The organism is Streptomyces sp. NPDC003035, from assembly GCF_042888285.1.
Taxonomy (GTDB): Bacteria; Actinomycetota; Actinomycetes; order Streptomycetales; family Streptomycetaceae; genus Streptomyces.
Map to the genome: position 1 here is coordinate 454211 of NZ_JBIAPJ010000003.1, position 228528 is coordinate 682738.

185 protein-coding genes, 7 pseudogenes and 2 riboswitches (2 of these 194 only partly in view) are annotated in these 228528 nt (G+C 71.9%); of the genes and pseudogenes, 102 read left to right on the forward strand and 90 right to left on the reverse strand.

The window, feature by feature from the left end; genetic code table 11:
• The 3 genes from ACFYV5_RS11720 to ACFYV5_RS11730 all read right to left on the reverse strand — a co-directional run.
• A protein-coding gene (locus ACFYV5_RS11720; protein ID WP_389167279.1) for an MFS transporter crosses the window boundary here: on the reverse strand, window positions 1–843 show its 5' portion. It extends 534 nt beyond the left edge of the window; the window shows 843 of its 1377 coding nt (coding positions 1–843); the start codon lies at window positions 841–843; its stop codon lies beyond the left edge, outside the window.
• 94 nt (window positions 844–937) lie between these two features.
• Window positions 938–1297: a metalloregulator ArsR/SmtB family transcription factor gene (locus ACFYV5_RS11725; RefSeq protein ID WP_355110407.1), complete on the reverse strand. Its 360-nt coding sequence runs from the start codon at window positions 1295–1297 to the stop codon at window positions 938–940.
• Between the two features lie 75 nt (window positions 1298–1372).
• Window positions 1373–1594 carry a hypothetical protein gene (locus tag ACFYV5_RS11730; protein ID WP_355110406.1) on the reverse strand — a complete coding sequence of 74 codons (222 nt, stop codon included), beginning with the start codon at window positions 1592–1594 and terminating at the stop codon, window positions 1373–1375.
• A 169-nt stretch (window positions 1595–1763) separates the two neighbouring features.
• Here ACFYV5_RS11730 and ACFYV5_RS11735 point away from each other — a divergent pair, with 169 nt between their 5' ends.
• Both ACFYV5_RS11735 and ACFYV5_RS11740 read left to right on the forward strand, forming a co-directional pair.
• Window positions 1764–2399: a DUF7019 family protein gene (locus tag ACFYV5_RS11735; protein ID WP_389167282.1), complete on the forward strand. Its 636-nt coding sequence runs from the start codon at window positions 1764–1766 to the stop codon at window positions 2397–2399.
• Window positions 2400–2411: 12 nt separating this feature from the next.
• Window positions 2412–3134, forward strand: coding sequence for a hypothetical protein (locus tag ACFYV5_RS11740; protein WP_389167285.1), 723 nt, complete (start codon window positions 2412–2414; stop codon window positions 3132–3134).
• 18 nt (window positions 3135–3152) lie between these two features.
• On the opposite strand, the gene ACFYV5_RS11745 is transcribed toward ACFYV5_RS11740, so the two are convergent.
• From ACFYV5_RS11745 to ACFYV5_RS11790, 10 genes are all read right to left on the reverse strand, one after another.
• On the reverse strand, window positions 3153–4385 hold the full coding sequence (locus ACFYV5_RS11745) for an FHA domain-containing protein (RefSeq protein ID WP_389167287.1): 1233 nt from the start codon (window positions 4383–4385) through the stop codon (window positions 3153–3155).
• Window positions 4382–8023 (reverse strand): protein kinase, encoded by a 3642-nt coding sequence (locus ACFYV5_RS11750; RefSeq protein ID WP_389167289.1) that lies wholly within the window; start codon window positions 8021–8023, stop codon window positions 4382–4384. The genes ACFYV5_RS11745 and ACFYV5_RS11750 overlap by 4 nt, the downstream gene beginning before the upstream one ends.
• 160 nt (window positions 8024–8183) lie before the next feature.
• Window positions 8184–9959, reverse strand: a complete 1776-nt coding sequence (locus ACFYV5_RS11755) for a BCCT family transporter (protein ID WP_389167292.1) — start codon at window positions 9957–9959, stop codon at window positions 8184–8186.
• A gap of 321 nt (window positions 9960–10280) precedes the next feature.
• A complete protein-coding gene (locus tag ACFYV5_RS11760; RefSeq protein WP_389167295.1) occupies window positions 10281–10970 on the reverse strand; it encodes a potassium-transporting ATPase subunit C in 690 nt (229 codons plus the stop codon).
• A 21-nt stretch (window positions 10971–10991) separates the two neighbouring features.
• A complete protein-coding gene (gene kdpB / locus ACFYV5_RS11765) occupies window positions 10992–13181 on the reverse strand; it encodes a potassium-transporting ATPase subunit KdpB (RefSeq protein ID WP_389167298.1) in 2190 nt (729 codons plus the stop codon).
• Window positions 13178–14842 (reverse strand): potassium-transporting ATPase subunit KdpA, encoded by a 1665-nt coding sequence (gene kdpA / locus ACFYV5_RS11770; RefSeq protein WP_389167846.1) that lies wholly within the window; start codon window positions 14840–14842, stop codon window positions 13178–13180. Before kdpA ends, kdpB begins: the two co-directional genes overlap by 4 nt.
• A gap of 32 nt (window positions 14843–14874) precedes the next feature.
• On the reverse strand, window positions 14875–14964 hold the full coding sequence (kdpF, locus tag ACFYV5_RS11775; RefSeq protein ID WP_355110399.1) for a K(+)-transporting ATPase subunit F: 90 nt from the start codon (window positions 14962–14964) through the stop codon (window positions 14875–14877).
• On the reverse strand, window positions 14961–15098 hold the full coding sequence (locus ACFYV5_RS11780; RefSeq protein ID WP_355110398.1) for a hypothetical protein: 138 nt from the start codon (window positions 15096–15098) through the stop codon (window positions 14961–14963). Before ACFYV5_RS11780 ends, kdpF begins: the two co-directional genes overlap by 4 nt.
• Before the next feature lie 177 nt (window positions 15099–15275).
• Complete coding sequence (locus ACFYV5_RS11785) at window positions 15276–17726, reverse strand: ABC transporter permease (RefSeq protein WP_389167302.1); 2451 nt, start codon at window positions 17724–17726, stop codon at window positions 15276–15278.
• Window positions 17723–18412 carry an ABC transporter ATP-binding protein gene (locus ACFYV5_RS11790; protein ID WP_355110396.1) on the reverse strand — a complete coding sequence of 230 codons (690 nt, stop codon included), beginning with the start codon at window positions 18410–18412 and terminating at the stop codon, window positions 17723–17725. Before ACFYV5_RS11790 ends, ACFYV5_RS11785 begins: the two co-directional genes overlap by 4 nt.
• 200 nt (window positions 18413–18612) lie before the next feature.
• Here ACFYV5_RS11790 and ACFYV5_RS11795 point away from each other — a divergent pair, with 200 nt between their 5' ends.
• Both ACFYV5_RS11795 and ACFYV5_RS11800 read left to right on the forward strand, forming a co-directional pair.
• A complete protein-coding gene (locus ACFYV5_RS11795) occupies window positions 18613–19923 on the forward strand; it encodes a sensor histidine kinase (protein ID WP_389167305.1) in 1311 nt (436 codons plus the stop codon).
• Entirely contained in the window at window positions 19920–20618 is a 699-nt protein-coding gene (locus ACFYV5_RS11800; RefSeq protein WP_389167308.1) for a response regulator, read from the forward strand. Before ACFYV5_RS11795 ends, ACFYV5_RS11800 begins: the two co-directional genes overlap by 4 nt.
• A 12-nt stretch (window positions 20619–20630) precedes the next feature.
• Here ACFYV5_RS11800 and ACFYV5_RS11805 read toward each other — a convergent pair whose 3' ends face one another.
• The 4 genes from ACFYV5_RS11805 to ACFYV5_RS11820 all read right to left on the reverse strand — a co-directional run bounded on the left by ACFYV5_RS11805 (window position 20631) and on the right by ACFYV5_RS11820 (window position 25325).
• Window positions 20631–21455, reverse strand: coding sequence for an ABC transporter ATP-binding protein (locus tag ACFYV5_RS11805; RefSeq protein ID WP_389167311.1), 825 nt, complete (start codon window positions 21453–21455; stop codon window positions 20631–20633).
• On the reverse strand, window positions 21452–22465 hold the full coding sequence (locus ACFYV5_RS11810) for a FecCD family ABC transporter permease (protein WP_389167314.1): 1014 nt from the start codon (window positions 22463–22465) through the stop codon (window positions 21452–21454). The genes ACFYV5_RS11805 and ACFYV5_RS11810 overlap by 4 nt, the downstream gene beginning before the upstream one ends.
• Window positions 22462–23493, reverse strand: coding sequence for an ABC transporter substrate-binding protein (locus ACFYV5_RS11815; RefSeq protein WP_389167316.1), 1032 nt, complete (start codon window positions 23491–23493; stop codon window positions 22462–22464). Before ACFYV5_RS11815 ends, ACFYV5_RS11810 begins: the two co-directional genes overlap by 4 nt.
• 38 nt (window positions 23494–23531) lie before the next feature.
• Window positions 23532–23729: riboswitch (cobalamin riboswitch) on the reverse strand.
• A 150-nt stretch (window positions 23730–23879) separates the two neighbouring features.
• Complete coding sequence (locus ACFYV5_RS11820) at window positions 23880–25325, reverse strand: glyceraldehyde-3-phosphate dehydrogenase (RefSeq protein WP_355110390.1); 1446 nt, start codon at window positions 25323–25325, stop codon at window positions 23880–23882.
• A 211-nt stretch (window positions 25326–25536) separates the two neighbouring features.
• On the opposite strand from ACFYV5_RS11820, the gene ACFYV5_RS11825 reads away from it, so the two are divergent.
• The 4 genes from ACFYV5_RS11825 (at window position 25537) to ACFYV5_RS11840 (ending at window position 32046) form a co-directional block, all read left to right on the forward strand.
• Entirely contained in the window at window positions 25537–26502 is a 966-nt protein-coding gene (locus ACFYV5_RS11825) for an LLM class F420-dependent oxidoreductase (RefSeq protein WP_389167850.1), read from the forward strand.
• 14 nt (window positions 26503–26516) lie between these two features.
• Complete coding sequence (locus ACFYV5_RS11830) at window positions 26517–27188, forward strand: HAD family hydrolase (protein WP_355110529.1); 672 nt, start codon at window positions 26517–26519, stop codon at window positions 27186–27188.
• A gap of 194 nt (window positions 27189–27382) precedes the next feature.
• The gene (locus ACFYV5_RS11835) at window positions 27383–29689 is read left to right on the forward strand and encodes a FlgD immunoglobulin-like domain containing protein (RefSeq protein ID WP_389167319.1); all 2307 of its coding nucleotides are present in this window, start codon (window positions 27383–27385) and stop codon (window positions 29687–29689) included.
• Between the two features lie 182 nt (window positions 29690–29871).
• A complete protein-coding gene (locus ACFYV5_RS11840) occupies window positions 29872–32046 on the forward strand; it encodes a hypothetical protein (RefSeq protein ID WP_389167322.1) in 2175 nt (724 codons plus the stop codon).
• Window positions 32047–32133: 87 nt separating this feature from the next.
• Here ACFYV5_RS11840 and ACFYV5_RS11845 read toward each other — a convergent pair whose 3' ends face one another.
• Window positions 32134–32889, reverse strand: coding sequence for a class E sortase (locus ACFYV5_RS11845; protein WP_389167325.1), 756 nt, complete (start codon window positions 32887–32889; stop codon window positions 32134–32136).
• A gap of 159 nt (window positions 32890–33048) precedes the next feature.
• Between ACFYV5_RS11845 and ACFYV5_RS11850 the strand changes: the two genes are divergently transcribed.
• The 3 genes from ACFYV5_RS11850 (at window position 33049) to ACFYV5_RS11860 (ending at window position 37067) form a co-directional block, all read left to right on the forward strand.
• Window positions 33049–33528 carry a MarR family winged helix-turn-helix transcriptional regulator gene (locus ACFYV5_RS11850; RefSeq protein ID WP_389167328.1) on the forward strand — a complete coding sequence of 160 codons (480 nt, stop codon included), beginning with the start codon at window positions 33049–33051 and terminating at the stop codon, window positions 33526–33528.
• Between the two features lie 178 nt (window positions 33529–33706).
• Window positions 33707–35314: an MFS transporter gene (locus tag ACFYV5_RS11855; RefSeq protein WP_389167331.1), complete on the forward strand. Its 1608-nt coding sequence runs from the start codon at window positions 33707–33709 to the stop codon at window positions 35312–35314.
• Window positions 35315–35483: 169 nt separating this feature from the next.
• The gene (locus ACFYV5_RS11860) at window positions 35484–37067 is read left to right on the forward strand and encodes a polysaccharide lyase family 1 protein (protein WP_389167334.1); all 1584 of its coding nucleotides are present in this window, start codon (window positions 35484–35486) and stop codon (window positions 37065–37067) included.
• Window positions 37068–37310: 243 nt separating this feature from the next.
• Here the strand turns inward: ACFYV5_RS11860 and ACFYV5_RS11865 are convergent, their stop codons facing one another.
• On the reverse strand, window positions 37311–38246 hold the full coding sequence (locus ACFYV5_RS11865; RefSeq protein ID WP_355110382.1) for a MurR/RpiR family transcriptional regulator: 936 nt from the start codon (window positions 38244–38246) through the stop codon (window positions 37311–37313).
• A 282-nt stretch (window positions 38247–38528) separates the two neighbouring features.
• Here ACFYV5_RS11865 and ACFYV5_RS11870 point away from each other — a divergent pair, with 282 nt between their 5' ends.
• Entirely contained in the window at window positions 38529–39347 is an 819-nt protein-coding gene (locus ACFYV5_RS11870) for an SDR family NAD(P)-dependent oxidoreductase (protein WP_389167853.1), read from the forward strand.
• Window positions 39348–39363: 16 nt separating this feature from the next.
• Here the strand turns inward: ACFYV5_RS11870 and ACFYV5_RS11875 are convergent, their stop codons facing one another.
• On the reverse strand, window positions 39364–40398 hold the full coding sequence (locus ACFYV5_RS11875) for a LacI family DNA-binding transcriptional regulator (RefSeq protein WP_389167338.1): 1035 nt from the start codon (window positions 40396–40398) through the stop codon (window positions 39364–39366).
• Between the two features lie 59 nt (window positions 40399–40457).
• Window positions 40458–40778 carry an L-rhamnose mutarotase gene (locus ACFYV5_RS11880; RefSeq protein ID WP_355110380.1) on the reverse strand — a complete coding sequence of 107 codons (321 nt, stop codon included), beginning with the start codon at window positions 40776–40778 and terminating at the stop codon, window positions 40458–40460.
• Window positions 40779–41155: 377 nt separating this feature from the next.
• On the opposite strand from ACFYV5_RS11880, the gene rhaI reads away from it, so the two are divergent.
• From rhaI to ACFYV5_RS11915, 7 genes and pseudogenes are all read left to right on the forward strand, one after another.
• Window positions 41156–42322, forward strand: coding sequence for an L-rhamnose isomerase (gene rhaI, locus ACFYV5_RS11885; protein ID WP_389167342.1), 1167 nt, complete (start codon window positions 41156–41158; stop codon window positions 42320–42322).
• Window positions 42323–42438: 116 nt separating this feature from the next.
• Complete coding sequence (locus ACFYV5_RS11890; protein WP_389167344.1) at window positions 42439–44484, forward strand: bifunctional aldolase/short-chain dehydrogenase; 2046 nt, start codon at window positions 42439–42441, stop codon at window positions 44482–44484.
• 214 nt (window positions 44485–44698) lie between these two features.
• Window positions 44699–46135, forward strand: coding sequence for a rhamnulokinase family protein (locus ACFYV5_RS11895; protein ID WP_389167857.1), 1437 nt, complete (start codon window positions 44699–44701; stop codon window positions 46133–46135).
• Window positions 46135–46890, forward strand: a complete 756-nt coding sequence (locus ACFYV5_RS11900; RefSeq protein WP_389167347.1) for a (Fe-S)-binding protein — start codon at window positions 46135–46137, stop codon at window positions 46888–46890. Before ACFYV5_RS11895 ends, ACFYV5_RS11900 begins: the two co-directional genes overlap by 1 nt.
• A complete protein-coding gene (locus ACFYV5_RS11905; RefSeq protein WP_389167351.1) occupies window positions 46887–48311 on the forward strand; it encodes a LutB/LldF family L-lactate oxidation iron-sulfur protein in 1425 nt (474 codons plus the stop codon). Before ACFYV5_RS11900 ends, ACFYV5_RS11905 begins: the two co-directional genes overlap by 4 nt.
• Entirely contained in the window at window positions 48308–48949 is a 642-nt protein-coding gene (locus tag ACFYV5_RS11910; RefSeq protein ID WP_389167354.1) for a lactate utilization protein C, read from the forward strand. The genes ACFYV5_RS11905 and ACFYV5_RS11910 overlap by 4 nt, the downstream gene beginning before the upstream one ends.
• Window positions 48950–49028: 79 nt before the next feature.
• Window positions 49029–49193, forward strand: a pseudogene (locus ACFYV5_RS11915) (2-phosphosulfolactate phosphatase); the annotation flags it as partial.
• Window positions 49194–49493: 300 nt separating this feature from the next.
• Here ACFYV5_RS11915 and tpg read toward each other — a convergent pair.
• The 3 genes and pseudogenes from tpg to ACFYV5_RS11930 form a co-directional block, all read right to left on the reverse strand.
• Window positions 49494–50036 (reverse strand): annotated as a pseudogene (gene tpg / locus ACFYV5_RS11920) (telomere-protecting terminal protein Tpg); the annotation flags it as partial.
• A gap of 3 nt (window positions 50037–50039) precedes the next feature.
• Window positions 50040–52277 (reverse strand): annotated as a pseudogene (gene tap / locus ACFYV5_RS11925) (telomere-associated protein Tap).
• Between the two features lie 418 nt (window positions 52278–52695).
• Complete coding sequence (locus ACFYV5_RS11930; RefSeq protein WP_355110373.1) at window positions 52696–53577, reverse strand: winged helix-turn-helix transcriptional regulator; 882 nt, start codon at window positions 53575–53577, stop codon at window positions 52696–52698.
• Between the two features lie 139 nt (window positions 53578–53716).
• Here ACFYV5_RS11930 and ACFYV5_RS11935 point away from each other — a divergent pair, with 139 nt between their 5' ends.
• Window positions 53717–54988, forward strand: a complete 1272-nt coding sequence (locus ACFYV5_RS11935; protein WP_389167357.1) for an MFS transporter — start codon at window positions 53717–53719, stop codon at window positions 54986–54988.
• Between the two features lie 924 nt (window positions 54989–55912).
• Here the strand turns inward: ACFYV5_RS11935 and ACFYV5_RS11940 are convergent.
• Window positions 55913–56944 (reverse strand): AraC family transcriptional regulator ligand-binding domain-containing protein, encoded by a 1032-nt coding sequence (locus ACFYV5_RS11940; protein ID WP_389167360.1) that lies wholly within the window; start codon window positions 56942–56944, stop codon window positions 55913–55915.
• A 409-nt stretch (window positions 56945–57353) separates the two neighbouring features.
• On the opposite strand from ACFYV5_RS11940, the gene ACFYV5_RS11945 reads away from it, so the two are divergent.
• The 3 genes and pseudogenes from ACFYV5_RS11945 to ACFYV5_RS11955 all read left to right on the forward strand — a co-directional run bounded on the left by ACFYV5_RS11945 (window position 57354) and on the right by ACFYV5_RS11955 (window position 65284).
• Window positions 57354–63653, forward strand: coding sequence for a DNRLRE domain-containing protein (locus ACFYV5_RS11945; RefSeq protein WP_389167364.1), 6300 nt, complete (start codon window positions 57354–57356; stop codon window positions 63651–63653).
• Entirely contained in the window at window positions 63654–64013 is a 360-nt protein-coding gene (locus ACFYV5_RS11950; protein WP_389167366.1) for a hypothetical protein, read from the forward strand.
• A gap of 467 nt (window positions 64014–64480) precedes the next feature.
• A pseudogene (locus tag ACFYV5_RS11955) lies at window positions 64481–65284 on the forward strand (IS5 family transposase).
• Between the two features lie 13 nt (window positions 65285–65297).
• Here ACFYV5_RS11955 and ACFYV5_RS11960 read toward each other — a convergent pair.
• Entirely contained in the window at window positions 65298–65804 is a 507-nt protein-coding gene (locus tag ACFYV5_RS11960; protein ID WP_389167368.1) for a hypothetical protein, read from the reverse strand.
• Window positions 65805–65900: 96 nt separating this feature from the next.
• Between ACFYV5_RS11960 and ACFYV5_RS11965 the strand changes: the two are divergent.
• Window positions 65901–66208, forward strand: a pseudogene (locus tag ACFYV5_RS11965) (helix-turn-helix domain-containing protein); the annotation flags it as partial.
• Window positions 66209–66471: 263 nt separating this feature from the next.
• Here ACFYV5_RS11965 and ACFYV5_RS11970 read toward each other — a convergent pair.
• Window positions 66472–67074, reverse strand: coding sequence for a hypothetical protein (locus ACFYV5_RS11970; RefSeq protein ID WP_389167371.1), 603 nt, complete (start codon window positions 67072–67074; stop codon window positions 66472–66474).
• A 389-nt stretch (window positions 67075–67463) separates the two neighbouring features.
• On the opposite strand from ACFYV5_RS11970, the gene ACFYV5_RS11975 reads away from it, so the two are divergent.
• From ACFYV5_RS11975 to ACFYV5_RS11985, 3 genes are all read left to right on the forward strand, one after another.
• On the forward strand, window positions 67464–67841 hold the full coding sequence (locus tag ACFYV5_RS11975; protein WP_389167374.1) for a hypothetical protein: 378 nt from the start codon (window positions 67464–67466) through the stop codon (window positions 67839–67841).
• Window positions 67842–68333: 492 nt separating this feature from the next.
• Entirely contained in the window at window positions 68334–71438 is a 3105-nt protein-coding gene (locus ACFYV5_RS11980) for a DNRLRE domain-containing protein (RefSeq protein ID WP_389167376.1), read from the forward strand.
• Window positions 71435–71881 (forward strand): hypothetical protein, encoded by a 447-nt coding sequence (locus ACFYV5_RS11985; protein WP_389167379.1) that lies wholly within the window; start codon window positions 71435–71437, stop codon window positions 71879–71881. The genes ACFYV5_RS11980 and ACFYV5_RS11985 overlap by 4 nt, the downstream gene beginning before the upstream one ends.
• A gap of 154 nt (window positions 71882–72035) precedes the next feature.
• On the opposite strand, the gene ACFYV5_RS11990 is transcribed toward ACFYV5_RS11985, so the two are convergent.
• Window positions 72036–72923 (reverse strand): recombinase family protein, encoded by an 888-nt coding sequence (locus ACFYV5_RS11990; RefSeq protein WP_389167382.1) that lies wholly within the window; start codon window positions 72921–72923, stop codon window positions 72036–72038.
• Window positions 72924–73242: 319 nt separating this feature from the next.
• Between ACFYV5_RS11990 and ACFYV5_RS11995 the strand changes: the two genes are divergently transcribed.
• On the forward strand, window positions 73243–74103 hold the full coding sequence (locus tag ACFYV5_RS11995) for a metalloregulator ArsR/SmtB family transcription factor (protein ID WP_355111871.1): 861 nt from the start codon (window positions 73243–73245) through the stop codon (window positions 74101–74103).
• Window positions 74100–74699 (forward strand): dihydrofolate reductase family protein, encoded by a 600-nt coding sequence (locus ACFYV5_RS12000; RefSeq protein WP_355111869.1) that lies wholly within the window; start codon window positions 74100–74102, stop codon window positions 74697–74699. The genes ACFYV5_RS11995 and ACFYV5_RS12000 overlap by 4 nt, the downstream gene beginning before the upstream one ends.
• A 142-nt stretch (window positions 74700–74841) precedes the next feature.
• Here ACFYV5_RS12000 and ACFYV5_RS12005 read toward each other — a convergent pair whose 3' ends face one another.
• From ACFYV5_RS12005 to merB, 6 genes are all read right to left on the reverse strand, one after another.
• Entirely contained in the window at window positions 74842–75483 is a 642-nt protein-coding gene (locus ACFYV5_RS12005) for a Tn3 family transposase (RefSeq protein ID WP_389167386.1), read from the reverse strand.
• Between the two features lie 130 nt (window positions 75484–75613).
• Window positions 75614–76225: a DUF6928 family protein gene (locus ACFYV5_RS12010; RefSeq protein ID WP_389167388.1), complete on the reverse strand. Its 612-nt coding sequence runs from the start codon at window positions 76223–76225 to the stop codon at window positions 75614–75616.
• A gap of 49 nt (window positions 76226–76274) precedes the next feature.
• Complete coding sequence (locus tag ACFYV5_RS12015; RefSeq protein WP_389167390.1) at window positions 76275–77141, reverse strand: polymorphic toxin-type HINT domain-containing protein; 867 nt, start codon at window positions 77139–77141, stop codon at window positions 76275–76277.
• Between the two features lie 741 nt (window positions 77142–77882).
• Window positions 77883–78359, reverse strand: coding sequence for a hypothetical protein (locus ACFYV5_RS12020; protein ID WP_389167393.1), 477 nt, complete (start codon window positions 78357–78359; stop codon window positions 77883–77885).
• A 3-nt stretch (window positions 78360–78362) separates the two neighbouring features.
• Complete coding sequence (locus ACFYV5_RS12025) at window positions 78363–84551, reverse strand: DNRLRE domain-containing protein (RefSeq protein WP_389167860.1); 6189 nt, start codon at window positions 84549–84551, stop codon at window positions 78363–78365.
• A 712-nt stretch (window positions 84552–85263) separates the two neighbouring features.
• Entirely contained in the window at window positions 85264–86247 is a 984-nt protein-coding gene (merB, locus tag ACFYV5_RS12030) for an organomercurial lyase (RefSeq protein ID WP_389167395.1), read from the reverse strand.
• Between the two features lie 83 nt (window positions 86248–86330).
• Here merB and ACFYV5_RS12035 point away from each other — a divergent pair, with 83 nt between their 5' ends.
• The gene (locus tag ACFYV5_RS12035; protein ID WP_389167398.1) at window positions 86331–86729 is read left to right on the forward strand and encodes a heavy metal-responsive transcriptional regulator; all 399 of its coding nucleotides are present in this window, start codon (window positions 86331–86333) and stop codon (window positions 86727–86729) included.
• Between the two features lie 160 nt (window positions 86730–86889).
• Here ACFYV5_RS12035 and ACFYV5_RS12040 read toward each other — a convergent pair whose 3' ends face one another.
• The gene (locus ACFYV5_RS12040) at window positions 86890–88260 is read right to left on the reverse strand and encodes a Fic family protein (protein ID WP_389167401.1); all 1371 of its coding nucleotides are present in this window, start codon (window positions 88258–88260) and stop codon (window positions 86890–86892) included.
• Between the two features lie 799 nt (window positions 88261–89059).
• On the opposite strand from ACFYV5_RS12040, the gene ACFYV5_RS12045 reads away from it, so the two are divergent.
• Complete coding sequence (locus ACFYV5_RS12045) at window positions 89060–89902, forward strand: hypothetical protein (protein ID WP_389167404.1); 843 nt, start codon at window positions 89060–89062, stop codon at window positions 89900–89902.
• 60 nt (window positions 89903–89962) lie between these two features.
• The gene (locus ACFYV5_RS12050; protein WP_389167407.1) at window positions 89963–90475 is read left to right on the forward strand and encodes a hypothetical protein; all 513 of its coding nucleotides are present in this window, start codon (window positions 89963–89965) and stop codon (window positions 90473–90475) included.
• A 222-nt stretch (window positions 90476–90697) separates the two neighbouring features.
• Here ACFYV5_RS12050 and ACFYV5_RS12055 read toward each other — a convergent pair whose 3' ends face one another.
• On the reverse strand, window positions 90698–91729 hold the full coding sequence (locus ACFYV5_RS12055; protein ID WP_389167410.1) for a hypothetical protein: 1032 nt from the start codon (window positions 91727–91729) through the stop codon (window positions 90698–90700).
• A 245-nt stretch (window positions 91730–91974) separates the two neighbouring features.
• Here ACFYV5_RS12055 and ACFYV5_RS12060 point away from each other — a divergent pair, with 245 nt between their 5' ends.
• The 6 genes from ACFYV5_RS12060 to ACFYV5_RS12085 all read left to right on the forward strand — a co-directional run bounded on the left by ACFYV5_RS12060 (window position 91975) and on the right by ACFYV5_RS12085 (window position 97561).
• Complete coding sequence (locus ACFYV5_RS12060; protein ID WP_389167413.1) at window positions 91975–92142, forward strand: hypothetical protein; 168 nt, start codon at window positions 91975–91977, stop codon at window positions 92140–92142.
• A 4-nt stretch (window positions 92143–92146) separates the two neighbouring features.
• Entirely contained in the window at window positions 92147–92425 is a 279-nt protein-coding gene (locus tag ACFYV5_RS12065; RefSeq protein ID WP_389167415.1) for a hypothetical protein, read from the forward strand.
• Window positions 92426–92752: 327 nt separating this feature from the next.
• Window positions 92753–94048 carry a polysaccharide lyase family 1 protein gene (locus ACFYV5_RS12070; RefSeq protein WP_389167862.1) on the forward strand — a complete coding sequence of 432 codons (1296 nt, stop codon included), beginning with the start codon at window positions 92753–92755 and terminating at the stop codon, window positions 94046–94048.
• Between the two features lie 83 nt (window positions 94049–94131).
• Window positions 94132–96186, forward strand: a complete 2055-nt coding sequence (locus ACFYV5_RS12075) for a pectinesterase family protein (protein WP_389167418.1) — start codon at window positions 94132–94134, stop codon at window positions 96184–96186.
• 85 nt (window positions 96187–96271) lie between these two features.
• Entirely contained in the window at window positions 96272–96658 is a 387-nt protein-coding gene (locus ACFYV5_RS12080; protein WP_355110338.1) for a VOC family protein, read from the forward strand.
• Between the two features lie 180 nt (window positions 96659–96838).
• Complete coding sequence (locus tag ACFYV5_RS12085; RefSeq protein ID WP_389167421.1) at window positions 96839–97561, forward strand: DUF2470 domain-containing protein; 723 nt, start codon at window positions 96839–96841, stop codon at window positions 97559–97561.
• A gap of 68 nt (window positions 97562–97629) precedes the next feature.
• Here the strand turns inward: ACFYV5_RS12085 and ACFYV5_RS12090 are convergent, their stop codons facing one another.
• Together ACFYV5_RS12090 and ACFYV5_RS12095 are read right to left on the reverse strand one after the other, a co-directional pair.
• Window positions 97630–98334, reverse strand: a complete 705-nt coding sequence (locus ACFYV5_RS12090; protein ID WP_355110336.1) for a helix-turn-helix transcriptional regulator — start codon at window positions 98332–98334, stop codon at window positions 97630–97632.
• A gap of 60 nt (window positions 98335–98394) precedes the next feature.
• The gene (locus ACFYV5_RS12095; RefSeq protein ID WP_389167425.1) at window positions 98395–99771 is read right to left on the reverse strand and encodes a nucleobase:cation symporter-2 family protein; all 1377 of its coding nucleotides are present in this window, start codon (window positions 99769–99771) and stop codon (window positions 98395–98397) included.
• Window positions 99772–100427: 656 nt separating this feature from the next.
• On the opposite strand from ACFYV5_RS12095, the gene ACFYV5_RS12100 reads away from it, so the two are divergent.
• The 3 genes from ACFYV5_RS12100 to ACFYV5_RS12110 are packed head-to-tail and all read left to right on the forward strand — an operon-like array spanning window position 100428 to window position 103953.
• A complete protein-coding gene (locus tag ACFYV5_RS12100) occupies window positions 100428–101828 on the forward strand; it encodes a uracil-xanthine permease family protein (RefSeq protein WP_389167427.1) in 1401 nt (466 codons plus the stop codon).
• Window positions 101825–103246, forward strand: coding sequence for an amidohydrolase family protein (locus ACFYV5_RS12105; RefSeq protein WP_389167430.1), 1422 nt, complete (start codon window positions 101825–101827; stop codon window positions 103244–103246). The genes ACFYV5_RS12100 and ACFYV5_RS12105 overlap by 4 nt, the downstream gene beginning before the upstream one ends.
• Window positions 103243–103953: a sulfite exporter TauE/SafE family protein gene (locus tag ACFYV5_RS12110; RefSeq protein WP_355110332.1), complete on the forward strand. Its 711-nt coding sequence runs from the start codon at window positions 103243–103245 to the stop codon at window positions 103951–103953. Before ACFYV5_RS12105 ends, ACFYV5_RS12110 begins: the two co-directional genes overlap by 4 nt.
• Here the strand turns inward: ACFYV5_RS12110 and ACFYV5_RS12115 are convergent.
• From ACFYV5_RS12115 to ACFYV5_RS12125, 3 genes are all read right to left on the reverse strand, one after another.
• Window positions 103937–104980: a LacI family DNA-binding transcriptional regulator gene (locus tag ACFYV5_RS12115; protein ID WP_389167434.1), complete on the reverse strand. Its 1044-nt coding sequence runs from the start codon at window positions 104978–104980 to the stop codon at window positions 103937–103939. The genes ACFYV5_RS12110 and ACFYV5_RS12115 overlap by 17 nt on opposite strands.
• 132 nt (window positions 104981–105112) lie before the next feature.
• Entirely contained in the window at window positions 105113–106924 is a 1812-nt protein-coding gene (locus ACFYV5_RS12120) for an ABC transporter ATP-binding protein (RefSeq protein WP_389167437.1), read from the reverse strand.
• A gap of 73 nt (window positions 106925–106997) precedes the next feature.
• On the reverse strand, window positions 106998–108779 hold the full coding sequence (locus ACFYV5_RS12125; RefSeq protein ID WP_389167440.1) for an ABC transporter ATP-binding protein: 1782 nt from the start codon (window positions 108777–108779) through the stop codon (window positions 106998–107000).
• Between the two features lie 143 nt (window positions 108780–108922).
• Here ACFYV5_RS12125 and ACFYV5_RS12130 point away from each other — a divergent pair, with 143 nt between their 5' ends.
• Entirely contained in the window at window positions 108923–109570 is a 648-nt protein-coding gene (locus ACFYV5_RS12130; protein WP_389167443.1) for a TetR/AcrR family transcriptional regulator C-terminal domain-containing protein, read from the forward strand.
• A 47-nt stretch (window positions 109571–109617) separates the two neighbouring features.
• Here the strand turns inward: ACFYV5_RS12130 and ACFYV5_RS12135 are convergent, their stop codons facing one another.
• Window positions 109618–110040 (reverse strand): YjbQ family protein, encoded by a 423-nt coding sequence (locus ACFYV5_RS12135; protein WP_355110327.1) that lies wholly within the window; start codon window positions 110038–110040, stop codon window positions 109618–109620.
• Between the two features lie 104 nt (window positions 110041–110144).
• On the opposite strand from ACFYV5_RS12135, the gene ACFYV5_RS12140 reads away from it, so the two are divergent.
• Window positions 110145–111257: an NAD(P)-binding domain-containing protein gene (locus tag ACFYV5_RS12140; RefSeq protein ID WP_389167446.1), complete on the forward strand. Its 1113-nt coding sequence runs from the start codon at window positions 110145–110147 to the stop codon at window positions 111255–111257.
• 14 nt (window positions 111258–111271) lie between these two features.
• Here the strand turns inward: ACFYV5_RS12140 and mltG are convergent, their stop codons facing one another.
• Together mltG and ACFYV5_RS12150 are read right to left on the reverse strand one after the other, a co-directional pair.
• Window positions 111272–112132, reverse strand: coding sequence for an endolytic transglycosylase MltG (gene mltG, locus ACFYV5_RS12145; RefSeq protein ID WP_389167448.1), 861 nt, complete (start codon window positions 112130–112132; stop codon window positions 111272–111274).
• 318 nt (window positions 112133–112450) lie between these two features.
• Window positions 112451–114289 carry an ABC transporter ATP-binding protein gene (locus ACFYV5_RS12150; protein WP_389167451.1) on the reverse strand — a complete coding sequence of 613 codons (1839 nt, stop codon included), beginning with the start codon at window positions 114287–114289 and terminating at the stop codon, window positions 112451–112453.
• 95 nt (window positions 114290–114384) lie between these two features.
• On the opposite strand from ACFYV5_RS12150, the gene ACFYV5_RS12155 reads away from it, so the two are divergent.
• The 3 genes from ACFYV5_RS12155 to ACFYV5_RS12165 all read left to right on the forward strand — a co-directional run bounded on the left by ACFYV5_RS12155 (window position 114385) and on the right by ACFYV5_RS12165 (window position 119447).
• Window positions 114385–114828: a MarR family transcriptional regulator gene (locus ACFYV5_RS12155; RefSeq protein WP_355110323.1), complete on the forward strand. Its 444-nt coding sequence runs from the start codon at window positions 114385–114387 to the stop codon at window positions 114826–114828.
• Between the two features lie 37 nt (window positions 114829–114865).
• Complete coding sequence (locus tag ACFYV5_RS12160; protein WP_389167454.1) at window positions 114866–117790, forward strand: FAD-binding and (Fe-S)-binding domain-containing protein; 2925 nt, start codon at window positions 114866–114868, stop codon at window positions 117788–117790.
• A 214-nt stretch (window positions 117791–118004) separates the two neighbouring features.
• Window positions 118005–119447 (forward strand): Gfo/Idh/MocA family protein, encoded by a 1443-nt coding sequence (locus tag ACFYV5_RS12165; RefSeq protein ID WP_389167457.1) that lies wholly within the window; start codon window positions 118005–118007, stop codon window positions 119445–119447.
• A 63-nt stretch (window positions 119448–119510) separates the two neighbouring features.
• Here the strand turns inward: ACFYV5_RS12165 and ACFYV5_RS12170 are convergent, their stop codons facing one another.
• On the reverse strand, window positions 119511–121115 hold the full coding sequence (locus tag ACFYV5_RS12170; protein WP_389167460.1) for a peptide-N4-asparagine amidase: 1605 nt from the start codon (window positions 121113–121115) through the stop codon (window positions 119511–119513).
• A gap of 183 nt (window positions 121116–121298) precedes the next feature.
• Between ACFYV5_RS12170 and ACFYV5_RS12175 the strand changes: the two genes are divergently transcribed.
• Window positions 121299–123122: an ABC transporter transmembrane domain-containing protein gene (locus ACFYV5_RS12175; RefSeq protein WP_389167463.1), complete on the forward strand. Its 1824-nt coding sequence runs from the start codon at window positions 121299–121301 to the stop codon at window positions 123120–123122.
• Window positions 123119–124900, forward strand: a complete 1782-nt coding sequence (locus tag ACFYV5_RS12180) for an ABC transporter ATP-binding protein (protein ID WP_355110318.1) — start codon at window positions 123119–123121, stop codon at window positions 124898–124900. Before ACFYV5_RS12175 ends, ACFYV5_RS12180 begins: the two co-directional genes overlap by 4 nt.
• Window positions 124901–124993: 93 nt before the next feature.
• Here ACFYV5_RS12180 and ACFYV5_RS12185 read toward each other — a convergent pair whose 3' ends face one another.
• A complete protein-coding gene (locus ACFYV5_RS12185; protein ID WP_355110317.1) occupies window positions 124994–125785 on the reverse strand; it encodes a metal-dependent hydrolase in 792 nt (263 codons plus the stop codon).
• A 132-nt stretch (window positions 125786–125917) separates the two neighbouring features.
• On the opposite strand from ACFYV5_RS12185, the gene ACFYV5_RS12190 reads away from it, so the two are divergent.
• On the forward strand, window positions 125918–128431 hold the full coding sequence (locus ACFYV5_RS12190; RefSeq protein ID WP_389167466.1) for a DEAD/DEAH box helicase: 2514 nt from the start codon (window positions 125918–125920) through the stop codon (window positions 128429–128431).
• A 31-nt stretch (window positions 128432–128462) separates the two neighbouring features.
• Window positions 128463–129326, forward strand: a complete 864-nt coding sequence (locus ACFYV5_RS12195; protein WP_355110315.1) for an acyl-CoA thioesterase II — start codon at window positions 128463–128465, stop codon at window positions 129324–129326.
• Window positions 129327–129337: 11 nt separating this feature from the next.
• Here the strand turns inward: ACFYV5_RS12195 and ACFYV5_RS12200 are convergent, their stop codons facing one another.
• Entirely contained in the window at window positions 129338–129562 is a 225-nt protein-coding gene (locus ACFYV5_RS12200) for a DUF6011 domain-containing protein (RefSeq protein ID WP_389167469.1), read from the reverse strand.
• A gap of 37 nt (window positions 129563–129599) precedes the next feature.
• Between ACFYV5_RS12200 and ACFYV5_RS12205 the strand changes: the two genes are divergently transcribed.
• Together ACFYV5_RS12205 and ACFYV5_RS12210 are read left to right on the forward strand one after the other, a co-directional pair.
• Window positions 129600–130082, forward strand: a complete 483-nt coding sequence (locus ACFYV5_RS12205; protein ID WP_355110313.1) for a glutathione peroxidase — start codon at window positions 129600–129602, stop codon at window positions 130080–130082.
• Entirely contained in the window at window positions 130075–130842 is a 768-nt protein-coding gene (locus ACFYV5_RS12210; protein WP_389167472.1) for a putative protein N(5)-glutamine methyltransferase, read from the forward strand. The genes ACFYV5_RS12205 and ACFYV5_RS12210 overlap by 8 nt, the downstream gene beginning before the upstream one ends.
• 69 nt (window positions 130843–130911) lie before the next feature.
• On the opposite strand, the gene ACFYV5_RS12215 is transcribed toward ACFYV5_RS12210, so the two are convergent.
• Window positions 130912–132285, reverse strand: coding sequence for a cytochrome P450 (locus ACFYV5_RS12215; RefSeq protein ID WP_389167476.1), 1374 nt, complete (start codon window positions 132283–132285; stop codon window positions 130912–130914).
• A 136-nt stretch (window positions 132286–132421) separates the two neighbouring features.
• On the opposite strand from ACFYV5_RS12215, the gene ACFYV5_RS12220 reads away from it, so the two are divergent.
• Window positions 132422–132889 carry a VOC family protein gene (locus ACFYV5_RS12220; protein WP_355110310.1) on the forward strand — a complete coding sequence of 156 codons (468 nt, stop codon included), beginning with the start codon at window positions 132422–132424 and terminating at the stop codon, window positions 132887–132889.
• A 34-nt stretch (window positions 132890–132923) separates the two neighbouring features.
• On the opposite strand, the gene ACFYV5_RS12225 is transcribed toward ACFYV5_RS12220, so the two are convergent.
• Window positions 132924–134147 carry an acyl-CoA dehydrogenase family protein gene (locus ACFYV5_RS12225; protein ID WP_389167478.1) on the reverse strand — a complete coding sequence of 408 codons (1224 nt, stop codon included), beginning with the start codon at window positions 134145–134147 and terminating at the stop codon, window positions 132924–132926.
• Between the two features lie 163 nt (window positions 134148–134310).
• Between ACFYV5_RS12225 and ACFYV5_RS12230 the strand changes: the two genes are divergently transcribed.
• On the forward strand, window positions 134311–134958 hold the full coding sequence (locus ACFYV5_RS12230) for a TetR family transcriptional regulator (RefSeq protein WP_355110308.1): 648 nt from the start codon (window positions 134311–134313) through the stop codon (window positions 134956–134958).
• A 122-nt stretch (window positions 134959–135080) separates the two neighbouring features.
• Here ACFYV5_RS12230 and def read toward each other — a convergent pair whose 3' ends face one another.
• Complete coding sequence (def, locus tag ACFYV5_RS12235) at window positions 135081–135626, reverse strand: peptide deformylase (protein WP_389167481.1); 546 nt, start codon at window positions 135624–135626, stop codon at window positions 135081–135083.
• A 126-nt stretch (window positions 135627–135752) separates the two neighbouring features.
• Here def and ACFYV5_RS12240 point away from each other — a divergent pair, with 126 nt between their 5' ends.
• From ACFYV5_RS12240 to ACFYV5_RS12260, 5 genes are all read left to right on the forward strand, one after another.
• Window positions 135753–137000, forward strand: a complete 1248-nt coding sequence (locus tag ACFYV5_RS12240; RefSeq protein WP_355110306.1) for a MurT ligase domain-containing protein — start codon at window positions 135753–135755, stop codon at window positions 136998–137000.
• A 21-nt stretch (window positions 137001–137021) separates the two neighbouring features.
• A complete protein-coding gene (locus ACFYV5_RS12245; RefSeq protein WP_355110305.1) occupies window positions 137022–137750 on the forward strand; it encodes a glutamine amidotransferase in 729 nt (242 codons plus the stop codon).
• A gap of 188 nt (window positions 137751–137938) precedes the next feature.
• The gene (locus ACFYV5_RS12250; protein ID WP_355110304.1) at window positions 137939–138964 is read left to right on the forward strand and encodes a 6-phosphofructokinase; all 1026 of its coding nucleotides are present in this window, start codon (window positions 137939–137941) and stop codon (window positions 138962–138964) included.
• 104 nt (window positions 138965–139068) lie between these two features.
• On the forward strand, window positions 139069–140019 hold the full coding sequence (locus ACFYV5_RS12255; RefSeq protein WP_389167485.1) for a cytochrome c oxidase assembly protein: 951 nt from the start codon (window positions 139069–139071) through the stop codon (window positions 140017–140019).
• A 94-nt stretch (window positions 140020–140113) separates the two neighbouring features.
• Window positions 140114–140323 carry a hypothetical protein gene (locus ACFYV5_RS12260; protein ID WP_355110541.1) on the forward strand — a complete coding sequence of 70 codons (210 nt, stop codon included), beginning with the start codon at window positions 140114–140116 and terminating at the stop codon, window positions 140321–140323.
• Window positions 140324–140359: 36 nt separating this feature from the next.
• On the opposite strand, the gene ACFYV5_RS12265 is transcribed toward ACFYV5_RS12260, so the two are convergent.
• Together ACFYV5_RS12265 and ACFYV5_RS12270 are read right to left on the reverse strand one after the other, a co-directional pair.
• Complete coding sequence (locus tag ACFYV5_RS12265) at window positions 140360–140710, reverse strand: PRC-barrel domain containing protein (protein ID WP_355110302.1); 351 nt, start codon at window positions 140708–140710, stop codon at window positions 140360–140362.
• Between the two features lie 81 nt (window positions 140711–140791).
• Complete coding sequence (locus ACFYV5_RS12270; protein ID WP_389167488.1) at window positions 140792–141790, reverse strand: DUF3048 domain-containing protein; 999 nt, start codon at window positions 141788–141790, stop codon at window positions 140792–140794.
• 85 nt (window positions 141791–141875) lie between these two features.
• On the opposite strand from ACFYV5_RS12270, the gene ACFYV5_RS12275 reads away from it, so the two are divergent.
• Both ACFYV5_RS12275 and ACFYV5_RS12280 read left to right on the forward strand, forming a co-directional pair.
• Window positions 141876–142607, forward strand: a complete 732-nt coding sequence (locus ACFYV5_RS12275; protein ID WP_389167491.1) for a lysophospholipid acyltransferase family protein — start codon at window positions 141876–141878, stop codon at window positions 142605–142607.
• A 64-nt stretch (window positions 142608–142671) separates the two neighbouring features.
• A complete protein-coding gene (locus ACFYV5_RS12280) occupies window positions 142672–143709 on the forward strand; it encodes an NAD-dependent epimerase/dehydratase family protein (RefSeq protein ID WP_389167494.1) in 1038 nt (345 codons plus the stop codon).
• Between the two features lie 54 nt (window positions 143710–143763).
• Here ACFYV5_RS12280 and ACFYV5_RS12285 read toward each other — a convergent pair whose 3' ends face one another.
• The 8 genes and pseudogenes from ACFYV5_RS12285 to ACFYV5_RS12320 all read right to left on the reverse strand — a co-directional run.
• The gene (locus tag ACFYV5_RS12285) at window positions 143764–145287 is read right to left on the reverse strand and encodes an alpha/beta hydrolase (RefSeq protein WP_389167865.1); all 1524 of its coding nucleotides are present in this window, start codon (window positions 145285–145287) and stop codon (window positions 143764–143766) included.
• Between the two features lie 187 nt (window positions 145288–145474).
• Window positions 145475–146239, reverse strand: a complete 765-nt coding sequence (locus ACFYV5_RS12290; protein ID WP_389167497.1) for an urease accessory protein UreD — start codon at window positions 146237–146239, stop codon at window positions 145475–145477.
• Window positions 146236–146913, reverse strand: coding sequence for an urease accessory protein UreG (gene ureG, locus ACFYV5_RS12295; RefSeq protein WP_389167500.1), 678 nt, complete (start codon window positions 146911–146913; stop codon window positions 146236–146238). The genes ACFYV5_RS12290 and ureG overlap by 4 nt, the downstream gene beginning before the upstream one ends.
• Before the next feature lie 35 nt (window positions 146914–146948).
• Window positions 146949–147614 carry an urease accessory protein UreF gene (locus ACFYV5_RS12300; protein ID WP_389167503.1) on the reverse strand — a complete coding sequence of 222 codons (666 nt, stop codon included), beginning with the start codon at window positions 147612–147614 and terminating at the stop codon, window positions 146949–146951.
• A 10-nt stretch (window positions 147615–147624) separates the two neighbouring features.
• Window positions 147625–149346 carry an urease subunit alpha gene (locus ACFYV5_RS12305; protein ID WP_389167506.1) on the reverse strand — a complete coding sequence of 574 codons (1722 nt, stop codon included), beginning with the start codon at window positions 149344–149346 and terminating at the stop codon, window positions 147625–147627.
• Window positions 149339–149689, reverse strand: coding sequence for an urease subunit beta (locus ACFYV5_RS12310; RefSeq protein WP_389167509.1), 351 nt, complete (start codon window positions 149687–149689; stop codon window positions 149339–149341). Before ACFYV5_RS12310 ends, ACFYV5_RS12305 begins: the two co-directional genes overlap by 8 nt.
• Before the next feature lie 16 nt (window positions 149690–149705).
• Entirely contained in the window at window positions 149706–150008 is a 303-nt protein-coding gene (locus ACFYV5_RS12315) for an urease subunit gamma (RefSeq protein ID WP_355110292.1), read from the reverse strand.
• Between the two features lie 138 nt (window positions 150009–150146).
• Window positions 150147–150639, reverse strand: a pseudogene (locus ACFYV5_RS12320) (TetR family transcriptional regulator C-terminal domain-containing protein); the annotation flags it as partial.
• Window positions 150640–150664: 25 nt separating this feature from the next.
• Between ACFYV5_RS12320 and ACFYV5_RS12325 the strand changes: the two are divergent.
• On the forward strand, window positions 150665–151654 hold the full coding sequence (locus tag ACFYV5_RS12325) for an ABC transporter permease (protein ID WP_389167513.1): 990 nt from the start codon (window positions 150665–150667) through the stop codon (window positions 151652–151654).
• 57 nt (window positions 151655–151711) lie between these two features.
• Here ACFYV5_RS12325 and ACFYV5_RS12330 read toward each other — a convergent pair whose 3' ends face one another.
• Window positions 151712–151996, reverse strand: a complete 285-nt coding sequence (locus tag ACFYV5_RS12330; RefSeq protein ID WP_355110290.1) for a type II toxin-antitoxin system Phd/YefM family antitoxin — start codon at window positions 151994–151996, stop codon at window positions 151712–151714.
• A gap of 59 nt (window positions 151997–152055) precedes the next feature.
• Between ACFYV5_RS12330 and ACFYV5_RS12335 the strand changes: the two genes are divergently transcribed.
• The 3 genes from ACFYV5_RS12335 (at window position 152056) to ACFYV5_RS12345 (ending at window position 153984) form a co-directional block, all read left to right on the forward strand.
• Window positions 152056–152679, forward strand: coding sequence for an ATP-dependent Clp protease proteolytic subunit (locus ACFYV5_RS12335; RefSeq protein ID WP_355110289.1), 624 nt, complete (start codon window positions 152056–152058; stop codon window positions 152677–152679).
• Window positions 152680–152686: 7 nt separating this feature from the next.
• The gene (locus ACFYV5_RS12340) at window positions 152687–152992 is read left to right on the forward strand and encodes a hypothetical protein (RefSeq protein WP_355110288.1); all 306 of its coding nucleotides are present in this window, start codon (window positions 152687–152689) and stop codon (window positions 152990–152992) included.
• 314 nt (window positions 152993–153306) lie between these two features.
• Window positions 153307–153504, forward strand: a riboswitch (cyclic di-AMP (ydaO/yuaA leader).
• A gap of 3 nt (window positions 153505–153507) precedes the next feature.
• Entirely contained in the window at window positions 153508–153984 is a 477-nt protein-coding gene (locus tag ACFYV5_RS12345) for a C40 family peptidase (protein ID WP_355110287.1), read from the forward strand.
• Between the two features lie 46 nt (window positions 153985–154030).
• On the opposite strand, the gene ACFYV5_RS12350 is transcribed toward ACFYV5_RS12345, so the two are convergent.
• A complete protein-coding gene (locus tag ACFYV5_RS12350) occupies window positions 154031–154660 on the reverse strand; it encodes a LysE family translocator (RefSeq protein ID WP_389167518.1) in 630 nt (209 codons plus the stop codon).
• Between the two features lie 73 nt (window positions 154661–154733).
• Between ACFYV5_RS12350 and ACFYV5_RS12355 the strand changes: the two genes are divergently transcribed.
• Window positions 154734–155651 carry a LysR family transcriptional regulator gene (locus tag ACFYV5_RS12355; protein ID WP_389167521.1) on the forward strand — a complete coding sequence of 306 codons (918 nt, stop codon included), beginning with the start codon at window positions 154734–154736 and terminating at the stop codon, window positions 155649–155651.
• Window positions 155652–155907: 256 nt separating this feature from the next.
• Complete coding sequence (locus ACFYV5_RS12360; RefSeq protein ID WP_389167523.1) at window positions 155908–157494, forward strand: serine/threonine-protein kinase; 1587 nt, start codon at window positions 155908–155910, stop codon at window positions 157492–157494.
• 87 nt (window positions 157495–157581) lie between these two features.
• Here ACFYV5_RS12360 and ACFYV5_RS12365 read toward each other — a convergent pair whose 3' ends face one another.
• Both ACFYV5_RS12365 and ACFYV5_RS12370 read right to left on the reverse strand, forming a co-directional pair.
• Window positions 157582–158034 carry an ATP-binding protein gene (locus ACFYV5_RS12365; protein WP_355110284.1) on the reverse strand — a complete coding sequence of 151 codons (453 nt, stop codon included), beginning with the start codon at window positions 158032–158034 and terminating at the stop codon, window positions 157582–157584.
• 158 nt (window positions 158035–158192) lie between these two features.
• Complete coding sequence (locus tag ACFYV5_RS12370; protein ID WP_389167526.1) at window positions 158193–159359, reverse strand: 8-amino-7-oxononanoate synthase; 1167 nt, start codon at window positions 159357–159359, stop codon at window positions 158193–158195.
• A gap of 143 nt (window positions 159360–159502) precedes the next feature.
• Between ACFYV5_RS12370 and bioB the strand changes: the two genes are divergently transcribed.
• The 5 genes from bioB (at window position 159503) to ACFYV5_RS12395 (ending at window position 164045) form a co-directional block, all read left to right on the forward strand.
• Window positions 159503–160786, forward strand: a complete 1284-nt coding sequence (gene bioB / locus ACFYV5_RS12375) for a biotin synthase BioB (protein ID WP_389167529.1) — start codon at window positions 159503–159505, stop codon at window positions 160784–160786.
• Entirely contained in the window at window positions 160779–162059 is a 1281-nt protein-coding gene (locus ACFYV5_RS12380) for an adenosylmethionine--8-amino-7-oxononanoate transaminase (protein ID WP_389167532.1), read from the forward strand. The genes bioB and ACFYV5_RS12380 overlap by 8 nt, the downstream gene beginning before the upstream one ends.
• A gap of 130 nt (window positions 162060–162189) precedes the next feature.
• Window positions 162190–162906 (forward strand): dethiobiotin synthase, encoded by a 717-nt coding sequence (bioD, locus tag ACFYV5_RS12385; protein ID WP_389167535.1) that lies wholly within the window; start codon window positions 162190–162192, stop codon window positions 162904–162906.
• Window positions 162907–162924: 18 nt separating this feature from the next.
• On the forward strand, window positions 162925–163269 hold the full coding sequence (locus ACFYV5_RS12390) for a VOC family protein (protein WP_355110279.1): 345 nt from the start codon (window positions 162925–162927) through the stop codon (window positions 163267–163269).
• A gap of 110 nt (window positions 163270–163379) precedes the next feature.
• Window positions 163380–164045, forward strand: a complete 666-nt coding sequence (locus ACFYV5_RS12395; RefSeq protein ID WP_389167537.1) for a class I SAM-dependent methyltransferase — start codon at window positions 163380–163382, stop codon at window positions 164043–164045.
• 24 nt (window positions 164046–164069) lie between these two features.
• Here ACFYV5_RS12395 and ACFYV5_RS12400 read toward each other — a convergent pair whose 3' ends face one another.
• From ACFYV5_RS12400 to ACFYV5_RS12410, 3 genes are all read right to left on the reverse strand, one after another.
• The gene (locus ACFYV5_RS12400; protein WP_355110277.1) at window positions 164070–164441 is read right to left on the reverse strand and encodes a fic family toxin-antitoxin system, toxin component; all 372 of its coding nucleotides are present in this window, start codon (window positions 164439–164441) and stop codon (window positions 164070–164072) included.
• On the reverse strand, window positions 164438–164665 hold the full coding sequence (locus ACFYV5_RS12405; RefSeq protein ID WP_355110276.1) for an antitoxin: 228 nt from the start codon (window positions 164663–164665) through the stop codon (window positions 164438–164440). The genes ACFYV5_RS12400 and ACFYV5_RS12405 overlap by 4 nt, the downstream gene beginning before the upstream one ends.
• 73 nt (window positions 164666–164738) lie before the next feature.
• The gene (locus ACFYV5_RS12410) at window positions 164739–165161 is read right to left on the reverse strand and encodes a Fur family transcriptional regulator (RefSeq protein ID WP_355110275.1); all 423 of its coding nucleotides are present in this window, start codon (window positions 165159–165161) and stop codon (window positions 164739–164741) included.
• Window positions 165162–165389: 228 nt separating this feature from the next.
• On the opposite strand from ACFYV5_RS12410, the gene katG reads away from it, so the two are divergent.
• The 7 genes from katG to mug all read left to right on the forward strand — a co-directional run bounded on the left by katG (window position 165390) and on the right by mug (window position 173849).
• Window positions 165390–167618 carry a catalase/peroxidase HPI gene (katG, locus tag ACFYV5_RS12415; RefSeq protein WP_389167542.1) on the forward strand — a complete coding sequence of 743 codons (2229 nt, stop codon included), beginning with the start codon at window positions 165390–165392 and terminating at the stop codon, window positions 167616–167618.
• A gap of 309 nt (window positions 167619–167927) precedes the next feature.
• Window positions 167928–168365, forward strand: coding sequence for a GNAT family N-acetyltransferase (locus tag ACFYV5_RS12420; RefSeq protein WP_389167545.1), 438 nt, complete (start codon window positions 167928–167930; stop codon window positions 168363–168365).
• Between the two features lie 150 nt (window positions 168366–168515).
• Complete coding sequence (locus tag ACFYV5_RS12425) at window positions 168516–169856, forward strand: hemolysin family protein (RefSeq protein ID WP_389167548.1); 1341 nt, start codon at window positions 168516–168518, stop codon at window positions 169854–169856.
• Entirely contained in the window at window positions 169853–170872 is a 1020-nt protein-coding gene (locus tag ACFYV5_RS12430; RefSeq protein ID WP_355110271.1) for a hemolysin family protein, read from the forward strand. Before ACFYV5_RS12425 ends, ACFYV5_RS12430 begins: the two co-directional genes overlap by 4 nt.
• A gap of 90 nt (window positions 170873–170962) precedes the next feature.
• The gene (locus ACFYV5_RS12435) at window positions 170963–171742 is read left to right on the forward strand and encodes an SGNH/GDSL hydrolase family protein (protein WP_355110270.1); all 780 of its coding nucleotides are present in this window, start codon (window positions 170963–170965) and stop codon (window positions 171740–171742) included.
• Between the two features lie 92 nt (window positions 171743–171834).
• Window positions 171835–173274, forward strand: a complete 1440-nt coding sequence (gene purB, locus ACFYV5_RS12440) for an adenylosuccinate lyase (protein ID WP_355110269.1) — start codon at window positions 171835–171837, stop codon at window positions 173272–173274.
• Window positions 173271–173849, forward strand: a complete 579-nt coding sequence (gene mug, locus ACFYV5_RS12445; protein ID WP_389167867.1) for a G/U mismatch-specific DNA glycosylase — start codon at window positions 173271–173273, stop codon at window positions 173847–173849. The genes purB and mug overlap by 4 nt, the downstream gene beginning before the upstream one ends.
• On the opposite strand, the gene ACFYV5_RS12450 is transcribed toward mug, so the two are convergent.
• Complete coding sequence (locus ACFYV5_RS12450) at window positions 173827–174222, reverse strand: hypothetical protein (protein WP_389167552.1); 396 nt, start codon at window positions 174220–174222, stop codon at window positions 173827–173829. The genes mug and ACFYV5_RS12450 overlap by 23 nt on opposite strands.
• A 120-nt stretch (window positions 174223–174342) precedes the next feature.
• Here ACFYV5_RS12450 and ACFYV5_RS12455 point away from each other — a divergent pair, with 120 nt between their 5' ends.
• Window positions 174343–175500 (forward strand): ROK family transcriptional regulator, encoded by a 1158-nt coding sequence (locus ACFYV5_RS12455; protein WP_389167555.1) that lies wholly within the window; start codon window positions 174343–174345, stop codon window positions 175498–175500.
• Window positions 175501–175548: 48 nt separating this feature from the next.
• Here the strand turns inward: ACFYV5_RS12455 and ACFYV5_RS12460 are convergent, their stop codons facing one another.
• The gene (locus ACFYV5_RS12460) at window positions 175549–176412 is read right to left on the reverse strand and encodes a class I SAM-dependent methyltransferase (RefSeq protein WP_355110266.1); all 864 of its coding nucleotides are present in this window, start codon (window positions 176410–176412) and stop codon (window positions 175549–175551) included.
• A 196-nt stretch (window positions 176413–176608) separates the two neighbouring features.
• Here ACFYV5_RS12460 and ACFYV5_RS12465 point away from each other — a divergent pair, with 196 nt between their 5' ends.
• Window positions 176609–178138: a hypothetical protein gene (locus tag ACFYV5_RS12465; protein WP_389167558.1), complete on the forward strand. Its 1530-nt coding sequence runs from the start codon at window positions 176609–176611 to the stop codon at window positions 178136–178138.
• Window positions 178139–178206: 68 nt separating this feature from the next.
• Here ACFYV5_RS12465 and ACFYV5_RS12470 read toward each other — a convergent pair whose 3' ends face one another.
• Together ACFYV5_RS12470 and ACFYV5_RS12475 are read right to left on the reverse strand one after the other, a co-directional pair.
• Window positions 178207–178947 carry a GntR family transcriptional regulator gene (locus tag ACFYV5_RS12470; protein WP_389167561.1) on the reverse strand — a complete coding sequence of 247 codons (741 nt, stop codon included), beginning with the start codon at window positions 178945–178947 and terminating at the stop codon, window positions 178207–178209.
• A 247-nt stretch (window positions 178948–179194) separates the two neighbouring features.
• Entirely contained in the window at window positions 179195–180079 is an 885-nt protein-coding gene (locus ACFYV5_RS12475; RefSeq protein WP_355110263.1) for an RNA polymerase sigma-70 factor, read from the reverse strand.
• A gap of 114 nt (window positions 180080–180193) precedes the next feature.
• On the opposite strand from ACFYV5_RS12475, the gene ACFYV5_RS12480 reads away from it, so the two are divergent.
• Window positions 180194–181024, forward strand: a complete 831-nt coding sequence (locus tag ACFYV5_RS12480) for an alpha/beta fold hydrolase (protein WP_355110262.1) — start codon at window positions 180194–180196, stop codon at window positions 181022–181024.
• Between the two features lie 51 nt (window positions 181025–181075).
• On the opposite strand, the pseudogene ACFYV5_RS12485 reads toward ACFYV5_RS12480, so the two are convergent.
• Window positions 181076–181912 (reverse strand): annotated as a pseudogene (locus tag ACFYV5_RS12485) (EamA family transporter); the annotation flags it as partial.
• 47 nt (window positions 181913–181959) lie between these two features.
• On the opposite strand from ACFYV5_RS12485, the gene ACFYV5_RS12490 reads away from it, so the two are divergent.
• The 5 genes from ACFYV5_RS12490 (at window position 181960) to ACFYV5_RS12510 (ending at window position 190900) form a co-directional block, all read left to right on the forward strand.
• Complete coding sequence (locus ACFYV5_RS12490; protein ID WP_389167566.1) at window positions 181960–183408, forward strand: PLP-dependent aminotransferase family protein; 1449 nt, start codon at window positions 181960–181962, stop codon at window positions 183406–183408.
• 252 nt (window positions 183409–183660) lie between these two features.
• Entirely contained in the window at window positions 183661–185250 is a 1590-nt protein-coding gene (locus ACFYV5_RS12495; RefSeq protein ID WP_389167569.1) for an alkaline phosphatase D family protein, read from the forward strand.
• 46 nt (window positions 185251–185296) lie between these two features.
• Complete coding sequence (locus ACFYV5_RS12500) at window positions 185297–186682, forward strand: SWIM zinc finger family protein (protein WP_389167572.1); 1386 nt, start codon at window positions 185297–185299, stop codon at window positions 186680–186682.
• On the forward strand, window positions 186679–189393 hold the full coding sequence (locus ACFYV5_RS12505) for a DUF6493 family protein (RefSeq protein WP_389167575.1): 2715 nt from the start codon (window positions 186679–186681) through the stop codon (window positions 189391–189393). Before ACFYV5_RS12500 ends, ACFYV5_RS12505 begins: the two co-directional genes overlap by 4 nt.
• 76 nt (window positions 189394–189469) lie before the next feature.
• Window positions 189470–190900 carry a GNAT family N-acetyltransferase gene (locus tag ACFYV5_RS12510; protein WP_389167578.1) on the forward strand — a complete coding sequence of 477 codons (1431 nt, stop codon included), beginning with the start codon at window positions 189470–189472 and terminating at the stop codon, window positions 190898–190900.
• Here ACFYV5_RS12510 and ACFYV5_RS12515 read toward each other — a convergent pair.
• Window positions 190827–192026 (reverse strand): trans-sulfuration enzyme family protein, encoded by a 1200-nt coding sequence (locus ACFYV5_RS12515; RefSeq protein ID WP_389167870.1) that lies wholly within the window; start codon window positions 192024–192026, stop codon window positions 190827–190829. The genes ACFYV5_RS12510 and ACFYV5_RS12515 overlap by 74 nt on opposite strands.
• Window positions 192027–192092: 66 nt before the next feature.
• Here ACFYV5_RS12515 and ACFYV5_RS12520 point away from each other — a divergent pair, with 66 nt between their 5' ends.
• From ACFYV5_RS12520 to ACFYV5_RS12530, 3 genes are all read left to right on the forward strand, one after another.
• Window positions 192093–192590 (forward strand): Lrp/AsnC family transcriptional regulator, encoded by a 498-nt coding sequence (locus ACFYV5_RS12520; RefSeq protein WP_355110247.1) that lies wholly within the window; start codon window positions 192093–192095, stop codon window positions 192588–192590.
• Between the two features lie 49 nt (window positions 192591–192639).
• Window positions 192640–194343, forward strand: a complete 1704-nt coding sequence (locus ACFYV5_RS12525; RefSeq protein WP_389167581.1) for a DUF885 domain-containing protein — start codon at window positions 192640–192642, stop codon at window positions 194341–194343.
• Between the two features lie 118 nt (window positions 194344–194461).
• A complete protein-coding gene (locus ACFYV5_RS12530; protein ID WP_389167584.1) occupies window positions 194462–194908 on the forward strand; it encodes an Lrp/AsnC family transcriptional regulator in 447 nt (148 codons plus the stop codon).
• On the opposite strand, the gene ACFYV5_RS12535 is transcribed toward ACFYV5_RS12530, so the two are convergent.
• The 4 genes from ACFYV5_RS12535 to ACFYV5_RS12550 all read right to left on the reverse strand — a co-directional run bounded on the left by ACFYV5_RS12535 (window position 194898) and on the right by ACFYV5_RS12550 (window position 201629).
• Complete coding sequence (locus tag ACFYV5_RS12535; RefSeq protein ID WP_389167586.1) at window positions 194898–198533, reverse strand: AAA family ATPase; 3636 nt, start codon at window positions 198531–198533, stop codon at window positions 194898–194900. The genes ACFYV5_RS12530 and ACFYV5_RS12535 overlap by 11 nt on opposite strands.
• Window positions 198530–199708 (reverse strand): exonuclease SbcCD subunit D, encoded by a 1179-nt coding sequence (locus ACFYV5_RS12540; protein ID WP_389167589.1) that lies wholly within the window; start codon window positions 199706–199708, stop codon window positions 198530–198532. Before ACFYV5_RS12540 ends, ACFYV5_RS12535 begins: the two co-directional genes overlap by 4 nt.
• 165 nt (window positions 199709–199873) lie before the next feature.
• The gene (locus ACFYV5_RS12545) at window positions 199874–200500 is read right to left on the reverse strand and encodes a YigZ family protein (RefSeq protein WP_355110242.1); all 627 of its coding nucleotides are present in this window, start codon (window positions 200498–200500) and stop codon (window positions 199874–199876) included.
• A 37-nt stretch (window positions 200501–200537) separates the two neighbouring features.
• The gene (locus ACFYV5_RS12550; protein WP_389167592.1) at window positions 200538–201629 is read right to left on the reverse strand and encodes a PucR family transcriptional regulator; all 1092 of its coding nucleotides are present in this window, start codon (window positions 201627–201629) and stop codon (window positions 200538–200540) included.
• Between the two features lie 526 nt (window positions 201630–202155).
• Between ACFYV5_RS12550 and ACFYV5_RS12555 the strand changes: the two genes are divergently transcribed.
• Together ACFYV5_RS12555 and ACFYV5_RS12560 are read left to right on the forward strand one after the other, a co-directional pair.
• Window positions 202156–203646, forward strand: a complete 1491-nt coding sequence (locus tag ACFYV5_RS12555; protein ID WP_389167595.1) for a long-chain fatty acid--CoA ligase — start codon at window positions 202156–202158, stop codon at window positions 203644–203646.
• Window positions 203647–203738: 92 nt separating this feature from the next.
• Window positions 203739–204161: a CoA-binding protein gene (locus tag ACFYV5_RS12560; protein WP_389167598.1), complete on the forward strand. Its 423-nt coding sequence runs from the start codon at window positions 203739–203741 to the stop codon at window positions 204159–204161.
• A 121-nt stretch (window positions 204162–204282) separates the two neighbouring features.
• Here the strand turns inward: ACFYV5_RS12560 and ACFYV5_RS12565 are convergent, their stop codons facing one another.
• Together ACFYV5_RS12565 and ACFYV5_RS12570 are read right to left on the reverse strand one after the other, a co-directional pair.
• Window positions 204283–205269, reverse strand: a complete 987-nt coding sequence (locus ACFYV5_RS12565; protein WP_389167873.1) for a LuxR family transcriptional regulator — start codon at window positions 205267–205269, stop codon at window positions 204283–204285.
• A gap of 68 nt (window positions 205270–205337) precedes the next feature.
• Complete coding sequence (locus ACFYV5_RS12570; protein WP_389167600.1) at window positions 205338–207020, reverse strand: hypothetical protein; 1683 nt, start codon at window positions 207018–207020, stop codon at window positions 205338–205340.
• A 174-nt stretch (window positions 207021–207194) separates the two neighbouring features.
• Between ACFYV5_RS12570 and ACFYV5_RS12575 the strand changes: the two genes are divergently transcribed.
• On the forward strand, window positions 207195–208607 hold the full coding sequence (locus tag ACFYV5_RS12575) for an aminopeptidase P family protein (RefSeq protein ID WP_389167603.1): 1413 nt from the start codon (window positions 207195–207197) through the stop codon (window positions 208605–208607).
• A gap of 12 nt (window positions 208608–208619) precedes the next feature.
• On the opposite strand, the gene ACFYV5_RS12580 is transcribed toward ACFYV5_RS12575, so the two are convergent.
• Window positions 208620–209177 carry a YbaK/EbsC family protein gene (locus tag ACFYV5_RS12580; protein WP_389167606.1) on the reverse strand — a complete coding sequence of 186 codons (558 nt, stop codon included), beginning with the start codon at window positions 209175–209177 and terminating at the stop codon, window positions 208620–208622.
• Window positions 209178–209220: 43 nt separating this feature from the next.
• Window positions 209221–209793, reverse strand: coding sequence for an XRE family transcriptional regulator (locus ACFYV5_RS12585; RefSeq protein ID WP_355110234.1), 573 nt, complete (start codon window positions 209791–209793; stop codon window positions 209221–209223).
• Between the two features lie 118 nt (window positions 209794–209911).
• On the opposite strand from ACFYV5_RS12585, the gene ACFYV5_RS12590 reads away from it, so the two are divergent.
• A complete protein-coding gene (locus ACFYV5_RS12590) occupies window positions 209912–210778 on the forward strand; it encodes an EamA family transporter (protein ID WP_389167609.1) in 867 nt (288 codons plus the stop codon).
• Between the two features lie 74 nt (window positions 210779–210852).
• Here the strand turns inward: ACFYV5_RS12590 and ACFYV5_RS12595 are convergent, their stop codons facing one another.
• Window positions 210853–211596 carry an acyltransferase gene (locus ACFYV5_RS12595; protein WP_355110232.1) on the reverse strand — a complete coding sequence of 248 codons (744 nt, stop codon included), beginning with the start codon at window positions 211594–211596 and terminating at the stop codon, window positions 210853–210855.
• A gap of 120 nt (window positions 211597–211716) precedes the next feature.
• Here ACFYV5_RS12595 and ACFYV5_RS12600 point away from each other — a divergent pair, with 120 nt between their 5' ends.
• The gene (locus ACFYV5_RS12600; protein WP_389167612.1) at window positions 211717–212244 is read left to right on the forward strand and encodes a gamma carbonic anhydrase family protein; all 528 of its coding nucleotides are present in this window, start codon (window positions 211717–211719) and stop codon (window positions 212242–212244) included.
• 87 nt (window positions 212245–212331) lie between these two features.
• On the opposite strand, the gene ACFYV5_RS12605 is transcribed toward ACFYV5_RS12600, so the two are convergent.
• The 3 genes from ACFYV5_RS12605 to ACFYV5_RS12615 form a co-directional block, all read right to left on the reverse strand.
• Window positions 212332–212991, reverse strand: coding sequence for a DedA family protein (locus tag ACFYV5_RS12605; RefSeq protein ID WP_355110230.1), 660 nt, complete (start codon window positions 212989–212991; stop codon window positions 212332–212334).
• Window positions 212992–213053: 62 nt separating this feature from the next.
• Window positions 213054–215657, reverse strand: a complete 2604-nt coding sequence (locus tag ACFYV5_RS12610) for a glycoside hydrolase family 3 C-terminal domain-containing protein (RefSeq protein ID WP_389167616.1) — start codon at window positions 215655–215657, stop codon at window positions 213054–213056.
• A gap of 149 nt (window positions 215658–215806) precedes the next feature.
• The gene (locus ACFYV5_RS12615; protein WP_355110519.1) at window positions 215807–216244 is read right to left on the reverse strand and encodes a DUF4442 domain-containing protein; all 438 of its coding nucleotides are present in this window, start codon (window positions 216242–216244) and stop codon (window positions 215807–215809) included.
• A 122-nt stretch (window positions 216245–216366) separates the two neighbouring features.
• Between ACFYV5_RS12615 and ACFYV5_RS12620 the strand changes: the two genes are divergently transcribed.
• Together ACFYV5_RS12620 and ACFYV5_RS12625 are read left to right on the forward strand one after the other, a co-directional pair.
• Window positions 216367–217458, forward strand: a complete 1092-nt coding sequence (locus tag ACFYV5_RS12620; protein ID WP_389167619.1) for a hypothetical protein — start codon at window positions 216367–216369, stop codon at window positions 217456–217458.
• 61 nt (window positions 217459–217519) lie between these two features.
• On the forward strand, window positions 217520–218899 hold the full coding sequence (locus ACFYV5_RS12625; protein ID WP_389167621.1) for an MFS transporter: 1380 nt from the start codon (window positions 217520–217522) through the stop codon (window positions 218897–218899).
• A gap of 330 nt (window positions 218900–219229) precedes the next feature.
• Here ACFYV5_RS12625 and ACFYV5_RS12630 read toward each other — a convergent pair whose 3' ends face one another.
• The 3 genes from ACFYV5_RS12630 to ACFYV5_RS12640 form a co-directional block, all read right to left on the reverse strand.
• The gene (locus ACFYV5_RS12630; protein WP_355110226.1) at window positions 219230–220075 is read right to left on the reverse strand and encodes a fused MFS/spermidine synthase; all 846 of its coding nucleotides are present in this window, start codon (window positions 220073–220075) and stop codon (window positions 219230–219232) included.
• An 84-nt stretch (window positions 220076–220159) separates the two neighbouring features.
• Window positions 220160–221329: an elongation factor Tu gene (gene tuf / locus ACFYV5_RS12635; protein WP_389167625.1), complete on the reverse strand. Its 1170-nt coding sequence runs from the start codon at window positions 221327–221329 to the stop codon at window positions 220160–220162.
• A gap of 303 nt (window positions 221330–221632) precedes the next feature.
• Window positions 221633–222376, reverse strand: coding sequence for a DNA alkylation repair protein (locus ACFYV5_RS12640; RefSeq protein WP_389167876.1), 744 nt, complete (start codon window positions 222374–222376; stop codon window positions 221633–221635).
• Between the two features lie 68 nt (window positions 222377–222444).
• On the opposite strand from ACFYV5_RS12640, the gene ACFYV5_RS12645 reads away from it, so the two are divergent.
• Complete coding sequence (locus ACFYV5_RS12645; protein WP_389167628.1) at window positions 222445–223218, forward strand: TVP38/TMEM64 family protein; 774 nt, start codon at window positions 222445–222447, stop codon at window positions 223216–223218.
• A gap of 427 nt (window positions 223219–223645) precedes the next feature.
• Here the strand turns inward: ACFYV5_RS12645 and ACFYV5_RS12650 are convergent, their stop codons facing one another.
• The gene (locus ACFYV5_RS12650; RefSeq protein ID WP_355110222.1) at window positions 223646–224815 is read right to left on the reverse strand and encodes a thiolase family protein; all 1170 of its coding nucleotides are present in this window, start codon (window positions 224813–224815) and stop codon (window positions 223646–223648) included.
• Window positions 224816–224932: 117 nt separating this feature from the next.
• Here ACFYV5_RS12650 and ACFYV5_RS12655 point away from each other — a divergent pair, with 117 nt between their 5' ends.
• On the forward strand, window positions 224933–225394 hold the full coding sequence (locus tag ACFYV5_RS12655) for a helix-turn-helix domain-containing protein (RefSeq protein WP_355110221.1): 462 nt from the start codon (window positions 224933–224935) through the stop codon (window positions 225392–225394).
• Between the two features lie 179 nt (window positions 225395–225573).
• Window positions 225574–226446, forward strand: coding sequence for an undecaprenyl-diphosphate phosphatase (locus tag ACFYV5_RS12660; RefSeq protein WP_355110220.1), 873 nt, complete (start codon window positions 225574–225576; stop codon window positions 226444–226446).
• Between the two features lie 55 nt (window positions 226447–226501).
• Here the strand turns inward: ACFYV5_RS12660 and ACFYV5_RS12665 are convergent, their stop codons facing one another.
• A complete protein-coding gene (locus ACFYV5_RS12665) occupies window positions 226502–226693 on the reverse strand; it encodes a hypothetical protein (protein ID WP_389167633.1) in 192 nt (63 codons plus the stop codon).
• A gap of 396 nt (window positions 226694–227089) precedes the next feature.
• Between ACFYV5_RS12665 and ACFYV5_RS12670 the strand changes: the two genes are divergently transcribed.
• Both ACFYV5_RS12670 and ACFYV5_RS12675 read left to right on the forward strand, forming a co-directional pair.
• The gene (locus ACFYV5_RS12670; RefSeq protein WP_355110218.1) at window positions 227090–228079 is read left to right on the forward strand and encodes an NAD-dependent epimerase/dehydratase family protein; all 990 of its coding nucleotides are present in this window, start codon (window positions 227090–227092) and stop codon (window positions 228077–228079) included.
• 37 nt (window positions 228080–228116) lie between these two features.
• A protein-coding gene (locus tag ACFYV5_RS12675) for a carbamoyltransferase (protein ID WP_389167636.1) crosses the window boundary here: on the forward strand, window positions 228117–228528 show its 5' portion. Its footprint extends 1253 nt past the window's final position; the window shows 412 of its 1665 coding nt (coding positions 1–412); its start codon is at window positions 228117–228119; its stop codon lies beyond the right edge, outside the window.

Sequence of the window (228528 nt, forward strand, 5' to 3'; positions counted from 1 at the left end):
CGCGCGGTCGCCGACCCGGTCCAGGAGTGGGGGCAGCAGCAGCGCCGCTGTCATGGAGCCCGCGCCGTACGCGCCGAGAGCGAGGGTGACGTCACCGACCGGGCGGCCGAGGACCTCGCGTACCAGGACGACGGTGTTGACGAGGACCATCGCCCCGCCCGCGGCGACGACCAGGTCGAGCGCGAGGAGCGCGCGCAGCCGCGGGGTGGCCAGGAAGAGCCGGGTGCCGAAGGCGGCCCTGGTGTACGGTCCGCCGGCCCGTTCCACCGGTGCCGGCTTCGGGAGCAGGACGGAGGCGACCAGGGCGGCGGAGGCGAGGAAGCCGACGGAGGTGCCGGCGAACAGCAGACCGGAGGGGACGAGGGTCAACAGGGCGGCGGCGAGCGCCGGGCTGAAGAGGTTCTCCAGGTCGTAGGCGAGCCGGGACAGGGACAGGGCCCGGGTGTAGTCGCGTTCGTCGGGCAGGACGTCGGGGACGGTGGCCTGGAAGGTCGGGGTGAAGGCGGCGGAGGCCGCCTGGAGCAGCAGGATCAGGGCGTAGACCTGCCAGACCTCGGTGACGAAGGGCAGTGCCAGGGCGGCGGCGGCGCGGGTGAGGTCCATGGCGACCAGGAGCCCGCGCCGGGCTATTCGGTCCGCGAAGGCGCTGATCAGCGGGGCGATGCCGACGTACGCGACCATCTTGATCGCGAGGGCGGTCCCGAGGACGGCGGAGGCGTCGGCTCCCGCGAGGTCGTACGCGAGGAGGCTCAGGGCGACCGTCGCGAGCCCCGTGCCCGCCAGGGCGACGACCTGGGCGGTGAACAGTCGGCGGTAGGTGCGGTTGCGCAGCACGGACAGCATGAGGCCCGCCCTCGTTCGGCTACGGGGTCCTCACCACCGTAGCCGACATGTGCATGCTTGCGCACATGTTGACTCTATGGACGGGCGCTGCCCGTCAGTCGTGCCAGGGTTCCCCCGTCACCTGATGGTCGGCGTGGCTGATCGCCTCGACCACGAGGCGCCGCATGTGCCCGTCGGGCAGCGTGTAGACCACCCGCCGGCCGTCCTTGCGGTGCTGGACGAGTCCGCCGAGACGGAGCTTGGCCAGATGCTGGCTCACCGCGGGCCGGGCCGCTCCACACGCCTCGGCGAGGGCGCCCACGTCCGACTCCCCGCGCGTCAGGAGCCACACCAGATGCAGTCGCGTCGGGTCCGCGAGCAGCGCGAACACACCGGCCGCCGCGGCGAGCTCGGCGGCGCCCGGGGTCCGCTGGTGCACCACACTCGCCGTCGCGGGTCCCTCGCGTTCTGCCATGGGGCCATCGTAGGCGCGGCAAAGACGACCGCCCCTGGCGCGGGGCACCGGGGGCGGATCCGAGGAAGCTGGCGGTCAGAGTTTGTGCATCCCCTTGTACGGGATGAGCACGCGGACCTGGGTGGCTCCGAAGTCGACGAGCAGCGCACCCGTCGGCTCCTGGCCAATGATCTTCCCGAGGCCGTGACGATCGTGGGAGACACGGTCCCCGACGGCGAACTCCTTGATCACGGGATCGACAGGAGCCGCGAAGGGGCTGGTGGACAGGTGGCGCCGAGGCGCGGATCGGTTCGTCATCGTGATGCCAGTATGCCCCCCGCGATGGCCTCAGGACAGACTCGAGCGTCCGCCTGGTGTCCGGCTCAGGGGTCGATTCCGTGCGCCGCCGGGCACGTCCGGTGTCAAGTGCCGAGATTTCGCGGCCGGTTCGACGGGTAGCATCGGCTTCACCGCGAGAGGGGACGATGTGTCGGTCCGCTACTACCTGTACATCAGTGACGCCAAGGTCGACATGCTGCTCTCGCAGATCGACGCCTCGTGGGGGCGCAAGCGCGTCACGGAGTTCGGCCTCGACCTGAAGGTGGCGAGCGCCAAGCGCAGCGTCGAGGCGGCGGGCACGGACCGGGTCGCGCGTCTGGAGCGCGTCGTGCGGCACCTGGAGGACCACGCCGACCTGGGGGACGTGGACGATCCCGGCCAGTACGTGCACGGCGTACTGCCGATGCAGTGGGGCGTACTCGGCGACGGTGACGCGGTGTACTTCGGCGGTCGGACCGAGCGCACGATCGTCGGTCTCGGCGGGTCGACGAGCCATCTGCTGAGCACCGTCACCGCCCAGCCCCTCACCGAGAACCGGCTGAGCCCGTCCCTGCCGCCCGTGCTCATCGAGCACCTCGCTTCCGCGACCGAGGACGGGGCGCCCTATCCGGGCGCCCTGGCCACCGTCATGCGGGCCAACGGGGTGCTCCGCGGTCCCGCGCAGACCGTCGAGTTCGTGGCCAAGCGGATGCTGCACGGACCGTGCCCGTACCCGGAACTGGTCCCCCGGAACGACATGACGGTGCTGCTCGCCAGCCCGCTCTACGTCGCGCTCGTCGACTGAAGGGCGAACGGGATGGCGGTCGCGGGCGGGGCGATGTCGGAGCTGATCGAGTCGGCCTGCCGGACCATGTCGCGGCTCGCCGTCTCCCCTCTGGCCCTGGAGATCGACCCGGGCGAGGCCCGGGTCCTGGCGGTGATGCCGGAGGACGCGCTCGACACACGCAGCCGGGGCCCGTACTCCCCGGACAATCTGCCGCCCGAGGCCATGAGCGTGATCGACTGGATCGCCCTGCTCTGGTCGGTGGAGCCCGAACGCCCCGCGTTCACGATCGAGGGGGGCGGCCCCTGGCCGGCCCTGGTGCTGACGCTGCCGGTGAGCCGCGTGCGGGTCCATTTCATGGTGCCGGAGGCCGCGCCCTGGCCGTATCCGCCGGACCCGGGGAACGGGGACCTCGGCACCCACGTCAACCTGGCTCTGCGCTTCGTGGCCGGGACGCTGGAGCGGGCCGCCGGGGCACTGGGCGCGGAACCACCCGTCGCGCTCTCCCTGAGCTACCCCGCGGATCCCTCGTACGAGGAGCGGCTCGCCTTCGTCCACGAGTCGTTCCACGACCATCTGCCGTCGGTCGTGCCCACGATCGAGGTGGACCGGAGCCGCTGCACGCGGAAGCAGCGGGCCGCCCACGACGAGGCCGTGCGAGCGGGGGCGTACACCGATCAGCACGTGCTGCCGCTCGGCCGCTCGGGGTTCACGACCCGGGTCGGGCTCGCGTGCGTACGGGACTCCGGCGGGTGAGCCGGGCGTCTGCGCGGTCTACGCGCTCTCCCGGAGGGCTCGCGCCAGCTCCTCCGCCGTCCTGATCCCGATGCGCGGGGTGTCGACCAGCGCCGCGTCGATGACGTCCGCGAGCCGGGGCGGGATCGAGGGATCGCGGTCCGCGATCCGTACGACCGGCTCGCGCAGTGCGACCGCCACCGGATCCTTGTGCGGCGGGAAGTCACGCGGGGTGGCGCCCGTGAGCATCCAGTACAGGCAGGCGGCCGCCGCCCAGACGTCGACCTCGGGTCCGGCGTACTTGTAGCCGAGCAGCTGGCCGCGCGGGGTGAAGGGGATCGTGCCGCCGAGCGCTCCCGTCCGGGTGTGCCCGGAGAGCCCCGCGTGCTCGAACGCCTTGGCCAGGCCGAAGTCGGCGAGCTTGACCACCGGACCGTCGTCCGTCTCCTCCCCGGTGAGCAGGATGTTGGCGGGCTTCACATCGCGGTGCACCAGGCCCCGGGCCGTGGCCTCGGCGCCGTCCGCCAGCGGCGCGGCGGGCAGCAAGGCCCGGTGCGCGTGCTCCAGAGCGGCCAGCACCTGCCGTACGACGGTCAGCGCCTCGGCCACGGGCACGCGGCCCCCGTGCCGGGCGGCCAGCCGTTCCAGAGCGCCGCCGGGGCAGTAGGCGCAGGCGAACCAGAAGGCGTTGTCCCGGTCGCCGCTGTCGCGGAACGCGACGATGTTCGGGTGGCGCAGCGCGCGGATGCTCTCGAACTCGCGCCGGAGCGCGAAGCGCGTCTGCGGGTCGACCGCTCCCACGGCCAGGACCCGCTTGAGCGCCACCAGTTCCCCCGTACCGCGGTGGCGGGCCAGATGGACGACGCCCTGGGACCCGCGGCCGAGCTCCTGGAGGATCTCGTACGCGGGAACGGCCGGCGGTGCGAGGGCAGGCGGGTCCTCCGAGAGCGCGTCGGCGGGCTCCTCCACCGCGATCCGCAGGCGTACCTCCCCGATCACGATCTCATCGCCGTGCGCCAGCGGCCGCTCCGTGAGGCGGCCGAGCCGCGTGCCGTTGACGTACGTGCCGTAACTGCTCCCCAGGTCCCGTACGCGCGGACCGGGCGCGTCGATCTCCAGTCGGCAGTGGCGCCGGGAGACGCTGCGGTACCGGTCGGGGATCCGGATGCCGCACGCGGCCGACCGTCCGACGTCGAGCCCGGCCCGCTCACCGAAGACGTGCTCCGCGACGCCGTCCGGGGTGTGGACGGCGACGGTCACCCGCGGGCTCACCCGGCACCGGTCCCCGCCGTGAAGTCGTAGTCCCGGTCCAGTTCCCACAGCCGGAGCGCGGGCCGGAGGTCGGTCGAGACGATGTTGCGGCCGTCGGCGGTGAAGGCGACCTGCGCGAGGGACACGGGATGGCCTTCCAGCTGGTGCACACAGGCTCCCGTGCGGACGTCCCAGAGGCGCAGGACCCGGTCGTGCGCGCCCGTCAGGAGGTGACGCCCGTCGGGACTCAGGTCGTACATCTCGGTGAACTCGGGGATCTCGCACAGGGTGCGGCCGCTCTCCGTGTCCCACACCCGGATCGTGCCGATGCCGGAGGTCGCCGCCACGCGCCCGTCGGCGCTCATCGCCAGGGTCGCGTGGTAGGCGACCTCCTCGGTACGGATCTGCCGGCGGGCCCGTACGTCCCAGACCGCGACCTGCCGTGCGTCGTTGACGAACAGCCGCCCGCCTTCGGGGCTGAACCTGAGGGTGGTGTCGCCGAAGCCGACCGGAAAATCGAGCAGCGGGCGTCCGGTTGCCGTCTGCCAGAGCCTGCCGGTGCGGTCGTCGAGCCCGGCCGACGCGGCGTACTTCCCGTCGTCGCTCAGCCGGACGGCGCCGACCTTCCCCTCGTGGCCGACCATCGTACGGATCAGCGTCGCCCCGGCACGGGTCAGGTCCCACAGACACAGCGCGCCGTCGCTGTCCCCGACCAGCGCGCGGCGGCCGGCCGGATCCATGGCGACACTGGTGACGTGCCCGTGATCCCCGTACAACTGGCAGCGCCTGGTGCCGCTCTCGAAGCTCCACAGGTGGGCGGCGCCGCCCCAGTCCGCCGTGACGGCGAGGCCGCGGTCGTCGGCGATCAGGACGGTGTGGGTGTTGGCCACGCGCTCGGGGAACTGGTGCAGGCACTGGCCGGTCTGGAGCTCCCAGACGCGGACCCGCCCGTCGGCTCCGCCGGTCACGGCCAGTTCGCCGTCGCGGCTCAGGGCGAAGGTCGGTTTCTGGGTGAGGATCCATGTCCCGCTGAGGTCGTAGCGCTGCCAGATGCCGAGCAGGTCGGTACTCCGGCCCGCTTCGCGGCCCAGGTCGTTCCACAGGGCCCGGAGGTGGGGATGGCGCTCGAAGCCGGGGATGGCGCGGGCGGCCCGTAGCTCCTCGGCGGCCGCCGCGAACGAGCCCCGCCCTGCCAGCTCCTCCGCTCTCTCGATCGCCTGCCGCGCCCGGGTCTCGCCGTCCTCGAGGGCGAGCGCCGTCCGGGGGCGGGCGTAGCTCCAGCCGGCACGGAAGCCGGGCGGCGGCAGGTGCTGGACCTGGATGTCGCCGCCCTCGTCGCCGACGACGAGGACCCGGGCGTCCCCGCTGAGGGCCACGCACCGGGGCTGCGGGAACGGGTGCTCCTCGGCCACGAGGGAGATCGTGCGCAGGCAGCGCCCGGTGCGCGTCTCCCAGATCCGTAACGGCGGAGCGGTGCCGTCCACGCCGACGGAGGCGGCGAGGGTGCCCTCGCCGTCGAGCGCGAAGACGGCGTGGCGGTCGAAGTGGTTCGGCGCGGTGGTGCGGATCCGGTCGGTCCTGGTCTCCCAGAGGCGGAGCTCGCCGGACAGGTGGTCGAGGAGCAGCGCGTACGTGCCGTACGGGCTGAGCACGACCTCGTCGATGCCGGTGCGGTGGAAGTCGGCGGAGGTGACCAGTCGGTGCAGCGGCCGGGCGGCCGCCACGTCCCAGACCACGACACTGCCGTCGCGGGGCGCGGCGGACACGACGGCGGCGCCGTCCTCGCTCAGCCCGAGCACGGTGGCCGACGAGGGTTCGTGGAAGGTCTCCGTACCGGACCGACCGGTCCTCGGGTCGAGCTTCCGGTACGGCCTGGGCGGGTGGACGAACTCCCGTATCAGCCGGCCGGCCAGGTCCCACACCTGGACCGGCCCGCCGTCGTAGGCCACGGCGGCGAGGCCCGCGCCGTTGAGCGCGACCTCGGTGACCCGGGTGGCGTGGCCGGGGAGGGTGCGCAGCAGGGTCCCGGCGGCGAGGTCCCACACCTCGAGGATGCCTTCGCCCCGTGCGGAGAGCCCGGTCCGGCCGTCGGCGGTGACGGCGACGGCGGTGACGGGCGGGGCGTCCTCGGTGGCCGGTGTCCGGGGCAGCTCGTACCGGCAGTGGCCGCCGTCGGCCGTCGACCATACCCGGATCCGGCCGTCCTCGCCGCCGGTGAGCGCCACCGCGCCGGTGGCGTCGACGGCCAGCGCCCTCACCCCGCCGCGGTGGCCGTGACGTCGTACCCGCTCGGGGATCCGGCCCCGGCGCTCCAACTCGTCCAGGGCCGCCTCGACTTCGGGGAGGTCCGGCGGCGCGCTCGTGAGCAGGGCGCGGGCGGCGTCGTCGTCGCCTCGTTCGACGTGGACGAGGCCGAGGAGGTGGTCCGCTGTCCAGCGCGCGCCCTCGATGGTGCGCGCGGTGCTCAGCTCGGACACGGCCTGTTCGTCGGTGAGCACGCCCTGGCGCCAGCGGTGCAGGGCCCAGTTGTAGACGGTCGACGGGTGGTGCGGGTCGATGTCGGCGGCGGTGCGCCAGAGTTCCTCGGCCTCCTCCGGGCGGCCGAGGTCGAGGAGTGAGAGCGCCTGGTTGGAGAGGCCGTCGGCGAGCAGGTTGGCCGCCTGGGGCTCCGGGCGGGCAGGGGGGCCGCCGACGATGTCGGCGTGGATCCGGCGGACGGCCGTGGCGAGTTCGGCCATCCCGCGCGGGCGGGCGTCCGGGTCGATCGCGAAGCAGTCGTGCAGCAGTTCGGCGAGGGCCGGGGGCATGGCCGGTACGGCCGGTCCGGCCCGTCCGCCGGACTCCAGGAACGCGGCGAACACTTCGGGCGCCGTCTGCCCGTAGAGGCAGGGCGGGCCGCCGGTGAACATCTCCAGTACGCACAGCGCCCACGACCACACGTCCGTGGCGCGCGTCAGGGTGACCCGCGCGCCGGCCGCGGCGTCCGCCTGCTCCGGGGAGCAGTAGGCGGGTGTCCGGCCGCCGTAGCTTGCCGCCAGGCTCGCCCCGGGCGGCACCGCGGCGCTCTCGCCCGCGGCGGCGCGGGCGCCGGCGATACCGAAGTCGGTGACCTTCGCGGTCCAGTCGGCGTCGACGTCGACCATGATGTTGGCGGGTTTGACGTCCTGGTGGATCACGCCCTGCCGGTGGGCGTGGTCGATGCCCCAGGCGATCTGCGCGGCCAGGTCGAGGGCGCGGGCGAGGGACGGCTCGCCGCCGCCCAGCGCGCCCGCGCTCGAGCCGCCCGTGCCCCCCGCATCGCCCGTTCCGCCTGTGCCTTCCGCGTACAGCCGGCCGTCCCGTACGAGCTCGGCGAGCGAGCCGCCTCCCACCCACTCGGCGAACACGCACGGGATCTCGTCGACCCTGCGGACGTAGAGGCAGTTGACGACATGGGGGTGCAGCCCGAGGCCGACCCATGTGCCCGCCTCGGTCTCGAAGTCGGCGCGTCCGGCGGCGGTGGCCACGAGCTCGGGGCGCGGCACCTTGACCGCGAGGTCCGTGTTCCAGCCGCGGTGGCGGACCCGGTGCACCAGCCCCATGCCGCCGCCGTCGAGCACGTCGAGCACCTCGTACAGATCGAGCACGACGTCTCCGCGTCGCCAACTCCCCACCGTCATGGAGCCATTGTGCGCGATCGGAGCGACCCACGTCGGCCGTGCTGTCTGCCCGACGCGGCGGACGGCGGCTCGGGCGGCCTCCTCGACCGGATCGGCTCCCTCATCGTCGCTCCGGCGGTGCTGTCTCGGCTGGGACCGGCACAGTGGCCGCCGCTACCTGTCAGGAGGCCGGAGGCGGGGCTCCCGGGTCCTTGTGGTCGCGGCCGTCCTGCGTTTCCCCTGGAGGGGTCTCGTCCTGCGCCGGGCCGATGCGGATCTCGAAGTCGCCCGCGTACTCCTCGTGGCCCGCGATCACGGCGTCCTCCACCGCCTCTTCGGCGAGTTCTCGGCGGACGATCAGCGGGTCCTGGCGTAGGTCCCGCAACAGGGCCCAGCACATGCCGATCATCACCAGGACGAACGGGGCCGCGACGAGGATCGTCAAGTGCTGCAGGCCCGCGAGGGCGTCGCCCTTGCCCTCGCCGACGAGCAGCATCACGGCCGCCACGCCACCGGTCACCACGCCCCAGAAGACGACGATGAACCGGGCAGGTTCGAAAGTGCCCTTCTGGGAGAGGGTGCCCATCACGATCGACGCCGCGTCGGCGCCGGAGACGAAGAAGATGCCGACCAGAATCATCACGAGCAGGCTCATCACGCCGGCGATCGGGAATTCCTGGAGCACGCCGAAGAGCTGCGCCTCGGGCGTGGTCGCCTCGCCGAGGCTTCCCTGCTCCTTCAGGCGCATGGCCGTACCGCCGAAGACGGCGAACCAGACCAGGCTTACGGTGCTGGGCACCAGGATGACGCCGCCGACGAACTGACGGATCGTGCGTCCCCGGCTGATGCGGGCGATGAACATGCCGACGAACGGCGTCCAGGAGATCCACCAGGCCCAGTAGAAGACCGTCCAGCTGCTCAGCCAGTCGGCGACGTCTCCGCCGCCGGTGGACGCCTCGGTGCGGCCGATCAGCTGCGGCAGCTCGTCGAAGTACGCGGCGAGGGAGGTGGGGATCAGGTCGAGGACCAGGATGGTGGGGCCGACGATGAACACGAAGGCCGCGAGGATCACGGCCAGCACCATGTTGGTGTTGGAGAGCCACTGGATGCCCTTCTCCACGCCGGAGACGGCGGAGAAGACGAAGCAGACCGTCAGCACGCCGATGATGGCGACGAGCAGCCCCGTCCCGGCCCTGCCCAGCCAGCCCACCTCGTGCATGCCGCTGCCGATCTGGAGCGCGCCCAGTCCCAGGGACGTGGCCGAGCCGAACAGCGTGGCGAAGATCGCCAGGATGTCGATCACCCGGCCGGGTCCGCCCTCCGCGCGCTTCCTGCCGATGAGCGGGACGAAGACGGCGCTGATGGTCTGCCGCCTGCGGCGCCGGAAGGTGCTGTACGCGATGGCCAGGCCGACCACCGCGTAGATGGCCCACGGGTGCAGCGTCCAGTGGAAGAGCGTGGTGGCCAGCGCCGTCTGCATGGCGTCCGCCGAGTCGGCGGGGTCGGTGCCCGGCGGCGGAGTGGTGTAGTGCGCGAGGGGCTCGCTGACGCCGTAGAACATCAGGCCGATGCCCATGCCGGCGCTGAACATCATGGCGACCCAGGAGACGGTGCTGAACTCCGGCTTCTCGTGCTCCTGGCCCAGCTCGATCCGTCCGTACCGGCTGATGGCGAGCCAGAGCGCGAAGACGACGAATCCGGAGGCGGCCAGGACGAACGCCCAGCCGCCGTTGTGCATCAGGGCGTCCAGCAGGGTGTCGGAGACGCTCTCCAGGGCGCCGGTGGCCGTGGCGCCCCAGATCACGAAGCCCAAGGTCAGCACGGCCGTCACTCCGAAGACCACCCGGTCGGTGACGGGCGCCTGGTCCTCGTGCGGGTGGCGGCCGGGCAGGGCCGCCTTCACCGGCAGCCGCAACCTTTGGCCCCGTTTGCGTTGCTCCTGAGACACCGGCGGCACCCTTCGCGATCACGGCCCGAATTAGCTCCTGCTATCCCGTACCACGGCGCACACACCTGTCCCGGCATCGACAGGCGCAGAGCGCACCCTTCTACGAGGTGATAGGCCGCACGGGTGTCGAGGAGGAGCGACACGAGAGCTCGCTGCGACTGCCGCCGCCGCAGGAGGGCCCCGTCGCGGCCGGCCGCACCCTGCGCGCCGTGTCCACCATGATCTCGGCGACCAGCTCCGGTTCGACGAGTACGACGTCGATCGGCGGGCACGACCCCCAGGAGGTCGTGGACCGCACGCCGTCCCAGGGGTGGCCGGGCTCTGCTGGTGTCAGCCGCTCGGCCAGGCCGCGCGCCGCGTCGCCAGTTCCTTGAGCGCGATGTTGAGCCGGAGGACGTGGACGCGCGGCTCGCCGATGAAGCCGAGGATCCGGCCGTCGGTGTGGTCGGCGACGAGCTTCTCGACGGTCGCCACGTCCAACTTGTTGCGCTCGGCGACACGGTGGACCTGGAGCTTCGCGTACTCCGGCGAGATGTGCGGGTCCAGGCCGGAACCGGAGGAGGTGACGGCGTCGGCCGGGACGTCCTCCGGCTTCACGGTGTGGTCGGCGGTGGAGTTGTCCTCGACGACGGCCGCCTTGGCGTCCTTGACCCACTGGATCAGGCCGGCGTTGTCCCCGGAGCGGTTGGTCGCGCCGGACAGGACGATCGAGTACTGGGTGTTGACGCTGTTGGTGCCGAGGCCGTTGGAGGGGCGCGGCTGGAACCAGCGCAGGTCCGGGGCCGGCGTCTCTTCGCCGTCCTTGACCGGCAGGTCGTAGCGCTGGCCGATCACTTCGGAGCCGACGACCTTCCCGCGCGCGTCCTCGATCTCGGAGCCGTTCGCCTTGCCGGGAAAGGCCACCTGGGCGATGCCGGTGACGGCGAGCGGATAGAGCACGCCACAGACCACCGTGAGGACCAGGAGGGCCCGGAGTCCCGCCCACAGCACGCGGCCGGTGTTTCCTACCGAGTTGTTCATGTTCGTCAGCACGCTTTCCGATCAACGCAGCCCGGGGATGAGGGAGAGGATCAGGTCGATGAGCTTGATGCCGATGAACGGGGCGATCAGGCCGCCCAGTCCGTACAGGCCGAGGTTGCGGCGGAGCATCCGGTCGGCGCCGGCCGGCCGGTAACGCACGCCCTTCAACGCCAGCGGGACGAGGGCCACGATGATCAGCGCGTTGAAGATGACGGCCGACAGGATCGCGGACTCGGGCGAGGCCAGGCCCATGATGTTGAGCTTGTCCAGGCTCGGGTACGCCACCGTGAACATCGCGGGGATGATCGCGAAGTACTTCGCGACGTCGTTGGCGATCGAGAAGGTCGTCAGCGCGCCCCGGGTGATGAGGAGTTGCTTGCCGATCTCGACGATCTCGATGAGCTTGGTCGGGTCGGAGTCGAGGTCGACCATGTTCCCGGCCTCTTTGGCGGCCGACGTGCCGGTGTTCATCGCCACGCCGACGTCCGCCTGGGCGAGAGCCGGAGCGTCGTTCGTACCGTCGCCGGTCATCGCGACGAGCTTGCCGCCGGCCTGCTCGCGCTTGATGAGGGCCATCTTGTCCTCGGGGGTGGCCTCCGCGAGGAAGCCGTCGACGCCCGCCTCCTCGGCGATGGCCTTCGCCGTCAGCGGGTTGTCACCCGTGATCATGACCGTCCTGATGCCCATGCGGCGCAGCTCGTCGAACCGCTCCCGCATGCCCTCCTTGACGACGTCCTTGAGGTGGACGGCCCCCAGGACGCGCGCGCCCTCGTCGTCGTCGACCGCCACCAGGAGCGGCGTGCCGCCGGCCCGGGAGATCCGGTCGGTGAGCGTCCAGGCGTCCTCGGAGACGTGCCCGCCCCGCTCCTCCACCCAGGCGACGACCGAAGCGGTGGCGCCCTTGCGGACCTTGCGGCCGTCGAGGTCCACACCCGACATACGGGTCTGGGCGGTGAAGGCGACCCACTCGGCGTGGGGCACCTCGCCCCGGTGGCGCGCGCGCAGGCCGTACCTCTCCTCGGCGAGGACCACGACGGAGCGGCCCTCGGGCGTCTCGTCGGCGAGCGAGGAGAGCTGCGCGGCGTCGGCGACCTCGGCCCCGGTGGCCCCCTCGACCGGGACGAACTCGGCTGCCTGCCGGTTGCCCAGGGTGATGGTGCCGGTCTTGTCCAAGAGCAGGGTGGAGACGTCTCCGGCGGCCTCCACGGCACGGCCGGACATGGCCAGGACGTTGCGCTGCACGAGGCGGTCCATGCCCGCGATGCCGATCGCGGAGAGCAGGGCTCCGATCGTGGTCGGGATGAGGCAGACCAGGAGCGCGGTCAGCACGGTCGTCGAGGTCTGCCGGTCGGCGCCCGCGTAGATCGCGAAGGGCTTCAGTGTGACGACGGCGAGCAGGAAGACGATGGTGAGGGACGCCAGCAGGATGTTGAGGGCGACCTCGTTCGGGGTCTTCTGCCGGGCGGCGCCCTCGACCAGATGGATCATCCGGTCGATGAAGGTCTCGCCGGGCCTGGTCGTGATCGTGACGACGATCCGGTCCGACAGCACCTTCGTACCGCCGGTCACGGCCGAACGGTCGCCGCCCGACTCACGGATGACCGGGGCCGACTCACCGGTGACGGCGGACTCGTCGACGCTCGCGACGCCTTCGACGACGTCACCGTCGCCGGGGACGATGTCACCGGCCTCACAGACCACCAGGTCGCCCACGCGCAGCTCCGAACCCGGAACTTGCTCCTCGGTCACGCCGTCCGCGGCGAGACGGCGGGCGACCGTGGCGGTCCTGGCCCTGCGGAGCGTGTCGGCCTGTGCCTTGCCACGGCCCTCGGCCACCGCCTCGGCCAGATTGGCGAAGACCGTGGTCAGCCACAGCCAGCCGGTGATCGCCCAGCCGAACTGGTCGCCGGGGTTCCTGACGGCCAGCACGGTGGTGACCACCGAGCCGATCAGCACGACGAACATGACGGGCGACGTGATCATCACCCGCGGGTCGAGCTTCCTGATCGCGTCCGGGAAGGCCCTGACCAGCTGCCGGAGATCGAAGACGCCTTCGCCGACCCGTCCGGCCGCTCGTCCGGCCGCTCCGGGGACGCTGGACGGGTCGCCCTGCGGTCCCTTCGCCGGAGTGGCGGGGGTGGTGATGGCGGTGGACGGCTGGTTCACGCTCGCCTCTCGACTGCTGTCTTGCCGCTGTACGTCGATGGTCATGCCGCGAGCCCTTCGGCGAGCGGCCCCAGCGCCAGGGCCGGGAAATAGGTCAGACCGGTGATGATCACGATGGTGCCGACGAGAAGGCCCGTGAACAGCGGCTTCTCGGTCCGCAGCGTGCCCGCGGTCTCCGGTACGGGCTTCTGCTCGGCGAGCGAACCGGCCAGCGCCAGGACGAACACCATGGGCAGGAACCGGCCGAGCAGCATCACGATGCCGATCGTCGAGTTGAACCACTGGGTGTCGGCGTTCAGTCCGGCGAACGCGGAGCCGTTGTTGTTGGCTCCGGAGGTGTAGGCGTAGAGGATCTCGGAGAATCCGTGCGCGCCGCTGTTCGTCATCGAGTGGGCCGGGGTGTCGAGCGCCATGGCGGCGGCGGTGAAGCAGAGCACCAGCGCCGGGGTGACGAGGAGGTAGCAGGCCGCGAACGTGATCTCGCGGGTGCCGATCTTCTTGCCGAGGTACTCGGGTGTGCGGCCGACCATCAGACCGGCGATGAACACCGCGATGAGCGCCATGATCAGCATGCCGTAGAGGCCGGACCCCACACCGCCGGGCGCGATCTCGCCGAGCTGCATGCCCAGGAGGGTGATGCCACCGCCGAAGCCGGTGAAGGAGGAGTGGAAGGAGTTGACCGCACCGGTGGAGGTGAGGGTGGTGGCCACGGCGAAGATCGAGGAGCCGCCGATGCCGAACCGGGTCTCCTTGCCCTCCATGGCGCCGCCGGCGATGTCGAAGGCCGGTCCGCCGTGGTGGAACTCGGTCCACATCATCAGGGCGGTGAAGCCGAGCCAGAAGGTGGCCATCGTCGCCAGGATCGCGTAACCCTGCCTGAGCGAGCCGACCATGCGGCCGAACGTGCGGGTGAGGGCGAAGGGGATGACGAGGATCAGGAAGATCTCGAAGAGGTTGGAGATCCCGTTCGGGTTCTCGAAGGGGTGGGCGGAGTTGGCGTTGAAGTAGCCGCCGCCGTTCGTGCCCAGCTCCTTGATGACTTCCTGGGAGGCGACGGCGCCGCCGTTCCACTGCTGCGGGCCGCCGATGAACTGGCCTACCTCGTGGATCCCCGCGAAGTTCTGTATGGCGCCACAGGCGACCAGGACAAGAGCGCCGATCACCGAGATCGGCAGCAGGATGCGGACGATTCCGCGCACCAGGTCGGCCCAGAAGTTGCCCAGCTCACCGGTCCGGGACCGGGCGAAGCCGCGCACGAGCGCGACCGCGACCGCCATGCCCACCGCCGCCGAGACGAAGTTCTGCACCGCCAGGCCGCCGGTCTGGACGACATGGCCCATGGCCTGCTCGCCGGCGTACGACTGCCAGTTGGTGTTGGCCACGAAGGACGCGGCGGTGTTGAACGCCTGGTCCGGGTCGATCGAGGCGAAGCCGAGCGACCCGGGCAGCGAGCCCTGCGTCCGCTGGAGCAGGTAGAGAAAGAGGACGCCGACCAGGGAGAAGACGAGGACGCCGCGCAGGTAGGCGGCCCGGCGCATCTCGATGGTGGGGTCGGCGCCGATGCCCTGGTAGATCCACCTCTCGACCCGCAGGTGCGTGGCGGAGGAGTAGACCCGGGCCATGTGGTCACCGAGCGGCCGGTAGGCGAGGCCGAGCGCCACGAGCAGGGCCAGGAGTTGGAGAACGCCGGAGAGTGCGGGGCTCATGTCCCCCGGAGCGGCAGCGACCGATGTCACCGTCAGAACCTCTCCGGCTTGACGAGGGCGAGGACGAGATAGCCCAGCAGGGCGGCGGCCACGAGGAGACCGATGATGTGCTCGGCGGTCACAGCTTGGCCACCCCCTTGGCGATGAGGGCCACCAGCGCGAAGACCGCGACCGCGGTGACGACGAAGGCCACGTCGGCCATCGTGAGCTCCTGAGTGAAGAACGGATTCTCGGACGAGATGAGCAAAGCGCTCATCTGCCGGGTCCCGGCTTCCGTTGACGCCTCCCTGACGGCACGCGGCGCGCTCTTGACGCGTCCCGTACGGGCCCTGCCCGGCCGGCACGGCCGCGCTCGGCCCGCACGGCCCGCACGGCCCGCACGGCCCGCACGGCCCGCACGGGCCTCGCCCGGCCCGCACGGGAACCGGGTCCCTCACTCCGTTCGGAGCGCCCGTGCCGTCGGGGTCCGTGCCGCCCAGAACGCCGGGACCAGCGCGCCCGTGAGCGCGATCGCCATGCCGGCCAGGGCGAGCCCAGCCAGCAGAGGCACGCCGTACACGTCGATGTGGGCGGCCGGGATCGTCGTCCCGACCGCGCGCCCCATCGCCGGCATCACCGTGCGGTGCAGGGCCACCCCGAGCGGCACCCCGATCGCCCCCGCCACGAGGCCGATCGCGCCCACCGAGGTGAGGACCTGGACGATCGTCTGGCGGGGGGTCATGCCGAGGGCCTTGAGCACCCCCAGGTCCCGGATCCGCTCCCGGGTGTCGAGCACGACCGTGTTGAGCACGCCCAGGCAGGCCACCGCGACCAGCATCAGGGTGAGCATCGCGATCAGCGCCTGCATCGCCAGGATCACGGTCGACCGGCCCGCCTCCGTCGGGGCCGCGTACGCGCCGAGCGGCGTCAGGGCGGCGTTCAGCTCCTCGACGTAACGGGCCGTGTCCGTCCCGGGCGTGAGCTCGACGGCGAAGTCGGCCGGCATGAAGCGCGTCCGCAGTGCGGCCACCGACGACGCGTCGGTGCGCAGCGCCATCCCCTGGTCGCCGAGGTCGAAGATCTCGCCGACGATCCGCAGCCGCACGGTGCGTCCCTGCTCCGACAGGGCGACCGTCTCGCCCACCCGCACCCCGGCGGCCTGCAGGAAGCGCGAGGCCGCGACCGCCTCGCCCGGACCGCTGAACCAGCGCCCGGAGACCATCGTGGGGTCGTTGCCGGTCGTGTCGCCGTCGTACGCGACGAGGGGCGCTCCGCCCTTGAGACCGGCCACGCCCACGTGCGTCTTGGCGGTCCGGTGGAAGGACGCGGTCTCCGGGTGGGCTTCGATCGCCGCCGCGACCTTCGCCGGATCGGCCGGCTCCGGCGGCGCCGTGGCCTGGGGCGTCGGCCGCGCCACGGTGTGGACCGTGACGGCGCCGCCGCGGTCCGGGTCCCCGCCCGTCCTGACCCCGACCAGCGTGCTGCCGAGGCCCACGGCGAAGGTCACCGCCAAGGCTCCGAAGGCGATCGCGGCGGCCATCGTCGCCGAGCGCCCCGGCCGGGCGAACGGGCCCGCGAGTCCCAGGCCGACGGGGCGCGGCAGCGGCAGACGGCCCAGCAGCCGGCTCGCGCGGCGCCCCCGGCCGCCGCCCCCGGTCCGGCCCGCGCCGAGCACCTGCACGGTGCGCAACCGGGCCGCCCGCAGCGCGGGGCCGAACGCGGTGGCGACGACCACCAGCAGGGCTCCGGCCGGCACGACGAGATCCACCCACAGGGGGATCAGCACCGCCGCCGTCCCGTACGTCTCCGCCACCTCCGCCATCAGCGGGACGGCGAGCGCGTTCCCCAGGACGGTGCCCAGGAGCGCGCCCACCGAGGCCGGGATCAGTGCCTGCCCGACGTACGCGCGCCCCACCTGGAGCGGGGTGAAGCCGAGGGACTTCAGGATCCCGATCCGCCGGGTCGCGGCGCCCACCGCACCGCTGACGACGATCCCGATCACCAGGACGGACATGGCGAGGCCGAGCAGGGCGAAGGCGGTGACGAAGGGGACGAAGGCGGCCGTGTTCTCCTGGGCGGTCTGTTGGACGTCGAGGTACGACTGCGTACCGGCGACCGCGCGCGGCGGCAGGGCGGCGGCGATCGCGGCCCGGCACGCCTCGATGTCGGCGCGGGTCGCGGAGTCGGAGAGTCGGTAGAGCATCTGCTGCCCGAGGGGTGACCCCAGCTGTGTCGCGGAGTGCGTCCCGTGCCCGGGGGGCGTCCCCGCCGGTGTGCCGGTCAGTCCGGGCAGCTGCGCCGGTACGACCCAGGCGTCCGCGCTCTCCCCCGCCGACTCGGCGATCCCGACCACGGTGAGCTCGGTGTCACCGGCGCGAAGGCGGGTCCCGAGCCCGATGCCGCGCTCGGCCGCGCCCCGCTCCAGCACGATCTCCCCGGGGGCTTCGGCCCAGCGCCCCTCGACCGTCTCCACCCGGTCCACCGGGGTCTCGGCCGGGCCGCGCCCCACCACCGTCAAGGGCGGCGGTTCGAAGCCCGGTGCCGCGCCGCCGGTGTCGTACAGCCGCACGGAGACGACCGGGAACGGGCCCGCGGCCGCGTCCACTCCGGCGGCGTCGGCGGTCGCCGCGAGCTGCCCGGTGGTGACCGCCGCTCCGTCGAACTGCACCGTCAGATGTGCCCCTCGCTGCTGGGCGAAGGCCCGGTCGAACGGCGCCTGGGAGGCCACCAGCAGTCCGACCGCGAGGACGGCGGCCGCCACCGAGAGGAGCGTCGTCAGCGCCATCACCGCGGTCTGCACCCGGCGCCGTCCGACCCCGCCCCGGACCACCCGTCCCAGGGCGCCGCGCCGGACCACCGGAAAGCCCGCCGGACGATTCGCCGGGCGGCTCATCGAGCGGCTCATCGGGCCACCGCCCGGACGTCGCGTGCGATCCGGCCGTCGACCAGCTGGATCGTCCGTGTCGCGCAGGACTCGGCGAGCGCCAGGTCGTGGGTGACAAGGACGATGCTCTGCCCGTCGGCGTTGAGCTCGCGCAACAGATCGCGTACGTCCGCCCCGGAGGCGGTGTCCAGCGCGCCCGTGGGCTCGTCGGCGAGCAGCAGCGGCGGACGGTTCATCAGGGCCCGGGCGACCGCAACGCGTTGGCGCTCCCCACCGGACAGCCGGCCCGGGTAGGCACGGGCGTGCCGGTCGATGCCGAGCTGTTCGAGGAGTTCGGCGGCGCGGGCCGCGGCCCGGGCGGGCGCCATGCCGGAGAGCTGGGCGGGAAGCAGCACGTTGTCGGCGACCGTGAGGTCGTCGAGGAGGTGGAAGAACTGGAAGACCATGCCGATGCGCGAGCGCCGGTACTTCGCGGAGGCGGTCTCGTTCAGTCCGTCGACGCGCAGCCCGTCGACGGTCACGCTGCCCGTGGTGGGACGGTCGAGACCGGCGATCATGTTGAGCAGCGTCGACTTCCCGCTGCCGGACGGCCCGAGCACGGCGAGCACCTCCCCGGGCAGCACCTGGAGCGTCAGTCCGTCCAGCGCGGGTGGGCCCTCGTCGTACGCCTTGGTCACCTGGCGTACGTCGATGAGGGGGTCGGTCATGGGTCTCCTCCATGGCTCGGATCGGTCGGGCACGACGCTAGGAGCGAGGGGGTCGCGCCCACGTCGGCCGCGGTGCGGAAGACGCGTACCGTGCGGGAATGACGGCTCCGGTCCGTCATCCCCGCGATGTACGCCCGTGGTGCACGGCCGTGCGTCTCGCGGCTGATTCGGCGCCCTCGACCGCTTGGCACACTGAGCCGGTGAGCAGGGAAGAAGAGTCAGTCGTCCGCCGGGTCCGCGCGTGGTGGTCCCTCGGTGCGGCCGCGGCGTCCTCGCGCCGGTCGTGGGCCGCCGATGCGGTGATCGCCGTGACGCTGGCGGTGTGCACCGTCCTGGGCGATCTGGACCGTTCGTACGTGGAGGTGGTCCACGGGGAGCCCGAAGCGCCGGTCCCGGTGGGGCCGCCACCGGTCCCACCGGTCCCGCCGCCGGGGAAGCACCAGTTACTGCCGGCCGTGGAGCACACGCTGCCGCCGGTGGAACTCTGGGAGTTGCTCGCGGCGGTGCTGACCGCCCTGCCGCTGGTGCTGCGCCGTCGCTTCCCGCTGGCCGCGTACTGGGCGGTGGTGGGTGCGACGGTGGTGCTGCACCTGGGCGACGTCGCCAAGGACGCGACCACGGTCACGTTCGCCTCGGGACTGATCGCGGCGTACAGCGCGGCGATGTACAGCCCGCACCGCAAGGCCACGGCCGCCTCGCTGCTCGCGGGGGTGGTGCTGTACGCGACGACACCCCTGGTCCCCGAGGTGGACGGGGGCCTGGTCCCCGTACTCGTCCTGATCCCGGTCGCCCTGGCGGCGCACGGCATCCACACCTGGCGTCGGCGGGCGCAGGCGCTGCGGGAGGAGCGACACGAAGCGCTGCGACGGGCCGTGGAGCAGGAACGCTCTCGGATCGCCCGTGAGTTGCACGATGTGGTCACCCACAACGTGAGCATGATGACGATCCAGGCGGGCGCGGCGCGCAAGGTGCTGGACGTGTCGCCCGAGCAGGCCCGTGAGGCGATGCTGGCGGTGGAGGCGGCCGGCCGCACGGCGATGTCGGAGCTGCGCCATGTGATGGGGCTGCTGACCATGGCGGCCGACGGGCCGGATCCGGCCGCGACGGTGGACCTGGCCCCGCAGCCCGGTCTCGATCGGCTGGAGGAACTGGCCGGCCGGGTGCGGGACACGGGCGTGCCGGTGGAGCTGACGGTGCGCGGCACCCGGGTCGAGCTGCCGGCCGGGGTCGATCTGGCGGCCTACCGGGTGGTGCAGGAGGCGCTCACCAACGCGGTGAAGCACGCGGCGGGGGCGAGCGTGTCGGTCACGGTGGAGTACGCGCCGGGCGAGGTACGGGTGGAGGTGGCCGACACCGGCGGGCCGGCGCTCCCCTCGGCCGCGCCCGGCGGCGGTCGCGGGCTCATGGGTCTGCGCGAACGCCTCGCGGTCTACGGCGGTACGCTGCACGCGGGCAGGCGCCCTCGCGGGGGCTACCGGGTCCGCGCGGTGATCCCGGTGGAGGAGTCGTGACCGAGGCACCGCGCGTGGTGATCGTCGACGACCAGGCCCTGGTGCGTACCGGCTTCCGGATGATCCTGGCGGCCGACGGCATCGAGGTGGTCGGGGAGGCGGCCGACGGGGACGAGGCGGTCGCCGCGGTCCGCCGTACGAAGCCCGATGTGGTCCTGATGGACATCCGGATGCCGGGCACCGACGGTCTGGAGGCGACGCGCCGCATCCTCCGGGACGACGGGGCGGCGGCGCCGCGCATCGTCATCCTGACCACCTACGACCTCGACCAGTACGTGTACGCCGCGCTGAGCGCGGGCGCGAGCGGCTTCCTCCTGAAGGACGTCACTCCCGAGCACCTGGCGGCCGCCGTCCGGCTGGTCCGCTCCGGGGACGCCCTGCTGGCCCCGGCCATCACGCGCCGTCTCGTCGAGCGGTTCGCCGCCTCCCGGGACCGCACGACGTCCCTGCACCGGGATCTGTCGACGCTCACGCCGCGGGAGCTGGAGGTCTTCGAGGCGCTTGCCCGGGGCGACAGCAACGCCGAACTGGCGGCTCGCTTCCGGCTGAGCGAGGCCACCGTCAAGACGCATGTCGCCCGCATCCTCGCGAAACTCCGGCTCCGCGACCGTGCGCAGGCGGTGATCGCCGCGTACGAGACGGGCCTGGTCACGCCGGGATCCGCCGGCGAGCCGCAGCCGCGCCGGGAGCGCTGACGGCCGCGCGGATCAGGAGGAGCGGGAACGGGCGAGGGTGCCGAGCACGCGCAGGTGCGGCCGGCCGTCGCCGTCCGGGTGCGTGACCGTCACGCGGACCCCGTAGACGTCGGCGATCAGCGCGGGTTCGAGCACCTCGCGCGGCGCACCGGCGGCCACCACCCGCCCGCCGGAGAGCATGACGATCGTGTCGCAGTACATCGCGGCGAGGTTCAGGTCGTGGAGGGCCACGATCGTGGTGACCGGCAGCGCGGACACCAGGTCGAGGAGGTCGTGCTGGTGCTGGATGTCGAGGTGGTTGGTGGGTTCGTCGAGGAGGAGTTCCCTCGGCTCCTGGGCGAGGGCCCGGGCGATCTGGACGCGTTGGCGTTCACCGCCGGACAGGGTCTGCCAGGGCTGTTCCGCGCGGTCGGCGAGGCCGGTGCGGTGCAGGGCGTCCCGTACGGCGTGCTCGTCGGCGGCCGTCGGGGGCGACCAGGCCCGCCGGTGGGGGATGCGGCCGAGGCGTACGACCTCGGCGACCGTGAGCTCGACGAGGGTGTCGGCCTGCTGCTCCACGACCGCGACGCGCCGGGCGACGTCCCGGCGGCGCAGGTCCGCGAGCGGCCGGCCGTCGAGGGTGACGAGACCGGAGGACGGCTCCAGGACTCCGCAGAGCAGCCTCAACAGGGTGGATTTCCCGGAGCCGTTGGGACCGAGGAGCGCCGTGGTGGTGCCGGGCTCCGGGGCGATGTCGACCCCGTCGAGGATCAGCCGCCCTCCGGCGGTGCGCGCCACGCGCTCGGCGCCGAGCGTCGTGGAACCGGGCGAGCCGGGTGTCACGTGACCGGGTGTCATCGGTGGGCCTTCCTGCTCCGGTACAGGACGAGGACGAACGCGGGGACGCCCACGAGGGAGGTGACGACGCCGACGGGCACCTCCTGGGGTTCGAGGACGGTCCGGGCGAGCGTGTCGACCCAGACCAGGAAGACGGCTCCCCCGAGGGCGGTGACGGGCAGCAGACGGCCGTGGCCGGGTCCGACGAGGGCGCGGGCGGCGTGCGGCAGGACGAGCCCGACGAAGCCGATGGCGCCCGCCGAGCTGACCAGCGCGGCGGTGAGCAGCGCGGTGGCGCACAGCAGGACGAGCCGGGCGCGGGCCACCCGTACGCCGAGGGTGGCCGCCGCGTCCTGACCGAACGCGAAGGCGTCGAGCGTACGGGCATGACCGAGGCAGACGGCCAGGGCGAGCCCGAGGACGGCGAGGCAGAGCCATACGTCGGTCCAGCCGGCGCCGCTCAGCGAACCGAGCAGCCAGAACAGCACCCCGCGGGTCGTCTCGGCGTCGGCGGAGGTGACGACGACGAAGGAGGTGAGCGCGGAGAACAGCTGCATCGAGGCGACGCCGGAGAGGACGACCCGGTCGGGCGTGCCGCCGAGCGTGTGGCTCAGCAGCAGCATCGCGGCGAAGGAGCACACCGCGCCCGCGAAGGCGCCCGCGGAGACGGACAGCGCTCCCCCGCCGACGCCGAGGACGACCACCACGACCGCTCCGGTCGAGGCGCCGGAGGAGACACCGAGGACGAAGGGGTCGGCGAGCGGATTGCGCAGCAGGGACTGCATCACGGCGCCGCAGAGGGCGAGACCCGCCCCGCACACGGCGGCGAGGAGGGTACGGGGCAGCCGCAGGTTCCAGATGATGCCGTCCCGGATCGGGCCGACCCCTGAGGGCGTGCCCCCGAGGTGCGAGGCGACGACGGAGCCCACGTCACCGACGCCGATGTCCGCCGGTCCGATGGTGAGGGTCACGGCGAGGGAGAGGACGAGCGCGGTGCAGCCGGCCGTGATGCGCAGCAGGGCGGCGGTCACTTCGCGAGGCCGTGCGCGCGCAGGGCGGCGGCGACCTGCTCGATGCCCTCGACGGTACGGATGGTCGGGTTCATGGCCTGGCCGCTGAGGAGCACGTACCGCTTGGCGCGCACGGCGTCCATCTTCTTCGTGACGGGGTCGGACTCCAGGAACGCGATCTTCTTGGCGGCGCTCTCCCCCGACTGGGCCTTGCGGGTGAGGTCGCCGATCACGAGGAGGTCGGGGTTCCGGTCGGCGACGGACTCCCAGCCGATCTGGGGCCATTCCTCGGTGGTGTCGTCGAAGACGTTCTTGGTGCCGGTCTCCCGGGTGATGACGCCGGGCGCTCCGCAACAACCAGCCACGTAGGGGGACTTGGCGTCGGAGAACCAGTAGAGGACGCTGACGTCGGCGACGCGGAGGCCGGCGGTGGCCTCGGTCACCCGGGTCTTGAGGCGGGCGATGAGCTCCTCGCCCCGCTTCTCGACGCCGAAGACGCGGGCCAGGTCGCGGACTTCGCCGTAGACGGTGTCCATGGCGAGCGGCGTGGTGCGCTTGCCGTCGCCCCCGCCGCTGTTGTCCTTGCCCACACAGTCGGAGGGGGAGAGGTAGGTGGGGACGCCGAGCTTCTCGAACTGCTCGCGGCCGGCGACTCCGCCCTTGCCGAGGGTGGAGCCGAAGGAGGCGGCGACGAAGTCGGGTTCGGTGTCCAGCACCTTCTCGAAGGAGGGGTTGTTCTCCGCGAGCCTCGGGACGGCGGAGGCGGCCTTCTCCAGCCCCTTCATCACCGGGTCGGTCCAGGTCGCGGTCCCGACCATCCGGTCCGCGAGGCCGAGGGACAGCATGATCTCGGTGGTGCCCTGGTTCAGGGAGACGGCCCGGCGCGGCCCGCCGGGCGGGATCTCCACGGTGCGGCCGCAGTTCTCGAGTGTCCGCGCCGGGGCGGACGAGGCCGGCCGGGCCTCGCCGGCGGCGCCGCCGCAGCCGGTGAGGAGCAGCGCTCCGGACACGAGCAGGGCGAAGGAACGGGGGGTGCGGGCGAGAGGCACGGCTCATCCTCGGCGTCGAGGGCCCATACGCGGGGCCCGTTTCGTACGGATTCGCCAGCAGGTCTTCGGACTCGGGGTCATCCGGGCGGGACGCCTTCCCGGCCCGGTTCCCCGGTCCAGTGACTTCGTGCCCCGCCCGTCACCCTCACCGCTGCGCGTCAGCTCCGGATTCGCACCGGATTCCCTGACTCGCGTACGTCACGCACGTGAGTTCGACTGGCTACGGCAAGCTACCACAGCGCCGGCCGGGCCCCTCCGTACGCCGACGGGGCGGCGGTGGGAGGGCGCGCGATCCCTTCCGGGATCTGTCGCACCGCTCCACCGCCGCCCCGTTCACCGGGACCCGGACGTGCCGGGTTCCGAAGTGGGCCGTGGGCCCGGCGAGGTCAGGCCACCGGCGCCGGGAACGTCGGGTACTCCACGCCGGAGACGTGCTGGACGACCCGGATGACCTGGCACGAGTAGCCGAACTCGTTGTCGTACCACAGGTAGAGGATCGCGTTGTCGCCGTCCACCTTGGTGGCACCGGCGTCGACGATCGAGGCGTGGCGCGAACCGACGAAGTCCATGGAGACCGCGTCGGGGGCCGTGGTGAAGTCGATCTGGCGCTTGAGCGGCGAGTGGAGCGAGACGTCGCGGAGGTAGTCGAGGACCTCCTCGCGGGTGGTCTCGCGGCCCAGGCGCAGGCTCAGGATGGCGATCGAGACGTCCGGGACGGGGACGCGGATCGAGCTGCCGGTGATCGGCGCCTTCAGGTCCGGAAGCGCCTTGGCGACGGCGGAGGCGGCACCGGTCTCGGTGATCACCATGTTGAGCGGCGCGGAACGGCCGCGGCGGTCGGCCTTGTGGTAGTTGTCCAGCAGGTTCTGGTCGTTCGTGAACGAGTGGACGGTCTCGACGTGACCGCGCAGGACGCCGTACTCGTCGTCCATGGCCTTGAGCGGCGGGACGATCGCGTTGGTTGTGCAGGAGGCACAGGACAGGATCTGCTCGTCCGGCTTGATGGTGTCGTGGTTGACGCCGTGGACAATGTTCGGGACGTCGCCCTTGCCCGGGGCGGTCAGGACGACCTTGTCGATACCGGGGCGCAGGTGCTTGGACAGACCCTCGCGGTCCCGCCACTTGCCCGTGTTGTCGATGAGGATGGCGTCCTTGATGCCGTACGCGGTGTAGTCGACCTCGGACGGGTCGTTCGCGTAGATCACCTTGATCGTGTTGCCGTTGGCGACGATCGTGCTGGTCGCCTCGTCCACGGTGATGGTGCCCTGGAACTGACCGTGGATGGAGTCGCGGCGCAGCAACGAGGCGCGCTTCACCAGGTCCGCCTCGCCGCCGCCGCGCACGACGATGGCGCGCAGGCGCAGGCCGTTGCCGGAGCCGGCCTTCTCGATGAGCAGGCGGGCGACGAGGCGGCCGATGCGGCCGAAGCCGTAGAGGACGACGTCGCGTCCCTCGCGGCGCTCGATCTTGTTGGCACCCGTGGCACCGACGACGGCCTCGGCGGTGAAGTCCGCCACCGACAGACCGCGGTCGTCGGTCTTGTATTCCGCGGCGAGCATGCCGATGTCGATCTGGGAGGGACCGAGATCGAGCGCGGCGAGCGCCTGCAGGAAGGGCATCGTCTCGGTGACCGAGAGTTCCTCACCGGCGATCTGCCGGGCGAATCGGTGGGTCTTGAGGATGCTGACCACCGACTTGTTCACCAAGGAGCGGCTGTGCAGGAGGACGGTGACGTCATACTCCCGGTGCAGCTTCCCGATGATCGGGATCATCGACTCCGCGATCTCCTCGCGGGTCTTCCAACTGGTGAACGAGTCCTCGTTGACAGTCACAGTTTTATCTTTCGAGCTAGGCGGCGCTCATATGCTAACCCGCCCCTCCTTTGATCGTTCAAGGGGTCCCTGGGGACGGGCATCGACGCCCCACTTCGCCCGATTTCAGCCCGATATGGACAGGCCGTACGCCACCGAGCGGAACGGAGCGGCCCCGCTCTCCACCGAACGTGTCCGTTTCGACCCACCCGCCTCCGGCAAGCCGCCAAGCATGATGGACATCGGCTACACGATGATGACCGAACAGGCAGGTCCGCGTGAGCTCGTCGAGCACGTGGTCGAGGCGGAACGGGTGGGGTTCGACTTCTCCGTGATCTCGGACCACTCCTTCCCCTGGCTGGAGTCGCAGGGGCACGCACCGTACGCGTGGAGTGTCCTGGGAGCGGCCGCGCGGGCCACCTCGCGCATCCCGCTGATGACCTTCGTCACCTGTCCCACCTTCCGGTACCACCCCGCGGTGATCGCCCAGAAGGCCGCGACCATGCAGCTGCTGTCGGACGGCCGCTTCCGGCTGGGCCTGGGATCGGGAGAGAACCTCAACGAGCACATCGTCGGCTCCGGCTGGCCCTCCGCCCGGGTCAGGCTGGCCATGCTGGACGAGGCGACGACCATCGTCCGGGCCCTGTTCACCGGCGAGTACGTCTCCCACCGCGGCGTCCACTTCCAGGTCGACAACGCGCGCCTGTGGGATCTCCCCGACACGCCGCCGCCCCTCGGCATCGCCGCGTCGGGCCCGCGTTCCTGCGAGCTCGCCGGCCGCCAGGGCGATCTGCTGATCGCGACGGAACCGGAACGGGAGCTCCTGGACGCCTTCGACGCCCACGGCGGCGCCGGAAAACCGCGCATCGGACAGCTTCCCGTCTGCTACGACCCCGACCCCCAGGCGGCGGTCGACCGCGCCCACGAGCAGTTCCGCTGGTCGGTGGGAGGCTGGCACGTCAACGCCGAACTCCCCGGGCCTGCCGGATTCGCCCAGGCCACCGAGCATGTGCGTCCCGAGGACGTGGCGAAAGCGGTGCCGTGCGGGAACGACGTCGGCGCCGTCGTCGAGGCGGTCCGCGCCTTCGAGGAGGCGGGGTTCAGCGAACTGGCCCTGGTCCAGATCGGCGGCGAACACCAACGGCCCTTCCTCCGCTGGGCCGAGGACGAGCTGCTGCCCGCGCTCCGGGAACGATGAGGAGACCGACCATGGTGGATCGCGCCGCGCTCTTCGACGTCGACGGCACACTCGCCGACACCAACCACCTGCACGTCGTCGCCTGGTGGGAGGCACTGCGCCAGGCAGGGCACGAGGTTCCGATGCACGCGGTCCATCGCGCGATCGGCCTTCCGGGAGAGCAGCTCCTGGAGCACCTGCTGGGCGACCGCCGCGACCGCGCCGAGGACGACCGCCTGTCGGGGGCTCACGACACCATGTACGGCACGTACTTCGAGCGGCTCCCCGCCTTCGCCCGGGCCGGCGACCTGCTGCGCGCCCTCGCGGAGGACGGCTGGAAGGTCGTCCTCGTGACCTCCGCCAAGGACCGCGAGCTCGCGGCCCTGCGCCGCGCCGTGGACGCGGACGACGCGATCACGGACACGGCCACCTCCGACGACGTCGACGAGGGCAAACCCGCACCCGATCCGATCCTGCACGCGCTGTCCCTCGCCCGAGTGCCCGCGGACCGGGCCGTGTTCGTCGGCGACAGCGTCTGGGACATGAAGGCGGCCGGCGCCGCCGGAGTGGTCGCGACCGGCCTGCTCTGCGGTGGAATCCCCCGGGCGGACCTGACCGACGCGGGGGCCGCGGCCGTCTACGACGACCCGTCCGACCTCCTCGCCCACCTGAGCACGAGCCCGTTCGCGAAGATCCCGGGCTCGTAGGAGCTCCTCTCGTAGCCCACCCGTATCTCTAGGCACAGCAGCCCAGTTGAACGCGTCCGCGTACTCATGTCCGGCAGCGGCCCGATGGCTACGGTCGTCTCACCGGGGGGAAGACCGGAGGCCACGACGCGCTTTCCGCGCCGGCGCGGCCTCCTCCCCTCGCCTGCCCAGGTTCATGGAGAGGGACCGTTCTGATGCTTCTTCGAAGCGGCGCATGCCGGCGCACGGCGCTTGCCACCGCGACCGTCCTGATCGTCACCGGCCTCTGCGCCACCACCCACGGGGTGGCGCTCGCCGACGACCCCGCGCCCCTGCCCTCGCCCGTCGCCGACGAGGTGGTCGTCCCGGACCCGGGACGTTTCCAGCCGCGCGGCGAGGACATCACCAGCGCCGGCGGCACGGGCTACGTCCACCGTCAGGAGGGCAGCCCCGGACCGGTCTGGACCGACTACGCGAGCGGCGCCGACGGGCCGCTGCCCCCGGGCCACGCGCTGAGCCACTCGGGCCTCTTCCCCGCCCTGTCCGCCGGGTCGGTGGCCCAGACCCGCACGCTCACCGTCACCAGCGGGGACACGCCCGCACGGGCTTCGGTGACGCTCCCGCCGGGCCGGCGGTGGGCGCAGGCGTACAACGCGGACACCGCCCTCACGTACACCTCGGCCACCGACCACCGGATCACCGGCCTGTACCTGCGCCGGTCGGTCGACGGCGCCACCGTCGAGCGGCCGGTGACCGGGCTCGGTACGGCGTACGGCCTCAAGGTCGTCCACCAGGACACGCGCGGGGCGTGGCTGACCACACAGACGGCGCCGGGCGGCGCGACCGCCGCGTACCTCCTCGACTACCGCACCGCGACCGTGACGCCCTCGGCCGTCGTGAAGACGGGAAGCCCGGCGTCGGTCGCGCTCGGCGGCCGTCACTATCTTCTCCAGTACGGAGCCGAGGAGACCGTCCACACCGTCCCGCGCGACAACCCGGGCGCGCCGCCGGTCGCGACTCCGTTGCCGCCGGCCGGCCACGGAGAGGACCGGTACCTGCCCGCCTCGTTCACCGTGATCGGCGACTGGATCGTCGTACGCCGCGCTCCGCTTGTGCTCGACTCCCCGGGCGGCGGCGGCACCGCCCCCATCGGTACCAGGCTGCTCGCCGTCCCCCTCGGCGGCGGACCCGCCCGCGAACTCCTTCCGTACGCCGCCGCGGGCTTCACCACCGCCCCCGACGGGAGCGTCCTCGTCACCGGCGGCACCGGAGCCAAGGAGTGGGCCGTGCGGCGGATCACGCTCGGCGCCGACGGGGCGCCCCGGCTCACCACGGTGCGGAAGGTGCCCCATGTGCCCGCCACGTACAACGGGCTCGCGGTCGGCGGTGGCCGGGTGAGCCACCTCAGCGACACACAGTCGCCCTGGGCGCTGTACGAGGTCGACACGGCCGCGCCGACCGAGGCCAGGGAACGGTACCGGGGGCGTGACTGGGTGCTCCAGGGGCTGCGCGATCTGGGCGACGGGCAGAGCGCGTTCGTCGACGAGAACACGCTGATCTCCACCGGCCCCGATCGAATCCGCGGCGTGACCGTGCCCGTGGACAGCACCCCGGTCGACGCGGCCGGGCGGTACGCGGTCACCGAGGGCGACGGCACCCAGTACGTCGTCGACTTCGGCGACGGCCGGGGCGCCACGGTCCTCCTCACCCGCGCCCCCACGGCCGCCTCCGTCTGGGCCGGCACACTGTGGAAGCCCGCTCCCGCCACCGGGACCGTGAACGCGTACGACCTGGTGACGAAGGCGACCTCACCGGCCGTCGACCTCGGCTCCGGATGCGTTCCGGACGAGCTGCAGGCCGTGGGCCGCTGGCTCTACTGGAGCTGCGACGGCAAGGCGGGCGTATACGACCAGGTGCTGAGGAAGAGCGTCGGTGTCCCTTCGGGCGAGGCCCTCCTCGGGGACGGGTTCCTCGTACGGCGCGACAACGCGGCGGGCCGGCTCCTGCTCACCGACGCCCTCACCGGACAGACCTCCGTGTTCGCCGACGTGCCCGCCACGGCGGCGGCGGCCGGTTCGGGCCGGCGCGTCGACTGGAGCGTCGACAGGTTCGGCGGCGGCGTGGCCTACGTCGACGCGCTGCGGAACATCCACGTCAAGCCCGTCCCGATCGCACCGCAGCCTCTCACCCTGCTCGAATCCTCCGTCGACCCGTCGTTCAGCGCCATCGCCCCGGCCGACCGGACGTGGGACGCCCTGTGGCGTCTCTCGCGCCCGGCGGCCCGCTCGAAGGTCGTGATCCGGGACGCCTCCGGGCAGGTCGTACGGACCCTCGACGGTCCCGGCGGCCCCGGCGCCGCGGTCACGGCGCGGTGGGACGGCAGGAACGACGCGGGCGGCCTGGTGCCGGAGGGGCCGTACCGCTACACCCTGGACGTGCAGGTGGACGAGGGAGGCGGCTTCGTGAGGCAGGCGAGCGGGGACGTCGTGGCCTACGACACGATCCCGAGCCCCGCCTCCTGACCGCCCGCGGGCGGGACCGCATGCAGGTCCCGCCCGCTCGGCCCGCGCGCGTGCCATGAGCGGCGTGTCGGCCGGTTGCGGTGGCGGTGGCGATCGCGGTGGCGGTGGCGGTGGCGGTGGCGGTGGCAGAGGACCACGAAACCCGAGTGCACCCGGTCGGGCGATCCTGTGATCATGTGCGGATGCCCCACCTTCTCGAACCGCTGGTCGTCCGCCGCACCCTCCGCCTCCCCACCCCCACCGGTCCCGCCGGGAACGGCCAGGGCGCCGCGCGCCAGTTCGACGCCGCTCTGATGTCGGTGGGCTTCACCCTCTCGTCGGAGCTGCTGACGCACCTGTCGGGGCTGTCCGACGACACGGTGACCGCGACCGCCGTACGGACACTGGACGTCGTCCGCGAGATGGTCGGCGACCATGTCGAGCACAACGTCTACTTCCTCGACTTCCCGGCCAACGTGCCCGACACCTTCGACTTCTGGATGCGGTGCGTCGCGGACGCGATGGACGACGAGGGCTCCCGCGAGCGCACCCTCGCCCAGCTCGAGAGCGGCGCCGTCGACCTGCTCACCCTCCCGACGTACGGAACGTACGGGCACACGTACGCCGAGATGCTCACCGCTCATGAGGAGCTGACCGCCGCGGCCGGCGACCGTCTGACGGTCCTCCACCTGGGCGAGGACGCGGACACCGAGGTCACCGCGCTGTACCTCGCCCTCGCCGGCAGCACCACGCCGCTGGGCGAGGACGACCTGCGCGACCTCGCCGTGCTCGCCGGTCACTGCGTGGACGGACCCCAGCCCGAGGCGGTCCCTGTCCGGGAGAACCTCGCCCTCCTCAACCGTGCGCGCCTGGCTGCCGGTGCCGGTCTCCTTCTCGACACCGTGACCGATGTGCTCCGGCTCGCCTGTGCGCTGTCGGACGGCGATGTCACCCTTCAGAAGCCGACCCGGTTCCGCGCCCTGTCCCGCCCCAGCCGCCGCGCACTGCTCGCGGGCCTGGACTCCGTGGTCGCCGCCGCACCCGCCAAGCTCGCCGACGTCGGCGCGCACCGCGAGGCGTGGAAGCGGCTCGGCGAACGCCTCCACCCCCACGAGTACCCACGCGTGCCCCACGCCGCCGAGGTGTTCGCCGTCGCCCGGGGCGAGAAGAAGGTCCGCCCCTTCGACAGCCGGGTCGAGGAACTCCTCGGCCGGCACGACGTCGTCGGCGCGACGGAGCTGCTGACGTCCGCGCCGGGCAAGCTGTTCCGCTCCGTGGACCGTCTGCTGCGGGCGGCGTCCGGCCCGGACGAGCGCGAGGCCGTGGTGACGGCCGCCGTCGAGGCCGCGCCCCAGGTGTCCGGCCGCGTCGTGCTCGCGGTACGGGAACACCTCCACAACCGTCACGAGAAGGCGGGCGGACGCAGGCTGTTCGTCAACCGCCTCGGCCGCGCCTGGGTCACCGACGATACCCGCGAGACCGTGCCGCCGGCCGAGCACGACCGTCTGACGGCCGCGCTCGACGCCGAGATCCGTCGCCGACTCCCCTCCCCCGGACATCTGTTGATCGACCCCGACGTCCTCGACGTGGCGCTGCCGCTCAGTGGCCGGGTCACCGCGTCCAGCCTCGGCGTCCTGCCCCGCGGGTCCGTCACCCCGGTCGACGGCGAACTGCTGCGCTTCTTCGTGTACTGGAAGCAGACCGAGCGCTCGACCGACTACGACCTGTCGGCGCTCCTCCTTGACGCCGATCACTCGACCGTGTCCTGGCTGTCGTACACCGCCCTCACCGCTCTCGAGGGCGAGCACTCCGGCGACATCACCGACGCGCCCGACGGCGCCTCGGAGTTCATCGACCTGCGCCTGGGAGCCGCCCGTGGGACGTACATCGTGCCGCAGGTCGACATCTTCTCCGGGGAGGGCTTCGAGGAGGTGGCGGAGTCGTTCTTCGGTTTCATGCTGCGCGACGCGGAACAGGGCGGCCGCCCCTTCGAGGCACGTACGGTGAGCATGAAGTCGGATCTGCGCGGGCCCGGCAGGGTCGCACTGCCGCTGGCGTTCGTACGCGGCGACGACGGCCGGTGGCACGCCAGGTGGCTGCACCTCTACCTGAAGGGCCGACCGACGGCCAACCGGGTCGAAGGGAACCGGATCTCCGTCGCGACGCTGCTCCGCGGCATCGTCGAGCGCGCCCCGCTCACGGTCCGCCACCTCGTCGGGCTGCTCACCGACGACACGGTGGCGACCACCATGCTCGGGGACGGCGCGACCGTCCCGGGCGGACCGGTCACCTACATCGGCCTGCAGCGGCCGGAGGGACTGCACCCGGACTCCCGGATCATCACGCCGGAAAACCTGCGCGACCTCATCCCTGAGTGACTGCTATCTTGACGGCGGCGAGGCCATGAAGGGGCTTCCTTCTCAAAACCAATTGAACCTAGTCCCTTCGCTTTCCTCGCCCTCGACCTACGCCGGCCGGGAAGCCTTCAGGACACCTATCTTGTCGATGCGGTGCTCCGGGTTGCCCTGGGCGTCCCGCCAGAAGTTGCCCGCCGCGTCGTCCTCCGGCGTCGCGCAGGTGGAGAGAGTGATCATGGCCCGGGTGGGCTTCTCACCCGGCGCCCCCGGCACCGCGGCCCGCTGTTCCGCGAGGGAACGGGTGGAGCGGAAGGACGTCGTCCGCGTCTCGGTGATCCGGTACTCGTAGACGGTGTCGCCCGCGGTGACGAAGACCGAATCGCCCACGTCGACGGCGGGCAGCTCGCGCAGGGGGCCGCCGGCGGAGAGCCGGTGGGCGGTCACCAGATAGTTGCCGATCTCGCCGGGGCCGACGCCGCCCCGCTTCCCGTACGGGCTGGCGGCCACGCCCCGGTCCTGGATGCGGGTACCCGCAGGATCGTCGGTCGTCCCCTCGTACGGCACGACGGTCAGCTCTTCGACACCGATCGACGGTATGGACATCTCGGCGGCGCGGGACCGCTTGCTGGGGTCCGGTTCGGGGGCCTGGGCCGAGGCCGGCGGGGGTGTCGCCGGGGAGGGTGTCGCCGGCGACGTGGGTGCGGCTGCGGGCGCGGTGTCGCGAGCGGGTTCGGACACGCTGGACGAAGCGGCCGTGACGGGCGCGGCGGTCGTACCACTGGCACCGTCCGCCGCCGAGCAGCCGACGAGCACGGCGACGACGGACGCAGCAAGGACGCAGCAGGCGCTTCGAGCTCTGTGCATGGCCTTCCGAAGGGTTGCGGGACACGCTTTCGGCCATCGGTCACCCGCGAGAACGACAGAGGTCGAGCGCGTATTCCCTCCTCTCCACAGCACGGGGCCCAACCGTTTTCGAGAAAACCTCTTTGGACATACCTATAGGGCGAGAGGTAATCTCACGGCATGCCCGATTCCCGCGCGTCCGCCCAGGACCTCGACCGTGTCGCCTCCGGCCTCGCGGCGTGCCTGCCCGCGCTGAACCGGGCCCTGGACCGGCGTGTGGGCCAGGACTTCGCGCAGCCCAAACCGCCGGAGGCCCAGCTCGCCCTGCTGCGGTTCGTCGCGCGGCGGGAAGGCGCCACCGTCCGTGAGGCCGCCGAGGCCCTGCTGATGCGGCCGAACAACGTGAGCGCGCTCGTCTCCCAGCTCACCGAGCGAGGGCTGCTGGAGCGCCGCCAGGACGCGGCCGACAAGCGGATCGCGCACCTCTACGCGACCGCCCGGGCCCAGCTGGAGCTGGCCGAGGTCCGTCACCTGCAGGACCGGCACATCGCCCGCGCCCTGCAGTGCCTCACCGAGGGCGAGCAGGACGCTCTGGGCTCGGCCCTCGGCGCGCTGAACTCACTGGCGCGCCACCTTCACCCCGCGCCGGCAGCCGAGTAGACCCGGGCGCCCCTTTTCGGGGGAGCGCCACGCGGCCGGCTCCGTGCCCGCGCCCGCCAGTACGCACGTACGCACGTACGCCTCCGCCCTCTCCTGACCGGGAAGGCGCGACGCGGCCCGTCGGCGTCCCCCTTTCCCGCAGCTCTTCCTGCGGCCCCTTCACAGACAAGGCAGCTCCATGCCCTCCACCACCGTGGATCACTCCCCCCTGCCCGCACCCTCCCCGCCACCGGCGGCGTCGCCCCGGGGCAGGCGTTCCAACCCCTGGCTGACCCTGTTGGCGGTCGCCTTCGGCCTCTTCATGGTCCAGCTCGACGGCTCCGTCGTGGCGATCGCCAACCCCGAGATCGGCCGCGCCCTCGACGCCTCCACGGCGGATCTGCAGTGGGTCACCAATGCGTACCTGCTCGCCCTGGCGGCCTCCCTCATCCTGGGCGGCAAGCTCGGCGACCGCTTCGGACGCCGTACGTACTACCTGGTCGGCGTCGCCGGGTTCACCGTCGCCTCGGTCGCCATCGGCCTGTCCGGATCCATCGAGGGCGTCATCGTCTTCCGGGCGGCGCAAGGGCTCTTCGGCGGCCTGCTGATGCCGAACACCCTCGGCCTGCTGCGCGCCGCCTTCCCGCCGCGCAGGTTCGGTATGGCCGTCGGCATCTGGGCCATGGTCTCGGCGGTCTCGACCGCGCTCGGGCCGATCGTCGGCGGTCTGATGGTCGAGCACATCTCCTGGGAATCCGTCTTCTACATCAACGCCCCCATCGGCCTGCTGGCCCTGCTGGTGAGCGCCGCGGTGCTGCCCCATAGCAGGAACACCGCGGACGCCGACCGGTTCGATCTCCTCGGGGTCGTCCTGCTCGCCGTGGCCCTGCTGTGCGTGGTCTTCGGCGTCGTCAAGGGAGAGACCTGGGGCTGGTCCTCCGCGGGCACCCTCGGGTCGATCACCGTGGGCCTCCTGCTCCTCGTTCTCTTCGGCCGTCACGAGACGCGGGTCGCCCATCCGCTGCTGCCCATGCGGCTGTTCCGCAGCCGGGCGCTGACGACGGGTACGGTCGTCACCGCGCTGAACTTCTTCGTCATGCTCGGCGTGATCTTCTTCGTCATGCTGTATCTGCAGAACGTGCGCGGCTTCTCCCCCGTCGAGGCCGGTGTGCGCACCCTGCCGCTCAGCCTCGCCTCTCTCGTGGCCTCTCCACTGGGCGCCGCGCTGACCGGCCGCTTCGGGCCCCGGCTCACCATGCCGCTCGGCATGGTGCTCCAGGCCGCCGCCGCGTTCGGGATGCTCAGCTGGCACACCGATTCGCCGTACGCCGTGATGTGGCCGCCGTTCGTGGCCCTCGGCCTCGGCGTCGGCATGGTCCTGGCCGCCTCCTCCGACGCCATCGTCGGCCAGGCGCCCGTCCGGGACGCCGGTGTCGCGGGCGGTCTGCAGGCCACGGCGCTGCAGATCGGCGGCGCGCTGGGTACGTCCGTCCTCGTCTCGCTCATCAGCGCCCGGGTCGGCTCCACGCTGACGGGCGAGCTGACCACCGCGGGCGTGCCGGCCCATGTGGCGGGCGGGCTGCACGAGGCCGTCGACGCGGTGGCGATGGGCGTCGCCCCGATCTCGACCGGCATGCCCTCCCCGCTCCGGGCCTCGGTCGCGGAAGGCAGCGCCGAGGCGTTCATGAACGGCGTGCACCTGGCCGTGACGGTCACCGGCGCCCTGTGTCTCCTCGGCGCCGCCATCGCGGCGGCCGGCCTCCGGCGCACGTCCACCCCTCCACGGACCTCGCACCCCCGGGCGTGACCGCGGCGCCCAACTCCCGTACTAAATATGAGAGTTGGGCGATCCGCAGTCACCCAGAGCCTTGCCAGCCCAACTGAGGCCGCCCTATTGTCGCCGAGCAGAAAGCGCTTTCCCCCCACGGAGTATGCAGCAGCGGCACCCACATGCGAAGACGTACGAGGAGACCAGGATGAGACGACCAGTCGCACTGCGACTCTGCGCGGCGCTGGCCACGACGGCCACGGCGGCCGCGGCCGGCGTGGTGCTGTCGATGCCCGAGGCATCGGCGGCGACCGGACGGGCCACCGGCTACGCGACCCAGAACGGCGGGACCACCGGCGGCGCGGGCGGGCAGACGGTGCGGGCCACCACGGGGACCGCGATCCACGCGGCCCTGTGCGGCCGGGCCAGCAGCAGCACCCCGATCACCATCGAGGTCGAGGGCACCATCAACCACGGCAACACCTCCAAGGTGTCGGGCACCAGCTGCAACACCGCCGACGGTGTGATCGAGCTCAAGCAGGTCAGCAACGTGACGCTCGTCGGCGTCGGGAGCGGGGCCGTCTTCGACCAGCTGGGCATCCACATCCGCGAGGCCGGCAACATCATCATCCAGAACGTGACCGTCAAGAACGTCAAGAAGTCGGGCTCGCCCACGTCCAACGGCGGTGACGCCATCGGCATGGAGAGCAACGTCCGCAACGTCTGGGTGGACCACGTCAGCCTCGAGGCGTCGGGCGGCGAGTCGGAGGGCTTCGACGGCCTCTTCGACATGAAGGACAACACCCAGTACGTGACCCTGTCCTACAGCACCCTGCGCAACTCCGGCCGCGGCGGCCTCGTCGGCTCCAGCGAGACCGAGCTCTCGAACGGGTTCATCACGTACCACCACAACCTGTACGAGAACATCGACTCGCGCGCGCCCCTCCTGCGGGGCGGCATCGCGCACATGTACAACAACTACTACGTCAAGCTGAACGAGTCCGGCATCAACTCCCGCGCGGGGGCCCGCGCCAAGGTGGACAACAACTACTTCAAGGACTCCAAGGACGTCCTCGGCACCTTCTACACCACCGCGGCCGGATACTGGCAGGTCAGCGGCAACACCTTCGACAACGTGACCTGGTCGAGCCCCGCCGCCGACTACAAGCCCGCCGGCCCCGACCCGCGGTCCACCACCACGGTCGCCGTCCCGTATCCCTACACCCTCGACGCGGCCGCCTGCGTGCCGGACGTCGTGACCCGGATCGCGGGCGCGAACAAGGGGATGCAGGAGTCGAACGGCAGTTGCTCGCCGCAGACGCCGTCCCCGACCACGCCGGCTCCGTCCCCCACCAGCCCGACGCCGACGCCGACCACGCCGACGCCCTCACCCACCACCGCCACGCCGTCGCCGACCCAGCCCGGCGGGACCAACCTCAGCATCGGGGCCGGCTCCGACGGTTCCAGCAAGGCCGACGGGACGAGCTACGGCAACGTACGGGACGGCAATCTGAGCACCTACTGGTCACCGGCCGGCTCGACCGGCTCGATCTCGATCAAGTGGGGCTCCGCCACCACCGTGTCCCGGATCACCATCCGCGAGGCGGCGGGCTCCGCGGGCAGCATCGGGTCCTGGAGGGTCCTCAACGCCGACACGGGCGCCGTTCTGACCACCGGCAGCGGCGCGGGTGCCATCACCGTCCCGCGGACCTCACTGAGCAAGATCACCTTCGAGATCACCGGCTCGACCGGCACCCCGAAGGTGGCCGAGTTCGAGACCTACGCCTCCTAGGGACACGGTCCGGGCACCCGCCGGACATGTGTGTGGCGGCTCCGGCCCAGGGGTTGACCGGAGCCGCCACAGAGCGCTCGCGCGAAGCGCGGCGCGGACCGTCGAGACACCAGGGCCGTCCGAGGAGGAGGGGGCGGCCCCGCGGTGTTCTGTTCGGGCCCGTGGGGGCTCTTGTAGTAAATATATATACCGTCGAGTAAGCAAGAGCATGAAAAATTTCATGCATTCCGTTACAGCGACCGCTCAGTCGTCCAGGAAGAAATCGTGCTGCTCAGCAGCCTGCTCGTACTTCTCCAGTCGGATCTGGGTGCGCTCCGGATCCGCGTCCGCCATGGCCTGGAGGATCGCCGCGGAGAGCACCCCCGGCGCCGCGTAGGAGTCGAAGACGAGCCGTGCCCCGGTGGGGGCGGTGAACACCACATCGGCCTCGTCGACGAGCGGCCCGAGCGCCAGGTCGGTGATCAGCGCGACGCGCAGCCCGGCGGCTCGAGCCGCGCGGACGACGGCCAGGGTCTCCTTGGCGTGCCGGGGCATCGCGAAGGCCAGCACCCACGTCCCGCCCGCCTCGCGCGCCTGGAGCAGTCCGTCGTAGGCGACGCTGCCGCCCCGCGTCACCACCCGCACATCGGGGTGGATGCGCCGCGCGGCGTACGCGAAGTACTCGGCGAGGGAGACCGAGATCCGCAGGCCGACGACGGTCAGCGGGACGGACCGGGCCAGCTCCCGGCCGATGTCGAGGATCTGGTCGGGGTCGGCGAGCACACGCCGCAGGGACGTCAGGTTCTCGATCTCGGCGTCGACCGCGGACTGGAGCTCGTTACGGAGCCTCTCCTCGCCCTCGTCCGGTGCGCCCGCCACCGCGCTGAGCGCGATGGGCTGCAGCGCCTCGCGGAGCGCGGGGTACCCGCTGAAGCCCAGCGACGAGGCGAACCGCGTCACGGACGGCTGGCTGACGCCCACGCGCTCCGCGAGCTCGGTGATCGACAGGAACGCGGCCTCGGTGAGGTGGTCGATCAGGAACTGGGCGATGCGGCGCTGCCCCGGGGACAGCCGGTGGCCGCCGAACAGCGACCGCACCCGCTCGGCGGGAGACGCGGGGGAAGCCGCTTCCGCCTCCGTCGAGCGCCTGCCCGGTGTGATCGCGGCGGCCTGTGCGCGCGCCTGCTGCCCGGATGCCACGGAGTGCCTCCCTCTCGTCTCACTGCTGCCCAAGATAGTTCACCGGGGCCGGGCGCCCCGTGGCCCGGGACGCCGGTCGGCCGCACGCGGGATCACCTCCGGACCCACCGGCTCACCGCGCGCGTGCCCGCTCCGAGACAGCGTCGCCGCACCGTCCGGCCGGGCAACTCCGGTGGTGGCTGCGGTCCGTTCGGTCCCACGACGGCCTTACGGTACGGAGGGGGCTGCCCCTCCGCGCATATGATCACGACGACGGCGGACGACGACGGAGGCTCGACGACCATGGCGGACCAGCGCGTATACCTCGTGACCGGCGGCGGGACGGGCATCGGCGCCGCGACCGCCCGGCTGCTCCGCGAAGCCGGTCACCACGTCGTGGTCTCCGGGCGCCGACCGGAACCGCTGCGGGTCGTCGCGGAGGAGACCGGGGCCCTGGCCGTCCCGTCCGACATCGGCGACCCCGAGGCGGTACGCACGCTCGTCGACGCGGCCGTCGCCGCGTACGGACGCCTCGACGGCCTCGTCCTCAACGCCGGTGTCGGGCGTGGCGGAAGTGTGGGCGAGGTGACGCTGGAGGACTGGGAGACGGTCATGCGGACCAACCTCACAGGCCCCTTCCACCTGCTGCGCGCCGCGCTCCCGCACCTGCTCGAAGCGCGCGGATCGGTGGTCGCCGTCGCCTCGGTGGCGGCCCTGCGCAACGGCCTGGGCAGCGCCGCGTACGCCACCTCCAAGGCGGCGCTGCTCCAGCTCTGCCGCTCGCTCGCGGTCGACTACGGCGCCCGGGGGCTGCGGGCCAACACCGTCTGCCCGAGCTGGGTGCGCACCGACATGGCGGACCGCCGGATGAACCGGTTCGCCGAGGAGGCGGGGCTGGGGGAAGGCGGTGTCGACGCGGCGTACGAGGAGGTCACGCGCGTTGTGCCGGCCGGCCGCCCGGGTGAGCCGCGCGAGGTCGCCGAGGCCGTGGCCTGGCTGCTCTCGCCCGCGTCCTCCTTCGTCAACGGAGCGGTGCTCACCGTCGACGGCGGCGTGACCGCCCTCGACCCTGGCACGCTCGCCTTCGACTTCCGTATCGAACCGCGGTCGCCGCGCTCCTGATCCAGGAGGACAGGCACTAGCCCGACCGTGAGGTGAGGCTGGACTGACGTACCACCAGTTCCGGCTGGAGGATCACGTGTTCGTGCCGGTGGTCCCGTGCGTGCTCGCCCGTCTCCTGGAGCAGCAGTTCGGCGGCTCGGGCTCCGATGGTGAGGGCCGGCTGGCGCACCGAGGTCAGCGGGACCGTGGCCGCCGCGGCGAACTCGATGTCGTCGTAGCCGACGATGGCCATGTCGTCGGGGACCCGCACGCCGGCCGCGTACATGGACTGGAGTACGCCGAGGGCCAGCAGGTCGTTGGCGCAGAAGACGGCGGTCGGACGCTCGGCGAGGCCCAGGAGCCGGGCCCCCGCGTCGCGGCCGGCCGCGACGTCGAGGCGTTCGGCGGGAATCTCCTGCAGGGCCTCGGGCGGGAGGCCGGCCTCGGCCAGGGCGGCCAGGGCGCCCGCGCGCCGGTCCTGGACCTGTGTCAGGTGCCCCGGGCCGCTCACGTACGCGAGGGTGTGGTGACCCGCCGCCGTCAGATGGCGGATCGCCAGGGAGCCGCCGACCACGTCGTCGACGGACACCGAGCATCCGTCGTCGTCCGCCGCCACGCGGTCGACGAGGACGAACGGGATGCCGTGGCGGCGGAACTCCCGCAGAGTGGCTCCGCTCGGGTCCGAGGGGGAGATCAGGACGCCCCGGACCCTCTGCTCGGCGAAGAGGGAGAGGTAGTCGGCCTCGTCCTGGGGGCTCTGGCCGCTGTTGCAGACCATGACACCAAGCCCCGCGCCCCGGGCGGCGCGCTCGGCTCCGCGGGCGATGTCGACGAAGAACGGGTTGCCCATGTCCAGGACGAGCAGGGCCACGATGCGGCTGTGGCCCGCTCGGAGCTGCCGGGCGGACTCGCTGCGCACATAGCCAAGCCGCGAGATCACCCTCTGCACGTGCTCCCGTGTCTCGGCCGAGACGCGGTCGGGCTGGTTGATCACGTTGGAGACGGTCCCCACGGAGACCCCGGCCTCGCGTGCCACATCCTTGATGCTGACCGTCCGTGCGGTGCCTGTCATCCGTCCCACCTGGTTCTGTCCTGCCCGGAAGGGTGATCCTATGTCGCCGGTCCACGCCGTCAGGCGAGATGGAAGACCTCGGTGAGCGGGCGCATGGCGGCGTCCGGAGCCCGCCCGTCCAGCTCCTCGAAGAAGTGCGCCATCTCCGCCTGCCAGCGGGCGTTCACCTCCGTGGCCTCCATGGCGGCACGGGCCTCGTCGAAGTCCGGGGTCTCCAGATAGCCGACGAGCAGGCCGTCCTCGCGCAGGAAGAGGGAGTAGTTGTGCCAGCCCGCTCCGGACAGGGCGGCCCGCATGTCGGCCCAGACGTGCTGGTGGCGTTCGCGGTACTCCTCGGCCTTCTCGGCCCGCACCTTCAGAAGAAAACAGACGCGCTGCATGGGGTGCCTCCTGCTCCGTGTGGCTCGGGTGCTCTGTGTGGCTCAGAAGCCGAAGTCGTCGATGTCGGTCTTGTCGAAGACGATCGGCTTGCCCAGGGACACCACGCCGTCCTCGCTCCCGCAGCGTCTTCACCACGCCGAACAGCCGGTCCACCTCACTGGAGCACCTGACGTGAAATGTTTCATTGGGGTTGCCGGGAAGCTAGCCCTGCCGACCGGGCGCGTCAAGGGGTTGCCGCGAAGCGCCGGTTCCGCCACCTCAACAACGCGATCCACGCAAGCCCAGATGGTCCGCGGCCGACCTTGACGACGGTCACGGAGCGGGTTAGCTTCCCCCGAAGAAATGAATCGATTCATTCAGTCATCCAGAGGTGGACATGCCTGATATCGCCGCCGTCAAGGCCGCACTCGCCGGCCAGCGGATCGAGACGCCGTCCTGGGGGTACGGAAACTCCGGCACCCGGTTCAAGGTGTTCGCCCAGGCCGGCGTGCCACGAACGCCCTACGAGAAACTGGACGACGCGGCGAAGGTGCAGGAGTTCACCGGGGTCGCCCCGAAGGTCTCGCTGCACATCCCGTGGGACAAGGTCGACGACTACGCGGCGCTCGCCACGTACGCGAAGGAGCGCTCCCTGGAACTGGGAGCGATCAACTCGAACACGTTCCAGGACGACGACTACAAGCTCGGCAGCGTCTGCCACCCGGACGCGAAGGTGAGCCGCAAGGCCGTGGACCATCTGCTGGAGTGCGTCGACATCATGGACGCGACCGGCTCGTCGGATCTGAAGCTGTGGTTCGCGGACGGCACGAACTACCCCGGCCAGGACGATGTCGTCGCCCGCCAGGACCGGTTGGGCCAGGCGCTCGCCGAGGTGTACGAGCGGCTCGGGGACGACCAGCGGATGCTGCTGGAGTACAAGTTCTTCGAGCCCGCCTTCTACACCACCGACGTGCCCGACTGGGGCACCGCGTACGCGCACTGCCTCACGCTCGGCCCCAAGGCGCAGGTCGTCGTGGACACCGGGCACCACGCGCCCGGGACCAACATCGAGTTCATCGTCGCGCTGCTGCTGCGGGAGGGGAAGCTCGGCGGCTTCGACTTCAACTCGCGCTTCTACGCGGACGACGACCTGATGGTCGGCTCCGCGGACCCGTTCCAGCTCTTCCGGATCATGCACGAGGTCGCCAAGAACGGCGGTCTGCTGCGGGAGACCGGTGTCGCCTTCATGCTGGACCAGTGCCACAACATCGAGGCGAAGATCCCGGCCGTCATCCGCTCCGTGATGAACGTCCAGGAGGCCACCGCCAAGGCGCTGCTGGTCGACCTCGACGCGCTGGGCGCGGCCCAGCGGGATGGTGACGTGCTGACGGCCAACGCGGTCGTGATGGATGCCTACAACACCGATGTACGGCCCCTGCTGCGCGAGTTCCGCGAGGAGCGGGGCCTCGACCCCGACCCGATCGCCGCCTACCGGGCCTCCGGCTGGCAGGAGCGCATCGTCACCGACCGCGTCGGCGGCGAACAGGCCGGCTGGGGCGCCTGACCCGCCCAAACCGTGCGCCCCCCGGGGACCCCGCGCCCCGCGCGCCCCGGGCGACCGTCCGTACGCCGCTCCGCGCGGCCTCCCATACCTCACCCACACCTCGAAGGAATGCCGTCATGTCCTCCGCCACGCACCCCACGGCCGCCGCGCTGATCGCGCGTTCCCACCGGCTCGGCTCCGACCCGCGCACCACCAACTACGCGGGCGGCAACACGTCCGCGAAGGGCACCGGGACCGACCCGGCGACCGGCGACGATGTCGAGCTGCTGTGGGTCAAGGGGTCGGGCGGCGACCTCGGCACGCTCACCGCGGCCGGCCTGGGCGTGCTCCGCCTCGACCGGCTGCGCGCGCTCCGAGACGTCTACCCCGGGGTGGAGCGCGAGGACGAGATGGTCGCCGCCTTCGACTACTGCCTGCACGGCAGGGGCGGAGCGGCCCCCTCCATCGACACCGCGATGCACGGGCTGGTGGACGCCGCGCACGTGGACCATCTGCACCCGGACTCCGGCATCGCGCTGGCCTGCGCCGCCGACGGCGAGAAGCTGACCGCCGAGTGCTTCGGCGACACGGTGGTCTGGGTGCCGTGGCGCCGTCCCGGATTCCAGCTCGGCCTGGACATCGCTGCGGTCAAGGAGGCCAATCCGCAGGCCGTCGGCTGCGTTCTCGGCGGCCACGGCATCACCGCCTGGGGCGACAGCTCCGAGGAGTGCGAGGCGAACTCGCTGTTCATCATCCGTACCGCCGAGGCCTTCCTCGCCGAGCGCGGCCGACCCGAGCCCTTCGGCCCGGTCCTGGAGGGGTACGCGCCGCTGGCCGAGACGGAGCGCCGCGAGCGCGCCGCCGCCCTGGCACCGGTGATCCGCGGCCTGGCCTCCCAGGACCGCCCGCAGGTCGGCCACTTCGACGACGCCGAAGCCGTACTGGACTTCGTCTCCCGTGCCGAACACCCGCGGCTCGCGGCCCTCGGCACCTCCTGCCCCGACCACTTCCTGCGGACGAAGGTGCGCCCGCTGGTCCTGGACCTGCCCGCCGCCGCCCCGCTGGACGAGGCGATCGCGCGGCTGAAGGAGCTGCACCAGGAGTACCGCGCCGAGTACCGCGCCTACTACGAGCGGCACGCCGGCCCCGACTCCCCCGCCCTGCGCGGCGCGGACCCGGCGATCGTGCTCGTCCCGGGTGTGGGCATGTTCTCCTTCGGCAAGGACAAGCAGACGGCGCGGGTGGCGGGCGAGTTCTACCGCAACGCGATCAACGTGATGCGCGGGGCGGAGGCCGTCTCCACGTACGCGCCCATCGAGGAGTCGGAGAAGTTCCGCATCGAGTACTGGTCGCTGGAGGAGGCCAAGCTCCAGCGGATGCCGAAGCCGAAGCCGCTCGCCACCCGCGTCGCGCTCGTCACGGGCGCGGGCAGCGGCATCGGCAAGGCCATCGCCCACCGCCTGGTCGCCGAGGGCGCCTGCGTGGTCGTCGCCGACGTCGACGCCGGGAACGCGGCCGCCGTCGCCGAGGAACTCGGAGGCCCCGACAAGGCGGTCGCCGTCACGGTGGACGTCACCTCCGAGGACGGGATCAGCGCGGCGTTCGAGGCCGCCGCGCTCGCCTTCGGCGGGGTGGACCTCGTCGTCAACAACGCCGGGATCTCCATCTCCAAGCCGCTCCTGGAGACCACGGCCGCGGACTGGGACCTCCAGCACGACATCATGGCCCGCGGCTCCTTCCTCGTCTCGCGCGAGGCCGCCCGCGTCATGATCGAGCAGGGCCTCGGGGGCGACATCGTCTACGTCGCTTCCAAGAACGCGGTCTTCGCCGGCCCGAACAACATCGCGTACTCCGCGACCAAGGCCGATCAGGCCCATCAGGTCCGGCTCCTCGCCGCCGAACTCGGCGAACACGGGATCCGCGTCAACGGCGTGAACCCGGACGGGGTCGTCCGCGGCTCCGGCATCTTCGCCGCGGGCTGGGGGGCGCAGCGCGCCGCGACGTACGGGATCGAGGAGGAGAAGCTCGGCGAGTTCTACGCCCAGCGCACGCTGCTCAAGCGGGAGGTCCTGCCCGAGCACGTGGCGAACGCCGTGTTCGCCCTCACCGGCGGCGACCTCACCCACACGACCGGGCTGCACATCCCGGTGGACGCGGGCGTAGCGGCCGCCTTCCTGCGCTGACGATCGCGCCCCCGGCCGCGCTCCCGAACGCGCCCCCGGCCGAGTACACGACCGAGTACACGACCGCGCCGCAGGCATGCGCTCCTTCTCCTCCTCACTCGTCCTTCCCCCTCTCCTCGCAGCGGAGGTACCCCACGTGACGCCCGCCCCGCCGCCCTCGGCGACCCCATCCGTGTTCGCCGCGGTCGACCTCGGCGCCACCAGCGGACGGGTGATGCTCGGCCGGGTCGGCCCGGACCGCCTCGACCTCACCGAGGCGCACCGGTTCCCGAACACCCCCGTGCGCCTCCCGGACGGGCTGCGCTGGGACGTCCTCGCCCTCTTCCAGGGCGTCCTCGACGGGCTGCGCGAAGCCGCCCGCTCCGGCGGGGTCGCCTCCATCGGCGTGGACACCTGGGCCGTGGACTACGGGCTCCTCGACGCGGACGGCGCGCTGCTCGGCCAGCCGTACCACTACCGCGACAGCCGGACCGACGGCGCCGCCGCCCGGGTCTGGGCGCGGGTCGGCCCCGAGGAGCTGTACCGGACGACGGGCCTGCAGCACCTGCCCTTCAACACCGTCTTCCAGCTCGCCTCCGCCGCCGGAAGCGCGCACCTGGGCGCCGCCTGCACCCTGCTCCTCGTCCCCGACCTGCTCGTCCACTGGCTGACCGGGTCCATCGGCGCCGAGGAGACCAACGCCTCCACCACGGGGCTCCTCGACGCCCGCACCGGCGCCTGGTCGAAGGACCTCCTGGGCCGGCTGTCGATCGACGCCGGTCTGCTGCCTCCGCTGCGCGCCCCGGGCGACCCCGCCGGGACGCTGCTGCCGCACGTCGCCGCGTACACCGGCCTCGACGCCCTCACCCCGGTGACCACGGTCGCCTCGCACGACACCGCGTCCGCCGTCGTCGCCGTCCCCGCCACCGAACCGGACTTCGCCTACATCTCCTGCGGCACCTGGTCCCTGGCCGGTCTCGAACTGGACGCCCCGGTGCTCTCGGAGGCCTCCCGGGCCGCCAACTTCACCAACGAGCGCGGCATCGACGGCACCGTCCGCTACCTCCGCAACATCATGGGCATGTGGCTGCTCGAGGAGTGCCGGCGCACCTGGGAGAGGCAGGGTCTGCCCACACACCTCTCCACGCTGCTCGCCGACGCCGCCCGCGCCACGCCGTTCGCCGCCGTCGTCGATCCGGACGCCCCCGAGTTCCTGGCCCCCGGTGACATGCCCGGCCGTCTTCGCGAGTACTGCCGCCGCACCGGACAGCCGGCCCCCGAGAGCCAGGGCGCGGTGGTCCGCTGCATCCTGGAGAGCCTGGCGCTCGCCCACCGGCGCACCCTGCGCCAGGCCGCCGAACTCGCCGGCCGGGACATCACCCATGTCCATCTGGTCGGCGGCGGTTCCCGCAACGACCTCCTCTGCCGGCTCACGGCCGACGCCACCGGACTGCCCGTCGTCGCCGGCCCCGCCGAGGCCACCGCCCTCGGCAACGTCCTCGTCCAGGCCAGAGCCGCCGGGCTCGTGGGGGATCCGCCGGCGATGCGGGGGCTCGTCGCCGCCACCCAGCACCTGCGGCACTACAGTCCCCAGGGGGACACGGCAGCCTGGGACGCGGCCGCCGCCCGCCTCGACACCGCCGGACCCGACACCGTCCCAAGGAGCTCGTGATGCGCGTCGCGCTCTTCGCCACCTGCGTCAACGACGCGGTCTATCCGTCGACGGCGATCGCCACCGTCAGGGTCCTCGAACGCCTCGGCGTGGAGGTCGACTTCCCCGCGGCGCAGACCTGCTGCGGGCAGCCGCAGTTCAACACCGGCTACCGACGCGAGACCGAGCCGCTGGTGCACCGCACGGCCCGCGCCTTCGAGGGGTACGAGTACGTGGTCACCCCGTCCGGGTCGTGTGTCGCCATGGTGCGCGACAACTACCCGAGAATCGGCGCCAGGGCGGCGGCCGAGGGGCGCGGCCGGGCGCTCGCGGACGCGGCCTCGTCGCTGGTGCCCAGGACGTACGAGCTCACCGAGTTCCTGGTCGACGTGCTGGGCGTGACCGATGTCGGGGCGTACTTCCCGCACCGCGTCACGTACCACCCGTCCTGTCACGGCCTGCGGATGCTGGGCCTGGGCGACCGGCCGCGGCGACTGCTCGCGGCGGTCAGGGGCCTGGAGCTGATCGACCTCCCCGGAGCGGAGGAGTGCTGCGGCTTCGGCGGCACGTTCGCGGTGAAGAACCCCGACGTGTCGGCGGCGATGGGCGCCGACAAGGTGCGCAACGCCCTCTCCACCGGCGCGCGGGTGCTGTGCGGCGCCGACAACTCCTGCCTGATGCACATCGGCGGCATGCTGCGCCGCCAGGACGCCCCGCAGCGCGCGCTGCACCTCGCGGAGATCCTCGCGAGCACGGAAGAGGAGCCACTGGCATGAGCGGGACATTCGTCGGAATGCCGTCCTTTCCGAAGGCGGCGCACGAGGCCGTACGGAACGAGACCCTGCGCGGAAACCTGCGGCACGCGACCCACACCATCCGCGACAAGCGGGCGGTGGCGGTGGCCGAACTCGCCGACTGGGCGCGGTTGCGTGAGGCCGGCAAGCAGATCAAGGACCGTACGCTGCGTCACCTCGACCGGTACCTGGTGCAGGTGGAGGAGGCGGTCACGACGGCGGGCGGCACCGTGCACTGGGCCGCCGACGCGGACGAGGCCAACCGGATCGTGACCGATCTGGTGAAGGCCACCGGGGAGCGTGAAGTCGTCAAGGTCAAGTCGATGGCCACGCAGGAGATCGGCCTCAACGAGGCATTGGAGGCCGAGGGCATCCGCGCGTACGAGACCGATCTCGCCGAGTTGATCGTGCAGCTCGGTGAGGACCGCCCTTCGCACATCCTGGTCCCCGCCATCCACCGCAACCGCGGCGAGATCCGCGAGATCTTCGCCCGCGAGATGGGCGCGTGGGGCCGCCCGGCGCCGGAAGGTCTCACCGACTCCCCCGCCGAGCTGGCCGAGGCGGCCCGGCTGCACCTGCGGGAGAAGTTCCTGCGGGCGAAGGTCGGCGTCTCGGGCGCCAACTTCATGGTGGCCGAGACCGGCACCCTCGTGGTGGTCGAGTCCGAGGGCAACGGCCGTATGTGTCTGACCCTGCCGGAGACCCTGATCTCGGTCGTCGGCATCGAGAAGGTCGTGCCGACCTGGCGGGACCTGGAGGTGTTCCTCCAGACGCTGCCCCGCTCGTCGACGGCGGAGCGGATGAATCCGTACACCTCGATGTGGACGGGGACGCGTGACGGCGACGGGCCGAAGGTCTTCCACCTGGTCCTGCTCGACAACGGCCGCACCGACGCCCTCGCCGACGAGGTCGGCCGCCAGGCGCTGCGCTGCATCCGCTGCTCGGCCTGCCTCAACGTCTGTCCGGTGTACGAGCGGGCGGGCGGCCACGCGTACGGCTCGGTCTACCCCGGTCCGATCGGGGCGATCCTCACGCCCCAACTCCGGGGTACGGGGAGCGAGATCGACGCCTCGCTCCCGTACGCCTCCTCGCTGTGCGGCGCGTGCTACGAGGTGTGCCCGGTCGCCATCGACATCCCCGAGGTCCTCGTCCACCTGCGGGAGAAGGTGGCCGGCCAGGGCGGGGCCGGGCACCGGCTGGAGAAGGCCGCCGTCAGGGCGGCGGGCTGGGTCCTCGACCACCCGGCGGCCCTCGCCGCCGGGGAACGCCTCGCCTCCACGACGCGCAAGCTGCACCCCAAGCGGCTCCCGGGCCCGGGAGCCCGCCAGTGGTCCGAGAGCCGCGACCTGCCGGAGATGCCGGCCGAACCGTTCCGCGACTGGTGGAAGAAGAACCGCTCATGACCCCGCAGCCCTCCTCCCGCGACCGGATCCTCGCCCGCGTCCGGGCAGCCGTCGCCGACGCCCCGGACGCTCCTGAGGTGGTACGCGACTACCTCACCAGCCACACCACCGACGATCCGGCCGTGCTCCTGGACCTCCTCCACGAGAACCTCGCCGACTACCGGGCCGTCGTGCACCGCGCCACCGAGGACGCGCTCCCGGCACTGATCGGCCGACTGCTCGCGGAGCGCGGCGCGAAGAGCGTCGCCGTACCGCCGGGCCTGCCCGTCTCCTGGCTCGCCGCCACCGAGGCCGAACAGCGCCCCGACGACGGCACCCTGACCCCGTACGAACTGGACGCGACCCACGCCGTGGTGACGGGCTGCGCGCTCGCCGTGGCCGAGACCGGAAGCATCGTCCTCGACGCCGGCCCCGGCCAGGGCCGCCGCGCCCTCAGCCTCGTCCCCGACCTGCACGTCTGTGTCGTGCGCGCCGCGGACCAGATCGTCGCCTCGGTACCGCAGGCCATGCCGCGCCTCGACCCGACGCGCCCGCTGACCTGGATCTCCGGTCCGTCCGCGACCAGCGACATCGAACTCGACCGGATCGAGGGCGTGCACGGCCCGAGGACCCTGGAGGTGATCCTCGTGGTGCGCTGAGGCGGTATCCGCACGGTGTTGATGTGACGTGGAGCGCTCTTCGGGTGACTCGGGCCGGGCACACGCGATCATGATCGGAATGGACACTCGCTTCCTCGGCATCGCCGATCTGACCGAAGCCCCGGCCGTGGCGGTGGTCGTCGACGTCATGCACGCTTTCACCGTGGCCGCCTGGGCCTTTGCCCAGGGGGCGGAAAAGATCGTTCTCGCCGAGTCGCTGGACGAAGCCCTGGCGCTGAAGGCTGGTCAGCACACCACCACTCGGGGTGATCAAGGAAGTGGGAATCAGGCCAGGTCGCAGAAAGGGACGCCGCCCGGCCTACGCAGATGCCGACACCCTCATTGAGGCGAAGCCGCCGATCCGAGTGCGCTGCGTGGGGCGGCCGAGGAAGCCGGTCCCAACACCCTGGGCCTCTGGACCGCCAGGTAGCGGCCCCGGAGGAGCGTCAGACCGAGCGCCTGGCCTTCACCGCGGGATGACCGGGGCGCAGCGGCGTCGTGCGCGGGGCGAGCGAGCCTGCACCAATCGCTCTGGGCTCGAGGCCAGGTGTTCGATGTCCGTGAACCGGACTTCCTCCAGGCTGCCGGCGCGGCGGCCGCCGTCCTGGAAGTACACCTCTGTGAGTCCTTCGGCGGCGATTTCCTGGAGCTGCTGATCGGTGGCGCCGGCCTCCTGGGCGTCGAAGAGGCGAGCGGCGTACTGCGGGGGCAGGGCGACGGTGAGGTGACGGATGCGGTCCTGGTCGGTCTAGCCGATCGGCGCGGTGTAGCCCATGCGGGCGCGGGTGTCGATGACGATGCCGCCGGTGGTGGCCGCCTGCTTGCGGGCCTTCGCGCGGATCTGCGGCTGCCACCGCTTCTTCACCTCACGCTCCAGGCGCGCGGCGAGTTCCGGGCGGGGCTTCTTGATCTGGTCCTTCACGTACCGCTCGACGGTGCGCTGGGAGATCCGCAACAGTTGGGCGACCGCCTTGGTGCTCTTGAGCTGTCTGATCAGGTACCGCATCTGCGCGCCCGCGCTCTTGGGCGCGGGGCGGGTGAACGCCTTCTGCACCGCGGTCTCCAGGCCGTCCCCGAACAGGCTCATCGCCTACTCCTGCTCTCCGTTGTCGGCGTCGGTGACGGTGCCGTCCTTGATGTAGAGGGCGAGGTTGAGCTCCGGGGCGTTGAGCCGCTCGCGGACTTCCTCGCCCCAACAGGACGCTCTGGGTGCCTTCGTGCTTGACCAGGCCGGGGTTGATGCCGAGCTTGAAGCCACCGGGCAGCGACTTGCCCTCCCGGTACGGCAGGAAGTCCAACGGCGAGGGGCCGCCCGCCGCGTAGACGACGCAGTCGGACAGGATCGCGATGGGGTACTGCCCGGTGAACGCCGCGTGCTTGACGATCTTGCGGTGCAGGTTGATCCGCGTTCGGGAGATGACCGCCGCGCGGATATCCGGCCGCCACGTCGGGCGGGACAGGGCACGCCACGGCTCGCCGGGCCGCCAGCCCTCCCCGCGGGCGCTCGCGCAGCTTGCCCAGCCCGCCCTTCACCGTCGCCTTCACCGCCGAGACGACTTTCGCCAGCTCCGGGTCGCGGCTCTTGTAGCCGTCCATCGCCGCCAGGAAGTCGGCCGGCTCCATGTCCGCGTGCACGCCGAGGTCGGCCATCGTGGCGAGGTAGGCGTCGCGCAGCCGCTGGTACCAGCCGTCCAGGTAGCGGCCGTTCTCGTACCGGACGTACGCCTCCAGCGGCGCGACGTCATAGCCGAGTTCCAGCGCGTAGGCGACGGTGGGCGTGGCGTACCAAGCCGGGCCGGTCGGGTGGTCGCCCTTCGGTGTGAACGGGGAGGACAGCAGGCTGCCGTCCAGCTCCACCCACTCCTTGCCGACCTTCACGCGGGACAGGTCGACGTGGGAGAGATCGACCAGCCACGAGCCGGGCAACTTCGGGTCGAACACCGGGTTCTTGACCTGCGTCGGCGCTCCAAGACCGACGACCAGGCCGTTGGCGCCCGCCGCGAAGGCCATGTTCACGTCGATGCCGACCAGATGCCGCAGGGTGCACTCGGCATCCGTCATCGGCCATGCCCAGTCGTACGCCTCCTCGAACAGCTTCTCGCCCTGCCCGCGGACGTGGAAGCGCGGCAGGTCGGTCCTTCAGGAGCGGGTGCCCGTCCGAGGCCTCACACGGGGCGCAGTCCACCGGGTCCTTGCCCAGCGAGCCGGGATTGTGCTCGGAGTGCCGCTTCCCCGCCGCGTCGGGCTCGGACGCGCGAGTCGCCGGGTGTAGGGCGGTCATCAGCTCCAGACCGGTCACGGCCGTGGAGCCGCGCGGCGTCATCACCCGGGACGCGTACACGCCCAGGACACGGGCGAGTTCCGCCGGCGGGAGCTGCCCGGCCTCGCCCCAGTGCCGGGTGTCCAGCGCGTTCCACGACGGAATGCACAGCTGCACGCAGGCCCGCTCCGAACCGGTCGCGGGGCGGTAGATCCGCGCCCACGGACCGAAGCCGCGCTTGGTCAGCTTCCACTCCGCAAGCACCAGCTGCTTGACGACCTTGTGGCCCTCCGGAATCCGGCCAGCGAGCCGCTCCTCGTCGGTGAGAGCGACTGGGAGGCCGTAGCGCTCGAGGGCAGCCTCGGTGAGCACGAGCAGCGGGTCGGCGTCCTTGCCCGGTCCCGACAGCTTCGGCTGCCCGAGCCTCGCCTCCTTGAGCGTCCACTCCACCAGGGACGGCAGCGACTTGGCGGGCACGTCCAGGACCAGGCCGCCGGTGCAGTACGCCAGCACCTGCCCGTCTTCGGCGTCGATGACGGCAAGCGGGCCGTTGGCGAAGCGGGGGTCGACCCCGGCTGCCGGGGTGCCGGCAGGGGCTGCCTTCTTCGCACCCGGACGGCGCGACGTCGACGACGGCCTAGTGGTGCGCGCCGGACGCGGGGCGGCAGCAGGAGCGGAACTGGTCTGGGTGTTCTCAGTTGCAGTCATGGCCGCAGCCTCGGACGCCTGCCCTGTGGACAGAGTCCGTGCTTCCGCCGGGGCGGACGTGCCGGTGAACGTGGCCGGCTCCGTCGGGGCGGCCTGCTCCTGCGTCACCGAAGGGGTGGGGTAGAGCTCGGCGAGCTTCTCCAGCAGCCGCGCGTACGCCTCACGTTCCGGGCCACGCGGCTCCGTCGGCTTCTTGACCGACTCCCATCCGGACACCGTGGCCCGGCGCACCTTCAACGCGGCGGCGACTTCGTCCAGCGTCAGGCCGTGCGCGACTCGCAGCCGCTTGCGCTCCTCCACCGGCGGCAGCGGAGAGCGGGACGCGACCAGCGCGTCGACCGCGTCGAACAACTCGGACATGAACACCTCCTGACCCACGCCCTACCGCCTGAACCGTACGGATTGCGCAGTTTAACCGTACGAATCGCGTACTAATCCGTACGCAGCGGATGTGCGCGCACGCCGGTGCGACCGCCCGTGCCGCGTTCGAGGGGTCCGTGAGCAGCTCGGCTTCCGGGAGGGGGCTGGGGCAGTCGGCAAACAGCGCAGTGCTGTCGCGGTTCGGGTGAACACTCCGCGGGCCTTCAGGAACGCACCCGTCGTCGGGCCACAGCAGCCACAGGCTGCCCCGCGAGCCCTGTCATGTGCGGGTCGCGGTCCAGGATCAACAGCTGAGCGCGCATCTCGTTCGACCCTGTGGCCGCGCGCTGCCCCGTGGTCGACGGCAACCACAGGCCGGCGGCGGGGGCCCGGGATCCCCGCGGCGGCGGGGTGCCGGTCAGTCCTCCGTCGCCAGGCGCCGCACCTCGGCCAGTGCCTCGCTCACCGCTGCCGGGATGTCCGTCACCGGGAAGCGCGCGTGCCGCACCACGCGGTCGCGATCCACCACCAGCACGGCCCGTTTCAGCCGCAGCAGCTGCCCGGCGCGGAAGGCGGGCAGCCGCAGGGCGGCGGCGAGGCGCAGGTCGACGTCCGAGAGAAGGGTAAAGGGGAGACCCTCCTCTACCGCGAACGCCCGCTGTTCGTCGGGGCGTTGTGTGCTGACGCCGCGCACCTCCGCACCGGCCGCGCGGAAGTCCTCGTACGCGTCCCGGAAGAGCCGGTTCTCCAGCGTGCAGCCGATGGCGCCGGGGATGTCCGACCAGCCGCCCGGAAGGGGGCCGGGGGTGCCGGTCGCCGGATAGCAGAACAGGACGGTGGCGACGTCGCCGGTCACCGGGTCCACCGGTGCGCCGTCCTGGTGGCGTGGCAGCTCCAGGTGCGGCAGTCGCTCGCCGGTGAGGCCCGCGACGCGCTGTGCCTCCGCGCTTGCCTCGTCGGCGGTGCCGCTGAGCGAGCCGTCGCCGAAGACCCAGCGGTCGGCCCAGTCCTGCATCAACAGCAGCACCGGCAGCAGCCCCCTGCCGCTCTCTGTCAGCCGGTACTCGTGCCGCACCGGTCTGTCCTGGTACGGGACCTTCTGCAGGACGCCCGTCTCCACGAGGTGCGCCAGGCGCTCGGTGAGCACCTTCCGGGAGATGCCCAGCTCCTCCTGGAGCGCGTCGAACCGGTGGTGCCCGCGCGCGGCCTCCCGGATCAGGAGGAGGCTCCACCAGTCGCCGACCACCGCCGCCGCCTGCGCGATCGCGCAGGCGGCGTCCCGCTCGGGCACCGACCTCATCACAGCGTCTCCACTTCTCCGCGCGCGGCGGCCGTTCCTCGGGACCATCTTGCGCCATGAGGTCAGTTCCGGATAGAAACTCACTCGGAATAAGTGAGTTCCCAAAAGAGACTAACCAGATCCAGGGGGTGGGCGCCGCATGAGCGGGACACGAGCGATCCCGGAGCGCGAGCGACGTAACGACGAGCAGGACACCTCGCGGCCGGGCGTCTTCTGGCGCTTCTGGGCCGCCGCCACCGTCAGCGGCGCGGGCACCGCCGTGACCACCCTCGCCCTGCCGCTCGTCGCCCTCACCGTCCTCGACGCCACCGCCTTCGAAGTCGCCCTGCTCGCCGCTGCCGGACAGGTCTCCTGGCTGCTGCTCAGCCTCCCCGCAGGCGTCGTCGCGCAGCGCGTACCGCTGCGCCGGCTCCAAGTGGCGCTCGACGTCGTACGGTTCGCGGCGCTCGGATCTCTGCCGCTCACCTGGTGGCTCGGCACCCTCACGTATCCGCACCTGCTGTTCGCGGCGCTCGTCACCGGCGCGGCGACGGTGCTGTTCGACATCGGCAACTCCACCTTCCTGCCCGCCGTCGTCCCGGCCCGGCAGCTGGCCGCCCGCAACAGCGTCATGTCCGGCACGCACGCCGTCACCGACACCGGCGGCCCCTCCCTCGGCGGCGTCCTGATCGGCGCCATCGGCCCGGTGGGCGCGCTCGTCGTGGACGCCGCCAGCTACCTGGCCTCCGCGGTGCTCCTGCGCACCCTTCCCGAGAGCCGCCCCGCGCCCCGCACCGGCGAGAGCGCGCACCGGCTGATGCGCGAGGGCTGGCGGTACGTCACCGGACACCCGGTCATGCGGCCCTGCATGATCTGGGCGACCGCCGCCAACTTCGTCAACGCGGCCCTCCTCGCCCTCACTCCCCTCTACCTGGTCCGGGAGGCCGGCCTCGATTCCGTACAACTCGGTCTCGTCCTCGCCATGGACGGGGTCGGCGCGCTCGCCGGCGCCGCCGTCGCGGTCCGGGTGACCACATGCCTCGGCACCGCACGGGGCATCATCGCGGCCGACCTGGCCGGCGGCGCGCTGCTCCTGCTCGCCCCGCTGACCACGTCGGCGGGGGACGCGTACTGGTTCGCCCTGGCCCACGCCGGCTTCGCCTTCGGCACTGTCATCGGATCCATCACCACCCGGACCTACCGGCAGACTCAGTCGCCCCCGGAGCTGCTGTCCCGGGTGATGGCCACGGTCCGCTTCATCTCCTGGGGCGCGCTGCCGCTCGGCGCGCTCACCGCGGGTCTCCTCGCCACCTACACCGGCGCCCACACCGCCCTCTGGGCCGTCTGCGCAGCCGCCCTCCTGCCCCCGCTCTACCTCTTCTCCACTGGAGTGGGCCGCCACCGCGACCTCGTCGACCTCAAGACGTCGTAGTCCGCGTCGGCGGACGCGATGGAGAAGCGGTGCGCCGATGTCCCCGTACCGACGACGAAGACGCTCACGGCGTTCCATGCCACAGCCGCGTACGGCGACATCGGCGACGGCCATTGGACCCGGCGCAGGATGCTGTCGTTATGAGCGGGGTGGCGACTCCAGGCCCGTCTTCAGGCCACCCTGGAAGTGGCAGAGGGACCACCTCGTAGCGGATGACGGGCCCGTCGTCGGTGCGGTCGGCTTCGACCATGTCGAGCGCCGCGCGGTCGAGCGCTCCGTTCCTGTAGGCCTCGCGGTCGAAGGCCGCCGGCCTGCCGCCACGTCTGCCGAGTCAAGGACACTCACAACCAACGATCGGATGATCCGCAGGAAAGCTTCAGTACCCTCGGCCCCACCAGAACAGCGTCACCGCCGCTGCCAGCAGGAGACCAGCCCCGGCCAGGAACGTCGCGCCCCTCGGCCGCCGAAGCGGGTCCGAGTACGCCGAGAGGAGCAGGAGGGGACCGACGGGGAGAACACCCTCGCGCGCGGTGACCCGCATGGCCGCCCCCGGAATTCGATGCCTTGAACGCGTTCAAGCCACCCCAGCCGGTGGCGGACCCAGACGTCGGGCCCGACGTGGACCCCGTAGCCCTGCTCCGTTCGCAGCGGACCGGGGCGAGGGCGCCGCGTACGCGGACCGGCCGTGCCGAAGGGGAGGCCCGTCCGTGAAGCAACGGCCTGGACCTGCTGGGGCAGCGTTTCTGCCCATCCTGCTCGGTCAGCCTGCGAACCCGCACCGGTTGTGCAATCCCGCCTCCCCACGCTGGTTGGAGAAGTCATTTCCAACCAGCACCGAGCAAACCGGCGAACCTTACTGGTCACAGCACGAGCTCCTCGGCACGCCCTGAGGCCGCGGCCGGCGCGAGGCGGACGCGAGGGCGCTCACTGTTCTTCGGGGGGTGGCGGAGGCTGTCTCCACCGCTGGGAGCTGGGCGTCTGTCCCGTCGCACGGCGGACGGCGCGGCGCAGGCTCCGAGCGTCGGCGTAGCCGCTGCGCGCCGCTATGGAGTCGAGCGTCCTGGGTGTGGTGTGGAGCAGGTGCTCGACGTGTGCGATGCGGGCGCTCTCGAGCTCTGCTCGCCAGGTGGTGCCGTGTTCCTCCAGGCGGCGCTGCAGTGTTCTGCTGCTGATCGCCATGTGTCTGGCGTGTGCGGTGAGGGTCAGGTCGTGGGTGTCTTCCTCGACGGCACCCTTGAGCGCGGTGCGGAACAGATCGAGCCAGCCGCGCAGGGGAACGGCCTGGGCGAGGCTCTGCGCAGCGTGACTGCGCAGAAGGGCGGACAGCCCGGGTGGCGCGTACGGGGTCGGCTCCCGCAGGTCCGTGGAGCGGAAGGTGACGGAGCTGACCGCGTGCTCGAACTCGACATTCTGCGTGCCGTACAGGTTGGTCAGGACGGCGTGATGGCGGGGGGCTCGGGCGGCGAGGGCGACGCGGACCGGGACGAGAGGACGCCGACTCGCCTCACTGAAGCGTTTCTGCAGGAGGCTGAGCGCGTAGCAGCGGATGGCGGAGGCGACGTCGTCGGCCAGGTCTGCGGCGTTCACATGGCTGATGGTGATCTCCGCTCCGCGGTCGGACACGAGAAGCGTCTCCGTTCCGGTGTCCGCGACGGTCGCGAGGTAGTCCACCGCGTCGCGAAGTCCTTCGAGCGGTGACGGAGCAGAGGTGAGCAGGTAGTCCCAGACACCCAGGTGCCCGAGGGGGCTTCGGTGGGTCATGAATGCCGCCACGTCGGTCCAGGGAGCCTTGGTGGTCATCAGCTGCCACACGCGCACGTTGGTGGCCGCGGGCGTGCGGTAGCGGTCATCGTTTAGGTACTCGGGCGACATGCCCAGGAGTTGAACGAACGCGCTCGGCGGAACGCCGAGCAGGGTGGCGTTCCGAGCGTTCAGCCTGGTGAAGGCCGCCGGCATGGTGCCCTGGTGGTCGGTGCCCTGGTGGTCCCCAGAAGCTTCTGGCGCGAGATGTCCTGTCGGTGACGCGTTCGGTCCTGGGGCGTGCAACCTGCGCATATATAGCGTCATGCCTGTCTCCGTGCGGCTTGTTTCCGGCCCTTCGGGTCGGCAGCTGCAGCCGCACGGGGCGCCCAACGCGAGCAGGGGGTGAACCGGCGGCTCCGGCAGCACAACTCCCGGCGTCGCCGGCTTCGCGGCTCGCATACGGAACCGTTGTCCGCGTGCAAGCGGGTGCTGTCGTCGTCGACCGTATGTGCCGACCATTGTGTCGCGACTTTCCATGGATGTCTACGTTCATGGGCGACTTGGCCGTTGACTCGGTTCACACCTTGCCTCAGGCAACTTCAAGGGGAGGGTGAAAGGCGCGATGAGTAATCGCATAACGAGACCCGGGTGGGCCGGCAGGAGAAGACGCCGCAGAGAGCGGACGCTGACGTGGACGGCCCTGGCCGTCGCCTGCGTCCTGGCCGCGGAGACCGCGGTCGTGGTCGCAAACACCGGACAGGCAGTGGCTCTGCCCGCGCGGGCACAGGGCGAGGTACCGGCCGTCAAGGGCCGACCGTCCCCGACGCAGGCCGCAGACCTCGCGTCCGCAGTTGTCGCGGCTCGACTCTCGGGCAAGCGGGTGGAAGCGGTCTCTGAGCGTACGGAGTCGGCGACGACGTGGGCGAACCCGGACGGCACGGTGACCACCGACACGGCGTCGGGCCCGGTCAGGTTCCGTGACAAAGCGACCGGCGCGTGGCGGGACGTCGACGTCGACCTCGCCAAGTCCGAGGACGGCACCGTCGTCGCGAAGGGGCATCCGCTCGGCCTGAAGCTGGGCGGCAAGACGCCTGCCGCGAAAGCGAGGCAGATGCGGGCCTCTGGCGCAGCCGCCACGGCCGAGACCGCGCCGGTGCCGCTGGTTTCCCTGGACGCGGGTGGCAGCAGGTCGGTCGAGCTGTCGTGGCGCGGAGCGCTGCCAGAGCCGGCGCTGACAGGTGCGACGGCCCGCTACGCGAACGTGCTCCCGGCCACAGACCTGATCGTCGAGTCCACACGTACCGGATTCGAGCAGTTCCTGGAGCTGAAGAACCGCTCGGCGGTCGACGCCACGGGGACGGTGGTTCTGAGCCTGCGCGCCAAGGGCATCGTGGCACGCCAAAACGCGGACCGATCGGTGTCGTTCCGGGATGCAAAGTCCGGCAAGCAGGTCGGCGTCCTGCCGGCGCCCGTAATGTGGGACGCCTCGGTCCACCCGAAGTCCGGCGAGCACACCCGGCGCGCCGACGTGGGTCTGAAAGTGACGCAGAACGGTGACCTGATCGACCTGACCCTGGCCCCCGACGCCAAGTTCCTCGCCGCCCCGGAGACAAAGTTCCCGGTCACGGTCGACCCCGCGGTGAACATCGGCACCAGCTTCGACACCTTCGTCCAGCAGGGCTACACCACCGACCAGTCGACGTCCACCGAGCTGAAGCTCGGCAACAACGGCTCGGGGCAGATTGCCCGTTCGTTCCTGCACTTTCCGATGCCGAAGATCACCGGCAAGCAGATTCTCGGCGCCAAGCTAAACCTGTGGAACCACCACTCCTGGTCCTGCACGCCCACCAGCTGGGAGGTGTGGGACACCCCGCACGCCTCGACCGGCACCCGTTACACCTCGCAGCCGAACTGGAACACCAAGTGGGCCACCTCCACCGCCACGAAGGGCGCCTCGTCCTCGTGCGCGGACGGCTGGGTCTCACAGGACATCACAAACCTCGCCACCGCCTGGGCCGCCAACGGCAACAGCAGCAACGCGATGGGCATCCGTGCCACGGACGAGACCAGCGCTGACGCCCCCTTCGGCTGGAAGCGGTTCAACTCGGGCAACGCCGCCGCCAACACCCCCTACATCTCCGTCACCTACAACACCATCCCGGTCGCCGGTAACCCCATGACGGTCACCCCCGGCCGAGCGAGCGCGGGCAAGAACTGGACGACGTCGGCGACACCGACTCTGTCCTACGCCGCCAGCGACGCCGAGACGACCTTCCTGCGGTCGAAGTGGGAGGTGTGGGAGGGGGCCACGAACCTCGAGGTGTACGACTCCGGCACCCAGGATCCGGTCCTCAACAAAACGGTCGCGCACCAGGTTCCCGCAGGCAAGCTCGTCCACGGCCGGACCTACTGGTTCAAGGGCCGCATCAACGACGGCAACGCCTGGTCCAACTGGACGCCCTCGGTGTACTTCACCGTCGACACGGCCAAGCCCGCTGCCACGACCGTGTCGTCGAGCGACTTCCCGGCGAACACCTGGTCGGGCACTCCTGACGCCAACGGCACCTTCTCCGGCTCGTTCACCTTCGACCCGCCCGCCGGCGACGTCGCCTCGGTGGAGTACAAGCTCGACGCCGCGACGACCTGGCAGTCCGCCGCCACCACCGGCGCCGATGTCAGCAGGACGCTCAGCTTCCCTGCCGGCAAGCACACGGTCACCACCCGCACCGTGGATCCGGCGGGCAACATCTCCGCCCCGAGCACCCACGCATTCTACGCGGGATCCGGCGCGGCCCTCCTGACGCCGGCTCAGGGCGACCGCCCCGCGCGCCGGGTCGCCCTGAACGCCGAGGGCCAGACCTCGTACACCGGTGTGACCTACCAGTACCGGCGCGGCGAGGCCGACTCCTGGAAGAACGTTCCCCTCACCGACGTCCGCGCCGGCGCCGGCGGTGTTGCCGCCTGGCCTGTCGCGGTGACCAACGGCAAGCCGACCGCGCTGACGTGGAACATCACCGACACACTGGCGGAGGACGGCCCCATCGAGGTCCGCGCCGCGTTCACCGACGGCTCCGCGACCGGGTACTCCCCGGCGAACGAGATCACCGTGGACCGCAACGCCGGTACCGCCCCCGTTCAGGACGCCGGTCCCGGCTCCGTGAACCTGCTGACCGGTGACTACACCCTGTCCGCGACCGACACGTCCCTGTTCGGCCTCTCGGTGTCGCGCACCGCGTCATCGCGCCGCCCCGGCGCCGGTGCCCAGCAGGAGGGCCAGGCCGCCATCTTCGGCCCCCAGTGGGCCTCCGGCACCATCGCCGAGACGGCCGAGGCGGGTTGGGCGTTTTTGAGGAAGACCTCGGCGACGTCGGTCGCCCTGGTCGACTCCGAGGGCACGGAGCTCGGCTTCACCTCCACAGTGAGCGGTGGATGGAAGCCCGAGCCGGGTGCGGAGGACCTCACCCTGACGGGATCCCTTACCGGGACCGGTCCCTTCACGCTGAAGGACACGGAAGGCTCGGTCACCGTCCTCACCAAGCCGGACACGACGGCCACGACCTGGCAGGTCGCCAGCAGCTCGACCCATGGACTGACCCAGTCCACCACCTCGGTGATCTCAGAGACGGTCGTCGGCCCTGAGGGGAAGAAGCTGGCCCGCCCGAAGCTCGTCATCGCCCCGACCTCCGCGGTCTCGGCGTCGACCTGTGCGTCCACCCCCTCGACGAAGGGATGCCGCGCACTCGAGTTCGTCTACGCGACCACGACCACCGCTTCTGCCTCCGCCTTCGGTGATGTCGCCGGCCAGGTCAAGGAGATCCGCGGCTGGTCCACGGCCCCCGGCGCCGAGACGACCACGGCCAGGAGCCTTCAGAAGTACCGGTACGACGCCGCGGGCCAGCTACGAGAGTCCTACAACCCTCAGATCAGCCCCTCGCTCGTCACCGCCTACACCTACGACGCGGCCGGCCGTGTCACCGCTGTGACCCCACCCGGGCAGCTTCCGTGGACGTTCACGTACGGCAAGGCCGGCAACGCGGCCACCGCCGGGGACGGCATGCTGCTCAAGGCATCGCGTTCCGCGCTGCAGCAGGGCACCAAGGACGTCGTCTCGGGCACCGCTTCGACGAGCGTCGTCTACGACGTCCCGCTGACAGGCACTAAAGCTCCCTACACGATGGGTCCGGCCGACGTCCGGGCATGGGGCCAGAGCGACGCTCCGACCGACGCGACCGCGCTGTTCCCGGCTGACGCCGTTCCCGCCGGGCACTCCGGCGAACAGCTGGACGCCGCCGGCTACCGACGCGCTTCGGTCACCTACACCAACGCCTCCGGACGCGAGGTGAACACCGCCGCCCCTGGTGGGGGCATCACCACCACCGAGTACGACCAGTTCGGCAACACCGTGAGCGAGCTGTCGGCGGGCAACCGGGCCCTCGCACTCGGCACCACCCCCGCCGATCAGGCCGGCCTCACCGACCTCGGCATCATCGGTCTGTCCTCGGCGGACCGGGCCGACCTGCTCTCCAAGAAGTCGGTGTACGACGCCAAGGGCCTCCGCGAGCTGGAGAGCTTCGGCCCTCTGCGCCGCGTCACCCTCGACGGAGCATCGGCGGCGGCCCGCTCCTGGACCGTCAACGAGTACGACGCCGGACGTCCCGGCGACGGTACGGCCAAGGTGGAGAACCAGCTCACCAAGGTCACCACCGGCGCCCAGGCACTCGGCGCGACCACGATGGCCGACGCCCGTGTCACCCAAACCATGTACGACTGGGCCAGGGGCCTGCCGGTCAGGACCGTCAAGGACCCGGCCGGCCTCGCACTCACCGAGAGCACGGAGTACGACGCCCAGGGACGCGTCACCAAGCAGCTCCTGCCCACCGCGACCGGCACCGACGCGGCCACCCGGGTCACCACCTACTGGTCCGCGACCGGATCCGGACCCTGCCAGGGTCGGCCCGAGTGGGCCGACCAGGTCTGCTCCACCGGACCTGCCGGGGCCATCACCGGCGGCGGCGCCCAGCCCGCACAGCTGCCGACCACCACCAGCGAATACGACTGGTTCGGCAACGTGGCGCAGGTCTCCCAGACGGCCAACGGCACCACCCGCGTCAGCAGCACCGTCTATGACGCCGCGGGCCGGCTCACCAGCACGGTCATGACCGGCGGACTCGGGCAGGCCGTCCCTCAGTCCACCAGCGTGTACGACCCGGCGACAGGCCAGCCCGTCAGGACCACGTCCCCGACCGGCGGCACCATCACGAAGGAGTACGACAAGCTCGGCCGCCAGGTCTCCTACACCGACGCGGACGGAGGCGTGACCCGCACCGAGTACGACCTCCTCGACCGTCCGGTCAAGAGCACCGACTCGGCCCCGTCCACCGTCACGTACACGTACGACCACGACACGGAGCCCCGCGGCCTGGTCACCGGGACGAACGACTCCGTGGCCGGAACCTTCCAGGTCACCTACGACACCGACGGCTCCGTCGCGACCGAGAAGCTGCCCGGCGGCTACACCCTCACGGTCCGTGAAGACACCACGAACACCCCGCTGTCCCGCACCTACACCCGCGACAGCGACAACCAGGTCGTCTTCGCCGACACCATCGACCAGTCCATCCACAACCAGGTCACCACGCACACCGGCTGGTCCGGCCAGCGCTACACCTACGACACCACCGGCCGCCTCACCCACGTCACCGACACCGTCGGGGACGTCTGCACCGCGCGCACCTACGGCTTCGACAAGCGCGCCAACCGTACGAGCCTGACCACGGCGACGGGCGCCGAGGGAGCCGCCTGCCCCACCACCGGAGGCACGACCACCACCCACACCTACGACAGCGCCGACCGGCTGGTCGACGCCGGCTACTCCTACGACGCCTTCGGCCGCACCACTGCCCTGACCGGTGCCGAGATCGGCTACTACGCCAACGACCTGGTGCATCGCCAGACCGCCGGCGATAGGCGGCAGACCTGGCAGCTCGACGCCAACCATCGGTTCCGCTCCTGGACCGTCGAAGAGCTGGTCGACGGCACGTGGACCGCCTCCGACGCCAAGACCAACCACTACGACGGCGACGGCGACAACCCCAGCTGGGTCGTCGAGAACACCGCCGACGGCACCATCAGCCGGAACGTGGCCTCGGCCTCCGGGGGCTTCGCCGCCACCACCGGCAACAAGGGCAACACTGCCCTGCACCTCACCGGCCTCCACGGCGACGTCGCCCTCCAGCTCCCACTGGACATCGCCGACGCACCGCTCGTGCTGGACAGCGACGAGTACGGAAACCCGCGCGCCGGGCAGCCCAACGCACGCTACAGCTGGCTCGGTGGACAGCAGCGTTCCGCCGAAACCGTCACCGGGCTGACCCTGATGGGCGCGCGCCTCTACAACCCGCAGACGGGCCGCTTCCTCTCCGCCGACCCGGTCTACGGCGGCAACGCCAACGCCTATGAGTACTGCACCGGCGATCCCGTCAACTGCAGCGACCTCAGCGGCATGGTCAGCATCCACGGCCTGCTTCCCGAAGCCGCGGTGTGCGCCCTGTACGCGTTCTACTGCGGCGGCTTGATGGCGATCTCCTACTGGGCGCTGCGCCAGGCCAAGAAGGACTACAGGAACGGGGCCAAGCAGAACGCCTACCGGCACTGCATCTGGCAAGCCGTGCTCACGTGGTCCTTCGGCTCGAGGGTCGCCAAGAGGCTCGGCAACGCTCACGAGAAGAACGCCGGCAGCGGGGCCGCAGCGCGTCGCGACTCGGCGGCGGACGCCTACAACAACGTCCGTGGACGCGAAATCGGAAGGCAGATCACCGCGTGGACCATTCACGGGGCCAAGAAGGCCGCGTGCAAGCGGTGTGCCAAGCTTGTCAGGCAGCACAAGCTCAAGTCGAACGCCGCGGGCGGAGGGTTCGTTTAAGTGAGTAGCACGCACGTCCAGCGTCCCGCAGCGGACGCGCGTCGCGGCACGTTCCGGCTCGTCCTGGCGGTCGTCGAGACCGCCGTCACCGCAGTCCTGGCGACCGGATGGCTGCTTCTGGCCGCGGCCATGTACATGGAGTCGTACGACCTCGATCCCAGTGCGCCGGGACAGCCGGACGGCCATGCCCGGCTGGCCTGGCTCGCCGTAGGCGTGCTCGCGTCCGTCGGGGTGACCTGGCTGCTCCGGGTCGTGCGGAAGCCCGGGGTGCGGGCAGCCGCTGACGGGCTCATCGCCCTCAGAATGCTCGCCGTCGTCGTCGTCACGACGATCCTGGCCGCCGATCTGCTCGACGGCTGACGTCTCAGGACGGCTTGTCACGGCAAGCGTCGAACCGGTCCGGGGGTGTCGAGGAATCGACATCCCCGGACTGTCGTCGCACCCTCTTCCGGCCGTCATGGGCTGCGGCGGGCATCTGGCTTCTCGAATGACATCGGCCTGCGTTCAATCTCGCTGCCAGGGCTCGATCGGATCGCCTCCGGCCCTGCAGTTTCAACGCGACCCCATAGGGGTGCCGTCGGCACCTTACCTCCGACGAACATGGCGGTGGACGCCTCCGGCCACGTCGGGTGAAGCCGGTCCCACCGCTGCCGCTCCTCGTCGATGGCGTGAGCAACGCGGTGATCTCCTGCACGCAGGAGCACCGGGCGGGGCATGCCCTGTACGCGAACCCCCACCAATCGCTTCACAGTGGCGTCTAGGGCGTTTCCTTCGGATCATCTGATCGTTGGTTGATGTGTGTCGTTGACTGACGCCAGTGGGCACGCATCGAGCCGTTGCTGCCGGACCGGACGCCGAAGCGGGGTGGGCGGTGGCGTGATCACCGGCAGGTGATCGACGCGATCGCGTTCAAGTACCGCACCGGCACGCCGTGGATTGACCTGCCCGAGCACTTCGGCTCGTGGAAAGGCGCCCACAACCGGCTGCGGAAATGGGCCGCCGACGGCACCTGGGAGAAGGTCTTCACCGCCCTACTCGCCCAGGCCGACGCCGAGGGCGATCTCAACTGGGTCGTCGCGGTCGACTCCACCATCGTCCGAGCCCACCAGCACGCTGCCGGGGCCCGTCAAAAGGGGCCCCGGCCGGCGAGCCGCACGGCCATGCCCTCGGACGGTCCCGTGGCGGACTGACCACCAAGATCCGCCTCGCCGCCGACAGCCGCTGCCGCCCACTCGCCTTCGTCCTCACGCCCGGCCAGGCCGGAGACGCACCGGCGTTCGCCCAGGTCATGGCCCGCTTACGGGTGCCGCGGCCGGTCGGCCGGCCCAGGATCACCCCGGAGGTGGTCCTGGCAGACAAGGCGTATTCGTCTCGGGCGATCCGCAGTCATCTCCGCCGCGCGGCATCCGGGCCGTGATCCCGCAGCCCGCCGACCAGGCCGCGAACCGCAAGCGGCTCGGCCGCCTCGGCGGCCGTCCGCCGGCCTTTGACCGCGAGGCATACAACGCAACACGGTCGAGCGGTGCATCAACAAGCTGAGGCAGTGGCGCGGCCTGGCCACCCGCAAGACCGCCACCATCTACCTCGCGGGACTCCACCTGGCAGGGATCTTCATCTGGTCGGACAGATGACCCGGAGGTGCGGCTAATCTGCCCGGTCGAGCGTGACTTCGATGTCGATCGGAGCGGACCGCCACATCGCGCTGAGGAGCGGGTCCTGGTCGATGAAACGGCGTGTCTCCGCGAGCGCATCCGCTCTGGGTTCGCCGATGGCAGCGTGATCGAAGCCGCTATCTCCGCCACCGCTGATGTGCAGGTCCGCCCAGGCGGGGTCCTCGGCGAAGCATGCCTGGAACTCAACCTTCCCGTACTGGGGCTGCCAGTACGGATCCTGCCGATCGCCGTCCTCGTTGACCGCCAGCAGTCGTCCAAGAGACAGCGCGGGCCGGTTCCCGGTCCAGTCCCAGACGCCCCACTCAACGATGAAGCCGTCCCCGTCGTCCTCAGGCCCCTCAATGCCCTCGACTGGTACCTGCACGAACTTCTCAAAGGCAGCCCACGCCGCCTCCATAGTGCAGGCACCAGCGGCGACGCCATGCCGACCCAGTATCGGCTCGAACGCTGCGGCGCTGGACCGCCAGGAGATGGACATGCCGCCAGGCTAGTGCCATAGCAGTGAACCTTTGCCCTGCTACGACATGCCGTCTGAGTGCTGTATCGGATGGCATGCCGCCGTCATCCTGGCGGGGTGGCTGAACGAGTACGGGCACGCGCGATCAATGACGACGAGGGCGCCAGACTGCTGCGGATTGTCCGGAGGGGCACCGGCTCGGTGGTGACGTGGCGGCGGGCCCAGATGGTGCTGCTGCCGCGCAGGGCATGCCTGTGGTGAAGATTGCCGAGGTGTCGTTGACCAGCGCCGACCGAGTACGGGAGGTGATCCACAATTTCAATGCCGACGGCTTCACCTCCCTGTATCCGAAGTACTCCGGCGGCCGGCCGAAGACGTTCACGCTGCCCGAGCGCCGCGAGATCAAGAAGATCGCGAAGTCGAAGCGTTCGCCTCCGTCGCCGTGCCGACCGACACGCTCGCCGGTTCGAGCGGCCCGCTGCTCGAAGTCGTCAAGGCAGCGGGTGACGTTCCGACATGGCTGTTCAGTGCGACGGCACCGACCATGCCACCCACAAAGAACAGGGCAGCATGATCCGCCGCTACATCCTCTGGCGAAACCGCCACGCCGACGACCAGCACCTCCGCAAGGTCCTAACCAGGGCGAACGTCGCTTGAATCCGACCGCGTCGGCGTTCACGGCTGTCAGTCAGCCCTTAACCCTTCCGGCATCACGTGCTCTGGTCTGACCGGCCAGCCACTGCTTCACTTCATGCCAGGCGGCCTGCTCTGACGTTCCGGTGCCCCACCACCAGGTGAAAGGCGAGTTGCCGGACACCAACTCCTCCCGCCACCAGCCGAGGCTGTCAGCCAGGTGACGGCGGGCTGCAGAGCCCGTCTCCGCCTCCCAACGGGCAAGCCACGGGGTGACCGAGGAACTCGCGGTCACGCAGCTCTCGAACACTGCGCACGCCGGGATGGGTGGCGACGTCATCCGTAGGGTCTGCGTCCACCGCGCCTCCAAGAACCCGGCCACTGCCCCGGCCTGCTCTTGGGGCCAGTGCGACCAGCCTGCCGCGGCCAGTCCACGGGCCATTAGATCGGACTCGGCCTCGCCCTCGGCGAGCAGCACGACGAGCTGCGGCAGGACCCGACGGATGATCGCGGGCTGGTCGTCCCAGTGGAAAGGATCTTTCTGTGCAACCCGGCGGACAAGGTCCGCCGGGAGCGGGACACCCGGAGTCCGCAGCAGCTCGACCTCGCCCACATCGAAGCACCGGCCGCAGCCGGACTCGTCCGCTTGGGCCGTCATGCCAGCGAAGGTCTTCGCGACCCTCACCGTCGCAGTGGCAAGAGCACTGTTTTCTGGAGAAGTCACCGTGGATCCCGTCAAGACTCCAGCAGGCTGCCCCAGCCGAAGAGAGCGACGCTACCAGGCGACAACTCGGCCGTCAGTACAGGGCGAACGTTGCCTGACGTGGCACTAGCTGCACCGATCACCCCCTCCAGGCTCAGGACGGAGGCCCCGCTTCGTGATCCGAAGGAAACGCCCTAGGGGTGACCGAAGGATGCAGGGGTCGCGCCGCCGCGTCGCCCTGCCGCCTTGCCCCGCTTGGCCCCGGCGCTCCACGGTGCGGCCACCCCGGGCCGGGCACGGCGGGCCACCGGGGCTCGCCCACCCCTCAGCGCAAAGAGACGTCCGTGCTGTTCGCCGAACCCGCCCACCCCTACGACGACCCCGACCAGCCCCCTCAGTGGGCGTGGCGGTACGGGTACTTCGAACTCCTCTACACTCCCGGCATCAAGACCCTGTCCCGGGGCCCCAAGTACTCGATCCGCGGCCCGAAGTACTCCTGCCGCCGCTGCCACGGCAGCGGCTACCTCCCGAGGCACATCACCCCCGACCGGGCCGCCGACGTGGCCACCCCCAGTCCGACGTGCCCCGCCTACCGCGTCCTCTTCGAGGACCTGCCCCTGTGGCCGCTCCACTTCCTCGACCAGCTGCGCCGCCGGTTCGGCGCGCGGCGCCGCACCGCCGACCATCCGCCGCTGACCTCCGACAAGGCGGGGCCCGGCTGAGCCGGAGGCTACAGCGACGAACCACCGTTCTGCCCCCGGCTGCGCCCCGCCCGCTCTGGTCATGAGCCGTCCCGGCCCCGCACGCACCGCGCGTGCGGGGCCGACCGCGTCGATGACCTGTCCTGCAACCTGACCGGCGCTGCGCCCCGCCGGAACTGACGGCCCGCCCTTCGGCATACCCGGGAGGGGGCTGTCCACGTCACCCCTCCGGCGTCGCTGCTCCCGACCTCAGAGGTTGCCCGGCTTGGTTGCCTCCATGTTCGAAGAACCGGGGGCCTGCGTCGTTGTGGCGTGTCCGGGCGCATCCGGCGGCACGACCGAGGGCCACCCCCTCCCCTTGATCACGAACAGTCACGTTCTGCGCCCTCTCGAAACGCCGTGTGACTGACCACATAGGTCCATGACTGTTCCTTTACTCAATCCTCATGAAATGATCACGCGCCGCCTGCCTCGCAGGTGATCCACATCGAACGCACGATTAAGGGGGGATGGATGCGACGAGCAGTACGTCTCGCGTCCGTCTCGACCGCCGTTGCGCTGACGCTGTCCATACAGCTGCCGGCCACCGCGGTAGAGCAAACACCGATCGCCGCCGCATCGAGCGGCGTTGGCACCACCACCGGCCGCGCCGAGGCACCTGACCTCGCTTCGGCCCGCCTGGCCGCCGCGTTGAGGGGAAAGCGCGTCGAGGCCCTGTCCGAGCGGACGGAGACCTCCAGCACCTGGGCGAACCCGAACGGGACGCTCACCACGGAGACCGCGTCCGGACCGTTCCGGGTCAAGGAGGGTGGCGAGTGGAAGCAGCTCGACACCACCCTCGTCGACACTGGGGAGCGGCTGGAACCCGAAGTCGCCCTGGCCGACGTCGAACTGTCCGACGGCGGGGCCGAGGACTTCGCCGCCGTCACCCGGGGGACGCAGACCTTCGGTCTCGACTGGTCCACGTCGAAGTCCCTGCCGACCCCTCGGGTCGAGGGCGACACCGCGGTCTACCACGATGTCGTTCCCGACGGTGACCTGCACGTCACCGCGCTCCCGCAGGGCTTCACCGAGTCGCTCATCCTGAACGAGCGGCCCACCAAGCCGGTGGAGCTGAGGCTCCCGATCACCCTCAAGGGCCTGAGCCTGGAGAAGGAGCGGTCGGGGCACCTGCGACTCGAGGACTCCAAGGGGACGTTGGTCGCCAGCGCCCCGGCCCCCCGCATGTGGGGCATGGGCACGGACCCGAAGTCCGGGGACCCGACTCATTCCATGGAGATCGAGACCAGCATCGAGCAGGGGGCGGGCCGGGCGGTCCTGGTCCTCAAGCCGAGCATGGAGTTCCTCACCGACCCCGACGTCGTCTACCCGGTCAACATCGACCCGACGACGACCCTGGCGGCGTCCACGGACACCTGGGTCGCCACCAACTACCCCGACTCCCAGCGCGGTTCGACCGAGCTGAAGGCCGGGACGTACGACGGCGGCACCACGAAGGCCCGGTCGTACGTGAAATTCGACGTGTCGAAGTACGCCGGCAAGCAGATCCTGGACACCGAGTTCAGGCTGCACTCCTACTGGTCGTCGAGCTGCGCCACGACCGGGTCCGGCGTGGCCGTCCGGCGCATCACCGCGAACTGGGACCCCAGCGCGGTGACCTGGGGGGTCCAGCCCGCGACGACGGCCGACGGCGCCGTCGTCTCCAAGGCTGCGTACGGATTCAGTTCGGCGTGCCCGGCGAACTTCATGCGCTGGGACGTGGACGCGATCGTCCAGGCCTGGGCCTCGGGCCAGCCGAACCACGGCCTCCAGGTGCGCGCGGTCGACGAGGCCGACTCGCTGAGCTGGCGGCGCTTCCGCTCCGCGAACTACGTGGACGGGTCCCAGGGCCCCACCGAGCCGACCCTCGTCGTCACGTACAACACCAAGCCGAACCTGGCCTCCCCGGTGAGCCCCGCCGACGCCCTGGTCACGGCGGACACCACCCCCACCCTCACCGGTCAGGCCACCGACCCCGACGGTGACTCCGTGCGCCTCACCTTCGAGGTGTGGAACGCGGACGCCACCGCCAAGGTCACGAGCGGGGTCTCCGCCTTCGTCCCGTCCGGCAAGCCCGGCACCTGGACGGCCGGCGCGCTGGCGCCGGGGACGTACAAGTGGCGCATCGCCGTGTACGACGGCAAGCTCTGGAACGGCGGTTGGTCCGTCTGGCGCACCCTGACCGTGGACACGTCCGTGCCCGCGGCCCCCGCCGTCAGCTCCACCACCTACCCCGCCGACGGCCTGTGGCACGGCGGCGTGGGGACGCCCGGATCGTTCACGATCACCGATCCCCAGGGCAAGGCGGTGACGGCCGAGTACACCCTCGACGGTGGCGCGCCGAGCACCGTGGCGCTGACGGCCGGCAAGGCGACCGTGACCCTGACCCCCTCGGTGGACGGCACGCACGTCCTGTCCGCCCGGGTCAAGAACGTCGCCGGAACGTGGTCGGACCCGGCGGAGTACACCTTCCGCAGCGGCCGGATCACCGGGGTCCTCTCCCCCGCGTTCATCAACCAGATCGCCGAGACCCACTTCTCCGACCTGCTCCACCCCGAGGAGGAGCAGGCGGAGCCCGAGGACCGGCCCATCGACACCGAGTACCCGGAGGTCGACGACACCCCGGTGGGCTACCAGGAGCAGATCGACCCCGAGGTCGTCGAGACGGAGGAGTCCGTTCTCGCCGCCGGCGTCGTGGAGCTCCCCGGCACGGCGGGCCAGGAGATCGTGGGCACGAGCGCGGACGGGACCACCCAGACCGCCGTGACCATGCCCGCGGGTGCCGCCGCGACCGCCGGCCTCAGCGAGACCGGCGTCATCGTCTACCCCAACACGCAGACGGACGCGGACACCCTCGCCATCCGGACGAGCCAGAACGCCGTCGAGACGTTCCACCTGCTGCGGAGCGCGTCCGCGGCGAAGAGCTACGCGTACTCCCTCCAGCTGCGTCCCGGCCAGACGGCCACGCAGGGAGCGGACAACGTCATCATCGTCTCGGACGAACTGGGCAACCTCACCTTCATCACCGCCCCGATCGCCAGGGACGCCAAGGGCGTCGAGATCCCCGTGAAGCTCACGCTCTCGGGCACCGAGGTCACCGCCTCGCTGGCGCCGGCCGCCGGCCAGGTGCTCGCCTACCCGGTCCTGATGGACCCGGGCTTCGGCTACGGCAGCGCCACGCCCTCCGAGAGGTCGTACTGCTTCTGGAACCCGATCGACTGCACCGCGGCCTACGACGCGGCGAACAAGGCGTTCAAGCAGGCGCAGGACTGGTACCCCGACAGCACCCTCTTCCAGGGCACGGGGGACTCCTTCCGGCACTGCTACTGGAACGCGCGGATGGAGATCCGCCTGTCCACCACGGACGCCTACGAGTTCGCGACCCGGCACGAGTCGACGTCCTCGGGCGTTGACAAGCAGATGGACCTGAAGAACAACGCGATCGGCCGGGAGATCGGCCGCAAGCGGACCGGCCAGAACAGCGCCGGGACGAAGGCGCGGGACGATTGCCGCAGCGCCCAGCGGAACGGCAAGCTGTGGATCATCAAGAGCGGCAGGCTTGTGAGGAGCAATCAGTGACCCTTTTCGTCAGGCGGGCCGGTGCCCTGATCCTCGTTCTGGAGGCCTGCTACCTGCTCCTCATGGAGTTGGCCCTTGCGGTGTTCGTGGTGGACACCTCTGAGATCGACCACACGGACGCGGGGGGGTACGGCGGCCTCGGCGGCGTCCTCTTCCTCGCCGCCGAAGGGGTGACGGTCCTGCTGCTGCTCTGGGGAGCGGCCGCGCTCGGGCTCGCCTCCTTCGCGGACAAGGGCCCCTCGTGGGCGCGTGCCGCTGGATTCGGCCTCGTGGCCGTCACGCAGGTGCTCGGCGTCTGGGCGGCGACGTCCAACGCGCTGGCGCAGGACGCCGGACCGGACGTGCTGGTCAACGTGGTGATGGTGCTCTTCGCCCTCACCGCCGGCGTCGCCTGTGTCCTGGGGCTCCGCGGCGCGGTGCGGAAGGCGCCTCTCGCGGCCTGAGCGGTCCCCTTCCCCACGGAAGGCCGGGGCCCCGGTTCGGAAGAACCGGGGCCCCGGCCTTTTTCGTGTTCAGGGGCCGCCGGGGGGCGGGGCGGTCAGCCCGTCGCGGCCCCGGAGTCCTAGCTCAGACACCAGCCGCAAAGTAGCGGGATGATCACGCGCTCGCCACCGTGGCCGCCTGCTCATCGTGTTCACGCAGCATCCGCATGACAGTGGCGGGCGAGGGGTGCTGGCCCTTCTTCGCGCCCGTGGTGATGACAAGCCGCTTGGCGATGTCGCGCAGGCTCAACTCCTGGTCGCGAAGGTGGAGGGCCATAGACAGCATGCCGTCGTCGGTGACCCCGGCGCCGCCGATGATCTTGCCACGTTTCCGCGCACTCTCGTGGCCTTCGAGAGTGCGGTCGCGGATGTACTCGCGCTCCATGCCGGACATCGCGGCGAGCACGGTGAACACGATGCCGGACGGGTCGTGCGAGCCCTTCAGCTCCCCGGCGAGGAACTCCAGGCCGACATCGCTCGCCTTCAGCTCCTCGGCGAGCATGGCGAGCTCGATGCCACGGCCGAGCCGCTTGTGCTCGTGCACGACGAGGGTGACGGCGACGCCGGAGGAGCGAATCTCCCCGGCGAGCTTCACAGCGGCCTCCAGCTCGGGCCGCTGGGTGGCGCGGGTGGAGATCTTCTCCGAGAACACCCGGGTGACTCCGGCCTCGGCGAGGGAGTCGAGCTGGGCGTCCAGGGACTGCCGAGCCGTCGAGGCGCGTGCGTACCCCAGGCGGACGTGTCCGACCGGCTCGGTGCCAGCGCTCATGGGCCGGGGAAGTTCGATCCACACCGCCCCCGGCTTGCGTACAGCGGGGGTCGGCACGTTGAGAGCCTTGGCGAGTTGGGGCACCAGGCGGAAGCGGGCGGTGTGGTACTGGATCGCCACCCGACCCTTCCCGGTCCGGCACGGGGAGCCCGCGGGGGCGGCGCAGGTGGACATCGGGCAGTCGTGCGCTTCCACGCGCTTGAAGTCGTCGCTCACGACCTCGGAGCGTTTCATGAGGGCGTTTCAGGCGCCCAGTCGTTTGCAACAACTCATGAAACATGATCGCCGCAGGTGGACCGCTGCGCGGCCGGGTGTTTCACGAGCGACCACCTATGAAACGCCGTACCCCGTCGCGGCCAGTCTCCCCAAGAGGAGGACCAGCTGCACATGATGACCTGCGTGGTCCTGCTGATCCTCGCGGCTCGGGGTCGTCGTTCTGTAACGGCTGGGGCCTCCCTGCCGGTCCCGGCCTGGACGTTCCGGATGTGGCGCACCGGCCGATCCCTAGATTATTCCTTGACGCGAATATTCTTTATGGAGAATACTAGTCTCCATGGACGCACACGCACTCCTCACCGCGCTGGCCGACCCGGCCCGCTGGCGGCTCGTGAGCCTGCTGGCCGAGCGGCCCCGCCCGGTCGGTGTCCTCGCCCAGCTCGCCGGGGCACGCCAGCCACAGACGACCAAACACCTGCAGACGCTCGAACGAGCCGGCGTCGTCACCTCCCAGCGCACCGGCCAGCGCCGTATCTACGCGCTCCGGCCTGTTCCCCTGCAGGACCTTGCGGCCACGCTCAGCCGGCTCGCCGACACCGCGTCCCAGGCTGGCGGCACACGCGCGTCTTACGACCGCTACGGGGCGAGTCTCCACGCGGAGCGGGCCGCCGCGGAGGAGCCCGGGTGGGCCGACGGCCGCTCGTTCACGTTTCACCGGCCGCTCGCAGGCCGCCCCGAGCTGGTCTGGCGGCACCTGACTGAGCCCTCCTTGCTCTCCCGGTGGTGGACGCCCGACGACCTCCGCATCTCCGAGCTCGTCTTCGAGGCGCGACCGGGTGGCCGGATCGTCCATGAGTACCGCGATGCCGAGGACACCGACGGCTCTGACGTGGTCGCCGGGCGCGCGGAGGGCATCGTCGAGGACGTACGGCCCGCCGAGCGCCTCATCTACCGGACCTCGCCGGTACTCCCCGACGGCGGCCTGGCCTTCACCGCTCACGTCGACCTGGGACTGCGCCCCACTGACGCTGGCACGGACCTGGACGTCCACTGGCGGATCACGGACAGCACCGTCGACTCCGCCGACTTCATCGCAGGCATCGAGATCGGCTTCGGCCAGAGCCTCGACAAGCTCGCGGCGACCCTCGTCGCGGCCGCGCACGACACTGACACCACCGATGTAAGGAGCACGGAATGACTGACTCGACCGGCCGCAGGGTGGCCGCGAACCTGAGCCTCTCCCTCGACGGGCGCTACCACGGTCCTGGCGGGCCCAGCGATTTCAGCATGTTCGCGCCGTACGTGACTTCCGAGGTCGCGCGGCGCCAACTCACCCGCATCTGGGAGGGCGCGACGACGGCGCTGCTCGGCCGGATCAACGCCGAGGGATTCCTCGGGTACTGGCCCTCGGTCTCCGAGGACGACAACGCCGATCCGCGTGATCGCGGATACGCGAAGTGGCTGGTGGACACGGAAAAGGTGGTCTTCTCGACCACCCTGACCGAGGCGCCGTGGGAACGCACCCGTGTGGTGAACGCCCCAGCCGCCGACATCGTTGCCGAACTCAAGGCCGCCGGCGAGGGTGACATCCTCGTCAACAGCTCCCCGAGTGTCATCAAGCCGCTGCTCGCGGCAGATCTGCTCGACCGGCTGTACCTCATGGTCTTCCCCGAGATCGCGGGAGACGGGCAGCGGCTGTTCGACGACGGCCTGCCGGCTACGAAGTGGAAGCTCACCCACCAGGAGACCGGCGAACTGGGCGAGATCGCCATGGTCTATGACCGGGCCCGCTGAACCGGCCGATCAGCACACCCAGCCGACGAGCCGGCCACCCCGGGCATATTGACAGACAGACGCGCATGTACGCGACGCTTCCCGGCTCCTACCGTCCTCCATCGCCTCGCTCATCTGGGGGCGGTGATGTCCGAGGAGTCCTTCATCGTGTCTCTGTACGCGATCGGTTGGCGGAGCCTGCCGGAATGCGGGGGCGGGGCAGGGCGGCGGCCGGCCCCAGGTCGAGGCGCTTGTCCATGTCCAGGCGGAAGGTGCCGTACGGGTTGACGTTGGACCAGAACAGCGCGGTCAGGCCGCGCCGGTCCTCGTCGCTCAGCTTCTTCGCCCAGGCCGGTTCGGCCAGAACTTGCTGCACCAGCAGGGTGTTGACGTGGACGAGCGCGGACTGGAGCAGGTGCAGGGCGAGCATCGAGGTCTCGGCGTGCTCCTTGTCCGGGCCGGCCAGGGCGCCGTCCTTGCCGTAGTGCAGCACGGTGTTCGCGCTGTTCCAGTTCTCCACGACCTGGAGCCCGCCGTGGATCTCCCGGCGCAGGCCGGGGCTGGCCAGGTAGTCGCAGGCGAAGATCGTGCGCACGGCACGGCCGAGTTCTTCGAGGGCCTGGTACGTGGGGTGCTTGGGGCCGCCGCGGGTGAAACGCCGCAGCACCTGCTCCGCCTCGGCGGTGCCGAGCCGGAGCGCGGTGGCGTACTTCACCATCTGGCCGTACTGCTGCTCGATCAGCTCCCAGCGGATCGGCCCGACGGCCCACCCGCCGCGGCAGCCGTCCGCTGACGTTGCCGTCAACGTTGCCGTCAACGGGCCGGAAGCCCCACCAGAAGGAACTCTGGTGGGGCTTCCGGTTTTGCAATCGATTGAAGTTTCCTTCAAGCACCTTCACGCCCGTAAGGGGGCCAATCGGGGCGCAAGATTGGGTCTATACAGCCCGAAACGCTGGAATCTCGACCTCTTCAGGGTCGACACAGGATTCATCCTCGCGACCTTCAAGAATGAATCCGAAGAATTCCCTCAGCGCCTCATTTCCGAAATCGATCGGATGGAAGGGCAAGCTATAGCCCGCTCCACTTCGAACCGAATGCTCACCTTCCCAGAAGGGGACTTCGAACGGGAGGCGTTCACCTACATCCTCGATGACCCCTGAATCCGGGCTCACACTCAGGGACCTGACTAGACGACCGTCCGACCAGATCGCGAAAGCCCCCCAGTCCTCAGCACTGTGCATGAAAACAGCGTAGGCATCTCTGCCGCTCGCTAATTGGGAGATCCACTCAGTCAACTCGCTGGGCTGACGCCGCGCGAGTTCGCGAGAACAGACAACCTCATACCCAGACAGGCTCGCGACACACACAACCCTGCTATCAGGCCAAACAGCGAGGTCAAGTGCGAGAAGGCCTGCCTCATGCGAAGTGGCTCCGAGGACCATCTCCGCGAGACGTTGCGACTTGGCGCGATCGATCACGACGGAGTCACGGAAAACCCTTTTGGGTTCCGCTTCAGCGAAAACCACCACGGCGGCTTTTGATCCCATCGAATGCCTCCCTAGAAATTCCGGCCACGCTCTCGAAGTGGCACACCCTCTAGCAGTCGGGACAGCGCCACAAGTCCACTTCTACCTTCATCGTGACCGTTGAGCCCTTCTTCAGGCCCGGCACCCTGCTCGTATTCAGCACCGCACCGCCATGACCAAGCTCAGCGTATCCCAGCGCTTGGTTGTCGGTCAGAGATGCACCTCTACCGGTCTTCACCTCAACCGCCACCCAGTTCCCTGAGGGGTTCTGCGCAACGAAGTCGGCACGGAATACATCCCCTTGGCTGTTCTTGAATCTGACTTCCCTTGTGATGCTCGTGTACCCCTCATCTTGAAGCCTCTGAAGAGTGGCACTTTCACCAAGGGCGCCGTGCGGCAATCCAGTGACAGGACATTCACCGGCGTTGTGCACCAGCACCGGAGTCTTGCCAGCCAGCACATAGCACGTGTGCAGGCCGTTCACGGTGAGGTTGTAGGTGCGAGCCTTCCACTGGAACGGGCGATTCGCCGATACGGCGACCTCGCGGCCGGTTCCCGTGCGCAGCGTCATCCCAGGCTTCAGGTCCTGTGCCTCAAGCCAGCGGCTCTCGGAGACCACCCAGAAGGGGTGTTCGTGCGTCGCCGTGAGTTTGGCAGGCCCACCTGGAGTGGAGATCGTCAGTTCATCGAACTTCTTGTCGTCCTCCGTGACGATGAGCTGTGTTACTTCACGCGTCCCGGTTTCTCCGGTATAAGGGTCGGCCGATCGGCGAACTCCGCGGGCGCTGGCTGGAGTCCGAGCGGGCGGCCGTAGTGCGCGGAGAAGGCGTTGAGTGTCGACACACGGGCGGCCTTGGAATTCCGGGACGCCGGGGCCTGGGGGCCGTGGAGACTGCGACGGCGCCGTGTCTGACCCCGCTCGGCGGCGTGGAGCCACCGAGCCGCGTTCTCCCCGTCCAGAAGGTCCTGCGTTGTGACCGTGCTCGCTGAGCCTTCCTGGTCGGTGGAGATCCAGGAGACGTACTCGGCCAGAAAGGCGCGACGCTGCCGTCGTGTGAAGGCGGCGGACAGTTTAGCCGTCGAACTTGGCCTCAACCGCGAGCCCGCCGGGCAGGACGCCGGGGCCGGGGAGGGTCTCCCGGGCCTGGGCGAGCATCGGTTCCACCGGGCGACGTAGCACTAGGTCCTCGATCCCGACAGGGAGCCGTGCCGCTCGGGGGCGGGCACGACTCCCTGGCTGTGGGGTCGCAGCCCGACCGGTCCTGTCAGCGGACGCAGCTGCTCCTCCCTGTCTACGGCCCGGACCACCTCCGCGCGACCGGCGCCCGGCAAGTCGGTGACCGGCCTCCCTCGTACGGATGCCTCTCCACCGGCCGGCGAACCGGAAGAACCGGCGGACCCGTCGGTGGGGACACGCATATCGATGAGCAGCACATCGCCTGTTCGCCAACGGTGTAGACGCGGCCAGGCGATCTGCTTCGCCAATCCTCGTGACTCCCAGGTCGCGATCGTGCAGAACATCGGGCGTGCCTTCGGCCGGACCCCCACGGCACCGCCAAGGTCGCCAGGATCGTTGCCCCGGTCTTCGTGGACCCGGACCGTCCCCTACGGGTACGGGCGGCGAACGGCCCCGCCGGGCGGGTGCCCGGCGGGGCCGTTCTCCGTGCTCATCAGCGGGTCAGTCGGCGAACTCCGGCTTGAGCCAGAGGCCGCTGAGGCCGCCGTCGGCGTCCACTCCGATCACGGTTCCCTCCGCGAACGCGAGGGCCTCGTGGGTCGGGACGCCGGCCGTCACCTGCAGCCAGCCGGTACGGCCGTCGAGCGTGATCCCGTACTTTCTGGCGTCCACGCGGACGGCCATCCCGGGGAGGGCGTCGAGCCCGGTGACCGCCACGGCACCCGCCTGGTGGGGCGGGGGCGTCACGGTGCCCGGCCGCCAGCCCTCGCGGGGCGCGTATCCCGAGGCGAACAGGACCTTCCCCGTGGGCAGGTGGACGGTGAGGTCCACCGCGCCGACCGAGATCTCGGTGCGGTCTCGGCCGCTCTGCACCTGCGCAAGCGGGTCGCTCTCCTCGAAGAAGAGGGACAGCTCGTCCTCGATGTAGAGCAGCTTGCCCGGCGTGGGTGCCTGCTGCCGGTCGAAGTGAAAGATCACTGGCTACCAACCCCTGAACTGGAAGTGCAGGATTTTCCGGGTCTTGTAGTTGACGACCAGCTCGTAGGATCCGCGACGGCCGTTGAAGGAGCCCCGCGTGTTCCAGGCGATGGCGTTCCGCGCGCCCCGCGGGTCGCGCATCGGGCGGCCCCGGGTGACGTTGCGCAGGTGGTGGGCCGAGTGCATGTAGGGCCTGCTGTACCTGTGGCCCCACGAGGTGCGGGTGTACGTGTACTTGTGGATCTTACGCCGTACTCGCCAGCCCCGGTATGCCATCTTGGCGCCCCGGTAGATCTTGCCGCAGTACCGGAAACAGGCCATGCCCAGTCGCGCCACGCCGATGACCAGCGGGACCCAGCGGCCGTCGGTGTCGTACTTGTTGACCGGATCCGCGAACGCGTACTCGTAGGCATTGGCGGATCCGCCGCGGACCGGGTCCATCTGGAGGAAGCGGCCCGTGGCCGGGTTGTACAGGCGTACGCCCATCAGGGTGAGGCCGGTGAGGGTCTCGGTGGAGCGCTGCTTGGCGCCGAGCCAGTTGTATCGGGTGGCGGCCTGGCCTGCCCGGGGGTTGCCGTACTCGTCGCTGTCGAGCGCCACCGGGGCCTTGGACGTGTCCAGCGGCAGCTGGAGGGCCACGTCGCCGTGGATGGTGGTGAGCTGGAGGACGGTGTCTCCGGTCTTGCTCGTGGTGGCGGCCAGGTCGCCGGTGGCGGACTCGACCATGCGGGTCAGTTCGCCTGTGGCGGTGTCCTCCACGATCCAGCGGGGGGCGTCGCCGTCACTGTCGTAGTGGTTGGTCTTGGAACCGGTCTGGGTCCAGGTGCTGCCGCTGCCGGTCTCGGTCTTGAAGGAGCGGAAGCGCAGGGCGGCGTCGAGCTGCCAGGTCTGCCGCGTGCCGTTCGCGGTCTGCTGGTGGGCCAGGTCGTTGGCGTAGTAGCCGATCGTTCCGTTGCCCGGCACCGAGGTGGTGCGGCCGAAAGCGTCGTAGGCGTACCCGGCGTCGACGATGCGGTCCGCACTGTCATAGGTGTGGCTGGTGGTGGTGCCTCCGGTGGTGGGGCAGTCCGCTCCGGGCTCGCCGGCCGCCGAGGTGAGCGTCTTGCGGTTGGCGCGCGCGTCGAAGGCGTACGTGCGCTTGGTACAGACCGTGTCGGCGGTGTCCTCGACCGTGATCAGGCGGCCGCCGGCATCGTAGTCGTACTCCTGGGCGGACCACCCGGCGTGGCTGGTGACCTGTCCGTGCACGGACTCGGTGACCGTGTCGGAGTAGACGGACGCACCGTCGCTGTCGCGGGTGTAGCTGCGCTTCAGCGGAGCACCGGTGGGGTCCTCGGTGAGGGTGAGGGTGTAGCCGCCAGGGAGCTTCTCCGTGGCGACGGAGCCGTCGGCGTCGTAGGTGGCCTGGAAGACGCCGGCGACGGAGTCCGTGGTCTTCGTGGCCAGGCCGCGCGGCTCGGCCGCGTGGTCATAGGTGTAGGTGATGGTCGACGGCGCGTTGTCCGTGACCTTCACCTGCCGGTCCAGCAGGTCGTACTCGGTGGTGGTGACACCGCCGTCGGCGTCCGTGTAGGACATCTGGCGGCCGAGCTTGTCGTACGCCTTGGTGATGGTGCCGCCGGTCGGGGAGACCGTCTTGACCACGCGCCCGGTCGCCGGGTCGTACTCGGTCGTCACCTCGGGCACGGCCTGTCCGGTGCCGGTGACGGCGACCTTGGTGGGACGGCCGGCGTTGTCGTGGGTGGTCGTGGTGGTGCGGGTGACGCCGTTCGCGGTCTCGGTGACCTTCGCGGGAGCGCCCCACCAGTTGTACTCGGTGGTGGTGGTCGGCAGCTGCGACGGGTTGCCGCCGCCGCCGGTGATCGCGCCGCCCGGTGCGGTGGAGCAGACCAGGTCGGCCCATTCGGGGCGGCCCTGGCAGGTTCCGGTGCCGGTGGCGGACCAGTAGGTGGTGACGAGCGTGTTCGCGGAGGTCGCGGTTCCCCCGGGGAGGATCAGCGCGGTCTCACGGCCCTGCGAGTCGTACTGCTTGGTGGTGGTCAGCGCCAGCCCGCCGGGGTCGACGATCGTGCTGAGCGGCAGGCCCTTGGCCCAGTCGAATGTGGACTGGGTGACGCGGGTCTCGCCGTGGACGGTGGGGTGCTCGCGCACCTGGGCACCGTTGGTGATCCGGGTGACCTGGTCCTTGACCTTGGCGGTGCCGTCGGTGGGACGGCCCGCGTCGTACTCGTTGACCGTCCAGGACCTGGCGGTGACGGACGTGCCCGCCGCCACCAGGGTGGTGGTGCCCGACTTGAGGTCGGCGGTCAGCTCGATCCGGCGGAGCGGGCCGAACTTCTCCAGCTCGCGGACGCCGCTCTCGTCGTAGACGGACTTGGTCGACAGGAGTTCGGCGCGTTCGGCGCCGGTGAGTTTGCCGATGCCGAGGTCGGCCTGGACGGCCTGGTCGGCGGCGGTGGTGCCAAGAGCGACGGCCCGGTTGGCGGCCGAGAGCTCGCGGACGGTGTTGCCGAAGCGGTCGTACTCCGTGGTGGAGACGTGCCCGCCCGGGGTGACCGTGTTGACGGAGCGCCCCGAGACTCCCATGTACGTGATGTTGGCACGTGCGTAGGAGGCGGCGGTCAGGCCGGCTCCCGAGTGGGAGGCGGGCACGGAGTCGGCCGGGAAGACGGCGGCCGCGTCGGCGGGGGCGTCGAGCTGCCCCCATGCCTTCACGTCCGCCGCGCCCATCTTGTACGGGGCGGTGGTGCCGGTCAGCGGCACGTCGTAGACGATGCTGGTGGCGGCGGTGCCCTGCTCCACGTCCTTGGTGCCCTGCTGGAGGCCGGAGCGGGAGGCCTTGAGGAGCATGCCGGGTCCGGCGGTGGCGGCGTTGCCGGCCTGGCCGTAGGTGAAGGTCCAGGGCAGTTCGCCCGCGGGGGTCAGGCCGGTGACCCGGCCCGCGGAGTCATAGCCGTAGTGCGTGGCGGTGGCGTAGCCGAGCTGCGGGTTCCACGTCTCGCGGAGACGGCCCGCCTCGTCGTACAGGTACGACTGGACCGGCTTGGCCGTCGCCGAGGCGGCGCCGGGCTCGGTGGACCAGAGGCGAATCTCCTTCACCTGGCCGGCGAAGTCGCCGAAGGCTGAGGCGGTGGCGGTGGTGGACGCCCCGTAGACGAACTCCAGCGCGCGGCAGCCCTTGGTGGACGGCGTGGCGGTGCAGGTGGCGGCCGACACGGCCGAGGTGGGGGCGATGATCCGCTTGGGGCGGGCCAGCTTCGCGGTACCCGCGGTCACCGTCTCGGAGACCACGGTGGTCGTGGAGCCGCCGACCCCGTCCTGCAGCGAGGAGGAGACCTGCCAGGTGGTGGCCGCCGCGTCGGGCTTGGTGAACTGCGTGACGGTGCCCTCGGTGTCCGTCAGCGTGAAGGCCCCGGTGACGCTGCCGGTCAGCGTCAGGCCCTCCGCGCCCGGCTCGGCGATCCAGCCGGTCTTCGCCGTGTTCGCGGTGAAGTGCGTCTCCTCGCCTTCGGAATCGACGACCGCGACGGCGGTGTCGGAGGTCCTGCGGAGATGGGAGTAGTCGGACTCGGTCAGCTCGGCGACCGTGCCGGACACCCACTCCTTGCCGAAGATCGCGGCCTGGCCCTCCTGCTTCGCCCCCTTGTCCGGGGTGCGCGAGGACGCCGTGCGGGAGACGGAGAGGTCGAACGCGGAGGCTTCCGTGGCCGACAGGGTGTAATCACCGGTGAGCAGGTTGACCGAGCCGGGGCCGACCTCGTCGGACGCGGCGCCCTGGGCGTTGCGGTCGACGATGACGGTCAGGGGCTGAGTGGCGCCGGCGGCGAGGTTCGGGCCGGTGAAGTCGGCCTTGATCTGGACCGTGCCGTCCGGGTTGACCGTGTCGGTGGTGTTCCACACCAGCGGGGTGTTCTGACCGCCGGTCAGGGGGACGGGCCAGGCGGTCAGCGCGGTGCCGCCGGCGGTGACGTCGCCGGCCGGGATCTTCACCCACGGGTCAGCCTCGGAGCGCCGCCAGGAGAAGGAGACGCTGTTGTACTTGGTGCCGTCCGCCTCGGCGACCAGCGGCAGACGGCGCGCCGTGCGCTCACCCGCGGCGGGCTGGACGAAGCCGCCGGGGCCGGCGTGGAAGGTGTACTCCACGGCCTCGGACTTGTTGTCGGCCTTGTCGACCTGCCGCACCTGAAGGGTGTGGGTGCCGTCCTTCGGCGGGGTGACGGAGACGGCCTTGGCGGCCGTGGAGCCGCCGGTGGCGACCTTGGTCCAGGTCACACCGTCCAGGGACCACTCGAGCCAGTTGTGGTCGGTGCCGTTCGGCGTGACGGTGAACGTGCCCGCCTGGCCCGCGCCCTTGACCCAGGCGTTCGACGGGTAGTCCGTCGAGGTGATGCCGGCCGGGGCGATCGGAGCGGAGGTGTCGACCGTGAAGGTCTTCCACGCCGACCAGCCCAGGTTGTAGTGCGTGCCGTCGTAGGGGCTGCTGCGGAACTGGTACGTCTTGCCGTTGGTCAGCACGCCGGCCGGTACGACGACCGGGGCGGGCTGCCCGGACGGGACGAACGCCGACCGGAGCACGGCGCCGACCTGGGTGTTGGTGGCGGCGTCGTAGATCTGGTACGCGCCCTGGATCTTGTCACCGTTGGGGTCGACGAACGTGTCCCGCAGCGTCGGGGTCGTGGTGTTGACCACGTAGGCGCCGTTGTAGGAGAAGAACGGCGGGCCGGCCTCCTGCTTCGTGCCGGTGCGCGGCCGGTAGTTGTAGGTGACGACCAGCTTGGGCGGGTTGGAGGCGGCGTTGGCGGAGTTGACGCGCTTCCACTGGCCGGTGACGTTCTCGTCGGATGCGCGCAGGCCCATGTGGGACTGGGCGGCCTTGGCCGATGCCCACTCCTGCACCATCGTCGTGACGTCGGCGTTGATCCAGCCGTCGGGCTGCGTGGAGCAGGAGGCGTTGCCCCTGGTCTCCGAGGAGGTGGCCTTCTTCGCGATCCACGCCGGCTGGTTGGGCGCGGCCCAGCGCGAGGAGGTCGACGCGGCCCCGGTGGACCACACCTCCCACGGCTGCGTGGGACACGAAGAGCCCGTGTAGTTGCCGGAGTGGAAGTTCCACAGGCTGAGCTTGGCGTCCATGACCAGCGCGTCGGCGATCGGCGCGGTGTTCCAGGAGATGAAGGAACGCGCCGTGCGGTAGGTGCCGTCGGCGTTCTTCGTACCCGGGTTGCCCAGGTCCAGCTCCACGTCCGTGGACCAGTCGACCGTCGTGCCCTGCTGGACGTAGGTGTCGAAGACGTTCGACAGGGCGGAAGTGGACGGGTCGACCGTCACCGGGTACTTCGTCGCCGGATCGGCCAGGAACTTCGCGTCCGGCGTGAGGACCAGGTCGACGCCGCCCTTGGCCTTGACGACCTTCATGCCGACGTTGACCAGGCGCGTGTGCTTGCCGGAGACGGGGTCGACGGTCGCGTCCCACATCACCGGCGCGGGCATGACCGCGGTCTTCTTGTTCTTCTTGTCCGTGAACAGCACGCTGCCGTCGGCCTGCTGTTCGACCTTCAGGCCCTTGGTCTTCAGAGGCAGGGTGTAGGTGTAGCCGTCCGTCGCGGGCTTCTGCTTGATCTCGACGAACTGCTCGAAGCCCGTACGGGTCGCCTCGACCACCACGTCCGCGCCGGGCACGGCGTTGACGTACTCGGCGCGGGTGCCCTCCAGCTTCGGCGTCGGGAGGCCGCCCTTCCACTGCAGGGTGATCTGCTCATCGCCCTCGCCGAGGGTCACCAGGTCGGTGGCCGGGGCTGCCTGAGCCGCCTTCAGGGAGGGGGCCTTCGCGCCGGACCTGCCCCCGAGCTTCAGGCCCCGGGGGTGGGCCTTGGACTCGACGGAGCCGTCGGACTGGGCGGCCAGCGCGACGTCGACGTCGCGCCACTCGCCGGTCGCGGGGTCGCGGAAGCGGATCGGCCCGCCGGCGATCTCGGACGTGAGCGAACCGTCCTTGTTCACCCACGTCGTCGACGTCTCCGTACGCTCCGACAGTGCCTCAACCCGTTTGCCCGACAGCCGCGCCGCCACTCGCGCCGACGGGATGTCGGCGGCCTGGGTGGCGGTCGGCTTCTCCACCTTGGCGGTGGCCGCCGCCAAGGCCTCGTTCTCCGCCGCCATGGCCGAACTCGCGCCGTCGAGCAGCGTGACGGTCAGGGCCAGGGCGACACTGCCCGCGATGTAGCGCAGGCTCCCCCCGGTCCAAGGCCGGCCGCGCTCCTCGGGCGCAGGTATGTGAACCGTCATATTTCCTCGGTCTCTTACGAACTTTCACACTGTGTACGTGCAGTGCAAAGCAGAAGATAACGAGTCATGAACCGCCCATACCGCTCCCAAGATCAATTAAAAGGACCGCCAAGTTCCAGCTACTCGGGTGATCTACGCCACAACCCTGACGGGCGGGGCCTTGCGGGCTGCGCCCGTGCGGCCCGGGGTTGTCGGACCCGTCGATGCCTGCGCTGTCCCCGATCGGCGGCAGACGAAACCGCTCCGGCGCACGGCACCTGACGACTGCCATCAGGTACCCGACTTCATCAACAGCAAGTGCGTCGCCGTCCGCCGCTCGGACGTCAGGCGGCGCTGAACTCATGGGTTCGGCTGCCAGCGCAGCAGGACGCCACGGGTCAACAGGGATGCCTGGATCGCGCGGAGCCGAATCAGGGCGAGGCGTCCGCTGACTGCGGGGCCGAGGCGTTCGTCGCGCAGGTAGGGCGTTCAGGGTGCCGTACCTGGCCGCCGTGCACGCGGAGGCTTACGCCGCTTACACCGCCCGGGCCGGACGGTTCCTTCCCGGCATCGGCCGGGGAACGGCCTGACCGGCCTGCCGGCTCCTGCTCACGCTCCGCGAGGGACCGTACCGGAGTCCGGGTCAGTTGCCGCGCAGCAGAGGGCCGAAGGTGTCGCGGCCGATCTCTTCGGCCCGTGCCTGGCTGACGATGCCGCCCTTCACCTGCGGGTGCTCCTCGGCCCAGATGCGGGCGGAGGCGTCGCTGGCGAAGAAGTTCAGCGCGTCGCAGCACACCGCGGCCGCCGGTCCTTCGTGCCCACGGCGGCCGACGAACACCACCGCGCCTGCAGGCCGCCACACCGCCGCACCCCCCGTCACAGTGACCGTGACCGGCTCCGCGGTGACCGGATCCACGGAAGAGATCACCACGTCCTGGTCGAGCATCGCCGCGATGCCCAGTGCGTCGATCGCGCACATCGACCACGCCTCGGCGCCGTCGGCGATCCGTACGCGGTGCGGTGTCGCGACCGCCGAGAACGGATAGGCGGCCCGGATCTGCCCGTCTCCGTCGAGGGTCAGGAAGTCCTCACGGTCCAGCTCGGCCAGCACCTCACCGGCCATGCGCCCGGCGGTCGCGGCCGCCGCCTCCAGTACGGCCGGCTCAGGGGCGCTGCCGGTGGCGGCGAAGTGCCGCAGCACGGCCTGATGAACCGCCCGCAGCCCGCCCTCGGCCGGAGCCCGCCGACCCCGACCGCCACGCCCGACCAGGTCCAGGACGTCCGAGTCGCAGCAGTCCTCACCCGTGGCCGCGCACAGGTCCACGCTCCCGCCCGCGAGAGCCTGACGCAGGGCCTGAACGCTCGGCGCCCCGTCGGTGCGGCCGTCCGCGTCTCGGTACAGACGGCACGACACGCTCGGCGCCGCACCACCCGCCACCGCGAACGGGTCGACACCATCGAGCAGCACGGTGGGCGAGCCGGTCATGCCCCAGCGCGCGGCATCCGCCTCCTCCCGCACCTCGACCAGTTCCACGTCCACCGTCCGGCCGTCCAGCGCGGCGGCGATCCGCTCCCGCGCGACCGGCGCGTTCGGACAATCGGGAACCGTCAGTACCGTGATCCGCATTCCTCTGTCCTCCCAGTTCATGGCATCTGCGGCAGACGCTAGACCTTCCAGCGCACTGGAAGGTCAAGACGTAGCCTGGAGGTATGCGTATCGGGGACCTCGCCACCGCCAGCGGACTGACCACCAAGACCATCCGCTTCTACGAGCAGACCGGGCTGCTGCCCGAGCCACCCCGTACAGCGTCCGGGTATCGCGACTACTCCGGCGACGCTGCCAACCGGCTCGCGTTCATCCGCGACGCCCAGGGCGCCGGCCTCACCCTCGCCGAGATCCGCTCCGTCCTCGCCCTGCGCGACAACGGCGAATCCCCCTGCGAACACGTCACCGGCCTGATCAGCCAGCACCTCGTGGACATCGAACAGCGCCTGGCCGAGCTCCGCAAAACCCGCAGCGCACTGCGTGACCTCGCGCAGCGGGCTGCGCAGACCGATCCCGCCGCCTGCGGTGAGGACGGCGTCTGCACCATCCTGTCGCCGCATTGACCACGTCGAAACCGCTACCACTGACACACCACGTGCCGCCGAGCACTGACACTCTCGTGCCGCCCGACAGCGGAGGATGACCTCAGCCTCGGCGGGCTGGATGGGGCCGCGGATGTCGGGGCGGGGGTGCTTCCCTCCGGTGAGGGCGTCGACTCACCGGCTAGGAACCGGGAATCGCTGCTGTGCGCCGGGTCTCCGTGAGGTGCACGTCGATGTACCGGGCGAGGATCAGCGCGTCCGCAGGCTCGTCGGCCTGGAACGTGACACGGCGCAGCAGGGTGACCTCGTCGAGCGTGACACCCTCGCGGGCGAGGACGAAGACGAGGGTGAGGAAGGCAGACCTGGCGTTGCCGTCGTCGAAGGGGTGGAAGAAGCAGACGTCGAGATAGGCGCGGGCGGCGCGGGCTGTGAGGGGAAGGGGCCTCTGTGCGTCTTTCGCGCTCTCGGCCAGGCAGGCATCGAGGCGGGCTCGGGTGTCCGGGCTGATGCCGTAGCGTTCCCGGCCTGCCTTGGCGAAGGCGGGCAGATCGCGGAAGGGCGGCGGCTGCGGTGTGCCCAGGACGTGTTGCTGCCAGTGCTGGAGCAGTTCGAAGCCGAGAGAGGCTCCGCGCGCCGCTTCCGTCCGTACCAGTTCCAGGGCGGCAAGCAGGCCCTTGGCTCGGTCAGGGTCCAGGGCGCCGTCGAATGCGCGGATATCCTCCGCGGCGCCATCGCGCGACGGGGTCACCGGTCCGTCCCCGCCGCCATCCGGCGCTTCCTGCCACGCCACGGTCTCGCGCACCGCGAGCCAGCGCTCCAGGTGGTCCGGCGTGGGCTCGGTGGACCGTTCGCCGTCGGCCGGCCGGAGCGACAGCGCGAACCGTTCCGCGACATCGTCGACCAGCACCGCGTCGGGGCCGGTCCAGCTCTCGAACCGCCCGCCGATCGCCTGGTCGACCAGATCCTCCGCGAGGTCGGGTGCGACGCCCCAGCGGCTGAGGAACCAGGTGAGCACCTGTCGGCAGTGGCCGTACCAGCCGCTGCCGCAGCCAGTACGGTCGGTCACCTGGAGGATCAGGTTCCGGGCGGCGCACTCCCACAGGATCCGCTGGTCGTCCACGTCGGCAAGGGCCAGCGGGTACGCGTCGAACCAGCCGGCGAGGCTCTCCAGCCATGCGCGCCACTCGCACAGGGCCGCCGTGACACGGTCGAGCGTTTCCTCCGGGGTGGTGATCGAGTCCCTTGGGCAGCACCAGTTCCCGACGGGTCCTCCGTCGAAGTCGCCTTCGTCGTGCGACCAGCGCCAGCCCACGGTCCAGCGGCCGTAGTGCTCGGCAAGGGCATACGACATGGCATCCGCCCAGGGCGTGCCCTCCCTCCAGCTCCAGTCACTCATCTCCCGGGCCCCGTAGGGAATGTCGGAGCGGCTGGGCACCTGACGGGCGGGCCCGAGGGACCGCACCACCTGCGGCGCCGACGCGCTGTCGAAGGGATGACGGTCGGGGTCCACATCGTCCCAGGTCAGAAAGCGGGGTGCCAGGTCGACAATCACCGCGCAAGCCTGCGCTTCCACCCGACTCCGGTGCAAACGGATTACCACACGAGAGAGCCCCTTGGACCCGCCGTGTCCACCCACCAACAACGTAGGGCCCACGGACAGAACCCTGCGCCGCGCTGTCATCCACCCTGCGCACGACACCAGCTCCGAGGTGATGCAACGCAGACGCGCCGGCCGGTTGCGCTTCGTACCCTCAGGGAGTTGGCCAGGTGGATCCTGGTGGGGAAGTCGTCGCCGCCCGGCTCGGCGCCGGGGACGACGATCTGTGCTCACGGGGCCTCGTCCTGCTCGGCGAGCTCCTTCCACTCGGCTTGTTCGGCCTTGGAATGGGGCGACGGCGGGGCTCCCGCTGCTGCTCAGGCTCCGCGCCTTGCTGTAGGTGATCCCCGATCGACGGGTTCTCGATCCCCCGGCTCGGTTTCGGTGGCATTCTGCGCCCCATGAGACATGTGCGAAGGGTGGGGGTCGTCGCGGCAGGGGTGGCCTCGGCGGCGTTGATATCGGGGTGTGCAGGGGGCGGTGACGCACCGTCGGCGAAGCCGGCGAGCCCGTCGGCACCGCCGACGACGGCACCGCGGACGCCCAGTCCGTTTCCAACGCGGTTCCCGGCCCGCGGACCACCGGCGCCACAAGCGGCCGGCAGATCCTCATCGGCGACTTCTCCCCGGAGGACTGCGACGACTACCTCGCCCGCCGCCTGGTCCGCGACGGCGAGTCCCTGATCGGTCCGGAACTGCGGGCCGTCATCACCGACCGCTCCCACGGCCTGCCGCTCTACCTCGACCTCGCCGTCATGCGCTTCCTCGAGCTCCGCCGCACTGGACACACCCCGGCCCCGGCCGACTTCGAGGCGGACTTCCCAGCCCTTATCACCCGTACGCTCGCCGACCTCACCGCGGACGAGCGGCACATCCTGCGCTCCGTCAGCCTGTTCGACGCCTTCGACCTCACCCTCGCCACCCGCACGGCCGGGCTCACCCACCAGGCCGCGGCCGCCCGGCTCGTCGAACGGCCCCTCGTCCGCACCGATCCCTTCGCGCTGTGGCCGTACCACCTGCACGCCCTGATCCGCGCGACGCTGCGTACCGCGGACGACGCCACCGACGACCGGTGGACCGACGCCGACTGGCAGGCCGCCGCGGCCCGGGCCCTGGACACGCTCGGCGAGCAGTGGCGGGCGGCGGCAGGACCGGACAGGCGGCTGCTCGTCGGCTGCCTGCGCCAGGGCCTCGCGCTCACCCGCGACCACCGCCTCGACCTCGGCTGGCTCACCGACGCCGCGTACGCGTACACCGACGACTACGTCTGGGAGCCCCTCCCTCTCCCCGACGTCGACGGGCCGGCCACCGCCGCCGACGCGCTCACTGACCTGCTTGCCGCGCTTGCACGCCGCCAACACGAGCACCGCTCCCGGACCGTCGAGCGGCTCACCGACCTCCTCGACACCGGCCAGCTGCCTGCCGAGCTCGCCGAAATGGCCCTGTACTTCCGGGCCAAGGCCCACCGCGACCTCGGCCTCGACATCGCCCACGAGCTGGCCGCGCTGCCCCTGCCCGCCTCCACCTCGGTGCGGTGGACCGGCGACGTGGACGCCGTGCCCGCCCGCTGGCGAGCCCTGGTCACGGCACGCCGCTGACCAGCCCTCATGGTCGAAAAGAGAACGCAGACAATCCACCAGCCGTGTGCTGTTTCCCGCGTGAAACAGCACGATGGCCGGGCTGAAGGCGGCGATCTTCACCGCCCTACCCGCCTCTGCCTCAGCCGCCGCGGCCTTGAGCGTGACCTGCCGGGCCTCTTGCAGCTCACGCTCCAAGGGGCCGACCTGTTCGGCCGCTTCCTCGGCCTTCGCCGCGGCGGCCCTCTGCGCCTGCTTCGCCTCTCCGAGCTCGCGCTCGCGCTGAGCGACCGCGGCGCCAGCCTCCTCCGCCGCCGCACGGGCGCGCTCGAGTTCGCGCAGCCGGTGCTCATCCTCCCGGCCCTCCTTCTTCTTCGGCGCGGACTGCTCGGCCGGGGCAGGGCGAACGGGCGCCGCCTGCGGGGCGACGGCGAAGCGACCGCGGCCTCGGGCACCTTCACCAGCCGGCCCTTCGCCCACAGCTCGGCAACATCCGTGTGGGCAAGCACGCCGTGGAGGGTCTGCTCGATCTCATGCAGCACCGTGTCGCTGACTGGTTGTCCGGCCTTCCGGGCCAGGGCGGCGGCCGTATGATGCGGATCTCGGATTTTCCCCAGGGCTGCTCTTCGTTCCCCAACCGGCTGCTTCGGCAACTGGGGCCTGGGCGGCCCGCCTCGGAGTGGGGGGCCGTGCCGAGCAGCTCGGGGCGATTGCGGCGGTGTTTCGTTCATCCTGGACTCTCGGCTCGCCCTTCCTGTCAGTGGCCAGTTGAAATGCTCCGTGGCCAGTCAGCGGTATCTGACGGGCCAAGGACGGTCACTCTGTGGCGACCGTCGTCTGGTAAGCGGGACGCGTCCGGAGCCAGTACGAGCGAGCTGCGATGATCAGGGCGATGCCGTAGACGGCGAAGGCGACCATCCCGATCCAGCCGACCAGCAGCGCGTCGCCCGAGGAGTGGAAGTCGCCGCGCCGCATCGTCACGACGTCGGCCGTGGCCAGGGCCAAGTATCCGACCCCCACAACGCCGTACGGGGCGAGCGTGGCAGCGCCGAGCAGAGCCGGGGCGAGTGGGAGCCAGCGCGGCACCCGCCGGCCGCGCAGGAACAGCGTCCAGCGCGGGAAGACCTGACCCCACGGGCGGACCAGGCCCCAGAGCAGGAAAACGCCGAGCACGGCCAGCAACGCGGTCGGGTCCAGCCCCCAGGACTCCAGAGTGAGGAAGATCTCCGAGGCGCCGTTGCGCTCCGAGATCGCGAGCATCTCCTCACCGGTGATCCCAGCGAATGTCCCGCCGGACGCCCAGACCAGCTTCATCACCGCGTACGGGACAAAGGCCAGCGTCCCTGCCCAAGCGGCGAGTCGGACGATCGGCGGTGCAGCGGACGGTGCTCGTACGGCACTACCGGTGGACTGGTGGTCGGACCGGGCCGTGGCCGCGAGCAGGACCGCCCCGACGGCCGAGAGGGCCTTGTTCGCAGCGGAGGCCCTGCTGCCCACTCCCTGCCCCAGCATCAACGTGATCACATCCATCAGCAGGCTGAACGCAGTGATCCCGGCCAGGGCGCAGACCACCCAGAGCAGCACCCGCAACGCCGGCCGCAGCCCGTACAGCACCACCGCTCCACTGACCAAAGCTGCCAGCGCACCCACCGCCACGACCACCCAACCCAGCCCGGAGGCCCCCGAGTCAGTGCCGTGGTAAGGCAAGGAGGTCCCGCTCAGCACGCACGCCAGGCCGAAGCCGGCATACAGGACCGCCCACAGCACCGTTGCCTTGGCCACCCAGCGCGGCCATCGCTGCCACCAGTCGCTCCAGAGTGCCTTTATCGTCCGTTCATCACTGGTCATGCTCTGAACGTCGCATCGACTGCGGCGGCGTGGCGTCGGCCGCCGGAACGAGCTCCCTCCCCCAACCGGGTGAGCTCAGCGGTTGCTGGGGTGGGGAATCCCGGTGAGCAGGTCCGTCCCAGCCCCGAGCGCCGGGTGGGGATTCAGCGAGTCCCATCACGACGGGCGAGCACGGTGACGAGCTGGTGCGGCTGCCTGTTCCAGGTCTCGGCACACCGTTTCCCCGACCGCCGCAGGAGATCGCCATGCCCCGGAACAGCCATGCCCGCCGCTCGCTCCTCGCCTCCATCGTGGCCGTCGCCGGCGCCCTGCTCGCGCTCGCCACGACGATGCCGACCCACCTCGGCGAACCGCCCCCGGGCGAACGGGCGTCCGCCGTCCTCCGTCGTCGAGCGGGAAGACGCGGTACGTGAATCCGTGCCGGCGCATACAGTCGCGCAGCAGCAGTTGCTCCACGTCGTGCAGAAGCCGGTCGTCCGCGGTGACCGTCCCCGCGCCTCCGGTGTCCCGGGACGCGCCGAGGACGTCCGGCTCTTCTACGGTGTGGACTGGACCGGCTCCTGGGTCTGCCTCCACCAGGGCCACTCCCTTCCCGATCTCGCCCTCTCCGGCCTGAGGTTCTTCAGCCCCGGCGCGGGCAAGGGCCAGCTCGTCAACGACAACGTCTCCTCGCACGACTGGGTCGACGCCTGCTGACGTCCACCCTCTGTCGGCGCCGGCCCTACGGGACACCCCGTGAGGTCGGCGCTCCGGCGTCCACTTATCTGAACAGCTGTCAGGTACACAAACACACACGACACCGCCACGCCAGGCCCTCAGTTCTCCAACCAGCGGCCCCCACCTCGGCGTTCGAGGCACACTCCCGCCTTCCACCTCGCCGCAGCGGCTTTTGTAAGAAGCGTTGACTAATTATCCGCCCGCTTCTACGTTCAGCCCGTTGCACTTCGTCCGTCATATACGAGACGCGATACACGAGATCTGAGAGGCGTGCCGATCGTGCCCACCCCTTCCTCCCCTCTCGCCCTGCGCCGACTCCTCCACATCACCCTCGGCGCCGGACTGCTCGCCGCGCTGAGCGTGCCCGCCTCCGCCGAGGGGCGTGACCTCAGCCGTGAGACCCTCCCGGCCGGCGACGGGTGGGCCGCGTACGGCAGCGGAACCACCGGGGGTGCCGCCGCCGACAAGGCACACGTCTTCACCGTGCACGACCGCGCCGGACTGGTCCGCGCCCTCGACGGAGGGAGTGCCGTACCGAAGATCATCCGTATCGCCGGCGCGATCGACGCGAACACCGACGACAAGGGAGCACCCCTCACCTGCGACGACTACGCCACCGGTGGCTACGACCTGTCGGCGTACCTGACGGCCTACGACCCCCGGTCCTGGGGCGGCGCCAAGCCCTCCGGCCCTCAGGAGGACGCGCGCCGTGCGTCGGCCGCCCGCCAGGCCGAGCGGGTCGAACTGGCCGTGGGCTCGAACACCACCCTCGTCGGACTCGGCTCGGGCGCCGTCCTCAAGGGCGCGAGCCTGCAGGTGCGGGACGCCGACAACGTCATCATCCGCAACCTGGACCTGCGTGACGCGTACGACTGCTTCCCCGCCTGGCAGCCCAACAGCGGCGGTCTCGGTGACTGGAAGACCGCGTACGACAACCTGTGGCTGCGGGGCGCCACCCATGTGTGGATCGACCACGTCACCGTCTCCGACGCCGGGCATTCCGACGCCGACGAGCCGACGCACTTCGGTCGCAACTACCTGCGCCACGACGGTCTGCTCGACATCACCAACGGATCCGACCTGGTCACCGTGTCCTGGAGCCGATTCGCGGACCACGACAAGGCGATGCTGATCGGCAACAGCGACACCGCGACCGGTGACAGGGGCAAGCTCCGTGTCACCCTCCACCACAACGAGTTCACCTCGGTGGTGCAGCGCGCCCCGCGCGTCCGATTCGGCCAGGTACACCTCTACAACAACCGGTACGTCGTACCGGCCGACGCCCACGACTTCCGCTACGCCCTGGGCGTCTCCACCGAGTCGGCCGTGTACGCGGAGAACAACGCGTTCACGACTCCGGGCCACATCGAGGCCGCCGATCTCGTCAAGAGCTGGAACGGCAGCGCCCTGCACGCGACCGGCACGCTCTTCAACGGATTCCCGGTCGACCTGCTCGCCCTCAACAACAGCTACAACTCCGGCAGCGAGCGCGACCTCACCCCGGACGTCGGCTGGGCGCCGACCCTGCACGGCCCCGTCACCAGCGCCGAACAGGCCGACCGTGACGTGGCGTCCCGCGCGGGCGCCGGAAGAGCGTCCTGACGACGAGCCGCAGAGCCGCCCACCCGCCCCGTCCCGTCCTGTCTTGTCCCGTCCCCCTGACACATCCCCTGTTGGGAGCCGCCATGCACCACGCACACGTCCTCAGCCACAGCCACAGGCGCCTCAGAGCCCGCGCCCTGCTCGCCGCCACTGCCCTGCTCACCGCCCTGGGCACCTCCGCCGTCGGCCACGACGCGCGGGCGGCGGAGGCGGCGGGGGCGGAATCGTCGGCGGAGATGGTGTCCGAGTCGGGCACCACCGCGGACCGCCTGCCGTTCTCCGACACCGCCCACGGCTTCGCCTCACTGGCCGGCGGCACCACCGGAGGCGCCGGCGGGAAGGTCGTCACCGCCACCGACCAGGAGTCGCTCAAGAGGTACGCGTCCGCCGCCGAGCCCTACATCATCCGCGTCAAGGGCAGCATCGAGGTCGACCCCTTCGGCTCGGACATCGACGTGACCTCGAACAAGACCATCGTCGGTGTCGGCACGACCGGCGAGATCGTCCACGGTGAGCTGCACCTCTCCCCCGGCACGCGCAACGTCATCATCCGCAACCTCACCATCCGCGACTCGTACGTCGAGGGCGACTGGGACGGGAAGACGAGCGACTTCGACGCGATCCAGATGGATTCCGTCAGCCATGTGTGGATCGACCACAACCGCCTGACGCACATGGGCGACGGGCTCGTCGACCTGCGCAAGGACAGCGAGTACATCACCGTCTCGTACAACCACTTCGACAACCACAACAAGGCGTTCGGCATCGGCTGGACCAGCAACGTCAAGACACAGGTCACCATCGACCACAACTGGTTCAGCGGCACCAAGCAGCGCAACCCCTCCGCCGACAACTGCGCCTACGCCCACCTCTACAACAACTACGTGTCGTCGCAGGTCGACGACGGCGACCCCGTGTGGTCGTACGGGTCCTGGTCCCGCGGGCGCACCAAGATGGTCATCGAGAACAGCTACTACGACGGTGTCCAGCACCCCCACCAGGCCGACGCCACCGCCGAACTGGTCGAGCGCGGCTCGATCCTCAAGAACACCACCGGCCGGCACGACGAGTGGGGCACCGCCTTCGAACCGCGGGATTTCTACGACTACCGCCTCGACCCGGCCGCGGCCGTCCCCGCGCTGGTGACCCGGTTCTCCGGCCCGCAGAAGAACATCGGCACACGCACGACGCTGAACGTGCCCGGCGCGTACCGGACGGTCCAGGCCGCCGTCGACGCGGTCCCGGCGGGGAACGACGGGCCGATCACCGTGCGCCTCGCCCCGGGAACGTACCGGGAGAAGGTACGCGTCGGGCGTGGCCGCGACCACGTCTCCCTCGTCGGCACCGGCCGGAACCGGTCCGACACGCTCATCGTCTTCGACACCCCGGCGGGGGCTCCCAAGCCCGGCGGCGGCACGCAGGGGTCGTGGGGCAGCGCCACGGTCGTGGTGGAGGGCAATGACTTCACCGCCCGCAACCTCACCTTCGCCAATGACTTCGACGAGGCGGCCGTGGAGATCAACGGCGAACAGGCCCTCGCCGTGAAGACCACCGGCGACCGGCTGGTCTTCGACGACACGGGCTTCCTCGGCAACCAGGACACCCTCATGGTGGACAGCCCCCACCTGACCACGCGCAGCCGCGTGTACATCCGCGACTCGTACCTCGAAGGTGACGTCGACTTCCTCTACGGCCGCGCCACCGCCGTCGTCGACCGCACCGTCATCAGGGCGCTCAGCCGCGGCTCGGACAGCAACAACGGCTACATCACCGCCGCTTCGACGTGGATCGGCAATCCGTACGGGTTCCTGATCACCGACTCGCGGATCGTGAGCGACGCGCCCGCCGGTTCCTTCCACCTCGGCCGGCCCTGGCACCCGGGCGGCGAGCCGAACGCGATCGGACAGGTCCTGATCCGCGACACCGAGCTGCCGGCCGCGATCAAGGCCTCGCCGTGGACCGACATGGGCGGCTTCTCCTGGAAGGACGCCCGCTTCACCGAGTACCGCACCACCGGCCCCGGCGCCCTCAGGACGCCGGACCGCCCCCAGATGAGCGACGCGGACGCCGCGACCCACACCGTCGCCACCTACCTGGCGGGCTCCGACGGCTGGGCCCCACAGCGCATGGCAAGGTAAGTGCCTCGGGCGGTCCACAGGGTCCGCCCTCGTGCACGCAACGCCTCGCCACACAGGCGCATTTCGAGAAAGCCGAGGAACCACCATGCGAGTCAAGGCCTTCGACCACCTGGTGCTCAACGTGACCGACGTCGACAAGGCGCTCGAGTTCTACACCGGCCCCCTCGGCCTCGCGCCCGAGCGTGTCGAGGAGTGGCGGGCGGGCAAGGTGCCGTTCCCGTCCGTGCGCATCGACGAGGGCACCGTCATCGACCTCTTCTCCCGCCCGCGCGGCGAGTCCAATGTCGATCACATCTGCCTGGTCGTGGACCCCCTGGACTGGCAGGAGGTCATCGATTCCGGGACGTTCGACGTCCTGGAGGGCCCCGTCCCGCGCTGGGGCGCGCGGGGCTCGGCGCAGTCGGTCTACGTCAAGGACCCGGACGGCAACACGGTCGAACTGCGCTGGTACCCGCAGGACTCCGAGGGCTGAGCGGCCGGGGCTGTCGAGCGCTCCACGGGGCCGATGGCCGCGTGGGGCGCTCGGTCGTCTCGTCGGCGTATGGACTCCCGGACGAGCTGTGGTTAGGTTAGCCTTACCTCAGTCCAGGGGTTCGTGTGGGTCACCCCTGCCGTGAGCCGCCCCGTCCGACTCGTCCCCCGAGGAGTTACCTTGAGTGCCGCCACCGACACCGCCCTGACCGAGCAGCCCGCCGCGGAGCATGTCCGTTCCGTACTGGCCCGGGCGATCTCCCTGTCGCTCAGCGCGAACGGGCAGGACTACGACCTGATCGGCATGCACTCCGTGGACGGCAGGGGGCGGATCGTGCTCCACCCCCAGGCGGACAGCCCGCTGGCCGTCCAGGTCGCCGCGGCCGAACGAGGCGGCATCGGCGCCGTTCTGGAGTTCACCGACATCGCCCCCACCGCGCTCCGCGACCGTGTGCGAGCGAGGGTGACGATCACCGGCCGAGTCGCTCCGGCGGAGGCGGGGGGCGGCGGCGTGCTGCGCCTCGACCCGACGCGCGTGACGCTGCGGACCACGGCGGGCACGCGGGATGTGGACCTGGACGCGTTCGAGCGCGCCGAACCCGACCCGCTCGCCGTCGAGGAGGCAGCGATGCTGACGCATCTCGCCGACGCCCACGGGGACATGGTGGCGGATCTGGTCGTCCTCGCCGGGTCACGGCTCCCCCTCGGCGTCGTACGCGCCCTGCCCCTCGCCGTGGACCGGCACGGCATCACCCTGCGCTGCGAGTACCACGAAGGCCACTGCGATCTGCGCCTCCTCTTCCCGGCCACGGCCAGGGACGCGGCCGAGGCCGGCGAGCAGGTCCGCCGCCTCCTCACCACGCCCCGCTGCGCACACCACCAGCACCCTTCCCCGCGCCCCTGACAGTCCGGGCCCGGGCCGTCTCGCCCGCCGTGCGTTCGGCCGGGGAGCACCCGTACGGCGGCGCCCCCTCAGGGTGAGGGTGGGGAGCCGTGGCCGACGAGGTGGAGGAAGCGGTCGGACAGGCCGTGCAGCCAGCCGGCCCGCTCCGTGGCGATCTCCTTCAGCCGTGCGGTGTCGCTGCGGGCCACGAGATGGCCCATGTAGCGCTCGTTGAACTGGGCGTACTCCTGGTGCAGGGTGCGCAGCGCCTGGGCCACCGTCCGCTCGTGCGCGCCCACGAGCCGCGCGACCGAGGCGGTGTGCTGTTTCCACCGGCCTTCGACCGCCTGGCGGAGCAGGCCGTCGAGTTCGCCGGCCCGGCCCATGACGGTGCGCAGTTCGTCCGGTTCGAGGCCCAGGGCGTCCGCAAGGAGCAGGGTCTGCCGGTCGGTTCCGGTCCAGCGGTGGTCCTTCTCGGCGCGTACGTAGTCCCGCACGTCCATGCCGATGCGCTGGGCCAGGCGTTCGGCGGTGAACTGCCGGGCCAGGCGGTGTTCGCGCAGGGACCGGGGCCGTAGATCCATGAGGACGGGTACGGGACACCACAGCGCGCTGGCCAGGGCGAAGAGTTCGAGCTCCGACGGCGCCACCGCCCCCGACTCCCAGCGCATCAGGGCCTCCACCGGGCGGTACAGCCCCAACTGGGCCATAGCGGCGACGACTTGTTCGGGAGCGAGGCCGATGCGGAGACGTGCGGCCCGCGCCTGGGCGGGAGAGAACGGGGGGTGGGACACGTGCGGATCACCTCGGTGGGCGGCTCCGCGGAGCGACGGGCTCCGCGGGGCGGAGACGGGTCAGCGGGCCGTGGTGGTCTGCGGCCCCGTCCCGTCGTCGTACGCGGCGAGGCCGTCCCAGTCGATGTCCTCCCGTTTACGGCGGCCCTCGAGCACGTGGAAGAACAGGTTCAGCAGGACGGCCGTCAGCGTGCCGAGGGTGATTCCGCTGCCCAGGACGGCCTTCACCTCGGTGGGCATGCGGTCGAAGAAGGGCGCGACGGCTGTCGGGAGCATCGCGGCTCCCAGACTGACGGCCAGGATGATGGCGTTGCGCTCCTCCCGCAGGTCGACCTTGGCCAGGATCTGGATGCCCACGGTGGCGACCATGCCGAACATCGCGACGGCCGCGGCGCCGAGCACCGGATGGGGAACGGAGGCCACCACGGCGCCGGCCTTCGGCACCAGCCCGAGGAGGATCATGAGGACGCCGGCCGCGACCACGACGAACCGGCTGGTGACGCGGGAGATGCGGACCAGTCCGATGTTCTCGGCGAACGCCACGTACGGGAAGGAGTTGAAGATACCGCCGAGCACGGTGGCGACGCCGTCGGCCCGCAGCGCGCGGCCGACCGTCTCGCCGTCGACCTTCCGGCCGGTGATCTCGCCCATGGCGTACACGTCGCCCGTGGTCTCCACCATGGTGATGAGCATGACGACGACCATCGCCATCATCGGGAAGATCGAGAACTGTGGCAGACCGTAGTGGAAGGGCGTGCTGACGCCGAGCCAGTCGGCCTGGTCGACCGCCCCGAGGTCGACGTCACCGAGCAGCCAGGCGACGAAGGTTCCGCCCACCAGTCCGAGCAGGACCGCGATACTGCGCAGGAACGGACCGCCGAATCGCACCACCACCAGGATGAACAGCAGGGTCCCGCCCGCGTACGCGAGGTGGGCGGGGTCCCCGTAGCCGGGGCCGCCGAGCAGCCCCGCCCCGCCGGCGACGTCCTGGAGCGCCACCGGGATGAGGACGATGCCGATGACCGTCAGGAGGGTGCCGGTCACGATCGGGGGGAAGTACGCGGCCAGGCGCCCGGCGAACGGGGCGAGGAGGAAGACCGCGACCCCGCCGGTGATCACGGCGCCGTACACCACCAGCAGGCCGGCGGTGCCGCCGCCCGCGCCCTGGCCGATGGCGATCATCGGTGAGACGGCCGTGAAGGTCGCGCCCTGGACGAGCGGAAGCCGGGCTCCGATCCGCCAGAAGCCCCACGCCTGGATGATGGTGGCGATCCCTGCGGTGACCAGGTCGGCGTTGATGAGGTAGACGAGCTCCTGCCGTGAGAGGCCGAGGCTGCTGCCCAGGATCACGGGGACGAGCACCGCACCGGCGTAGAACGCCAGGACGTGCTGGAATCCGTACAGCGCGAGGGTGGGGAGCGGGAGGACCTCGTCCACCGGGTGCACGGTGGCGGGGGGTCGTCTGCGCGAGGCCAGTGGTGCCATCTCTGCCTTGCCTTGAGGGTAGGTGAATGAGAGGAAGCGGGGAAACGAGGGGAAACGACGGGAAACACAGGGGTACGAGCGGAACGGGGTGCGCGGGGAGGCGCGACGCCGGAACGTCGGGGCGCCGGAGTATCGGGACGTCGGCGAAGCCCGTACGTCGGGTCGCGCGGAGAGCCTCGAAGGGGGCATCCGGGCGGCCGCGTGGATCAGGCGGCGCACCGGCTGGCGGCACCGGGGTTACCGGTGCGCGGCCAGGCGTCCAGACATGGAGGCGTGAGGGGCCGGGGCGGACGGCCCGGGCCGGAGACAGATCCTTGCGGACGGGCAGGGCATCACGCAAGCCATGAGTCCATGTTTTTTGAAGCAAAACCCCTTAGTAACTTACGAATCGATGGCCCCGACCCACCCATGGTGCGGATTTCGTTGCCACTTCTGAGGCTGCGTCAGGTCGGGCCGGCCGGCCCCTGTCGCTGACCCCACCCCCTTGACGGCCGTCGCGCCGCCTCACATACTGACGGCCAAATCGATGGCCAAATCGATTTGGCTCCCCGTCCAGGGCCGGATCGCGGCTGAACCCGAACGTGTCGAACGCCGATCGGAGCTCGAACGTGTCCAGTCCCCGCCAGACCCTTCCCGGTACGGATCAACCACCGACGCCGGAGCCCACCGACCCCGCACCCGTCCACCCCGTCGACGAGTCCCGCCCCTTGGGCCGCATCCTCCTCTTCGGGATCCAGCACGTCCTCGTCATGGCCGCCACGCCGATCTCGGCGATCTTCCTGATGAGCGCCACCCTCCGCCTCGACGCCGGCCTGACCGTCAATCTGCTCTCCGCCGCCTTCGTGCTCTCCGGCGTCGGATCCCTGATCCAGTCGCTCGGCCCGTGGCGGTTCGGTCCCCGGCTCCCGTTCGTGATGCTGCCGGGCGGCGCGCCGCTCATTCTCTTCCTCGCCATCGCCGACCAGCACGGCCTGCGCACGGCCACCGGCGCGGTGATCCTCACAGCGGCCTTCTACTTCGTCGTGCTGCCCGTCTTCTCCCGGCTGCTGGCCTTCTTCCCGGCCCTCGTCATCGGCACCATGATCGTCATCGTCGGCGTCAACCTGGTGAAGGTCGGCGCGGTCCTCGTCACCGGACGCCCCGGCAGCCCCGGCTTCGCCGACACCACGAATCTCCTGCTCGGCATGGCGACGATCGGGTTCACGGTCGTCTTCTATCTGCTGTTCAGCGGCATCCTGCGCCAACTCGCCGTCATGCTGGGTCTGCTGGCCGGCACCGCCCTGGCCGCTCTCCTCGGTCAGATGGACCTCGGCCGCGCCACCGAGGGCGGCCTGGTCAGTCTGCCGCAGGTGATGCCGTTCGGCTCGCCCCAGTTCAACCTCCTCGCCGCCCTGCCGCTCATGCTCTACTGCCTCGCCTCGATGGCGGAGGCCACCGGCCAGACCGTCATCAACGCCGAGGCCGTCGGCAAGGAGATCGACCGGCGCACCGCCGTCCCCAAGACCATCCGCGGCGACGCGCTCACCTCCCTCTTCGGCGGGTTCTTCGGCCTGCCGCTGATGGTGACGAGCGGCGAGAACATCGGCATCGTCCGCGTCACCGGCGTACGCAGCCGTTACGTCACCGCGGCGGCCGGCGTGGTCCTCATCGCCATCGGCTTCCTCGCCCCCGTGACCCGCGCGATCAGCGTCATCCCGTCGGCGGTCATCGGAGGCACCGCCATGGTCGTCTTCGCGGTCATCACCGTGCTCGGGGTGCAGATGCTCGGCCGATCCGACCTCGACACCCACACCAACACCTTCATCTGCGCCGTCGCCCTCGCGCTCGGACTCCTGCCCATCCTCATCCCGGGCGTCTACGCGGGCTTCTCGCCGAACCTCCGCATCCTCCTCGAAAGCGGCGTCGCCGTCGGCGCGTTCGTCGCCGCCGTCCTCAACATCCTCTTCCACCACCTGAGGCCGGGCATCGCCGCCCGCCTCGCCACCAGCCGTACGGAAAGCGACCGATGAACCAGCGCACCCGCGAACTCCTCGACGGGCCCGGCCCGTTCCTCCTCGAACCGGACGCCGTCCTGCTGCCGGAAGGCCCCGCGGACGGATGGGCGGTCGTCGTCGCCGACGGCTCGTTCCGCGCCGTCGGCCCCGTGGAGGAGCTCCGGCAGACCCATCCGCACCTGGACGGCGTACGGCTGGCCGGTCACCTCCTGATGCCCGGCTTCGTCGACGCCCACCACCACCTCACGCAGAGCTTCGGCTCCGCACTCGCCTTCGGGGAGCCGTCGGAGATCTTCCGGCGGGTCTGGGTGCCCCTCGAGGGCGCGCTGGACGAGGAATCGGCTTATACGGCGGCCAAGTTGGCGGCCCTCGAAGCGCTGCGCGGCGGTTTCACGACCGTCGCCGACGCGGGCACCCGCGCCGCCGTGGACGTCGATGTGGTCGCCTCCGCCGCCCGTGACGCCGGGATCCGCTGCGTTCTCGGTCTCGTGTGCAACGACGCCGGCGACGGCGCCGAGACCACCGGCGCGGACGCCGAGGCCGGCGACCCCGCCGTCCTCGCCCACGCGGAGAAGCACCTCACCCGCTACGACGGCGACCCGCTCATCCATGCCTCCCTCGCCGTCTCCATCCCCGAGGCGGCGACAACCGCGACCCTGCGGCGCGTCGCCCGACTCGCCGCGGAGGCGGGGGCCACCGTACAGATCCACGTCAACGAGCACCTGGCCGGCGTCGAACGCTCGCTGCTCCGGCACGGCCTGCGCCCGCTCGAACACCTCCACCACATAGGCGCGTTGGGTCCCCAGCTGCTCGCCGCGCACGCCACGCTCCTCACACCCCATGAGCTGACCCTGCTCGCCGACACCGGGACCGCCGTCAGCTACAACCCGGTGGCCAGCGCCTGGAAGGGCAACGCCGTCGCTCCCGCCCTGGCCATGGCCGAGCGCGGCATCCGCTTCGGCCTCGGCACCGACGGCACCCGGGGCGACGGCTTCCGCCTCGCCGAGGCGGCCGAGTTCGCCCAGCGGATCACGTACGGTCTCGCCACCGGCGACTCGTCGTGCGGCGCCGGCTGGACCTGGCTGGAGCACGCCACCCGCGGCGGCGCCGACGCCGTCGGACTCCGTGCCCGGACCGGGGCCGTCGCCGAGGGCCTGGCGGCCGACTTCCTCCTCGTCGACGTCACCACCCCCGAACTGGCGCTCTCCTGGGACGTGCCCTGGGAACTGGTACGACGCGGCAACCGGGACCAGATCACGGCCGTGTTCGTCGGCGGCCGGATGCGCCTGTGGCGCGGCCTGCCCACCGACTGGGACGGCCCCGCGCTCGTCGGCCGAGCGATCGAACTGGCCCGCGCCGCCGTGGAACGGGCGCCCATCACCCGCGCGCACCCGACCTCCACGGCGGCACGGATGAGGAGCACCGCACCGTGAGCGCCGAGACCCTGGCCGTCCTCGCCGTGACCGTGGCCGTCGCCGCGTTCGTGCAGGGCAGCAGTGGGCTCGGCTTCGCACTGATCGTCGCGCCCGTGGCCGGGATCCTGGATCCCGGCCTGCTCCCCGTGTTCGTCCTGGCGGCGATGATCCCGCTCAACCTGTACGTCGCCTGGCGCGAGCGGGCCTCGCTCGATCTGCGCGGGGCCGGCTGGATCACCGCCGCCCGGCTCGCGGCCACCCCCGGTGGGTTGGCGCTGCTCTGGCTGATCCCGGACCGCAGCCTCGGCCTCTTCGTGGGCATCGCGACCGTCCTGGCGGCGGTCGTGAGCCTCGCCGCACCCGCGTTCACCCCGGGCCGGGCCGCCTACCTCGGCGCGGGCGTGGTGACCGGTCTGACGGAGACGGCCACCGGTGTCGGCGGGCCGCCGCTCGCGCTGGTGTACCAGCACCGGCCACCGGCCGAGCTGCGCTCCACCGTCGCCGTCTGTTTCCTCGTCGGCGAAGTCGCCTCCCTGGCTCTGCTGTTCGCCACCGGGGAGGGGCATCCGGAGGACCTGGGCTGGGCAGCGGTCCTGCTGCCGGCGATCGCCGTCGGCGCGTGGTCGAGCCGCCTGGTGCGCCACCGGCTGAACGCGTCCAGGATGCGTCTGTTCGTGCTCGGGTTCGCGCTGGTCTCCGGGCTCGTCCTCATGCTCGGGCTGTGACCCGCAGCGACGAGGCACGCGGGATCACCCGGGGCTCGGGCGATGTGACCACCGCACCGGTGGTCACATCGCCGCGCAGCCGTCCGAGCAGCAGCTCCACCGCGTCGGACGCCGCCCGGTCCAGATGAAGGTCGACGGCCGTGAGCGGCGGCTCGCACGTACGGGCGCGCAGTCCGTCGTACCGGGTGGCGACCATGACGTCGTCCGGTACGGCGCGTCCGCTGTCCTTGATCGCCCGGACCGCGCCGACGGCGAAGGCGTCCACCAGCGCACACACGGCGTCGATCCGGGGATGCCGGGCGAGCAGGTCCGCGCAGCACTCGTACCCCGCCTGTTCGCCGCCCGTCTCGGGGGCGGTCGCCACGATCGGCGTCCAGCCGTGCCGCGCGGCGAGACGCTCGTACGCGGCGCGGGCGTCGACCGCCGCGTGGCGTTCCCCTGACCCGATGATCAGCGCCGGGCGTTGGGCGCCCTGCTCCCGCAGGTGGCCGAGCAGCTTCTCGGCGACGAGCCCGCCGCGCAGATCGATGTACGGCGCCGCCTCGTCGGGTGAGACGGGCCTGCCGAGCGCCACGTACGGAAGCCCGCGCTCCTTCAGATGGGCGGCCGCCGCGTCGTTCACGTCCGGCTCCACGACGATGGCTCCGTCGATGTCGACGGAGTGCAGGCCCGAACCGGACTGCACGGGGGGTACGAGCACGAGCGCGTAGCCGTGCAGCAGGGCGCTCTCGGCGGCGGCGGCGGCGATCTCCATGTAGAAGCCGAGCCGGGAAGGCCCCGCGGCCACCGCGATCGGCATGGACGAGGCGAGCGCGATGGCCTTGGCCTGCCCGCGCCGCAGCCGCTGGGCCCGCAGATTGGGCCGGTAACCCAGCTCGGCGGCGACCAGCTTGATGCGCTCCCGGGTCCGGGGGTCGACCTTTCCGAGCCCGTTGAGCGCGTGCGAGACGGTGGTGCGCGACACCCCGGCGGCGGCGGCGACATCGGCGATCGTCGGTGGTCTCGAGCCGGCCCCGGAAGTGGGCATCTCCGTCGCTCCTCACGCGCTCGGGGACAGGTGATGTTCCCATCTTCGCCGACCCGGGCGGCAGGCATGTCGACCGGGTCCGGCGGTTGTCGGGGACTGCGGTTCGTGGCCGGGACGCTCGTGGCCGGAGGGTCACCCGGCGGGTCGCGGCGGCGGTGCCGACGCGGTCCGTACTCCCGCCGCCGGCTCGTTCCCGGCGGCCCGGTCCGTCGCGTGCGGGTCCTGAGTCGGCCCCGGCGCCGCGGGCGCCAGGGTGAGGTCCCAGAAATCGGCGTAGCGGCCGCCGCGGCGCAGCAGGTCGTCGTGGCCGCCCTCCTCGACGATCCGGCCGGCGTCGAGGAAGACGATGCGGTCGGCGTGCTGGACCGTGCGCAACCGGTGAGCCACCATCACCACCGTCCGGCCCGCCATCAGGCGCTCGACGCCGGCGTGGACGGCGGCCTCGTTGACGGGGTCCAGCGCGGAGGTGATCTCGTCCAGCAGCACGATCGGCGCGTTCTTCAGCAGCGCCCGGGCGATCGATACGCGCTGGCGTTCACCGCCCGACAGGCGGGCGCCGCCCTCGCCGACGGTGGTCGCCCATCCGTCGGGCAGGCGCTCGATCACCTCGTCCAGCCGCGCCGCGGCCGCGGCTTCCCGAACCTCGGCGCTCGTGGCGTCGGGGCGGCCCAGGCGCACGTTGTCCTCGATCGTGCCGTCGAAGAGACAGACGTCCTGGAAGACGATGGCGAACCGCGCCATCAGCGCCTCGGTGCGGATCGCGCGCACGTCGGCGCCGCCGATGCGCACCGCGCCCGCGTCCACGTCGTAGAACCGCGCGAGCAGCTGCAGCAGGGTGCTCTTGCCCGCACCCGACGGCCCCACCACGGCCAGCCGCTGCCCCTCGGAAACGGACAGCGACAGGTCGTCGAACACCGTACGCCCACCGTGCCGGAAGGTGACCGACTCGAACGCCAGTCCGTGGCCGACCGGTTCGACCGGGTCGGGGGCCTGCGGCAGCGGCTCCGTACGCAGAATCGCGTCGATCCTGGCCAGCTCGCCGCGCGCGCCGCGCAGCTTGCCGCCGAGGTCGGCCAGTGACAGCAGCGGATCCGCGCAGCGTGCGGCCAGCACCAGGACCGTCAGCAGCTCCGCGGCCCCGACGCTCCCGCCGAGCGCGAGGTACGTCCCGAGGACCAGCACCGCGGTGAACACCGCCTGCACCGTCAGCGCCAGGCCCAACGCGCCGGGCAGCGCGGACAGTGTGGAGCGACGGGAGGCCCGCTGGACCTGCCGCAGGGCGTCGTCCAGGAGACGGAAGCGTTCGGCGGTCCGGCCGCCGGCGCGCAGCACCGGCTGGGCCTGGAGGTATTCGATGACCCTTCCGGTGGCCTCTCGGTCGCGTGTGGCGCGCTCCGCGTCCTCAGCCGCCGCCGAACGTCCGGTCAGGACCTGGATCGCCGCCACCACCGGAACAGCGGTCAGCGCGGCCAGGCCCAACCGCCAGTCGAGGGCGAGGATCACAGCGACGATCGTCAGTGGCGTCACGGCTGCGGAGACCAACGGCGCCAGCAGGTGCGCGATCACGCTCATCGCCTGCAGAACGCCCTGACCGGCCAGGACGGACACCTCTCCCACCCGGGCCGCGCCGTACCAGCCGAGCGGAAGCCGGGCCAGATGGTCGCCGAGGCGGTGGTACACACCGCGCAGGAGCGCCGTGCCGACGCGGAACCCCGACAGGTCACTGAGATAGCGCAGCACGGCATAGGCCGCCACCGTGGCCCCGAACGCGCCCAGCCAGGGCCAGGCGTCGTCCGGCGCGCCCCCGAGCAGTGCCCGCAGCACGGGTGGCAGCAGGGCGTAGGACAGGCCCTCGACGACCGCTGTCGTCGTCATCAGGGCGAGGGTGCGGAGCATCGGGCGGGCGTGCTGGTGGCCCAGCACGCGCAGGAGCATGCGGATCATCGGGGGGTGTCTCCTTGCCGCTCGAAGAGGGTCCGCGGGCATGTCTCCATCGGATCGTCCGGGCCGTACGTCGTCACAGCCGCTGCCCCCCTCCCGCTGAGTCCGCCGCCTGCCGGGAGCGCCAGATCGCAGCGAACCTCCCGTCCCTGTCGAGCAGTTCGTCCGGCCTGCCGTGCTCGACGATCACACCGTCCTCCAGGACCGCGACGGCGTCGGCGCCGAGGACGGTCTCCGGACGATGCGCGATGACCAGGACCGTCCGGTCCTCCCGCAGCGTGTCCAGGGCGCGGCGCACCGCCTGCTCGGTGCGCGGGTCGGCGAAGGAGGTCGCCTCGTCGAGCACCAGGACGGGGGTGTCGGCCAGCAGCGCGCGGGCGAGCGCCACCCGTTGGGCCTCGCCGCCCGACAACCGGGCGTCCTCGCCGATCACCGTCTCGTACCCCCGCGGCAGTTCGAGGACGCGGTCGTGGACGTTCGCCAGACGGGCGGCGCGCACGACCTCCTCCGGCCCGGCGTCCGGGACCGCCAGCGCGATGTTGTCCGCTACCGAGGCGCGCAGCAGGCGGACGTCCTGGAAGACGAAGGAGACCTGCCGGTACAGCTCCCGGCTGTCCAGCTCGCGCAGGTCGACACCGCCCAGGCGGACCGAGCCGCTCGTCGGGTCGGCGAAGCGCGGGAGCAGCTGGACCAGCGTGGACTTGCCGCTTCCCGACGGTCCGACGAGCGCGGTGACCGTTCCCGGCTCCAGCACGAGATCGATCCCGCGCAGTACGTCGCGGCCGGGTTCGTAGGCGAAGCGGACGTCGCGCAGCTCCACCCGGTGGCCGTGTGGCACGGCCGGGTTCGCCGGTTCCGGTAGCGGCGGCACCGCGAGCACGTCGCGGATCCGGCCGACCGCGCGGCGGGCGGCCTGCAGCTCGTCGAAGCCGTGCCCGAGCGCCGCCACGGGAGCGGTCAGCCCGAGGCCGAGGAGCAGGAACGGCAGCAGGTCCGCCGGGGCCGTCCCCCCGCCGCTGATCAGTGCGACGCCGCCGGTCAGTACGGTGAGCAGCACGAACGGGGGCGAGAGCACCAGCTGCATCCCTGCGGCGATCGGGGAGATCCCGTGCACCCAGCGGTGGAAGACGGCGACGAACTCGTCGGCGGCGACGCGGAATTCACGATGGGCGCGCTCTCCCCCGCCGAAGGCCTTGACCACCGCGATGCCCTGGACGAACTCCAGGACGGAGTTCGCGATCCGGGTCATCGCCGTGTCGAAGTCGGCCTGTTCGCGCAGCCGGGCCGGAGTCATCATCAGCGGGACCAGCGCAACCGCCGCGACCACCGGAATCAGGGTGATCAGCGTCAGCCGCCAGTCGACGGTGAACAGGTAGACCAGTGACACCAGCGGTACGACGAAGGCGGAGGCCAGCTCACCGGGGGTGTGGGCGATGAACGGGTGCACGGCGCCGACGTCCTCGCCCACCAGCTTGGCCAGCTCACCGCTGCGGCGGCGGGAGAGCCAGCCGATCGGTACCCGCCCGAGGCGTGCGGCCAACTGCCGGCGCAGTGCCAACTGCACCCGTCCGTCGAGCAGATGCCCGACTCCCGCCGCGGCGGCCGTGAACAGCAGCTTGGCGAGCAAGCCGATCGCTCCCGCGGCCACGACGAGCCGGACGTGGCCGTGGTCGACCGGATCGGGTGCGAGCAGGACTCGGCCGACCTCGACGACCGCGAGCAGGGGCGCCAGTCCCGCCACCGCGCCGATGACCTGCAGAACGATCACTGCGGCGAAGCCCCCCGCGTACGGCCGTAACAGCCCTGCCGCTCTCCGCCGCTCATCGTCCGGTGGCTCGGCGAACTCCGTGTCGGTCATCGTCGTCTCGTCCTCTCATCCGCGTCTGTCTCCGAGGGATCCCACTGATTCTTACGACGTAAGTCTGATTGAGGACGCTATACTTACGTCGTAAGACTCGTCAATCGGATCGTGGTGCGTCGGGCACGGCAAGGAGGAGCACCATGGCGGCCAACAGGGCGCAAGGGCAGCGTGCGGGGCTCACGCGGCAGGCCGTTCTGGAGGCGGCCCTGCGGCTCGTCGACCAGGAAGGGCTGAAGGCTCTGTCGATGCGACGACTCGGCGCCGAACTCGGCGTGGAGGCGATGACCCTCTACCACCACGTGCCGAACAAGATCGCCCTGCTGGACGGGATGATCGAGCAGGTCGTCGCGGAGGCCGTGCCCCTGGAGTTCGGCGCCGCCACCTGGCGGGAGGACCTGAGCGCCTACGCCCACGCGCTGGTCGCCGCGCTCGGCGCGCATCCGCACGCCGTGCCGTTGCTGCTGTCCCGGCCCGCCATGACGCCTCGCAATCTGCGGACGCTGGAGGCCGCGGTGGCGATGCTGCACGAGGCGGGCTTCCCCCTGCCCAGGGCCCTGGACGCTCTCTACTCGCTGACCAGCTTCGTCGTCGGGCACGCCGCCGCCCAGGCGGGCCGTGTCGACGGGGCCGGCAGCATGGCCTCCTTGGACCCGGACGCGTACCCGCTGTTGGTCGCCGCCGCCCGGGAGACAGGCGAGGACGCGTCCGAGGCACGCTTCGACTTCGCGCTCGACGCGCTGCTGTCCGGATTCGAACGGGAACTGGCAGGCACGTCGACCACAAAGTGAAGGCCCCGACCAGCATGAACGGGGCAGGGCCCTTTCGATCGGCTCCGTCAGCCCAGGAAGCTCAGCCGCACCTGGCGTTCCGGGTTGTCCTTGTTCGTGTCCACCAGGCACACCGACTGCCAGGTGCCGAGCGCCAGTTGGCCGCCGATCACCGGAAGCGTCGCATGGGGCGGGACGATGGCCGGCATCACGTGGTCGCGGCCGTGCCCCCGGCTTCCGTGGCGGTGCTGCCAGCGTTCGTCGGCGGGGAGCAAGTGATGGAGAGCGGTCAGCAGGTCGTCATCACTCCCCGCTCCCGTTTCGATCAGTGCCACACCCATGGTCGCGTGGGGCGCGAAGACGTTCAGGAGTCCGTCTCGGCCCTGCGCGACCTCTTCCAGGAAGGAGACGCACTCCTGGGTGAGGTCGTAGACCGTCTCGGACGCCCCCGTGGTGACGTCCAGGGTGCGGGTCTCGAATCCATGGCTCATGCCTCCATGGTGGCCGACAGAGCGGTCCTCTCACACCGCACACGCGGATGATCCCGGCCGGCCGGTACGGGAAGATCCGCGGACGCGCCCTCGTTAGTGGAAGCGTGAACGATTTCGGGGTTGAGGCGGAGACGGTACGCACCATCGACGTGGTCGTCATCGGTGCCGGCCAAGCGGGACTCTCGGCGGCCTACCACCTGCGCCGCACCGGTCTCGTACCCGACCGGGACTTCGTCGTGCTCGATCATGCCCCGCGCCCCGGCGGTGCCTGGCAGTTCCGGTGGCCCTCGCTCACGTACGGCAAGGTCCACGGGATGCACGCGCTGCCCGGGATGGAGCTGACCGGCGCCGACGACAGCCGGCCGTCCTCCGAGGTGATCGGCGCGTACTTCGCGGCGTACGAGGAGCGCTTCGAGCTGCGCGTCCACCGGCCCGTCGCGGTCTCCGCGGTCCGTGAGGGCGACGGCGGGCGGCTGCTCGTCGAGACATCGGAGGGGACGTACGCGACGCGCGCGCTGATCAACGCCACCGGTACGTGGGACCGCCCGTTCTGGCCCCGCTACCAGGGCCAGGAGACCTTCCGCGGCCGCCAGCTGCACACCGTGAACTACCCCGGCCCGGAGGAGTTCGCCGGTCAGCGGGTGATCGTGGTCGGCGGCGGGGCCTCCGGGACGCAGCATCTGATGGAGATCGCCGAGGTCGCGGCGGAGACGACCTGGGTGACCCGGCGCGAGCCCGTCTACCGTGAGGGGCCGTTCGGCGAGATGGAGGGCCGGGCCGCGGTCGCGATGGTGGAGGAGCGCGTACGGCGTGGGCTGCCGCCGCAGAGCGTCGTCTCGGTCACCGGCCTCCCGCTGACCGACGCGATCCGCGGCGCGCGGGCGCGGGGTGTCCTGGACCGCAACCCCATGTTCGACCGCATCACCCCGACCGGTGTGGCCTGGGCCGACGGCCGGAGCGTGGACGCGGACGTGATCCTGTGGGCGACCGGCTTCCGTGCCGCGATCGACCACCTCGCCCCGCTCAGGCTGCGGGAGCCGGGCGGCGGGATCCGGGTGGAGGGGACGCGCGCGGCACGCGACGAGCGCGTCCATCTGGTCGGCTACGGGCCCTCGGCCTCCACGATCGGCGCCAACCGGGCCGGGCGCGCGGCCGTCACCGAGATCCGCCGTCTCCTGGAGCGGGAGCCGGAGCCGGAGCCGGTGGTGGCCGGGTGAGGTGACGACCGGCGTCAGCCGGCCTTCGCCGCCCGTCGGTGCGCGTTGAACTCGGCGACGTTCGCCTGGTGTTCGGCGTAGTCGGCGGTGAAGCGGGTGTCCCCCGGCCGTACGGTGACGAAGTACAGCCAGTCGCCCTTCGCCGGTTCGATCGACGCTGTCATCGCCTGCTCGCCCGGGTTTCCGATCGGCGTCGGTGGCAGGCCGGTGCGTTCGTAGGTGTTGTACGGGCTGTCGATCCTGGTGTCCTCGTGGGTGGTGTCCACGGTCGATCGGCCCAGGGCGTAGTTGATCGTCGAGTCCATCTGGAGGGCCATGCCCCGGGCGAGACGGTTGTGGACGACCCGGGCGACCTTGCCCATGTCCTCGGCGGTGTCGGCCTCGGCCTGCACGATGCTGGCGATGATCACCGTCTGGTGCACGCTCAGGCCGTGGCGCTGGGCTCCCGCGCCGACGTGACCGGCACCGAAGCGCTTGCCCGCCGTCTCGGCCATGTAGCGCAGCAGGCTCTCGGGGGTGGTCGAGGACGTCACGGGGTACGTCGCCGGGAAGAGATAGCCCTCCGGGTTCCCCCCTGCGGCCTCGGGCAGCGCGAGCGCGGTGGCCGGGGCGGCCGCGGCGCGCCGCGTGGTGCCCGCTGGGAGGCCGAGGGAACGGTCGACGGCCGCGTACACCTGGCCCGCACGCCAGCCCTCCGGGATCACCAGGGTCCGTTGTTTCTCGGGGGCGGGTTCGTCCTCGCCGAGGAGCAGCAGCGGCACGGTGACCGCCGCCGCCACCGCGAGGGCCGCTCCGAGGAACAGCATGAGTGTGCCGCGGCGGGTGAGCCGGGTGCGGCGGCGACGGCGTTCGGGCTGCCAGGACCGGTGCGTCATGGCCGCACGCTAACGCGGCCCGCCCGGGAAACCGCGGAGCCCGGCGGGACATACACACGCATGCGGCGCCGCCGGCCCCCTGGGACGGGGGGCCGACGGCGCCGTGCACTGCGTGTGCCGGACGAACCAGGGTCAGACGAGCCAGCCCAGGAAGTGGAAGACGCCGGCGAGCAGGTTGGTGATCACGTTCATGGTGGTGCTTTCTCCTTGTGCCAAGTGCATCTGCGGGACAGTGCGCGGTCGCGGTCTGCAGCCCGTCGCTTGCGCACCGTCATCATCAGCCGCCACAAGGAAGGGGAGCAACGAAAACGGGGACGATCACACGTTCTGGGGAACAACCGCTCCCACGTTCGTGTGTTCGCCGTCGCGGCGGACCAGGGCCGCGTACCGGCCGTCCCGGGCGAGGAGCTCCGCGTGCGTGCCGCGCTCGGCGATCCGGCCGGCTTCGAGGACCACGATCTGGTCGGCGTCCCGGACGGTGGAGAGCCGGTGGGCGATGGTGATGGTGGTGCGGCCGGCGGAGAGCGCGTCGATGGCCTGCTGCACCGCGTGTTCCGTACGGGTGTCCAGCGCGCTGGTCGCCTCGTCGAGGATGAGCACGGGCGGGTCGCGCAGGATGGTGCGGGCGATCGCGAGGCGCTGCTTCTCGCCGCCCGAGAAGCGGTAGCCGCGCTCGCCGACGAGGGTGTCGTAGCCGTCGGGCAGCGAGGCGATGTGGTCGTGGATCTGGGCGGCGCGGGCGGCGGCCTCGATCTCCTCGTCCGTGGCGTCGGGCTTGGCGAAGCGCAGGTTGTCGCCGACGGAGGCGTGGAAGAGGTACGTCTCCTGGGAGACGACGCCGACGGCGCGGGCCAGGGTGTCGAAGTCCAGGTCGCGGACGTCGACGCCGTCGAGCAGCACACGTCCGCCGGTCACGTCGTAGAGCCGGGGCACGAGATAGCTGAGCGTGGACTTGCCGGATCCGGTCGGCCCGACGACGGCGAGGCTGCCGCCGGCCGGGACGGTCAGGTCGATGGAGTCGAGCGTCGCCCGGCCGACGGCCTCACCGTCGTAGCGGAAGTGGACGTCCTCGAACGCCACCTCGCCGCTGATCTTCTCCAGCCGGACGGGGGCCGCGGGCTCGGTGATGTCGACGGGAAGGTCGAGGTACTCGAAGATCCGCTGGAAGAGGGCGAGGGAGGTCTGTATCTGGACGCCCGTGGAGAGCAGGCTCACGGCGGGCCGGAAGAGGCCCTGCTGGAGCGAGACGAAGGCGACCAGGGTGCCCAGGGAGATCGCCGGGCCGCCCGCCTGGAGGGCCAGTCCGGCGGCCCAGTAGATCAGCGCGGGCATGGCGGCCATGACGATGCCGATGGTGGACATCCGCCACCGCCCCGCCATGGAGGAGCGCACTTCGAGGTCGACGAGTCGCTCGGACTCCTCGGCGAAGGACCTGGTGAGCGAGTCGGCGCGGCCCATGGTGCGGCCGAGCAGGATGCCGCTGACGGAGAGCGACTCGGTGACGGTCGCGGCCATGGCGGCCATCTGCTTCTGGCGCTGCGTGGTGATCTTCTTGCGCTCGCGGCCGACGCGGCGGCTGATCCAGACGAAGAGGGGAAGCAGGAGCAGCGAGACCACGGTGAGGCGCCAGTCCAGCACGAGCATGGCGACGACGGTGGCGACGACGGCGGTGAGGTTCGAGACGAGGGAGGTGGCGGTCGAGGTGACCGTCGCCTGCATCCCGCCGATGTCGTTGGCGATCCGGGACTGCACCTCGCCGGTGCGCGTGCGCGTGAAGAAGGCGAGCGGCATCCGCTGGAGCTGGGCGTAGACCGCGGTACGCAGGTCGTGCATCACCCGCTGGCCGACCGTGGTGGAGATGAGGGTCTGGAGCACGCCGAAGACGCTCGTCATCACGGCGGTGACGATCATGCCGAGGGCGAGCAGGCTGAGCAGCCCCGTACGGCCCTGCGGGATGGCGGTGTCGAGGATCTCCTTGAGCAGGAACGGCGAGGCGACCGTCACCAGGGACGAGGCACCGACGAGCAGCCCGACGACGGCGAGCCGGCCGCGGTAGGGACGGAAGAGCCGCAGGATGCGCCGCATCTGCGCGGGCTCCTCGGGCTGCGCGGGATCGCGCGGGGGAGGTGTCCAGTCGGACGCTTCATGGGGGCGCATGGGCTCCTACGAGGAATGAGAGCAGTCGAGTCGATCAGAGCATATCCCATTGTTACCTATGCTCACAATGAACATGGTCCTGATATCGTGCCCCCATGAACACCCCCGACGCCGACGGTCTCCTCGCCGAGCAGTTGCTCCGCCTCACCCGGCGCCTGCACCGCGTCCACAAGCGGCACCTGGAGCCGCTCGGCATCACCCCCGCGCAGTCCCGGCTCCTGCGCACCGTCGCGCACTACGACCATGCGCCCCGGATGGCCGATCTCGCCGAGCGCCTGGAGGTCGTCCCGCGGGCCGTGACCAGCCTCGTGGACGGTCTGGAGGCCGCCGGCCGGGTGCGCCGCGTGGCCGATCCGACGAACCGCAGAGTGGTCCGGATCGAGCTCACCGACCCGGGACGCGCCACGCTGCGCGCGTTGCGAAGCGCCCGTCGGGCGGCCGCAGAGGACATCCTTGCTCCATTGACCGTCGATCAGCGCGAGGTGCTCGGAGGTCTGCTGTCCGCTCTGGTCGACCACGTGCCGGAGCGTCGCTGCTGACCGAGAGGGAGCACGGAGCGCCGAGGGGAGCCGTGCCATGCCACTGCTGGAGCCGAACCCGCGGGCCCTGCGTCCGGGTACGAAGCGGACCCCGGCCCCCGACCGGGTCCCCGATCTCCAGTACCGCGGCACGCCACGTCATCTGCGGGAGGAGCTGACCGCGCTCCTCGGCCCGGAGAAGGTGCTCTCGACGATCTCCGACCTGGTGCGGTACGCCTCCGACGCCAGCCCCTACCGGTTCGTGCCGCAGGTCGTGGTGGTCGCGGAGGACATCGACGACATCTCCGCGGTCCTCTCGTACGCGCACGGCAAGGGCCGCGAAGTGGTGTTCCGGGCGGCAGGGACCAGCCTCAACGGCCAGGCCCAGGGGGAGGACATCCTCGTCGACGTACGCCGGCACTGGGTGGGCGTCGAGGTGCTCGACGACGGCGCCCGCGCCCGGATCCGCCCCGGCACCACGGTCGTCCGGGCCAACGCCGCCCTCGCCCCGTACGGCCGGATCCTCGGGCCCGACCCGGCGAGCGCCGTCGCCTGCACGATCGGCGGGGTGGTCGCCAACAACGCCTCCGGCATGACCGCCGGCACGACGCGGAACGCGTACCGGACCGTCGCCTCCCTCACCTTCGTCCTGCCGAGCGGCACGGTCGTCGACACCGGCGACCCGGCGGCCGACGAGGAGCTCGCGCGCGCCGAACCGCGCCTGTGCGAGGGCCTGATGGCCCTCAAGGCCGACATCGAGGCCGACGCGGAACTGGTCGCCCGCATCCGCGCCAAGCACACCCTCAAGAACACCAACGGCTACCGCCTGGACGCCTTCCTGGACGGTGCCACTCCCGTACAGATCCTGCGGGGACTCATGGTCGGCTCTCAGGGCACGTTCGGTTTCATCTCCGAGGTCGTCTTCGACACCCTGCCCCTGGACCGGCGGGTCTCCACCGCCCTGCTGCTCTTCCCCTCGGTGCCGGCCGCGGCCGCCGCCGTGCCGCGCTTCACCGAGGCAGGCGCGATGGCGGTCGAGCTGATGGACGGCAACACCCTGCGTGCCTCGGTCACCGTCGCCGGGGTGCCGGCCGACTGGGCGGAGCTGCCGAAGGAGGCGGCGGCGCTGCTCGTGGAGTTCCGCGCGCCGGACACGGCCGCGCAGGAGACGTACGAGCGGGCGGCCGCCGCCGTGCTCGACGACCTGGAGCTGATCGCACCCGTCGCGTCGGTGAGCAATGCCTTCACCCGCGACCCGGGGACGATCCTCGCGTACTGGAAGGCCCGCAAGGCGTTCGTGACCGCCGTGGGCGGCTCGCGCCCGCCGGGGACGACGCTGATCACCGAGGACTTCGCCGTGCCACCGGCCCGGCTCGCCGAGGCCTGCGCGGACCTCCTGGACCTGCAGGCCCGGCATGGCTTCGACGCGGCCGTCGCCGGGCACGCCGCCCACGGCAACCTGCACTTCCTGCTCGCGTTCGACGCCGCCGACCCCACCGACGTGGAGCGGTACGCCACCTTCATGGACGAGTTCTGCAAGCTGACCGTGGAGCGGTTCGACGGCTCGCTCAAGGCCGAGCACGCCACCGGCCGCAACATCGCCCCCTTCCTCGAGCTGGAGTGGGGGCCGAGGGCGACCGAGCTGATGTGGCGGACCAAGGAGATCATCGATCCCGACGGGGTCCTCGCGCCGCGGATCGTCCTCGACCGGGATCCGCAGGCCCATCTCCGCGGGCTGAAGACGATCCCGAAGGTGGAGGCCGTCGCGGATCCGTGCATCGAGTGCGGCTTCTGCGAGCCGACCTGTCCCAGCGGCGATCTGACGACCACTCCGCGCCAACGCATCGTGCTGCGACGGGAGATGATGCGGCAGAACGACGGCTCCCCGGTGGAGGCGAGCCTCCTGGAGGAGTACGGCTACGACGCCGTGGACACCTGTGCCGGCGACTCCACCTGCAAGCTGGCCTGCCCGGTCGGCATCGACACCGGGGCGCTGATGAGGGACTTCCGCCATCAGCGGCACTCGGCGCGCGAGGAGCGGATCGCCTCGCTCGCGGCCAGGAACTTCCGCGCCGTGGAGGCCTCGGCCCGCCTCGCGGTCGCCGCGGCGGACCGGATCGGCGACCGGCTCCTGGAATCCGTGACCGGCCTCGCGCGCAAGGCGGTGCGGCCCGATCTCGTACCGGAGTGGCTGCCGGAGATTCCCGGCCCGGCGGCGCGCCGCCTCCCGCGCACCCACCGTCCGGCGGCCGTCGCCATCTACTACCCGGCCTGTGTGAACCGCGTCTTCGGCGGGCCGGAGGGCCTGCGGGGCCCGTCGCTGCCCGAGGCGGTGGTCGCGCTCTCCGCCCGGGCGGGGAGGCCGGTGTGGATCCCGGACGACGTGGCCGGGACGTGCTGCGCGACGATCTGGCACTCCAAGGGGTACGAGCGCGGCAACGAGGTGATGGCCAACCGGATCGTGGAGGCGGCCTGGGGGTGGACGGCGGGCGGGCGCCTGCCGCTCGTCGTCGACGCCTCCTCCTGCACGCTCGGGATCGCCCACGAGGTGGTGCCGTACCTCACCGACGACAACCGGGAGCTGCACGCCGAGCTGACCGTCCTCGACTCCTTGGTGTGGGCGGCCGACGAGCTGCTGCCGCGGCTCGACGTGCGGCGGGCGGTGGGCTCGGCGGTGGTGCACCCGACGTGCTCCATGCGGCATCTGGGTGACGAGGAGCGGCTGACGGCGCTGGCCCGGGCCTGCGCCGACGAGGTCGTGGTCCCCGAGGAGGCGGGCTGCTGCGCCTTCGCGGGCGACCGGGGAATGCTCCATCCGGAGCTGACGGCCTCGGCCACCGCACGTGAGGCGGCCGAGGTGACGGCGCGCTCGTTCGACGTGCACCTGTCGGCGAACCGGATGTGCGAGATCGGCATGGACCGGGCGACCGGCCGGAGCTATCACCACGTCCTCCTGGCCCTGGAGCGCGCGACGCGTCCGTGACCTGTCGCCTCTGTGAACTGTCCCGTCCGTGACGTGTCCCGTCCGTCGCACGCCCGCGTCCGGCGCGCCTGACAGCGCGTGCCGAAGCGGAAGCGAAGAGTCCAACTACCCGTCGCAAGAGTCCAATCCGCGCCCTTGCGCACCACAAGCCCCAACGGCCAGGGTCCTGTGCGGGATTCATGAGCCAGCCGTGCCCACCGCTACTGGAGGTTCCATGAACGACAACGCACCGCAGCCGCCGAGCCGCCGCTCCGTCCTACGGACCACGGCCGGGGTCGCGGGAGCGGGCATCGGCCTCGGCGCTCTGGGCGCCGGGTCCGCCGAGGCCGCACCAGCCGCAACGGCCGGAGAAGCCGCCCTCACCACCGAGACCGCCGGCGCCGCCGGCACCGCCGCGACCCGCACGCGCAGAGGCGCCACCATGGCGGGCGTCCCCTTCGACCGGCGCTCCACCGTCCGCGTCGGGATCGTCGGCCTCGGGAACCGGGGCGGCAGCATGATCGACATGTTCCTCGCCCTCCCCTGGGTGCGGGTGGTCGCGCTCTGCGACCCGGTCAAGGCGAAGACGGAACGCGCCGCCGCCAAGGTGGTCGCCGCCGGACAGCCCTCCCCTGCCGTGTACACCCATGGCGAGCACGACTACGAGAACCTCTGCCAGCGCTCCGACCTGGACTTCGTCTATGTGGCGACGCCCTGGGAACTGCACGTCGAGATGGCGCGGGCGGCGATGCTGAACGGCAAGCACGTCGGCGTGGAGTGTCCGATCGCCATGACGCTCGAGGACCTGTGGGAACTGGTCGACCTCTCCGAGCAGACCCGGCGCCACTGCATGCAGCTCGAGAACTGCTGCTACGGCCGCAACGAGATGCGGGTCCTGCGGATGGCGCACGCGGGCAAGTTCGGGGATCTGCTGCACGGCGCGGGGGCGTACAACCACGATCTGCGCGAGCTGATGTTCTCGCCCACGTACTACGAGGGCCCCTGGCGCCGGCTCTGGCACACCCGCCTGCGCGGCGATCTCTACCCGAACCACGGCTTCGGCCCGGTCGCCAACTACATGGACGTCAACCGGGGCGACCGGGTGGTCAGCATCAGCAGCTTCGGGACACCGGCGCTCGGTCTTGCCCAGTACCGGGCCGCGAAGATGCCGCCGGGCGACCCGAGCTGGAAGGAGACGTACATCGGGAGCGACCGGACGATCAGTCTGGTCCAGACGGCGAAGGGCCGGGTCATCCGGCTGGAGCACGACGTCTCGACGCCGCACCCGTACAGTCGGATCAACAGCCTCGGCGGTACGCGAGGAGTGTTCGAGGACTACCCGGCCCGGATCTATCTGGAGCCGGACCACAAGGGCCACCAGTGGGGCGACTTCGCGGCGTACGCCACGGAGTTCGACCACTGGCTCTGGAAGGAGCACGCCAATCCGCCGGGCGGGCACGGCGGGATGGACTACATCATGATCTACCGGCTGATGCAGTGCATGCAGCTCGGTCTGGTCCCCGACTTCGACGTGTACGACGCGGCGACCTGGACGGCGCCGGTGCCGCTCAGCCACGCCTCGATCAAGGCGAAGGGCGCTCCCCAGGAGATCCCGGACTTCACCCGGGGCGAGTGGAAGAAGGCCCGGTCCGGCGTGGACTCGGTCAAGCCGGCCTAGAAGCGGGCGGCGCGGGTGGGTCGCACCTCCCCACCCGCGCCGTCGCTCAGCTCCTCACGGCGCTCAGCAGCGCAGCCGGTCCTCCGTGATCGTGCCCTGCGCCGTCTTCACGCTCCGGTCGTAGCAGCCGTCGGAGCCGAGGAGCCGGTACCGCTCGGACGTCGTCCCGACCGCGTGCCGCTGGTCGCGGGGCACTCCGGTGGTGTAGGTGGCGTCACCGGTGTAGCCGTGGTCGAGGCGGGTCCAGGAGAGCCGCTCGCCTCCGCGTACGACGTCGGTGCGGGCGCGGTCGCCGAGGGACAGCACGGTCCGCAGGCGGGCGTCCGCGCCGACGGTCGTCTCGCCGTCCATGGTGTACGTGCGGTGGGTGCGGGTGCTGGTGCGTCCGACGGTCACGGTCTCGTCGTCGGTCCACCGCGCGGTGAGCGCGTCCGGGTTCTCGCCCTCGGCCCAGCGGTGGGCGGAGGTGTGCGCGAGGGTGCGCGTGACCGTGGTGTCGACGCGGCCGTGCGAGGTGTTCAGATGGCCGCCGACGGTGAGCCGGTGCCCGCCCTCGGTGTCCAGGCGGTGCTCCGTACCCGCCGTGTACACCGAGGAGTTGCGCGGAGCGGTCTCCTCGTGGCGGTCGAGCGCGCCGGTGACCACGGCGCGGCCCTCGTCCTGCCAGAGCAGGATGTTGGTGGGCGTGCTCCAGCCGGTCTGTCCGGCGGGGACGCCGACGACCGACACCTCGATCCGGTGGGCGCGGCCGTCGTTGAGGAGGGCCGCGAAGGGGGTCAGGTCGTAGACGATCGGCTGGACGTCGAAGGCGCGCGGGCCGGGGGTGACGTACCAGAGGAAGGGGTTGGACCAGCCGCCGGTCCACACCGTCGGGAAGGGTGCGGCGATGCCCGCGAGCCGCCCGTCGACGGAGATCTGGACCTCGCGGTACGGCCCGTCGGTCGCCTTGCAGGAGTACGGGGCGGCGTCGGGCACGGTCAGGTACCAGTACTCCTCGCAGCCGCCGCCGGAGCCCGTCGCGTACACCTCGGCGAGGAGGCGTTCGGTGTTGCGCGGGGTGGTCAGGCTCGTGGAGTCGAGGGGCAGCACCCGGTCGGGGGTGTCGGCGGCCGGCTTCACCTTCCCCCGGGCGGCGTAGAAGGTGAGCGTGACCCGGACGTCGAGGATGCCGGTGTACGTCTCGTTCACGACATTGCCGATGAGCATCTCGACCGGCTGGGGGCGGCTGAGGATGTCGCGGTAGCGCGTGACGTCCTTCTCCACCGACCAGGTGATGCCGTCGGGCGAGGGCTGGGGCGTGGAGGTGCGGAAGATCTCCACGCCGCCGACGGTGAGGTGGCCGAGCCGGTCGTACTGACGGCCCTTCACCTTTCCTTCGAGGCGCAGGACGACCTTGTTCCAGCGGGTGCCGCACTCCTTCGGGGGCGCGTAACTCCCCTTGTACGGGGTGAAGTCGCGGAATTGCGCCTCGGCGAGGGTCACTTCGCAGGAGGGGGCGTCCGGTCTCGCGACGGGCGGCGCGGCGGTGACCGGGTCGTGCCAGTCGCTCGTGAACTCGGGAGGAGGTGTGTCGTACGGAGCCTGGGCGCCCGCGGGCGGGGCGGTGAGCAGCGCTCCGGCGGCCAGGACGACGCCGCCGATCACGCTCACGACCTTGTGATGTCTCATGGGACGGGAGTGAAGCGCGGGGTGCCGGGGGCGTCCAGAGGGCGTGGGCGGACCTTGGCGCGTTCTGTGCCCCGATGCGAATAAATCGATTGCCGAGCAGGGGCACGGAACGCGAACCTTGCACGGTTTGAGCCATCTGACGAAGAACCGGAAGACCGAAGAACCGGAAGACCCTGGGAAGCCATGCAGATTCGCGATCTACCGTACGCCGATCCAGGGGTCCCCGATGTCCGCTCGGGCACCCGGTTCCTCCTCTGGCTCGGCCGCAACCAACTCGCCGGGCAGGTCAAGTCCCTGGGGTGGGGACTGCTGCTCCAGCTCGGCATCGCCGGCCTGCCCCTCGCCGTCGGTCTGGCCGTGCAGGCGGTCGTCGACCGTGACGGCGGGCGCCTCGGGCTCGCGGGCGGACTGCTCGCCCTGCTCGGCGCGGCCATCGCGGTCGGTGACACGATGGTCCACCGCACCGCCGTCACGAACTGGATCACGGCCGCCGCGCGCGTCCAGCAGCTCCTCTCCCGTAAGACCGCCGAGCTCGGTTCCGTGCTGACCCGGCGCGTCGCCGCCGGGGAGATCGTCTCTGTCTCCACAGGTGACGTCGAAAAAATTGGATGGTTCGTCGAGGCGCTGTCGCGGTTCGCCGCGGCGGCCGTGACCCTGGTCCTCGTCTGCGTGGGACTGGTGGTTTACCAGCCGGCGCTCGGCGCCGTGGTCGCGGTCGGTGTGCCGGTCCTCGCCCTCGCGGTGCTGCCGCTGCTCCCCCGCGCCACGCGCCGGGCGGACGTCCAGCGCGAGAAGGCGGGCAAGGCCACGGAGCTGGCCTCCGACACCGTGGCGGGGCTGCGGGTCCTGCGCGGCATCGGCGGCGAGGAGCTCTTCCTCGGCCGCTACCGCACCGCCTCGCAGGAGGTGCGCAGGGCCGCCGTCCGCAGCGCCCGCATGTGGGCGCTGATCGCGGCGATCCAGGTCCTGCTGCCGGGCATCCTGCTCATCGCGGTCGTGGCGTACGGGGCTCGGCTCGCCTTCGACGGACGCATCACCGTCGGTGAACTCGTCACCGTCTACGGAGCGGTGGCGCTCACCCACCATCCGCTGCGGAACTTCGAGGAGATCGCGATGGCCTTCTCCTTCTCGCGGCCTTCCGCCAAGCGGGCCGCGCGCGTGCTCGCGCTGACCCGCACGACGACGGCCACCGGCGACGGCGACCGCACGGCGTCCGGCGACCTGTACGACCCCGTCACCGGTCTGCTCGCGCCCGCCGGTCTCCTCACCGCGGTCGTCTGCGGCGACCCGGACGCGGCCGGACGCCTCGCGGACCGGCTCGGCGGCCATCCGACGGAGCCGGACGAGGGTCACACCTCCGTCCTGCTCGGCGGCGTCCCCCTCGACGAGCTGGAGCTGGCCGAGGCCCGTACCGCCGTGCTCGTCCAGGACAAGGATCCGGTGCTGCTCTCCGGCACGCTGCGCGAACTCCTCGACGTGCCCTCCTCCGGTGCGGTCGCGGCCGAGGACGCCCTGGCCGCCGCTCAGTGCGGGGACGTGCTCGACGCGCTCGCGCAGGCGTCCGTCGACACCGGCGGCGACCCGATGGAGACCCGGATCACCGAGCGCGGCCGGTCACTCTCCGGTGGTCAGCGCCAGCGTCTGGCCCTGGCCCGTTCGCTGGTCACCGACCCGGAGGTACTGGTCCTCGACGAGCCGACCTCGGCCGTCGACTCGCACACCGAGGCCCGGGTCGCGGCCGGGGTCAAGCGCCTGCGCGAGGGCGGGACGACGGTGGTCCTCGCCTCGTCACCGCTGCTGCTCGACCTCGCCGACCGGGTCGTCCTGATCCACGAGGACGAGGTCGTGGCGGTCGGTACGCACCGCGAGCTGCTGCGCGGCGAGCCGCGCTACCGCGCCGTCGTCACCCGGGAGACGGACGAGGAGCTCGCGCGCACCCCCTCCCCGGACCTCGACCCCCTCCATGAACACGACGCACTCGAAGAGCTGGAAGGAGAGTCGGCATGATCGGCCTGGCGCCACCGGCGTACGATCCGGCGGCCCCGCAGTCGGCGACGACGCTGCCCGTCGGCACCCCCGCGACCGTACGCGCCTATGTACGCGAGCTGTTGCGCCGCCACCGGGGGGCGTTCGCGCTGCTCATCGGCGTCAACGCGGTCGCGGTGATCGCCTCGATGGCCGGTCCGTATCTGCTCGGCTCGCTGGTCGAGCGGCTCGCCGCCGGCGAGGAGGATCTCCGGCTGGGGCGCACGATCGCCCTGTTCGCGGTCGCGCTGGCCGTCCAGACGTACTTCGTACGTGAGGTGCGGCTGCGCGGCGCGATGCTGGGCGAGGAGATGCTGGCCGATCTGCGCGAGGACTTCCTCGTCCGGTCCGTCGGTCTGCCGCCGGGCGTCCTGGAGCGGGCCGGGACCGGCGACCTGCTGTCCCGTATCACCACCGACATCGACCGGCTGGCCAACGCCATGCGCGAGGCCGTCCCGCAGCTCGCCATCGGTGTCGTCTGGGCCGGTCTGCTGATGGGCGGGCTCGCCGCGACCGCTCCGCCGCTCGCGCTGGCGCTCGTGCCGGCCGCGGCGCTGCTGCTCGTCGGCTGCCGCTGGTACTTCCGGCGGGCGCCGGCGGCCTACCGCTCGGAGGCCGCGGGATACGCGGCGGTCGCCGCCGCGCTCGCCGAGACGGTCGACGCGGGCCGCACGGTCGAGGCGCACCGCCTCGGGGCCCGCCGGGTCGCCCTCTCCGACCAGCGCGTCCTGGAGTGGACGCGGTGGGAGAGGTACACGCTCTTCCTCCGCTCGGTGCTCTTCCCGGTCGTCAATCTCACGCACATCCTGGTTCTGGCGGGTGTGCTGATGCTCGGCGGTGTGTTCGTCCTCCGGGGCTGGCTCGACGTCGGGCAGCTCACGACGGGTGCGCTCCTCGCACAGATGCTGGTGGACCCGATCGGCATCATCCTGCGCTGGTACGACGAACTGCAGGTGGCCCAGGTGTCGCTGGCGCGGCTCGTCGGCGTCCGGGACATCGAGCCGGAGGCCGGGGACGGGGAGGTACGGCCCGACGGCCGGGCGGTCCGGGCGGACGAGGTGCGCTTCGGCTACCGGGAGGGGGTCGACGTGCTGCACAAGGTGTCGATGGACGTCGCCCCGGGCACCCGGCTCGCGCTGGTCGGCCCTTCCGGGGCGGGCAAGTCGACGCTGGGCCGGCTGCTCGCGGGCATCTACGCCCCTCGGACGGGGTCGGTCACGCTCGGCGCCGCCGAGCTGTCGAAGATGCCGGCCGAGCGGGTCCGCGAGCACGTGGCCCTGGTCAACCAGGAGCACCACGTCTTCGTCGGCTCGCTCCGCGACAACCTGCTGCTGGCCCGGACGGGCGCCGAGGACGCCGAGCTGTGGGCGGCGCTCGGGGCGGTCGACGCGGAAGGCTGGGCGCGGGCGCTCGACGAGGGCCTGGACACGGAGGTCGGCTCGGGCGGGCTCGCGCTCACCCCGGCGCAGGCCCAGCAGATCGCCCTGGCCCGCCTGGTCCTCGCCGATCCGCACACCCTGGTCCTCGACGAGGCGACCTCGCTCCTGGACCCGCGGGCGGCGCGCCATCTGGAGCGCTCGCTGGCCCGGGTCCTGGACGGCCGTACGGTCGTGGCGATCGCCCACCGCCTGCACACGGCACACGACGCGGACGTGATCGCGGTGGTCGAGGAGGGCCGGATCAGCGAGCTGGGCAGCCATGACGAGCTGGTGGCGGCGGACGGCGCGTACGCGGCGCTGTGGCGGTCCTGGCACGGCTGACCTGACCGACGGGGCCCGCCGCTCCTTCCGAGGCGGCGGGCCTTTGCCTTGGACGGCACGCACGTCTTCGGCCGCCGCCCCGGGGGGTTCGCGCTACAGGAAGCCCAGGGCCGACGCCCCGCCCGCACCGCCGAGCAGCATGAAGGCCGGCATGAGGACCTTCAGCTCGACCCAGCTGCCGGCCCGGAAGCGCATCCCCTTCGGCGGGCCGACCGGATACCACCGCTTCCGCCCCACGGGGATCGGCCACAGGATCGGGCAGCCGGAGACGGTCAGGGCGTCGCCGATGTCGTGGACGAGGGCGCCGAGGACGATCGGCAGGCCGAGCCAGAGGTATTCCTGGCCGGGTCCGGTGAACAGCCAGTCCGAGCCGTTGCCGGGCTGGTCCAGGACGCCCGCGAGGATCCAGGCGCTGGTGGCGCCCAGCAGCCAGACCAGGACGTCGCTGGACATGCGGGCGGCCCGCCACAGCAGGCCCTCGACGGCGAGCACGAGGTGGACGAAGAGAAGCGCGAGGACCGCCCAGCGGCCGCCGGTGATCGCCAGGACCGACGCTCCGGCGCCGATGAGGACGGCCCAGAGCCAGGTGTGGGTGAGGGTGCGGTGGCCGCCCGACCGGCGGGGGTCGGCGGTGGAGCGCGTGGATTTGTACACGGCGTACGAGAGCTTGTCGACGATCTCGCACAGCCCCTTGGAGACCGGGCCGAAGGCGCGCGAGATGGTCGCGGACTTGTGGTCCAGGTCGGGGGCGAGGGCGGCGCCCGCGCAGATCAGGGCTCCGACGACGACCACCGGCCACGGCATCGGGTGGCCCGCGGCTGCCGCCGCCGCTCCGACGCCCAGCCAGGCCGCCGCTCCGGACAGCGAGTGCGCCGGTCCCATCATGGTCGTTCCCGCCCCGTTCCTCGTGCGCCGGCGCTCAGTTGACGACCGGTCGACAAGGCAGCGTATCGTCCGTGATCTTGTGCCCGACGGCCGGTTCCCTCCTCCGAGCGGAATCCAGGCAAGATGGGGGGCGTGACCCTTATCGATCAGCTCCCGCCGAACGCCGACCCCGACGCCCTCTTCGAGGCTTTCTCCTCATGGGCGGAGGGCCGGGGCATCACGCTCTACCCGGCCCAGGAGGAGGCGCTGATCGAGGTTGTCTCCGGCGCGAACGTGATCTTGTCCACGCCCACCGGCTCGGGAAAGTCGCTGGTCGCGGCGGCGGCGCACTTCACGGCGCTCGCGAACGACCAGGTGACCTTCTACACCGCGCCGATCAAGGCGCTGGTGTCGGAGAAGTTCTTCGACCTGTGCAAGCTCTTCGGCACCGAGAACGTCGGCATGCTGACCGGCGACGCGTCCGTGAACGCCGACGCGCCCGTCATCTGCTGCACGGCCGAGGTGCTGGCCTCCATCGCGCTGCGGGACGGGAAGTACGCCGACATCGGCCAGGTCGTCATGGACGAGTTCCACTTCTACGCGGAGCCGGACCGCGGCTGGGCCTGGCAGATCCCGCTCCTGGAACTCCCCCAGGTGCAGTTCGTCCTCATGTCGGCGACGCTCGGCGACGTGTCGATGTTCGAGAAGGACCTGACCCGGCGGACCGGGCGGCCGACCTCGGTGGTCCGCTCGGCGACGCGGCCGGTGCCGCTCTCGTACGAGTACCGGCTGACGCCGATCACGGACACCCTCACCGAGCTCCTGGAGACCAAGCAGGCGCCGGTCTACATCGTCCACTTCACCCAGGCGCAGGCCGTCGAGCGGGCGCAGTCGCTGATGAGCATCAACATGTGCTCGCGCGAGGAGAAGGACAAGATCGCCGAGCTGATCGGCAACTTCCGCTTCACCACCAAGTTCGGCCAGAACCTCTCGCGTTACGTCCGCCACGGCATCGGCGTGCACCACGCGGGCATGCTGCCGAAGTACCGCCGTCTCGTGGAGAAGCTGGCACAGGCGGGTCTCCTGAAGGTGATCTGCGGGACGGACACGCTCGGCGTGGGCGTCAACGTCCCGATCCGTACGGTGCTGTTCACCGCGCTGACGAAGTACGACGGCACCCGGGTGCGCACACTGCGGGCCCGTGAGTTCCACCAGATCGCGGGCCGGGCCGGCCGGGCGGGCTTCGACACCGCCGGTCTCGTGGTCGCGCAGGCCCCCGAGCACGTCATCGAGAACGAGAAGGCGCTCGCGAAGGCCGGCGACGACCCGAAGAAGCGCCGCAAGGTGGTGCGCAAGAAGGCCCCGGAGGGCTTCGTCGCCTGGAGCGACACCACCTTCGAGAAGCTGATCGGCGCCGAGCCGGAGCCGCTGACCTCCCGTTTCAAGGTCACCAACATCATGCTGCTCTCGGTGATCGCCCGCCCGGGCAACGCGTTCCAGGCGATGCGCAAGCTCCTGGAGGACAACCACGAGCCGCGCAAGGCGCAGCTGCGCCACATCCGCCGGGCCATCGCGATCTACCGCTCGCTGCTCGACGGCGGCGTGGTGGAGCAGCTGGACACGCCGGACGCCGAGGGCCGCACGATCCGGCTCACCGTCGACCTCCAGCAGGACTTCGCGCTCAACCAGCCGCTGTCGACGTTCGCGCTCGCCGCGTTCGACCTCCTCGACCCCGAGTCGCCGTCCTACGCCCTGGACATGGTCTCGGTCGTCGAGTCGACCCTCGACGACCCGCGCCAGATCCTCGCCGCCATGCAGAACAAGGCGCGCGGCGAGGCCGTCGGACAGATGAAGGCGGACGGCGTCGAGTACGAGGAGCGCATGGAGCGGCTCCAGGACATCTCGTACCCGAAGCCGCTGGAGGAGCTGCTCTGGCACGCGTACGACGTCTACCGGAAGTCCCACCCGTGGGTGGGCGACCACCCGGTCTCGCCGAAGTCCGTCATCCGTGACATGTACGAACGGGCGCTGACCTTCACCGAGTTCACCTCCTGGTACGAGCTGGCGCGGACCGAGGGCATCGTGCTGCGCTACCTGGCGAGCGCGTACAAGGCACTGGACCACACGATCCCGGACGATCTGAAGACCGAGGATCTCGAGGACTTGATCGAGTGGCTCGGCGAGATGGTGCGCCAGGTGGACTCCTCGCTGCTCGACGAGTGGGAGCAGCTGGCGAACCCCGAGGTCGAGACGGCCGAGGAGGCGCAGGAGAAGGCCGACCAGGTCAAGCCGGTCACCGCGAACGCCCGCGCCTTCCGGGTCCTGGTGCGCAACGCGATGTTCCGCCGGGTGGAGCTGGCAGCCCTGGACAACGTGGACGCGCTGGGCGAGCTGGACGCCGAGTCCGGCTGGGACGCGGACGCCTGGGGCGAGGCGATGGACGCGTACTGGGACGAGTACGACGACCTCGGTACGGGTCCGGACGCGCGCGGTCCGAAGCTGCTCGCGATCGAGGAGGACCCGGCCCACGGCCTGTGGCGCGTCCGGCAGACCTTCGCCGACCCGAACGGCGACCATGACTGGGGCATCAGCGCGGAGGTGGATCTCGCGGCCTCCGACGAGGAGGGCCGCGCGATCGTCCGTGTGACGTCCGTCGGACAGCTGTAGCCAGGGTCAGCCAGGGTTAAGGAGCGCAGTCGTGACCAATCCCGCCGAGAGCCTCGTCGATCTGCTCGATCTGGAGCAGATCGAGGTCAACATCTTCCGTGGCCAGAGCCCGCAGGAGTCGCTGCAACGGGTCTTCGGCGGGCAGGTCGCCGGCCAGGCCCTGGTGGCGGCCGGCCGCACCACGGAGGGCGACCGGCCGGTGCACTCGCTGCACTCCTACTTCCTGCGGCCGGGACGGCCCGGTGTGCCGATCGTCTACCAGGTGGAGCGGGTGCGGGACGGCCGTTCGTTCACCACCCGCCGGGTCACGGCGATCCAGCAGGGCCGCACGATCTTCAACCTGACGGCCTCCTTCCATCTGCCGGAGGAGGCCGGGTTCGAGCACCAGCTGCCGCCGCGGCACATCACGGACCCGGAGACCCTGCCGAGGCTCGCGGACGAGATCCGCGACCACCTGGGCGTACTGCCGGAGGCCCTGGAGCGGATGGCCCGGCGCCAGCCGTTCGACATCCGCTACGTGGACCGGCTGCGCTGGACGAAGGACGAGGTCAAGGACGCGGACCCGCGCAGCGCGGTGTGGATGCGGGCGGTGGGCCCGCTCGGCGACGACCCGCTGGTGCACACCTGCGCCCTGACGTACGCCTCGGACATGACGCTCCTGGACGCGGTACGGATCCCGGTGGAGCCGCTGTGGGGGCCGCGGGGCTTCGACATGGCTTCCCTGGACCACGCGATGTGGTTCCACCGTCCCTTCCGGGCGGACGAGTGGTTCCTGTACGACCAGGAGTCCCCGATCGCGACGGGCGGCCGCGGCCTGGCCCGCGGCCGGATCTACGACCGCGAGGGCCGGCTGCTGGTGTCGGTGGTCCAGGAGGGGCTGTTCCGCAAGCTCTAGCCGGAGGCGGGTCAGGTGCCGGGCAGGGTGTCCTGGTCGACCTCGTGGCGGCGGGTGCGGATGTCCGGGCCCGGGGGGTGGAGTTTGGCGTCGCAGGAGGGGCCGAGGCCCGTGCGGCGGGACTCCGCGCCGGTCAGGGGCCGGCCGCACAGCCGGCACCGTACAGGCCGTCGCGTGCTCTCCGGGGCGGGAATCGGGGCGGGACCGATGTCGATTGCCAGTGGTTCGTCACTCATGTTCTGATCACAGCCTAGTCTCGACGAGGAGCTCTCCATGAGTGTGTACGACATCCCCCTGCGGACGCTGTCCGGCGACCCGTTCTCGCTGGCCGACTACCGTGACCAGGCCGTCCTGGTGGTCAACGTGGCCTCCAAGTGTGGTCTGACGCCCCAGTACGAGGGTCTTGAGCGGCTGCAGAAGGAGTACGGGGAGAGGGGCTTCACCGTGCTCGGCGTGCCCTGCAACCAGTTCCTGGGCCAGGAGCCGGGCGACGCGGAGGAGATCCGGACGTTCTGCTCGGTGACGTACGGCGTGACGTTCCCCCTGCTGGAGAAGACGGACGTGAACGGCGAGGACCGCCACCCGCTCTACGCGGAGCTGACGAAGGTCGCCGATGCCGACGGCGAGGCCGGGGACGTCCAGTGGAACTTCGAGAAGTTCCTCATCGGCAAGGACGGGCGGATCACCCGCTTCCGTCCGCGTACCGAGCCCGAGGCCCCCGAGGTCGTCGCGGCGATCGAGGCCCAGCTTGTCTGACGCGACGGTCGTCACCCGGCTGCGCGCGGCAGGCTGTGTCTTCGCCGAGGAAGAGGCGGAGATGCTCCTCGCCGCCGCGGCCGGTCCCGCCGAACTCGACGCGATGGTCGAGCGGCGCGCCGCCGGGCTGCCCCTCGAACACGTCGTGGGCTGGGCGGACTTCGCCGGCCTGCGGATCGAGGTCGACAGCGGGGTGTTCGTGCCGCGGCGGCGGACGGAGTTCCTCGTCGGGCAGGCCGTGGGCCTGGCCCGGCCCGGGGCCCTCTGCGTCGATCTGTGCTGCGGCTCCGGCGCGGCGGGCGCGGTGCTGCTCTCCGCCGTGGACGGCGCCGAGGTGTACGCCTCCGACATCGAGCCCGCCGCCGTGCGCTGCGCCCGGCGCAACATCGAGCCGCGCGGTGGCCGGGTCGTCGAGGGTGACCTGTTCGCCCCGCTGCCGGACGCGTTGCGCGGCCGGGTCGAGGTGCTGGTCGCCAATGTGCCGTACGTGCCGACCGAGGAGGTCGGCCTGCTGCCGCCCGAGGCGCGCGAGTACGAGCCGCTGATCGCGCTCGACGGCGGCTCGGACGGACTCGACGTGCTGCGCAGGGTGGCGGCCGAGGCGGCCGACTGGCTGGCGCCGGGCGGTCACCTGCTGGTCGAGACGAGCGAGCGCCAGGCCGCCCGGGCCGTCGAGGCAGTCTCCGGGCACGGCCTGACGCCGCGGTTGGTCACGTCGGAGGAGCTGTACGCGACGGTCGTCGTCTCGACGCGTCGATGACGCGTCGATGACGCGTCGATGACGCGTCGAGACGGTCGACCGCGGTCCCGTTCCAGGCGGTACGGGCTCCTAGGCGGTACGGGACCGGACGCGGCAGCGCGCCGGGCCGGTCGCCCGGAGGGTGATCGCGGAGCTGACCGGTATCTCCGTGTCGATCGCCTCCAGGTCGTACTCCTGAAGGATCATCGCCAGCGCGATCACGGACTCCAGCATCGAGAAGTGCTGGCCTATGCAGGCGCGCGGGCCGCCGCCGAAGGGGAACCAGGCGTAGCGGGGGCGGCCCGCCTCGGCCTCGGGCGTGAAGCGCTCGGGGTCGAAGCGCTCCGGGTCCTCCCAGTACGCGGGGTGCCGGTGGGTGACCCAGGGCGCGACGATCACATCGGCACCGGCGGGGATGGTGTGGCCGCCGATCTCGGTGGCGGCCACCGCCCGGCGGCCGATGGCCGGTGCGGCGGGGAAGAGCCGCATGGCCTCCTTGAGCACACGGGTCAGGTAGGGCAGGGCGTCGAGGTCGGCGGCGCCGGGGGTACGGCCGGCCAGGACGCGGTCGACCTCCTCGTGCGCCCGCTTGCGCTGCTCCGGGTGGAGGGCGAGCAGGTGGAGGGCGAAGCCGAGGGAGGTGGCGGTCGTCTCGTGTCCGGCGAGCAGGAAGACGAGGACCTGCTCGCGCAGTTCGGAGGCGTCGAAGCTGCCGTCCTCGGCGCTCTCGGCCTCGGCGAGGAGGGACAGCAGGTCCTGTCCGCCGCCGTCCCCGGCGTCCTGGCCGGCCGCCCGCCGCTCGGCGATGATCCGGTCGCAGACGGCGTACAGCTCCTCGTGCGCGGCCGCGGCGCGACGGTTGCCGGGGGTGGGCCAGTCGCGGGGAATGTTGACGGGCGAGAACCCGCGGCGCAGGACGTACTCGCCCATGACCGGGAAGGCGCGCTCGACGATCTCGACGGCCGCCTCGACGTCCGTGCCGAAGAGGATGCGGGCGACGGCGCGCAGGGCGAGTCGCGTCATCTCGTCGAGGACGTCGACGGTGGAGTCCGCCGCGGTGTGCCACCCCGCGGTCACGGCTCCCACCTCGGCGGCGATGGCCTCGGCGTAGCTGTCGACGCGGCGACGGGTGAAGAGCGGCTGGACGAGCCTGCGCTGGCGCAGGTAGTCCTCGTCCTGGCTGGTCAGCAGTCCGTTGCCGAAGGATTCGCGGACTTCTTGGTAGAAGTGGTTGTCCTTGCGGAAGTTGGCGGACTCGGTGGCCAGGACCTGCTGGGCCCCTTCCGCTGAGAAGACTCCGTAGACGACGCCGCGCATGCCGGGCGGTCCGGCGGTGATCCGTACGACGTCCCCGTGTGCGCGCTGGGAGTTCAGGAAGGTGCCGAGGGAGTCGTTCTTGAGGTCGAACATCGAGCCGAGCAGCGGTAGCCCGGCCGGGCCCGGAATCGTGCTGGTGGTTGCCATGTGTGCGTTGCCCCCTTGATCGTCACCGGCCCGGTGATTGTCCCGCACCGGGTGACTCACCGGTAGCCTCGGACGAACACCGGGCCGGATCCGGGGGGTTGGCTCGATTGTCAGTGGCGCCTGGCACGCTCGTCCCATGGAGCCCATCGACATGACCCTGCAGATCACCATCGACTGTGCCGATCCCCAGAGGCTCGTCCGCTTCTGGGCGGAGGCCCTGCGCTATGTACCGCAGCCGCCGCCGGAGGGCCACGCGACCTGGCGGGCGTACTGGGCGTCGATCGGCGTCCCGGAGGAGGAACTGACCGACGGGGTCGGGGAGCTGCCCGAGTCCGTCGTGGACCCGAAGGGGATCGGGCCGCGGATCTGGTTCCAGCAGGTCCCGGAGCCGAAGACGGTCAAGAACCGGGTGCATCTGGACCTGAAGGTCGGCGGCGGCCGGGAGGCGCCGCTCGCCCTCCGGCGGGAGCGTGTGGACGGGGAGGTCGCCCGGCTGACGGCACTGGGCGCGACGATCCTGTACACGATGGACGAGCCGGACGGGATGGACTATTACGCGGTGGTGCTCCAGGACCCGGAGGGAAATGAGTTCTGCGTGGTGTGAGGCCGGGTCCTGGAGAGGCGGTGCGTCGCGGGCGTCAGCGGATCGGCATTCCGGAGAGGGTGCGGGCGATGACCAGGCGCTGGATCTCGCTGGTGCCCTCGAAGATGGTGTAGATCGCCGCGTCGCGGTGCATGCGCTCCACCGGGTACTCCCGGGTGAAGCCGTTGCCGCCGAGGATCTGGATGGCCTGCCCGGTGACCTTCTTGGCGACCTCGCTCGCGTACAGCTTGGACATCGATCCCTCGGCCGAGGTGAACGGCTTGCCGGCGGTCGCCATCCAGGAGGCGCGCCAGACGAGGAGCCGGGCGGCGTCGATCTGGGTGCGCATGTCGGCGAGCTGGAAGGCGATGCCCTGGTTGTCGATGATCGGGCGGCCGAACTGCTCGCGGGTCTTGGCGTAGTCGAGGGCGACCTCGTACGCGGCGCGGGCGGTACCGACCGCCATGGCGCCGACGGCGGGGCGGGAGGCCTCGAAGGTGGCCATCGCGGCGTTCTTCACGCGCTCGCCGCTCTTGGCTCGCTCGCGGGCCCGGGCGAGGCGCTCGTCGAGCTTCTCCTTGCCGCCGAGGAGGCAGTGCCCGGGGACGCGGACGTTCTCCAGGACGACCTCGGCGGTGTGCGAGGCGCGGATGCCGTGCTTCTGGAACTTCTGGCCCTGGGAGAGGCCGGGGGTGTTCGGCGGCACGATGAAGGAGGCGTGCCCCTTGGATCCGATCTCGGGGTCGACGACCGCGACGACGACATGGACGTTGGCGATGCCGCCGTTGGTCGCCCAGGTCTTGGTGCCGTTGAGGACCCACTCGTCCTTCGCCTCGTCGTAGACGGCCCGGGTGCGCATCGAGGCGACGTCGGAGCCGGCGTCGGGCTCGGAGGAGCAGAAGGCGGCGACCTTGACGTCGTCGACGTCGCCGTACATCTGCGGGATCCAGGTGCCGATCTGCTCCTCGGTGCCGTTGGCGAGGACGCCGACGGCGGCGAGGCCGGTGCCGACGATGGAGAGGGCGATGCCCGCGTCGCCCCAGAAGAGCTCCTCCATCGCCATCGGGATGCCGAGGCCGGTCGGGTCGAAGAACTGCTGGGCATAGAAATCGAGAGAATAGATGCCGAGCTTGGCGGCTTCCTGGATGATCGGCCAGGGAGTCTCCTCACGCTCGTCCCACTCGGCGGCGGCGGGGCGCATCACGTCCTCGGCGAATCCGTGCAGCCAGTCACGGACCTGCTTCTGGTCGTCGTTGAGTTCGAGCGTGAACTCGGCCATGTTCCCTCCCAGCAGTGCGTTACTTGCGGTAACAGCAGTCTGTTACTCGCCGGTAGGCGCTGTCAACCTGCGCGGAAGCGCCGCACACCACGCGGCACCGGGTGCCGGTCGGGTGTTACGTTGCGACAGCCTCACGGAATTCGCATGGGCGGGGAGACACGCTATGGAGACCACACACCGGACCGCCGATCAGCAGTCGCCGGCCGATCAGCGGCGCCGCGAACTGTTGGAGGCGGCGGACCGGGTGGTGCTCCGGGACGGCCCCCAGGCCTCGATGAACGCGATCGCGGCGGAGGCGGGGATCACCAAGCCGATCCTCTACCGGCACTTCGGCGACAAGGGCGGGCTGTATCGGGCCCTCGCGACCCGGCACACCGACGCCCTGCTCGCCGCGCTGCGGGCGGCGCTCGACGCACCGGCCGACCGGCGCCGGCGGGTGGAGTCCACGCTGGACACGTATCTCGCCTCGATCGAGGCGATGCCCCAGGTCTACCGCTTCCTGATGCACCCGGCGGAGGAGACGCACCAGGCCGAGCAGGGCTTCGACGTGGGCCGCCACTCGGCGCCCGTGCTGCGGAGGATGGGCGAGGAGCTCGGCCAGGTCATCGCCGAGCGCATCGACCTCGGGCCGGGCGGCGAGGCGCAGGCCAGGATCTGGGGGCACGGGATCGTGGGCATGATGCACGCGGCCGGGGACTGGTGGCTGGGGGAACGGCCGTGCTCGCGAAGCGAGTTGGTGCGGGCGCTGGCGGATCTGTTGTGGGGGCGGCTGGCGGAGGCGGGCGACCGCGCGGGGGGTCCGGGGTTCTGAGGTACGGGGCCCGGGGCAACGACCTTGAACGGGCGCCGCTCGTCGTGGGTTGTGCCCACCCGTTCCTCCCCCTCGGACTGCGTCCTGGGGGGACCCCCAGCGGAACAGTTGCCCACAACGGGTCAGCGGCCCGCCCCCCACGGCTCCTTCCTGATCGCGCGCATCAGGCGTGACTTGCGCCACCCCGTCACGCGGTCCGCGTAGACGCCGCCCTCCAGGTGGTCCGTCTCGTGCTGGAGGCAGCGGGCGAAGAAGCCCGTGCCCTCGACGCGGGCCGGGGTGCCGTCCAGGAGGACGCCCTCCACCACCGCGCGGTCGAAGCGGGGCGTCGGCGCCTCCAGGCCCGGCAGGGACAGGCAGCCCTCCGGCCCCCGGATCACGTCCCCGTCCGCCTCCACCAGGCGCGGGTTCACCAGATGACCGAGATGGCGCACGTCCTCGTCGTCCGGACAGTCGTAGACGAAGACCCGCAGACCCACCCCCACCTGGTTCGCCGCGAGGCCCACGCCGTTCGCCGCGTACATCGTGGCGAACATGTCCTCGACCAGCCGGGCGAGCTCCGGTCCGAAGTCGCTGACGGGTTCACAGGGGGCGTGCAGCACCGGGTCGCCGAGCAGGGTCATGGCTCGGACGTGGCCGGAACTGCCGGGGATCGGCCGGTTTCGCATGGGCGTAAGGGTACGGTCCGCTGTGACCTCGGTGTTTCGGCAAGGGTCCCGGTGGTGCCGCGGTTCGGGTCCCTGGCCGGATCTCGATAGGCTGAGCCCGGACCGACGCAAGGAGGAACAAGAACGATGTCAGGACACCCCGGTAATCCAGAGCCGCTGTCGCCGCGCGCCAAACTGGCCGTGACGGCGGGCAAGGCCGCCGCCGCGGTGTCGCGGGCAGCGGGACGCGGCAGCGGCTCGGTCATCGGCGGCCGGGTGGCGCTCAAGCTCGACCCCGATCTGCTGGGGCGGCTCGCGCAGCATCTGGACGTCGTCCTGGTGTCGGCGACCAACGGCAAGACCACCACGACCCGGCTGATCGCCGAGGCGCTGCGGGCCAGCGGCCCGGTCGTCTCCAACGCGCTGGGCGCCAACATGCCCGCGGGCATCACGTCCGCGCTGGCCGGCGGCTCCGACGCCAAGTACGGCGTCATCGAGGTCGACGAGAAGTACCTCGCCGGCGTCGCCCGGGACACCACGCCCAAGGCGATCGCGCTGCTCAACCTCTCCCGCGACCAGCTCGACCGCGCCGCCGAGACCCGGATGCTCGCCGAGAAGTGGCGCGAGGGCCTGAGCGGCACCAAGGCCGTGGTCATCGCCAACGCCGACGACCCGCTGATCGTGTGGGCCGCCTCCTCCTCCCCCAACGTGGTGTGGGTCGCCGCCGGCCAGGAGTGGAAGGACGACGCCTGGTCGTGCCCCGCCTGCGGCGGTGTGATGCAGCGTCCGGGCGACGACTGGTTCTGCGGCGAGTGCGGTTTCCGCCGCCCGGCGCCGAGTTGGGCGCTCAACGGCGACCACGTCCTGGACCCGCACGGTTCGGCCTGGCCGATCCACCTCCAGCTGCCCGGCCGCGCCAACAAGGCCAACGCCGCGACCTCCGCCGCCGTCGCCGCCGTCTTCGGCGTGCCGCCGCAGGTGGCCCTGGAGCGCATGTACCAGGTGCAGGCCGTGGCCGGCCGCTACGACGTGGTCTCCTTCCAGGGCCGCGAGCTGCGGCTGCTGCTGGCCAAGAACCCGGCGGGGTGGCTCGAAACGTTTTCCCTCATCGACCAGCCGCCGACCCCGGTGATCCTCGCCGTGAACGCGCGCGGCGCCGACGGCACGGACACCTCCTGGCTGTGGGACGTGGACTACGGGCGGCTCGCCGGCCACCCGATCATGGTGATCGGCGACCGCAAGCTGGACCTGGCGGTCCGGCTCGAGGTCGCGGGTGTCGACTTCCGCGTGTGCGAGACGATCGACGAGGCGGTGCAGATGTCCCCGCCGGGACAGATCGAGCTGATCGCCAACTACACCGCCTTCCAGGACGTCCGCCGCCGCGTCGGCAACTGACCCGTAGAGGACTGAAGCAGCATGAGTGAGAGCAGCCTGCGCCTGGTCTGGGTCTACCCGGACCTGCTCAGCACGTACGGCGACCAGGGCAACGCCCTCGTCGTCGAGCGCCGCGCCCGCCAGCGCGGTCTGGACGTCCAGCGCGTCGACGTCCGCAGCGACCAGCCGGTGCCGACCTCCGGAGACATCTATCTGATCGGCGGCGGTGAGGACCGGCCGCAGCGCCTCGCGGCCGAGCGGCTGCGCCGCGACGGCGGCCTGGAGCGTGCCGCGTCCAACGGCGCGATCATCTTCTCGGTCTGCGCCGGCTATCAGATCCTGGGGCACGAATTCATCAACGACCTCGGCGAGCGCGAGCCCGGCCTCGGTCTGATCGACGTGATCTCCACCCGCGGCGAGGGCGAGCGGTGCGTCGGCGACGTCCTCGCGGACATCGACCCGCGGCTCGGCCTCCCCCAGCTCACCGGGTTCGAGAACCACCAGGGCATCACCCACCTCGGTCCGACCGCCCGCCCGTTCGCCCGCACCATCCTGGGCAGGGGCAACGGCACCGGCGACGGCACCGAGGGCGCGTACAACGACACCGTCTTCGGTACCTACATGCACGGCCCGGTCATGGCCCGCAACCCGCAGATCGCGGACCTGCTCCTGAAGCTGGCCCTCGACGTGAACGCGCTGCCGCCGACCGACGACCGGTGGTACGAGGCGCTGCGCGCCGAGCGCGTCGCCGCCGCGACGCAGCCCGCCTGACCCGGACGCGGTCCGCATCCCGGACTGCACGTCTGAGCAGGCGTGTGCGCATGGGATTCGTAAGTCAATACGGTGTCCAATGCGTGGACATCCGGTTCGGCCCCGCCATCCGGCACCGATAGGGTGGCGGGGATCCAACCGGACGACGTGGTCCGGGAGTCGGCCCACGTTGCAAAGGTATTCGGGCTATGCGCATTGGTGTGCTCACCTCCGGCGGCGACTGCCCCGGTCTGAACGCCGTCATCCGTTCCGTCGTGCACCGCGCCGTCGTCGACCACGGTGACGAGGTCATCGGCTTCCACGACGGCTGGAAGGGCCTCTTGGAGGCCGACTACCGCAAGCTCGACCTCGACGCGGTGGGCGGCATCCTCGCCCGCGGCGGCACCATCCTCGGCTCCTCCCGGGTCCAGCCCGCGCATCTGGTCGACGGCGTCGAGCGCGCCCGGGGCCATGTCGCCGAGCTCGGCCTCGACGCGATCATCCCGATCGGCGGCGAGGGCACGCTGAAGGCGGCCAACCTGCTCTCCGAGGCCGGGCTGCCGATCGTCGGCGTGCCGAAGACCATCGACAACGACATCGCCTCGACCGACGTCACCTTCGGCTTCGACACCGCCGTGGGCGTGGCCACCGAGGCCCTGGACCGGCTGAAGACCACCGCCGAGTCCCACCAGCGCGTGCTGATCGTCGAGGTCATGGGCCGGCACACCGGCTGGATCGCCCTGCACTCCGGCATGGCCGCCGGCGCGCACGCGATCGTCGTGCCCGAGCGCCCCTTCGACATCGACGAGCTGACCGCGCGCGTCGGCGAGCGCTTCGAGGCCGGCAAGCGCTTCGCGATCGTGGTGGTCGCCGAGGGCGCCAAGCCGCGCGAGGGCTCGATGAGCTTCCAGGTCGGCGCCACGGACCAGTACGGCCACGAGCGCTTCACCGGTATCGCCAACCAGCTCTCGGTGGAGTTGGAGCGGCGCCTCGGCAAGGAGGCCCGCCCGGTGATCCTCGGGCACGTCCAGCGCGGCGGCACGCCGACCGCGTACGACCGTGTCCTCGCCACCCGCTTCGGCTGGCACGCGGTGGAGGCGGCGCACCGCGGCGAGTTCGGGATGATGACCGCGCTGCGCGGCACGGAGATCACGATGGTCCCGCTGGCCCAGGCCGTGGAGACCCTCAAGACGGTCCCCGCGGAGCGCTACGCCGAGGCCGAGTGCGTGCTCTGACCGCCGTACCGACACCATGAGCCGCCCCCGGTCGCGTCCGCGAACGGGGGCGGTTCTAGTCTGGTGCGGACAACAAGCGCGAATCGGGCTCCAGGAGTACACAGATGGATCACAGCGGGCACGGCATGACCATGGATCTGCCGCCGTTCACGCTGGGACGGGGGCTGGAGTTCTCGCCGGACCTGTTCTTCCTCGTCGGCTGCGTCCTGGGACTCGCGCTGTACGGGTGGGGCGTGGCGCGCCTGCGCGGGCGCGGGGACGCCTGGCCGGTCAGCCGGACGGTCTTCTTCGCCGCCGGAGTGCTGACCGTCGCGCTGATGATGTGCACCAAGCTGAACGACTACGGCATGGTCATGTTCAGCGTGCACATGGTGCAGCACATGGTGATCTCGATGCTCTCGCCGATCCTGCTGCTGCTCGGCGCGCCGGTGACGCTGGCCCTGCGGGCGCTGCCGGTCGCGGCCCGGGGCAGCAAGGGTCCGCGCGAATGGCTGCTGATGCTGCTGCACAGCCGCTACATGCGGATCGTCACGCATCCCGCGTTCACGATCCCGCTCTTCATCGCGAGCCTGTACGGCTTCTACTTCACCCCCCTCTTCGACACCCTGATGGGGTCGAAGATCGGGCACATCGCGATGATGGTGCACTTCCTCGCCGTCGGTCTGGTGTTCTTCTGGCCGATCATGGGCGTGGACCCGGGACCGCATCGCCCCGGCTATGTGATGCGGATGCTGGAGCTCTTCGCGGGCATGCCGTTCCACGCCTTCTTCGGCATCGCGCTGATGATGGCGACCGAGCCGATGATCAAGGCGTACGAGAACCCGCCGGCCTCGCTGGGGATCGACGCGCTCACCGACCAGAACGCGGCGGGCGGCATCGCCTGGGCGTTCAGCGAGATTCCGTCGGTGATCGTCCTGATCGCGCTGGTGTACCAGTGGTACCACTCCGAGCAGCGGCAGGCCGTCCGCAAGGACCGGGCCGCCGACCGGGACGGGGACAAGGAGCTGGAGGCGTACAACGCGTATCTCGCCTCGCTCCAGACCCGTGGGCGGTAGCGCGCGGCGCGCGACGTGACGCGGGAGTAGCGCGTCGCCCGCCTCAGGGGTCACGATGGGCGTGACGGCTCCCCGTCGGGAGGAGGGCGGACAGATGTCCGGTCCCACGAAGGCGATGTGCGTGATCACGGGCGCGGCCCTGGTGCTGACGACGGCCTACACGGTGGCCCTCGGCAGCAGCGGCTGGCTCTGGTTCGGCTGGATCGTGCTCGGCGTGGTCACGATCGGCATGTCGGCGGCCGACAGCGCCGCACCCGCCGGGGCTCGCCGGCGCCGGCCGAGCAGGCCGGGTCCCCAGCCCTGAGCTCAGCCCGGGCGCACCCGGGGCACGCCCGCGGGCTCACATGTGCCGGTTGCTGTAGTAGAACTCGATCAGCTTGATGACGTCGCCGTCGTCCTCGTGCTGTCCGCTCTCGAAGTGCGGTGAGTCCTTGACCTCGTCCTTGGTGCAGGCGACGTGGACGGTCTCGGTCTCCGTGTCGACCCGGTCGACCAGGCCGGCGGGCAGCACCACGCGCTTGCCGAAGATCCACGGTCCGGTGTCCACGACGAGATAGGACCGGCCGACCTCCTCCGTATGTCGGTCGACCTTGCCGATCGAGCCGTCGGCGGCCTCGACGCCGTAGCCGATGAGCCGGGTCCCGGGCACATGGCCCGAGGTCGCGCGATAGCCCCAGATGTCGGCGCCCATGACGGACCTCCTCCCTGGTCGTGCCGGGCGAGTACCCCCTGGCGCGCGGACCATCCACTCCGGGTCGCCGGCGCGGGAACGTCAGCGCGGGGCGAGGACGACCCAGGTGCGGCCCGGTGCGAAGTTCAGGGGCGCCCCGGCCGGGGTGGTGAAGGTGGTGCCGTCCTCGGCGGCCGGGCGGCTCCAGCGGGCGTCGTGGGCCTTGCCGTCGCGCAGGACGACGGCGGTGCCGCTGCCGACCGTCTCGGTGTACGGCGAGACGCTGCCGAGGAAGTCGGAGAACTTCGAGGGCCGGATCGTCACGTGCTGCACGACGACGGTCGTGGCCTTCACCGGGCCGCCGTCGGTGGTCACGGCCGCCCGGCCGTCCATCGCCACCCGCCAGCCCTTGTCCGGCGCGGACCAGGTGAAGGTGTAGCGGGAGGCCGGGAAGCGCACCGTGCGCTCGTTGACCGGCTCCCCGCCCGCGGGGGCGGGACCGAACCGGAAGCCGATGTCCCGGGCGTCGGTGGCCTTCGGCGCGGCGGCCAGCGCGCGCTCGGGCAGCACGTACAGGTTGTGGGGAGCGGGCCGGCCGCGGTCGCGCTGATAGGCGCGGGGGGCGTCCTCGGGCGGCAGCGCGTACAGCGGCGCGGCCTTCAGCGGCGGTTTCAGGCCGGAATGCGAGCCGGAGTAGGCGAGGGCCGGCCGGCCGAACTGGCGGAGCAGCTCGATGTCGGACTCCCGGGCGCTGCGCACGGGTCCGATCCGTTCGGGCAGGTCGGAGGAGTAGACGGCGAGCAGCCGGGTCTGGCCGGCCTCCACCTGCTCGACGTAGACGAGGTCGGCCGCGCCGAGGCCGGTGTGGGGGCGCGCCGGGGGCACGTTGTCGATCTTGACGGCGAGCACGGGCGCGGGATCGGCCGGCAGTCCCGTGAAGGGGGACCGTTCCTGGGTAGGTGCGGGAGTGGTCGGCTTCGGCGTCGGGGCCGGCTCGGTGGCGCCGCCGTCGGAGCATCCGTAGAGCCCGGCGGTCATCACCGCGCACAGTGCCACGGTGACGGCTGCGCCGGGCCGTTTGCGTCGGTGTGCGTCAGCCATCGGGTCCACTCTCCGTCTCCAGTGTGGACCACAGTCGCGCGAGTGGTTACAAATAGCCGATGCTCTACTGAATCGGGGGCCGCCGGTGTTCTACCACCTGCTGAAGTACGTTCTGCTCGGGCCGCTGCTGAGGCTGCTGTTCCGGCCTCGGATCGAGGGGCTCGAACACGTCCCGGAGGAAGGCGCGGCGATCGTCGCCGGAAACCACCTGTCGTTCTCCGACCACTTCCTGATGCCCGTCGTGCTCAAGCGGCGGATCACCTTCCTCGCCAAGCAGGAGTACTTCACCGGTCCGGGGATCAAGGGTCGGCTGACCGCGGCGTTCTTCCGCAGCGCCGGGCAGATTCCGGTCGACCGCTCCGGCAAGGAGGCCGGGCAGGCGGCGATCCGCGAGGGGCTCGGGGTGCTGTCGAAGGGCGAGCTGCTCGGGATCTATCCGGAGGGCACCCGCTCGCACGACGGGCGGCTCTACAAGGGCAAGGTCGGCGTCGCCGTCATGGCGATCACGGCCGGGGTGCCGGTGATCCCGTGCGCGATGGTCGGCACCTTCGAGATCCAGCCGCCCGGCCAGGTCGTGCCGAAGGTCCGGCGGGTCACCATCCGCTTCGGGGCGCCCCTGGACTTCTCGCGGTACGCCGGCATGGAGGGCGAGAAGGCGGCGGTCCGCGCGGTGACGGACGAGATCATGTACGAGATCCTGGCGCTGTCGGGTCAGGAGTACGTCGACGACTACGCGGCCACGGTGAAGGCCGCGGAGGAGCAGGCGAAGGCGGGGAACGCCGGGCCTCCGCGAAAGTTCCCGCGCCGGGGACGCTGACGGCGGATCCGCGCACGGCGAAAGACCCTGGGGCCGCGCACACGACCGCCGTAGCGTCGCGCGCATGGCAAAGGGAAACGCATTCGTACTCGGAGCGACAGGACAGGTGGGGCGGGCGGCCGTACGGGCGCTCGTCGCGGACGGATGGGAGGTGACGGCGGCCTCGCGGCGCGGCGGCCGGGACGGGAGGTGGCCGACGGAGGTCCGTTCCGTGGCGGTGGACCGGAACGAGGAGGGCGCGCTCGCCGCGGCGCTCGGCGACGGCTGTGACGTGCTGGTGGACATCGTCGCCTACGGCGGCGCGCACGGGCGGCAGTTGACCGGGCTCGCCGACCGGATCGGCTCGGCGGTGGTGATCTCCAGCGGCGCGGTCTACGAGGACGAGCGGGGGCGCAGCTTCGACACCCAGGACGAGCCGGGCGGTTTCCCCGCCTATCCGCTGCCGATCCCGGAGGACTGGCGGACGGTCGCCCCGGGGGACACCTCGTACAGCACGCGGAAGGTGGCGCTGGAGGAGGAACTGCTCGCGGCGGGCGAGGCACTGCCGACGACGGTGGTGCGGGCCGGCGCCATCCACGGGCCGTACTGCCCCGGGCCGCGCGAGCTGTGGTTCGTCAAGCGGGCACTCGACGCACGGCCGGTGCGGGTCCTCTCGTACGGCGGCGCCTCGCGGTTCCACCCCGTCCATGTGGACAATCTGGCGGAGCTGATCCGGCTGGCGGCGGCGAACCCGGGCAGCCGGGTGCTCAACGGGGCCGATCCGACGGCCCCGACGGTGGCGGAGATCGGCCGCGCGATCGACGCCGTGATGGGTGTGCGGAGCGAGACGGTCCTGATCGATGGGCCCCCGGTGGACACGGTGGGGCTCACCCCGTGGACCGGGGGCGACCATCCGATCGTCTACGGGATGACGGCGGCGGAGAAGGAGTTGGGGTACCGGCCGGTGGTGTCGTACGAGGAGTCCCTGCCGGCGACGGTCGAGTGGCTGACGGAGCGGCTGGGTTCCGGCCGGGAGTGGCGGGAGGCCTTCCCTGGTCTGGCGAAGTACCAGGTGGACTTCTTCGACTACGCGGCCGAGGACGCCTGGCTGGCCTCGCGTTGACGCATGGGAGGGGCGGACCGCTCGGCGGACCGCCCCTCCCCCGTCATCCGGTGCCTACGGCTTCGGCGTGGCGTGCGGCGCGCACGTCACGTCCTCGCTGTCGAGCCTGCCCGTCAGCAGGTACGCCTCCACCCGCGTGTTCAGGCACGGGTTGGCGACGTTGGTGATGCCGTGCGAGCCGGCATCCTTCTCGGTGATCAGGCGCGAGCCCTTGAACCGCTTGTGCAGCTCGACCGCTCCGGCGTACGGAGTGGCCGCGTCGCGCTCGGCCTGGGTGATGAGCACCGGCGGCAGGCCCTTGCCGGTCCGCACCTCGGTGGGGCGCTGGCGCGGGGTGGACCAGGTGGCGCAGGGCAGGTTCATCCAGGCGTTGGACCAGGTCATGAAGGGGTACTTCTCGTGGAGCCGGCTGTTGTCGCGGTCCCACTTCTTCCAGCTGGTCGGCCAGGGGGCGTCGGCGCACTCGACGGCGGTGTAGACCGCGTTGCCGTTCTCGGAGGCGACGTTGCCCGCGGTGTCGGTGAGGTCGGCCCCGGCCGCGTCGATCAGCGGCTGCGGGTCACCGGCGGCGTACGCGCTCCAGGCCTCGGCGACGGGCACCCACATGGAGTCGTAGTAGGGCGCGTTCTGGAAGAAGCCGATGAGTTCGGCCGGGCCGACCTTGCCGCCGAGCGGGTTCTTCTTGGCGGTGGCGCGCAGGGTCTCCCACTGCTGCCGGACCTCGGCGGTGGTGTCGCCGAGGTGGAAGGTGGCGTCGTGCTGGGCGACCCAGGTCATCCAGTCCTCGAGCCGGCCCTCGAAGGCGATGTCCTGGTCGAGGTTGGCCTCGTACCAGATCTTGCGGGTCGACGGATTGACGACGCTGTCGAGCACCATGCGGCGGACGTGCGTGGGGAAGAGCGTGCCGTAGACGGCGCCGAGGTAGGTGCCGTAGGAGACGCCCACGAAGTTGAGCTTCTTCTCGCCGAGCGCGGCGCGGATGACGTCGAGGTCGCGCGCGGTGTTGAGGGTGTTGATGTACGGCAGGATGTCGCCGCTCTTCTCCGCGCAGCCCGCGGCGTACTCGGCGGCGAGCTTGCGCTGCGCGAGCTTGTCGGCCTCGCTGTCGGGGACCGGGTCGAGCTTCGGGCCCTTGACGAACTCGGTCGGGTCGACGCAGGAGATGGGGGCCGAGTGGCCGACGCCGCGCGGGTCGAAGCCGACGAAGTCGTACGCCTTGGCGGCGCCCGCCCAGATCTTGTTCTGGGTGGTGACGCGGCGCGGGAAGCGCAGGCCGGAACCGCCGGGGCCACCGGGGTTGTAGAGCAGCGCGCCCTGGCGCTCGGCTGGGGTGCCGGTGGCGCCGATGCGGTCGACGGCGATCTTGATCTGCTTGCCGTTCGGCCTGCTGTAGTCGACCGGGACGGTGACCCAGCCGCAGGCGATGGGCTTCTCCAGGCCCCAGTCGGCCGGGCAGTCCTGCCAGTCGATGCCCTGCCGCGCCGCCCGCTCGGCGGCGACGGCGACGCCGCGCGCCTCCGCGTCCGGCCGGTGGCGGCTGTCGGCGGTGGCGGCCGGGGCTGCCAGCGCCCCGGCCATGAGCGTGCCCGCTATGAGAGTGCCGGCCGAGCCGAGCACCGCGGTGCGTCCCACGTGGTTCCTCCCCCTGATGGATGTCGGTCTGTCCGGGGGATCCTTTCGTCAGTGGGGCACGCGGCGAAAGGTCGTCCTGGTGTTTCTTTGCCGAACCAATAACCGGAGTGCGGTGTACCGCTGAGCGGTGAACTCAGCACGGAGCGAGGGTGCTCAGCGCTTCGTCGAGGATGCCCAGCGCCGCGTCGAGGGTGCGGCGCAGCTGGAGGGCGTCCGGGGCGACGGCGGTGACCAGGGCGGCGGGTCCGGCGAGCGGGGCGAGGACGGCGTTCTCGGCGAGCAGCCGGACCTCCACCGGCTTCGACGCGAACTCCTCGTCCACGACCAGAAGTTGGCCGACCGCCCGATGGCCGGCGAGGACCGCGCCGCCGTCCCAGCCACCGGGGGCGCCGGGTCCGTACGCCATCTCCTGGTCGAGCAGGGGCCGTCCCGCGCGACGGACGGTGAGGCGGGTGACGAGCGTGCCGGTCTCCTCGCCGTGGCGGCCGAGGATCTGTTCCTCGCGCAGTACGAGCCGTGCGGTCGGGGCGAGTTCGACGGTGGTCCGCATCCGCAGGTGGGAGCCGTGCGCGGAGATGAGCTGTTCGGGCAGCCAGCGCAGTACGGCGCCGTCCCCGACGGTGAGCCGGATGTCGTACGTGGCGGGTTCGGCGGCGCGGCCGGGGAGGGCGACGGTCGCGGCGGCCGAGTCGACCAGGAGCCGGGCTCCGTCCCGTACCTCCGTCTCGATCGCCAGCCGGTCACCGCCGAGCGGCGCGCTCATCGCGCCGACGACGGTGACGCGGGTGCAGGGGCTGGTGGTCCGGGTACGGCGGACGGCGAGGGGGCCGTCGCTCTCCAGGACGGGCAGTCCGCCGTCGGCGTCGGCGACGATCCGGGCGGTGGCGCGCAGGCTCATGCGGACCAGGCGGCGAGCCGCTCGCGGACCCAGTCGGCCACGGGGGCGACACCGTCCTCGCCGGTGAGCGAGGTGAAGGCGACGGGCAGGTCGCCGCGCTGCACCTTGGCGTCGCGGGCCATGCGCTCCAGGTCGGAGCCGACGTAGGGGGCGAGGTCCGTCTTGTTGACGACGAGCAGGTCGGCGCTGGTCACGCCGGGGCCGCCCTTGCGGGGGATGTCGTCGCCGCCCGCGACGTCGATGACGAAGATCTGGGCGTCGACGAGGCCCTTGGAGAAGGTGGCGGTGAGGTTGTCGCCGCCGGACTCGACCAGGATCAGGTCGAGCGGGCCGACCGTGTCCTCCAGCTCCTCGACGGCTTCCAGGTTGGCGGAGATGTCGTCGCGGATCGCGGTATGCGGGCAGGCGCCGGTCTCGACGGCCTGGATGCGCTCGGGGGGCAGGACGGCGTTGCGGAGCAGGAACTCGGCGTCCTCGCGGGTGTAGATGTCGTTGGTGACGACGGCGATGGACAGCTGGTCGCGCAGGGCCCGGCAGAGCGCGGCGACGGTGGCGGTCTTGCCGGAGCCGACGGGTCCGCCGAGTCCGATGCGCAGGGCGCGCCGGGTCCCGTCGGGGCGGTGGGCGTCGGCGGAGACGGCGCCGGCGTGATCATGGGAGTGGTCGAGGTGCATGGCTCTCCTGGGAGTGTTCAGGGCACTGAGGGCGCTCAGGACGCGAAGAGGCGGACGGGCCAGGCCGCGTGCTGTTCGGCGGTGATGTCGAGGAGGGGCGCGGAGGCGGCGGGCAGCGCGTCGACGCCCTGCCGGGCGGCGGTGGCCGCTTCCTCGGCGACCCGGTCCATGGCCGGGGCGAGGCGGGCGAGGACGGCGGTGGCCTGGAAGGGGTCCAGGCCGAGGAGGCGTACGGCCGCGGTGGCGGGACCGCTGACGGTCTCGTACGCGACGCAGTGCGCGGCGTCCTCGGGGCCGAGGCCCGCGGCTCGGGCGGCGGTGCCGAGGACGACCGGCTGGTGGGCGCCGCGCGGGAAGGCGGCGGCGAGGGAGTCGAGTTCGGGGCAGGGCCAGGCGGCCCGGGCCGCCCGCATCATCTGCCGGCCGAGCTTGCGGGCGGCGGCGCGCAGGGCGGGTGCGGGGGTGCGGGCGTCGGCGGCGGCGTCGAGCGCGTACGGGTCGAGGCCGCGCGCGGCCGCGGCGGCGAGGGCCGCCGCGGTGAGACCACTGGTGTGCAGCCGGCCCCGGCAGAACGCGGCGAGGCTCGGCGCGTCCGTGATCCGGCCGGCCCTGACGGCGGCCTCGGCTCCGCCGGAGTGGGCGTGCCCGCCGGCGGGGAAGCGCCCGTCGGCGAGCACGAGAAGGGCGGCGCGACTGCTCATGACCCACCCATCAGAAGAGGAAGTAGCGCTGGGTCATGGGAAGTTCGGCGGCGGGCGCGGGCTCGACCGGTGCACCGTCGATCGTCACCGTGAAGGTGTCGGCGTCGACCTCGACGCGGGGTAGCGCGTCGTTCTCCCGCATGTCCGCCTTGGTGACCCGGCGGGTGTTCTTGATGGCGACGAACGTCTTCTCCAGGCCGAGGCGTTCGGGGAGATCGTCCTCGATCGCCGTCTGGGTCACGAAGGTGAGGGAGTTCGCCGCGGGAGCCTTGCCGAGCGCCCCGAACATCGGGCGCGGCAGGATGGGCTGGGGCGTGGGGATGGAGGCGTTGGCGTCGCCCATCTGGGCGTAGGCGATCTGCCCGCCCTTGAGGACGATCAGTGGCTTCACCCCGAAGAACGCGGGTTCCCACAGGACGAGGTCGGCGAGCTTGCCGGTCTCGACCGAGCCGATCTCGTGGTCGAGTCCCTGCGCGACCGCCGGGTTGATCGTGTATTTGGCGACATAGCGGCGGGCGCGGTGGTTGTCGGCGCGGTGGTCCCCGGGCAGGGCGCCTCGGTGCTTCTTCATCACGTGCGCGGTCTGCCAGGTCCGCATGATCACTTCGCCGATGCGGCCCATGGCCTGTGAGTCGGAGGAGATGATCGAGATGGCGCCGAGGTCGTGCAGGTGATCCTCGGCGGCGATGGTCGAGGGCCGGATCCGGGATTCGGCGAAGGCCAGGTCCTCCGGGACGGCCGGGTTCAGGTGGTGGCAGACCATCAGCATGTCGAGGTGTTCCTCGATGGTGTTGACGGTGTGCGGCCGGGTCGGGTTGGTGGAGCTGGGCAGGACGTACGGCTCGGACACCACGGTGATGATGTCCGGCGCGTGCCCGCCGCCCGCGCCCTCGGTGTGGTACGCGTGGATGGTGCGTCCGGCGATGGCGGCGAGGGTGTCGCCGACGAAGCCCGCCTCGTTCAAGGTGTCGGTGTGGATGGCGAGTTGGGCGCCGGTCTCGTCGCAGACGCGCAGGCACGCGTCGATGACGGCCGGGGTCGCGCCCCAGTCCTCGTGGATCTTGAACCCGAGGGCGCCGCCCCGCAGCTGGGAGTGCATCGCCTCGCGGGACATCGTGTTGCCCTTGCCCAGCAGGCCGATGTTGACCGGGGAGTTCTCCAGCGCCGCGAACATCCGGGCGAGGTGCCAGGGTCCCGGGGTGATGGTGGTGGCCTTGGTGCCCTCCGCGGGGCCCGTGCCGCCACCGACGAGGGTGGTGATCCCGGAGGCGAGGGCCTCGTCGATGACGGTCGGCGAGATGAAGTGGACGTGGGCGTCGATGCCGCCCGCGGTGACGATCCGGCCGTTGCCCACGATCACTTCGGTCTCGGGGCCGATGATCAGGTCCGGGTGGACGCCGTCCATGGTGTCGGGGTTGCCGGCCTTGCCGAGGGCGGTGATCCGGCCGTCGCGGATGCCGATGTCGGCCTTGACCACACCCCAGTGGTCGATGACGACGGCGCCGGTGATGACGGTGTCGGGGGCGCCTTCGGCGCGGGTCGTGCGGGCCTGGCCCATGGACTCGCGGATGACCTTGCCGCCGCCGAAGACGGCCTCGTCGCCGGCGCGGCCGGGTCCGCCGGATCGGTCCTCCTCGATCTCGACGAGCAGGTCGGTGTCGGCGAGCCGGATGCGGTCGCCGGTGGTGGGGCCGAACAGGTCGGCGTACACGGCGCGGTGCAGCTCAGGCACGGTCGGCTCCGTTCGCGTCGGGGGAGCCGGCGGCCGCGTCGAGCGGGCCCGCGGTCTCGCCGCGCAGGCCGGGGACGATCCGGGCGCCGGCCAGCGGGACCAGTTCGACCTCGACGGGGATGCCGGGCTCGAAGCGCACGGCGGTACCGGCGGCGATGTGGAGGCGTCGGCCGCGCGCGGCGGCGCGGTCGAAGGCGAGGCCGGGGTTGGCCTCGGCGAAGTGGTAGTGGGAACCGACCTGGACGGGCCGGTCGGCGGCGTTGAGGACGGTGAGGCGGGTGACGGGCCGTCCCTCGTTGAGGGCGACGGGACCGTCACCGAAAAGGATCTCTCCGGGAATCATCGGGGGTGTCCCTGCCTCACGCGATCGGGTCATGGACGGTGACGAGCTTGGTGCCGTCGGGGAAGGTCGCCTCGACCTGGACGTCGTGGATCATCTCGGGGATCCCGGGCATGACGTCGTCGCGGGAGAGGACCTTACGGCCGGAGGCCATGAGCTCCGCGACGGTACGGCCGTCCCGGGCGCCCTCCAGGATGTGGGTGGTGATCAGGGCGACGGCCTCGGGGTGGTTGAGCTTCACCCCGCGTGCCCTGCGCTTCTCGGCCACGTCCGCCGCGACATGAATGAGCAGGCGTTCCTGCTCGTGCGGGGTCAGTTGCACGCTTCCACCTCACTGTCGTCCACCGGGCGGTTCTCCCGGACAGCAGCGGACCCTACCGATCTTCAACACACTGTTGAGCTGCGGCGACGGGCTGCTGGGCCAGACATTGCACGTTAGGGCGGAAGTTTTTCCGGCGCGTTAACTCGGGCTTTGCGTCTCCATGGACATGAGCCCGCGAAGGCCGTCCTCCAGGATGTCGACGCTCACATCGCCGAAGAGCGCCTGCTGGGCGATGAAGCCCTGGGCGGTGGCGATGAGGGTGCGCGCGACCCGGTCGGCAGGGACGTCCGCCGCCATGAGCCCGTTCGCGCGACAGGCCTCGACGAGACCTCCCCAGATCTCGCGCATGCCGTGGTAGCCCTGGGAGAGGATCCGGAACAAGTGCTCGTTCCGCAGGGTCTCGGACCAGACCTGGAGGATGAGCCGCGCGAAGGCAGCGGTCCCCTCCGGGGATCCGCTCTTCCAGGACGAGCCGGAGCACCGAGCCGAGCAGGACGTCTGGAGTAGGCGGCGGTGTGGTCTTCGATGCCTCCTCGAAGGCGCCGCGGATCCCCTCGAACGCCTCCGCCGCGATGGCGGCGATCAGCTCCTCCTTGCCGCGGAAGTAGCGGTAGACGGCGCCGGCGGACAGCCACCTCCTCAGAATCGAGGGCGTCATGTCTGCCACCGCCAGCCGCAAGACCCTCGCGGTGCTGGTGCTGATCCCCGCCGTCGCGGCCCTGGTCCTGTGGGCCTTCGCCTGGCCCGCCGCCCGGATCGCCCCTCGCGACCTGCCGGTCGGCGTCGCGGGACCGGCCACCGCCACCGCCTCCCTGGAGCAGCGCCTCACCGAGCGGGGCGGGGCCTTCGAGGTCCATCGCTACGACTCCGAGGCCGCCGCCCGTGCGGCGATCGGCGACCGGGCCGTATACGGCGCGGTGATCGTCACCCCGCGAGGCCCCGAGCTGCTGACCGCGTCCGCCGCGAGCCCCCTGGTCGCCGGACTGCTGCGCGAGGCCGTCTCCGCCCAGGCCCCGGCCGGCACGCCGATGAAGGTGACGGACGTCGTCCCGGTCCCGGTCGGCGATCCGCGTGGCAGCGCGTTCGGGGCGAGCCTCTTCCCCCTGATCCTGGCCGGCGCGGCCTCCGGCGCCGTGGTGACGCTGCTCGGCCTGCGCCGCACCCGCGCGGCCCTCGCCCTGGCCGGCGCGGCCGCGCTCGCCGGGATCGTCGGCGCCGCGCTCGGCCACAGCTGGCTCGGCGCGCTCACCGGCGACTGGTGGACGGAGGCCGGGGTCCTCGCGCTGACCGTGCTCGCCATCGGAGCGGCGCTCGCGGGACTCGCCGCGCTGCTGGGCAGGGTGGGCCTCGGCCTCGGAGCGCTCCTCATGATCCTGCTCGGCAACCCGTTCTCGGGCGTGGCGAGCGCACCCGAACTGCTCCCGGCCCCCGTGGGCGCGCTCGGTCAGTGGCTGCCCCCCGGCGCGGGCGGCTCGGCGCTGCGCTCGGTCGCCTTCTTCGACGGTGGCGGGGCGGCTGCGCCGCTCCTGGTCCTCGGGGTGTGGGCGGTCGCCGGTCTTGCGGCCCTCCTGCTCGACGGGCGGCGCGACCGGACGGCGGCCGCACCGGCGGCCACGACGGCGCCGGAGCCGGTGCCCGCCGGCTGACGCCGCTGACGTACGGCCGCGTGCCCCCGCCCTGGTTGACGGGGGCACGCGGCTTTCTCATGCGCCGGTGGCACCCGGGTCGCGGTGGCGGGCCGCGATGCCGAAGCGGCTCTGTTCACCGGGAGCGGACGCGTGGGTGTGGAGGGAGGAGACGGAGCTGACCACCGGCTCCTCCGGGGTTTCCCGCTCCGCCTCGAGTTTCTCCAGGTCAGCGGCGGAGACCAGCGCCACGAGCGGCTTGCCGTGCCGGGTCACGACGACCCGCTCGTCCCCGTACACCACACGGTTGATCAGGTCGGCGAGCTCTGCGCGTGCTTGCGTCACCGGAATCTCATAGGCCATGCTCCTCATCTTACGGAATGTACGTCCTGTACATTTTTGACGAAGACAGGAGGCCTCCCATGGATGCCCGCCACGTCCTTCCCGAGTTCACCGAGCGCACCGGCTCGGGAAGCCGGACCCTCGATCCGTACTCCAAGCTGCTGGAGGAGCGGATCGTCTTCCTCGGTACGCCGATCGACGAGACCTCGGCCAACGACGTCATCGCCCAGCTGCTGCACCTCGAGTACGCCGACCCGGACCGGGACATCTCGCTCTACATCAACTCCCCCGGCGGTTCCCTCAGCGCCATGTCCGCGATCTACGACACGATGCAGGTCGTCACCTGCGACGTGGAGACCACCTGCCTCGGCCAGGCGGCCTCCACCGCGGCCGTGCTCCTCGCGGCCGGAGCGCCCGGGAAGCGGCTCGCACTGCCCGGCGCGCGGGTCGTGCTCCAGCAGCCCACGACGGACGAGCCGTTGCGGGGGCAGCTCAGCGATCTCGACATCCAGGCAAGGGAATTGCTCCGTCTGCGCGCGATGGTGGCCGGGATGCTGGCGACCCACACCGGCCGGAGCCGTGAGCGGATCGACGCCGACATCGACCGCGTCACCGTTCTCGACGCCTCGGCCGCGACCGCGTACGGTCTGGTGGATCACGTCGTCCAGAACCGCGCGGCGTCCGGCGGCGCCGGGGCGAGGTGAGCGGGAGATGGTTCCCGAGCCGCCGCCACTGCCCGCCCTGACGCGCGCCGAGGGCGAGTTCGTCGACGCCTACCTCGATGTCGTCGATCTGCTGGGACGCATCAATCCATCCAGGGCATCGCATACCTATGGGGCGCTGCGCGCGGCACAGGCCCTGGTGGGGCGGGCGACCGCGCTGCGCGAGGCGCTGACGGTGATGCACGGACGCGGCGAGAGCGAGGTGCACGCGGAGACATTGGCCCGTGCGCTGCGGACGTTGGACGGGGAGCGCCGCGCGGAGCGGGTCACCGTGCCGGGAACATCCGCGAGTTGACACATCCGCGTGTCGTGTCGAGGTCCACTCGGGGCATCGTGGCGGCAGAAACCCTCCCCCGTTCGGCGTAGTCGACGAATCGACTTATGTGCGGGGTGAGTTGCGCAGCAGGTGTACACATCTGGTGGAATCGGGCGTTCCGTCGCTGGTGCGAGCCTCGTCGGCCAAACCCCGCGGAGTCAATAAACATATCTGTCCACCCAAATGGATCAGTCGTGAGCAGCCTCACATAGTGTCGTTTCAGCTCGGATTTCGCCCTGAAAGTGGGTCAAGATCCCTCACGACGACAAGCCCCCGCCACCGCGGCGGGGCGGTCCGGGCGGACGCCGAGTCCTGCCGCCGTCCCGGATGTCTGGTCGACAGGAGTGGATCGGCAGGAGTGGAGGACCCGAGCAGTACGGGACGGCCGCCCAGTGGGGCCGTTCCTCGGGGTGAAGCCGCAGCCGCGGCCGGGCGACTTCGCCAGCCCGAACCCGACAGGTCATCCTTCACAGGCGGCTGACGAAGGGTTGCGCATGACTGCGCAGATTCATGTCCCGTCCCTGCTGTCCCGGGCCGGAGCCGTCTCGGCTCTCACCCTCGCCGCCGTCGGCGGCACGATGCTGGCCCCAGGTGTCACCTCGGAGGCCCAGGCCGCGACCTCGTACGCCGGCAAGGCGCTGAACATCGCGGCCTCGAAGAAGGGATCGCCCTACAAGTACGGAGCGTCCGGGCCGAACCGGTTCGACTGCTCGGGGCTCACGCTCTACTCGTACAAGAAGGCGGGCAAGTCGCTGCCCCGTACCGCGCAGCAGCAGTACAACAAGACCCGACACATCTCCGCCTCCAGCAGGCAGCGGGGGGACCTGGTCTTCTTCCACTCGGGTGGAAGGGTCTACCACGTGGGCATCTACGCCGGGAGCAACAAGATCTGGCACTCGCCGAAGCAGGGTTCCTGGGTGAAGCTCGACAGGATCTGGTCGTCCAAGGTCTATTACGGCCGGGTCCGATGACCGCCGGGGGGTGTGGTGGCGCCGCCGCACCCCCTCCACAGCCGGCTCAGTTCCCCGCGAGGGGAGCCGACAGAAGGGTCAGGCCCAGGGCGGCGAGCGCGCCGCCCGTCACCCCCTGCACGGTCCTCGCCGTGCGCGGTCGGCGCAGCCAGTGGCCGAGCCGGTCCACCAGAACGGCCACCAGGGGGAACCAGAGCAGGGCCAGCAGCACCACGATCGACGCGAGGAGCAGCGTGCGCGGCACGACCGCGACGCCCTCCGGCACGAACTGCGGCAGCAGGCTCAGGAACAGCACCGGCGCCTTCGGGTTCAGCACGTTCGCCAGGAACCCCTGGCGCAGCGCGCGGGACACCTTCGCCTCCCCCGCGCGGTCGGCCGGCGGCTCGCCCGTCGCCCGCAGCGCGCCCCGCAGCGCCTGGACGCCGAGGTACAGCACATAGGCGCCACCGGCGATCTGCAGGACCCGGTAGAGCGAGGGCACGGCGAGCAGTACGGCCGCGAGCCCCGCCACCGCGAGGGCGGTGTGCACCAGAAGGCCGCCCGCCACGCCGACGGCCGAGGCCACCCCGGCCCGCCGGGAGGCGAGAGCACTGCGTACGACGACGGCGAAGTCCGCGCCCGGCATGGCCACCATGCCCGCCGCGACCCCGATGAAGGCGATCAGCTGTCCGTCCATGCCCCTCAGCGTGCCTGCCGGGAGCCTTTAGTGTGTACTGGCAATCTTGTGGGTCTGCCCAAAGGAATCCTTTATGCAGGATCTGGTGCGGCTCGCGGCGCTGGTGGCCGTCGCCGAGGACGGCTCGATCACCCGGGCCGCCGCCCGGCTCGGCTACACCGCGCCCGCGCTCTCCCAGCAGCTCGCCAAGCTGGAGCGGGAGGCGGGGGCCGCGCTGCTCGTCCGGCATCACCGGGGCGCCCGGCTGACGCCCGCCGGTGAACTGCTCGTCACCCGGGCGCGCCGGGTCCTCGACGAGATGGAGCGGGCGCGTCACGAGCTGGCGCAGCTCAGCGGGCTCTCCGGCGGGCGACTGCGGGTGGGCACCTTCACCACGGTGGGCATCCATCTGCTGCCACCGGTCCTCAGCGCGTTCCGCCGGGCCCACCCGGACGTGGAGCTGACGGTCGCCGAGTACGAGCCGCCTGGCGGGGTGGTCGCGGTGGCGGAGGGCCAGGCCGATCTGGCGCTCACCCACGCCTACGAACCCGCGGAGTCCGCCCCGCTGCCGCCGGGTGTCGTACTGGAGCCCCTGCTCGTCGAGGAGTTGGTCCTGGTCACGGCCCCGGGCCATGTGCTGGCGGAGGGCTCGGGCCGGCTGCCGATCGCGGAGCTCGCCGGTCAGCCGTTGATCAGCAGCGCACCGGACCATCCGCCGAGGCGGGGTGTGGAGGGCGCCCTCGCCCGGGCCGGCGCGACCCCGTCGGTCGTCTGCCGGACGCCGGGCTACGCGCTGGTGTGCGCGCTCGTCAGCGCGGGGCTCGGAGTGGCGGTGGTGCCGGAGATGGTCGCCGCGATGGCGTCGTCGCCGCTCGGCGTACGGACGTTGGAGCCGACGTCGTTCCGCCGGACGATCTCGGTGGCGCACCGCGGAGAGCAATCGGGCCCGGCGGCGCGGTCACTGCGGGCACTGCTGCGCGCCGGCTTCGCCCGGGGCGCGCACGTGCAGTAAGCCGGAGCGCGTACGTGCCGGTGCCGTACGTGTGCCGGTGCCGTACCGGCTACGAGCCACGCGGCAGATCGGCGTACGGCGTAACATCACGGCCACCCCGGGCGGACCCCGGGCCCGTCACGCTGCCCAGCCACCCCAGAGCCACGCTGTGCAGGCCGCCCGCCCTGACGGTGGGTGCTGACGCCCTCCCGCCTACGCTGCTGCCATCGGCCAACTGAGCGGCTGATCAAGGGTTTCAGGGGGGGGACAAGTGCAGATGGACAACGCGACTGAGGTGTTCCCACCACTGCAGGCGGACGATCCGTCCGTGGTGGCGGGTTATCGCCTCGCCGCTCGGCTCGGGGCGGGCGGCATGGGCCGGGTCTACCTGTCGCACACACCGGGCGGCCGACCGGTGGCGATCAAGGTCGTACGGCCGGAGCTGGCCGACGACGCGACCTTCCGGCAGCGGTTCCGCCGGGAGATCAAAGCAGCCCGACGAGTCCGGGGCGCGTACACCGCCGAACTGATCGACGCCGACGCGGACGGCGTACCGCCCTGGCTGGCGACGCTCTACGTGCCCGGGCCGTCCCTGGCCGAGGCGGTCGCCCGGCGTGGACCTCTGCCGGTGCCGGCAGTGCTGTGGCTGATGGCGGGCGTCGCCGAGGCGCTCCAGGCCATCCACGGTGCGGGAATCGTGCACCGGGACCTGAAGCCGTCGAACGTGCTGCTGGCCGCCGACGGGCCGCGGGTGATCGACTTCGGCATCTCCCTCGCCTCTGACGTCACCTCGCACACAGCAACGGGCACCGCCATCGGCACGCCCTCGTACATGGCTCCCGAGCAGGCGTCGGCGGGCGAACTCACGGCGGCGACAGACGTCTTCGCGCTCGGTCAGACGGCAGCCTTCGCGGCACTGGGCGAGCCGCTGTACGGCGACGGCCCCTCGGTCAGCGTGCTGTACCGCATCGTGCACTCCGAACCCGACCTGTCCCGGCTTCCCACCCAGCTCCGCCCGCTGATCGCCCGATGCCTGGCCGCCGATCCGGAGGAGCGGGCCACGCCGGCGGAGGTCGTCGAGTGGTGCCGGCAACGACTCGGCCGGGACGCCGAGGCAGGGGCGGGTCCGGCCGTCTGGCGGGAGGTCATGGGGCCGGCGCGTACGGTTCCGGCTCCGGTCCCCGATCCCACCCCGGTGCACACGCTGCCGCTGGTCCCACGGCCGAAGCCGGCGGGGCCGGCCGAGCGGCGGGCCCGCAGGTGGCACACCGCGCTCATCACTGCCGCCGCCGTCGCGGCGGGAGCCCTCCTCCTGACAGGTCTGACATGGACGATCATGGACGCTGCGGACCGGCTCCGCGACCGTCAGGTGTCCGCGTCCAAGACGCCTGGTCCGACGGCGTCGCATTCGGCGTCGGTCTCGGGCTCGGAGGACGGCGGCCGGACACCAGGGGCGTCGCGCCCCTCTTCGAACGCGCCCAAGGCGCCCCGGGCCGTCCCGTACGCCTTCCAGTGGCTGGACGAGAAGAACTCCTTGGACATGAGGGAGCCCGTCGCGCGCAAGGACCGCAAGGGGGACATCCGCTTCGTCTGCGAAGAGTCCTGCGCGCTGGAGAGCGACACCAGCCTGATCACCCTGTACTACGGAGAGCCGGGGGCCTCCCTCGACGAGTGCCGCAGCGCCCTCACCGCCGCCGAGAGCCGCAGCCTCCCGCTGGTCATGGCGGCAGCCGGCAGCGAGATCTGCATCAAGCACCCCTCCGGAGACATCGCGCTGTTCGTCGTCCAGACGAAGTCGACCGCCCTGCCGAAGAGCGGGTCCAGCTTTATGACCGTGGACATGACGGTCTGGCGAGCCTCCTAGGGTCCGATGCGAGCCGCAGGGTCAGCCGCATGCAGTCCGCCGGCCCTGCCTCGCCGCTTGCGGTGGGCGCCCCAGCCGGCACACCCCCTAGAGTGCGGCCGAGGCCACTCCCCGGTTCGGGGAGGCGGTCCAGGGGAGGTTGATCCAGACCGTCTTGCCGCCGTCGTCGGTCGGGGTGACCGAGAGGCGGCCGCCCGCCTCCGCCGCCAGGAAGCGGATGATGACCATCCCCCGCCCGTTGTCCTGCTGCACCGCCGCCGGAAGCCGCTTGGGCCAGCGAGGATGACTGTCGGTGACCCCGATGTGCAGCTGCTCCTCGCGCTCCAGCCGGACCTCGACGGTGAAGGTGGGGGACTGTCCGAACGTGTGCTGGACGGCGTTGGTGGCCAGCTCCGAGACGATCAGCCGGACCGTGTCGGCGGTGTCGCCCGCCTCCGCGAGCCCCCAGCCGGTCAGGACCTCGGCGACATATCTCCGGGCGGCGGACACCGAGGCGGGATCGCTCGGCAGAGTGACGGATGCTTCTTGGTGGTCTGCCATGGCGACGCTGTCCCTTTCCCACCGGGCCCGGCCCGGATTGCACTACGCGTCAGACTGCCACCGATCGTGTCGCCCTGTGCGGCGATCCACCAAGATATGGGCATATGTGTCGCTCGAAGCGGTGAACTCTGCTACGAGAGACCGTATTTGGGCCGCGATCAGGAGGCCGGTGGCGCGGTGCGGACGATCGTCTCCACCGCCCGGTCGATCTGCGCGCCGGTCAGGTCGGCGCGGGCCGTCAGCCGCAGCCGCGAGATGCCGTCCGGGACGGACGGGGGCCGGAAGCAGCCCACCGCGAGCCCCTGTTCGCGGCAGTCGGCCGCCCACCGCAGCGCGGCTTCCGGCGAGGGAGCGCGCACCGAGACGACGGCCGCGTCCGGGCGGGCTGCGGTCAGTCCGGCGTCGGTGAGCATCCGGTGCAGCGTGGTGGCGACCGTGCGCGCGCCCTCGGCGAGGCCGGGCTCGCCGTGGATCAGTCGCAGGCTCGCGAGGGCGGCGCCCGCGGCGGCCGGGGCGAGCCCGGTGTCGAAGATGAACGTCCGGGCCGCGTTGATCAGATGCTCGACGACCCGGGCGGGCCCGAGTACGGCACCGCCCTGGCTGCCCAGCGACTTGGAGAGGGTGAGGGTGGCGACGACGTCCTCGTCGCCCGCGAGCCCCGCGGCGTGCAGGGCGCCCCGGCCGCCGTCGCCGAGGACGCCCAGGCCGTGGGCGTCGTCGACGACGAGGGCGGCGCCGTGGGCCCGGCAGGCCACGGCGAGCTCGGGCAGCGGGGCCTTGTCGCCGTCCACGGAGAAGACGGAGTCGGTGACGACGAGGGCCCGGCGGCCCTCGTGGGCGCGCAGGGTCTTGCGTACCGCCTCGGGGTCGGTGTGCGGGACGACGGCCGTCTCGGCGCGCGAGAGCCGGCAGCCGTCGACGATGGAGGCGTGGTTGCCGGCGTCCGAGACGATCAGCGAGTCGCGGCTGCTCAGCGCGGTGAGCGCGGCGAGGTTGGCGGTGTAGCCGGAGGAGAAGACGAGGGCCGCCTCGAAGCCGCAGAACTCGGCGAGTTCGCGCTCCAGCCGGGCGTGCAGCCGGGTGGTGCCGGTGACGAGGCGCGATCCGGTGGACCCGGCGCCCCAGCGCCGTGCCGCCTCGGCCGCCGCCTCCGTGATCTCCGGCCGGCGGGTCAGCCCGAGGTAGTCGTTGCTCGCCAGGTCGAGCAGCTCCGATTCGGCGGCGCGGGGCCTGAGCGTACGGACGAGACCCGCCCGCTCGCGCCGGCGTGCCTCGGCGTCGGTCCAGTCGAACGCGGTCCGGCGCGTGTCCTCGTCCCGGTGCATGGGGCAGTCCTTTTGTAGGCAGCGCACAGACCCTAACCTTCCGTGGCCGAGGTCAGGGTGTGGCCATGCACACACCTCAAACGGGCTCGTTTGTTCAGTTCCTCCTTGGCCGCGGGGTGTGCCGTAGGCCAGGATCAGCCCTTATGGACCTGCTGAACACGCTGGTGGACAAGGGGCTGCGGCGCGAGCTGCCGAGCCGTGAAGAAGCGCTCGCCGTACTGGCGACCTCCGACGACGAACTGCTCGATGTGGTGGCCGCGGCCGGCAAGGTGCGCCGCCAGTGGTTCGGGCGTCGGGTGAAGCTGAACTACCTGGTGAATCTGAAGTCCGGGCTGTGCCCGGAGGACTGCTCGTACTGTTCCCAGCGGCTCGGCTCCACGGCCGGGATCCTGAAGTACACCTGGCTGAAGCCGGACGAGGCGTCCCAGGCGGCCGCCGCCGGTGTCGCGGGCGGTGCGAAGCGGGTGTGCCTGGTGGCGAGCGGTCGCGGTCCGACGGACCGGGACGTGGACCGCGTCGGCAAGACCATCGAGGCGATCAAGGAGCAGAACGAGGGCGTCGAGGTCTGCGCCTGCCTCGGCCTGCTCTCCGACGGCCAGGCGGAGCGACTGCGTGAGGCGGGCGCCGACGCGTACAACCACAACCTGAACACGTCCGAGGGGACGTACGGGGAGATCACGACCACCCACACGTATCAGGACCGGGTGGACACCGTGCAGAAGGCGCACGCCGCCGGGCTCTCGGCCTGCTCCGGTCTGATCGCGGGCATGGGCGAGAGCGACGAGGACCTGGTCGACGTGGTCTACGCGCTGCGCGAGCTGGGCTCGGACTCGGTGCCGGTGAACTTCCTGATCCCGTTCGAGGGCACTCCGCTGGCGAAGGAGTGGAACCTCACCCCGCAGCGCTGTCTGCGGATCCTGGCGATGGTGCGGTTCGTCTGTCCGGACGTGGAGGTCCGCATCGCGGGGGGGCGTGAGGTGCATCTGCGTTCGATGCAGCCACTGGCGCTGCACATCGCGAACTCGATCTTCCTCGGCGACTACCTGACCAGCGAGGGCCAGGCCGGCCAGGCCGACCTGGACATGATCGCGGACGCGGGCTTCGAGGTGGAGGGCGCGGGCACGCCGACGCTGCCCCAGCACCGGGCGGACGCGCTCGCGGCGGCGCGGGCCGAGGCCGGGGCCGGCGGCTGCGGCTCGCACGCGGAGGCCGGCGGCGGCTGCGGTTCGCGGACGGAGGCGGAGGCAGGTGCGGGCGCGGGCTGCGGCGCGCACACCGGGGCCGGCGGCGGCTGTGGGCCGTGCGGGGGCCACGCGCCGCAGACGGAGGCCACGGAGACGGAGCCCGCCGAGGTGCCGGGTGCCCGTACCGACCTGGTGGCCGTACGCCGCCGGGGCCCCGGGACGGAGCTCGCGCCGAATGCGTAGCGACGAACTGCTGGCCCTGGACCGGGCGCACGTCTGGCATCCGTACGCCCCCATGCCGGGCCGTACGGACCCGCTGGTCGTCGAGTCCGCGTCCGGGGTACGGCTCCGGCTCGCCGAACCCGTGCACGGACAGACCGAGTTGATCGACGGCATGTCCTCGTGGTGGTCGGCGATCCACGGCTACAACCACCCCGTGCTCAACGAGGCGGCGTACGACCAGCTGAACCGGATGAGCCATGTCATGTTCGGCGGGCTCACCCACGAGCCTGCCGTCCGGCTCGCCACCCGCCTCGTGGAGATCACCCCCGCACCGCTCCAGCACGTCTTCCTCAGCGACTCGGGCTCGGTCTCCGTCGAGGTCGCGGCCAAGATGTGCCTGCAGTACTGGCGCTCGGTGGGCCGGCCCGGCAAGCAGCGGCTGATGACCTGGCGCGGCGGTTACCACGGGGACACCTGGCAGCCGATGTCGCTGTGCGACCCCGAGGGCGGGATGCACGAGCTGTGGTCGGGTGTGCTCCAGCGCCAGGTCTTCGTGGACGCGCCGCCGACCGCGTACGAGGAGTCGTACGCCCGGATGCTGCGGGAGCAGATCGCGCTCCACGCGGACGAGGTCGCCGCGGTGATCGTGGAGCCGGTGGTGCAGAACGCGGGCGGGATGCGGTTCCACTCGCCCGAGTATCTGCGCGTCCTGCGCGAGGCCTGCGACGAGCACGGCGTGCTGCTGATCTTCGACGAGATCGCGACCGGTTTCGGCCGCACGGGCACGCTGTTCGGCGCCGACCACGCCGGGGTCTCCCCCGATGTGATGTGTGTGGGCAAGGCCCTGACCGGCGGCTATCTGTCGATGGCGGCGACGCTCTGCACGACGCGGATCGCCGAGGGGATCTCCCGGGGCGAGGTTCCGGTGCTCGCGCACGGACCGACGTTCATGGGCAACCCGCTGGCCTCGGCCGTGGCCTGCGCGTCGCTCGATCTGCTGATGTCCCAGGACTGGGCGCTGGAGGTCAAGCGGATCGAGACGGGGCTCCGCGAGGGCCTCGCGGAGGCTCTCGCGGTGCCCGGTGTCCGGGACGTGCGGGTGCTCGGCGCCATCGGCGTCGTCCAGCTCGACCATGATGTCGACATGGCGGCGGCCACGGAGGCGGCGGTCCGGGCGGGCGTATGGCTGCGGCCGTTCCGCGACCTGATCTACACGATGCCGCCGTTCGTCACCGGCGACGCGGATCTGGCCCGCATCTGCGCCGCGGTGCGCGCGGCCGCGGCGGCGGGCTGACGACCGGGGCGCGGCCGGAGCACCGGAAGCCGGTCCGTGTCCGTGCCCCTCGGGTCCGGTGCGGGCCGGCTCGGCACACACCCCCACGGCCGTCCGGACGCGGGGGCGGAGAGAGGACTCGACACACACCATGAACGTCATCGTCGTCAGCGGTACGGGCACGGAGATCGGGAAGACGATCGTGACGGCCGCCGTGGCCGCCGTCGCCACCGCTCAGGGGCGGTCGGTCGCCGTGCTCAAGCCGGCGCAGACCGGGCTCGCGCCGGGCGAGCAGGGGGACGCGGACGAGGTCGTACGGCTCTCCGGAGCGCGGACGTCGGCCGAACTGGGGCGGTATCCCGAGCCGTTGGCGCCTGCCACGGCCGCCCGGCGGGCCGGGGCGGCGCCGGTCGGCCCGCGGGAGGTCGCCGAGGCGGCCGCGAAGCTCGCCGCCGAGTACGACCTGGTCCTCGTGGAGGGTGCGGGCGGCCTCCTTGTCCGGTTCGACGAGGAGGGCGGCACGCTCGCGGACGCGGCCCGGCTCCTCGGCGCCCCGGTCCTGGTGGTCACGCCCGCGGGACTCGGCACGCTGAACGCGACCGCGCTGACGGCCGAGGCCCTCGCGGCGCGCGGCATCGAGCAGCTGGGCGTCGTGATCGGCAGCTGGCCCGCCGCGCCCGACCTGGCGGCCCGCTGCAATCTGGCCGATCTGCCGGAGGCTGCGGGTGCGCCGCTGCTCGGGGCCGTCCCGGAGGGCGCGGGCGGTCTCGACCCCGCCGCGTTCCGGGCGCGTGCGGGCGAGTGGCTGGCCCCCGCGCTGGGCGGGGTCTGGGACGCCGAGGGCTTCGCCGCTCGCGCCCGGCCCTGATCTCCGTAGGCTGGATCCATGCGCGCACACGTTTCAGAGATCGTCTTCGACTGCGCCGATCCGGCGGGCCTGGTGCGGTTCTGGGCCCGCCTCCTCGGCGGGGCTCCGGTCGACCGGAGCCCCGACTGGTCGTACGTCGAGCCGCCCGGGTTCGTACGGATCGCGTTCCAGCGGGTGCCCGAGGGCAAGGTCGTGAAGAACCGGCTCCATTTGGATGTGCACGCGGACGACATCGGCGCGGCCGCCGACGAGGCGAGCACGCTCGGCGCGTCCCGCGTCGGCGACGTCGTCACCGACCCGTACGGGGCCTTTCAGGTGATGCGGGACCCCGAGGGCAACGAGTTCTGCTTCGTGTCGGGCTGAGAAGGGCGATACGCGGGAAGAATCCTCCCGTCCGTCCATCTGCCTGTCCGCCCGATCCGTCCGCCCGATCCGTCCGCGTCCGCGCCGCCCGGCGTCGGAGGAGGTCCGCGATGTCACCGCGTTCCACCCGGGTCCCCCGGGACGCCGTCCACCATCCCCTCTTCGCCCGTTTCTACGCGCGGTTCAGCGTCTCCGCCGATACGAAGGGGGGAATCGGCGCCCTCCGCACGGAGCTGCTGACCGGTCTGTCCGGCCGTGTCATCGAGATCGGCGCGGGGAACGGGCTGAACTTCGCGCACTATCCCGGCGCCGTGTCCGAGGTCGTGGCCATCGAACCGGAGCGCCATCTGCGCCGGTTGGCGACCGATGCCGCGCTGCGGGCCGACGTGCCGGTGGACGTGGTGCCGGGCGCGGCCGAGGCGCTGCCGGTGAAGAGCGAGGCCTTCGACGCGGCGGTGGCCTCCCTGGTGCTCTGCACGGTACGGGACGTGCCCCGGGCTCTCGCGGAGCTGCACCGGGTGCTGCGTCCGGGTGGCGAACTCCGCTTCTTCGAGCACGGGTCGGCGCCGTCGCCCGGGATGGCCAGGGCCCAGCGCGTCCTGGACCGTACGGTGTGGCCGCTGCTGTTCGGCGGCTGTCACACGGCGCGCGATCCGCTGGCGGCGATCGAGGCGGCGGGGTTCGCACCGGTGACGTACCGCAGCTTCACCGTCCCGGAGCAGGGGCCTCGACTGCCCTCCTCGTACTGCGTGTTGGGCACGGCGCGGCGGGTCTGAGCAGCGGGGCGTGGGGCGTCCGGCTCAGCGGCTCCACTGACGCAGCTCGGCGGCGATGTCCCGGACGTCCGCCTCGCCCTCCTTGACCAGGCGGGCGAGGTCGCGGACCTGTTCGGGCGAGGTGACGACCTTCACACCGCTGGCGACGAGATAGCCGTAGGCGACGGCGGAGGCGAACATCGCGTTGGAGTGTTCCAGCGCCGGGACGTGCAGCAGGAGTTGGAGCAGGGCGGCCGCGCGGGCGTGCGGGTCGCTGTAGACGGGCACGCCGAAGATCTCGGCGTCGTGCCTGCCGACCGCGGCGACGAGCGCGCCCCAGTCGGTGACCTGGGGGTCGCCGGGCATGCGGTGTTCGGCGACCATGAGCAGCCAGGCGATGTCGACCGTGAGGCTCATGCGGTGCGGCCACGCTCCGTGCCGAACTCCTCGGCGAACACGGCTTCGTACTCCTTCATGAAGTCCGCGGCCGCCTCGACGAAGGCACGCCCCGATTCCCCCGCGTCCTGCTGGACGAGTTCCTCGATGTAGCGGTTGACGCTCACTCCGCGCTGTTGCGCCCGCCGGCGCGCGGTGTCGGCGGTGGTCTCGTCCACACGTACGTTCAACTGAGTCTTCGCCACACGACCACGCTAGCGCCGGCGCGCTAGCACCGGCAAGGGGAGCCGAACGCCGACGCGGAACCACGGACGCGGCCTAGGGGCGGGCGGTGGAGCAGGAGGGGCACAGGCCGCGGTAGAGGACCTCGACCTCCGACACCGCGAAGCCGAAGCGCTCCTCCTCGGGGAGGTCGGCCAGCGGGTCGCCGGTCGGGTGGACGTCACGGATCGTGCCGCACCCGGCGCAGACGAGGTGCTGGTGGGGGTGGTGCGCGTTCGGGTCGTAGCGCTTCGCGCGGCCTTCGGTGGAGACCTCAACGACCTCACCGAGCGAGACCAGCTCGCCCAGGGTGTTGTAGACGGTCGCCCGGGAGATCTCGGGCAGCCGCTGCACCGCGCGGACGTGCACCTCGTCGGCCGTGAGGTGCACGTGGTCGCCGTCGAGGACCTCCGCGACGACCCGCCGCTGGGAGGTCATACGCCAGCCACGCCCTCGCAGTCGCTCCAGCAGGTCACTCATATCGGCTCACCCATTCGGCTTCGGCTTCGACGGGACACGCGACCTCCACGGGTGGACGCACGGTATCCGACGGGTACGGGATTGGCGCACTTCTTGACTTGGACTCTGTCCATCGTAGGATCGCTTCCGGCAATAGCCAAGGGACAACATGACTCCGGCACGGGTGGCGCTCCCGCCCACCGGGCTTCCCGAGGCAAGCTCCGATCCGCCCCGTCCGGAAGGATTTCCATGTCCGAGAACCATGATGCGATCGTCACCGACGCGAAAGCGGAGGGAACGGGCGGCTGCCCGGTCGCGCACACCGCGCGCGCCGCGCACCCGACCCAGGGCGGCGGAAACCGCCAGTGGTGGCCGGAGCGGCTCAATCTGAAGATCCTTGCCAAGAACCCCGCCGTGGCCAACCCGCTCGGCGAGGAGTTCGACTACGCCGAGGCGTTCAACGCGCTCGACCTCGCGGCCGTGAAGCGGGACATCGCCGAGGTGCTCACCACCTCGCAGGACTGGTGGCCGGCCGACTTCGGCCACTACGGCCCGCTCATGGTCCGCATGGCCTGGCACAGCGCCGGTACGTACCGCATCAGCGACGGCCGCGGTGGCGCCGGTGCCGGTCAGCAGCGCTTCGCGCCGCTCAACAGCTGGCCGGACAACGGCAACCTGGACAAGGCCCGCCGCCTGCTGTGGCCGGTCAAGAAGAAGTACGGCCAGTCCATCTCCTGGGCCGACCTCATGATCCTCACCGGCAACGTCGCCCTGGAGACGATGGGCTTCAAGACCTTCGGCTTCGCCGGCGGCCGCGCCGACGTGTGGGAGCCCGACGAGGACGTGTACTGGGGCCCCGAGACCACCTGGCTCGGCGACGAGCGCTACACCGGCGACCGCGAGCTGGAGAACCCTCTCGGCGCGGTCCAGATGGGCCTCATCTACGTCAACCCCGAGGGCCCCAACGGCAACCCGGACCCGCTCGCCGCGGCCCGCGACATCCGCGAGACGTTCCGCCGCATGGCGATGAACGACGAGGAGACGGTCGCCCTCATCGCCGGTGGCCACACCTTCGGCAAGACCCACGGCGCCGGCCCGGCGGACAACGTCGGCGCCGACCCCGAGGCCGCGCCGATCGAGGCGCAGGGCCTGGGCTGGGCGAACACGTACGGCACCGGCAAGGGCGCCGACGCGATCACCAGTGGCCTCGAGGTCACCTGGACCACGACCCCCGCCCAGTGGGGCCACGACTTCTTCAAGCACCTCTTCGAGTACGAGTACGAGCTCACGAAGAGCCCGGCCGGCGCTCACCAGTGGGTGGCGAAGGACGCCGAGGCGATCATCCCCGACGCCCACGACCCGTCGAAGAAGCACCGCCCGATGATGCTCACCACCGACCTGTCGCTGCGCTTCGACCCGGTCTACGAGCAGATCTCGCGCCGCTTCTACGAGAACCCGGAGCAGTTCGCGGACGCCTTCGCCCGCGCCTGGTTCAAGCTGACGCACCGCGACATGGGCCCGGTCGTGCGTTACCTCGGTCCGGAGGTCCCGTCCGAGACGCTGGTGTGGCAGGACCCGCTGCCGGCGCGCGAGGGCGAGCTGATCGACGCCGCGGACATCGCCTCCCTCAAGGAGCGGATCCTCGCCTCGGGCCTCACGGTGACGCAGCTCGTCTCCGCCGCCTGGGCCGCGGCCTCCTCCTTCCGCGGCAGCGACAAGCGCGGCGGCGCCAACGGCGGCCGCATCCGCCTGGAGCCGCAGCGCAACTGGGAGGTCAACAACCCGGACGAGCTGGCGCAGGTGCTGCGTACCCTCGAAGGCATCCAGGAGTCCTTCAACGCCGCGGGCGACAAGAAGGTCTCGCTGGCCGACCTGGTCGTCCTCGCCGGCTCCGCGGCCGTCGAGCGGGCGGCCAAGGACGGCGGCCACGACGTCGAGGTGCCGTTCACGCCCGGCCGTGTCGACGCCACGCAGGAGCAGACGGACGTCGAGTCGTTCGCCGCGCTCGAGCCGTCCTCCGACGGCTTCCGCAACTACGTCGGCAAGGGCAACCGTCTGCCGGCCGAGTACCTGCTGCTCGACAAGGCGAACCTGCTGACCCTCAGCGCGCCCGAGATGACCGTCCTCGTCGGTGGTCTGCGCGTCCTCGGCGCCAACCACGCCCAGTCGAAGCACGGCGTCCTCACGGACAAGCCCGGCACGCTGTCGAACGACTTCTTCGTGAACCTGCTCGACCTGGGCACGGAGTGGAAGGCGACGTCCTCGGCGCAGGACGAGTTCGAGGGCCGCGACGCGGCCACCGGCGAGGTGCGGTGGACGGGCACCCGCGCCGACCTGGTCTTCGGCTCGAACTCCGAGCTGCGCGCGCTCGCCGAGGTGTACGCGAGCGACGACGCGCAGGCGAAGTTCGTGACGGACTTCGTCGCGGCGTGGCACAAGGTCATGGAGCTGGACCGCTTCGACCTCGAGCGTTCCTGACGATCACGGCCCGCGAGGGCTGATCGCGGCGCCCGGACCGACCCAGGTGGGTCGGCCCGGGCGCCTGCGCGTGAGAGGCCGGCGCGCGCGGAGGTCTGCGCGCGCCGGGCCGGTCGCTCACGGGGTGGCTGGTCGCTCAGGGGTCGGCCGTACACGGGCCGGCCGCTCAGGTCGGCCGTGCGCCGAGTCGCACGTATGCCGCGCTCCTCGTGCGCCGGGCCGGCCGTGCGCCGGGTCGGTGGCGCGCCGGGCTGACCGGATGGCGGAACGCGGTCGACGGTCGGCCGGAGCCGGTGATGGGATCGGGCCATGACCGAACTGCGCATCCGGGCCGCCGAGCCGGCCGACCTCGACTCCGTCCTCGCCTTCTGGAAGGTGGCCGCCGAGGGCACCAGCATCAGCGACGACCGTGACGGGATCGAGCGGCTCGTCGCACGCGACCCCGAGGCCCTGATCCTCGCGGAGCGTGGCGACGAGCTCGTCGGCACGGTGATCGCCGGGTTCGACGGCTGGCGCTGTCACCTCTACCGGCTCGCCGTCCACCCCGACCACCGCCGGCGGGGCGTGGGCGGCGCGCTGCTCGCGGCGGCCGAGGAGCGGTTCGTACGACTCGGCGGACGGCGGGTGGACGCCATGGTGCTGGACCGCAACGAACTCGGGCAGCACGCCTGGCGCGCGGCGGAGTACGGCCCCCAACGGCACTGGACCCGCTGGGTGAAGCCGCTGACGGCGGCCCCGCGAGGCTGATCACGGCACCGCTTTGCCCATCCTTTACCATGAGTGTTTGTTTCCATCCCGCACGACCGAAAGGTGTGAGCGTCCGCCCATGGGCGAGCCTCCCAGTACCAAGCGAGCGATCCCTCTCCCCGTGACTGATCATGGGACGGAGGTGAACCGATGACCGAAGTGCTTCTGCTCCTGGTGGCGCTGCTGCTCTCGCTCGCGTGCGGCGCCTTCGTCGCGGCAGAGTTCTCGCTCACGACCGTCGAGCGGTCCGAGCTCGAACAGGCCGTGGAGCGGGGTGAGCGGGGCGCGGCGAGCGCGCTCAAGGCCGTCAAGTCACTCACCTTCCAGCTCTCCGGCGCGCAGCTCGGCATCACGGTCACCAACCTGATCGTCGGCATGCTCTCCGAGCCCTCGATCGCCAAGCTGATCCGTGGCCCGGTCGAGGACCTCGGCCTCTCCCCCACGGTCGCCTCCTCGATCGCCCTCGTCATCGGCACCGCCCTGTCGACCGTCGTCCTGATGGTCGTCGGCGAGCTGGTCCCCAAGAACTGGGCGATCTCCTCGCCACTGGCCATCGCCAAGCGGGTCGCCACGCCGCAGCGGATCTTCACCGCCGCGTTCAAGCCGCTGATCAGCCATCTCAACAACACCGCGAACCGGATCCTGCGCCGGCTCGGCATGGAGCCGACCGAGGAGCTGGCCTCCGCCCGCTCCCCCCAGGAGCTGGTGGCGCTGGCCCGCCACTCCGCGAAGCAGGGCGCCCTGGCGGCGGACACCGCGGAGCTGTTCGTCCGGACGCTGAACCTGGCCGAGCTGACAGCGGAGAACGTGATGACCCCGCGCGTCCAGGTCACCGCCCTGGAGGTGCAGGCCACCGCCGAGGACGTCGCCAACGCGACCCGCGCGACCGGCCTGTCCCGCTTCCCCGTCTACCGGGGCAGCCTCGACTCGGTGGTCGGGATCGCCCACATCAAGGACGTGCTGGCGATACCGGCCGACGAGCGGCCCCGTCGGCGCATCGGGGACATGCTGCGCGAGCCGCTGCTGGTGCCCGAGACCCTGACCGTGGACCGGCTGCTCGACCGGCTGTCGGGCAAGCAGACGATGGCGGTCGTCATCGACGAGTACGGCGGTACGGCCGGCGTCGCGACCTTGGAGGACATCGTCGAGGAGGTCGTCGGCGAGGTGCGCGACGAGCACGATCCGCACGAGACGCCGGACCTGGCACGGGCGGGCGCGGACGCGGACGGACGTGACCTCTGGTCCGCCGACGGCGCCGCGCGCACGGATCAGCTGGAGGCCATCGGCCTTCGGGTGCCGGACGGACCGTACGAGACGCTGGCGGGTGTCCTCGCCACGGTGCTGGGGCGGATCCCCGCCGTCGGCGACAGCGTGGAGCTGGCCGGCTGGGAGCTCGACGTGGTGGACGCCTCCGGGCGCAGGGCAGCGCGGGTGCTGATGCACGCGCCGCCGGCCGAGGGGTCCCGCACGACCGAGGAGACGGGCCGATGATCGCGATCCAGTTGTTGATCGGCTTTCTGACCCTGGTCGTGAACGCCTTCTTCGTCGGCGCGGAGTTCGCCCTGATCTCCGTACGCCGCAGTCAGATCGAACCGGCCGCCGAGCAGGGCGACCGGCGGGCGCGCAGCGTCATGTGGGGTCTCGAGCACGTCTCGGCGCTGCTCGCCGCGGCGCAGCTCGGCATCACGCTGTGCACCCTGGTGCTCGGCATCGTCGCCGAGCCGGCCATCGCGCATCTGCTCGAGCCGGTCTTCGACGCCGTCGGCGTGCCGCACGGCCTGGTGCACCCGATCTCGTTCGTGATCGCGCTGGCCCTGGCGACCTATCTGCACATGCTGCTCGGCGAGATGGTCCCGAAGAACATCGCGCTGGCCGAGCCGACGCGCTCCGCGCTGCTCCTCGGCCCGCCGCTGGTGGCGATCGCCCGGGCCCTGCGCCCGGTGATCTTCGCGATCAACGCCTTCGCCAACGCGCTGCTGAAGCTGCTGCGCGTGGAGGTGAGGGGCGAGGTCTCGGCGACGTTCTCGGACGACGAGCTGGCCAGGATGGTGACCGACGCGGGCGTCGCCGGTCTGCTCGACGACCGGGCGGCCGAGCGCCTGCACGACGCCCTCGAACTGGGCCGCCGTCCGGTGCGGGACGTGGTCATGCCGGTGGAGAAGGTCGTGTACGCGGCGGTCGGGACGACGCCGGAGGAGCTGGAGGCGCTGGCCGCCGAGTCCGGCTTCTCCCGCTTCCCGGTGGTCGACGCGAGCCGCCGGATCCTGGGCTACATGCATGTCAAGGACGCCCTGGACGCGACGCCGCGCGATCTCCCCTTCCCGGTCGCGGCGATGCGGCCGATCGCCCGGGTCCGGGCGGCCACGCCGATGGACGACGTGCTGACGGCGATGCGCCGCAGCCGTACGCACCTGGCGGCCGTGCTGGACGAGGACGGCAAGCTGGCCGGCATGGTCACGATGGAGGACGTCCTGCGGGAACTCGTCGGGCGGCCGGCGGCCTCCTGACGGTGGTGGGTCCGGGCCCCGGGAGCGCGCTGTGCGCCCGGGGCCCCGGCGGATCCCCACCGGCATACCGAACGGTATGATCGCTCCGCCATGCAGATGAATGCCACCTACACCAGTCTTGTCACCGTCGGGGACAGCTTCACCGAAGGCATGTCGGACCGACTGCCCGACGGCACCTACCGGGGATGGGCGGACCTCCTCGCCGCCCGGCTGGCCGCCCGCAGCCCCGACTTCCGGTACGCGAACCTCGCCGTACGGGGCAAGCTCATCGGCCAGATCGTCGAGGAGCAGGTGGACCGGGCCGCTGCCATGAAGGCCGATGTCGTGACGTTGGTCGGCGGCCTGAACGACACGCTGCGGCCGAAGGTCGACATGGGCCGGGTACGGGCCCTGCTCACCGAGGCGGTCGAGAAACTGGCGCCGTCCTGCGGCCGGCTGGTCCTGATGCGCAGCCCGGGCCGCAACGGCCCGGTGATGGAGCGCTTCCGGCCCCGCATGGAGGAGCTGTTCGCCCACGTCGACGCGCTCGCCGCCCGGCACGGCGCCCTGGTGGTCGACCTGTACGGAGCACCGGCGCTCGGCGACCAGCGAATGTGGGACGTCGACCGGCTCCATCTGACCGACGAGGGGCACCGGCGGGTGGCCGAGGCCGTGTGGCAGGCTCTGGGCCTGGATCCCGAGCACGACTGGCGGACGCCGCTGCCGCCGGCGGTCCGGCCGGGCTGGGCGGCCCGCCGTCTGAGCGACGCGCGCTTCGCCAGGGAGCACCTCGGTCCGTGGATCGGACGGCGGCTGACCGGCCGCTCCTCGGGGGACGGGCGCCCGGCCAAGCGGCCGGAGCTGCTGCCGTGGGAGCCCCCGACGGTGTAGCCCCGCCCCGCGCGCGTGACGGGCGTCTCGTAGCAAGAGACGAACCGGGCCGTGGCGCTGGCCTGCAGAAACCGCCAGTAGAATCTGGTCACGTGACTGCTGCTGCGAAGCCCCGTATCCCCAATGTCCTGGCCGGCCGCTACGCCTCCGCGGAGCTCGCCGTCCTCTGGTCCCCCGAGCAGAAGGTGAAGCTGGAGCGCCGGCTGTGGCTCGCCGTGCTGCGTGCCCAGAAGGACCTCGGGATCGAGGTTCCGGACGCGGCCCTCGCCGACTACGAGCGCGTGCTCGACCAGGTCGACCTCGCCTCCATCGCCGAGCGCGAGAAGGTCACCCGCCACGACGTGAAGGCCCGGATCGAGGAGTTCAACGCGCTCGCCGGTCACGAGCACGTCCACAAGGGCATGACCTCCCGTGACCTCACCGAGAACGTCGAGCAGCTGCAGATCCGGCTCTCGCTGGAGCTGATGCGCGACCGCACGGTCGCCGTCCTCGCCCGCCTCGGCAAGCTGTCCGGCGAGTACGCCGAGCTCGTCATGGCCGGCCGCTCCCACAACGTCGCCGCCCAGGCCACGACCCTCGGCAAGCGTTTCGCCACGGCCGCCGACGAGTTGCTCGTCGCCTACGGCCGCCTGGAGGAGCTGATCGCCCGCTACCCGCTGCGCGGCATCAAGGGCCCGGTCGGCACCGCGCAGGACATGCTCGACCTGCTCGGCGGCGACGCGGCCAAGCTGGCGGAGCTCGAGCAGCGCATCGCCGGGCACCTCGGCTTCGCGCACGCCTTCACCTCGGTCGGCCAGGTCTACCCGCGCTCGCTCGACTACGACGTGGTCACCTCGCTCGTGCAGCTGGCCGCCGCGCCCTCGTCGGTCGCCAAGACGATCCGTCTGATGGCCGGCCACGAGCTGGTGACCGAGGGCTTCAAGCCCGGCCAGGTCGGCTCCTCCGCGATGCCGCACAAGATGAACACCCGCTCCTGCGAGCGCGTCAACGGCCTCATGGTCATCCTGCGCGGCTACGCGTCGATGACGGGCGAGCTGGCCGGCGACCAGTGGAACGAGGGCGACGTCTCCTGCTCGGTGGTCCGCCGGGTCGCGCTGCCGGACGCGTTCTTCGCCCTCGACGGTCTCCTGGAGACCTTCCTGACCGTGCTCGACGAGTTCGGCGCGTTCCCCGCCGTCGTCGCCCGCGAGCTGGACCGCTACCTCCCCTTCCTGGCCACGACCAAGGTCCTGATGGGCGCCGTCCGCGCCGGGGTCGGCCGCGAGCTCGCCCACGAGGCCATCAAGGAGAACGCCGTCGCCTCGGCCCTCGCCATGCGTGAGCAGGGCGCCGAGCGCAACGAGCTGCTCGACAAGCTGGCCGCCGACGAGCGGATCCCGCTGGACCGCGCGCAGCTCGACGCGCTGATGGCGGACAAGCTGTCGTTCACCGGTGCCGCCGCCGACCAGGTCGCCGCCGTGGTCTCCCGTATCGAGGAGATCGTCAAGCAGCGCCCGGAGGCCGCCTCTTACACCCCCGGGTCGATCCTCTGACCCGGTTCACGCCGCAGGAGCTCGAGGCCGCTCGCGACCGCGTCATCCCCGACGTGGTGGCGGGCGGCCTTTCCGTCCTCTTCTGCGGAATCAATCCGGGTCTCATGTCGGCGGCGACGGGCCACCACTTCGCCCGCCCGGGCAATCGCTTCTGGCCGGTGCTCGAGCTGTCCGGGTTCACGCCGCGGCTGCTGAAGCCGGCGGAGCAGGAGGAGCTGCTCGCGTACGGCCTGGGCATCACGAACGTGGTGGCGCGGGCGACCGCGCGGGCCGACGAGTTGAGCGACGAGGAATTCCGGGAGGGCGGCCGGCTGCTGTCCGAGCGGGTGGAGCGCCTGCGTCCGCGGTGGCTGGCGGTGGTCGGCATCACGGCGTACCGCACGGCGTTCGGGGAGCGCGGCGCGGTCGTCGGTCCGCAGGAACGGACGATCGGGGACACCCGGATCTGGGTGCTGCCCAACCCCAGCGGGCTGAACGCGCACTGGTCGGTGGGGGCGATGGCGGAGGAGTTCGGGCGGCTGCGGGAGGCGGCGGGCGTGCCGGACCGGAGGGTCACGGCGGATCCACCTCGGTGACGCAGACCAGGAGACGTACGGCTGCCCCGGCCGCCCTGTCCTCCTCGGACGCTCCGTCATCCCCCCGCGTGCCGAGCACGATCCAGCGCCCGTCCACCCACCAGAGCTGGACGTCGGGCAGCGAGGTGCAGAGCAGGTCCCAGGGGCGGGGTATCGCCTCCCCCGCTCCGTAGCGATGGAGCAGACCGAACAGCCCGATGTGGTCGGGCGGACCCCAGCGGTCGGCGAGGAGCAGGGCCAGCGCTTCCCGTTCCACCTCCGCCCGACCCCCGCGGGGGTCGGCGAGGGCTAACTCCGCGAGGTGATAACCGTCCGCGGCGAACGCGCGGGCGCGCAGCAGGTCCACGGTGTCGAGGTGCTGTGCGAGCGTCATGGCTCCAGTAAAGCGGCCCCCACCGACAGCTGGTGCTCCGTCAGGCCGCCGGGCGCTCGCCGCCCTCCCGTCCATTGAGTAACATCCGCCAGACACGCGTACGAGCTGGAAGGACACACTGTGGGGCGGCTGACCGGCGGGGATCCGTCCCTGCTGCGGCGGATCAATTCCGCGGTGGTACTCCATGCTCTGCGGGGCGCCGACGCGCTCACGCTCACGGACCTGACCCGGATCACGGGGCTCTCCCGGCCGACGGTCGAGGGCGTGGTCGAGGGGCTCATCGTCGGGGGTCTCGTCGTCGAGGCGGCGCCCGAGGAGGGCGAGGCCAGGAGGCAGGGCCGACCGGCCCGGAGGTTCCGCTTCCGGGCGGAGGCCGGGCATCTGCTGGGCATCGAGATCGGACCGCACCGGGTCGCCGCGCTGCTCTCGGGCCTGGACGGGCGGATCATCGGCGCCGGGTCCCGTGAGGTCTCGGAGACGGCGCCGGAGGACGAGCGCCTGGAGCGGGTCCGCGCGGTCGTCGCCGATGTGCTCCGCCGGGCCGGGGTGGCGCGCTCCAATCTGCGGGCAGTCGGCGTCGGTACGCCGGGGATCGTCGAGGCGGACGGGACGGTCCGGCTCGGCACGGCGCTGCCCGGCTGGACGGGCCTGGCGCTCGGTGAGCGGCTGCGGCGTTCGTTCCGGTGCCCGGTGCTGGTGGAGAACGACGCGAACGCGGCGGCGGTCGCGGAGCACTGGAAGGGCGCGGCGACCGACTCGGACGACATCGTCTTCGTGCTCGCCGGGCTCAGCCCGGGTGCGGGTTCCCTGATCGGGGGCCGCCTGCACCGCGGCTACGGCGGGGCCGCCGGGGAGATCGGGGCGCTGCACCTGCTCGGTCGGGGGGTCACCCCGGAGCATCTGCTGTCGACGACGGACGAGCCGCTGCACCCGCTGGACGAACAGGCGGTCGCCGAGGTGTTCGCACTGGCCCGGCGGGGTGACGCGCGGGCCGAGGCGGCGGTGGAGCGCTTCACCCAGCGTCTGGTGCACGACGTGGCGGCGCTGGTCCTCGCGCTCGACCCGGAGGTGGTGGTGGTCGGCGGCTGGGCCGCGGGCCTGGACGGCGTACTGCAGCCCCTGCGCGACGAACTGGCCCGCTTCTGCCTGCGCCCCCCGCGGGTGGTCCTGTCGATGCTGGGCGAGGCGGCGGTGGGCACGGGCGCTCTGCGCCTCGCCCTGGACCACGTGGAGGAGCAGCTCTTCGCGGTGGAGGGCACGGTGACGGCCCGCCGCTGAGCGGGGGGTCTGGACGGGCGGGCGAGCAGGGGCCCAAGGGCCAGCGGCTCAGGGCTCCACCGCGGGCACGTCGGCGGTCGCAGCCGGACGGGACGCCCGCTCGTCGTCGCGGTCCGTGCCGGCCGCGGGGTGGGAGACGCGGAGTTTCGACTGGCCGTGGGGCAGTTCTTCCCAGTCGTCCATGAAGCGGGCGACGAGGCCGTGCTTCGCGGCCAGCCTCGTCAGCGTTTCCGTACGGTAGTAGAAGTCCTCCCCCAGCACCTGGTGTTCGGCTCCCTCCGTGCGGTCGAAGGTGAAGTCGAAGAAGCCGCCGGGCGCCAGTACGCGTCCGACGTGCGCCAGGCATTCGTCGATGACATGGACCGGCGAGTGCGAGAAGACGCTGTGGGCGTGCACCACCGTGAACCAGGCGTCCGGAAGGAAGTCCAGCTTCAGGTCGTCGACGGGGGTCAGATGGGGGAGCCTGTCCTGCAGCCCGTGGCGGACCAGCGTCTTCTTGGCCTCGATGAGGATGTCGGGGGAGATGTCGATCCCGTAGTAGTGGCCGGGCTCCAGGTACTCGATGAACCGCCAGCCGGCACGCAGGTTGCCGCAGCCGATCTCCAGCATCCGGTCCCGCGGCGTCAGCCCGTGACCCAGCAGGTAGTCGTACTGCATCTGCCCGATGGCCAGCCAGCGGTCGTACGACGGTCCGCCGCCGACCGCCGCCTCGGGGCTGCGGGCCGTGTCGGAGGCCATCACGGCCCGGTAGTAGGCGACATGGCTGCCCCGGTGCCGCAGCCGCAGCCAGCTGTCCCGCCCCGCCCGGCGCAGGTAGGGCACGACGCGCTCCGGATGCCGGAGCGCGTAGCGCATCTTGTGCCCGAGCCGTGAACGGTTCACCGACAGACGTGATGCGGGTCCGTGCTGCATGAAGGCCTCCGTGCCGTGTGTGGGCCGCCCCCTTGTCGGATGCTAACCACGGGCGTCGGGACGCGCCCCTCGCCCGTTCGGGAGAACCGTTCAGCCGAGTGCCCCGCCCCGCGTGGTGCGCCCGGCACGACCGCCGCAGCGTGAGAGGTCAGGTCGGGGAGTCGTCACCCGCCGTCCCTTCGAGCGAGGCCAGGCCATGCAGGAAACACGATTCGTCTCCGGCCCCCCGGAGCGGCCGCAGCGCGCGGTGCCCGAGCGCGGCGCTCCGCACGGGGCGGCCGCGCGTCCGCTGCCTCTGCTGGCGGGTGTCGGTGCCGCCTTCGCTCTCCTCCACCTCGCGCTGGTCGCGCCCGGTCTCGGACTCGGCTGGGACGAGACCGTGTACGTCAGTCAGGTGAGCCCCCAGGCACCGGCGGCCTTCTTCAGCGCCCCCCGGGCCCGCGGCATCACCTACCTCGTCGCTCCGGTCGCGGCGCTGACCACCTCCACGTCGGCGCTCCGCGTGTACATGGCCGTGCTGGCGGGCTGTGGCCTGTTCCTGGCGCTGTGGGTGTGGCGACGGCTGCTGCCCGCTCCCGTGCTCGCGATCGCCGGGGCGCTGTTCGCCAGCCTGTGGGTGTCGATGTTCTACGCCTCGCAGGCGATGCCGAACCTGTGGGTCGCCTACGGGGCGCTGGCCGCGGTCGGGTGTTTCCTGCGGACCGCCCGGGACCCCGGCGACGGCCGCGCGCTTCTCGTCATGGGCGCCGGGGTGGCGTTCGTCGCGCTGATGCGTCCGACCGACGCGGTGTGGCTGGCCCTGGCCCTCGTGGTGGCGGCCCTGGTCATGCCGGGTACGCGTCGCCGGGGCCTGCTGGTCCTCGTGGCCGGCGCGGGCGTGACCGTCGGATGCGCCGAGTGGGTGATCGAGGCGTACGTCCAGTACGGCGGCCTGGCCGCGCGGCTGCGGCGGGCCAGCGAGATCCAGGGTCACCTCGGCTGGTACTTCTCCGTCGACGACCACGTGCGGGCCCTGGGCGGCCGGTCGCTGTGCCGGCCCTGTGACGTGCCCTGGCGCTACCCTGCCTCCGCCCTGTGGTTCTTCGCGCTGCCGCTGCTCGTGGCGGGCGGCGTGCTGTCCGCCGTTCGGGCCGGGAACCGCGCACCGATCCTCCTCGCCACGGCGGTGGGGGTGGTGCTGGCGGCGCCGTACCTGTTCACCGTCGGTTACGCGGCGCCCCGTTTCCTGCTTCCGGCCTACGCGCTGCTGGCCCTGCCCGTCGCACAGGGCCTGCTCCGGGCATGCCTCGCCCCGCTCCGGTGGCGGCGCACCGCGATCGGTCTCGTCGCGGTGGCCGTCGTCGCCCATGTGGCGATCCAATATCTGCTGGTCGAAGGGGTGGCGAACCGTGTACGGCGCGACAGCGTGACGCTCACCCGGATCGCGGCCGGACTGCACGCCCAGGGCGTGCGCCCGCCGTGCGTGATCAGCGGCGAGGAGGCGATCCGGATCGCGTTCCGTACCGGCTGCGCCTCCCGCCAGCCGGGCGGTCATGACGGAAGCATCACGCCGGGCGCGCTGGCGGCCACGGCCCAGCGACAGCCCGTCGCGGTCCTCGTCGCCGGCGAGGGGCGCCCTCCCGCGTACGCCCGCGAGTGGCGCGTCCACCCGCTCCCCGACCTGGGTCACCGGACCGGTTTCCGCGCCTACCTGTCACCCGCCGTCCTGCCGCGTCCGACGGGCTGAGACCTCGTCAGGAGGCCGTCAGGGCGTCAGCGGCTCAGGAGGTCGTACGGCGTCAGAGGCCCAGGAGGTCAGGAGGCCATCACGAGGTCGCCCGAGTCGCCGAAGGTCAGGCGGCAGGTGTCGGCGCGGTACGTGGCCACCGAGACCGCCGCCGTCCGCCCTTCGGAGAGGTAGCGGGTGGTGACGACGAGGACGGGGGCGCCCGGGAGGCGGTCCAGTTCCTTGGCGTCGTCGGCGCGCGCGGAGCCGAGCTCGACGGCGCGGTCCTGACCGTCCAGGACGAGCCGCTGGAGTTCGCGCAGCACGCGGCGGGCGCGGGCGGGGCCGGACGGGGCGTCGATCGCGGTCAGCTCGGGGACCGATCCGGAGGGTACGTACAGGAGCTCGGCCGCGACCGGCTGGCCGTGGGTGACCCTCAGGCGGCGTACGACGTGCACCTGCTCGTCGGGCTCGATGTCCAGGAGCCGCGCGACGGCGGCGGGGGCCGCGGCGGAGGCGGAGTCCACGGACTGCCAGGTCTCCTCGGCCACGCCGGGCCAGTTGTGCTGCGTCGTGGAGACGTCCACACCGACGCGGGGCGGGGCGACGGTCGTGCCGACACCGCGGCGCCGCTGCAGACGGCCTTCCAGCTCCAGCTGCTCCAGGGCCTGGCGGAGCGTGGCCCGGGCGACGCCGAAGCGCGCGGCGAGCTCGCGCTCGTTGGGGAGGATCTCGCCGACCGCGAAGTCGGAGTCGAGCGCCTCACCGATCACGGTCTTGAGGTGCCAGTACTTCGGCTCCGGCACCGATTCCAGCTGCGTGGTCCCCACCCTGATCCTCCGCATTCGCCGTGTCCTCGGCGGTTTTCCGCGCCCTTGTTTATTAAAGGTTCCTGCACTAACTCTGCGACCATAAGACGGCTCACCCCCTTGGTCAAGACCAATCCTGACCCGGATGCCCGTGAACGGGGCCCTCCGGCGTTGATCGTTCACAGGACGTTCGCGCCGCCGTGAGGCCCGCGCAGCACAGCGCCCCGCCTCCGGAGCGGAGACGGGGCGGATCAGGAGGAGCGGCGGGTCAGCCGACGGCGACGGCGTGGAGTTTGTCCGGGTTGCGAACGATGTAGACGCACTGGACGCGCCCGTCCCGCGTCTCGATCTGGAAGACCGCGTCGGGCTTGCCGTCGACGAGGGCGAGCAGCGCGGGCCCTCCGTTGAGCTCCAGGAAGCGGAACTCGTAGGCGGTCCCCGCGTCCTGGGACACGGCGAAGAGGAAGCGGCCGACCTTGTCCGCGCTCTCGATGACACGCAGCGGCGCCTTGGACTTGCCGCCGCTGTCGCCGACGAGGCGGACGTCCGGGGCGAGCAGGGCCAGGAGTTGTTCGAGGTCCCCACCGGCCGCGGCGGCGAGGAAGCGCTCGGTGAGGTCCCGCCGCTCGGCCGGGTCGACGTCGTAACGGGGCCTGCCCTCGTCGACATGGCGGCGGGCGCGGGCGGCGAGCTGGCGGACGGCGGCCTCGGAGCGGTCGAGTGCGGCGGCGATCTCCGCGAAGGAGAAGCCGAACGCCTCGCGGAGGACGAAGACCGCGCGTTCCAGCGGCGAGAGGGACTCGAGGACGACGAGCACGGCGAGCGAGACGGAATCGGCGAGCATGGCCCGCTCGGCGGTGTCGGGGACGGCCGGGCCGAAGTCCGTGACGACGGGCTCGGGCAGCCAGGGCCCGACGTACGACTCGCGGCGCGCCTGGACCTGGCGGAGCCGGTCGAGCGCGAGGCGGGTGGTGATCCGTACGAGGAAGGCGCGCGGCTCCCGGACGTCGTCGCGGTCCGCGGACGTCCAGCGCAGCCACGCCTCTTGGACCACGTCCTCGGCGTCGGCGACGCGGCCGAGCATGCGGTAGGCGACGCCGATGAGCATCGGCCGGTGTTCTTCGAAGACGTCGGTCAGGGTGTCGGTCTCCACGCCCCCATCCCAGCCGACCGCCCGGGCTCTGTCCAGTTCCGTCCGGGCCCTTGAACTCCTGCCTACTGAGCGGTAATTCTTGCTGACAGGATGTCTAAGTCAGGGAGCAGGCGTATGTCCGAGCAGATATCGTTCACCATCGAATCCCCGCGCGGTCCGCGCCCCATGTCCCTGACCTACGAACGCCGGGGCCGGGGCGAGCCGTTGCTCCTGCTGCACGGCATCGGTCACCACTGGCAGGCCTGGGAGCCCGTCCTCGGCATCCTCGCCGCGGAACGCGATGTCGTGGCCGTCGACCTGCCCGGCTTCGGCACCTCGCCGGCGCTGCCGGAGGGCTGCGCCTACGACCTGTCGACGGTCGTGCCGGTGCTCGGCGCCTTCTGCGCGGCCCTCGGGATCGAACGGCCGCATGTGGCGGGCAACTCCCTCGGCGGGCTCCTCTCCCTCGAACTCGGCCGCGAGAAGCTGGTGCGCTCGGTCACCGCGCTCTCCCCGGCCGGTTTCTGGTCGGAGAGCGAACGCCGGTACGCCTTCGGCACCCTGCGCGCGATGCGGGCCGCCGCACTCTCGATGCCCGTGCCGCTGATCGAGCGGCTGTCCCGCAGCGCCGCCGGGCGTACGGCGCTGACGAGCACCATCTACGCACGTCCCGGGCGCCGTTCACCCGAGGCCGTGGTTGCCGAGACGCTCGCGCTGCGCGGGGCCACCGGCTTCCGGGACACGCTGGAGGCCGGCCGCACCGTGCTGTTCGGCGACGACGTCCCCGCGGTGCCGGTCACCATCGCGTGGGGCACCCGCGACCGGCTGCTGCTGCGCCGCCAGGGCGTCCGGGCCAAGAACACCCTGCCCGGAGCCCGGCTCGTGCGGCTGCCCGGCTGCGGCCATGTGCCCATGAGCGACGACCCGGCGCTCGTCGCGCGGGTGATCCTCGACGGCAGCCGCTGACCGGTCCGCACGCGGTCCCCGCGTGAACAGGCCCGTCCCGAGGGCCGCTCCCGCGCCCACGAGGACGCTGCCGGCGGCCTGCGGGAGGCCGAAACCGCCGGTGGAGACGAGCGCCGCGGTCAGCGCCGCGGCGACCGGGATCGCGCCGGTGAACAGAGTGGCGCGCTCCATGCCGATCCGCTGCACCCCCGTGTAGAACAGGACGAAGCCGACGACCGTGGCCAGGGCGGCCTGCCAGATCAGGGCGCCGGTCTCCACGGCCGTCGGGACCCGCAGGAACGCGCCACCGTCCACGACCAGTCCGAGCAGGGCCGACTCGACGGCGGCGACACCGCAGACGACGGCCGTGAGCAGCTTCGGCCCGAGCGGCCGAAGGACGGGCACGGCGAGGACGGTGAAGCCGACCTCGCCCGCCAGGGCGCCCACGGAGTAGGCGAGGCCGGCCAGATCGGTACGGCCCCAGCCCTGGACGGTGAAGGCACCGGCAGCGACGAGCAGGGCGCCGTAGAGAACCGGCCTGGTGGGCCTGCGCCCGTCGATCAGCGGGACGAGCACCGCCACCACGACGGGGGCGCAGCCGACGAGGACACCGGGGACGGCGGGCTCCGCGGTGCGTTCCGCGGCGAGGACCGCGAGGTTGAAACCGACCATGCCGACGCCGGCGAGCACGGCGAGCCGCACCCACTGGCGGGCGCCGAGCGCGCGGAGCGGGGCGAGTCCGCCGGGGCCGAGGAGCGGGAGCAGGAGGAGACAGGCGGCGCCGTAGCGGAGGGCCTGACCGCCCGCGTACGGGTAGTCGCCGAGAAGGCTGTTGGCGGTGAAGGAGGCGCCCACGAGGGCGTAGGCGACGGTCACGAGGAGCGTGCCCCGCAGGGAGTTCGCGTTCATGGTCCCGACGCTAGAAAGCGGGGCGGTCCGGTTTAAGGTCCACTTCCATGACGTCTTCGGGGACCACTTCCGCCGCGCCGCGGGGCGGGCAGCCGGCCTGGGAGCTGCTGCTCCCCGCGGCGGCGGCACCGGCGCGGCGGCGCGGCCGGGCACTGCAGGAGGCGCTGCGGGATGCCGTGCGCACCGGCCGGCTGACGGCGGGGACACGCCTGCCGTCCAGCCGTGAACTGGCGGCCGATCTCGGCGTCTCGCGCGGTCTGGTGACGGAGGCGTACGAGCAGCTCACGGCCGAGGGCTATCTGCGCAGCGACCGCGGATCGGGCACCTGGGTGGGCGAGGCGGTGCGGGCGGCCGCGTCGCAGGCCGCGCGGGATCTCGCGCCGCGTGCGCCGGGCGCCCAGGTGGACTTCCACCCCGGGACGCCCGATCTCGCGCTCTTCCCGCGCACGGCCTGGGCGGCGGCCCAGCGGTCGGTGCTGTCCGCGCTGCCCCACCGGGCGCTCGGCTACCCGGACCCCCGGGGGCTGCCGGAGCTCCGGACCGCGCTCGCCGGGATGCTCGCGCGCCGGCGCGGGGTGGTGGCGGATCCCGAACGTCTCGTGGTGTGTTCTGGGGTGGCCCAGGCGTCGACGCTGCTCGGCTTCGTCCTGCGGGGGCGCGGGATGCGGACCGTCGGGATCGAGGACCCGGGGAGCCCGGAGCACGACCGGCTCTTCGCCGCGACCGGCATGCGGACGGAGTGGCTGCCGATGGACGAGGAGGGGCTGCTGCCGGGTCCGCTCGCCGCGTCGGGGGTACGGGCGGTCGTGACGACGCCCTCCCACCAGTTCCCCACCGGACTCGCGTACTCGGCGGCTCGTCGCGCCGCGCTCCTCGACTGGGCCCGTGCGGTGGACGGTTATGTCCTGGAGGACGACTACGACGGGGACTTCCGCTACGACCGGGCGCCGGTCGGGGCGCTGCAGGGGCTCGATCCGGAGCGGGTCGCGTACACCGGCTCCGTGAGCAAGTCCCTGGCTCCCGGGCTGCGGCTCGGCTGGCTGCTGGTGCCGGAGGAGCTGGTGGAGGAGGTCGTGGAGCGCAAACGGACGATGGACCTCGGGAATCCGGCGCTGGACCAGGCGCTGCTCGCGGAGTTCGTGACACGCGGTGGCTACGACCGGCAGCTGCGCCGCTGCCAGCGCGCGTACCGGGAACGGCGGGACGCGCTGGTGGCGGCCCTGGGGAGGCATTTCCCGGGCACCGAGGTGAGCGGGATCGCCGCCGGGCTGCACATCATCGCGCGCGTGCCGGAGCGTTACGGTCCGGGCGCGCGGTTCGTGGAGCGGGCGGCGTCCGCCGGTGTGGCCGTGCGCCCCCTGGAGGAGTACGGCACGCAGCGCCCATCGGACGGCGTCGTACGGCTGGTCATCGGCTATGCCCACCTGACGCCGTCCGAGATCGCGCGGGGCGTCCGCCTGGCCGCGGAGGCGTGCGGAGGGAACGCGGCTGGCTGAGGGGGCCGGCGGGGCGAGGGCCTTGGGCCGTAGGGGTGGGTCGGGAGCCCTTGGGCCGGACGAGGGCCCGGGAGCCGTGGACCCGGAGCCGTAGGGCCGGAGGGGCACCCGGAGCCGGAGGAGTGGGCCGGGAGCCCTTGGGCCGAACGGGGTGGACTCCGCTCTGTTCACGCGGGGTTCGTGTGCGCGCCGCCCCCGGCCGTTAGGCATGGGGGCGACACACCGGACCGCTCAGCTCTTGGAGGCGCCTCGATGTCCCGCTCCGTCCCCGGTCGCCCGTCCCCCGCCCGCCGCAGCGTGCTGCGCGGCTCGCTCGCCGCGTCGGCGGCGCTCACCCTCGGCGGCGCCGCCGCCGTAGCCCCGGCGCTGGCGCTCTCGGGGCGGCCGCGGGCCGTGTGGGGTGTGCAGACGGGTGACGTGACCGCCTCCTCGGGTCTGGTCTGGGTCCGCTCGGACCGGCCGGCCCGGATGATCGTGGAGACCTCGGCGAGCGAATCGTTCCGCCGCGCCCACCGTCACCTCGGTCCGCTGCTCGGCGCGGGCACCGACTTCACCGGTACGACGGCACTGCGCGGGCTGCCCGCGGGCGAGCAGATCCACTACCGGGTCACGCTCGCGGACCCGGACGACCCGCGCCGCACGGGCGAACCGGTCGTCGGCACCTTCCGTACGGCTCCGGCGCGGCGGCGCGACGGGGTGCGCTTCCTCTGGTCGGGTGACATCGCCGGGCAGGGCTGGGGCATCAACCCGGACATCGGCGGTTTCCGGGCGTACGAGGAGATGCGCCGGCTGAACCCGGACTTCTTCCTCTGCAGCGGCGACACGATCTACGCGGACGGCCCCCTCCAGCCGAGCGTGACGCTGCCCGACGGGCGGGTCTGGCGGAACGTCACCACGCCGGAGAAGGCGAAGGTCGCCGAGACCCTGGACGAGTACCGGGGCAACTTCCGCTACAACCTCCTGGACCACAACGTGCGCGCCTTCAACGCGCAGGTGCCTTCGATCGTGCAGTGGGACGACCACGAGGTCCGCAACAACTGGTACCCGGGCCAGATCCTGGACGACGCCCGCTACACGGAGAAGGACGTGGACGTGCTGGCGGCCCGCGCCTCGCGGGCGTTCGCCGAGTACTTCCCGGTGTCCACCCTGCACGCGCGCGAGGGCGCCGCGGAGGGCCGGATGCACCGGGTGGTGCGGTACGGGCCGCTGCTCGACATGTTCGTGCTCGACATGCGTTCGTACCGCAACGCCAACTCCCCCGGCCGGCAGGCGGACGACACCACGGGCATCCTCGGCGCGGAGCAACTGGCCTGGCTCAAGTGGGAGCTGAGCCGCTCGCGAGCGGTGTGGAAGGTGCTCGCCGCGGACATGCCCCTGGGTCTCGTCGTGCCCGACGGCTCGGCGAACATCGAGGCGATCGCCCAGGGCGACCCGGGCGCCCCGCTCGGCCGGGAGCTGCAGATCGCGGAGCTGCTGCGGTTCATCAAGCACCGACGGATCACCGGCACGCTGTGGCTGACCGCCGACGTCCACTACACCTCCGCCCAGCACTACGCCCCCGAGCGCGCCGCGTTGCAGGACTTCGCGCCGTTCTGGGAGTTCGTCTCCGGTCCGCTGGCCGCGGGCGGCTTCCCGGCCAACAAGCTGGACGCCACCTTCGGCCCGGAGAGGGTGTTCGTACGGGCGCCGGAGCGGGCGAACGTCTCGCCGATGGAGAGCCCGCAGTACTTCGGGGAGGTGGACATCGACGGCGGCAGCGGCGAACTGACCGTCCGGCTCCGCGCGGAGGGCGGAAGGGTCCTGTTCAGCAAGGTGCTCCAGCCGGGGCGCGTCGGTCAGTGAGACCGCTCGGCGGTGATTGTCAGTGGCGGGCTCTAGCGTCGTTTCCATGACGCGATCCGTACAGGCGCTCGCCTATTCACGCCCGTCCGCCCTGGAGTCCTCCGGGGCCGGACGGTTGCTCGGCCTGGAGACCTCCGGTGGGCTCACACCCGCCGGGGCCGAGGCGCATCCCCGGTTCTTCTCGGGTTTTCTGACGTCCCCGCAGATCGCCGCCCGCGGACTGCTCGCGGTGGCCGACGTGGCGGCCGCCCGCTACTACCAGCGGATACGGCCGGGGTCGCTGGACCCGGTCGTCACGGGGAACGGCGACCGGCTGCGGTTCGAGTCGTTCTCGGGCTGCGGCGGGGTGTACGCACGCCTCGACGTGCTGAGCGAAGGTCTCGACGGGGCGGAGACGGGACACGGCACCACCAATGTCGACGTCAACAACCCGCTGCGCGAGGCGCTGTCCCGGATGACGGGAAGCGATCCGCTGCATCTGCGGGTCGGGCCGGACGAGTTGGCGGTGACCACCCTGGAGGGCGCGGTCGTCGAGAAGAAGGTTCCGCTGCCCGACCGCTGGCTGCGCGGCTTCGCCGAGGCCCAGGTGGCCTCCGCCGGATTCGATCTGCGCGCGGAGCTCTCGGGTCCCGATGCGGTGCGTTTCCTTCGCTCGCTGCCGCGCTCGCAGGGCCGCGGATCCGGTCCCCTGTGGGTCGTCCAGACCGGCCGCACCCTGCGGCCCACCACCCGGCCGGTGGCGGGCGCCGTCTGTCTGCCGGGGCCGGAGCGGCTGGTGGCGCTGGAGCGGGTGCTGCGGCACGCGACCGCGCTGCGGGTCTACGGGCCCGTGCCGGACGGGGTCGCCACCGCCGCCGCCTGGGAGGTGACGCTGCCGGGCATGCGCCTCACGCTCACCCTGTCGCCCGACGCCTCGCGGGGCTTCTCCGGCGAGGGCGGTGTTCTGGAGGCGCTGGCCACGGAGGAGGCGGCCCAGGACGCCGAGCTCGTCTCGGTCCTGCTCGCCTGGGAACCGCGCATCGACCTCGCCGACCTCGCGGCGCAGGCAGGGCTTTCGGTGGACCGGGTGCGGGCCGCGCTGACCCGCCTCGGCACGGCCGGCCGAGTGGGCTACGACGTGGCCGACGCCGCGTACTTCCACCGGGAGCTGCCGTACGACGCGGACCGCGCCGAGCGGCACAACCCCCGTCTGGTGGCCGCCCGCGCCCTGGTCGCGGAGGGGGCGGTCCTGCTCGACGGCGAACCGGCGGCGGTCGTCTCCGGTGAGCGGCGCTATCAGGTACGGGAGTCCGGTGGCGTCCTGAGCTGCACCTGCCAGTGGTGGGCGGACTACCGGGGACGGCGCGGGCCGTGCAAACACGCGCTCGCGGTCCGGATGGCCCGCCGCGGTGCGGTGTCCGAGGCCATGGCGGCGGTCGGAGGCGTGCGATGAGCGGCGGGAACGAGGAGAAGACGGTGCGGAGCCTGCTGGTGGCGGTCCGCGAGGGACGGGCCGAAGACGTGCCCGGGCTGCTGAAGGAGCTGGGGTCCGCCGGGCGGAAGGCGGCCCTCCCGGAGGTCAAGGCGTTGCGGACCGAGGTCCGCGGCTGGGACTGGGAACGCTGGCACGAGCAGACGAAGGTCCAGCGCGCGCTGCGCGTCGCCGGGGCGGGGTGTCACACCGGCGCGGCGGCCGCCGCGGCCTGGATCGGTGGCCGCGATCTGTTCGACTGGGACCGGTCGACCACAGACCTCCTGCTGGACGTGCTCTCCGACCGCGAGCCCGCGTGGCTGGGCGACGTGGCGCAGCGGCTCGCCGAACGGCCGGCCGTGGCACAGGACGAGTACCGGCTCGTCCATGAGCTGGTCGCCCGGTCCGGCTGTGCCGTGCCGACGACGGACGGCTACATCCTCGGCTGGACGGCCGAAATGACCGACGGGACGCTTCTGGAGCGTCTGCGGGACGATCCGCAGACCCCCATCCTGGTGCCGCGGATCTTCGACATGATCGAGACCCCCGACCGGCTGACGTGGTCGGGGGGACCGGGGTCCCCCACCCACTGGCCCACCGCACTCAAGGCGCTGGCCGACGAAGGCGTCCTCGACCGCGCGACGCTGGTCGACGGCTGCGTCGCCCGGCTGCTGCGCGGCGGCCGGGCCCGTGACCTCCGTTTCCCACTCACCCTGCTCCAGCTCCTCGGTACCGATGTGGAGGAGCGGCGTGGCCGGACGGCCGAATGGATCGGGATGGCGGCCGACGCGCCGTCGCCCGTCGCGGCCTACGCGCAGGAGGTTCTCGCGGGGCTCGCCGCCGAGGGGTGGCTCTCCGTCCAGGATCTGGCCGAGATGACCGGGCCGGTGCTGTTCCGTACGGAGAAGAAGCTGGTACGGGCCCAACTGTCGCTGCTCGCCAAGGAGCTGCGGCGGGTGCCCGGGGCGGCGTCCGAGCTGCTGCCTCTGGTCGCGGACGCGTTCGGGCATGCGGACACCGGCATCCAGGAGCGGGCGCTGAAGCTGGTCGGACGGCACCTGGCGGAGGTGGACGAGCGGGTGCGCGAGGAACTGGCGGGCGCCGCGACGGCGTTGAGCCCGGCGCACCGGCGGGCGGCCGAGGAGCTGTTCGGCGCGGCGGCGGGCCCGGACGACGACCTTCCGTACGAGGAGATCCTGCCCCCGGTGCCTGAGCCGCGGCGCGTGGCGGGTCCCGCGGAGACCGTCGCGGAGCTGATCGAGGATCTGGTGGCGGTGTCCAAGGGCCGTACGGACGCGCCCGAGGAGTTCGAGCGGGCGCTGGACGGCCTCGTCCGTCACGCTCATCGCCGGCGCGAGGAGCTGATCGGGGCGGTGGAGGCCGCGTTCGCCGACGCCTTCTGGATGGAGAAGGACCCGGACGGGCGGAACCGGGACCCCTTCCATCACGGCACGTACGGGGTGGACGTCGTCCTCGCCGCCCTGATGGGGAGGGTGCGACACGAGCGGATCCACCATGCGTTGGTGCACGGTCGAAGGGTCGACTCCTGTGCTCACCTGGGCATGGACAGGGTGGTCGACGCCCGGCTGTGGGAGGCCGCCTCCTTGATCGGTTCGGAGCGGCTCCCGTTCCTGCTCGCCGCCCCCACCTGGCACACCGGGGCGATCGAGCCGTCGGTGCTGGTGGAGCGGCTGCGGGCCTACCGGGACGCGGGGATCGAGCCGGCCCCGGTGGATCTCGCCCAGGCTCTGCTGCGGGTCCGCAAGGCCGACCCGTCGGCCCAGGACGCGGCAGTGGCGGCGGCGGAGCTCGGCACGCGGGCGGGTGAGCGGCTCGCGGACTGGCTGACGGCCGACGCGTCCCTGGCGCCCGCTGTGCGGCTCCTGCCCCGTGGCGACACGGAGGACAGGACCAAGAGGGAGGGAAAGTGGCGGCTGATGGACCGCCTCGTCCTGAAGATCCGTGAGAGGAGGGCCGTACGGGAGGAGTTCCCGCCGGTGTTGCAGTGGCTGGGCGGCGCCGGGGCCGAGGTCAACCACCGCTGCACTCACTGGATCCGAGAAGAGCAGCACTGGCCGGGCGTTCTCCCGGACGACCGCGAGACCTTGGCGACCTGGCTGCTGCGCGGCCTGGCCGTCGCGGTCGAGTGGGACCAGCGCGGCGTGACCTGGGGGCTGACGGCGCTCGCCGAGTCCGACGGGCCGGTCGGTCCGGCCACCCACCTCGCGGTCGCGATCGGCCTCGGCTGCCGGCACGCGGAGGACCGGCTGACCGCCGTGGACGCGCTCCTCGTCCTGGCGGCGCGGGGCGATCTCGACGCGCCCCGGCTGGGCGGGACCCTGGCCGGGCTCGTCGGCGAGGGCACGGTCAAGCCCAACCGGCTCGCGGACGCGTCCCGTACGGCCGCCGCCACCGGCGCGTACGCCACCACATGGGCCGTGCTGGCGGGTGCGCTGCCGGATCTGCTGGTGGCGGAGGAGCCGGTGCGCGGGCTCGGTGAACTGCTGGCCGTGGCCGCCGACTGCGTGGAGCGGTGCGGAGCGACGGCCGAGATACCGGCCCTCGACGCGGTCGCCGAACGCGGCGGCTCCTCGCAGCTCGTGGTCCAGGCCCGGCGGCTGCGGAAGGCGCTCCGGAACCTGTCCGCCTCACCCGATCAGGCCACGACACAACCGGCCGAAAACCGTCACTAAGGACCCAGATCGGCGCTTAACCCGTCAGTCACAAAGCGTTCGTGATCACGCAACACCGCTGCGTCACAGTGAAGCCATGACTGATGTGACTTCTGCGAAGAGTGCCCGCCGCCCCCACCACTGGCGGCGGGACCTCATCGAGCTCGCCGCGCTGTTCACGGCCGTGGTGGTGGCCGACACGATCGCCAAGACCGTCGTCCGCGGTGCCGAAGGTCCGTACATGCTGGTGTTCTCGGCGATCGCCCTGATCGCCACCGCCGGGTTCCACACATGGTGGGAACGGCGCCACAGCCATGCGCCGCCGACCGGTGATCCCGGCGGCAGCGGGCACGCTCCGCTGCCGACGGCCACCCGCACCGAGACCGACCATACCCAGACCGATCGCGCCCAGACGGACGAGCCCGCCGAGACGTCCCTCTGGCGGATGCGGACCACGGTCCGCGACACCCCTGGCAGCCTCGCCTCGCTGTGCACGGCGCTGGCGCGCCACGGGGTCGACATCCTGACCCTGCAGACCCACCCGCTCGCCGAGGGCACCGTCGACGAGTTCCTGCTGCGCGCCCCGGCCGCCCTCCAGGCCAACCAGCTCACGCGCGAGATCGCGGCCGCCGGCGGCAGCAGCACCTGGATCGAGCGGGCCGACGCCCACGACCTGGTGGACACCCCGACCCGGCTGCTCGGCCTGGCCACCCGCACCGCCCTCGACGCGGCCGAACTCCCTCTCGCCCTGCGCCAGTTGCTCGGCCGGTGCACCATCCACTCCCTGCCCGCCGTCTCCCTGAGCGGTCGCCCGACCGGCGAGACGGCCCCGGTCGAGGGCGTCCTGGAGGAGACGGTGATGCGGCTGCGCGACCCGAACGGCGGGGCGATCACGATCGAGCGGCCCTATCTGCCGTTCACCCCGACCGAGTTCGCCCGCGCCCGTGCACTCGTCGAGCTCGACGCCCGCCTCGGCCCGCGCGTCCCGCGCAGCCACGACGTCCTCACCCTGCCCGAGGGCAACGAGATCACGGTCCGCCGCGTCGACCAGAGCGACCTGGCCGCGGCGCGCGCCATGCACGACCGCTGCTCCGAGCGCACGCTGGGGCTGCGGTACCACGGGCCGGTGGGTGACGCCGACCGCTATCTCAACCATCTCCTCAGCCCCCGCTTCGGCCGCACCCTCGCCGTGCAGACGACCTCCGGCCGTCTCGTCGCCCTCGGCCATCTGCTGTGGGACGGCGACGAGACGGAGGTCGCCCTGCTGGTCGAGGACGACTGGCAGCGCCGGGGCATCGGCTCCGAACTCCTGGGCCGGCTGGTCGCCATGGCCGTCGAGGCGGGATGCGAGAGCGTCTACGCGGTGACGCAGTCCTCCAACACCGGCATGGTCGCCGCGATGCGGGCGCTCAACCTCCCCCTCGACTACCAGATCGAGGAGGGGACCCTCGTCATCACCGCCCGACTCGGGGCGGCTCCGACGCGGAGCCGTCTGCCGTACGAGGAGTACCAGCGGGCGGAGCGCTGAGCGCCTGGGTCAGATCCCGCCACAGGTCCTCCACGTCCTCCAGTCCGACCGACATCCGCAGCAGCCGGTCGCTGACGCCCGCCGAGCGCCGGTCTCCCTCCGCCACGATCCGGTGGCTGATGGAGGCCGGATGCTGGATCAGGGTGTCGACGCTGCCGAGACTGACCGCCGGCGTGATCAGCCGTACACCGGCGATCACGTCGTGCGGGTCCCCGAACACCTCGAAGGAGACCATCGCGCCGCCCACCCTCGGGTAGTGGACCCGGGCGACGCGCGGATCGGTGGCGAGCCGCCGGACCAGCTCCGCGGCCGTCGCCGACGCCGCCCTGACCCGTACCGGCAGGGTGGACAGCCCCCGCAGCAGGAGGTAGCCGGCCAGCGGATGCAGCACGCCGCCGGTCGCGAACCGTACCTGGCGCAGCGCGCGGGCGAACTCCTCGTCACAGGCGACGACGCCGCCCATGACGTCGCCGTGCCCGCCCAGGTACTTGGTCGCGCTGTGCAGCACGATGCGCGCCCCCTGCTCGACGGGCCGCTGGAGCACCGGCGTGGCGAACGTGTTGTCCACCAGGAGGGGCACGGAGCCACAGGCGTGGGCCACGGCGCGGATGTCGACCTCGGCGAGGGTCGGGTTGGCGGGGCTCTCCACCATCACCAGGCCGGTGTCCGGGCGGATCGCCTCGGCGATGCCCGCCGGATCGGTCCAGGTGACCTCGGTGCCGAGCAGGCCGGCGTTCAGCAGGTGGTCGCTGCAGCCGTACAGCGGCCGGACGGCCACCACGTGGCGCAGCCCGAGGCTCGCCCGTACGAGCAGCACGGCGGTGAGCGCCGCCATGCCGCTGGCGAAGGCCACGGCGGAGTCGGTGCCCTCCAGCCGGGCGAGCGCCGCCTCGAAGCGGGCGGTGGTGGGGTTGTCCAGCCGGGCGTAGACGGGCGGCCCGTCGAGCTGGACGCCCGTGGTGGCGAACGCGTCGATCCGGGCGGCCTCGGCCCGGGTGTCGTACGAGGGGTAGGTCGTCGACAGGTCGAGCGGCGGGGCGTGCAGACCGAGAGCGGCGAGGTCTTCGCGGCCGGCGTGCACGGCTTCGGTGGCCAGAGCCCTGGGGGTGGAGGCGTCGTTGTCCATGTACATGACGGGCACTGTGAACGGATACCGGAAAGTAGCGGGGTATCACCGTGCTACGTTCGGCAGATGGCCGATTCTGTCGTACTGGACCCGGTCGATCTGCACATACTTCGCCTCCTGCAGAACGACGCCCGGACCACCTACCGCGAACTCGCCGCCGAGGTCGGCGTGGCGCCGTCCACCTGCCTGGACCGGGTGGCCCGGCTGCGCCGCACGGGAGTGATCCTGGGGCACCGGCTACGACTGGATTCGGCCAAACTCGGCCGTGGGCTGGAAGCGCTCCTCCTCGTCCAGGTCCGACCGCACCGGCGCGAACTGATCGGTCCGTTCGTCGACCGCATCCGCGCGCTTCCGGAGTCCCGGGCGCTGTTCCATCTGACGGGCCCGGACGACTACCTCGTGCACGTGGCCGTAGCCGACCCCGCCGACCTGCAACGACTCGTGCTCGACGAGTTCACCTCGCGCCGCGAGGTGGCTCGTGTCGAGACCCGGCTGATCTTCCAGCAGTGGGAGTGCGGCCCGCTTCTGCCGCCCTCTCCCGGCGCTCATTTGTCAGCCGACTGAGATCGATTGAGGATGACGCGGGGACGGTGGAGGGACGAGGATGAGCCTCATGCCAGAGACTTCCAGCAGCGCGCTGCCCCGCCAGGTCGCCGACACCTACGTCGACGCACTCATCGAACTCGACCCGATCACCGGTACATACCTGGGAGTCAAAGAGAGCGCCGGCTTCCTTCCCGACTTCTCGCCGGCCGGACAGGATGCGGTGGCCGAGCTCGCCCGCCGCACCCTGGCCCTGCTCGACGAGGCCGAGCGGCGGCCCGGCGCGGACACCGATGCCGAACGGCGCTGCGGCCGCCTGCTCCGTGAGCGGCTGACGGCCGAACTCGCCGTCCACGAGGCCGATGAGGGCCTCTGTACGGTCAGCAACATACGGTCCCCCGCGCACAGTGTGCGGATGGTGTTCACGGTGATGCCGACGGAGACCGAGGAGGACTGGGAGGCCGTGGCGCGGCGGCTGCGCGCCGTTCCGGCGGCCCTGGAGGGCTACCGCGCCTCGCTCGCCCTCGGCCTGGAGCGCAAGCTCCTCGGCGGCCCCCGGCCGACCGCGGTCTTCGTGGACCAGCTGACGGAGTGGTCGGGCTCGGACGGCGAAGGCCGCGGCTGGTTCGACGAGTTCGCCGCCCAGGGAGCGGAGTCCCTGCGTGCCGAGCTGCGTACGGAACTCGCCGCGGCGGCCCGTGGCGCGACCGAGGCGGTCACCGCACTGCGGGACTGGATGCGGGAGGTCTACGCCCCGGCGGTCGCGGGCGCGCCCGACACGGTCGGCCGCGAGCGCTACCAGCGGTGGTCGCGCTACTTCAACGGCACGGATCTGGACCTCGACCAGGCCTACGCGTACGGCTGGTCCGAGTACCACCGTCTCCTCGGTGAGATGCGCGCCGAGGCGGAGCGCATCCTGCCCGGGTCCGGCCCCTGGGAGGCGCTCGCGCACCTCGACGTCCACGGCACGCACATCGAGGGCGTCGACGAGGTCAGGGTCTGGCTGCAGAACCTGATGGACGAGGCGATCGAGGCGCTCGACGGCACCCACTTCGAACTCGCCGAGCGGGTACGGAAGGTGGAGTCGCACATCGCGCCGCCCGGCGGCGCCGCCGCGCCCTACTACACCGGCCCCTCGGAGGACTTCTCCCGGCCCGGGCGTACCTGGCTGCCGGTCGACGGACAGACCCGCTTCCCGGTCTACGACCTGGTGTCGACCTGGTACCACGAGGGTGTCCCCGGCCATCACCTGCAGATCGCCCAGTGGGTGCATGTGGCCGACCGGCTCTCCCGCTACCAGGCCACGATCGGCGGGGTCAGCGCCAACGCGGAGGGCTGGGCTCTCTACGCGGAGCGGCTGATGGACGAGCTCGGCTTCCTGCCGGACGCCGAGCGGCGGCTCGGCTATCTGGACGGCCAGATGATGCGCGCCTGCCGGGTGATCGTCGACATCGGCATGCATCTGCGCCTGGAGATCCCCGCGGACTCGCCCTTCCACCCGGGCGAGCGGTGGACGCCGGAGCTGGCGGAGGAGTTCTTCCAGCAGCACAGCAGCCGCCCGCCCGCCTTCGTCGCGAGCGAGATGACCCGCTATCTCTCGATGCCGGGCCAGGCGATCGGTTACAAGCTGGGCGAGCGTGCCTGGCTGCTCGGCCGCGCCAACGCGCGGGCGGCGCACGGCGACGCGTTCGACGCGAAGGCGTGGCACATGGCGGCGCTGTCGCAGGGTCCGCTGGGACTCGACGACCTCGTGGACGAGATCTCGCGCCTGTGACGGAGGCCGGGAGGGACGGCGGGCCGGGGGTGGAATCCGGCCCTCTTCCCGTCCCGGACGGTGAGAACTCCCCGGGTACGGCTTGATCGCCCGGGGATTCCCCCGCACCATCTCGTTCATGACCGCGTACGCACCGGACGCCACGGACTGGCGCATCCTCCAGGCCCTGCAGAGCCAGGGCCGGGCCAGCTTCGCCGAGCTGGCCCGGACCGTCTCCATGTCCGCCTCCGCCGTGACCGAGCGGGTGCGCCGGCTGGAGGAGGCCGGGGTGATCGCCGGATACACGGCGGTGGTGGACCAGGAGCGGCTCGGGCTGCCGATCCTGGCCTTCGTCCGGCTGCGCTACCCGCACGGCAACTACAAGCCGTTCCACGATCTGATCGAGGCCACCCCGGAGGTCCTGGAGGCGCACCATGTGACCGGCGACGACTGCTTCGTGATCAAGGTCGCCGCCCGGTCCATGAGGCATCTGGAGGAGATTTCCGGCAAGGTCGCCACACTCGGCGCGGTGACGACGAGCGTCGTGTACTCCTCGCCCCTCCCCCGGCGCGCCATCAGCCGCTGAGGATGCCTCCCGTACGGAGCCTCACGGCCGAGCCGTGCCGCTCCTTGACCACCTCCAGCTGGGCCGGGATGCGGCGGCGCAGATCGCCGACGTGGCTGACGATGCCGACGCTGCGGTCCCGTTCGCGCAGGGAGTCGAGGACATCGAGGACCTCGTCGAGGGTCTGGTCGTCCAGGCTGCCGAAGCCCTCGTCGATGAAGAGGGTGTCGAGCCGGACGCCGCCGGCCTCGTCCGTGACGACGTCGGCGAGACCGAGCGCGAGCGCCAGGGAGGCGAAGAAGGTCTCGCCGCCGGAGAGGGTCGCGGTGTCGCGCTCGTTGCCGGTCCAGGCGTCGACCACGTGGAGGCCCAGGCCGGCGCGCCTGCCGCCGGAGCGGGCGTCGGAGTGGACCAGGGTGTAGCGGCCGGAGGACATGCGCTGGAGGCGGGCGGTGGCCGCGGCCGCGACCTGTTCGAGCCGGGCGGCCAGGACGTACGACTCCAGACGCATCTTCCGTTCGTTCTCCGCCGAGGTGCCGGCGGTGAGTCCGGCGAGCCGGGCGACGCGTTCGTACTCGACGCGGAGCGGCCCGAGGCGGCGTACCTCGGTGTCGGCCTGGCGGGAGAGCCGGGACAGCTCCGCGCACCGGTCCCGTACGGCGGCGAGGGCGGACGTGGCGTCCCGCAGGGCCCGCTCGGCCGCGGTGTGCGCGGCCTCGGCGCTCGCCGGGTCGGCGGGCGGCCGGTCGGCGGCGGCCCGCGTCTCGGGCTCGGCGAGCCGGTCGGCCACGGCGGCGGCCTCGGCCTGCCAGGCGTCGAGGCGGCGCTGGAGGGCACGGCGCTCGCCGTCCTCCAGGAGCGCGGCGGCGGCCTGGGCGGGGGTGGCGAAGCCGGCCCGGAACGCGGCGTCGGCGAGCCGGTCGTCGGCCTCCTTGAGCCGCTGGGCGGTGAGGTCCACGGCGCGGACGGTCTCGGCCGCGTCGACCAGGATGGCGATCTTCCGCTCCAGCCGCGTGGCGTGCTCGGCGACACTCCCGGACTCGCCCCGTCCCCTGACCAACTCGGCGTCCAGGGCGGCCTGTTCGCGGTCGAGCGCCTCGCGCTGCGAGGTCCGGCCGGCCACCCGCCGCTCGGCGTCCCGCTGTGCGCCGACCCTACGCTCGTACTCCCGCTCGGCCCGCGCGAGCGCCTCGCGCGCGCTGTGCGTCTGCGCGGCGAGCGCGTGCGCCTCGGCGTGCTGCCGCGCCAGCTCCTCGACCTCACGGGCGAGTTCGGCGACGGTGGGCTCGGCGGCGCCGTCGGGCCCTTCGGGGGCTGACACCCCACCGGCGGCGGCAGCCGGCGCCCCGTCGCCCGCCAGGCCTCCCTCACCCGCCGCGGGCGACGCCCCACCGTCCGCCGGGACTCCCTCACCCGCCGCGGGCGACGCCCCACCGTCCGCCGGGACTCCCTCACCCGCCGCGGGCAACGCCCCACCGGCGGCGGGGCCAGGCACCCCACCGTCCGCCGGGACTCCCTCACCCGCCGCGGGCGACGCCCCACCGGCGGCGGCAGCCGGCGCCCCGTCGCCCGCCAGGCCTCCCTCACCCGGCGCGTGCAACGCCCCGCCCGGGCCGTGGTCGGCCGGTGTACGGTCGTCGGCCACCGCGTCCGCGGGCGCGCCGCGCCGCGCCGCGTCCCGGCTGTCCGGCCCTCCGCCTGCGGGGGCTGTGGCACCGGCCACCGGATCGGCGAGGGCGCGCGCCTGCGCGGACGCGGCACCTCTCGCGGCGGACAACCCGCCGACGGCGCCGGCCGCGCCGGAGACTGCCCACTCCCCGTCCTCGCCCGCCGGAGCTCCGCTCCGGGTGGCCGGTGCGGTAGCGGCGTCGCGGGGACCAGGCACGCGGGCGCCCGGCGTCGCGTCCGTCCCGTCGGCGAGCCGGGGCAGGACCTCCGCCCGGGCCGCGGACCAGGCTTCGGTGGTGGCCGCGAGTTCGCGCTCCGCGGCCGTGCGTGCCTCCTCCGCGGCCGTGAAGGCGGCGTAGGCCGCGTCCTCCGCGGTGCGGTCGACGTGGTCGGCGCCCGTGCGGGCGGGGGCCGGGTGGTCGGCGGAGCCGCAGACCTGGCAGGGGGCGCCGGGGGTCAGGGCGGCGGCCAGTTCGGCGGCGATGCCCCGCAGGCGCCGGGACTTGACGTCGAGCCATGCCTCATGGGCCGCGTTGCGGCGCTCGCGGGCGGTCGTCAGCCGGGACTCGGCGGTGCTCGTCCGCTCCGCGAGGTCGTCGCGGCGGCGGGCCGCGGACAGTCTGCGCCGGGCGGGTTCGAGGCGGCCCGCGAGGTGCTCGGCGCGGGCGGCGGCCTCCTGGGCCGACTCGATGCGCGCCGTCAGTTCCGCTCGCCGCGTCTCCCACCCGGTGAGCCAGCCGCCCGCCTCCTGGAGGATCTCCTCGTCGGCGCGGGCCTGGCGCTCCAGGACGGCGCGCTCCTGTGCGATCACCGCGCCGCGCCGCTCGGCCCGCCGCGCGGACTCGAGACCGCCCAGCTCCTCACGGAGCCGGTGCTCCAGGGCGGACAGCTGCTCGGCGCCCGCGTCGGCCAGGTCGGCGGGCAGCCTGCCACGGCTCTGCTGTCGGGCCGCGCTCGCCGCCGCGTGCTCGCGCTCCGCGTCGGCCCGCAGCGCCAGGGCGGGCGCCACGCGGTCGGCCTTGCGGGCGCGGTCCAGCTCGGCTTCCCAGGCGTCCCGCTCCGGCCGCCGCCCCTCCAGCTCCTCCTGCCGTCGCCGCGCGTCGGCGTACCGCGCCTGACGGGTCGACAGGTCTCGCTCCGCGTCGAGCGCGTGCCGGGCGGCCGCCTGGCGCGCCTCGGCCGCCGAGACGGCGGAGTCGGCGATGTCAAGGGCTTCCCGCGCCTCGGAGCGGGCGACGGCGGCCCGCGTCTGGACGGCCTCGGCGAGCCCGGGCTCGCCGGGCCGCTCCTCGACCACGGCGCCGCCCGTGACCTGCGCGATCCGGTGGGAGAGCGCGAGGAGCCGCTCGTCCCCGTCCCGTACCTGCTGCTCGGCGGCGCGCCGCAGATCGGCGAGGCGCTCTTCGACGGCCGCGAACCGGCGGGTGTCGAAGAGCCGCCCGAGCAGCTTGCCGCGCGCTTCGGCGTCGGCCCGCAGGAAGCGCGCGAAGTCGCCCTGTGGAAGGAGGACGACCTGGCAGAACTGCTCCCGGCTCATGCCGAGGAGCTGGGTGATCTCCTCGCCGATCTCCTGGTGGGAGCGGCTGAGCCCGGCCCACTCCCCCGAGCCCGCGTCGTACTCGCGCAGCCAGCTCTGCGCCTTCTCGGTGGTGAAGCCGCCGCCCCGCTTCTTGGGCCGGGGCTGGGCCGGCCGCCGCGTGATCTCCAACCGCCGCTCCCCCACGGTCAGTTCGAGCGTGACCTCGGTGGACGTGCCGGCCGGTGCGTGGTCGCTGCGGAGGGAGGCTCCCGGGGACTGCCGGGCGCCGGGCACGGCGCCGTAGAGGGCGTAGCAGACGGCGTCGAGGACGGAGGTCTTGCCGGCGCCGGTCGGCCCGTGGAGCAGGAAGAGCCCGGCGGAGGACAGGGCGTCGAAGTCGATCTCCTGGGTGGCGCCGAAGGGCCCGAACGCGGTGACGGCGAGGCGGTGCAGTCTCACCGGGCACCCACCTCGCGCTCCTTCTCCGCCGCGTCCACCCGAACGTCGTCGAACGCGCCGTACAGCACGGTCCGTTCGGCGCCGTCCGGTCCGGCGCCGCCGCGCACGTGGGCCACGAAGTCCTCCGCGATCTGGTGGTCGCTGCGGTCGCGCAGCCGCTGCGCGTACGAGGCGAACGGGTCGCTCTCGGTGCGCTCGGGCTCGAAGACCAGGTTCAGGGTGTGCGGGAAGCGTTCGGTGAGCCGGGTCATGGGCTCGGCGGGCCGCACGGGGTCCGTGAGGGTCGCCTCGACCCAGGACTGCTCGTGCCGTACGAGGGCGGGGTCGGCCAGCAGGTCGTCCAGGCGGCCCCTGATCCGGGCGAGGGCCCGGGGCACCGGGCAGTCGACCCGCTCGGCGGCCTCGATCCCGCCGTCGGGTCCGAGATCGATCAGCCACATGCTCTTGCGGTGGTGGACTTCCGAGAAGGAGTAGGCGAGCGGGGAGCCGGAGTAGCGCACGCGCGGGGTGACGGCCTGGCTGCCGTGCAGGTGGCCGAGCGCCACGTAGTCGACCCCGTCGAAGACTCCGGCGGGCACGGCGGCGACACCGCCGACGGTGATGTCCCGTTCACTGTCGCTCGGTTCGCCGCCCGCGACGAACGCGTGGGCGAGGACCACGGAGCGGGTGGAGCCGGGGCGCGCGGCGAGGTCGGCCCGGACCCGGTCCATGGCGGCGCCGAGCACCGCCTCGTGCCCGGCCCTGGCGGCGCCGAACTGCTCGCGCACCAGGGCCGGTTCGAGGTAGGGAAGGCCGTACAGGGCCACGTCTCCGTGGGCGTCCGTGAGCACGACGGGCGTGCCGACCCCGGCCGGGTCCGTACGGAGGTGGATTCCGGCGCGCTCGATGAGACCGGCGCCGACGCCGAGGCGGCGCCCCGAGTCGTGGTTTCCGGAGATCATGACGGTGGGCACCCCGGCCTCGGCGAGCCGGTGCAGCGCGGTGTCGAAGAGCTCGACGGCGGGGAGCGGCGGCACGGCCCGGTCGTAGACATCCCCGGCGACCAGGACCGCGTCCACGTCGCGCTCGCGCACCGTCGCCACCAGGTGGTCGAGGAACGCGGACTGGGCGTCGAGCAGGCTCACCCGGTGGAACGACCGTCCCAGGTGCCAGTCCGACGTGTGCAGGAATCTCATGATCGAGGAGCGTATCGGTGGGGTCGGACATCGGTCGGGGCTTCGGAGATCCCGCTCGGCGGGGCCGGGTGCGCGGGCCGGATCCCGTGGCGCGTGACGCGCTCAGGCATCCGCGTCCCGTGCTCAGCAATCCGACTGGCGGGCTCAGGCATGCGGAGGGCGCGCTCAGGCATCGCCGTACGCCTCGCCGCCGAGCTCCAGCGTGGCCGTGCCGGCCGTCGCGTCGGCGAGCCAGGCACGGAACTCCGCCACGTCGGCGTCCGGCAGGCCGATCTCGACGGTGACGGCTTCGCCGTAACGCACGTCACGCACGGCCCGCCCGGTCGCCCGCAGCTCGTTCTCCAGCCGGCCCGCGCGCTGGTGGTCGACGGTGACGGTGGCAAGGCGGAAGCGCTGCCGCGTGAGGGTCCCGAGCGCGTCCAGGGCTTCGCCGACCACTCCGCCGTACGCCCTGATGAGACCGCCCGCGCCGAGCTTCACGCCGCCGTAGTAGCGGGTCACGACGGCGGCGACGTACCGCACCTCGCGCCGCATGAGCATCTGGAGCATCGGCGCGCCCGCCGTGCCGCCGGGTTCGCCGTCGTCACTCGCCTTCTGGACGGCCGCGTCGGCGCCGATGACGTACGCGAAGCAGTTGTGCGTGGCGGTCGGGTGCTCCTTGCGGACGCGCGCGACGAACTCCTGCGCCTCCTGCTCGGTCGCGACGGGTGCCAGCGCGCAGATGAAGCGCGAGCGGTTGATCTCGGTCTCGTGCACACCCTCGCGGGCGAGCGTGCGGTACTGCTCCTGCATCCCGCCACCCTATGCGCCCGGGGCCGCGCTCCTGTCCTCACTCCCCCGGCGCCCGCTCCGGCCGCTCGCCGAGGTCGGCAAGGTCGGCGCCGTCGGTCAGGACGGCGAGGTCGGCGAGGGGCAGCGCCCTGAGGGCCAGGGACCAGCCGAGGCGGGTGTCGCCCGACTCGCTGGAGCGGCCGGTGAGCTCGGAGATACGGCTGATGCGGTTGAGGACCGTGTTGCGGTGGCAGTAGAGCAGCTCGGCGGCCCGGGCGGCCGAGCAGCCGTTGTCCAGCCAGACCCGGAGGGTCTCGAGGAGGGCGGCGCGCTCGCCGCCGGTGGCCAGGACCGGGCCGAGATGGACGGTGACGATCCGCTCGGCGATGTCGGCCCGGCCACTGAGCAGCACCTCGGCGAGCCGGTCGTCGAACGCCGCCGCCGCGCCGCTGCCCGCGGGAAGGGTACGGAGGGTCTCCTCCGCCAGCCGCAGGGCCCGGCCGGCCCGCGCGAGCCGCTCGAACTCCGGGGAGACCCCTGCGGTCGCACCCGTCCGGTTCCGGAGCAGGTCGAGCAGGGTGCGCGGGGCGTCCGCGCCGCGCGGCAGGCGGACGATGCCGGCGTACCGGCCGGCGCGGGGGCGCCAGAAGGACCACATGCCGTGCGCTTCCAGGACGGGCGCCGGGTTGGGCGGGGCGGCCGGGTTCTGGGCGGCGACCACGACGACGTACCGGTCCTGCTGCGGCACGCCGAGCGCGGCGGAGGCGGCCGCGGCGACGGCGGGGTCGTCGGCGCGGCCGTCGAGCAGGGCCTCGAAGAGGGCGACCCGGCGGGTGTCCTGGCGGCTCTGCATCTCCAGCTGGGTCAGCCGGTACGCATCGGACATGACGACCGAGTAGCGGTCGATGGTCTCCCAGACCGCGCCCGCGACGTCGAGCTCGGTGTCGCGGGTGTCGGAGTCGCGGCCGGGCCTGGCCCTCAGGTGCTCGGCCATCACCTGCCAAAGCACGCGGCCGCCGCGGCGGTAGGCGCGCAGGACCGTGTCGAGCGGCACGTTCTGCTCGGCGCGGCGGCGGCCGGTCTGCCGGGCCGCCTGCTCGACGTCGCCGCCGGCGGGGGCGAGGCCGCCGAAGTCCTCCAGGGCCCGCATCAGATTGTCGCGGACGAACTCCCACAGCTCCTCGCGGGTGACGGGGGTGCGCGCGGATGTCGTCGACGGCCCGGTCGGTGAGGGGGTCGATGTGGCCGAGCAGCTCGGTGGCGAGGGTGCGCCGCAGCGCGCCCGTGGCGGAGCCCATGGAGGTCTGGGGCCCCGCGCCACCGGGAGCCGGGGACCCGCGCGTCGCGGATCGGCCCGCCGAGGACCCGCCTGCCGCGGACCGGCCGGGCGAAGAACCGCCCGCCGAGGAACCGCCGGCCATGGAGCCGCGCGGCGGGGACTCGCCCGCCGTGGAGCGAGGGGTCCTGCCGGGCGTCGGGGGGCCGTGCGTCATGGCGGCACCGTAACCTCACGGTTTGGCGAATGCCACACCGCGGACGTCGGAGGCGGGCCGCTGCCCACCCTCGTCGGTCACATGCTGGGCAGCTGCACATGGTGCGCGACCGGCCCCCCGACGGATTCTGTCCCGTGTCCTTGTGTCACACCCGTGTCAACGCCGCGTTTCCTGGAGCCTGCCATGTCACTGAGCGTCGCCAACATCCTGGGCGAGTCCGCCCGTCTCTTCCCCGACCGGATCGCGGTGGTCGAGGGCGCGGCCCGGCTGACGTACGGCGAGCTGTGGAGCGAGGCGCTGCGCTGCGCCGCCGGACTGCGCGCGGCGGGGGTGAAGCCGGGCGACCGGGTCGCCGTACTGCTGCCGAACACCACGGAGTTCCCGCGGGTGTACTACGGCGCGCTGGCCGCGGGCGCGACGGTCGTGCCCGTGCACGCGCTCCTGGTGGCCGAGGAGGTGCGGTACGTCCTGGAGCACAGCAAGGCGGTGGCGATCGTCAGCGGCGGACCGCTGTGGCCGGTGGCCGAGGAGGCGGCGCGGGCCGCCGGGGTGCGCGCGCTGCGGGGTGCCCCCTCGGCGGCGGAGCCGCTGCGGGCGCCCGAGCCGGCCGAGCCCTCCGACACGGCGGTGATCCTCTACACGAGCGGGACGACGGGCCGGCCGAAGGGCGCACGGCTCACCCACCACAACATCGTGATGAACGCCTCCGTGACCTCGCGGGACCTGCTGGGCCTGGGCGCGGAGGACGTGGTCCTCGGCTGTCTGCCGCTCTTCCACAGCTACGGTCAGACCTGCGCCATGAACGGGACGCTGCGGGCCGGGGCCACGCTGGTCCTGATGCCCCGGTTCGGCGGACCCGCGGCGCTGGAACTGCTCTCCGCGGAGGGCGTCACCGTCTTCATGGGTGTACCGACGATGTATCACGCCCTGGTGGAGGCCGCCGCCTTCTCCGGTTCCCGGCCGATCGGACTGCGCGCCGCGGTCTCCGGAGGCGCGGCGCTCCCGGTCGCCGTGCTCGAGCGGTTCGAGGAGACCTTCTCGACCCAGGTCCTGGAGGGGTACGGCCTCACGGAGACCTCACCGGTCGCGACCTTCAACCAGCCGCACATCGGGCGCCGTCCGGGCACGGTCGGCCACCCCGTGCGGGGCGTCGAGATCGGGATCGCGGACGCGGCCGTGGACGCCGAGGTCCGGTTGCTCGCGGACGGTGAGATCGGCGAGGTGGTGGTGCGCGGGCACAACGTCTTCGCGGGCTACCTCGACGACCCGGAGGCGACGGCCGCCGCGGTGGTCGACGGCTGGTTCCGGACGGGCGACCTCGGGGTCCGTGACGAGGAGGGGTTCCTGCGCATCGTGGACCGGAAGAAGGACCTGGTCATCCGGGGCGGCTTCAACATCTACCCGCGTGAGGTCGAGGAGGTCCTGGTCCGTCACCCGGCGGTCTCCGAGGTCGCGGTGATCGGCGTGCCCGACGACGCGAAGGGCGAGGAGGTGTGCGCGGTGGTGGTGCTGCGCGCGGGCGCCGGCGTCACGGTCACGGCGGAGGAACTCGTGGACTGGTCGAGGGAGCGTCTCGGCCGCCACAAGTACCCGCGCCTGGTGCGATTCGTCGACGAGCTTCCGCTGGGGCCGACCGGGAAGGTCCTCAAGCGCGCCCTGGTGGCAGCGGTCTGAAACCCGCCGCTCGGATTCGCCCGAGCGGGACGGCGGGAATCACCGGGTCCCATGACTCGTTCTGGACAGCAACGAGCCATGGGAGGCAGCGGATGAGCGTCGAGACCACGACCACCGAGTCGGAGACCGTACGGAAGATCCTGACGGCCACGGGCGACACCTGGGCGGTCGTGGGCCTGTCGTCGAACCGGGCGCGCGCGGCGTACGGCGTGGCCGCCGTGCTGCAGCGCTTCGGCAAGCGGATCGTGCCCGTCCACCCGAAGGCCGAGACGGTGCACGGCGAGCCGGGCTACGCCTCGCTCGCCGACATCCCGTTCCCGGTCGACGTGGTCGACGTGTTCGTCAACAGCGAGCACGCGGGCCAGATCGCCGACGAGGCGGTCGCCGTCGGCGCCAAGGCGGTGTGGTTCCAGCTCGACGTGATCGACGAGGCGGCCTACGCGCGGACCCGCGAGGCGGGGCTCGACATGGTCATGGACCGGTGCCCCGCGATCGAGATCCCTCTGCTCGGCTGAGACCCACCGCGACGCTCACACCTCCGGCGCCGTACGGAACGGAATCGCACGCGGACTCCGGCTGCTCGGGGAGCCGGACCGAAGGTGCCGGACGCACCGCGACCGGACGGGCGCCACCCGGTCACAACCATCCGCAGCGTTGCGCCTGCAGGGCCATCTGGAACCGGCTTGTGGCGCCCAGCCGGGCCATCAGGATCTGCACCCGGCGGAACAGCGTGCGACGGCTCACGCCGATCTCCCGGGCGATGACGTCGTCGCTCGCACCGCCCGCGAGGAGCCACAACAGACGGCGGTCGGCGGGCAGCAGGCCACCCGGCCGGGGGGTGCGGCCGTGGAAGGGCAGTGCGTTGTGCCAGGCCTGCTCGAACAGTGCCACGAGAGCGGAGAACAGCCCGCACGGCTGCACGATCAGCATGGTGTTGTGGACGTCGGCCTCCTTGATCGACAACGACACGAGCGCGTACGCGTCGTCGATGATCACGAGCTTGACCGGCACCGACGGCAGGACCCTGGCCTGTTCACCGGCCTCGATACAGGGCTCGATGACCGCCTCCAAGGTGCCCGGGTGCTCCAAGGACTCCCGTGAGTACACCACCCTCTGCGTCACGCCGCGGGCGAGGGTGGCCAGCGCGTCGTCGGTGGCGCCGGGTATGGGGAAGTACGGAGGAGAGTCGAACTGGCGGATCTGTTCGCGGGCGCTCGCCCAGGCCTGGCGCATCCTGGGGCCGATGGCGTCTCCGGTCACGACTTCGACGAGGTCGTCGCGGTGAGCGGCGAGCCGCTGCCGCCGGAAGGACTCGAACGCGCCGCCGACAGCGATGCGCGACTCGTCGAGCTCGGCCGCGCGGTGCCGGCCGAGCATCTCGAGGCCGGCGGCGGGCGGGAGAGGGGACACCACGTCGTGGCCGTCGACGGCCACGCTCGCCAGACCGGCGGCGACCAGCTCGCCGTAGGCCGCGGTGAGCTCCGGGCCCTCCAGTCCGGCAGCGGTCCCGATCTCGCCCAGCGGAGCGGGTGCCGACTCCAGCAGGGCCAGATAGAGCCGGCCGGCATCGTGATCTATCCCCAGAATCCGCAGGGCCTCGCTCGCGTTCGCCATGCGCCGCATTATCGCGGGCGGGCGCATCGCATCGACCTGCTCCCCGTGCGGCGATGCGATGCGCCCGTCAGGGACGACTAGGACCGGTAGTCGATCGTGTTGTGGTGGAGGCAGTCGAGTGCGCTCGGGCCGACGTCGTACCCGTCCGACGCGCGCTGGGCCCAGAACTGACGGAAGGTGTCGGACACGTGGTCGAGGAAGGTGGACCACATCGGGCCGGCCGGGTTCTCGGTGCAGGTGTCGCCCGGCTCGTTCGCGCCGTCCCCGAGGTCGATCATGGCGCCGAGGACGCGGCCCTCCACGGTGTCACCGTTGTCCCAGTCCGGGGCCCCCCACGTCGGGCCCTCCAGGTCCCGCGTCCTGCCGTCCGGCCACCGGAAGGTGGGGTCGTCGAGCACCGTGGCCCCGAACCAGGTGGCGAGCCCCTCGGTCCAGGCGCAGCCCTCGGAGCTCGCGCGGTGGATGTAGTGCGGGCTGCAGTTCGGGGCGGGCGGGAAGTCGTCCTCGTACACGTCGTCCATGAGTCCGTGGCCGAGCTCGTGGAGGACGAGAATGTTCGAGTCGGGGTCCTCGGCGGCGAGGTGGACGGAGTTGTCCCGCAAGGAGTAGTAGGTGCCGTCGGTGGAGTCGGGCGCCCAGTTGATCAGGGCGCGTCGGCAGGTGGCGTCCCTGGCGTCCCAGCAGGCGCCGGGCTTCCAGTTCCATCCGGCGCCGACGGTGTCGAAGGCCTCGACGCCCCGCATCAGGGAGGTGTCGGCGGGCTGGAACGCGCCGAGGTCGACGGTGCTGCCCGTGGCGGCCTCGGGGGCGACCGGCGTGGCGAAGCGGTAGGAGGTCTTCGTCCGGCCGTTGCGTATGACCCAGTGCGCGTTCTCGGTGGCGAACTGGACGTAGACCTCCTGACCGCCGCCCGCCTCGTCGGCGTTGTCGAAGCAGAGCAGGTACCGGCCGTCGGCTCCGGTGAGCCCGGAGGCGAGCAGCTCGTGCGGCCCCTTCTCATCGGTGTCGTACGCCCTCACCTGGGCGTTCGCGGATATTCGGGCGGTCCCGGTGTGGTCGGTGTAGCCCCATGTGCCGGTCACGCACGCCGTCCCCGCGGCGCCCTGGGCCCCTGCGGCGGTGTGCACGGGCCCGGCGGGCCGGTGGGGCAGGCGGGCATGGGCGCGGGTCGCCCCCTTCGCCGTCGGGGCCGCGGCGTGGACCTCCTTCGCGGCGATGCCGAAGCTCGAACGCCGGTCGCCGACCGTGAGGAAGACGCTCTCCGCGTCCGCTTGCGCTCCGCCGTCGACGGCCGAGGTGGCGACCGCGCGGATCTGGGCCGGTCCCGAACCGGTCGCCCTGACGGTGCCGCTGAGCCGCCATGGACGGTCGCGGCCGGTGTCGCCCCGGCCTTCGGCGCGGTGCAGCCGCCCGGCGTGAACGGGTACGGAGGAGGCGACGGTCCGGGAGCGCAGACCGTCGGGGATGTCCACCCACGCCAACCCCGCGGGCAGTTCGATGTCGACGTCCACCGCCGAGCGCTCTGCCGTGCTGTGGATCTCGATGTCGAGTCGGGCCTCCGCGCCGACGGCCGGCGCCTCGGACAGACGCAGGGCCACCTTCAGGCAGCCGGCCCACTCGTCCGTACGGTCGGCCGTCGTGCCGGCCGTCGGTGTGCATTTCCCGTGGTGTGGGGTCTCGGCGGTCGCGATACCGGGCGGCAGGAGCGCGAGCAGCGCCCCCAACGCGGCGGCACGCAGTGCGACAGGGCGAAAACGCATCCGGTGAGTCCTTTCGAGTCGGTGAACTCCGGGACAGGGAGCGCGTTTCTACCCGATCGGTGAGCGCCTGGCGGCCGATCCGTGCCAGTGGCGGCTTTCGGAACCCGGCGGGCGCGGTGCCGGGTACCGTCCGGGCCCTCACCCGAGGAATCCCACCGGAAGAAGGTGCATGACGTGGCGAAGCGTCGAAAGAACGGCCTCTACGGAGGAGTCTCGGAGGAGCTCTCCGCCGTGATGAGGACGGGCTGGGCCGACACCGAGCGGCGTGGTCTGCGGCTCGACGAGCAGGCGCCGTACGCGGCCCGCCGCCGGGCCACGCTCTCGGCCCGCTTCCCCGGCGAGCGCCTGGTGATCCCCTCCGGGAACCTCAAGGTCCGTTCGAACGACGACTGTTACCCGTTCCGTCCGTACTCGGGCTATGTGCACATGACCGGGGACCAGGCCCGTGACGGCGCCCTCGTGATGGAACCCCGCGCGGAGGGCGGTCACGACGCCTACTGCTACCAGCTTCCCCGGGACGGCCGGGACGACGACGAGTTCTGGACGGGCCCCTCGGCCGAGCTCTGGATGGGACGCCGCCGCTCCCTCGCGGAGTCGGAACGCGTCCTCGGCCTGCCCTGTCGCGATGTCCGCGGGGCCGCCGACGATCTGGCCGCGGCGTCCGGCGTACCGACCCGGATCGTCCGCGGTGTCGACCCGGTCCTCCAGGCCGCCGTCACCACCGACGAGGAGCTCGACACCGGGCTGGAGGAGGCGCTCGGCGACCTCCGCCTCGTCAAGGACGCGTGGGAGATCGCCGAGATCCGCAGGGCCGTGGACTCCACCGTGCGGGGATTCACCGACGCCGTCAGGGAGTTGTCCGGGGCGATCGCCTCCTCCGAACGATGGATCGAGGGCACCTTCTTCCGCCGCGCCCGACTCGAGGGCAACGGCCTCGGTTACGGCACGATCTGCGCCGCGGGCGAGCACGCCACGATCATGCACTGGACGGACAACGACGGCCCCGTGCGCCCCGGCGATCTCCTCCTGCTCGACGCCGGTGTGGAGACGCACACCCTCTACACGGCCGACGTCACCCGGACCCTCCCGATCGGCGGGACCTTCACACCCCTGCAGCGGGAGATCTACGACGCGGTGTACGAGGCCCAGGAGGCCGGCATGGCCGCGGTCAAACCGGGTGCCCACTACCGCGACTTCCATGACGCGGCCCAGCGCTCCCTGACGGCGAGGCTGGTCGAGTGGGGCTTCGTCGAGGGCCCCGTCGACCGCGCCTACGAGCTCGGCCTGCAGCGCCGCTTCACCATGGCGGGCACCGGCCACATGCTGGGCCTGGACGTCCACGACTGCGCGCAGGCCCGCACCACGGAGTACGTCGACGGCGTGCTGGAGCCTGGCATGGTGCTGACCGTCGAGCCCGGCCTGTACTTCCAGCCGGACGACCTGACGGTGCCCGAGGAGTGGCGCGGCATCGGCGTCCGGATCGAGGACGACCTGGTCGTCACCGACGGCGGCCACGAGAACCTGTCGGCCGGCCTGCCGCGCTCCGCCGACGACGTGGAGGCGTGGATGGCCGAGTACGCGGGCTGACGCGGAGGGTCCTCAGCTGACGCCGAGGCCCTCCAGGACGACGGCGCCGGGCAGCTGGGCGAACGCCTTGCCCGGCACGATCAGTTTGCCGCGCCGCCGGCCGCTTCCGACGAGGACCCATTCGGTGTCGACGACGGTGGCGTCGACGAGGACCGGCCAGGCGGCGGGCAGTCCGATCGGGGTGATGCCGCCGTACTCCATGCCGCTCTCGCCGGTCGCGGTCTCCATCGGCGCGAACCGCACCTTGCGGGAGCCCAGGTGCTTGCGGACGGCTCCGTTGACGTCGACCCGGGTGGCGGAGCGCACCACGCAGGCGGCCAGGGTCGTCACCTCACCGCGCTTCCCCGCGACGATCACGCAGTTCGCGGACCGGTCGAGGAGATCGGGGCCGTGGTTCTCGACGAAGGCGGCCGTGTCGGCGATCTCCGGATCGGTGTCCACGTACAGCAGCTGGTCGACCGGAACGGCACCCTGCCAGGCGCGGACCGCGGCGGCGACGGGCTCCGTGAGCTGGTCGAGGCAGTCGGGGGCGGGTACGGCGTTGTCGAAGTCTCCGATGGGTGCGCGCATGCCGACACGCTAACAAGCGGTCCGCGCCCGGGGTTTGGCCGTCTCAGCGTGCGGGCGGGATGGAGACGGCCATGGTCATCCCGACCTTCTCCGCGCCGTCGTTGCGGTAGGCGTGCGGCACGTTGGCCTCGAAGACGGCGGAGGTGCCCGCCGGGATCCGGTGCTCCTCTCCCTCGACGACGAGGGTGAGCTCGCCCTCCGTGACGTGCAGCAGTTCGGTGGTGCCGTCGGGGTGGGGGTCGGAGGCGCTGCCGTCCCCGGGCATCAGCGTCCAGGACCAGAGCTCCAGCGGACCGCGCGCCTCGGTGCCGACCAGGAGCTTGGTGTGGCTGCCGGTGGAGGTGGACCACATGCGGACGGCCTGCTCGGGCGGGACGAGGCGGACCTGCGCTCCCTGCTCGTAGTCGAGGAGGGTCGTGATCGAGACGCCGAGGGCGTCCGCCAGCTTCACGGTGGTGCCGACGCTGGGATTGGTGCGGGCCTGCTCGATCTGGATGATCATGCCGCGGCTGACTCCCGCACGGGCGGCGAGTGAGTCCAGCGTGAAACCGCGCTCCTTGCGCCATCGCTTCAGATTCCGTGCGAGCGACTGCGTGAGCTGATCCAGGTCCGACACATTCCGTCCAATATTTTGGATGACATAGTTCAACAGACTGAACTACCGTGTGGTCTATCGCGGTGCACTCAGCTGTCCACCGCACTGTACTGCGAGACCGTCACCCTGTGAGGAATCCATGACCGCGCTGTTCGCCCTGGCCACCGCCCTGCTCTGGGGACTGGCCGACTTCGGCGGCGGGTTGCTCACCCGGCGCATACCGGCCCTGACGGTCGTGGTCGCCTCCCAGGTGATCGCGGTCGTGGTCCTCGGCGCCGTCGCCCTCGCCACGGGCGGCTGGACCGAGGTGGGGCCGCAGCTCTGGTACGCGGTCGGCGCGGGCGTGGTCGGACCCGTGGCGATGCTCTGCTTCTACAAGGCCCTGGCGCTCGGCCCGATGGGCGTGGTCTCCCCGCTCGGCTCGCTCGGCGTCGTCGTGCCCGTGTCGGTGGGCCTGCTCATCGGCGACCGGCCGGGCCTCCTCCAGTTCGCCGGGATCGGCGTGGCGATCGCGGGCGTCGTCCTGGCCGGCGGACCGGAACTGCGCGGTGCGCCCGTGCAGCGCCAGGCGGTGCTCCTCACCCTCGTGGCGGCCTTCGGTTTCGGCTCGGTGATGGCCCTGATCGCGGAGGCGTCCTCGACGCTCACCGGCCTGTTCCTCGCCCTGTTCGTGCAGCGCGTCACGAACGTGGTGGTGGGCGGTGGCGCGCTGTACGTCTCCGTGAAGCGGGGCGGCCGGGCGCTGCCCGAGGGCGGCGGGGCGAAGGCCGTCCTGGCGGCCCTCCCGGCGCTCGCGTTCGTCGGCCTCGCGGACGTCGCCGCCAACGGCACGTACTCGATCGCGGCGCAGAACGGTCCGGTCACCGTCGCCGCCGTCCTGGCCAACCTCTACCCGGTGGTGACGGCGCTGGCCGCGCGGGGCGTGCTCAAGGAACGGCTGCGGGCGGTGCAGGCCGCGGGTGCGGGCCTCGCCCTGGTCGGCACGGTGCTGCTCGCGACGGGTTGACGCCGCCGGCGCGGTCGGCCTTGGCGGAAGCCCGGGAGGCAGCTCGGCCCTGGGCGAGGTGGGCCGTGCGGAGATCAGCCCTGGGCGAGGTCCCATGCCGCGAGCGCGGCGAGCTGCTCGGGCGTCACGCCGTCCGGGATCGGCACCGGCGTCGGCGTCCGCAGGGGCGGCTGCCAGCCCTGCTCCGGGTCCCAGCTGCGGACGACCTTCGCCGGCGCCCCGGCCACCACGGAGTGGTCCGGGACCTCTCCCCGTACGACCGCGCCCGCCGCGACCACCACGTTGCGGCCGAGCCTGGCGCCCGGCAGGATCACCGCGCCCGTGCCCAGCCAGCAGCCCGGCCCGATCTCGACCGGCTCGGAGCGCGGCCACTGCCTGCCGACCGGCTCGTCCGGATCGTCGTAACTGTGGTTGGTCGAGGTGATGTAGACGTACGGGCCGCAGTACGTGTCCGAGCCGATCGTCACCGAGGTGTCCGCGATGACATGGCTGCCGCGCCCCAGGACGACGCCGTTGCCGAGGGTCAGGACCGTGTCCGGGCCGAGGTCGAGTCCGGGCAGCATGCCGGCGGTGAGGGTGACCTGCTCGGCGATGATGCAGCACTCGCCGATCTCGATCCATTCCTCGCCGAAGACCGTGCCCTGGGGGAAGGCGAGCCGGGTGCCCGAGCCGAGCCGACGGAAGCGCAACCGCCCCGGGCTCTCGGCGGTCACGGCGCCTGCCTCCTGCACCCAGCGCCATCCGCCCTGCACGGCACGGGCGAGGACCCGGCGCCGCCAGGCGGCGAGAGAGGAGAACGTGTTTCTGTTCCTGGGCACCCGGACACGGTAGTCCGCGCCGTCGTACCTGATCAGGGGGGTGCCCTGTGATGTCCGTCATGAGGCGGGGCTAGATTGCCCCGCAGGCGTGACGCAATCACCAGGGATCAGGAGCGAACGATGACAGAGGCGTTGATCAGAGGCGTGGGCGGCAAGGACCCGCGGGTCGATCCGACCGCCTTCACCGCGCCGACCTCCGTCGTGCTCGGCGACGTCACGCTCGGCGCCCGCGCGAGCGTCTGGTACCACGCGGTGCTGCGGGCGGACTGCGGTCCCATCGCCGTCGGCGAGGACTCCAACATCCAGGACAACTGCACGGTCCACGTCGACCCCGGCTTCCCGGTCACCATCGGCGACCGCGTGACGGTCGGCCACAACGCGACCGTCCACGGCTGCACGATCGAGGACGACGTCCTGGTCGGCATGGGCGCCACGGTCCTCAACGGCGCCCGGATCGGCGCCGGTTCGCTCGTCGCCGCGCAGGCGCTCGTCCCGCAGGGGATGGAGATCCCGCCGGGTTCGCTGGTCGCGGGCGTCCCGGCCAAGGTCCGGCGCCCGCTGACCGAGGAGGAGCAGGCCGGTATCCGCCTCAACGCGGAGATGTACCTGCACCTCGCCAAGGGGCATGCCGAGGCGTTCGGCGACTGAACCCCGGCCACGGTACGGAGAAGGGCGCGGCGCCCTCGCAGGCGCCGCGCCCTTTCCGTGGATCCGTAGATCGGTGGATCCTCCGCGTCAGTCCCCGACGGTCACCGGGACCGGCGCCGGCTCGTCGGCGGTCTCCGACCTGGCCGCCGCCTTCTTCGCGCGGTTCTTCATGATCAGCATGGAGGCGACGCCGAACAGGACGGCGAGCACCAGGCCGACCCAGGAGAAGCGCTTGAGCCACGCCTCGGCCACGACGCCCACCGAGTAGATGACGGCCGTGGTCCCGCCCGCCCAGAGGATGCCGCCGAAGACGTTGGCGATGAGGAACTTCCAGTACGGCATCTTCAGCACGCCCGCGAGCGGTCCGGCGAAGATCCGCAGCAGGGCGACGAAGCGGCCGAAGAAGACCGCCCACATGCCCCACTTCTCGAAGGACCGCTCGGCCAGCGCGATGTTGGCCTCGCTGAAGTGCTTGGGGAACTTCTTCCCCAGCCAGGCGAGCAGCGGCCGCCCGCCCTTGCGGCCGATCGCGTAACCGATCGAGTCGCCGATGATCGCGCCGGCCGTGGCGCAGGCGCCGAGGACGTACGGATCGATGTCGCCGTGCTGCGAGGCCAGCAGGGCCGAGCTCACGAGGACGATCTCGCCGGGCAGCGGGATGCCCAGGCTCTCCAGCCCGATCACCACCCCCACCAGCGCGTAGACGGCGACCGCGGGGATCGTCTCCAGCCACTCCTGGACGTGCAACGCGGATTCCTCCCGTGTCGAAGGCGTGCGCCGCGTCGCGCACGCCGGGGCAGCCTACCTGGTCACCGGGGCTGCACAGTGACCTCCGTGACCAGCCGGGGATCGCGGGAGGAGGCGGCCACCCGGACCGTGCGCCGGCCCGTCCCGAGCACCCAGCCGTGGCGCGCGGTGTCCCAGGAGGAGAGGGTGCGGGCGGCCACGGGTACGGTCACCCGCCGCCGCTCACCGGCGGTCAGCTCCAGGCGCCGGTACCCGGCCAGGAGCTGCCGCGGCTGGTCGACGCCGAGCGCGGCGAGGTGGGGCGAGGGGCCGAGGTAGACCTGGGCCACCTCGGTCCCGGGCCGCCCGCCCGTGTTCCGTACCGTGAAGGTGACGTCGAGTCCGCCGTCGGCGGCGCGCTCGACCGCCAGGTCCTCGTACCCGAACGTGGTGTAGGAGAGTCCGTACCCGAACGGGAACAGTGGCTCCACCCCCTCGGCGTCGTACCAGCGGTGGCCGACGTGGATGCGCTCGCTGTACTGCTGGATCCCGTCCCGCCCCGGGTAGCGGAGCGGGTCCCCCGCCATGGGGTGCCGGTCCTCGGCGGCCGGGAAGGTCTGGGTGAGCCGCCCGCCGGGGTCGGCGTCGCCGAAGAGGACGGCCGTGGTGGCGGCGGCGCCCTCCTGCCCCGGGTAGTACATCTGCAGCACGGCGGCGCTGCGCTCCAGCCAGGGCATGGTGACGCACGAGGAGGTGTTGAGGACGACGGTGGTACGGGGGTTGGCCGCCGTCACCGCGTCGATCAGGGCCTCCTGCGTGCCGGGGAGCGCGAGGCTCGTGCGGTCCTGGCCCTCGGTGGCGTCCTCGTACGCGAAGAGCACCACGCTGTGGGCCGCGCGGGCCGCGCGCGCGGCCTCCGCGATGTCCTCCGCCCGGTCGGCGGCGCTGATGGCGCGGAGCCGGAAGCGCTGCCCAAGGGATCCGCCGGAGGCGGTGACGGTCAGCCGGTGGGCGCCGGCGGTGAGGGCGACGGTGGTGCGCCGGACGAGGAGGCCGTCCGGGGCGTGGCTCTCCAGTCCTCCCGGGAAGAAGTCGTAGACGCCCGGGCGGACGGGGAAGAGTTCGGTGGAGTCGACGGTGACGGTGGGCCGGGTGCCGCTGTAGTGGATGAGGAAGGTCCAGCGGTCGGCCTCGGGGACGGTGAAGGTGCCCTCGTAGCGCCAGGTGGCGCCGGCGGCGACGGTGCGGTTCTCCAGCTCGGCCGGGGGCTCCGTGGCGGGCATCGGCCGGCCGTAGAGGTCTTCACCGAGGGCGTAGGTGACGGTGGCGCCGGCGCCGGCCCGGTCCCGGATCGCGTCGAGCGGGCGGGCGGCGGCGTCGGGGATCACATGGGCGCTGCCGCCGCCGCTGACGAAGGGCAGCGTGGCGGTGGGGCCGATCACGGCGAGGGAGCGGGCGGCGGGGCCGGTGAGCGGCAGGGTCCGGCCCTCGTTGCGCAGCAGCGTGGCGCCGGCGGTGGCGACCCTGAGGGCGACGCGGGCGCCCGCCGCCGCGTCCCGTTCCGGTCGCGGGACCGCCTCGAGGAGTCCGAACCGGTCCCGTACGGAGAGGATGCGGCGCACGGCCCGGTCGACGGACGCCTCGGGCACGTGGCCGTCCCGCACCGCCTTCTCGAGCGCGGCGCCGAACCGCGCGCCGGACGGCATCTCCATGTCGAGACCGGCGGCGAGGGAGGGCCCGGTGCTGTGCACGGCGCCCCAGTCGCTCATCACCCAGCCGTCGAAGCCCCATCGGTGGCGCAGCAGCTCGGTGAGGAGCTTCGGGTTCTCGGCGCAGTACACGCCGTCGACCTTGTTGTAGGCGGCCATGACGGCTCCGGCCCCGGCGGCGACGGCGGCCTCGAAGCCGCGCAGCTCGGTCTCGTGGAGCGTCTGCTCGTCGACGCGTACGTCGATGGTCGTCCGGTCCTTCTCCTGGTTGTTGAGGGCGAGGTGCTTGACCGTGGCGATCAGTCCCTCGGCCTGGATGCCGCGGATCTCCTCGGCGACGAGATCGGCGGAGAGGAGGGGGTCCTCGGAGAAGGTCTCGAAGTTCCGTCCCGCGTACGGGGTGCGGATCAGGTTGACCATCGGCGACAGCAGCACGTCCTGGCCGAGCGCGCGGCCCTCGTGGCCGATGACCTCGCCGTAGGCGCGGGCGAGAGCGGGGTCGAAGGTGGCGGCGAGCATGACGGGTGCGGGCAGCGCGGTGGCGGTGCGCTTGGCCCGCACGCCGGCCGGCCCGTCGGCGAGCCTCAGCTCCGGGATGCCCAGCCGTGGCACACCGGGTACGTAACCGGCCTGGCCGAGGCTCTTCGGGTCGGCGGCGCCGTGCAGCAGGGAGATCTTCTCGGCGAGGGTGAGCCGGCTGAGGAGCTCGTCGACCCGGCCGGCCCGGCGGGGGCCCGGGTTGGCGCGCGCCGGTGAGGCCACCGAGGCCGCGGCGGCGACGGCGCCGCCGAGCAGCCACAGGGCCGCCCTGCGGGGCAGCCGCGTACCGGCCGCGGCCCCGGGCGACGGCGCGGGGCGCGGACGGCCCTTGGTGCCCTCCGAGGTGCCACGCGCGCGCGGCGCGAGCGCCGCGGGGGAAGGGGCGGCCGCGGGGCCGTCCGGCGGGATGTACGACTGACGGGACTCGGCTTCTGACACGGCTCTGCTCCTTCGCACAGACGGGGATGCCGCGTTTGGGCGGTGAAGCGCACTATGCGTGACGGCCTGTCATTTTCGCCGGAGCCCCGCTGACGAAGCCGCCCCCGCTTCCGAATCGGAGGGCGGGGGCGGCTGGTGGCGACGCGGTGTCAGGAGTGGGGACGCAGGGTCCAGACGACGGTCATCTCGCCGGTCACGGCACCGTCCTCGCGCGTGATCGCGATGTGGACGGGGAACTCCGGGCGCGCGCCGGCGTCCAGTTCGGCCACGACGTCGGCGGCCGGGCGGCCCAGGGTGGCGGTGGCCGTGACGACGCCCATGGCGAGCTTCTTGTAGCCGATCTCGGCGGTGACGGCGAGCGGCACCGCGCGGTTCAGCTGGTCACCGAAGGCGGCCAGGACGATCGCGCCGCTGGCGGACTCGGCCAGCGTGAACATGGCTCCGGCGTGCGGGCCGCCGACGTGGTTGTGGTAGTCGGCCTGGTCCGGCAGCCGGACGACGGCACGCTCGGAAGTGGTCTCCAGGAACTCGAGGTTGAGGGTCCTGGCCATGGGAACCGTGGCGGCGAGCATCTCGCCGACGGACATCTGGTCTGCGCTCATGCCGCGATGTTACCCGCGAGTAGCAGGGATGGCCATGCCGTGGGGACGCGAGCCCGCACGGGGGCGGACGTAGCAGGCTTCCCGCCGCACCTCTATGGTTACTGGCCATGTGGCCAGGACAGCAGCCGCCCGGGGGCGAGCAGAACCCGCAGGACCAGAATCAGAACCCGTATCAGCAGCCGGGTTATCCGCAGCAGCCCAACCCGTACCAACAGCCGGGGTACGCGCAGCAGCCCGGATATCCGCAGCAGCCGCCGACGCAGCCGGGCTACCCGCAGCAGCCGCCGACGCAGCCGGCCCAGCCGGGGTACCAGCAGCCCAACCCGTACCAGCAGCCGACCGTGCCGCAGTACCAGGTGCCGGGGATGCCGCCCCCGGCGGGCGGGCCGGGTGACGGCAAGAAGAAGCAGACGACCCTCATCGCCATCGTCGCCGCGACCGCCGTCGTCGTCGCCGCCGGTGTCACCGGTTTCCTCGTCCTCGACAAGGACGACGAGAAGAACACCCACGCCGGCGGCGACCAGAAGCCCTCCTCGTCGGCCCCCACCTCCACGTCGTCGGCCCCCCCGATCGACAACCCGCGCGACGACGCCCAGCAGCAGCCGACGATCCCGGGCTGGAAGGTCGTCCACAACCCCAAGTACGGCACGCTGTTCGACGTACCGCCGGAGTGGGAGGTGCTGAAGCCCGGCACCGTCACCTTCTTCGAGGACGAGAAGAAGGGCGACGGCTCGCCCGTCGTCACCATGTCGGCGCCCACGCGCTACAAGAGCAAGTGGTGCACGTACGACACCGACAAGAACGGCACCGAGGAGACCTGGGGCCTGAGCAGCGCGGGCACCAAGGGCGGCCAGGGCGCCAAGGACACGGCGGAGGCGGCGTACAACGAGGCCGGCAACTGGGTGTGGGCCGGTTACGCCCAGCACATGCCCAAGGGCACCATCAAGATCACCAAGGCCGTGCCGTACACCACCAAGTCCGGCCTGGTCGGCAGCATGGCGACGGCCACCGCCCCGGGGATCAAGAAGCGGAACACGTGCGAGTCGGACGGCAAGTCCATCGCGTTCTCCTTCAAGAACTCCCAGGGCGACTTCTCGTCGTTCGTGCTCTACGCGGCCGACGGGGTCAAGGACGAGCTGCCGGACGCCACGATCCAGCAGATCCTCTCGACGGTGCGACTGGCCCCGGCCTCGTCCTGACGGACTCCGGACCCGCATAATCGGTTTGGCAGGAGGTGGCGGCGACAGGGATAGTCCCGGGGTGAGAACTCCCGCCGCCTCCCGCCGCGCCCCCCTGCGCTCCCGCCGCCCCGAGTGGGCCGGACGGAACTATCTGCTGCTGACCGCCGCCGCGATCGTCACCAACCTCGGCACCCACGGTGCCCTGATCGCGGCGGCGTTCGCCGTGCTGCAGACGGGCGGGGACGGCGGCGACGTGGGCCTCGTGGCGGCGGCCCGCACCCTCCCGCTCGTGCTCTTCCTGCTCATCGGCGGCGCCGTCGCGGACCGCATACCCCGGCATCGCGTGATGGTCGCCGCCAACGTCCTCAACTGCGTCTCGCAGGGCGCCTTCGCCGTCCTCGTCCTCGCGGGCGACCCGCAGCTGTGGCAGATGATGGTGCTGACGGCGCTGTGCGGGACGGGCCAGGCCTTCTTCAACCCCGCGGCCGAGGGCATGTTGATGTCCAGCGTCAGCGGCGAACAGGTCAGCCGGGCCTTCGCCCTGTTCCGGATGGCGATGCACGGCGCCGGCATCGGCGGGGCGGCACTGGGCGGCGCGATGATCGCCGTCGTCGGACCGGGCTGGGTCCTCGCGATCGACGCGGCGGCCTTCGCCCTCGCCGGTGCGCTGCGCGCCTTCCTCGACGTCAGCCACATCGCGAAGCGCGAGGCGGGCGGTGGGCTGCTCGCCGATCTGCGGGAGGGCTGGGACGAGTTCATCGGGCGGCCCTGGTTGTGGTCCATCGTGGCCCAGTTCTCGATCGTCGTGGCGCTCGTCGGCGCGGCCGACTCCGTCTACGGCCCGCTGGTGGCCCGGGACCACCTGGGCGGCGCCCGGCCCTGGGGCATCGCCCTGGCCTTCTTCGGCGTGGGCACGCTCGCCGGCGCGCTGCTGATGATGCGCTGGAAACCGCGGCGGATGCTGCTGGTGGGCACGCTGGGCGTCTTCCCGATCGCCCTGCCGTCGGCGGCTCTCGCGGTACCGCTCGACGTGGTGGGTCTCTCGGTGGCGATGTTCGTGAGCGGTGTGGCGATCGAGGTGTTCGGGGTGGCGTGGATGACGACGCTGCACCAGGAGATACCGGAGGAGAAGCTGTCGCGGGTCTCGGCGTACGACTGGTTCGGCTCGACGGCGATGCTCCCTCTCTCCACGGCCCTCGCGGGCCCGGCGGAGAGCCTCTTCGGCCGCAGCGAGGCGCTGTGGGGGTCGGCGGCGCTGATCGTGGTGGTGACGGCCCTGGTCCTCCTGGTCCCGGACGTCCGCAACCTGCGCCGCCGCACGAAGGAGGTGACCGGCTCGGCGGGCCCGGGGCAGATGCCGACCGGGGCTCTGACGGCTTCCGCCGGGACGGGAGCGCCCAAGCCGACCGCCGCTCCGACGCCGGCCGGGGAGACCAGGGCGCCGGGGGCGGGCGGGTGACCGGCCGGGCGGCCGGACAGGGCCGTCAGCCCGGTACGGGACCGTCGGGCCCCATACCGGGGCACGGGCGCCCTCGGCGGCGCAGGGCGGCTCCGGGCCGCAAGGCCCGGCGCAGCAAGGCCCGGCACGGGGCGCAAGGCCCGGCACGGACCGTGGTTGCCTCACCGACGCGCCGCCCGCTCCGGGCCGCCGGCCCGGGTCGGACCCCAGGCGGCCTCTGCGGCGCAAGGCGAATCCGCGCAGGCGGCTGCGGGCCATAAGGGCCACGCCGGCCCGCTGCCCACTCCGGGGAGGGCCGGCGGCGCGCCGTGAGGACCCGATCCGGCCGCGTCAGCCGATGGTGAAGGATCCGGTCGGCGGGACCGGGGACGGGACCGCGGTCGTGTCCGTCACCGGGTGGGCGGATCCCGTGAAGCGGGTGAGGGACGCTCCGTACTCCACGCGCGCGGGGAACGCGTCCGCGGCCGCCCGGCGCGCCAGGTGGGCCGTGTCGATCTCCCCGTCGGAGGCGACGAGGACCGCGTTGCCGAAGCGGCGGCCGCGCAGCACCGCCGGTTCGGCGATCAGGGCGAGCTCGGCGAAGACGTCCGCGAAGGTCGCCAGTTGCGAGCGGAGGAAGGCGAACGGCGCGCCGTCGGCGAGGTTCGCGGCGTAGATGCCGCCCGGTCGCAGCACCCGCCTGGCCTCCCGCGCGTACGCGACGGACGTCAGGTGCGCCGGCACCCGTGAGCCGCCGAAGACATCGGCGATCAGCACGTCCGCCGACCCTCCGGGCGCCCGCTCCAGCCACGCTCTGGCATCCGCTCCGTGCACGGTGACACCCGAGCCGTCGGGCAGCGGAAGATGTTCGGCGACCAGGTCGAGCAGCCCCCGGTCGGCCTCCACGACGTCCTGCCGCGAGCCCGGCCGGGTCGCCGCCACGTAACGGGGCAGCGTGAGCGCCCCGCCGCCGAGGTGCAGCACGGACAGCGGCGCCCCCTCGTCGGCGGCGCTGTCCACGACGTGGGCGAGCCGACGCGCGTACTCGAACTCGAGGTGCGTCGGCTCGTCCAGGTCGACGTACGACTGCGGCGCGCCGTCGACCGTGAGCAGCCAGGCCCGCTCCCGGTCGACGTCGGGCATGAGCCTGGCGGTTCCGCCGTCGACGTCCCGGATGACGGGTATCTGCTCGTTCACGCTCTCATTGTGCCCGTACGGCCCGGACCGTCTCCCAGAACCAGTGCCGGGACGGAGCCGGAACGCGGGTCCGGCTCCGTCGTCTCAGACCAGGGCCGTCACCGTACCCGCGCCGACCGTACGGCCGCCTTCGCGGATCGCGAAGCCGAGACCCGGCTCCAGCGGAACGTCCCGGCCGAGTTCGACGGTCATGGTGACCGTGTCGCCCGGACGCGCGACCGCCGTCCCGCCGAGGTCGATGTCGCCGACGACGTCCGCGGTCCTGATGTAGAACTGCGGCCGGTAGCCGGTCGAGACGGGGGTCGTGCGACCCCCCTCCTTGCCCGACAGGACGTAGACCCGCGCGGTGAACCGCCGGCTCGGTACGACGCTGCCCGGCGCCGCCACCACGTGCCCGCGGCGGACCGCGTCCCGCGCGACCCCGCGCAGGAGCAGGGCGACGTTGTCGCCGGCCTCGGCCGACTCCATCGGCTTGCCGAAGGTCTCGACCCCGGTGACGACCGTCTCCGCGTCCGCGCCGAGGACGGCGACGCGGTCGCCGACCCGCACCGTGCCGCGCTCGACGGCTCCCGTGACGACCGTGCCGCGGCCGGTGATGGTGAGGACGTTCTCCACCGACATCAGGAACGGTGCGTCCACGTACCGCACGGGCATGGGCACATACGTGTCCACCGCGTCCAGCAGCGCCTCGATGGCCGCGGTCCACCGCGGGTCGCCCTCCAGGGCCTTGAGTCCGGAGACCCGGACGACGGGGACGGAGTCGCCGCCGTAGCCGTGCGCGGTCAGCAGCTCCCGTACCTCCAGCTCGACCAGGTCGGTCAGCTCGTCGTCGCCCGCGTCGGCCTTGTTGAGGGCGACCACGATGTGGTCGACGCCGACCTGACGGGCGAGCAGGACGTGCTCGGCCGTCTGCGGCATGATCCCGTCGAGTGCGGAGACGACGAGGATGGCCCCGTCGAGCTGGGCCGCGCCGGTGACCATGTTCTTGATGTAGTCCGCGTGTCCGGGCATGTCGACGTGCGCGTAGTGGCGGGTGTCGGTCTCGTACTCCACGTGCGCGATGTTGATGGTGATGCCGCGCTGGGCCTCCTCGGGCGCGCGGTCGATACGGTCGAAGGGCACGAACGTGCCGGTCCCGCGCTCGCTGAGGACCTTGGTGATGGCGGCGGTCAGGGTGGTCTTGCCGTGGTCGACGTGGCCCATGGTGCCGATGTTCAGGTGCGGCTTGGTGCGCACGTATGCCGTCTTGGGCATGGTTCGCTCGTTCCTTGAGCTCGAAGCGTGAGAGGGGACCCCGGGGGCCGGACCGACCCTCCCCTTGCGGGGTCCGCCGGACGAGCCGGGGAGGGTCAGCTTCGGGCGCCGTCGAATGCGACTGCGGACCGTGCGACGAGGACGACGGCAGCCTTCGGCGCGGCCGCGACTGCGGGCCGTGCTGCGAGGAAGGCGTACCGGAACATGTCCACGATCATCGCGGGGCGGGTCGGTCGGCGTCGAACCATTTTCCGCGGGACGGGAGTTGGTTCGCGGAGTGCGCCTGGGCCCTCGGTCCCGTCCTCAGGACGGAGCGAGGTGCTTGAGCGCCTCGCGCACGGAGAGCGGGGAGAGACGGCCGCGGTGCTGCTCGACGAAGGCGCGGACCTCGTCGGGGTCGGTCTTCGCGTACTCCCGCAGGGACCAGCCGATCGCCTTGCGGAGGAAGAGGTCGGTGTCGCCGGCGCGGCGCAGGCAGTAGGCGAAGAGCCGCTCGCTGTCCGTCGCGTCCCTGAAGCGGAGTTGGTGCAGGAGCGCGGTGCGTGCGACCCACGGGTCGTCGTCCTCGATCCACTCGTCCATCCGCGCCGCGAGCGCCCGATCGGCCGCGACGAGACCGCCGACGACGTGGGCGGCGAGGTGGTCGACCGTGTCCCACCAGGAGTCCGTGGTGACGAGGCGCCGGACGACGGGCAGGAAGCCGGAGGAACAGCGACGGACGTGTCGGCGCAGGTAGTCGACGGCGAAGTAGTGGTACTCGCGCTCGGGGAGCGCGAAGCAGCGCAGCGCGACGGCGGTGCAGTCGGCCTCTTCGGGGCGCGGCGTGCCGTCGAGGACGGTACGGGAGAGGGCGCGGCGCTCGGGGGTGCGGATGCCGAGGAAGGGGGCGGCGCCCTTCATGTACGCGACCATCTCCTGGGCCCGGAAGGGGTCACCGGCCGCCGGGTAGAGCTCGGTGAGGCGGGCGAGCACGGTGTCGGCGACAGCGCTGTCGGGCACGGAGGGCGTGGCGGGCTCGGCGGGCGTGGCGGGCTCGGCGGGCGTCATGTAGCCCACCGTACGGCCGATGACGGACATTACGGCGATCACATGTGCTTGTCGGTTACTCTCCCCGGATGCTCGACCCCGTCACCCGGCCGCCGGGCTCCCTCGCACTGCGCTGCTCCCGGGCTCTGCTGTCGCCCTGGTCACGGCTGTCGCTGCTCGCCGTGGTCCTTCTCGCCGCGGGAACGACCGTCGTACTGTACGAGCCCCAGCGACTCCTGGCGGCGGGCTGGCCGCCGCAGATGAGCGGCGTGGGGGCGGTGGTCCTCTTCGGCCTCACGTACGGGGCGTGCACGGCCGCCTTCGTCCCGCGGCCGATCCTGAACCTGGCGGCGGGCGCGCTGTTCGGCACCCAGGCGGGGCTGGTGGCGGCGGTGGCCGGGACGGTCCTGGGGGCGGGGATCTCGTTCACCTTGGGACGGGTGCTGGGGCAGGACGCGCTGCGGCCGCTGCTGCGGGGGCGCTGGCTGAAGGCGGCGGACGGGCAGCTGAGCCGGCACGGGTTCCGCTCGATGCTGGCGATCCGGCTCTTCCCCGGGGTGCCGTTCGCCGCCGCCAACTACTGCGCGGCGGTCTCCCGGATGGGGTACGGGCCGTTCCTCCTGGCGACGGGGATCGGGTCGATCCCGAACACGATGGCGTACGTGGTGGCGGGCAGCCAGGCCGGCTCACCGACCTCGCCCGCCTTCCTGATCTCGATGGGCTTCATCGTCGTGTCCGGCCTCGCCGCGGCGACGGTCGCCTGGCGCAAGCGCCACGGCCTGCGGGCGACGCCACCGCCGGCCACGACGGTGCCGGAACGGGTCCTGACCGGCGCGGGCACCGGACCCACGAAGGAACACTGACCGCCGCGCCGACCGCCGTCTCTCGCACCCGGTCGGCCCGGTGCCCCCGGGCGACGTCTCGCGGCGCCGACGGGCGCGGGCCGGTCACCTGACGCGGCGGGCCCACCGCCCGACGCAGGCGCCGGACGGCGCCAGGCGCCCGGGCATCAGGCGCGGGCGCCGGGCGTGGCATCAGGGCGCGGGCGCCGGCCCTGGCGACGGTGGACGGCGCCAGGCCCGGCATCAAGGCGTGGACGACGCGGGCCCGGCATCCGGCGCAGGCGCGAGACCTGGCATCGGGCAGCGCCGTCGGGCGCGGCATCGGGGGCGGAGACGCCCGGCCAAGCATCAGGCACGGGCGCCCTCGGGCCCGGCATTCAGGCGCGGGCGCCGGGGCCGGCATCGAGCGCAGGCGCCGGTGTCGGCGTCAAGGGATGGCGACGGTTGGTCAGAGCGCCTCGACGATCATCGCGTTGGCCAGGCCGCCCGCCTCGCACATCGCCTGGAGGCCGTACCGTGCGCCGCGTGCCCGCAGGGCGTGGACCAGGGTGGTCGTCAGCCGGGTGCCGCTCGCCCCGAGGGGGTGGCCGAGCGCGAGGGCGCCGCCGTGGACGTTGACCCTGGCCGGGTCCGCGCCGGTCTCCTGCTGCCAGGCGAGCACGACGCTCGCGAACGCCTCGTTGATCTCGAAGAGATCGATGTCGTCGAGGCCGAGCCCCGCCCTGCGCAGCACCTTCTCCGTCGCGGGGATCACTCCGGTCAGCATGAGCAGCGGGTCGGAGCCGGTCACCGCGAAGCTGTGCAGGCGGGCGAGCGGACGGAGTCCGAGTCGCTCCGCGGTGTCCGCCGCCATGACGAGCACGGCCGAGGCTCCGTCGTTCGTCGGGCTGCTGTTGCCCGGGGTCACCGACCAGTCGATCTGCGGGAAGCGCTCGGCGAAGACCGGGTCCTCGAAGGCGGGCCGGAGCCCGGCCAGGATCTCGACGGTGGTCGAGGGCCGCACCGACTCGTCGCGGCGGACGTCCCCGTAGGGGACGACCTCGGCGTCGAAGAGCCCGGCCTCCCAGCTCCGGGCGGCCTTGGCGTGTGAGGACGCGGCGAACTCGTCCATCGCCGCGCGCCCGATCGACCACTTGGCGGCGATCAGTTCCGCGCTGATGCCCTGCGGGACCAGGCCCTCGGGGTACCGCTCGGCGACCCCGGGTCCGAAGGGGTCCGCGCCGGGCGGCACGTTCGACCACATCGGGACGCGGCTCATGGACTCGACCCCGCAGGCGACGGCGATGTCGTACGCCCCCGAGATCACGCCCTGGGCCGCGAAGTGCACGGCCTGCTGGGAGGAGCCGCACTGCCGGTCGACGGTGGTGGCGGGCACGGACTCGGGGAAGCCCGCACCCAGCCAGGCGTACCGGGTGGTGTTCATGGCCTGTTCGCCGACCTGGTCGACCGTTCCGCCGATGACGTCGTCGACGAGGGCGGGGTCGATGCCGCTGCGCTCGATGAGGGCGGCGAGGGTGTGGGAGAGCAGGGCGACGGGGTGGACCTGGGCCAGGGCGCCGTTGGCCTTTCCCCTGCCTATGGGCGTACGGACTGCTTCGACGATGACGGCATCGCGCATGAGGACGGCTCCTCGATCACCTGGAGGGTTGGAAAACTGGACCTAAACTCGCGAGTAACATAACCCACAGAGTTTGATTCTCAAACCCTCTCTCCGGTCCTGCTTTAGGCTGAGCGCATGAAGGCCGCCCCCCGCCCCTGCTCGATCGCCGACGCCCTCGCCCTCGTCGGGGAGAAGTACGCGCTGCTCGTCCTGCGCGAGATCTCGCTCGGCGTCCGCCGCTTCGACCGGATCGCGCGGAACACCGGCGCTCCGCGCGACATCCTCACGGCGCGCCTGAAGCGGCTGGTGGAGGCCGGGATCCTGGAGAAGGTGCCGTACAGCGAGCGTCCGCAGCGCTTCGAGTACCGGACCACGCCGGCCGGCGCGGAGCTGCAGCCGGTACTGCTGACGCTCATGGCCTGGGGGGACCGCCATGTGAACCCGCAGGACAGGCCGGTGCTTCTGGAACACAGCTGCGGCGAGGTGCTCAGCCCTCGGGTGGTGTGCGCCTGCTGCGGTGACGAGGCGGACGCGGCGAGCCTGACCCCCCATGTGCGGGCGCCGGGCTGGACGACGACGGGACCCGTCGGGACCTGAGGGACGCGACCCGTCGGGACCTGAGGGAACGCGGCCCGTCGGGACATGGGGGGACGGAGCCGAGGAGACCTGGGATCGGGGCCTTCACCTAGGGACGGTACGCTGCGCAACCGGCGGTCGATCTCCGATCCGACCGCCCCTTCTGACCGCACGAGCACATTCGGGACGGCCCTAGCCCCATGAGTTGGTTCGAATCATTCATCCTCGGACTCGTCCAGGGGCTGACGGAGTTCCTTCCCATCTCCTCCAGCGCGCACCTCCGCCTCACCGCCGCCTTCGCCGGCTGGCAGGACCCGGGCGCAGCCTTCACCGCGATCACCCAGATCGGCACGGAGACGGCCGTCCTGATCTACTTCCGCAAGGACATCGCGCGGATCGTCTCGGCCTGGTTCCGTTCGCTGCGGGACAAGTCGATGCGCGGTGACCACGACGCCCAGATGGGCTGGCTGGTCATCGTCGGCTCGATCCCGATCGGTGTGCTCGGTGTGACGCTCAAGGACCAGATCGAGGGCCCGTTCCGTGATCTGCGGCTGATCGCCACGACCCTCATCGTGATGGGCATCGTCCTCGGCGTCGCGGACCGTCTCGCCGCCCGCGACGAGATCGGCGGGCGGCACCGCGTCGTCCGCGAGCGCAAGACGCTCAAGGACCTCGGCGTGCGGGACGGCCTGATCTTCGGCATCTGCCAGGCGATGGCCCTGATCCCCGGCGTCTCCCGCTCGGGTGCGACGATCTCCGGCGGTCTGCTCATGGGCTACACCCGCGAGGCGGCGGCCCGGTACTCGTTCCTGCTGGCCATCCCGGCGGTGCTCGCCTCGGGTGCCTACGAACTGAAGGACGCGACCGAGGGCCACGTGTCCTGGGGTCCGACGGTCTTCGCGACGATCATCGCGTTCGCCGTCGGTTACGCCGTGATCGCCTGGTTCATGAAGTTCATCACCACGAAGAGCTTCATGCCGTTCGTGATCTACCGGATCGTTCTGGGCATTGTGCTGTTCATCCTGGTCGGCACAGACGTCCTGAGCCCGCACGCGGGCGATTCCGCCCACTGACACAACGGCGCTTCCGGAGGCTTCTCCTCCGGAAGCGCCGTTCTCTCCGTGGCCGTCAGGGCTGGTCCGGCCGCTGGGCGGGCGGGGTTCCGCCGCCCTGGCCTCCGCCCTTGCCGCCCTTGTCCGTGCCGTGCGCCGCCCCGCGTTCCCTCTTTCCGGATTGGCGTGCCTTCAGTTCGGCGCTGTCCTGCGGTGTGGCGGCGCCTTTGTCGCTCCGGCGCTGCTCAGGACTCTGGGGACCACTCACGACCGTCTCCTTCCGGCGACACTCAGTGCCTCGTCGACCTCGTCGTTCACTTCCTGCACTGCGGCGGTGCCCCGCTGTCGCGGTGGCAAACGGAACGCCGCGCCGGCCGCAGCATAGAAGCGCTTCTCGTGGGCAGCGGCGGAGAACCGCACGCCTGGCCAGCCCCAGGCGTCCGCCCGTACATCTCCACAGCCCGACGCAGCCCCTCGGCGCTCCGGCGTTTCACCCGGACGGACCATACGTCTGGCGACCGGCATTCCCCCGGCAGACGATGAGTCGGACGCGTGGGCACCCCTCGATCGGCGCCTTTTCCCAGGTGCACGGGGCGCTGTCTCCCTTCCAGCCTTACCGAGGCAGCAGTTGGTCTCCTCTCCCCCACCGCTGGAGGAATTCACCATGGCAACTTCATCCACGGCCCGCTGGCAGCACGCCGTCGTCACCGGCGGCGCCGGCTTCGTCGGTTCGCATCTGTGCGCCGCGCTGCTCGCCGAGGGCGTGGCGGTGACCTGCGTCGACGACTTCAGCACCGGGCGGCGGGAGAACGTCTCCCCGCTGCTCGACCGCCCCGGCTTCGAGCTGCTGGAGGCGAACGTCTCCGAGCCGTTCCGCGTCGCCCGGCCGCCCGACCTCGTGCTCCATTTCGCCTCCCCCGCGTCCCCCGCCGACTATCTGCGCCTCCCGCTGCACACGTTGGACGTCGGCAGTCTCGGGACCAGAAACGCCCTGGCGATCGCCCACAGCGCGGGAGCACGCTTCGTCCTCGCCTCCACCTCGGAGGTGTACGGCGACCCCCAGGAGCATCCGCAGAACGAGCGGTACTGGGGCCATGTCAACCCCGTCGGGCCGCGCAGTGTCTACGACGAGGCGAAGCGTTTCGGGGAGGCGCTCACCACGGCCGAGGCGTCGGCGAACGGAACCGACACCGCGATCGTGCGGCTCTTCAACACGTACGGTCCCCGGATGCGCGGGTACGACGGCCGGGCCGTACCGACCTTCATCCGCCAGGCGTTGGCCGACGAGCCGCTGACGGTCACCGGTGACGGGCTGCAGACCCGGTCGCTGTGCTACGTGGACGACACGGTCCGGGGCATCCTCGCGGCGGCCGCCCACACCATGCGCGGTCCGGTCAACCTCGGCAACCCGGACGAGATCACCATGCTGGACCTGGCCCGCTGGATCATCGAACTCACCGGCTCGCGCTCGCGGGTCCGGTTCGTCGAGCGGCCCACCGACGACCCGGCCGTCCGCTGCCCGGACATCACCCTGGCCCGCGACAAGCTCCAGTGGGAACCGACGGTCCGGGCCGAGGAGGGGCTGCGCCGCACCATCGCCTGGTTCCGCGCCCACGGCCCCGCCGCGTCCCCCACAGCGCGCCGCGCCGGTTGAGGCAGCCGTACCCGACAGCGGAAAGGCCCTTGGCATCATGCGAGTTCTCGGAATCAACGCGCTCTTCCACGACCCCGCCGCAGCGCTGGTCGTCGACGGGAGAACCGTCGCCGCCACAGAGGAAGAACGTTTCTCCCGGCGTAAGCACGGCAAGCGACCCGTGCCCTTCTCCGCCTGGGAACTGCCCGAGCAGGCGGCCCGCTGGTGCCTGCAGCGGGCCGGGCTGCGGCCGCAGGACCTCGACGCCGTCGCGTACTCCTACGACCCCTCGCTGGCCCTGCCGGCCGAGGCCATGGGGCTCGACGACCCCTGGGACCATCTGCGGCAGACGTACGCGCGTGAGGTCCCCGGGTTCCTGAAGACGGCGCTTCCCGGGCTCGACCCCGGGATCGTCCGCTTCGTCGGCCACCACATGGCGCACGCCGCGTCGAGCGCCTTCGCCGCGCGGG

What these genes read in the sequence shown, in the direction of transcription:
- ACFYV5_RS11905 (WP_389167351.1), top strand. Translation starts at nt 46,887, where the DNA reads ATGAGCGGGACATTCGTCGGAATGCCGTCCTTTCCGAAGGCGGCGCAC.
- mltG (WP_389167448.1), bottom strand. Translation starts at nt 112,132, where the DNA reads ATGACGCACCGGTCCTGGCAGCCCGAACGCCGTCGCCGCCGCACCCGG.
- ACFYV5_RS12435 (WP_355110270.1), top strand. Translation starts at nt 170,963, where the DNA reads ATGCAGATGAATGCCACCTACACCAGTCTTGTCACCGTCGGGGACAGC.
- ACFYV5_RS12290 (WP_389167497.1), bottom strand. Translation starts at nt 146,239, where the DNA reads ATGAGCCTGCGCGCCACCGCCCGGATCGTCGCCGACGCCGACGGCGGA.
- ACFYV5_RS11835 (WP_389167319.1), top strand. Translation starts at nt 27,383, where the DNA reads ATGCTTCTTCGAAGCGGCGCATGCCGGCGCACGGCGCTTGCCACCGCG.
- ACFYV5_RS12160 (WP_389167454.1), top strand. Translation starts at nt 114,866, where the DNA reads ATGCCACTGCTGGAGCCGAACCCGCGGGCCCTGCGTCCGGGTACGAAG.
- ACFYV5_RS12570 (WP_389167600.1), bottom strand. Translation starts at nt 207,020, where the DNA reads ATGCGTTTTCGCCCTGTCGCACTGCGTGCCGCCGCGTTGGGGGCGCTG.
- def (WP_389167481.1), bottom strand. Translation starts at nt 135,626, where the DNA reads ATGCGAAACCGGCCGATCCCCGGCAGTTCCGGCCACGTCCGAGCCATG.
- ACFYV5_RS12650 (WP_355110222.1), bottom strand. Translation starts at nt 224,815, where the DNA reads ATGCGCGATGCCGTCATCGTCGAAGCAGTCCGTACGCCCATAGGCAGG.
- ACFYV5_RS12175 (WP_389167463.1), top strand. Translation starts at nt 121,299, where the DNA reads ATGCAGATTCGCGATCTACCGTACGCCGATCCAGGGGTCCCCGATGTC.
- ACFYV5_RS12565 (WP_389167873.1), bottom strand. Translation starts at nt 205,269, where the DNA reads ATGCGGCGCATGGCGAACGCGAGCGAGGCCCTGCGGATTCTGGGGATA.
- ACFYV5_RS12425 (WP_389167548.1), top strand. Translation starts at nt 168,516, where the DNA reads ATGACCGAAGTGCTTCTGCTCCTGGTGGCGCTGCTGCTCTCGCTCGCG.
- ACFYV5_RS12600 (WP_389167612.1), top strand. Translation starts at nt 211,717, where the DNA reads ATGACAGAGGCGTTGATCAGAGGCGTGGGCGGCAAGGACCCGCGGGTC.
- ACFYV5_RS11880 (WP_355110380.1), bottom strand. Translation starts at nt 40,778, where the DNA reads ATGCAGCGCGTCTGTTTTCTTCTGAAGGTGCGGGCCGAGAAGGCCGAG.
- ACFYV5_RS12245 (WP_355110305.1), top strand. Translation starts at nt 137,022, where the DNA reads ATGAGTGAGAGCAGCCTGCGCCTGGTCTGGGTCTACCCGGACCTGCTC.
- ACFYV5_RS12655 (WP_355110221.1), top strand. Translation starts at nt 224,933, where the DNA reads ATGAAGGCCGCCCCCCGCCCCTGCTCGATCGCCGACGCCCTCGCCCTC.
- ACFYV5_RS12155 (WP_355110323.1), top strand. Translation starts at nt 114,385, where the DNA reads ATGAACACCCCCGACGCCGACGGTCTCCTCGCCGAGCAGTTGCTCCGC.
- ACFYV5_RS11860 (WP_389167334.1), top strand. Translation starts at nt 35,484, where the DNA reads ATGAGACGACCAGTCGCACTGCGACTCTGCGCGGCGCTGGCCACGACG.
- ACFYV5_RS11850 (WP_389167328.1), top strand. Translation starts at nt 33,049, where the DNA reads ATGCCCGATTCCCGCGCGTCCGCCCAGGACCTCGACCGTGTCGCCTCC.
- ACFYV5_RS12280 (WP_389167494.1), top strand. Translation starts at nt 142,672, where the DNA reads ATGGCAAAGGGAAACGCATTCGTACTCGGAGCGACAGGACAGGTGGGG.
- ACFYV5_RS12450 (WP_389167552.1), bottom strand. Translation starts at nt 174,222, where the DNA reads ATGACGCTCGCACAGCACCTCGACACCGTGGACCTGCTGCGCGCCCGC.
- rhaI (WP_389167342.1), top strand. Translation starts at nt 41,156, where the DNA reads ATGCCTGATATCGCCGCCGTCAAGGCCGCACTCGCCGGCCAGCGGATC.
- ACFYV5_RS12230 (WP_355110308.1), top strand. Translation starts at nt 134,311, where the DNA reads ATGGAGACCACACACCGGACCGCCGATCAGCAGTCGCCGGCCGATCAG.
- ACFYV5_RS12645 (WP_389167628.1), top strand. Translation starts at nt 222,445, where the DNA reads ATGCTCGACCCCGTCACCCGGCCGCCGGGCTCCCTCGCACTGCGCTGC.
- ACFYV5_RS12255 (WP_389167485.1), top strand. Translation starts at nt 139,069, where the DNA reads ATGGATCACAGCGGGCACGGCATGACCATGGATCTGCCGCCGTTCACG.
- ACFYV5_RS12545 (WP_355110242.1), bottom strand. Translation starts at nt 200,500, where the DNA reads ATGCAGGAGCAGTACCGCACGCTCGCCCGCGAGGGTGTGCACGAGACC.
- ACFYV5_RS12215 (WP_389167476.1), bottom strand. Translation starts at nt 132,285, where the DNA reads ATGGCAACCACCAGCACGATTCCGGGCCCGGCCGGGCTACCGCTGCTC.
- ACFYV5_RS12505 (WP_389167575.1), top strand. Translation starts at nt 186,679, where the DNA reads ATGAGCGGCGGGAACGAGGAGAAGACGGTGCGGAGCCTGCTGGTGGCG.
- ACFYV5_RS12120 (WP_389167437.1), bottom strand. Translation starts at nt 106,924, where the DNA reads ATGATCCGCATGCTCCTGCGCGTGCTGGGCCACCAGCACGCCCGCCCG.
- ACFYV5_RS12310 (WP_389167509.1), bottom strand. Translation starts at nt 149,689, where the DNA reads ATGATTCCCGGAGAGATCCTTTTCGGTGACGGTCCCGTCGCCCTCAAC.
- ACFYV5_RS11970 (WP_389167371.1), bottom strand. Translation starts at nt 67,074, where the DNA reads ATGACGGCCCAAGCGGACGAGTCCGGCTGCGGCCGGTGCTTCGATGTG.
- ACFYV5_RS12035 (WP_389167398.1), top strand. Translation starts at nt 86,331, where the DNA reads ATGCGTATCGGGGACCTCGCCACCGCCAGCGGACTGACCACCAAGACC.
- ACFYV5_RS12335 (WP_355110289.1), top strand. Translation starts at nt 152,056, where the DNA reads ATGGATGCCCGCCACGTCCTTCCCGAGTTCACCGAGCGCACCGGCTCG.
- ACFYV5_RS11740 (WP_389167285.1), top strand. Translation starts at nt 2,412, where the DNA reads ATGGCGGTCGCGGGCGGGGCGATGTCGGAGCTGATCGAGTCGGCCTGC.
- ACFYV5_RS12045 (WP_389167404.1), top strand. Translation starts at nt 89,060, where the DNA reads ATGCGCTTCCTCGAGCTCCGCCGCACTGGACACACCCCGGCCCCGGCC.
- tuf (WP_389167625.1), bottom strand. Translation starts at nt 221,329, where the DNA reads ATGCCCAAGACGGCATACGTGCGCACCAAGCCGCACCTGAACATCGGC.
- ACFYV5_RS11725 (WP_355110407.1), bottom strand. Translation starts at nt 1,297, where the DNA reads ATGGCAGAACGCGAGGGACCCGCGACGGCGAGTGTGGTGCACCAGCGG.
- ACFYV5_RS12285 (WP_389167865.1), bottom strand. Translation starts at nt 145,287, where the DNA reads ATGGCCGGGGCGCTGGCAGCCCCGGCCGCCACCGCCGACAGCCGCCAC.
- ACFYV5_RS11875 (WP_389167338.1), bottom strand. Translation starts at nt 40,398, where the DNA reads ATGACAGGCACCGCACGGACGGTCAGCATCAAGGATGTGGCACGCGAG.
- ACFYV5_RS12365 (WP_355110284.1), bottom strand. Translation starts at nt 158,034, where the DNA reads ATGGCAGACCACCAAGAAGCATCCGTCACTCTGCCGAGCGATCCCGCC.
- ACFYV5_RS12125 (WP_389167440.1), bottom strand. Translation starts at nt 108,779, where the DNA reads ATGACCGACACGGAGTTCGCCGAGCCACCGGACGATGAGCGGCGGAGA.
- ACFYV5_RS12270 (WP_389167488.1), bottom strand. Translation starts at nt 141,790, where the DNA reads ATGGCTGACGCACACCGACGCAAACGGCCCGGCGCAGCCGTCACCGTG.
- ACFYV5_RS12330 (WP_355110290.1), bottom strand. Translation starts at nt 151,996, where the DNA reads ATGGCCTATGAGATTCCGGTGACGCAAGCACGCGCAGAGCTCGCCGAC.
- ACFYV5_RS11870 (WP_389167853.1), top strand. Translation starts at nt 38,529, where the DNA reads ATGGCGGACCAGCGCGTATACCTCGTGACCGGCGGCGGGACGGGCATC.
- ACFYV5_RS11895 (WP_389167857.1), top strand. Translation starts at nt 44,699, where the DNA reads ATGCTCGGCCGGGTCGGCCCGGACCGCCTCGACCTCACCGAGGCGCAC.
- ACFYV5_RS11945 (WP_389167364.1), top strand. Translation starts at nt 57,354, where the DNA reads ATGAGTAATCGCATAACGAGACCCGGGTGGGCCGGCAGGAGAAGACGC.
- ACFYV5_RS12640 (WP_389167876.1), bottom strand. Translation starts at nt 222,376, where the DNA reads ATGACGCCCGCCGAGCCCGCCACGCCCGCCGAGCCCGCCACGCCCTCC.
- ACFYV5_RS11825 (WP_389167850.1), top strand. Translation starts at nt 25,537, where the DNA reads ATGATGGACATCGGCTACACGATGATGACCGAACAGGCAGGTCCGCGT.
- ACFYV5_RS11930 (WP_355110373.1), bottom strand. Translation starts at nt 53,577, where the DNA reads ATGAGGTCGGTGCCCGAGCGGGACGCCGCCTGCGCGATCGCGCAGGCG.
- ACFYV5_RS12660 (WP_355110220.1), top strand. Translation starts at nt 225,574, where the DNA reads ATGAGTTGGTTCGAATCATTCATCCTCGGACTCGTCCAGGGGCTGACG.
- katG (WP_389167542.1), top strand. Translation starts at nt 165,390, where the DNA reads ATGTCCGAGAACCATGATGCGATCGTCACCGACGCGAAAGCGGAGGGA.
- ACFYV5_RS12380 (WP_389167532.1), top strand. Translation starts at nt 160,779, where the DNA reads ATGCGTAGCGACGAACTGCTGGCCCTGGACCGGGCGCACGTCTGGCAT.
- ACFYV5_RS12395 (WP_389167537.1), top strand. Translation starts at nt 163,380, where the DNA reads ATGTCACCGCGTTCCACCCGGGTCCCCCGGGACGCCGTCCACCATCCC.
- ACFYV5_RS11900 (WP_389167347.1), top strand. Translation starts at nt 46,135, where the DNA reads ATGCGCGTCGCGCTCTTCGCCACCTGCGTCAACGACGCGGTCTATCCG.
- ACFYV5_RS12300 (WP_389167503.1), bottom strand. Translation starts at nt 147,614, where the DNA reads ATGAGCAGTCGCGCCGCCCTTCTCGTGCTCGCCGACGGGCGCTTCCCC.
- ACFYV5_RS12580 (WP_389167606.1), bottom strand. Translation starts at nt 209,177, where the DNA reads ATGCGCGCACCCATCGGAGACTTCGACAACGCCGTACCCGCCCCCGAC.
- ACFYV5_RS12550 (WP_389167592.1), bottom strand. Translation starts at nt 201,629, where the DNA reads ATGCGGGCCCTGGAGGACTTCGGCGGCCTCGCCCCCGCCGGCGGCGAC.
- ACFYV5_RS11840 (WP_389167322.1), top strand. Translation starts at nt 29,872, where the DNA reads ATGCCCCACCTTCTCGAACCGCTGGTCGTCCGCCGCACCCTCCGCCTC.
- ACFYV5_RS11805 (WP_389167311.1), bottom strand. Translation starts at nt 21,455, where the DNA reads ATGACACCCGGTCACGTGACACCCGGCTCGCCCGGTTCCACGACGCTC.
- ACFYV5_RS12465 (WP_389167558.1), top strand. Translation starts at nt 176,609, where the DNA reads ATGCAGGAAACACGATTCGTCTCCGGCCCCCCGGAGCGGCCGCAGCGC.
- ACFYV5_RS12010 (WP_389167388.1), bottom strand. Translation starts at nt 76,225, where the DNA reads ATGGGATCAAAAGCCGCCGTGGTGGTTTTCGCTGAAGCGGAACCCAAA.
- ACFYV5_RS12400 (WP_355110277.1), bottom strand. Translation starts at nt 164,441, where the DNA reads ATGAGCCTCACGGTCGACATCGCCTGGCTGCTCATGGTCGCCGAACAC.
- ACFYV5_RS12135 (WP_355110327.1), bottom strand. Translation starts at nt 110,040, where the DNA reads ATGAGCCATGGATTCGAGACCCGCACCCTGGACGTCACCACGGGGGCG.
- ACFYV5_RS12350 (WP_389167518.1), bottom strand. Translation starts at nt 154,660, where the DNA reads ATGGACGGACAGCTGATCGCCTTCATCGGGGTCGCGGCGGGCATGGTG.
- ACFYV5_RS11960 (WP_389167368.1), bottom strand. Translation starts at nt 65,804, where the DNA reads ATGTCCATCTCCTGGCGGTCCAGCGCCGCAGCGTTCGAGCCGATACTG.
- ACFYV5_RS12000 (WP_355111869.1), top strand. Translation starts at nt 74,100, where the DNA reads ATGACTGACTCGACCGGCCGCAGGGTGGCCGCGAACCTGAGCCTCTCC.
- ACFYV5_RS12670 (WP_355110218.1), top strand. Translation starts at nt 227,090, where the DNA reads ATGGCAACTTCATCCACGGCCCGCTGGCAGCACGCCGTCGTCACCGGC.
- ACFYV5_RS12165 (WP_389167457.1), top strand. Translation starts at nt 118,005, where the DNA reads ATGAACGACAACGCACCGCAGCCGCCGAGCCGCCGCTCCGTCCTACGG.
- ACFYV5_RS12390 (WP_355110279.1), top strand. Translation starts at nt 162,925, where the DNA reads ATGCGCGCACACGTTTCAGAGATCGTCTTCGACTGCGCCGATCCGGCG.
- kdpA (WP_389167846.1), bottom strand. Translation starts at nt 14,842, where the DNA reads ATGAGCCCCGCACTCTCCGGCGTTCTCCAACTCCTGGCCCTGCTCGTG.
- ACFYV5_RS11845 (WP_389167325.1), bottom strand. Translation starts at nt 32,889, where the DNA reads ATGCACAGAGCTCGAAGCGCCTGCTGCGTCCTTGCTGCGTCCGTCGTC.
- ACFYV5_RS12520 (WP_355110247.1), top strand. Translation starts at nt 192,093, where the DNA reads ATGGCCGATTCTGTCGTACTGGACCCGGTCGATCTGCACATACTTCGC.
- bioB (WP_389167529.1), top strand. Translation starts at nt 159,503, where the DNA reads ATGGACCTGCTGAACACGCTGGTGGACAAGGGGCTGCGGCGCGAGCTG.
- ACFYV5_RS11855 (WP_389167331.1), top strand. Translation starts at nt 33,707, where the DNA reads ATGCCCTCCACCACCGTGGATCACTCCCCCCTGCCCGCACCCTCCCCG.
- ACFYV5_RS12205 (WP_355110313.1), top strand. Translation starts at nt 129,600, where the DNA reads ATGAGTGTGTACGACATCCCCCTGCGGACGCTGTCCGGCGACCCGTTC.
- ACFYV5_RS12620 (WP_389167619.1), top strand. Translation starts at nt 216,367, where the DNA reads ATGTGGCCAGGACAGCAGCCGCCCGGGGGCGAGCAGAACCCGCAGGAC.
- ACFYV5_RS12360 (WP_389167523.1), top strand. Translation starts at nt 155,908, where the DNA reads ATGGACAACGCGACTGAGGTGTTCCCACCACTGCAGGCGGACGATCCG.
- ACFYV5_RS12260 (WP_355110541.1), top strand. Translation starts at nt 140,114, where the DNA reads ATGTCCGGTCCCACGAAGGCGATGTGCGTGATCACGGGCGCGGCCCTG.
- ACFYV5_RS12115 (WP_389167434.1), bottom strand. Translation starts at nt 104,980, where the DNA reads ATGCCCACTTCCGGGGCCGGCTCGAGACCACCGACGATCGCCGATGTC.
- ACFYV5_RS12130 (WP_389167443.1), top strand. Translation starts at nt 108,923, where the DNA reads ATGGCGGCCAACAGGGCGCAAGGGCAGCGTGCGGGGCTCACGCGGCAG.
- ACFYV5_RS12345 (WP_355110287.1), top strand. Translation starts at nt 153,508, where the DNA reads ATGACTGCGCAGATTCATGTCCCGTCCCTGCTGTCCCGGGCCGGAGCC.
- ACFYV5_RS12430 (WP_355110271.1), top strand. Translation starts at nt 169,853, where the DNA reads ATGATCGCGATCCAGTTGTTGATCGGCTTTCTGACCCTGGTCGTGAAC.
- kdpB (WP_389167298.1), bottom strand. Translation starts at nt 13,181, where the DNA reads ATGACCATCGACGTACAGCGGCAAGACAGCAGTCGAGAGGCGAGCGTG.
- ACFYV5_RS12060 (WP_389167413.1), top strand. Translation starts at nt 91,975, where the DNA reads ATGCCCCGGAACAGCCATGCCCGCCGCTCGCTCCTCGCCTCCATCGTG.
- ACFYV5_RS12410 (WP_355110275.1), bottom strand. Translation starts at nt 165,161, where the DNA reads ATGAGTGACCTGCTGGAGCGACTGCGAGGGCGTGGCTGGCGTATGACC.
- ACFYV5_RS12555 (WP_389167595.1), top strand. Translation starts at nt 202,156, where the DNA reads ATGTCACTGAGCGTCGCCAACATCCTGGGCGAGTCCGCCCGTCTCTTC.
- ACFYV5_RS12150 (WP_389167451.1), bottom strand. Translation starts at nt 114,289, where the DNA reads ATGCGCCCCCATGAAGCGTCCGACTGGACACCTCCCCCGCGCGATCCC.
- ACFYV5_RS12480 (WP_355110262.1), top strand. Translation starts at nt 180,194, where the DNA reads ATGTCCGAGCAGATATCGTTCACCATCGAATCCCCGCGCGGTCCGCGC.
- ACFYV5_RS11910 (WP_389167354.1), top strand. Translation starts at nt 48,308, where the DNA reads ATGACCCCGCAGCCCTCCTCCCGCGACCGGATCCTCGCCCGCGTCCGG.
- ACFYV5_RS12055 (WP_389167410.1), bottom strand. Translation starts at nt 91,729, where the DNA reads ATGACCAGTGATGAACGGACGATAAAGGCACTCTGGAGCGACTGGTGG.
- ACFYV5_RS11730 (WP_355110406.1), bottom strand. Translation starts at nt 1,594, where the DNA reads ATGACGAACCGATCCGCGCCTCGGCGCCACCTGTCCACCAGCCCCTTC.
- ACFYV5_RS11940 (WP_389167360.1), bottom strand. Translation starts at nt 56,944, where the DNA reads ATGCCGGCGGCCTTCACCAGGCTGAACGCTCGGAACGCCACCCTGCTC.
- ACFYV5_RS12495 (WP_389167569.1), top strand. Translation starts at nt 183,661, where the DNA reads ATGTCCCGCTCCGTCCCCGGTCGCCCGTCCCCCGCCCGCCGCAGCGTG.
- ACFYV5_RS12525 (WP_389167581.1), top strand. Translation starts at nt 192,640, where the DNA reads ATGCCAGAGACTTCCAGCAGCGCGCTGCCCCGCCAGGTCGCCGACACC.
- merB (WP_389167395.1), bottom strand. Translation starts at nt 86,247, where the DNA reads ATGCGGATCACGGTACTGACGGTTCCCGATTGTCCGAACGCGCCGGTC.
- ACFYV5_RS12220 (WP_355110310.1), top strand. Translation starts at nt 132,422, where the DNA reads ATGGAGCCCATCGACATGACCCTGCAGATCACCATCGACTGTGCCGAT.
- ACFYV5_RS12460 (WP_355110266.1), bottom strand. Translation starts at nt 176,412, where the DNA reads ATGCAGCACGGACCCGCATCACGTCTGTCGGTGAACCGTTCACGGCTC.
- ACFYV5_RS11935 (WP_389167357.1), top strand. Translation starts at nt 53,717, where the DNA reads ATGAGCGGGACACGAGCGATCCCGGAGCGCGAGCGACGTAACGACGAG.
- ACFYV5_RS11980 (WP_389167376.1), top strand. Translation starts at nt 68,334, where the DNA reads ATGCGACGAGCAGTACGTCTCGCGTCCGTCTCGACCGCCGTTGCGCTG.
- ACFYV5_RS12370 (WP_389167526.1), bottom strand. Translation starts at nt 159,359, where the DNA reads ATGCACCGGGACGAGGACACGCGCCGGACCGCGTTCGACTGGACCGAC.
- ACFYV5_RS12180 (WP_355110318.1), top strand. Translation starts at nt 123,119, where the DNA reads ATGATCGGCCTGGCGCCACCGGCGTACGATCCGGCGGCCCCGCAGTCG.
- ACFYV5_RS12080 (WP_355110338.1), top strand. Translation starts at nt 96,272, where the DNA reads ATGCGAGTCAAGGCCTTCGACCACCTGGTGCTCAACGTGACCGACGTC.
- ACFYV5_RS12590 (WP_389167609.1), top strand. Translation starts at nt 209,912, where the DNA reads ATGACCGCGCTGTTCGCCCTGGCCACCGCCCTGCTCTGGGGACTGGCC.
- ACFYV5_RS12560 (WP_389167598.1), top strand. Translation starts at nt 203,739, where the DNA reads ATGAGCGTCGAGACCACGACCACCGAGTCGGAGACCGTACGGAAGATC.
- ACFYV5_RS12075 (WP_389167418.1), top strand. Translation starts at nt 94,132, where the DNA reads ATGCACCACGCACACGTCCTCAGCCACAGCCACAGGCGCCTCAGAGCC.
- ACFYV5_RS12540 (WP_389167589.1), bottom strand. Translation starts at nt 199,708, where the DNA reads ATGAGATTCCTGCACACGTCGGACTGGCACCTGGGACGGTCGTTCCAC.
- ACFYV5_RS11785 (WP_389167302.1), bottom strand. Translation starts at nt 17,726, where the DNA reads ATGAGCCGCTCGATGAGCCGCCCGGCGAATCGTCCGGCGGGCTTTCCG.
- ACFYV5_RS11780 (WP_355110398.1), bottom strand. Translation starts at nt 15,098, where the DNA reads ATGAGCGCTTTGCTCATCTCGTCCGAGAATCCGTTCTTCACTCAGGAG.
- ACFYV5_RS12340 (WP_355110288.1), top strand. Translation starts at nt 152,687, where the DNA reads ATGGTTCCCGAGCCGCCGCCACTGCCCGCCCTGACGCGCGCCGAGGGC.
- ACFYV5_RS11760 (WP_389167295.1), bottom strand. Translation starts at nt 10,970, where the DNA reads ATGAACAACTCGGTAGGAAACACCGGCCGCGTGCTGTGGGCGGGACTC.
- ACFYV5_RS12185 (WP_355110317.1), bottom strand. Translation starts at nt 125,785, where the DNA reads ATGATGGGACCGGCGCACTCGCTGTCCGGAGCGGCGGCCTGGCTGGGC.
- ACFYV5_RS12490 (WP_389167566.1), top strand. Translation starts at nt 181,960, where the DNA reads ATGACGTCTTCGGGGACCACTTCCGCCGCGCCGCGGGGCGGGCAGCCG.
- ACFYV5_RS12325 (WP_389167513.1), top strand. Translation starts at nt 150,665, where the DNA reads ATGTCTGCCACCGCCAGCCGCAAGACCCTCGCGGTGCTGGTGCTGATC.
- ACFYV5_RS12170 (WP_389167460.1), bottom strand. Translation starts at nt 121,115, where the DNA reads ATGAGACATCACAAGGTCGTGAGCGTGATCGGCGGCGTCGTCCTGGCC.
- ACFYV5_RS11790 (WP_355110396.1), bottom strand. Translation starts at nt 18,412, where the DNA reads ATGACCGACCCCCTCATCGACGTACGCCAGGTGACCAAGGCGTACGAC.
- ACFYV5_RS12200 (WP_389167469.1), bottom strand. Translation starts at nt 129,562, where the DNA reads ATGAGTGACGAACCACTGGCAATCGACATCGGTCCCGCCCCGATTCCC.
- ACFYV5_RS11890 (WP_389167344.1), top strand. Translation starts at nt 42,439, where the DNA reads ATGTCCTCCGCCACGCACCCCACGGCCGCCGCGCTGATCGCGCGTTCC.
- ACFYV5_RS12500 (WP_389167572.1), top strand. Translation starts at nt 185,297, where the DNA reads ATGACGCGATCCGTACAGGCGCTCGCCTATTCACGCCCGTCCGCCCTG.
- ACFYV5_RS12420 (WP_389167545.1), top strand. Translation starts at nt 167,928, where the DNA reads ATGACCGAACTGCGCATCCGGGCCGCCGAGCCGGCCGACCTCGACTCC.
- ACFYV5_RS12240 (WP_355110306.1), top strand. Translation starts at nt 135,753, where the DNA reads ATGTCAGGACACCCCGGTAATCCAGAGCCGCTGTCGCCGCGCGCCAAA.
- ACFYV5_RS12615 (WP_355110519.1), bottom strand. Translation starts at nt 216,244, where the DNA reads ATGTCCGTCGGCGAGATGCTCGCCGCCACGGTTCCCATGGCCAGGACC.
- ACFYV5_RS12515 (WP_389167870.1), bottom strand. Translation starts at nt 192,026, where the DNA reads ATGGACAACGACGCCTCCACCCCCAGGGCTCTGGCCACCGAAGCCGTG.
- ACFYV5_RS12225 (WP_389167478.1), bottom strand. Translation starts at nt 134,147, where the DNA reads ATGGCCGAGTTCACGCTCGAACTCAACGACGACCAGAAGCAGGTCCGT.
- ACFYV5_RS11750 (WP_389167289.1), bottom strand. Translation starts at nt 8,023, where the DNA reads ATGACGGTGGGGAGTTGGCGACGCGGAGACGTCGTGCTCGATCTGTAC.
- ACFYV5_RS11990 (WP_389167382.1), bottom strand. Translation starts at nt 72,923, where the DNA reads ATGAAACGCTCCGAGGTCGTGAGCGACGACTTCAAGCGCGTGGAAGCG.
- ACFYV5_RS12355 (WP_389167521.1), top strand. Translation starts at nt 154,734, where the DNA reads ATGCAGGATCTGGTGCGGCTCGCGGCGCTGGTGGCCGTCGCCGAGGAC.
- ACFYV5_RS12250 (WP_355110304.1), top strand. Translation starts at nt 137,939, where the DNA reads ATGCGCATTGGTGTGCTCACCTCCGGCGGCGACTGCCCCGGTCTGAAC.
- ACFYV5_RS12265 (WP_355110302.1), bottom strand. Translation starts at nt 140,710, where the DNA reads ATGGGCGCCGACATCTGGGGCTATCGCGCGACCTCGGGCCATGTGCCC.
- ACFYV5_RS11995 (WP_355111871.1), top strand. Translation starts at nt 73,243, where the DNA reads ATGGACGCACACGCACTCCTCACCGCGCTGGCCGACCCGGCCCGCTGG.
- ACFYV5_RS12105 (WP_389167430.1), top strand. Translation starts at nt 101,825, where the DNA reads ATGAACCAGCGCACCCGCGAACTCCTCGACGGGCCCGGCCCGTTCCTC.
- ACFYV5_RS12510 (WP_389167578.1), top strand. Translation starts at nt 189,470, where the DNA reads ATGACTGATGTGACTTCTGCGAAGAGTGCCCGCCGCCCCCACCACTGG.
- ureG (WP_389167500.1), bottom strand. Translation starts at nt 146,913, where the DNA reads ATGCACCTCGACCACTCCCATGATCACGCCGGCGCCGTCTCCGCCGAC.
- ACFYV5_RS12530 (WP_389167584.1), top strand. Translation starts at nt 194,462, where the DNA reads ATGACCGCGTACGCACCGGACGCCACGGACTGGCGCATCCTCCAGGCC.
- bioD (WP_389167535.1), top strand. Translation starts at nt 162,190, where the DNA reads ATGAACGTCATCGTCGTCAGCGGTACGGGCACGGAGATCGGGAAGACG.